We start from the raw sequence: 222787 nt of genomic DNA on the forward strand, positions 1-222787 counted from the left end.
TTTTCACCTTCAGGCTGCGGACGTCACGCAGCCACAGACAATCGAATTTGTGCTTGCTGATGTCGATACCGATGATCGCCATTTCTCGCTCCTTGCCTTGTGCATACAGCCTCACTCCCGCAGAGGGGCTTGGATACCATTCAGGATGTAGAGAAAGGGAGCCGGCAGGCACACTCTACGGTACAGCATCGAGTGCTCAGGTTGGGTAGGTGCTTAACCGGCTCCGGGTAATGAGGTAGCTAATCCCATTACCCGGGAGAGATACAAGGTTGGGTTGAGCGCAGCGAAGCCCAACAGTGGCCAGGCCGAACCTCTCGTGCTGGGTTTCGATGATGGAGCCGTCGCAAACAACCTACGCGCGTACCCGTTAGCGGCTACTCATCGCGGCCGTGGGCCGCTCCTACAGAGGGCTGATGCTCGCGTAGGAGCGGCCGCATCGGCGGACCGCCATGGCCGCGATTGATCAGAGCGCAACGGCAACAATGCCAGGGCCGAATCCTTCAGGTTGGTTGCGACGATAGGGCCGTCGCAACCAACCTAGGCAATAACCGGATAACCCTGCTCCACCGCTTCTCGCCGCCAGTCTAGCAGCGGTAGATAGGTCGTCTCGTCCACCGCAGTGACACCCTCGATGGCCAGGATGTCGGCCAGGGCAGGATCGGCGGCCAGGCTGTCGTTCAAGGCGGCGCGCAGGGCTTCCACGTCCGCATCCGAACGACTGGCGGCGGTGATGAAGGGCAGCGTCGGACTGGGGCGGGTGCGTTGCAGCAGGCGCAGGCCGGCGACCCGCTCGGGTTGGGCGCGTTGCAGATAGCCGTAGGTCACGGCATCCACCGAGGCCACATCGGCATGCCCTTGCTGCAACAGTGCCAGGCTGTTGGCGTGGCTCTCGCTGACGATCATCTCGCCGAAGAAGCGGGCCCGCTCCGCCAGGGGCGCCACGGCGTGGCGCAGCAGATTCATGCCGGTGTTGGAATCCAGGCCGTTGAGCGCCACGCGCTTGCCGCGCAGATCGGCCAGGCTGGTCACCTCCAGCGTCTCGGGCACCAGGATGAAGGCGCAGTGCTCGGCCGCCTGGCAGCCCGCGAAGCGATAGCGCGGCGCCGCCACCAGGCGCACCTGGCCGCGCAAGCGGGTGGCCCAGGGATAGCCGCAGGTCTGCGCCAGCAGCAGCTCGGGATGCGTCCAGAGCGTCGACAGCTCCTCGGGCGCGGGGTCGAGCGTCTCGTCCAAGCGCAGCGCCACGGCTTCGGCCAGCTGACGATAGGCGTCGCGCACCTCGGCAGGCTCGACGTACATGGTAAGGGCGGCGACGGTCATGGGCGGCTCCAGCACGGAAAACCGCCATTATCCCCTATCACTGCACTCAGAGCGCCGCCTTTACCCGTTCGGCGTTTTCCGCCGGCAGCCAGGTCGTCCAGACCTCCGGATGCTCCTTGAGGAAACGCTTGGCCACCACCTGGGCGTCTTCGCGTTTCTCGGCCATGCCGGCGAGGATGCCGTTGAACTGGTCGAGGGGGAATTCGACCTTCTCGAACAGCGCCACCAGGGCCGGTGCCTTGTCGTGCAGGTCGCGGGAGACGCCGATGGTAATCTTGGCCGGCAGCGAGCGCGACGGCAGCGGATCGGGATTCTTCGGATCCGACAGGGTCTCCCAGGCCTTCTCGCTGAAGGGCGGCTCTTCCAGCTGGACCAGCTTGTAGCGGCCCATCAGCGGGGTCGGCGACCAATAGTAGAAGAGCACCGGCTCGCCACGGCGCATGGCGGTGGCGATGGCAGCATCCAGCGCGGGACCGGTACCGGTGCGGAAGTTGGTGTAGCTGTCGGTCAGCTTGTAGGCCTTGAGCTTCTGGCTGTTGACGATCTCGCAGGTCCAGCCGGTGGGGCAGTTGAGGAAGCGGCCCTTGCCGGGCTCTTCCGGATCGCGGAACAGCTCCTTGTAGCGCGGCAGATCGGCGACGCTCTTGAGGTCCGGCGCCTTGGCCTGGATGCCACGCGCGGGGTCGCCCTTGACCAGGTATTCCGGTACCCACCAGCCTTCGGTGGCGCCCTTGACCGTCTCGCCGACGGCAAAGACCTTGCCGGCCTTTTCCGCCGCGCGCCAGGCCGGACTGCGCCCGGCCCACTGCTCGCCAGTGACCTGGATGTCGTTTTGCGCCAGGGCGTTTTCCAGGGTCACGGTGTTGCCCGGCACGCTGTCGGTCTGGCAGCCATAGCCCTTTTCCACCAGCAGGCGCAGCACCTCGGTGGTGAACATGCCGCTCTCCCAGTTGGGGCCGGCGAACTTCACCGTCTGCGGATAGGGACAGCCGCCGTCGGCGGCAAAGGCCAGCGGGGTGATGGTAAGGCTGGCAAGGGTCAGGGCGAGACGCAGGCGCATGGGCTAACTCTCCGACGAGGACGTGGGCCTTTCGACCCCCGGCACTGCCATTCGTCCCCGCGGCCCAGAGCTATTTCACAGCGGACCGCCCTCGGCGGTCTTGCGCAGGCCGGCGATCACCGTCTCGCCGGTTTCCCGGGCCAGCTCGGCGTACCAGGCCTGGGTGGCCAGGGGCTCATGCCCGTGGGTGATCTCGCAGCGCTTGCGCGCCCGCTCGACGATGCCGGCTACCCGCTCCAGCCGCGCGGCCTGATAGGCCTGGAGCGCGGCCAGGGGATCCTGTTCGGCGTCCAGACAGCGCGCCAGCACCCAGGCATCCTCCATGGCCTGGCAACCGCCCTGTCCCAGGTCCGGGGCCATGGCATGGGCGGAATCGCCCAGGAGCGCCACCCGCCCCTGCACCAGGGTCGGCAACGGCCGGGTATCGTGGATCTCCACCCGGGCCACGCCCTGGGGGTCCAGCCGTTCGATCAGGCGCTGCACCGGCGGCGCCCAGCCGGCGAAATGCTCGGCCAGCTCCGCACGGTAACGGCTGCGATCGTTGGGCGTGCCCTTGGGCAGGGGCACGTCGAAGAAGAAATAGAATTCATCGCCGCCCATGGGCATCAGCGAGACCCGCTGATGCGCCCCGACGAATTGCGCCCAGTCCTGGGCCTCGGCCAGATCCGGCGCGATCTTTACCCGCCCGTTCCAGTTTACGTAGCCGCAATACTCGCGGGTGATGGCCAGGCCCACCACCCGCTCCCGCAGGCGCGAGTGGGTGCCATCGGCGGCGATCAGCAGGTCGGCACGTTCGCGCCGACCATCGTTGAGCAGCACGGTCACCCCGGCCGTATCCTGCTCGAAGCCCTCGCAGCCGACGCCCAGGGTCACGTGCTCGGCGCCCACCGCTTCGAGCAGGAGGCGCTGCAGGTGGGCGCGAGCGATGGGGCGCGCCGGTCGGCCCACGGCCTCATAGAGTGGCAGCAGGCTGAACCGGGTAAGCAACTGTCCCTCATGGTCGCGATAGCTCATGGTCTGCATGTCGCCGCTGACCGCGGCGATGGCGGACCCGAGCCCCAGCTGCTCCAGCACCTTGACGCCGTTGGGCCAGATGGAGAGGGCCGCGCCGATGGGGGCCAGATCCTGCGCGCGCTCGAACAGGCGGACCCGGTGGCCGGCCTGTTGCAGCGCCAGGGCGGCGGTGAGACCGCCCATGCCGGCGCCGGCGATGATGATGTCGAGAGATGGCATGACGGACCTCGTTGACCGGTAACAGATGCCTTGGGCAAGCAATTTCCTGACCAAGTGGTCAAGTATTGCCGCCCGGGCGTTGCCCGCTTGCCAGGGGCCCGGAAACGCACCAGGGTGGTGCCCCTTGACCATTGGTCGCTTCGTTTCCAGGCAGGCTGCCCTTCGTCGGCTCGCATGACGCATTCCAGAGCTCTTCTATACTCCTAAGGTAGTCGCCAGTCGCGTTGTACCCAGCGTTCGCCATCCACAGAGGCCCGCTTGCGGCGACCACAGCGGGTGAGGAGCAGGATCATGATCAATCATGTCTGGGGCCTGCTGGCCCATCCCGATCGCGAGTGGCAGCAGATTCGTCGCGAAGGGGAAACGGTCGGACACTTCTTTGCCCATCATGTCGCCTTCCTGGCGGCCATTCCCGTCGTCGCTTCCCTCGTGGGTACCACGACTTTCGGCTGGCGCTTCGGTGGCGGTGAGGCCCATGTGCTGGACCTGCCTACGGCGGTGGTTCTGGCGGTCATCAGCTATGCGCTGATCATGGCGGCGGTGGTGGCCATGGGGCACGTGATCCACTGGCTGGCGCGGCGCTATCCGGATCGGCCCAGCGCCAATCGCTGCATCCTGTTCGCCGGCTACGTGGCTACGCCCATGCTGCTGAGCGGCCTGGTGGGCTTCTATCCGCTGGTGTGGCTGTGCGCCATCGCCGGGATCGTCGGCCTGGCCTATTCGGCCTACCTGCTCTATACCGGCATCCCCTCCTTCCTCAATATCGATCAGCGGGAAGGCTTCATCATGTCCGGCTCCACCCTGGCCATTGGGGTGCTGGTGCTGGAGGTGCTGATGGCCACCACGGTGCTGATGTGGGGTTATGGACCCGAGTTGTTTGGCTGATCGAATGTCGTTTTGACATAGCAAAAAGCCCGGATCCGTTAATCGATCCGGGCTTTTTGTCGTCAGGGGGCTAGTGGCGGGAGAAGCCGTAGAGATCCATGGCCAGGATGCGATGGGCGATGCCGTCGTGATGAACGCTGAAGGTGCCCTCGGGATCGGCCGCGCCCAGGGCAACGAACAGCGGCAACAGGTGCTCGTCGGTGGGATGGGCCTGACGGGCCTGCGGCGCCTGACGCCGATAGTCGAGCAAGGCGTCCAGATCCCGCTCGCGCAGGCGGCTCTGGATCCAGTGCTGGAAGTCCCGCACATAGGCGGGAGACTCGGCGCCGCCACGGCGGAAGTCACCGAGGTTGTGGGTCAGGCTGCCCGAACCGATCAGCAGGGTATCCGCCGGTAGCACCCTGGCCAGTGCCCGGCCCAGGGCAAAGTGGTAGTCCGGTCCACGGGCGGCGCTCATCGACAGCGGCACCACGGGGATTTGCGCGTCGGGATAGAGATAGCTCAAGGGCACCCAGGCGCCATGATCCAGCCCCTGCTCGCCCGTCTCGGCCTCCCAGCCCTGCTCGCGCAGGCCCTGGGCCAGCTGCTCGGCCAGGGTCGGAGCGCCAGGTGCGGGATAATCCAGCTGATAGAGGGCCTCGGGAAAACCGTAGAAGTCATGGACGGTAGCTGGCCACGTGGCGTTGCCGAATACCGGTATCCGGGTGTCGAAGTGCGCCGAGACCACGACGATGGCGGCCGGGGTCGGCAGCGACTGCCCCAGGGCGCGCCAGGCCGCTCCCGCCGCACCGGCGTCGAGCGCCTCCATGGGCGAGCCGTGGGAAACGAACAGGGTGGGAAGCGACATGGTGGCGACCTCTCGAGCAGGATTCAGGAGCGCTTGCGTGCATCCCAGGAGAGCTGGCCCGCGCCCAGCAGCGCCAGGGCGGCAGCGGTCACGGCGAGAAAGACCGGATATTCCCAGCCACCGTGGGGATTGGAAAAGGACCAGCCGTTGCCGAAATGGACCGTCGCCGCCGCGAACAGTTGGACGGCGGCGACTGCCGCGACCGGACGCACCCAGGCGCCCAGGATCAGTAGCACGCCGGCGCCCAGCTCGAAGAAGGTGACCGGATAGGCCAGCCAGCCGGGAAAGCCCACCGAGGCGAAGAAACCCGCCGTGCCCGGCAGGGTGAACACCAGCAGCTTGGTCAGGCCATGGGCCAAAAACATGGCGCCCAGGGCCAGGCGTAGCAACAGGGGGGCATAGGAAGAGGTACGGTCGGTCATGCTGATTCTCGAACTGAGGAAAGATGACCCCATTGTCCTGTTTCCAAGACGCGAATAAAGGTGCACGCTGGGAATGAACTGTGCACGTTATGGAAACAATCCTTGGATACCCTGAAAGCTCTGCAGGCCTTCGTCAAGATCGTCGAACTGGGCAGCCTGACCGCGGCGGCGGAGCGGCTGGAGCTGTCCCGCTCGGTGCTGACCAAGCACCTGGCCGCCCTTGAACGGCATTACGGTACCCGGCTGCTGCAGCGCACCACCCGTACCCTGAGCCTAACCGAGGCCGGACGCACCCTCCATGAAGGACTGGTGCCCCTGCTGGGTGATCTGGAGGCCCTCGAACAGCGCCTGCAGGAAGGCCACGAACGGCCCCGCGGGCGTCTCAGGGTTAGTGCGCCCCTGACCTTTGGTGTGCGTCACCTGGCGCCCCTGGTGAGCAGTTTCCTGCACGAATATCCCGAGGTCGCCATCGACCTGGAGCTGAGCGATCGCCAGGTGCGCCTGGTCGAGGAAGGCTTCGATCTGGCCGTGCGCATCGGCGACCTCAGCGATTCCAGCCTGGTGGCGCAGCCCCTGGGAGCGGTCGAGCTCTTCATCTGCGCCGCGCCCGCCTATCTGCAGCGCCACGGTCGCCCCGAGCATCCTGCCGAGTTGCGCGAGCACCGCTGCCTGCTCTACAGCTATGCCAGCGACGGCGATCTCTGGGAATTCCGGCGCGACGACGAGCGCCTGCAGATCAAGGTCAGCGGGCCGCTGCGCGCCAACAACGGCAGCGTCCTGCACCAGGCGGCGCTGGACGGCCATGGCATCATTCGCCAACCGGATTTCCTGGTGGGTGATGACCTGGCGGCAGGTCGGCTGGAGCGGCTGTTCGCGCCCTGGTACACCCAGGCCATCGCCATCCATGCCCTCTATCCCCATCGGCGCCTGGTGCCGGCCAAGGTGCGGCTGTTCATCGCCTGGCTGCAGCGACATCTGGTCACGCCCGGGCCGCGAAAAGCACTGCCGTAGGTCGCCGCCGAACGGTCGTTGGGAGGGGCTTCGCAGCCTCGCGGGGCTTGCCTAGAATCCCGGTCTGTCCCGCCGGCGCTGCCGGTTTCTGCGATGGCTGTCGTCCATGTCGACCGAGAATCCCTGCCTCAGCTGTGGCGCCTGCTGCGCCCATTTCCGCGTGTCTTTCTATTGGGGCGAATGCCAGTCGGCCGGTGGCCTGGTGCCCGACCACCTGACCGTCGCGATCAGCCCGCATCTGGTGGCCATGCAAGGTACCGAGCAGAAGCCGGTACGCTGCGCCGCCCTGCTCGGCGAGGTCGGCTGCGGCACGCGCTGCACCGTCTACGAGAACCGTTCCAGCACCTGCCGCGAGTTCACCGCCGCCTGGGAGAACGGCGAAGCCAATCCCCATTGCGATGCGGCCCGCGCCGCCTATGGATTGCCACCCCTGACGCCGCCGTTGCAGCCGCATCTATCGCCCGATCGCGTAGCTTAGGCACTGTACGAAAACTGCCTGCGCTCGGTGATGCTTCGTTGAAAAACCTCTGGGTCGCCAGCCCGGTCGGAATGCTCATTTACCACTCGTAAACTCCCCTTCCTCAAGGTTTTTCGCCTCGCCTCACCATCGCTCGGCGACTTTTCGTTCAGCGCCTAGAGGAAACCAAACGGCCATCGCCGCTGCCCAAAAAGGCGACGGCTGGGCTGTAAAGCGTGGAAAATGCAGTGCGGATCAGGTTTTCACGGCCCTGCTTGATCGAATACCCTATCGCTCTTTCGCCCGCTATGCGTATCCTGTAGCGCCGAACAACAAGGCTGCTTCAACCGGCCACGTAGAGGCTCACAAAGGCTCTACGCAAGGCAAAGCTGCCGCTATACTGCCTGGCCAATACTCACACATGGAGTTTTTACATGAATAAAGCTGAGCTGATCGACGCCATTGCCGCGTCTGCCGACCTGCCCAAGGCCACCGCTGCCAAAGCCCTGGACGCCTTCACCACTGCGGTGACCGACGCCCTGAAGCAAGGCGACAGCGTCAGCCTGGTCGGTTTCGGAACTTTCGCAGTAAAAGAGCGCGCTGCTCGCGAAGGCCGCAACCCGCAGACCGGTGCCACCATCAAGATCGCCGCTGCCAAGCTGCCTGGCTTCAAGCCCGGCAAAGGCCTGAAAGACGCCGTCAGCTAAGACTGCGTTGGTCGATTCTTGTCTTCCGGGCGCTCCAGAGCGCTTCGGAAGACAGTCCCCCCGCTCCACCCGCTCTCTCCCTCCTCCGCTTTTCCCCTCTCTTCGTCCTAGTGAAAATCCCGACTCGACACCATGAGCTCGTCGAGCAGTGGACTCAGATCGGTCAGGCGACCGGCGATCAGGTGCTGCACCCCCGCCTCCCGTTCCAGATGCCCCTCGACCTGTAGCAGCCGTGCCTGCAGCAGGGGTCGACGCTGCTGTTCACCCACTGCGCGCCAGACCACCACATTGAGCATGCCGTGCTCGTCTTCCAGGGTCACGAAGATCACCCCGCTGGCCGTGCCAGGGCGCTGACGTCCGCGCACCAGTCCGGCTACCCGCACCAGGGCACCGGGCTTGATCTCGTCCAGCTGCCGGAAATCCCGACAGCGCCGCGCCTGGAGTTCGCCGCGCAGCAGACTCAGCGGATGCGGCCCCAGGGTGGTGCCCAGCATGCGGTAGTCGGCATGGACGTTTTCCGCAACACTGGGCGCGGGCAAGGCTGGTCGTTCCTCCAGGGCGCTGTCCGCCGATGCGAACAGCGGCAGCTGGCGCTCCACCCCGGCCATGGCCCAGCGCGCCTGATGGCGATCACCGGCCAGCTCCGCCAGAGCACCGGCCTCGGCCAGCTGTCCGCGCGCCCGGGCATCCAGCTCGGCCCGGCGACAGAGGTCCTCGACATCGCGAAAGGGCTGCGTACCCCGTGCCGCCACCAGGCGCCGACCCACCGCCTCCGCCAGTCCCTGCACCAGGCGCAGGCCCAGGCGGATCGCCGGCTGATGGCCGGCCCCCGCCTCCAGCCGGCAGTCCCAGTCGCTGGCCTGCACGGTCACCGCGCGCACCTCGATGCCGTGGCGCCGGGCGTCCTGGAGGACCTGGTCGGGACTGTAGAAACCCATCGGCCAGCTGTTGACCAGGGCACAGGCGAAGGCGGCCGGCTCGTGGCACTTGAGCCAGGAGCTGGCATAGGTCAGCAAGGCGAAGCTGGCGGCATGGGATTCGGGAAAGCCGTAGCTGCCGAAGCCCTTGATCTGCTCGAAGAGGCGCGCGGCGAATTCCGGGCGATAGCCGCGTTCGACCATGCGGCTGTGCAGGCGTTGACGGTGGGGTTCGAGGCCGCCATGACGCTTCCAGGCCGCCATGGAGCGGCGCAGCTGATCGGCCTCGCCCGGCGAATACTCGGCGGCGACAATGGCGATCTGCATCACCTGTTCCTGGAACAGCGGCACTCCCAGGGTGCGTTCCAGCGCCGGCCGCAATTCGTCATGGGGATAGTCGGCCTCTTCCTCGCCATTCCGGCGGCGCAGATAGGGATGCACCATGTCGCCCTGGATCGGCCCGGGGCGGACGATGGCCACCTCGATCACCAGGTCGTAGAGGGTTCGCGGCCGGAGGCGCGGCAGCATGGCCATCTGGGCGCGGGATTCGATCTGGAACACCCCCACCGTGTCGGCGCGGGAGATCATGGCGTAGGTGGGCTCATCTTCCTGGGGCAGGCTGGCCAGGGTCCAGCGCTGGCCGCGCCAGTTGGCGACCAGGTCGAAGCAGCGGCGCAGGGCGCTGAGCATGCCCAGGGCGAGGATGTCGACCTTGAGCAGGCCCACGGCATCGAGGTCGTCCTTGTCCCACTGGATCAGGGTGCGCTCGGGCATGGCGGCGTTTTCCACCGGCACCAGCGTGGCCAGGGGCGCTTCGGAAATGACGAAGCCGCCGGGATGCTGGGAGAGATGCCGGGGAAAGCCGATCAACTGGCCGGCAAGGATGAGTACCCGCTGCAGCAGGGGGCTGTCGGGATCGAAACCGGCTTCGCGCAGGCGCGCGGGGCCGGGGATCTCGTCGGTCCAGCGCCCGGCGCACCCGGACAGGGCGTCGAGCTGGTCGCCCGGCAGGCCCAGCGCCTTGCCGACATCGCGCAGGGCGCCGGCGGCATGGTAGGTGCTGACCACCGCGGTGAGCGCGGCCCGCTCGCGGCCATAGCGGCGAAAGACGTACTGGATGACCTCTTCGCGGCGCTCGTGCTCGAAGTCGACGTCGATGTCGGGCGGTTCGTCGCGCTCGCGGGAGATGAAGCGCTCGAACAGCAGATTGCCGGTGAGCGGATTCAGCTCGGTGATACCCAGCACGTAGCAGACCACCGAGTTGGCCGCCGAGCCGCGGCCCTGGCAGAGGATGTGCTGGCGGCGGGCGTAGTCGACGATGTCGTGCACGGTGAGAAAGTAGTTCTCGTAGCCCTTCTCGGCGATCAGCGCCAGCTCCCGGGCCACCTGGTCGGTGACCCTTGCCGGCGCCCCCTCCGGCCAGCGCCAGGCCAGGCCGCGGCGGGTCAATTCGGCCAGCCAGGAGCCCGCCGTCTCGCCGGCGGGTATCACCTCCCGGGGATAGCGATAGCGCAACTCGCCCAGGTCGAAGCGGCAGCGGGCGGCGATCGCCAGGGTCTCGGCGCGCAACGCCGCGGGATAGAGCCCCTCCAGCACCGCCAGTGGGCGCAGATGGCGCTCGCCGTTGGGATGCAGGTGATAGCCGGCCTCGGCCACCGGCAGGTGATGGCGGATGCCGGTGAGCACATCCTGCAGGGCACGGCGTCCGCGGGTGTGCATGTGCACGTCGCCGCAGGCCACTGCCGGCACGCCCAGCTGCCTGCCCAGCGCCTGCAGCTGCAAGAGTCGGGCGACATCGTCGGCGCCGCGCAGCAATTCGACGCCGAGCCAGAGGCGCTCGGCAAAGACGCTCCTGAGCCAGGCGCCCTCCTCGGTCGCGGGTTCGCCGCCCGGCAGCCAGATCGCCAGCAAGCCGGGCAAGGGCTGCTGCAGGTCCGCGCGACCCAGCTGGTAGCGGCCCTTGGGTGCTCGGCGGCGGGCCCGGGTGATCAGCGCGCAGAGGCACTCGTAACCCGGCAGATCCTCCACCAGCAGCACCAGGCGCAGACCGTCGTCGAGGGTCAGTTCGCTGCCGATGATCAGGGGCAGCCCGACCTGGCGCGCCGCCTGCCAGGCGCGGACGCTGCCGCTCAGGGTGCATTCGTCGGTGATGGCCAGCGCCGTGTAGCCCAGCGCCTTGGCCCGCTCGAACAATTCCAGGGCACTGGAGGCACCGCGCTGGAAGCTGAAGTTCGACAGGCAGTGCAACTCGGCATAGCCGCTCATGCGAACCAGCCCTGGATCCACCAGGGCGCCTCCTCGCCATAGCGGCGAAAGGCCCAGGCCTGGCGTCCGTCGGCCACCTCGATGCGATAGTAGTCGCGCCGCTGATCGCCCCCGTCCCACCAGCCGCTTTCGATGCGCTCGGGACCGGCGAGGACCCGGCGTGGCTGGCCGTCGAGTGGACGCGGTTCGCTCAGCAGCCAACCCGGACGCAAACCGGGCAAGGCGGTCTCCAGACGCCGCTCGTGGCGCCAGACCAGGGCGCGCTCGGGACGATGATCCGCCTGGATGCCGAGCCCCAGCACCGCTTCCTCGCCCAGCCGGGCACGCAGGCGTTCGCGCAGCACCTCCCAGCCCACGGCCTGGGCGGGGCGCTCGTCGAACAGGCCATGGCGTTCCGGCACGAAGAGCGGCAACTCCTCGCTTTCCAGGCGCAGCGCCAGCACCGGCGCCACCACCTGCAGCTGTTCGAGGCGACCGCGGGCGAATTCGAACAGCAGGGCGGCATCGCGTTCGGGGGCCAGCAGGCCGATGGTGAGGGTGGTCGCCGGACCCTGGCGGTGCTCCAGCCAGAGCAGGAAGCGCTGCACGCCCCGGTCGCGACTGGCCAGCCAGACCGCCAGATCGGCGGTGAGGCGACGCAGGGGGAACAGCAGCGCCTGGTGGGATTCCACCTCGAAATTGAGCTCCACCCGCGCCACGAAACGATCGGGCGGCCGATAGAACTCCAGCGCCAGGCTGCGACTGCCGCCCAGCAGATCCAGCTGCTGCAGCAGCTCGGGGGCGAAGCGCCGGGCCAGGGCGGGCCTGGGCAGGGCCTTGAGTTGCTCCAGGCGGCGGATGCCCATGCGCACCAGCGCCTGGGCCTGCTGGGGGGCGAAACCGGCGCGCTCCACGGGCAGCCGATCGAGCAGGCACGGCAGGTCGTCCGGGGAGGCGATGAGGCCATCGGCGACATTGGTCAACATCCGCGCCGCCACCGGATTGGGCGCCAGGGCCAGTCGATGGCGAAAGCCCAGGCCCTGGAGCTCCTGGCGCAGGCGCCGCTCCAGCCGCGGCCAGGGCCCCAGCAGCGGCAGGCTGGACTGGATCTCCAGCAGCAGCGCCCGCGGATAGTGGCGACTGACCTGGGAGCTGAAGCCGTAGCCCCAGGCCGCCAGCAGCGCCTCGGCCGTCTCGATGAGCGCCGGGTCGTATTCCTGCTGCTCGAAGTCGCGGGTCAGCGCCTGGGCGGCGGCCAGGGTCAGGCCGGGGCGCAGCCCCAGGGCCCGCGCGGCCGGATTGACCGCCTGCAGCAGGCGGCGCTGTGGCGGACCGGAAAGCAGCACCAGCGGCCGCTCCGGCTGGGGATGACGGCGCAGCACGGCATCCAGCGCCAGCTGCGGAAAGAGGATGCAGGCCCAGCGCATGGCAAGCTCAAGCGCCGCCGGCCAGATCGAGCACGCCAGGCTGACCGCCGCGGCATTTGCGGATGTGCAGCCGTTCCAGCGGCGCCCTGAGTTCGAGGCGCAAGGCCGCCGGCGAGGGATTGTCCAGGGCGGCGGCCGGGCGCAGGGCGAAGGCCAGGGTACGGCCGCTCTCGGCGGCGACCTGCAGCCGGCGCAGCTGGCGATCGTCGGCCCGCTCGGGCCAGCAGAGCACCGCGCCGAAGCAACCGGAGCGCAGGCACTGCTCGGCGGCCCAGAGCACCTCGGCGCCCTGGGCGCGGATCACCACCAGGGCATCCAGCGCCACGCCGGCCGCCTGCCAGGCCAGAGGATAGGGCAACAGCGGCGGCCCGATCAGGGCGATGCGCTCGGCGGCCTGGCTCAAGCGCGCCAGGGTCGGCCAGAGCAGCCGCAACTCGCCATGGCCGGGGCCGGCGAGCAGCAATTCGGTCAGGGCCGCTTCCGGCCAGCCGGCACCGGGCAGATGGGCATCCAGGGCGGCGACCCCGGTGGGCTGGTCGCTGCGCCGGGCGTCGGGACTGGTCTGCCCCTTCCACAGGCGCCGCTCCTCGAACAGCCGGGCCAGGCTGGCGCCGCCGCTCATGCCGCCAGACCTGCAGGGATATTGTCCATGGCCATCGCCTCTATCTGTATATGCATACAGTATTAGAGGCGATTCGTATCGGGGTCAAGTCGAACCGCTGTCTTTGCGGTTGCAGGGATCGCTCAGATCCAGATCACCACGCCGACCAGCGCGGCCAGCAACAGCCACTGTTCGAGGTAGTAGCGGAAGCGGTTGCGCTTCTTCAGCGCCTTGCCGCGCTGGCGGATGCGATAGAGGTGCCGGAAGGCGCGATTGAGGCCGCCGGTCTTGTCGCTGGCGTCATTGGGCGAGGCCGCCGAGGCCAGCAGGGTGCCACTGACCCAGCGGTTGAAGGCGCTTGCCCAGCGATAGCGCAGCGGCCTTTCCACGTCGCAGAAGAGGATGATGCGATCCTGGTCGGTGGTGTTCTCGGCGTAGTGGATGAAGGTTTCGTCGAATACCACCGCCTGGCCATCGCGCCAGTGATAGCGCTGGCCGTCCACCTCGATGAAGCAGCGTGGATCATTAGGCGTGGCCAGGCCCAGGTGATAGCGCAGGGAGCCGCCATAGGGATCGCGATGGCGCACCAGCCGCGACCCGGGCGGCAACTCGGCGAACATGGCCGCCTTGACCGTGCCGATGCCGCGCAGCAATTCGGTGGTCCTGGGGCACAGCTGCATGGCGGAAGGATGGCTGTCGCCGTACCACTTCAGATAGAAGCGCTTCCAGCCGCTCTTGAAGAAGGAGTTGAAGCCGGCATCGTTGTGCTCGGCGGATTTCTTGATCTGGCCGGCGCGCAGCAGGTCGAGGGCTTCGTCGCGGATCAGCTGCCAGTTGTCCTGCAGCACCTGGAGTTCGGGAAAGCGCTCCACCGGGTGATAGGGCGCGTTGGGCACCCGCGAGGTCAGGAACATGAAGGTGTTCAGCGGCGCCAAAAAGGTCGAATGGTCACTGAGCTGACGCAGCAAGCGATGGCGCACCCGGCCGCGAAAGTGCACATACAAAACACAGAGAAAAAAACCGCCAATCACGAACCACTTCACGCGTCGTTGCCCTGAAAAGAATGTTTCCGGATGTTATACGCCTCACCTCGGGCCGGGCCTAGTCTTTACAGTCTGACGATAAGCTGAATGCCTGGTGTCGAGCCGGACAGCAGCACTGGGAGCCGTAGCGGGCATCTTGTATCCTGCAGGTGACAATTCGAGTGCCCGGAGGGCCTCATCATGCGTTCGCTGCTCTATGGCCTGCTGCTCGCCAGTGGCGTCGTGGCCGCTCAGGATGTCTACAAGTGCGTGGACGACCAGGGCCGGACGACCTATACCCAGGGCGCCTGCCCGACGAATAGTCAGATCACCACCATTCCGCTGCAGAGCCTGCCCGAGAGCAACGGCTTCACGCCGCCGCCCCGGCCTGCCACGCCGCCGCCGGCCGCCGCGCCGCGGGAGGTCACCGTAATACCCGCCCCAGCCGCCACTCGCCAACGCCCGGTCGACGACGTCACCGTGGTCGGTGGCTCTTCGTCCTCTTCGAGCTTTCGCCAGGAAAGCGAGGTGCGCGGCTCCGGCATCATCTATCAGCCGGTGCCGGTCTACATCGACCGCCGGCCGCGCAACGAGACCTGGCACATGGTGCCCCATCCCCAGGCGCAGCAGCCCCAGCCGCCGGCGCCTCCGCCGCCGCCGAACCGGGGCATTCCCATCGATCGCTAGCACTAGAGCTTGTGCAGGAAGTTGACGACGAACTTGCGCCCCTCGGTGCGGTTCTCGGCGTCCTGCTCGAAGTAGCTGTTGACGGTGATCAGATTCTCCCGGGAAAAGGCGTAGGTGAAACCCGGACCCCAGGCCCAGACCTTTTCCCGCCGCCCGCTGACGTCGTGACCATCGACCTGGGTGTCGGTGATCTGCCGCAGCCAGTAGCCGCTCAGGCCGACGCTGAGGCGATCGTTCAGCGCGTACTGGGTGGCGAAGTTGGCGTGCAGCGCCTGGCCGGCCTGGGTGTCGGAGACCGCGCCGAAGCTGCGCAGCGGCTGGTCGTTCTTGCCGTTCCACAGGTACCAGAAGCGTCCGGTCACCGACCATTGGGGCGTCAGCCAATAGGTGGTGGCGTAGTAGGGATTGAAGGACCAGAAGTTGCTGCCCGGATTGATCGCCCGGTCGCGGTCGTAGCGACCGGTGGGGGCGACGATCTCGGCCTCGATGCGTTGCGCCCAGCGCGGTCCGCCGTCGGGGCGGGCGGTGGTGGGCAGTTGCAGGAAGGCGCCCAGGGTCAGGTCCCCTACCCCCTCGCGGGCGCTCAGCGCCTGGCCACCGAGGCCGTCATCGACATCGGCATGGGCCAGCCAGGGCAGGATGGCGGTGAAACCCGGCATGGCGCCGTTGGCCAGCGGCTGGCCGACATAGATGATCTGGCTGACCGGGGCGAAGGTGGTCAGCTCCTGCTTGGGCAGGGGCAGCTTGCGGCCGTCCTGGTCGTTGAAGCGGCTGGTCTTGCCGTAGATCAGGTACTCCTCCCAGTACCAGCCGGGACCGTCCGGCGCCGGGGCGCCGTCGTAGAAGCTGGTGGAGCCGAGATTGAGACCGGGCAGGTCATAGGCCTGGGCCACTGTGGAGGCGAGACTGGCCGCGGCCAGCAGACCGAATCCGAAACGTGTGCGCATGACGTCGTCCTAGAGTTGTTCTTGTTGTGGGAAAACGCGATCGCCGCACCGGCCGGCGCGGCGATCCGGGTCAGACGTAACTGGCGGCGAGACCGCCATCCACCGGCAGGTTGGCGCCGTTGATCCAGCGCGAGGCATCGCTGCAGAGAAAGGCGATCACCGCGGCCACCTCGTCGGCCAGCGCCGGGCGCAGCATGCGCTGGCTGTCGCGGGCGACGCGCTCTTCGCCGAGCATGCTGACGAAGTCGCCGAGGATGGGGGTGAACACCGGACCCGGCGCCACGCAATTCAGGCGCACGCCGAATTCGCGCAGCCAGGTCTGGGACTGCACGAAGCTCCAGACGATGAGCGCCTCCTTGAAGTACTGGTAGCAGGTGGCCCGGTCCACCGGATGACGCTCCAGCCAGGCCTGGGCCGGGGCGAAGTCGGCGATCTGCGCCAGCTCGCGGTGCTGTTCCAGGCGCTGCGGCCATTCGGCGCCGAGGATGGAGGCGACATTGACGATGGCGCCGCCCGGCCCCAGCCGCGCGACCAGTTGCTGGCTGAGCAAGCGCAGGCCGAGGTAGTTGACGCGCGCCACCGTCTCCCGGGGCGCCGTGCCCGGTACCCCGGCGATGTTGCACAGGCCGTGCAGGCGCGCCGGCAGGCGACTGACCAGGGCGGCGATGCAGTCGGGGTCGCCCAGGTCGGCCTGGTGGAAGTCGTCCAGGCTGAACTGGGGCTGGTTGCGGTCGACGCCGATCACGGTGGCGCCCTGGAAGCGCGCCAGCCGCGCCAGCTCGGCGCCGATGCCGGAGGCCACGCCGGTGACGACCAGGGTCTTGCCATTCAGGGTCATGGGATTTTCCTCTTGTTGTTATTGGGGGATGGAACAGGGGCTAGAAGGGATAGCGTGGCGGCTCGTTATGCTCGGTCACCCACTGCCACTGGCTGTAGTCGTCCCAGTTGCACAGGCCACCGACGCTGCCGCCGTTGCCGGACTGGCCACGGCCGCCGAAGGGATTGACCACCTCGTCGTTCACCGTCTGGTCGTTGAGGTGCAGCATTCCGCACTCCAGCCGTTCGCCCAGCGCCCGGGCGCGGGCCAGGGAGCCGGAGAGCACGCCGGCCGCCAGGCCGTAGGGGGTGCGATTGGCCAGGTCGACGGCCTCGGCCTCGCTGGCGAAGGTCACCACGCTGGCCACCGGTCCGAAGATCTCTTCGTCGAAGGCGCGCATGCCGGGACGGACGCCGCTCAGTACGGTCGGGGCATAGAACAGCCCTTCGTGCCGGCCGCCCTGCTCCAGCCGGGCACCGGCGGCGAGGCTGTCGGCGACTATGCCCTGTACCCGTTGCAGTTGCCGGGCATTGATCAGCGGACCCAGCTGGGTTGTGGGTTCCAGCGGATCACCGAGGCGCAGGGCGGCGGCGCGGGCGGCCAGGCGTTCGGTGAAGGCGGCGGCGAGGCGCTGGTGCACCAGGATCAACCCGGTGGCCATGCAGATCTGCCCCTGGTGCAAAAAGCTGCCCCAGGCGGCGCAGCCGACGGCGCGGTCGAGATCGGCGTCGTCGAGCACGATCAGCGGATTCTTGCCACCCAGTTCCAGGGCCACCTTCTTCAGGTGGCGTCCGGCGCTTTCCGCCACCTGGCGTCCGGCCTGGGTCGAGCCGGTGAAGGCGATCATCCGCACCTGGGGATGGGCGCAGAGCGCCGCGCCGGCCTCGGCACGCCCGGGCAGCACCTGCAGCACGCCCCGGGGCAGGCCGATGGCCTCGAACAGCCGGGCGATGAGGATGCCGCCACTCACCGGCGTCTGGTGATCCGGCTTGAGCACCACGGCATTGCCGCAGGCCAGGGCCGGGGCCACGGCGCGCAGGGAAAGGATCAGCGGGAAATTGAACGGCGAGATCACCCCCACCACGCCATGGGGCAGGCGCCGGGCATAGGACAGGGCCCCGCGCTCGCTGGGCAGGACCACGCCATGGGCCTGCAGCAACTGACCGGCGACCTGCTGCAGGATGACCCCGGCTTCGCGCAATTCCAGCTCGGCCTTGGGCAGGATGCCACCGGTCTCCCGGGCGATCAGGGGGGCCAGTTCGGCGCGATTCATCTCCAGGTGCGCGGCGGCGGCCAGGAACAGCCCGGCCTTTTGCCGGGCGGTCCAGGCCGCCCAGGCCGGTTGCGCCCGGGCCGCCTTGGCGCAGGCCTGGTCGATGTCGGCGACGCTGGCCAGACCGGTGCGGTGCAGGGGCTGGCCGGTGGCAGGTTCGACGACCTCCAGGGTGCCGCCCTGGGCGGCGATCCAGTCGCCATCGAAGATCCGCTCGCGCCAGGGGGCGCCGTCCAGGAACGGCGTGGATGATCTGCTCATAGCCTTCTCCTTGTTGTTATCGGGCCGCGGTGGGCACAGGCAAGGGAGCAAGGGCTGTGCCCAGACCGGGCTGACAGGAAAAAGAGTCTTTCTATCAAGGACTTGCTGGCTTGAGCGGACGCAGGCAGCAGGCTCGACCGGCAAACGCCTTGCTCAAAAGATAAAGTTATGAGGTATAACCTTTTCCTCGATTGCGCATTTGCGCAATTCACCCGAGAGGTCGTGCCATGGCCCGTTCCGAACGTCTGTCCCTCAGCGATCTGCAGCAGGCCGCTAGCGGCTTCCAGCGTGGCGACAGTGCCGCCTGGGATGGCAGCGCCAGCCCGACCCAGGCGGAACTGGCCGAGTGCCTGTTTTTCTCCCCCGGCGATGGCCGCATCTGGCTCAACGACCAGCGCATGCTGCTGGTACACGCCTCCGCCTTTGGTGCCCTGCGGCGCGAGCTGATCGGCGCCCTGGGGCAGGAACGCGCCCGCGGCCTGCTGACCCGGGTCGGCTATCTTTCCGGGGTGCGCGACGCCGAGCTGGTGCGCAAGCGCTGGCCCCAGGCCGACGCCGCGGCGATCTTTGCCGCCGGTACCCGGCTGCATGGCCTGGAGGGTCTGGTGCGGGTCGAGCCGCTGCATTTCGAATTCGATGTCGACCAGGGGCGCTATGGCGGCGAATTCCTCTGGCATCACTCGGCCGAATGCGACGAGCACCAGATCGCCCATGGCCAGGGCAGCGATCCGGCCTGCTGGATGGAAATCGGCTATGCCATCGGCTACGTCAGCAGCCTGTTCGGCCGCCTGGTGATCTTTCGCGAAGTGGAATGCCGCGCCATGGGGCATGCCGTCTGCCGGGTCGAAGGCCGCAACGCCGAACGCTGGCCCGACGTGGCGGAAGACCTGCGCTATCTCAATGCGGCCGGCGACGGCACTCCGGCGCTGACGCCGGCGGAACGCCTGCCCGCGCCCCTGCCCCACGCCGCCGACGGCCAGCAGCCGCTGGTGGGGGCCTCAGCGGCCTTCAACAGCGCGTTCCAGGCGCTGCAGCGGGTCGCCCCGACGCCGGCCACGGTGCTGCTCACCGGCGAATCCGGGGTGGGCAAGGAACTGTTCGCCAGCCACCTGCACCGCCTCAGCCGCCGCGCCGACGGCCCCTTCGTCGCCCTCAACTGCGCGGCCATTCCCGAGAATCTCATCGAAGCCGAATTGTTCGGCGTGGAGCGCGGCGCCTTCACCGGCGCCAACCAGTCCCGCGCCGGACGTTTCGAACGGGCCCAGGGCGGCACCCTGTTCCTCGACGAGATCGCCTGCCTGAGTCTGCCCGGCCAGGGCAAGCTGCTGCGCGCGCTCCAGGAGCGCGAGATCGAGCGGGTCGGCGGCAGCCGCACGCTCAGGGTGGACGTCCGGGTGATCGCCGCCACCAACCTGGATCTGCGCGAGGCGGTACGTCGCGGCGAATTCCGCGAAGACCTCTTCTATCGCCTCAACGTCTATCCCATCGGCATTCCGCCGTTGCGTGACCGGCGCGACGACGTGCCCCTGCTGGTGGACCTGTTCCTGCGGCGCTTCTGCGCCGCCTACGAGCGGCCGCCGGTAGGCCTGACCATGCGCGCCCTCAAGGCCCTGCTGCGCTACGACTTTCCCGGCAACGTGCGGGAATTGCAGAATCTGGTGGAGCGCGGGGTGATCGCCAGCGATCCGGGCGAACTCATCGACCTGCCCCACCTGTTTCGCGGCGAGCCGCTGCCGGCCGAGCTCGTCGACGAGGCGCCGCCTGCCACCGGCTGGCTGGAGCGCCTGGGCGTGGACGGCGAACGCCCGCTGCCGCTGGCGCAGCTGGAAGCCGAGCTGCTCGACGAAGCCCTGGCGCGCAGCCAGGGCAACATGGCCGCCGCGGCGCGCCTGCTCGGCCTGAGCCGCGCCCAGTTCGCCTATCGCCATCGCCGCGCCCGCCAGGATCTGGACTAGAATGACCCCTCGATACCCTCCCCTCGCCATCTCCGACGGAAGCCCTTCCCGCCGATGAGTTCCCCCGACGACGCCACGCCCCTGGACCCTGCCGCCACCCCCTGGCTGGACACCGCCGTAGGCTATGCCCTGCGCCGCGCCCAGATGAGGATGTTCCAGCACCTGGTGGACAGCCTGGCCGCCTATGACCTGCGCCCCGCCCAGTTCACCGCCCTGGTGATCCTCGAGCAGGAGCCCGGCCTGATGCAGGCCGACCTGGCCCGGCGCCTGGCCATCGAGCCGCCGCAACTGGTCCTACTGCTGAACAAGCTGGAACGCCAGGGTCTGGCCGAGCGGGTGCGCGGCACCCAGGATCGCCGCGCCTATGCCCTGCACCTCACCGAGCAGGGCCGCGCCCTGGTCGGCGAACTCAAGGAACGCGCCGCCGCCAGCGACCGCGCCGCCAGCGCCCCGCTGGACGACGCCGAGCGGGCCGAGCTGTTGCGGCTGCTGCGCAAGCTCAATGGGGAGTTGGGGTAGTACGCCACGCCTATCCGGGTGTCCTCTGCCTCCCGCCATCACTCAGGTATGCGCCCCCTATCGTTGCCGCTCCTACAAGAGCACTACCCCTATAGGAGCAACTGTATTGTCGCTACGGGGATACATCACGTAGCGTGGAAAACGGCGCAGCCTTTTCCACTGGAGACTTGGTGGCAAGGGGGCGCCCTCACCCCAACCCTCTCCCGAGGGGAGAGGGGGCTATCCGAGCAGATGTTCAGTTACATCAGCTCCGGCAACATCACGATGAGCGTCAGAAACCGTACAGACTGACCGGGTTATCGCGCAGGATGGCGTTGCGTATCTGCTCATCCGGCGCCCAGTCGGCCAGCAGCTCGAAGATGCGCCCGTCGTCCGGCTTGTTGCCGGTCGCGACCGTGGGATGCGGCCAGTCGCTACCCCACAGCAGCCGCTCCGGATGGCGACGCACCAGCTCCCGGGCCACCGCGCCCACATCGGCGTAGTCCGGCGCACCGCTGCGCGACCTGATATAGGGGCCCGACAGCTTCACCCAGGTACGCTCGCCGTCCAGCAGGCGAGTCACCACGGCGAAGGTCGCCGAATTCATCCCCTCCGGTTGAGGCACATGGCCCATGTGGTCGATCACCAACCGCGCCGGCAGCCGTTGCAGCCGACTCTCCAGCTCTGTCAGCTGATTGCCCGTGGCGACCACCTGGACATTCCAGCCCAGTTCGGCGACCCGCGCCGCCAGGGGCTCCAGATCGGCCAGGTCGGCGCCCCCATAGCTGAGGTTGAAACGGATCCCGCGCACCCCGGCCTTGTGCAGCGCCTGCAACTCGGCATCGGTGATGCTCCGGTCGAGGACAGCTACACCGCGGGCCTGGCCCTGGCTGCGCGCCAGGCCGTCGAGCATGCAGCGATTGTCGGTGCCGTAGGTGGACGGCGTGACGATGACCATCCGCTGCAATCCCAGCAGCGCCTGCAGCTGGTGATAGTCGTCCAGGGAGGCATTGGGTGGGAGCAGCTTGGCGCCCGGCGCCGCCGGGTAACGGTCGTCATAGAGGTGCATGTGACAGTCGACACTGCCGGCCGGCGCCTTGAGTCTCGGTGCCGTTTGAATACTGGAGAACGGAGTGGCGGCCTGGACGCCGAGGGCATCGAAAAGGCACAGGGCGGCACTCGCCTGGGCGCTCGCTTTCAGGAAGCGCCGACGATTGAAGGTCATGATGGATTCCTTGAAAGGCTGCCGGCCCGGACGGGCCGGCAGCGATCAGCTTTAACCGGCGTTGGTCGCTACGGCCTGGGCATCTGCCTTGGCGCGCGCGGCCTTGCGGCCCATGACCAGCACCAGCAGGCCACTGATGGCGCACAGGGTGGCCAGCGGCAGTACCGCCAGGGCATGGCTGTGGGTGGCGCCATGGATGGCGCCATAGACGTTGACCATCACCCCGCCGCCGATGAGGTTGGCCAGGGCACCGATGGCGGCCAGGCCGGCGGCGGCGGTGGACGACGACAGCCAGCCCGAGGCCAGTGCCCAGAACGGCCCCTTCATCGAATAGGCCCCGATCAGCACCAGACTCAGCAGGATCACCGTGGCGGCCAGGGACGAGGTGAACATGCCCGCCAGCAGGCCCACGGCGATCAACAGCATGGTGAGCGAGGTGTGCCAGCGACGCTCGCCGGTGCGATCCGAACTGCGGCCCCAGAGGACCATCGCCACCGAGGCCAGGCCATAGGGAATGGCATTGGTGAGGCCGACCTCCAGGTTGGACAGGCCAAAGGACTTGAGCAACTGCGGCGCCCAGACGCTCATGGTGCTACCGGCCGCCGAGGCGCCGGAATAGATCAGCGCCATCACCCAGATATCCTTGTGCTTGAGCAGCTGCCACAGCGAGATATGGCCGATGCTGGTCTTGCGATTGCGCTCCTCGGCCAGCTTGAGCGTCAGCCAGCTGCGCTGCTCGTCGCTCAGCCATTTGGCCTGCTCCGGGCGGTCGGTCAGCACGAACAGGCAGGCGATACCCAGCAGCACCGCCGGGATACCTTCCAGGATGAACAGCCAGTGCCAGCCACGCATGCCCATCCAGCCGTCCAGGCTCAGCAGCAAGCCCGAGAGCGGCGAACCCAGGAAATTGGCGCCCGGGATCGCCACCATGAAGATGGCGACCATGCGCGCTCTATAGTTGGAGGGCAGCCAGTAGGTGAGGTACAGCAGCACACCGGGGAAGAAGCCGGCTTCCGCGGCGCCCAGCAGAAAGCGCATCACATAGAGCGAGTTGGCGCCCTGGACGAAGGCGGTACCGGCCGAGATCAGGCCCCAGGTGATCATGATCCGGGCGATCCAGATGCGCGCACCGAAGCGCTGCAGCGCCAGGTTGCTCGGCACCTCCACCAGGAAATAGGAAAAGAAGAACAGGCTGCTGGCGAAACCGAAGATCGCCGGCGTCAGGCCGAGATCCTGGTTCATCTGCAGCGAGGCCATGCCGATGTTGCCACGGTCGATGATGGCGATGAGGTAGCAGACGATCAGGAACGGCAGGAGGCGCCAGGCGACGCGGCGCATCGTCGCGCGTTCCAGTTCACTGATTTCGGACGTGGAAGAGGTCATGCAGGCTCTCCGTCTTATTGTTGTGGAGATAGACGTAGCGAGCGGCTCCGGGAAGGAGACCGCCCGCCCTGACGCGAGGATCAGGCCGCGATCAGGTGACGATTGACCACGGCACGGGTTTCCACCGCCTTGCCGTTCCAGCGATCGAGTACCTGCTGCACCGCCACCAGCCCGACCCGGTCGCGGGCCTCGGTGGTGTTGGCGCCCACGTGCGGCGTGGCGACCAGGTTGGTCAGGCCCCAGAGGGCGCTGTCGGCCGGCGGCGGCTCGGGGTGGAAGGTATCCAGGCCGGCACCGCCGATCTGGCCGTCGCGCAACGCCGCGACCAGCGCCTGGGTGTCGATCAACTCGCCGCGGGCGGTATTGATCAGCAGGCTGCCGGGACGCATCCGGGCGAACTGGGCGGCGCCGAACAGGTGGCGATTGGCCTCGGTGAGCGGGCAATGCAGGCTGATGATGTCGCACTCGGCCAACAGGTTATCGAAGCTCTCCTCCCGGCGCACGTGGTCACGCACCGGCAGGCTCTGAAGGTAGGGATCGTAGACCCGCACCTGCATCCGCAGCGGCGCCACCAGGTCCATCAGCACGCTGCCGATGGAACCCAGGCCCACCAGGCCGAGGGTCTTGCCAAACAACTCGGTGCCATTGGCCTGGGCCTTGTCCCAGTGCCCGGCATGCATCCGTGCGTTCAGCCAGGGGGTCTGCCGGGCCACGCTGAACATCAGGGCGAAGGCGTGCTCGGCCACCGACTGGGCATTGGCGCCCAGGGCGATGGTGACCGGAATGTTTCGGTCGGCCGCCGCCTGCAGATCGATGGTGTCGTAGCCGACGCCGTGCTTGGCGATGATCTCGAGCTTGGCCGAGGCCTCGATCATCTCGCGGGTCAGCTTGCCCTGGCGGACGATGATGGCGTCGGGCTGTTCCTGGCGGATCAGCGCGACCAGCTCGTCATGGGGCATGTAGGGCTGGGTGGGTACCACGCGGATGCCGTGGGCGGCAGCCAGGGCCATGGCGTCGGGCGCGAGTTCGGGACCGGTGAGGAGCAGGGTGCGGGTCATGTGGGTTATCCCTTGTTGTTATGACGTCGTCCGTCGAGCGGACAGCCAGATGAGCAGGCCTTGACCTTAGCATAATGGAATAGCGTTGCAATACTGAACGTAACCTGGAATTTCCTGCCACCCATCCGACCGTTGAATGTTTAAAAAAGAAATGCCATTCTGAAATTCGACACCCGCTCCAGCGGCATCCAACAAAGCCCACAAGAGAAATGCCCATGACCATCGGATTCAGAGTTCTCAATGCCCAACGCAAGGTCGCAGCCGAATGGGTCGCGCGTTATCGTGAGGTTCCGGTCGCCAATGTCAGCGACTCGATGAACCGCATGACCGCCGGCGGCTCGCGCCTGCGTCCCATGCACCGCCAGGGCGTGCTGGCCGGCCCGGCGCTGACCGTGAAGGCGCGCCCGGGTGACAACCTCATGCTGCACTACGCCCTGGACATCGCCGAGCCGGGCGACGTCATCGTGGTGGATGCCGGTGGCGACCTGACCAATGCCCTGATCGGCGAGATGATGGTGGCCTATGCCCTCAAGCGTGGCGTGGCCGGCATCGTCATCAATGGCGCCATCCGCGATGCCGCCAACATCGGCGCGGGTGACTTCCCCCTGTTCGCCGCCGGCATCTCCCACCGCGGCCCCTACAAGGATGGCCCGGGCGAGATCAACGTCCCCATTGCCATCGACGGCATGGTCATCGAGCCGGGCGATCTGATCATCGGCGACGACGACGGCCTGCTCTGCGTGCCCTACGACCAGGTCGCCGAGGTCTATGACCGCGCCACCGCCAAGCACGCGGCGGAAGAAAAGCAGATGCGGCAGATCGCCGAAGGCACCAACGACCGTAGCTGGGTGCTGGAATCGCTCAAGAAGAAGGGTTGCGCCCTCCCCTAGTCCGTATCCCGAATGAAGAAAGGCAGCCTGGTGCTGCCTTTTTTATTGCGCGTCGGGTCCATTGGCGCTCGTCGAACTCAACGTGTCCCTTCTGGACGGGCACGACAGGTCGCGCAGTAACCGGGACAGGAGGGTCGCACCTCGACGACTCAAGCCAACCAGCCTCGCGACGTGTCAGGAGCATAGGGCAAGGCGGCCAGCCCCCTTGCTGCGAAGAGACGCGCCATCGAGAGGCGTCAACGTTCGAGGACGCCAGCTGCCGGCATCCCGCCAGCATCTCCTGCCCGGTCCTATCCGGAGCGCTGGCCTCTCGCCCAAGAGCAGCCAGCCACAAAAGCAGAAGGCGGCTCATCGCCGCCCCCTTCCTGGCTCGCCCCTGAATCAGGTGCGACCCGCAGGCTCCAACCCGGTCCCACCAACTGGCTTCACCGGCGCCCGGCGACTCGGGTCGCCCAGCCAGAGCATCATGACGACACCCAGCGCCAGTACCGAGGCCACCACATAGAAGGGTCCGGAGTAACTCTGGGTCGCATCCTTGACCAGGCCGATGGCGAAGGGCCCGACGAAGCCGCCGAGGTTGCCGATGGAGACGATCAGCGCCAAGCCACCCGCTGCCGCCCTACCGGTCAGGAAGCTGGAGGGAATGGCCCAGAAGGTCGCCTGGAAGGATAGGATGCTGGCCACCGTCACGCTCAGACAACTCATGCGCAACAGCGGATCGGCCGAGAGCGCAGCGCCCACCAGACCGCAAGCGGCCAGCCCCAGAGCGCCGGCCACATAGGGCAGTCGGTGCGCACTCAGGTTGGCCTGCCGCGCCCAGAGGGTCATGGCGACGGCGCCGAGGATATAGGGGATGGTCGCCACCAGTCCCACGGTGGTGTTCTGCATGCCCAGGCTCTTGATGATCTGCGGCATCCAGATCCCGATCCCCACGGAGCCGACGATGCCGCAAAAGTTGATGGCGGCCAGCACGAAGACCTTGGGATTGGTGAGGGCAGCGCGCAGGGTGGAGCCATGGGCCGCGCCTATCTCGCGCTGCTCGCGGGCCAGTCGTTCGGTCAGCCAGGTGCGCTCGCGAGTCGACAGCCAGCGCGCCTTGGCCGGCGAATCCACCAGCACGAAAAGACAGAGGATACCCAGCAGCACCGCTGGCAAGGCTTCCACCACCAGCAGGAATTGCCAGTTCTTCAACCCCATGAAGTCATGGATGTCCAGCAGGAAGCCCGACAGCGGCGAGCCGATGATGTTGGCGGTGGGGATGCCCAACAGGAAGGCGGCGGTCGCCTTGGCGCGCCACTTCCCCGGGAACCAGTAGGTGAAGTAGAGGTAGACCCCCGGGGTGAAGCCGGCCTCGGCCACCCCGAGCAGGAAGCGCAGGATGCTGAAGCTGACCGGGCCGGTGGCGAAGGCCGTGGCCATGGAGATGAGGCCCCAGCTGATCATGATCCGGGCGATCCAGATCCGCGCGCCAAAGCGCTGCATGAGCAGGTTGCTGGGAATCTCGAAGATGAAATAACCGAAGAAGAACAGACCCGCAGCCCAGCCGAACATGGTTGCCGTCAGGCCCAGGTCCTTGTTCATGCTGATGGCGGCGAAGCCGACGTTGGTGCGATCCAGGTAGCTGATCACATAGCAGGCGAAGATGAACGGCAGGATGCGCCACAGGGCGCGATGCAATACCTGTTCGCCTTCGGCATCGGTCAAGGGCGGCTGGCCGCCCAGCGGGGTCTGACTCATGGATAACCTCTGTTGTAATTATTGTGGAGCTGACAAGGGCGCCGGAGCGCTGTTTACAGATGAGAGAACAGGGGTAGGCCCCGTACGCTGGTCTCCACCCGCAGGATGCTGCCGGTCTCGGATTCGGTGATGAACAGACTGCTCCCCTCGGGGCCGCCGAAGGCCAGGTTGGTGTTGCTGATGCCCGCGCAGGATTTCAACCGCGCCAGGGGCTCGGCCACCTGCGACAGCTGCCAGACCGAGCCGAAACCGGTATGGGCGATATAGAGGTTGCTCTCCTCATCCAGCGCCAGGCCGTCCGGACCACCGAGGCCACCGTGGAGCTGGGCGAAGACCCCGACCTTGCCGATCAGCGAGCCGTTGCCCAGGGGAATACGCCAGATCTGCTGCGCCCGGGTCACCGCGATCAGCAGGTGGTTGAGCCGCGGATCGAAGACGATGCCATTGGGGCTGGGCACCGTGTTCAACAGACAGCTGAGCTGGCCGTCGGCGCTCAGGCGATAGATCCGGCCGCTGGCATACTGCAGGCCGGTCTGGCCCTGGTCGGTGAAGTAGAGATCCCCGGCCGGCGAGAACACCAGGTCGTTGACCCCCTTGAAGCCTTCCGAGCCGGCGCTGCCCAGTAGCGTCTCCACCTCGCCGCGCAGCGGATCGAGCAGCAGGATGCCGCGCTTGTAGTCGGCGATGAAGATGCGCCCGTCACGATGGATCTTCAGGCCATTGGGCCAACCGTCGTACTCGCAGACCAGTTCCCACTCCCCTTGGGGATCGATGCGGAAGATGCGCCCATTGGGGATGTCGGTGACATAGAGATTGCCCTGTCGATCGAAGGAAGGCCCTTCGAGGAAGGAATCGATCGCCCTGCCCTGGCGGTTGGCATCCGCCCAGGCCGTGCGCTTCGGCTGGCGATAGCGATCGGGCAGGCGGGTGAAGACAGAGGTTTGGATAGTCGGCGGCGCAGCGAAAAAGCTCATGACCAGGCACCTGAGAGAGGCTGAAGCCCCTCGGCAAAAAGGGCTATGCAATTTTATTTTTAACGAAATGCCGTTGCAAAAATAAAACACTCAAGGCCAATTGCAAGCAAAAGTTTTCAGCTGACGAAGGCTGCATCCTCAAGTCTGCTTGACAGGCAAGGCTTTTCTAAATACTCCTTAAAAGAAATGGCATTTCAAAAATAACAAGGAGAACGCCATGCTGCACCCGTCCGGCCGCTCGTCCCGTCCCGCCCTGCGTCAGCTCGCCCGCGTCCTGGGTCTGGCCGCCAGCCTCACCTTGGCTACCGTCCTCCCCGCTCAGGCCCAGACCGAACAGAGCCAGGTCACCCTGGCCATCCAGTACGGCTACGCCTATCTGCCCGTGACCCTGGCGGACAAGCTGGGCTTCTTTCGCGAGCAGGCCAAGGCCGCCGGACAGCCCGACACCCAGTTCGAGATCAAGCGCATCAGCGGTTCGCCGGCCATCAACGACGCCCTGATCAGCGGCAACATAGACATCGGCGGCTACGGCCTGCCCGGTACCCTGGTGGCCTGGCAGAAGACACAGAAGTCACTCGATATCCGCGCGCTCTGCGCCCTTGTCGCCGGCGACAACGCCCTGTTCGTCAACGACCCTTCGATCAAATCACTCAAGGACTTCAAGGCCGACCAGAAGATCGCCGTGAGCTCTCCCACCGGCCAGCAGGCCCTGCTGCTGCAGATGGCCGCCGAGCGCACCTTCGGCCCGGGCCAGGCACACCGGCTGGACAACCTGATGGTGGCCCTGCCCCATCCCGACGCCACCGCCAGCCTGCTCAACAAGGCCGGGATCACCGGCTACATCGGCCCCAACCCCTACAGCTATCTGCTGGCCAAGGACGCCAAGGTCACCAAGCTCTTCGACTTTTCCAAGGAACTCGACCTGCGCATGACCAGCGGGGTGCTGACCACCACCGGCAAGTTCGTCAAGCGCAACCCGAAACTCAGCGCCGCCGTGGTCGCCGCCATCGGCCAGGCCCAGGACTTCATCAAGGCCGAGCCGCGCAAGGCTGCCGAACTCTTCCTGCAGTCGGAGCCCTCCAGCCTGAGTCTCGATCAGGTGGAAGAGATGCTGCGTGGCGTCAGTGGCGAATGGTCGGTGCAGCCCATCGGCGTCATGACTCTGGCCACCTTCATGGTCGGCAGCGGTGCTCTCAAGGAAGCACCGCAACGCTGGCAGCAGGTCTTCTTCGATCCCGTGGCCACCGGCGAGGGCAACTGACATGAACGCCGTACCGACCTCCGCACCCACCGCCGTACCGGATAGCCCTGCCTGCCTGCTGCAGGTCGACAACGTGACCCTGCAATACAAGACCCGCGAACAGCTGATCACCGCGACGCACCAGGTGTCCTTCGCGGTCCGCGAATACGACCGCTTCATCCTGCTCGGCCCCTCGGGCTGCGGCAAATCCAGCCTGCTCAAGAGCGTCGCGGGCTTTCTCGAACCGGCGGCGGGCCACATCCGCCTCCAGGGCCAGGACGTCCGCGAACCCGGTCCGGATCGCATGATGGTGTTCCAGGAATTCGACCAGTTGATGCCTTGGAAGACCGTACTCGGCAATATCCTCTTCCCGCTCCAGGAAACCCGGCGCTTCCCCGCCGGCGAATTGCGCGACCGCGCCCGGGCCGCCGCGGTCAAGGTGGGCCTGGAGAAATTCGTCGATGCCTATCCGCACCAGCTCTCCGGTGGCATGAAGCAACGCGTGGCCATCGCCCGCGCCCTGGCCATGGAGCCGGCCATCCTGCTGATGGACGAACCCTTCGCCGCCCTCGACGCCCTCACCCGGCGGCGCATGCAGGAGGAACTGCTCGGGCTCTGGGAGCAGTCGCCCTTCACCCTGATGTTCGTCACCCACTCCATCGAGGAGGCCATCCTGCTCGGCTCGCGCATCCTGGTGCTCAGCCCTCATCCCGGCCAGGTCCGTGCCGAGCTCGATGCCAGCCAGTACGGCTTCCGTCAGCAGGGCGCCGCCGGCTTCACCGCCTTCCACAATCGCATCAGCCAGATGCTGTTCGGCCCCAACGCCAGCGAGACCGCCCATGACTAAGCCCGCCGTCATCCTGCAACCGCGCCCGGACCTCGAATACACCCCCGTCGCCCCCGGCCAGGTCGGCGACATCGCCCGGCGCCTGGGCCTGACCGAGCGCCTGTTCGCCCTGGCCGGCGTGCGCCGCACCCTGGTGCTGATCGCCCTGGCGCTGATCTGGGAGGTCTATGCCCGCTACCTGGACAACCCGCTGATGTTCCCGACCTTCAGCGACACCGTCGTCGCGCTGTGGACCGATCTGGTCAATGGCGCCCTGCCCCTCGCCGTGCTCAGCTCGCTCAAGGTGTTGATGGTGAGCTATGGCCTGGCCATCGCCCTGGCGATGCTGCTCACCACCCTGGCCGTATCCACCCGGGTGGGCACCGATATCCTCGCCACCCTCACCGCCATGTTCAACCCGTTGCCGGCCATCGCCATCCTGCCGCTGGCCATGCTCTGGTTCGGGCTCGGCGTGCAGAGTCTGATGCTGGTCATCGTCCATTCGGTGCTCTGGGCGGTGGCGCTCAACACCTATTCGGGCTTCCTCTCGGTCAGCCAGACCCAGCGCATGGCCGGGCGCAACTATGGGCTGCGCGGCATCCGCCTGGTGGCCAAGGTCCTGATCCCGGCGGCGGTCCCCTCGATCCTCGCCGGCCTGAAGATCGGCTGGGCCTTCGCCTGGCGTACCCTGATCGCCGCCGAGCTGGTGTTCGGCGTCTCCGGCAACTCGGGTGGCCTGGGCTGGTACGTCTTCCAGCACCGCAACGCCCTGGAGACCTCCAATGTCTTCGCCGGCCTGCTGATGGTCATCATCATCGGCCTGGTGGTGGAAGGCCTGGTGTTCCGCAGCATCGAGGTGCTCACGGTGCGCCGCTGGGGCATGCAGAATTGACTCGCCCCTCACTATCCAAAAGCCTTCTCCGGAGCCGTCGCCATGGCTGAGGCTCCGGCTTCCCCCCACGCCCCGGTCCGCGAGGCCTGGCTGGCCCAGGTCCAGGAACCGATCCTGGAGCCCGAGCTGCCCATCATCGACGCCCATCACCACCTCTGGGACCGACCCGGCCAGCGCTACCTGCTGCCCGAGTACCTGGCGGACACCGGTAGCGGCCATCGCATCCTGGCCTCGGTCTATGTGCAGTGCCGGTCGATGTACAGCGCGGACCGGGCCGCGCCCTTCGACGCTGTGGGGGAAGTGGAATTCGCGGCCGGAATAGCGGCCCAGAGCGCCAGCGGTCTCTATGGCGAGAGCCGGCTCTGCGCCGCCATCGTCGCCGGCGCCGACCTCCGCCAGGGCGAGGGGATCGTCCCGGTTCTGGAAGAAATGCAGGCGCGCAGCGGCGGACGCCTGCGCGGCATCCGCAACGCCACTGCCTGGCATGGCGATCCGCGCCTGGTATCCAATCCGCGACCACCGCCGGCCAAGGTGCTCACGGACGAGCGCTTCCACGAAGGCGTGGCCTGTCTTGCCCGGCATGACCTCTCGCTCGACATCTGGGCGTACCACACCCAGCTCGACGAGGTCCTGGCCCTCACCCGCAGATTCCCCGACCAGTTGATCGTCCTCGATCATTTCGGCGGCCCGCTCGGCGCCGGACCCTATGCGCACCAACGCCAGGAGGTGTTCCAGACCTGGTCCCTGGCCATCAGGGAACTGGCCAGGTGCAGCAACCTGCGCCTGAAACTGGGTGGCCTGGGCATGAAGGTCGGTGGCTTCGCCTTCGACGAGAGAGCCACGCCGCCCAGCTCAGCGGAGCTGGCGGACCTGTGGCGGCCCTATGTGCTGACCTGCGTGGAAGCCTTTGGCGCCGAGCGCTGCCTGTTCGAAAGCAACTTCCCCGTGGACAAGGGCATGTTTTCCTACGGGGTGCTCTGGAACGCCTTCAAGCGCCTGACCCAGGGCTGGGACAAGGATGACCGAGCAGCGCTGTTCAGCGGCACGGCCAAGGATACCTACCGCCTATCATCAAATAGCAGATCGGCCGTGGTTACCGCACGATCCTGAGGCTGTCGCGACGGACCTCGCCGGGACTCTGGATCCCCAGCAGCGCCATGTTGCGCGACAGTTCGGTGGCCAGGATGCCGATCGCATGCTTGATGCCGGGCTGGCCGCCCACGGCGCCCGCGTAGTTCATCGGCCGGCCGATGAAGACGAACTTCGCCCCCAGCGCGAGCGCCATGAGGATGTCACCGCCACGGCGGAAGCCGCTGTCGATCATCACCGGATAATCCGAACCGACCGCCTGGACCACCTGCGGCAGGATGGCGAGGGGAGCCAGGCTGCCATCCAGCTGGCGCCCGCCATGGTTGGAGACGATGACGCCATCCGCACCGGATTCCCGGGCGCGCACGGCATCCGCCGGATCGAGGATGCCCTTGACCACCAGGGTGCCCGGCCAGTGGCGGCGGATCAGCGCCAGATGCCGCCAGCTCAAATGATCGCGGGCGCCGAAATCGCGCATCACATTGGCCGACACGATGGGCGCGCCACGGCCGACGCCGGAATTCTCGAAGTGCGGCATGCCCCGCCGGAGCAGGGTGCGCAAGGCGGTACCCAGCAGCCAGCGCGGGTGGGTGATGCCCTCCCAGGCCAGGTGCAGATCCGGCTTCAACGGCGTGGAAAAGCGTGCGCGAATCAGATTCTCCCGATTGGCCGACACCGGTACGTCGGCGGTGACCACCAGCGTCTTGAAACCGGCGCGCTGCACTCGCTCGAGGAGAGCGAGGATCCTGGCATCCTCGCCCGGCACATAGGCCTGGAACCAGGCGTCCGGATTTTCCTGCACCACCGCCTCCATCGGCAGCAGGGAGGAGCCGCTCATGATCGCCGGGATATTGGCCTCCCTGGCCGCCCGGGTCTGGATGAGGTCACCCTCGAAGGCGGTGAGGGCACTGATGCCCATGGGCGCGATGCCGAAGGGCGCGCTGTAGCGCTGCCCCAGGAGAGTCGTTTCGAGGCTGCGCGCCGAGGTATCGGTGAAGACGCGCGGGACCCAAGCATAGCGATCGAATCCCGAGCGGTTCCCGTGCAGCGACTTTTCCTCTTCCGCGCCACCGCTGACGTAGGCGAACAGCGGCGTGGGCAGGTGGCGGCGAGCGGCCACCTCGAAATCATCGAGGGACAGAATCGCCTGCAGGCGTCGGGGTATCCGGTAGCCGCCGCTGCCCTTGGGCAGGGTGTGGGACGCCAAGGGATAGTCTTGCAGTCTGCTCGTCTGGTTCATGCCGCTGGCCTGGTCGTTTTGGCCATCTTAGGCGCCCGACCCGCCAAGAAAAGTTATTCTTCGTCGATCCAAAGACGAGAAAAACTCATGAAGATCGAAGCCTTCCTGACCTTGCAGGCGGCAGTGGAGCGCGGCTCCTTCGCCGCCGCCGCGGAGGCGGTGAGCCTGACCCCCAGCGCTGTCAGCCTGCAGATCAAGCAGCTCGAGGCCTACTTCGGCCAGTCACTGTTCGATCGCTCGGGTCGGGCGGTGCAAGCCACGGGGTTCGCCCGGCAATTGATCGACACCATGGCCCGGCCGTTGGCCGATCTCGAGAAGTTGCGCAATCAGCGCGCCCAGCCGCTGACCGGTCGCGTCCGTCTCGGGGTGACGGGTTCGGTCCTGACCACCCTGCTCCCCAAGGCGGTCGCCGAACTGCAGCAACGCGCTCCCGGCATCACCCTGCAACTGGAGCGGCACAATACGCCCGAATTGATCGCCGCCCTGAAAGCGGATCGCCTGGATGCCGCCATCCTGATCAGACCACCAGGCGGCGGCTCGGCCCGGCTGCATTGGCATGACCTGCTCCGTGAGCCGCTGGTACTGGTGGTGCCAGCGCAGCTCGCGCCCCTGGAGCCCGAGGCGTATCTGCGGCGCTATCCCTGGATCAGGCTGGATCGCAAGCTGGTGGTCGGTCGCCTGGCGGCGCGCTTCGTCGATGGCCTGGTGCCCCAGTGCGAGGCCCTGCTCGATGTCCCCAGCGCCGACGCCATCATCGCCATGGTCGGCCTGGGTCTGGGCGTCTCGGTGCTGCCGCGACTGCGCCCGGAACACCTGGGGCCCTATGAGATAAGGGAGGTCTCCCTCGGCACCGCCGCGCCCACGCGCCAACTCGCCATGGCGCGCCGCAAGCAGGACTCCGAAAGCGCCTTGCTCGACACCATCGCCCAGGCCTTCGACGTCGCCTGTCGCTAGCACGCCGAGGGGGCGGCGAGCTCAGCCCGTCGCCCCCTCCCCGCTCAGGCCTCTTCCTCCTGGAAGGCCTCTTCCCGCTTCCGGCGAAACGCCGGCAACACCATCATCACCAGCAGGATGGCCGAGGCGGCGAACAGGGTGGCGCTGATCGGCCGCTGGACGAGCACGGACGGATCCCCCTGGGAAATCAGCAGGGCGCGTCTCAGGTTGGTCTCCAGCAAGGGGCCGAGGACGAAACCCAGCAGCAGCGGACCCGGCTCGCACTTGGCCTTGCGGAACAGATAGCCCAGCAAGCCGAAGATGATCACCAGGGCGACATCGAAGCCGCGGTTGTTGACGCTGTACACCCCGACGCAGCAGAACAGCAGGATGGCCGGGAACAGCAGCCGATACGGCACCTGCAGCAGCCGCACCCAGACGCCGATGAGCGGCAGGTTGATGACCAGCAGCATCAGGTTGCCGATCCACATGCTGGCGATCAGGCCCCAGAACAGCGCGGGCTGGTTGGTGATCACCGAGGGCCCCGGGGTGATGCCGTGGATCATCATGGCGCCGAGCATCATGGCCATGATCGAGTTGGACGGAATGCCAAGGGTCAGCAGCGGGATGAAGGACGACTGGGCGCCGGCGTTGTTGGCCGACTCCGGCGCGGCGACGCCTTCCACCATCCCGGTGCCGAATTGCTCCGGTGTCTTGGAGACCTTCTTTTCCAGCGAATAGGCACTGAAGGCGCTCAGGGTCGCACCGCCGCCCGGCAGGACGCCGAGGAAGGTCCCCAATGCCGTGCCCCTCAGGGTAGCCGGCCAGGCCCTGCGGAAGTCCTCGCGGGTGGGCCACAGCCGGGTGATCTTGCCGGCCAGGGTGCCGCGGGCCTCGCGGGATTCGAGGTTGACGGCGATCTCGGCGATGCCGAACAGGCCCACGGCGATCACCACGAAGTCGATGCCGTCGTAGAGATCGGTGGAACCGAAGGTCAGGCGCGTGGTGCCGCTGCTGACATCCATGCCCACCATGCCGAGCAGCAGTCCCAGGCAGACCATGCCGACCGCTTTGATCACCGATCCGCTGGCCAGGATGGTCGCCGCCAGCAGGCCGAAGACGGTGAGCGCCACGTATTCCGCCGGCCCGAAGGACAGGGCGAAGCGCGACAGCACCGGGCCGGCCACCGCCAGGGCCACGGTGGCGACGGTCCCGGCGAAGAAGGACGCCAGGGCGGCGGTGGCAAGCGCTGCTCCCGCCCGTCCGCGCTTGGCCATGGCATGGCCGTCCAGCGCCGTGACCACCGCCGAGGCCTCGCCCGGCAGATTGACCAGGATCGCCGTGGTCGAGCCGCCGTATTGCGCACCGTAGAAGATGCCGGCGAGCATGATCAGGGCGGCCAGCGGTGGCAGGAAATAGGTGATCGGCAGCAGGATCGCCACCGTCGCCGTGGGCCCGATGCCGGGCAGCACGCCGATCAGGGTTCCGAGCAGGGCGCCGATCAGGCAGAACGCCAGGTTGGTCGGGCTCATGGCTTCGGAGAAGCCCAGGTAGAGCGCGTCGAAGATCTCCATCAGAAAGGCCCCACACGCATTTGGACATCCAGTCCATAGATGAAGACCAGCACGCCGAACAGGGTCAGCACCACGCTGGAGATCAGCACCTCGCGCAGCCGCCACTCGCGGTCGGCCATGCTGCCGAAGATCACCAGCCCGGCCGCCGCGACGATGAAGCCGGCATACTCGGCCGCCAGGGCGAAGCCGCCGACGGAAGCCAACAGGATCAATAAAGGCCTGAGCTGTACGGCGCCGATGGATTCCGCGTGCTGCCACAGGCCCAGCAGACCGATGACCACGCCGAGGATGATCACCAGCGAGCCGACCAACACCGGCAGATAGCCCGGCCCCATCATGGCCGCGCTGCCGAACGGCAGATCCTTCGACGACCAGAGCACCAGCGCCCCCAGGCCGATGAAGATGGCACTGGCGAGCAGGTCGGGGCGGCTACCGCGCGCCGCGCGTGTCACTGCACCCATGGCGAGACGCTCCACAGCTTCTGGTAACCCGCGAGCTGCGCCGGCATCTGGGCGGCCCAATCCTCGCCGGACAGATAGGCCAGCGGCAGCGACAGGTCCCCGGCCTGCTTGACGAAGGCCGGATCCTCGATGACCTCTTTCACCGCCTGCGCCATCCGCTGCTCGATGGCCTCGGGCACCCCGGACGGGGCGGCGATGCCCCGTTCGGAGGTCATGACCAGGTCGACGCCCTGCTCCCTGGCAGTGGGTAGATTGGGCTGCTGCGGCATGCGCTCGGCGGAGAATTGCGCCAGCACGCGGAAGTCGTCGTCCGCGTTCATCTCGCTGATGTTCTGCCCGGCCGCGCTGATATGGCCGCCCATCAGGGCGGTGCGGGATTCGGAAGCGCCACTGAAAGGCACGTGGGTGAGCTTGATGTCGGTCAGCTGCTGCAGCTCCACCATCATCAGGTGGTCATCCGTCCCGACGCCGGAGGTGCCGACCGAGAACTTGCCGGGCGCTGCCTTGGCGGCCGCGGTGAAGTCGGCCAGGGTCTGGTAGGAGGAATCCTTGGGCACCGCCAGCACCGTGGGATCGTCGACGATGCGCGCCACCGGGCGAATCTTCGCCGGGTCGTAGCCGACCTTGCGCTGCACGCGGGTACTCAGGAAGCCGGGGGTATTGATGAAGGCGAAGGTGTAGCCATCGGGTTTCGCCTTGCTCAGCATGGTGTAGGCGATCTCGCCCGCCGCGCCGGGGCGGTTGACGATGACGATCTTCGCGCCCAGGCGCTTCTCCAGATAGGGCTGCATCGCGCGCGCCATGACATCGGTGCTGCCACCGGGGGCATAGGCGACCAGGAATTCGATCGGCCGGTCTTCCGGCCAGGCGGCCTGCGCACTGAAGGAGCTGAGGGACAGCGCCAGGAAAGAGGCAAGCACAGCACTCGCGGTCTTGGTCATGGATAGCTCTCTATTGTTTTTGTTGGATTTGACGTGGCCAGGCGTCACGCGCGGCAGCGGCGTCCAAGGCGACGCTGCCGGCGTTGACTGATCACGGAATAGCGTTTCCGGCCGCAAGGAAGATCTCTCGGCCGGCACCCGTTGAAGCAAGATAATGGAATGCCATTTCGTAAACGAGACAGGGCATTGGCTACGCTGCCGAAAATTCGTAACCAAAAAAGTCCTATCAAGCCTTTTACGGCCTAACGGTCAGCGTGAGCCAGGCTCCTGAAACCGTCAAAAAATATAATTTGAAATGACATTTCTTTTTTAAAGGATCGCTCATGAATTCCCACAGCTTCACTCGCCAGCCCGGAACGCCCTTCCCACTTCAAAAAGGAATACAGGACCCATGATGAGGGCCGCCGCCTGGTCATTCGTTGCCTGGAAACGAGGGTGCAATACCTCTTCGGCATTCCCGGGGGAGAGAGCCTGGACTACTCCGAGAACGACCGGCTCCTGCGTCAGGAGATCAAGGAACGCAGCACGGTGATCTGAGCGGCGGCGCAAGCAAAGCAATGCAATGCCCTGACGGCATGATCGGGGCATTGGTGGACGCTCAGCTCGGGGCGGGTGGGCCATTGCCATTGAAATGTCTAGCTATCAATAAAGGCGGATAGCAGCGCCTGGACAGCTGACCGGTGTGAGTGACTCACTAGGCGCACACCGGGCGCTCGCGGATAATGGGGCGATAGCTGCCCTTTAGGAACACTCGCTTGAACACCAACCGTCCTCGCCCAGGCGTTTCCGGCGTTGCCTCTGCTGATCGCGTCTTGACCGTTCTCACTGCCTTTCGCATCGGCGATGCCGCCCTGAGTCTCGCCGAACTGGCCAATCGCACCGGTCTGATCAAGAGCACCATCATGCGCCTGGTGGTGTCCCTGGAAAAATACGGCCTGGTGACCCGGCTCGCCGATGGCAACTACATCCTGGCCAGCGAGGTCGTGCGCCTCAATGCCGTCTACCAGGACTCCCACGATGTCGGCCGCCACATCATGCCGCGTCTGCATCAGCTCACCGAAGAGAGTGGCGAAACCGCCTCCTTCTATGTACGACACGGCGCCTACCGACTCTGTCAGTACCGGGTGAATTCCCCGCATCGCCTGCGTCTGCACCTCCAACCCGGCGACATGCGTCCCATGGACCAGGCGGCCGGTGCCCAGGCCCTGCAGACGCCCTACGCGGTGGCCAAGGCGGGGATCATCCCCTTCTACTCCTGCGGTGCCACAGATCCGCACGCCTCTTCCGTCGCCCTGCCCATCTATGACGCCCAGGAAGAGCTGCTGGGTGCTCTGGTGATCTCGGGACCGGCCAATCGCCTCAGCCTGGAACGCGCCCAGACCCTGTACGAGGTCCTGCGCGAAGCCGCGGATGAACTCACCCGCAGCCTGGGCGGCAAGCCCCTGTACGGCACGGATCAGGCGAAGCGCAAGCCACGCAAGGATGAGTGATCGGCCATAAGGGCCGGCGGCCCCTGGCGCCAGTCTCCGCCGCCCTCGCGTAACGCCCCTCTCCCACGGAAGAGGCTGGGATCGTCAGCCCCCCTTGTAGGGCTTCGCTACGCTCAACCGCAACCTACGAAAGTCGCGCAGTGGCACTGAACGCTCCTTCTCCCTCTGGGAGAGGGCTGGGGTGAGGGATGTCGTCAGCCACTCACCCCCTTGTGGGGCTTCGCTACGCTCAACCGCAACCTACGAAAATCGCGCAGTGGCACTGAACGCCCCCTCTCCCTCTGGGAGAGGGCTGGGGTGAGGGCGACCCCAGCCGCCGAATTACGCCCTGATCAACAGCGGCGCCGTTCCCCGGTAGCAGGCGTCCAGCCGCTCGGCGCGATGGGCCAGGACGCTGCGCTGGTTGAGCGAGCCCTTGTCGGTGATCTCGCCGCGGTCGGCGGATGGTGGCTCTTCCTGCAGGGCGATCCATTCCAGGCGGCTGGCGTTGCCCGAGGCCTCGCGATTGAGGCGCCCCAGCCAGGCGGCGAACCAGTCCTGCACCGGGGCGCTGGCCAGTACCGTGGCGGCATCGACCCCATCGTCCAACCCGGCCAGTTGCCGGCAGTCCGCCAGGCGTGGAAAGACCAGCAGCCCCAGGCATTCGCGATCCGGCGCCGCCACCACCACGTCCTGCACCAGCGGCGTCCCCTCCAGCACCGCGCGATTGCGCAGGGGACCGACGCTGACGAAGACCCCGGACGAGAGCTTGAAGTCCTCGGCGATGCGACCGTCGAACATCAGGCCCAGTTGCGGATTGGCCGGATCGACCAGCTTGAGCGCATCGCCCGAGCAGTAGAAGCCTTCCTCGTCGAAGCAGGCGGTGGTCTGGGCGGCATCGCGCCAGTAGCCGGGCATGATGTGCGGACCGCGAAAGCGCCCTTCCAGCTTGCCGTCCACCGGTACCAGCTTGAGTTCGCAGCCCGGTGCCGGCACCCCGACATAGCCGGCCACCGACAGCGGGCCGGTGGTGAAGGTGCAACTGGGCGAGGCCTCGGTCATGCCCAGGCCGGCCATCATGCGGATGCGTTCGCCGCAGTGGGCCTCGGCGATGCGATCCAGGCGATCCCAGACGCTTTGCGACAGCCCCGCCGCGGCAAAGAAGAACAGTCGCATGCGGGCGAAGAAGCGCTCGCGCAACCTGGCGTCGCGCTCCAGCGCATTGGCCAGCTCCTCCCAGCCGCGCGGCACCGTGAGGTAGGCAGTGGGCGATACCTCCTGCAGGTTGCGCAAGGTCTCGCCAAAGCCCTGGGGCGTCGGCTTGCCCTCGTCCAGGTAGAAGGTGCCACCGTTGTAGAGCACGATCCCCAGGTTGTGGCTGCCGCCGAAGGTGTGGTTCCAGGGCAGCCAGTCCACCAGCACCGGCGGCTCTTCGCCGAACACCGGAAAGGTCTGCAACAGCATCTGCTGGTTGGCGCAGAGCATGCGCTGGGTGGTGGTCACCGCCTTGGGCAGCTTGGTGGAACCTGAGGTGAAAAGAAACTTGGCGATGCTGTCCGGCCCGGTGGCGGCGAAGGCGCGCTCGGCGGCGGCCAGTTCACCGCGGGCGAGCAGCGCCGCGAAGGCCAGGGTGCTGCGACCCTGCACCTGGCCACGGGTCGCGATCACCGGTACGTCGGCGGGCAGTACGGCATCCAGCGCCTTCTGGAAGGCCGGGCCGTCGCTGACGAATACCAGCCCCGGCTGCAGCAGACCGCAGACATGGCGCAGCTTGGCGTGGTCCTGGGACAGCAGCGCATAGCCGGGTGACACCGGGCAGAAGGGAATGCCGGCATAGAGTGCCGCCATGGCCAGTTGCAGGTGCTCGGGGTCGTTGCCGGAGAGAATCGCCAGCGGGCGCTCGGCGCAGAGGCCGAACTCCAGCAGCGCGGCGGCCAGCTGACGTACCCGCTGTAGCATCTCGCCATAGGAAAATTCGCGCCAGGCGCCGCCGGCCTCCCGCGCGGCGAAGAAGGTGCGGTCCGGTGCCACTTCGGCCCAGTGCAGCAGGCGATCCAGCAGCCGCGGCGGCGGTGGGGTCAGGGCTTCCTGGGAGGCCATGTAGAGCAGCCCCCCGCGCTCTTCCACCGTGACCCCGGGGTGGCCCAGGGTCACCGGGCGATAGCGCAGCGGCTGATCGGCGGGCGCGCGGGTTTGCGTGACGTGACTCACCTTGAATTCTCCTCTGGGCTGGCGCCCGGAGGCGCCTCTTATTGTTGTTGCAACAGGAGCTAGGGACTGCGGACGCTAGATCGGGTAGTGACGTGGCCCCGTCTGCAGCGTCACCCAGCGCAACTGGGTGAAGTGGTCGATGGAGGCGCGCGAACCGAAGCTGCCGTAGCCGCTGGACTTGACGCCGCCGAAGGGCATCTGCGCCTCGTCGTGCACCGTGGGGCCATTGATATGGCAGATGCCGCTCTCCACCCGCTGGGCCAGCGCCAGGGCGCGAGCGGTGTCGCGGCTGAAGATGGCGGACGAGAGACCGAATTCGGAGTCGTTGGCCAGGCGCAGCAGGGCTTCGTCGCCCTCGGCACGGATCACCACCGCGACCGGTCCGAAGGATTCCTCGGCATAGAGCTGCATCTCGGCGGTGACGCCATCCAGCAGGGTCGGCTGGAGGATGCTGCCGTCGAGCTGGCCACCACAGACCAGCCGGGCGCCCTTGCCCACGGCGTCGTCGATCATGGCCTTGATGCGGGTGCCGGCGCTGGCGTCGATCAACGAGCCCAGCACCGAGTCGGCTGCACTGGGATCACCCGCCTTGAGGGTGCGCACCTTGGCCGCCAGGCGCTCGACAAAGGCGTCGGCGATGCGGCTGTCGACCAGCAGGCGCTCGGTGGACATACAGATCTGCCCCTGGTTGAAGTAGGCGCCAAAGGCTGCCGCGGCGACCGCCGCATCCAGGTCGGCGTCTTCCAGCACCAGCAGCGGCGCCTTGCCGCCCAGTTCCAGCACGGCGGGCTTGAGATGGCGCGCCGACAGCTCGCCAACGATGCGACCGACCCGGGTGGAGCCGGTGAAGTTGACCCGCCGCACCGCCGGGTTGGCGATCAGCCGTTCGACGATGGCCGGGGCATCCTCCGGGGCGTTGGTGACCACATTGACCACGCCGTCGCCCAGCCCGGCGTCCTGCAGCACCTGGCCGATCAGCCGGTGCACGCCCGGACTCTGCTCCGACGCTTTGAGCACCACGGTATTGCCGCAGGCCAGGGGCATGGCCAGGGCGCGGGTCCCCAGGATCACCGGCGCGTTCCAGGGCGCGATACCCAGCACCACGCCACAGGGCTGGCGCAAGGCCATGGCGAAGCTGCCGGGAACGTCGGAAGGGATGACTTCGCCCTGGATCTGGGTGGTCATGGCCGCCGCCTCGCGCAGCATGTTGGCGGCCAGGTGGACGTTGAAGCCGTACCAGTTGGCCATGGCTCCGGTCTCCCCGGCCAGGGCGACGAATTCGCCACTGCGCGCCGCCAGGCCATCGGCCGCCGCCAGCAAACGGCGGCGGCGCTCGCCCGGCGGCAACGCCGCCCAGGCGGGAAAGGCGGCCTGAGCCGCGGCCACCGCGGCGTCGGCATCGTCCAGGGTGGCGGCGGCCACCGTGGAGACCACCGCACCCGTCACCGGATGGCAACGCTGATAGCTGCGACCGTCGCCGGCCGGGCGGCTGGCGCCGCCGATGAGCAGGGATACCTCGACCATGACGCTACCTCTTGTTGTTGTATGTGGGGCGGTGGCGATCTAGCGCTTGTAGGTCTGCAAACCGGGCTTGATGCTCTTGTCGTCGAGGAATTGCTTCATCCCCTGCTCCCGCCCGCCTTCCGGATCCTGCAGGCGCGACTGGTCGAGCTTGGCATAGAGGTAGTCCTCGTTCTGCTCCCAGGTCAGCTCGCGGCAGCGCTTGAAGCCGACCTTGGCGGCACGCAGCACCACCGGATTCTTGTCCAGCAGCTCGCGGGCCAGGGCGGTGGTCACCTCGCGCAACTGGTCGCGCGGCACGCTCTGGTTGACCAGGCCCATGGCCGCGGCCTCGGGACCGCTGAAGGTCTTGCCGGTCATCACATAGTAGAGGGCGGTGCGATGGCCCACGGTATCGGCCAGGGCCTTGCTCACCAGGTTGCCCGGCGGGATGCCCCAGTTGATCTCGGACAGGCCGAAGGTGGCCTCGTCGGCGGTGATGGCCAGGTCACAGGCCACCAGCGGACTGAAGCCGCCGCCAAAGCACCAGCCATTGACCATGGCGATGGTCGGCTTGGCGTACATGCGCAACAGCTTCCACTGCCACTGGGAGGCTTCGCGGCGAATCTTTTCCTGCAGGATCTCGGGGCCGGCATCGGTCTCGCGGAAGTATTCCTTGAGGTCCATGCCCGCGGTCCAGGCCTCGCCGGCACCGGTCAGCACCAGCACGCCGGCACTGGCGTCCTGCTCCAAGGTCTCCAGCACCTCGACCATCTCGCGGTTGAGGGTGGGGCTCATGGCATTGCGTTTTTCCGGACGATTGAGCGTCACCCAGGCGATACCGTCCTCGATGTCCACTTTGACCGTCTGCCAGCGTCCGTCGTAACTGCCCATGGCGTGTGCCTCTTGTTGTTGGGTGGGTATGGCACTGAAGCTACGCCAGGGAACTAGTTAAGTCAATTAACTATTTTTGGCAAAACGATGACCCTGCCAAAAGCGGCTAGCCCAGCGCCTTGCCCGCGGACACGCTCAAACCCGCTGACGTCGGCCGTCCTTCGGGGCGGGTCAGCAGGAGCAGCAGCCCCGCCGCGACGAAGACACCAGCAAAGACCAGGTACAGCCGCAGCGGCGGCCACCCGTTATCGAGGAGCAATCCTGCCACCACCGGCGAGAGAATGGCGCCCAGGCGACCAATCCCGATGCCCCAGCCCACCCCGGTGGCGCGCACCTCGGCGGCATAGGCCAGTGCCGGCAGCGCATAGAGTCCGGCGACGCAGCCATTGGCAAAGAGCCCGATCAGCAGCCCCATGGCCAGGGCACCCAGGTAGGAACTGCCCATATGGGCGAAGGCCACCAGCAGCAGCGCGGTGGTCAGCATGAAGCCGCCCAGCGCCCGGGACAGCGGCAGGCGAGCGAACAGCAGACCCACCAGGGCGGCGCCAAAGATGCCGCCCACGCTCAGCAGCACGCCACCGGCCACCCCCTGCTGCTCGGAAAGCCCCAGGGTGGTCAGCAGCTTGGGCGTCCAGCTCATGATGAAGTAGAAGCCGAACATGGCCAGAAAGAACAGCGTCCACACCAGCAGGGTGGTCCGCCGCAAGGCCGGAGCCAGCAGCCGGCCAACGGTGCCGGCGGCGCCGGGGCCTTGCACCTGCGGTGGCAGCGCGGCGAGCTCAGGCTGCCCGAGTCGCCGGGCCAGGCGATTGACCTGCACCAAAGCGCCGACCGGCCGCCGCGTGAGCAGAAAATCCAGCGATTCCGGCAGGCCAAGGAGCACCAGTGGCAAGGCGCCCAGGGTGATGAGGCCACCCGCGCCGAAGACCGCGCGCCAGCCCCAGTGCGACAGCAGCCAGACCGCCAGCAAGCCACCCAGGGTCGCTCCCAAGGCATAGCCCATTCCCTGCAGGCTGACCGCCAGACCCCGCCAGCGACGCGCCGAATATTCGCTGGCGATCACGTTGCTGCTGGCCAGCACTCCACCCACGCCCAAGCCGGTGAGGCCGCGCAGCAGTGCCAGTTGCAGCGGCGACCCTGCCAGCGCCGAGAGCAACATGCCGATCCCCGAGAGCAGCAGGCAGACCAGGATCAGCCGGCGGCGCCCCCAGCGATCGGCCAGCGGCGCCAGCAGCAGCGAACCGGCCGCCATGCCGACCAGGCCGGCGCTGAGCAGCAGCCCTACCTGAGCGCCGGAGAGTCCCCACTCGCGGGAAACCGAGGCCGCGGTAAAGGCCATCACCAGCACATCGAAGCCATCGATCATGTTGAGCAGGATGCACACCAGCACGGCCAAGTACTGGAAGCCGCGCATGGGCCCCCGGTCGACGATCTCGCGCAGATCGGTCATAGCCCACCTCGCGCATCGAGCAGGTGACGGCGACCGCGCGGGACGCGCCCGGGATTGGACGGAAAGAGAACGAGGCGTACTGACATGGCGAGCATCCTTGGGTTCTTGTTGTTGGAATCTCAGCCCGCTAACGCTGGCAAATATGGATCCAATCCACAAGATGCCGCTGCCCAATCGAATCCAGGCGCCAGCCTCTGTCCTGCCCGGAAAGCGCTGGCCGATCAAGGCTATTCCGTCCTGTAAGAGCCCGTATCTTTGACCAATTAGCGGGCGATTATCGAGCAGCAATCGCCCTCGACGACCTGGCAGCCGCATTGACACCCCTAAAGACCTCAATCGATCATTGGATCCAATAGACAACAACAAGAGGTCTCGTTCATGTACCCGAAGAACGCCTGGTACGTCGCCTGCACCCCCGACGAAGTGCAGGACAAACCCCTGGGCCGCCAGATCTGCGGCGAACCCCTGGTCTTCTATCGCGATGCCAACGGCCAGGTGGTGGCCCTGGAAGATTTCTGTCCGCACCGCGGCGCGCCGCTGTCCCTGGGCTTCGTCCGCGACGGCACCCTGGTCTGCGGCTATCACGGCCTGGAGATGGGCTGCGGCGGCAAGACCCTGGGCATGCCGGGGCAGCGGGTCGGCGTCTTTCCCGCGGTACGTCCCTATGCCGCCGTCGAGCGGCACGGCTTCGTCTGGGTCTGGCCGGGCGACCAGGCCAAGGCCGATCCCGCGCTGATCCCCCGCCTGGAATGGGCCGAGAGCCCGGACTGGGCCTATGGTGGCGGCCTCTATCACATCCAGTGCGACTACCGCCTGATGATCGACAATCTCATGGATCTCACCCACGAGACCTATGTCCACGCCTCCAGCATCGGCCAGAAGGAGATCGACGAGGCGCCGCCGGCCACCCGCGTCGAAGGCGACGAGGTCATCACCAGCCGGCACATGGAAAACATCTCCGCCCCGCCCTTCTGGCGCATGGCCCTGCGCGGCAACGGCCTGGCCGATGACGTCCCGGTGGATCGCTGGCAGATCTGCCGCTTCACCCCGCCCAGCCACGTCATGATCGAGGTAGGCGTGGCCCATGCCGGTCATGGCGGCTACGACGCCCCGGCGGCGGTCAAGGCCGCCAGCGTGGTGGTGGACTTCATCACCCCAGAGACCGAGACCTCCATCTGGTACTTCTGGGGCATGGCGCGCAACTTCAAGCCGGACGATGCCGAGCTCACCGCCAGCATCCGCGAGGGCCAGGGCAAGATCTTCGGCGAAGACCTGGAGATGCTCGAACGCCAGCAGCAGAACCTCCTGCGCTATCCCAAGCGCGGCCTGCTCAAGCTCAACATCGATGCCGGCGGCGTGCAGTCGCGGCAGATCATCGACCGCCTGCTGGCCGCCGAACAGGCCGCCACCGGCATCCCGGTCCGGCAGATCGCCTAGGAGACCTCCCATGCTCGACCTGATCGTCACCGCCGTGCAGCGCGAGGCGCCCACTATCCTGGCCTTCGACCTGGCCCGCGCCGACGGCGGCCCCCTGCCCGGCTTCGCCGCCGGCGCCCATCTGGAGATCGCCCTGGGCGACGGCCTGCTGCGCCACTATTCGCTGTGCGCCACGCCCGAACCCGCCCCGACCCGCTATCGCATCGCCGTGCTGCTCGTCCCCGACTCCCGCGGCGGCTCCCAGGCCATGCACCGCCTGCAGGTAGGCGATCGCCTGCAGGTCAGCGAGCCGCGCAATCTGTTCGCCCTGGTGCCGAGCGCACGCCGCACCCAGCTGCTGGCCGGAGGCATCGGCATCACCCCCCTCCTGGCCATGGCCGAACAGCTCTATCAGCAGGGCGCGCGTTTCACCCTGCGCTACCTGGTGCGCGACCGCGAACACGCGGCCTTCATCCCCTGGCTCAAGGCGCGGCCCTATGCCGAGCAGGTCAGGGTGCATTTCGACCAGCACGATCCGGCGCTGAGACCCAACTTCCAGCACCTGCTCGGCCCGGCAGCACCGGACGACCACCTCTATGTCTGCGGCCCGGCCGGCTTCATGGCCGCGGTGGTGGACGCCGCCCAGGCCCAGGGCTGGCAACCCGGCCAGATCCATCGGGAGTATTTCGCTGCCGATCCCGCCGCCCAGGGCGAGCAACGGGCCTTCGAGGTGGAGCTGGCGCGCAGCGGGCGCCGCGTGCAGGTACCGGCCGAGCGCAGCGTGGTCGAGGTGCTGGCCGATATGGGGGTCGTCCTGCCGGTGTCCTGTGGTCAGGGCCTCTGCGGCACCTGCCTGACCCCGGTGCTTGACGGCGAACCCGAGCACCGCGACCTCTTTCTCTCCGCGGCCGAGCACGCCGCCAACGACCGCTTCACCCCCTGCTGCTCCCGCGCCAAGGGCGAGCGACTGGTGCTGGATCTCTAACGACCCGAGCCCTCCTAGCCTCCCCCTCTCCCCCTGGGAGAGGGCCGGGGTGAGGGAACCGGCCTACACCAACACCCGCACCGCCCCCGCCTCCCCCTCTTCCCCACCGAACCAGCGTGCATAGCCCAGGGTCGCCTGGGCGTGCTCGCGCATGATGCCCTCGGCACGGGCGCCCTGGCCGCGCACCAGGGCATCGAAGACCGCATGGTGCTGCAGATGGGCGAAGTTGAAGCGGCGGTATTCGCGCTCGAGATTGTCGGCATCCACCGCCAAGGCGCTCACCGAGGCGAAGGGCAGATGCTCGTGGCGGCCCAGGGCCAGGCCGATGGCCGGATTGCCGCTCGCCGCGACGATGGCCTGGTGAAAGGCCCGGTTGAGATCGTGGTACTCCTCCAGATCCTCCAGCAGCACATGCCCCTTGGCGAACAGCAGATCGCCCCGGCGCAGGCAGTCTTCCAGCCGGGCGCGCGTCGGCGCGTCCAGGCCACGCTCGGCGGCCTGGCGCGCGGCCAGGCCCTCCAGCACCCCGCGCACTTCCACGGCGCCCTCCAGATCGGCACCGGTCAGCGCCCGCACCTGATAGCCGCGGGCACCGCTGCGCTCCAGCAGGCCTTCCTCGGCCAGGGTGCGCAGGGCCAGGCGAACCGGCATGCGCGACACGGCAAAGCGTTCGGCGGTGGGAATCTCCGCCAGGCGTTCGCCCGCGCCCAGTTCGCCGGACAGGATCATCTGCCGCAGCGCGGCCAGTACCCGCTGTCCCGGCTTGCTCATGGCTGTCCCTCTCCTTCATTGATCTCGGCCAGCAGCCACTGCCGAAAGGCCTGCAGCGACGGCAGCCCCTCGTTGCGCGGCGGATAGACCAGGTAATAGCTGCGGCGACTGACCAGCGCCGGCCCACAGGCCAGCAACTCGCCCTGGGCCAGTTCGTCCTCCACCAGTACCCGCGGCACCAGGCCGATGCCGATGCCGGCGCGTACCGCCTGGATCAGGTGCGAGGTCAGCTCGAAACTCGGCCCCGGGCGCATCGCCCGATGCGGCAGCTCGTGATGCCGGAACCACTCGCCCCAGGCTTGGGGATTGTTGGCCACGCCCAGCAGCAGCTGGTCGGCCAGGGTGGCAGGCGTGGCGTCCGGCAATTCCGCCAGGGTCGCCGGGCTGGCGATCACCACCAGGTGCTCGGCTTGCAGCGGATGGGCACGCAGCCCCGGCCAGTCCCCGCTGCCGACGCTGATGGCGGCATCGATCTCGCTGGCGGCGAAGTCCACCGCCTGGATGCGCGAATGCAGGTGCACCAGCATGCCGGGGTGGGCGGCATAGAAGTCGCCTAGGCGCGGCAGCAGCCACTTGGAACCAAAGGTCGGCAGCACCGCCAGGCGCAGGGTGCCCTGGCCGGAGGCGAAGGCCATGGCCTGCAAGGTGGCGCTGCGGATCTGCCCGAGGGCCAGGCCCAGTTCGCGACTGTAGGCGCGACCGACATCGGTAAGGACGATCTGCCGCCCCTCGCGGCGAAACAGCGTCAATCCCAGCAACTGTTCCAGGGCCTGCACCTGGCGACCGACGGCGCTCTGGGTCAGCGACAGCTCCTCGGCCGCCCGGGTATAGCTCTCATGGCGCGCCGCCGCCTCGAAAGCCAGCAGCAGCGACATGGAGGGCGTCAGGCGACGGTGATTCATTCAGGATCTTCCGGCATAGGCGGCGGAATCTTCGGTTGTGGCGCCGCCGCGCTGTGGTGAGAATGCCTACTATAGCCAGAAAAGGTCGACGCCATTCCTTCGCTCGCTGAAGGAGACGGCCGTCCGCCGCCAGAGAGCCCGCCTGATGAACATGATCGCCCGCCTGCCGGCCCCGGCGCCCCTTGCCGCCGCCTACACCGACTTCCTGACCACCCTGGCCGCCAGCGGCTTCCAGGGCGAGATCGCGCTGGATCATGCCAGCCGCACGGTCATGGCCACCGACAACTCCATCTACCAGCGCCTGCCCCAGGCGGCGGTCTTTCCCAAGGACAGCGCCGACGTCCAGCGCCTGGCCCGGCTGATGGGCGAGCCGCGCTTCCAGGGCGTGGTCCTGACCCCGCGCGGCGGCGGCACCGGCACCAACGGCCAGTCCCTGACCGACGGCATCGTAGTCGACCTCTCCCGCCACCTGAACCAGATCCTCGAGATCAACGTCGCCGAGGGCTGGGTGCGGGTGCAAGCAGGCGTGGTCAAGGACCAGCTCAACGCCGCGCTCCGGCCCCACGGCCTGTTCTTCGCCCCGGAGCTGTCCACCTCCAACCGCGCCACCATCGGCGGCATGATCAACACCGACGCCAGCGGCCAGGGCAGCGTGACCTACGGCAAGACCCGCAACCACGTGCTGGAGCTGGATGCCTACCTGATCGGCGGCGAGCGCCTGCAGAGTCGCCCGGTGGACAGCGCCGAGCTGGACGCCCTCTGTGCTCGCGACGACCGCACCGGCGCCGTCTATCGCTGCGCACGGGACATCGCCGAGCAGCAGGCCGACCTGATCGAGGCGCGCTTTCCCAAGCTCAATCGCTGCCTGACCGGCTACGACCTGGCGCACCTGATCGAGGCAGACGGCCGCTTCAACCTCAACAGCGTGCTCTGCGGCGCCGAGGGCTCCCTGGCCTTTATCGCCGAGGCCAAACTCAACGTCTTGCCGATTCCCAAGTATTCGGTGCTGGTCAACGTTCGCTACGCCAGCTTCATTGATGCCCTGCGCGACGCACGCGCCCTGATCGAACTCAAGCCGCTGTCCATCGAGACGGTGGATTCCAAGGTGCTGCTGCTGGCCATGCAGGACATCGTCTGGCACAGCGTGGCGGAGTATTTCCCCGAAGACGTCGCGCGTCCCACCCTGGGCATCAACCTGGTGGAATTCAGCGGCGACGATCCCGAGGAAGTGGATGCCCGCGTCCAGGGCTTCCTCGAGCACCTGCGCCAGGACCCTACCGTCGAGCGCCTCGGCCACACCCTGGCCGTCGGCCGCAATGCCGTGACCCGGGTCTACACCATGCGCAAGCGCGCGGTGGGCCTGCTCGGCAACGTCCAGGGCGAGATCCGCCCGCAGCCCTTCGTCGAAGACACCGCGGTACCGCCCGAGCGGCTGGCCGACTTCATCGCCGAATTCCGCGCCCTGCTCGACGGCCACAACCTGCAATACGGCATGTTCGGCCACGTCGACGCCGGGGTGCTGCACGTGCGTCCGGCGCTGGATCTCAAGGACCCGCGCCAGGCGGCGCTGGTCCGGCCGATCTCCGACCAGGTGGCCGCCCTGACGCAGAAATACGGCGGCCTGCTCTGGGGCGAACACGGCAAGGGCGTGCGCTCGGAATACGCGCCGGCCTTCTTCGGTGACCTCTACCCGGCCCTGCAGGCGCTCAAGGGCGCCTTCGATCCGCACAACCAGCTCAATCCGGGCAAGATCGCCACCCCGCTCGCCAGCGGCGCCGAGTTGCTCAAGGTCGATGGCGTGACCCTCCGCGGCGAACTGGACCGCACCCTCGACGAGCGCGTCTGGCAGAGCTACGGCACCGCCATGCACTGCAACGGCAACGGCGCCTGCTACAACTACGACCCCGACGACGCCATGTGCCCGTCCTGGAAGGCCACCCGCCAGCGCATCCATTCGCCCAAGGGCCGCGCCGCCCTGATCCGCGAATGGCTGCGCCTGCAGGGCCAGGCCGGCATCGATGTCCTGGCCCCGGCGCCGCGCGGTGCGCTGAACTGGCTCAAGGCCCTGCCGCAGCGCTGGCGCAATGGCCGCCAGGCCGAGGCGGATTTCTCCCACGAGGTCTATGACGCCATGGCCGGCTGCCTGGCGTGCAAGTCCTGCGCGGGCCAGTGCCCGATCAAGGTCAATGTGCCGGAATTCCGCTCGCGCTTTCTCGAACTCTATCACCGCCGCTATCTGCGCCCCGTCCGCGACTACCTGATCGGCTCCCTGGAATTCAGCCTGCCGCTGTTCGCCCGCGCCCCGGGCCTCTACAACGCGGTGATGGGTGCGACGCCGATCCAGCGGCTGTTCGCCGAGCGCATCGGCATGGTCGACAGTCCCCTGCTCAGCCGCTTCGACCTGGTGCCGGTCATGCATCGGTGGCAGGTGCAGATCGCCACGCCGGAGCGGCTGCTGGCGCTGAGCGAGGACGAGCGCGCCAGAACCGTAGTGGTGGTACAGGATGCCTTCACCCGCTACTTCGAGACGCCGCTCACCGCCGCCTTCCTCGAACTGGCGGCCCGGCTGGGCCAGCGGGTGCTCCTTGCGCCCTATCGCGCCAACGGCAAGCCGCTGCAGGTGCAGGGTTTTCTCGGCGCCTTCGAGCGCACCGCACGGCGCAACGCCGCTCAACTCGCCAGCCTGGCCGGCTTCGGCGTCAAGCTGGTTGGCCTCGATCCGGCCATGACCCTGGTCTATCGCCAGGAATACACCAAGGTCCCGGGCATCGCCCGGATGCCCGAGGTCCTGCTGCCCCAGGAATGGCTGCTGCAGGTGTTGCCGAAAGAGCAGAAGGTGGTCGGCGACAAGGTCTATCGCCTGCTCGGCCATTGCACCGAGAAGACCAACGCCCCGGCCAGCGTCAGCCAGTGGCAGCAGGTGTTCGAACGCCTGGGTCTGGGCCTCAAGCCGGAAAGCACCGGCTGCTGCGGCATGTCCGGCACCTATGGTCACGAGGCACGCAACCTGGCGACCTCCAAGGTGATCTACGACCAGTCCTGGGCCCGCGCCCTGGCCGTCCCGGCGGACCAGGGCGAAGCCCTGGCCACCGGCTATTCCTGCCGCAGCCAGGTCAAGCGCATCGACGACCGCCCCCTGCGCCATCCGCTGGAAGCGGTGCTGGATGCGGTGCGGGGCTGAACGCTTCTGCCCTACCCCTGATCGCGGCCATGGGCCGCTCCTACAGCGGTATCCGTGCCTGTAGGAGCGGCCCATGGCCGCGATCAGAACCCTAATGCAGAAGCAGCCATATCGGCGGAGCACCGCGGCCATGATTAATCAGTAGCGTGGAAAACCGCGCAGCGTTTTCCACAGGCATGCAAACAGGCCGACGGGCAAGAACCCTCGACCCAAACAAGCTACATAGAGAAGGAAAAACCCGAGAAAGCCCGACCAGAAAAATCGCGCCCAAACGAAAAAGCGGCCACTAGGGCCGCTTCTCGATGGTTGCTGGCGTTCAGGACCAGACAACCTTTGAATGGCGCAGCGGACGGGACTCGAACCCGCGACCCCCGGCGTGACAGGCCGGTATTCTAACCGACTGAACTACCGCTGCGCATTACCTCGAGTGGTGGGTGATGACGGGATCGAACCGCCGACCCTCTGCTTGTAAGGCAGATGCTCTCCCAGCTGAGCTAATCACCCGTTTGCTCTCGAAGTGGGGCGCATTCTACGGACGGGTTTACGACCTGGCAACCCCTTTTTCAAAAAAATTTTCCCAGCACTTCCAAAGGCTTAGCGCTGCCCTCCGGCGCACCTAAGAAAGCGCGCATTCCCGACGACCATCGCGATCCGGGGTTGGCCTCCGGGGCGGGCGACGCGGATAATGCGCGCTTCGTTTTTGGGAGTGACACCATGTGGTTCCGTAATCTGCTCGTCTACCGTCTCACCCAGGAAGTCGCCTTCGAGACCGAAGCCCTCGAAGCCGCCCTCGCCGCCAAGCCGGCTCGTCCCTGCGCCAGCCAGGAATTGTCCACCTACGGTTTCGTCGCCCCCTTCGGCAAGGGCCCGGACCTGCCGCTGGTGCACGAAAGCCAGGGCTTCTTCCTGATCGCCGCGCGCAAGGAAGAACGCATCCTGCCCAGCAGTGTGGTCAAGGAAGCCGTGCAGGAAAAGGTCGACGAGATCGAAAACCAGCAGATGCGCAAGGTCTACAAGAAGGAGAAGGAGCAGATCAAGGACGAGATCGTCCAGGCCTTCCTGCCGCGCGCCTTCATCCGGCGCCAGACCACCTATGCCGCCATCGATCCCAAGCAGGGCTGGATCCTGGTCGACGCCTCCAGCGCCAAGCGCGCCGAGGACCTGCTCTCCACCCTGCGCGATGCCCTGGGCTCGCTGCCGGTCCGCCCGCTGGGCGTCAAGCAGGCCCCCATGGCCACCTTCACCGACTGGGTCAAGGCCGGTGACGCCACCCATGGCCTCTATATCCTCGACGAGTGCGAACTGCGCGATGCCGGCGAAGACGGCGGCGTGGTGCGCTGCAAGGGTCAGGACCTGACCAGCGAAGAGATCCAGAACCACCTGGGCGCCGGCAAGCTGGTCACCAAGCTGGCCCTGGCCTGGCAGGACAAGCTGGCCCTGCTGCTGGACGACAAGGTCACCATCAAGCGCCTGAAGTTCGAGGACCTGCTGCAGGACCAGGCCGAACAGGACGGCGGCGAAGACGCCCTCGGCCAGCAGGACGCCAGCTTCGTGCTGATGATGATGACCCTGGCGGAATTCCTGCCACAGCTGATCGAAGCTCTGGGTGGTGAAGAATTGCCCCAGGGGCTCTAAGCTCACCTCAAGGCCGGCGCAGACCGGCCTTTTTTCTGCCTACTGAAAAAGGAGTTTGTCATGCGTGCCCTGGCCGCCTTCAGCCGCTTCGTCGGCAATACCTTCGCCTTCTGGGTGCTGCTCGCCGCCCTGCTGGCGTTCTTCGCCCCCGCAGTATTCAAGCCGCTGAGCGTGGCCATCGTGCCGCTGCTGGGGGTGATCATGTTCGGCATGGGCCTGACGCTCAAGGTCGAGGATTTCGCCGCCGTCGGCCGTCACCCCTGGCGGGTGCTGCTGGGCGTGGTAGCCCACTTCGTCATCATGCCGGGCGTGGCCTGGGCGCTCTGTCAGCTGTTCCACCTGCCGCCGGAGATCGCCGTCGGCGTCATCCTGGTCGGCTGCTGCCCCAGCGGCACGGCGTCCAATGTCATGACCTGGCTGGCCAAGGGCGACCTGGCGCTGTCGGTGGCCATCGCCGCGGTGACCACCCTGCTCGCGCCCCTGCTGACCCCGGCGCTGATCTGGCTGCTGGCCTCCACCTGGCTGCCGATCTCCTTTGGCGGGCTGTTCTGGTCGATCCTGCAGGTGGTGCTGCTGCCCATCGCCCTGGGTCTGGTCGCCCAGCGTCTGCTCGGCCAGCGCGTCGGCGCCCTGGTCGAGGTGCTGCCGCTGGCCTCGGTGGTGAGCATCGTGGTGATCGTTGCCGCGGTGGTGGCCGCCAGCCAGGCGCGCATCGCGGAATCCGGGCTGCTGATCATGGCAGTGGTGATCCTGCACAACGGCTTCGGCTTCCTGCTCGGCTATCTCACCGGCAAGTTCTGCAAGTTGCCAGTGGCCCAGCGCAAATCCCTGGCACTGGAAGTCGGCATGCAGAATTCCGGGCTCGGCGCCGCCCTGGCCACGGCGCATTTCTCGCCGCTGGCCGCGGTCCCCAGCGCCCTGTTCAGCGTCTGGCACAACATCTCCGGGGCGCTACTGGCCACCCTCTTCCGCCGCTTCAAGGACGACGACGCGCATCCCTGAAGCCTCGTGCCACACCTGCCGGAGCAGCGCCTGGCAGGTGTCCTCGGTGAAGGGCTGCGGCCGGGCGATGCCGTAGCCCTGGGCATAGTCGACCCCCAGGGCGGCCAGCGCCGCCACCACCGCGGGGTTCTCGGCGAATTCGGCGATGGTCTTCTTGCCGGTGAGATGGCCGAGCTGGTTGATCGCCTCGACCATGGCACTGTCCACGGCGTCTTCCAGCAGGTGGCGGACAAAGCTGCCGTCGATCTTCAGGTAGTCCACCGGCAGGTGCTTGAGGTAGGTGAAGGACGACATCCCGGCGCCGAAGTCGTCCAGCGAGAATCTCACCCCCAGGCCACGCAATTCGTCCATGAACAACCGCGCCGCATCCAGATTGGCCACCGCGCTGGTCTCGGTGATCTCGAAGCAGATGCGCGCCGGCGCGATCTGCCAGCGCTGCAGCTGCTGCCTGACGAAATCGGCCAGACCTGCCTCGCCCAGCGAATGCCCGGACAGGTTGATGGCCAGGGTGTCGAGCAACCCGTCGGGCAGCTCGGCGAAGCGCGCCAGGGCCGCGGCGATCACCCAGCGATCCAGGTCGGGCATCAGGCCATAACGCTCCGCGGCCGGGATGAAGGCGCCCGGCGCGATCAGCCGCTCGCCCTCTTCCAGCCGCATCAGCACCTCCACGTGGCGATCCGCGACGGTCTCCTGGCCCAGTCCCAGGATCGGCTGGACGTATAGCCGAAACCTGTCCTCGGCCAGCGCCCGATGCAGGCGCTGCACCCAGGCCATCTCGCCATGGCGCTGATCCAGCTCCACATCGCCCGGGGCAAAGACCTGGATGCGATTGCGCCCCTTGTCCTTGGCCGCATAGCAGGCCAGATCGGCCAGGCGCAGCGCCTCCTCGGGCGCCAGGGCCTGACCTCCCAGGTGCACCACACCGATGCTCAGACCGACGCGAAAGCCCTGTCCGGCCGCTTCGAATTGCAGGCTACCCACGCAGCAGCGCAGGCGCTCGGCCACGGCCTCGACCTGCGCCGGCGTACGATTTTCCAGCAGGACGCCGAATTCGTCGCCGCCCAGCCGTGCCAGGCAATCCTCTTCGCCCAGTTGCTGAGCGAGCAATTCGCACAGCTGGCGCAGCAGGCGATCGCCATGGAAATGCCCGGAGGTGTCGTTGACGATCTTGAACTGATCCAGATCGATGAACAGCAGCGAGGCACAGGCCAGGTTCTCGCGGGCCAGCAGGCGCTCCAGCCGGGTCTCGAATTCGCGGCGATTGAGCAGCCCGGTCAGGGCATCGTGACTGGCCTGCCAGGCCAGATCATGCAGAAAGGCGCGCTCGCGGGTCTGGTCGTGCATCACCAGCACCACCCCGGTGCCGGACTCGCCCCGCGGCAGGGGGGTCACCGTCAGGGCCACCGGCACCCGAGTGCCGTCGATGCGCACCAGCTGATGCGCCAGAGGCTCATTGCCCGCCAGCCAGTCCTGGCTGCGCAGGCGTTCGGCCAGCGGCTGGGTCGACGCCGGCTGGTCCTCGGTCTGGATATCGAACAGGTGGGTGACGGGCGTACCCGCCGCCAGCCCCGGCCACGCCAGCAGGCGCTCCGCGGCCGGGTTGTGATAGAGCAGCCGACCCTGGGCATTCAGCGCCAGCACGGCATCGCCCAGGGACGCCAGGATGACCTGGATATGTTCCTTTTCGGCCTGCAGCGCCTGCTCGGAGCGCCAGCGCTGCTGCACCAGGCTGTGCATGCGCCAGATGGCCAGGAGCACCAGCAAGGCGCCGACCAAGACGTTGGCGATGAACAGGGCCGCCACCAGCTGCCGCGACGCCACCCCCAGGCGCTCCGAGAAGGCCACCGTTTCCGGCATCATCCGGTCGTGCAGGTCCAGCAGCTGGCGTTTCAGCGGAATCAGCGCCGGTCCCGGTCCCCGCAGCTTGATCAACTCGAAGCCGGTGCGCGCCAGGGCCTGGAATTCGTCCATGTAGGGATCGGTGATCTGCCAACGGGCGATCACCCCTTCGAAGGGTTCCACATGGCGAGCCATCTGGAAGAGCGCGATGAGGCCATCGATGTCGTCCGGGCTGTTGCCGGCTAGGCGCAGCAGCCGCGCCGCTTCGGCGCGGTCGCCGCCGCTATCGAGTTCCTGCCGCGCCGCCCGGTCGAGGTCGTTGACGCTGATGGACGCGAGGTAAGCGTGATAGAACTCGGGCCGCCCTTCGTCCAGGTAGGCGCCGAGCGCCAGCATGGCGTTGCCAAGGCTCTTGCTCCACAGGCTTTCCGCGGACACATAGGCGCGCACCGTCGACAGCAGTTGCAGGCTGACGATGGCGACCAGCGCCTGGCAGGACAGGATGATGACGAAGGGCCAGACGACCCGCAGCGTGCGCAGCGCAGAGGAAGGCGACAGTGAAGACATACAGCGATCCGCAAAAGGAGACGGGCGAATTCTTGCCATTGAGCAGGCATGTCGGCCGTTTTGCGGAAAACTGTTGGCCCGGGAAGACAGCTACGCTGGACTACCGGCGCCAGATAAGCGACGCAGAGGGGGTGCCGCCCTACCGCTGCCAGCGGCTGCCGACGAACGGTAGTCGAGGAGCCACCGCTAGTTGAAGGACGCCTCCAGGCGCGCCTTGACCTCGGGCCATTCGCGATCGGTGATGCTGTACATCACGGTGTCGTCCAGACGTCCGTCGGCCAGGCGCCGATGATGGCGCAGCAGGCCTTCGCGGACCGCCCCCAGCTTCTCGATGGCGGCCTGGGACCGGAGATTGGTCGCGGCGGTCTTGAGCTGCACCCGCACCAGCTGCCAGTGCTCGAAGGCATGGCGCAGCATCAGGTACTTGATGTTGCCGTTGAGTCCGCTGCCATGCTGTTCGCTGTCGAGCCAGGTCCAGCCGATCTCGGCGGCGGGCAGCGCCGGCAGGAAGTCGGCGAAACGGGTGGTGCCCACCAGCCGGTCGGCGATGCGCACGGCAAAGGGCAAGGCGCGTCCTTCGCGCTGCTCGGCCAGGGCCTGGCGATACCAGTCCGGACGCAGGGGCCCGCTCAGGTAGTGCAGCGCTTCGCGATTGCGCTCGGCCAGACTGACCAGCTCCAGCACGTCGCCTTCCGCCAGGGGGTCCAGGCGCAGCGCACCACGTTGCAGGGAAATGGGCTGCGCTTGGAACATGACGGTCTCTCGCTCTTGAATCAGCCCGCCAACCTAACAGGGCCGGCCGCCCGGCTCAACCCACTGGCATCCCCCAACGCACCAGAACTGACGTCTGGCACCCCAAGGTGCGACACTTTGCCCGGGCGCGATGGGCGCCTGGAATGTCTGGAGTCGCCATGTCCCTGCCCAGCGGACTGATCATCACCGTTACCCTCGGCTATCTGGCCCTGCTCTTCGCCATCGCCTTCTACGGCGATCGCCGGCCCCCACTCAGGCCGCGCCTGCGGGCCTGGGTCTACAGCCTGTCGCTGGCCGTCTACTGCACCAGCTGGACCTTCTTCGGCGCGGTCGGCCAGGCCGCCGACCAGCTCTGGTCCTTCCTGCCCATCTACCTGGGGCCCATCCTCTTCCTGCTGCTGGCGCCGCAACTGGTGAAGAAGATGGTGCTGATCAGCAAGAAGGAAAACATCACCTCCATCGCCGACTTCATCGCCTCCCGCTATGGCAAGTCGCAGACGCTGGCCATCGTCGTCGCGCTGATCTGCCTGGTCGGCGTCCTGCCCTACCTGGCGCTGCAGCTCAAGGGCATCGTCATCGGCGTCAACCTGCTGACCGGCATCAATGCCGAGTCCCTGAGCACCCGCGCCCAGGACACCGCGCTGTTCGTCTCCCTGGTGCTGGCGGTCTTCGCCATCCTGTTCGGCACCCGCAACCTGGACGTCACCGAGCACCACCGCGGCATGATGCTGGCGATCGCCTTCGAATCCTTGGTCAAGCTCGCCGCCTTCATCGCCGTCGGCCTCTGGGTCACCTATGGCCTGCACGACGGCTTCACCGATCTGCTCACCCGCTCGCAGCAGGCGCCGCAACTGCAGGAATACTGGCGCGAAACCCTGGACTGGCCGGGGCTGCTGATCCAGACCGGCGTGGCCTTCATCGCCGTGATGTGCCTGCCGCGCCAGTTCCACGTCACCGTGGTGGAAAACACCGACACCCGGGACGTCAACCTGGCGCGCTGGGTGTTTCCGCTCTATCTGGCGCTGGCAGCGCTGTTCGTCATCCCCATCGCCCTGGCCGGCCAGTTGCACCTGCCCGGCGGTGTGCTGCCCGACTCCTTCGTCATCAGCCTGCCGCTGGCCCAGGAGCGTCCCTGGCTGGCCCTGCTGGCCTTTCTGGGCGGCGCCTCGGCGGCCACCGGCATGGTGATCGTCGCCTGCGTCGCCCTCTCCACCATGATCTCCAACGACATCGTGCTGCCCTGGCTGCTCAAGCGCCGCGGTCAGGTCGAGAGTCCCCATGCGGTGTTCAGCCACTGGATGCTCACGGTGCGCCGCGCCAGCATCGTGGTCATCCTGGTCCTGGCCTATTGCAGCTATCGCCTGCTGGGCTCCAACGCCAGCCTGGCCACCATCGGCCAGATCGCCTTCGCCGCCATCGCCCAGCTCGGACCGGCCATGGTCGGGGCGCTGTTCTGGAAGGCCGCCAATCGCCGCGGCGTCTTTGCCGGTCTCACCGCCGGCGCCCTGCTCTGGGGCTATCTGATGGTGCTGCCAGTGGTGGCCACCAGTCTGCAATGGTCGCTGGAGGCCTTTCCCGGCCTCGCCTGGTTCGAGCAGCCCGCGGGGGAGCGGACGCTGCAACCGACCACCGTCGGCGCCCTGGTCTCCCTGGCCGGCAACTTCCTGCTGTTCGCCCTGGTGTCGCTGCTCTCGCGCACCCGGGTCTCGGAATACTGGCAGGCCGGGCGCTTCATCGCCCAGTACGCCCTGCCCCGACCGCGCAATCGCGCCCTGCTGGCGGTCAAGCTGGAAGACCTGCGGCTGCTCGCGGCGCGTTTCGTCGGCGACGAGCGCGCCCGCCTGAGCTTCAGCCGCTTCGCCGAGCAGAGCGGCCTGACCTATCACCCGGGGATGAACGCCAACAGCGAATGGATCGCCCAGACCGAGCGGCTGCTGGCCGGGGTGATCGGTGCCTCTTCCGCCCGCGCGGTGGTCAAGGCCGCCATCGAAGGCCGCGACATGCAGGTCGACGACGTGGTGCGCATCGCGGACGAAGCCTCGGAGGTGCTGGAATTCAACCGGGCGCTCCTGCAGGGCGCCATCGAGAACATCTCCCAGGGCCTCAGCGTGGTCGACCAGTCGCTGCGCCTCGTGGCCTGGAATCAGCGCTACCTGGAATTGTTCGACTATCCCGACGGCATGATCCAGGTCGGTCGCCCCATTGCCGAGATCATCCGCTACAACGCCCTGCGCGGCCTCTGTGGCCCGGGCGATCCCGACGAGCACGTGGCACGCCGGGTGGAGCGGATGCGCCAGGGCATTCCCCACACCTCGGAGCGGACCTTTCCCAATGGCCGGGTGATCGAGCTGATCGGCAGCCCCATGCCCGGACGCGGCTTCGTGATGAGCTTTACCGACATCACCGCCTTCCGCGAGGCCGAGCGCGCCCTGCGCGAAGCCAACGAGGGCCTCGAGCAGCGCGTCGAGGAACGCACCCGCGAACTGTCCCAGCTCAACCAGGCCCTGGAGGAAGCCAAGGCTCACGCCGAAGCGGCCAACCAGTCCAAGAGTCGTTTTCTCACCGCTGTCAGCCATGACCTGATGCAACCTCTGAGCGCCGCGCGCCTGTTCACCGCCGCCCTCGCCCACCAGGACGGCCTGGCCCAGGAAGCCCAGGAGCTGGTGCGCAACATGGACAGCGCCCTCAGATCCAGCGAAGACCTGATCGCCGATCTGCTGGATATCTCGCGGCTGGAGAACGGGCGCATCCTGGCGGCCCCGGCGCCCTTCTCCCTGGCCACCCTGTTCGAAGCCCTGGGCGTCGAATTCAAGGCCCTGGCGCAGAACCAGGGCACCAGCCTGCGCATCCGCAGCAGTCGGCTGGTGGTCAACAGCGACAGCAAGCTGCTGCGCCGGGTGCTGCAGAATTTCCTCACCAACGCCCTGAGATACGCCCATGGCCGGGTACTGCTCGGCGTACGCCGCCAGGGCCAGCACGTGAGCCTGGAAGTCTGGGACAGCGGCCCCGGCATCCCGGCGGACAAGCTCGAGCTGATCTTCGAGGAATTCAAGCGGCTGGACAGCCACCAGACCCGCGCGGAAAAGGGCCTGGGCCTGGGCCTGGCGATCGCCGACCGCCTCTGCCGGGTGCTCGGCCACGAACTCTCGGTACGCTCCTGGCCGGGCCATGGCAGCGTCTTCAGCGTCAAGGTCCCCCTGGCGCCCGCCCTGGCCATCCAGGCCGCAGCCGCCAGCGAGGCGGCCCAGCCCCTGGCCGGCGATCCGGTGCTGTGCATCGACAACGAAGACAGCATCCTGCTCGGCCTGCGCAGCTTGCTGGGCCGCTGGGGCTGCCAGGTCTGGACCGCACGCAGCCGCGAGGAGTGCGCGGCCCTGCTCGCCCAGGGCGTGGTGCCGCGGCTGCTCATCGTCGACTACCACCTGAGCGATGCCGACACCGGCCCGGATGTCGCCGAATGGATTCGCCAGACCCTTGGCCAGGACATCCCCGGCATCGTCATCAGTGCCGATGGCCGCCCAGAATGCCTGGACAAGGTGCGCCAGGCGCGCCTGGACTTCCTGCCCAAGCCGGTGAAGCCGGCTTCGCTGCGTGCCCTGCTGAGCCGTCAACTGGCCTTGTCCGGTTGAGCGAAACCGAGGCGGCTGAGCACGCTGCCGACCGGTCTTTCGTTCAGCGTCGATTAAGGTTGCCGAGGCCCAGCGAGACGGAACAATCCACAGCTTCTGTTGATAACTTTGTTGAAAACATGGTGGAAAAGAACCCGGAGCCTTGCTCTGCGGGCTCCTCAAACAAGTTGATCATTTTTTAATCACTTTAATAAGTTCAACATAATCAACAACTTAATTTAAAAGCAGGATTTCCGGCAGACAAAACTCCGGGCGAAAGAGGGCTTGACAAGCGCTAGCACAACTTGTGCACAACTCCGGATGAAAATGACCAACGGAGACCTGTCAGCCGTCGCACAATTGTCAAGTATTCGTGAAACAAATTTTTGCGCCACCTTGCCGAGGGCGGTAGCCAGAGGCAGCCCGCAGGCTAGAGCCGACAGCCAGGACAGAGGGCAGGCCAAAGGCTAGCCTTGTCCTCTGCCGGTCATCGGGTAGACTGCCTGCTTTTGCTCAGGGCTGTCGTGGCGACGCCCACCCTGTCAATCAGGCATGGACGCGCCAGCCCTTCTGGAATCAGCTCAGTCACATGAACGTCTTCATCGCCGGTCAACACGGCCAACTCTCTCAGGCGCTGCAAAAACTGCTGGCCACCAAGGCCCAGGTAACCGTCATCGGCCGGGCCCAGGTGGATTTCACCCAGCTGGACGCGCTCCATGACCGCGTCCTGGCCGCAAAGCCCGATGTCATCATCAATGCCGCCGCCTATACCGCCGTGGACGCCGCCGAGAGCGACGCCGAGACCGCGACCCTGATCAACGAGCGGGTGCCCCAGGTCTTCGCCCGGGCGGCGCAGCAGCTGGGCATCCCCATGGTCCACTACTCCACCGACTACGTCTTCGATGGCACCAGGGAAGGCCGGTATCGGGAAGAGGATCCGACCTGTCCGCTCAATGTCTATGGCCGGACCAAACTGGCTGGCGAGAACGCCGTGCGCGAACACGCCGAACGCCACCTCATCCTGCGCACCAGCTGGGTCTATTCCTGGCAGGGCAACAACTTCCTGCGCACCATGGTGCGGCTGCTCAGCGAGCGCGACGAACTGAACATCGTCGACGACCAGATCGGCGCACCCACCTGGACCCGGACCATCGCCGACGCCACCGAGCGCCTGCTGGCCCACAGCAACCAGGACGATGGCCTCTGGGGCACCTATCACCTGACGGCCAACGGCACCACCTCCTGGTTCGGCTTCGCCGAGCAGATCGCCCAGCGCCTGCGCGAGACCGGTCAGCTGAAGGCTCGTCTCAATCCGATCCCCAGCAGTTCCTACCCTACCCCGGCGCATCGCCCCATCAATTCGCGGCTGTCCACCGAAAAGCTGGCAGCGGTGCTGGGGCAGCCGCTACCCGACTGGCAAGCGGCTTTCGCCCAGTGCTGGAGCGAGCGCGAACTTCAGGTGAGCGGCTGAAACGGGCCGTCGGTCATACTTCTGGGATCTCCTCCAGAACTACCCCCGCCCCTGGAAGTCAATGGCACTGACCCCGCTCACGCCAGTCAGGTACGTCATGGACAACCCTTTCCAACTCATCGCCGCGGCTTTCGAGCAAGACTTTCGGGTCAATTTCCGCATCGAACGCCTCGACGGCAGCGTCAGCCTGACGCTGTCCGACGATAGCGGCGTCAAGGTCAAGCGGTTGATCAGCAAGCAGCAATTGCATGACCACACCCGCCTCGCGCGCCTGATCGACAGCATCCGGCTGGGTATCGCCATCGACGAGGGCCATGGCGTCACGGCCCTGCTGGCCGGTGGCACTGGCGGTGCGCCCCGTCTGACCGTCGCGAACTGAGCAGGGATCCGCGCTATGCATACCATGGAAGGCTCCACCCCTCGTCTCTTGCAGGCGGCGAACGCCGCTCCGCTGCTCGACAGTCTGGAAACGGCGGCGCCCGAGCGGCAGCCGGCGCCCACCTCGCTGTATCAGCTGACCTGCGCCCGTCTCGACGAACAGCTGGCACCGCTCAAGGTCTGGCCGACCCTGCCGGATCGTACCGGACGGTTTTCCTTCACCCTGCTGGACAGGTGCGGACGCATCCTCTATCGCTCGCCGACCTTGCGCCAGGCGCTGTATCGGGAAGAAGAGCTGCTCAATGGTGTGATCGCCAATGCGCGGCTGGCTGCCGTGCAGGCCGGACAGGGCTTTCCGTCCTGGGGAGTGGTGGACGTCGCCTGCCCCATGTACCAGCTGCCTGCGACTCAACTTCCCTGCGCGGGATGCCGTCTGCTGAAGTGCAAGAGCTGACGAAGGCGTTGCGGGATTAACGCTAACTACTTGATTGCCATCTTTTAATCTTCAACGTCCGAGACCAACGAATGCCGAGGGCATCCGTACTGCAAGTCTCGCGCTGAAGCTTTGAAGCCGTGGTGTTACTCGGAATATCTCAGCATGTTGGCGCCCGTGGCCCGCAGCACCGCCATGGATTGCGGCGCCAGCGCACCGGCCCGCAGCGACACGTCCTTGCGAACCTCGTCGATCACCGTTTTCAACAGCTGGCTCTCGCCCAGTTGCCGGGCGCTGACCACCCGGTTCACTCGCGCATCGTCACACTGCTGATCCTGCACCGTCAGCACAATACTGCCGTCAGGGCGAGGCGCCGTAACCGAGCATTTATAAGTACTGAAAGCGGCAGTCAGTCTATCTATGGCGTTTTCCATTCTTCCCCCTCTTATTTGTCTAGAAGTGCATGGACGATCAAATACGACGCAACTGACAGTGATAGAAACAGCAAAGTTCTTGCGTCTTACTTGAATAAGACGAGCAATGGCGCTAGCGCCTGATTTTGTGAGCCAGCTCTTCTAATCCGTATTCGGTACGGAACTTTTGGCGAGGCTGAATCGAAAAGGTATGACCATTCGTCCGCCTTGGGCTGCGTTTCGGGTGCCATGCCTGGCCACCTTATAGAGGCGCCTGGCTCGTGCCGGGATGGCTCTGGCCGGTGGAACCTTTGCTCCAGGCGCTCACTCGAAAGGGCTGAAACGGATACCCATCGCCTACCAGGAGCGCGCCATGACCGACAAAACCCCTCCCGTGATCAAAGACGAGCTTGCCGCTGACATCGATGAGCAGGCACACAAGCAGAACGCTGACCGGGTCCGTCGTCATCTGGGCGAGGCCGAGCAGGCACTGACCGACGAATTTCACACCCTGCTGGCAGACGCCGAGCAGCTGCTCAAGCACACCGCGAGCATGGCCGGTGAGCAGGCGGACGAGCTGCGCGCCAAGTTGAGTTCCAGCCTCGAACGCTCCCGCGACGTCCTCAAGACCAAGCAGGACGATCTCTATCGCCAGGGCGTCGCGGCCAAGGAGACCACCGAGGAGTACGTGGTCGACAATCCCTTCAAGGCCCTGGGCATCGCTGCCGGCGTCGGCTTCCTGATCGGTCTGCTGGCCTCGCGCCGCTAAACCTGGGGGACTGCCATGGACACCTCCTCTCCTCCACGGGAGCTGCCTGACGAGGCGCCCAAGCCATCGGTCAAGCGTCTCGCCGGCGCGGTGGTAGGGCTACTGCAGAGCCATCTGGAACTGCTGGGCATCGAGGTTCAGGAAGAGAAGGTCCGGACCTTCCAGCTGTTCCTCTTTACCGGCCTGAGCCTGATCTTCGGCTTGCTGGTGCTGGTCGGCGTCTCGGCGGCGGTCATCATCGCCTTCTGGGATACCTATCGCATGGCCGCGACTCTGGGCCTGTGCGCCTTCTATGCCGTGGCGCTGGCGATCTGCATCCTGCGGGCCCTGAGCCTGGTCAAGGGCGCCGCGCCCTTCCATGCCACCCTGGAAGAACTCAACCGCAACCGGGAGCGCCTACTGCCATGAACCAGCCGCTTACCTCTGCCACCAGCCAGGCCAAGCGCAAGGAACTGGTCCGGCTGCGCATGGAGATGTATCGCCAGCAGCTGATCTACAACGCCCAGCCCCTGCACAACCCCATCAGCCTCATCGGCGATCTGGTGCGGCCCAATCGGGACAAGGTCGCCAGCTCGGCGAAGAAGCCGCTGATGCTCGGCGCCACGGTATTCCTGTCGTTGTTCGGCAAACGCCTGGGCGCGGTGGGCCGTCTGGCCCGCATCGGTCTGGCCCTCTACCCGATCGTCAACCGATTGCAGGCTCACCATCGTGAACAACGGCAGGCGGAACACCCGCTGCCACCGCCGCGCTAGGTAGAGAATGGCTCCCTCGGGAGCCATTCTGTCATCTGGCACCCTTATCGCATGGTCAAGCCGAACGCTACTCAAAAGATAAGGATGCCCTGTGTTTTTCGGCCACCCCACCGCCTTCTTCCAACCCTTCATCGACACCGCGACCGGGCGCATCGCCGGCGTCGAAGCCCTGGGGCGCCTGCGCCAGGATGACGGCAGCCACACCTCCGTCGGCCCCCTGTTCGCCGATCCCGGCACCCCAACCCTGGACCTGCTCCACCTCGACCGCACGCTGCGGGACGATGCGCTGCGGCGCTTTGCCAGCGCACCGGATGACTGGTTTCTCAGCCTCAATCTCTCGCCGCGCTGGATCAGCCAGCTGGAAAGGGGCGCCGAATTGCCCAGCCTGGCGCAGCTGGAACGCTCCGGCATCGCCCCGAGCCGAATCGTCTACGAGATCACCGAGGCCGCTGGCGATCTGCCCAGCCTGACCCAGGCCGTCGCCCGCTATCGCGAACTCGGCATCCGCATCGCCATCGACGATTTCGGTTCCGGCTATTCGCAACTGGATCGGGTGCTGGATCTGCAGCCGGACATCCTCAAGCTGGACATGCGCCTGTTCCAGGCCGCGGCCCGGGGTGGCACCCGTGGCGATGCGGTCAAGGCCCTGGCGCAGATGGCCGAGAAGACCGGGTGCTGGCTGATCGCCGAGGGCGTGGAGACCGAGACCGAACTCGACTTCGCCCTGGAGTGCGGTGCGCGCTATGTGCAGGGCTTCCTCTTCGCTCAGGCCACCGCCGAGCTGGGCGCCAGCGACAGACATCAGCAGCGCTTCGCCGCCCTGCGCAGCCGCTTTGTCGATGGCAAGCTGGCCCAGCAGACCCGGCTGCTGGAGCTGCGCCAGCAACTGGCCGACTTCGTCACCCAGCTCAGGCCCTGGGCGGAACACGGCGGCCCCCTGAGCGCCCTGCCCGATCCCCAGGCGTTTCCCGGGCTACTGCGCATCTACCAGTGCGACCGCACCGGCACCCAGATCACCCCCAACCTGGAATGGAACGGCATGTTCTGGCGCGAGAATCGCCGCTACCTCAACCACAACTGGTCCTGGCGACCCTACTTCTATGCCCTGCTGGCCGAAGGCTGGAACGAGCGACGCCTGGCGCTTTCGACGGTCTATCGCGATGCCACCACCAACCAGTACTGCCTGACCGCCAGCCAATTCCTGGAGAGCGGTCAGCGCCTGCTGCTGATCGACCTGGACGCCAGCCAATTGCCGGGCTTTGCCAACTGAGCGGTGATGATCGTATGTTGCCGAGGTCAGAACGCAGAAGCGCCGAACGGCTACCGCCGGCGCTCCCCTTATCGGTGATAGCTCGAGGACGGCCTTGGACTGGCAGACACTTCTTATCCGCGAACGGCTGGGCAAACCCCTGCACAGCCCGGATGAACTGGGGCGCAGCCCCTTTCACAAGGACCACGATCGCATCATCTTTTCCGGCGCCTTCCGCCGGTTGGGGCGCAAGACCCAGGTGCACCCCGTCACCAGCAACGATCACATCCATACCCGCCTGACCCATAGCCTGGAAGTCAGCTGCGTCGGCCGCTCTCTGGGCATGCGCGTGGGCGAGAGTCTGAGGGGCGCCCTGCCCGAGTGGTGCGATCCGAGCGATCTCGGCATGGTGGTGCAATCCGCCTGCCTGGCCCACGACATCGGCAACCCACCCTTCGGCCACTCCGGCGAAGACGCCATCCGCTACTGGTTCACCCAGGCCGCCGGCCGCGGCTGGCTGGACGACATGAGCGAGGCCGAGCGCCAGGACTTCCTGCATTTCGAAGGCAATGCCCAGGGCTTCCGAGTGCTGACCCAGCTCGAATACCACCAGTTCGACGGCGGCACCCGCCTGACCTACGCCACCCTCGGCACCTACCTCAAGTATCCCTGGACCTCGCGCTATGCCGCGGCGCCCGGCTACAAGAAGCACAAGTTCGGCTGCTACCAGAGCGAGCTGCCGCTGCTGGAACAGATCGCCGAGAAACTCGAGCTTCCGCTGCTGGGCCCGGAGCGCTGGGCCCGGCATCCGCTGGTCTACCTCATGGAGGCCGCCGACGACATCTGCTACGGCCTGATCGATCTGGAAGACGGCCTGGAGATGGAGTTGCTGGACTATGCCGAGGTCGAGGCCCTGCTGCTGGGCCTGGTCGGCGACGACCTACCGGAAACCTATCGCCAGCTCGGCCCCAAGGATTCGCGGCGGCGCAAGCTGGCCATCCTGCGCGGCAAGGCCATTGAGCACCTGACCAATGCCACCGCCCGCGCCTTCGTCGACCAGCAGGACGCCCTGCTCGCCGGCACCCTGGGCGATGACCTGGTCGAGCACATGGCCGGTCCGGCCAAGCTCTGCGTGCAGCGCGCCAAGGCCCTGGCCCGGGAAAAGATCTTCCACGACAAGCGCAAGACCCTGCACGAGATCGGCGCCTACACCACCCTGGAAATCCTGCTCAATGCCTTCTGCGGCGCCGCCCTGGAACAGCACCGCGGACGCGAGCCCTCGTTCAAGAGCCGCCGCATCCTCGACCTGCTGGGCAACAGCGCGCCCGATCCGTCCTGGACGCTGCACCAGGCCTTCATGCGGGTGATCGATTTCATCGCCGGCATGACTGACAGCTACGCCACCGCCATGGCGGCCGAGATGACCGGGCGTTCGAACCCGGTCTAAGGAGCGCCACGATGGCCACCGCACCCCGCACGCGCAAGGGCCCAGGCAGTCGCTGGCTGGCCGCCCAGGGCTGGAAGGCCTTTCCCTTTCAGCGCGAGGTGGCCAAGGCCATCGCCGCCGGCGAATCCGGCCTGCTGCACGCCACCACGGGTTCGGGCAAGACCTACGCCGTCTGGCTGGCCGCCCTGGACGCCCTCGTCGCCCCCAAGCCGATCACCGCCAAGGGCCTGCCCAGCAAGCGCAAGCAGGCACCACCGCCGCTCACCGTGCTCTGGCTGACGCCCATGCGCGCCCTGGCGGCGGACACCCTGCGCGCCCTGGAGCGCCCGGTACTCGACGAAGAACTGGAGTGGACCCTGGGCCTGCGCACCGGCGACACCGGCAGCAGCGAGCGTGCGCGGCAGAATCGGCGCCTGCCGACGGCGCTGGTCACCACCCCCGAAAGCCTGTCGCTGCTGCTGTCCCGCGAAGACGCCCAGGAGGCCCTGGGCCAGGTTCGGCTGGTGGTCATCGATGAGTGGCACGAATTACTCGGCAACAAGCGTGGCACCCAGACGCAACTGGCCCTGGCCCGCCTGCGCCGCTGGAATCCCGGATTGCAGACCTGGGGCCTGTCGGCCACCCTCGGCAACCAGGCCCATGCGCTGGATGTGCTGCTGGCCGGCGCCCCGGGCCATCTTGTCCAGGGGCGCCAGGACAAGCGCCTGCAGGTGGATACGCTGCTGCCCGAAGGCGGCGTCGAGCGCTTCGCCTGGGCCGGGCACCTGGGCATGCGCCTGCTGCAGCAGGTGATCCGCGAATTGGAGGACAGCCCCACCACCCTGGTCTTCACCAACACCCGCGCCCAGACCGAACTCTGGTACCAGGCCCTGCTGCAGGCGCGCCCGGACTGGGCCGGCCTGATCGCCCTGCACCATGGCTCCATCGAGAAACAGGCCCGTGAGTGGGTGGAAGGCGGTCTCAAGAATGGTCAGCTCAAGGCGGTGATCTGCACCTCCAGCCTCGACCTCGGGGTGGACTTCCTGCCGGTGGAGCGGGTGCTGCAGATCGGCTCGCCCAAGAGCATCGCCCGCCTGCTGCAGCGCGCCGGCCGCAGCGGCCATGCCCCGGGCCGTGCCTCGCGTGCCACCCTGGTACCCACCTACAGCCTCGACCTACTGGATGCGGCGGCCACCCGCCGCGCCATCACCGCGGGCGAGATCGAAGCGCGCACCGCCCCGGTCAAGCCCCTGGATGTCCTGGTGCAGCACCTGGTGACCGTCGCTCTGGGCGGCGGCTTCGAGCCGGATGACCTGCTGCCGGAGATCCGCAGCGCCTGGGCCTATCGCGACCTCAGCGAGGGCGAGTGGATCTGGGCCCTGGCCTTCGTGCGCAACGGCGGCGCCTCGCTGTCGGCCTACCCGGACTATCGCCGCGCCGAGCCCGACGCCGAGGGCATCTGGCGCGTCCCCGACAAGCAGTTGGCCAAGCGGCATCGACTGGGCATCGGCACCATCGTCAGCGAGACCAGCCTCAATGTGCAGTTCTGGTCCAAGGGCGGCGGTGGCAATCGGCTGGGCAACATCGAAGAAGGCTTCATCGCCCGCCTGCGGCCCGGCGATCACTTTCTCTTCGCCGGGCGCACCCTGGAGCTGGTGCGGGTGGAAAACATGACGGTGTACGTGCGCCGCGCCACGGGGCGCAAGGCCGCCATCCCGCGCTGGAGCGGCAGTCGCATGCCGCTTTCGGACACCCTGGCCAAGCACGTCCTGGCGCTGCTGGAAGATGCCGAGGCGCAGCGCTACGAAAGCCCGGAGATGCGCCTGCTGCAACCGCTGCTGGACGTGCAGCGCCAGTGGTCGGCGCTACCGAGCGCCCACTACCTGCTCGCCGAGACGCTGGAATCCCGCGAAGGCTCGCACCTGTTCCTCTACCCCTTCGCCGGCCGTCACGCCCATCTGGGGCTGGCCAGCCTGCTGGCCTGGCGGCTGGCGCAGCGGCGGCCCTGCACCTTTTCCATCGCCGTCAACGACTACGGCCTGGAGCTGGTCTCGCCGGTCAGCCTGGACTGGCAGGCGCTGCTCGATGCCAGTCTCTTCACCACCGACAACCTGGTCAGCGACACCCTGGCCAGCCTCAATGCCGCCGAACTCGCCCAGCGCCGCTTTCGCGAGATCGCGCGTATCTCCGGGCTGATCTTTTCCGGCTATCCGGGGGCGCACAAGAGCAATCGCCAGCTACAGGCCAGCAGCAGCCTCTTCTACCAGGTGTTTCGCCAATACGATCCGGACAACCTGCTGCTCGGCCAGGCCCAGACTGAGGTCCTGCGTCAGGAGCTCGATGCCGATCGCCTGCAGCAGACGCTGGTCCGCACCGGCGCCCTGCCGCTGCGCCTGGTGGTCCTGGACCATCCCTCACCCTTCGCCCTGCCGCTCATGGTCGAGCGGTTGCGCGAGAGTCTGAGTTCCGAAAAGCTGGCCGACCGCATAACCCGCCTGGTCGGCGATCTGGAGCGCGAAGCCGGGCCGGACGAGCGGGCGCGCGCCTTCGACCCCGAGTCCCTGGTGCAGCCCAGCCACGACAGCGATCTGACCCCGCGGCGCGGCGCTAGCCAGCGGCGTCCTCGCGTACAGAAATCCGGTCGTCCTCGATAACGATCCGCCCCTGGCGATAGAGATGGCCGATGGCCTTCTTGAAGTTGCCCTTGCTGACACCAAACAGCTGATGGATCAGCGCCGGCGGACTGCTGTCGCTGAGTTCCAGAACCCCACCGCGTGCCTTGGCCAGGCCGATGATCTGTTCGGCGAGATCGCTTCCGGCGGCAGCTCCCTGGGGCTGTAGGGTCAGGCTGATCTTGCCGTCCGCCCGCACCTCGCGAATGAAGCCCCGCTCCCGCTGCCCCAGGCGCAGCGGCTTGAAGGCCTCGTTGCGATGCACCAGGCCCCAGTGCTTGTTGTCGACGATCACCTTGTAGCCCAGGTCGGTCCGCTCGACCACCAGCAGGGGTACCGGCTGACCTACCTTGTAGCGTGGCGGTTCACGATCCAGGTAGCGATCCAGGCGCGCGGTGGCAACGATCCGCCGGGTCCGGGCATCCAGGTGCACATGCACCACGCAATGATCGCCCACCTGCAGCGGACGCTTCTCCTCCGAATGCGGCAGCAGCAGGTCCTTGGGCAGGCCCCAGTCGAGGAAGATCCCCACCCGGCCGACCTCCACCACGCGCAGACTGGCGAAGCCGCCGACCTGCACCTTCGGCTTCTCGGTGGTGGCGATCAGGCGGTCTTCGCTGTCCAAGTAGAGGAAGACGTTGAGCCAGTCGCCCTCGGCGCAGGGTTCGTCGCGAGGCGCATAGCGGCGCGGCAGCAGCACCTCGCCGTCATTGCCGGCATCCAGGAACAGACCGATGGGGGTGTTGCGCAAAATCTGCAAGCTGTTGAAGCGACCCAGCAAGGCCATGAGTGGAGACTCCTGTAGAAAGCGGTGCATTTTACCGCGATCAGCAGAGTCACCGCTTGGTCGCGACCCTTCGTCGCTGAACGGTCACGAGGCGTGGCTGGCAGCAGGGTGAGTGCGAATCTTGACCCGATCGGCCTTGCCCCCACCGCTCGGCACACTGCCGTGCGGGAGACCTGACCAGGCTGTTTGAGGAGGAACGCCTCACGGCAGGTGGAGGCGGCGGGCGTCTTGAAGGCGATGCCTGGTGATCGCTTTGGCTCGCCTCTGGCAAGCGTCCGACTCAGGCGGTAAGGCAGTCGTCGGCGAGGGGAATCTCGATGAACAGACCCACGGTGTCAGCCTCGACCCGCATGGCGGCCACCACCGCATTCAGCAAGAACGGATTGGTCGCCTGTTCATTGGTCACGATGCGCTGGGTCAGCTTGATCGACTGGTGGGCGTGGTAGACGGCTACGAGAATTTCATTGAGGTTCAGGCGACGGAGCTCGACCCGGTATCCGGCGAGTCCGTGGCCCAAGGCGCGTCCTGCGCTTTCAAGCCCATTTTTCACGGTAAGTCCTTGGACCGTTGCGGTCCGGGGTAATGATTCGAACAAGATAATAGCACCAGGCCATTATCCTTATTGCGCAGGCCATCACCGTTTCGCTACCACTGGCCGAAGAGACTGAACGCGCCCATGAACGTGCGCCTGCCGGGTGCTGCCCAGCGCTTCGCGCGGCGCCCCTTTCGTGCCCGGGAAACGATTCAGCACGGTGCCTTTGCCACAATCGACCGGTCCCGGTGCCAGAGCGCGCCACGCCTCCCCCCTTCAACCACCGTTCGCCCGCTTCAGCCCGCACTTCGACCATGGTCGGTAAAGTCAACATCGAGCTGCTCAAAGGTCTTGTTTTGCGCAAGCCAGTCTGAGACCATCCTTCGCTGTCAGGTGAGGCTGTCTCCACGGAGCGGCTGACCTGTCGAGAACCTGGAGTACATCAGGGCCAGCTTTCGCGGCATGGGTTTCTCCTCGTTTCAAAACTGTCGTCCTTCGCGGACAACAACGTCATCTTATTCAAGGAGAAATCCATGTCTACTCGCCAAACTGGCACCGTCAAGTGGTTCAACGACGAGAAAGGCTTCGGCTTCATCACCCCCCAGAGCGGCCCGGACGTGTTCGTTCACTACCGCTCCATTCAGGGTAACGGCTTCAAGAGCCTGCAAGAAGGCCAGGCTGTTTCCTTCCTGGTCGTGCAAGGCCAGAAAGGCCTGCAGGCCGATGAGGTGCAGGTGATCTAATCACCCGCCTTCTCGAAAAAGCCCAACCCCCGGTTGGGCTTTTTTTTGCGCGGACGTTGGCCCCGCCAGCCTCTGCTATCGCCACTTAGGGATGAGGTGCGTCTCGTGAAAACCTTCGCTGCCCTGCTCTGCCTGCTCCTGCTCGCCGGTTGCGCCGCCTTTCCCGGCGATGAACTCTCTTCCCAGCCGTTCCGCGCGCCCCTGAGCGAGCAACCGCAGCGGCCCAATGTGCTGGTGGAATTCAACTTCTATCGCGGCACTGTCGAGGACGCCAAGGACGCGACGTCGATCGCCGTCGCCCGCGAAGGCCTGAAGCCCCGGCTGCGCGAGGTCCTGGAACGCTCCAATCTGTTCGACCGCATCACCCTGGTGCCGGAGCCCGGCAGGCCCGACGACGCCCTGCTGCGCCTCAAGCTCTACAACAGCACCTCCTACGCCGCCGCCATCGCCAGTGGCCTGATCACCGGCGCCACCTTCTTTCTCGTCCCGGGTACCGCCAAGGACGACTATGTGCTGACCGCCGAATGGATCGCACCCGGTAGCGATCCGTCCACCCGGGTGCGCAATGCCAGTTCGGTACGCACCTGGATGGGGGTCTGGTTCCTGCCCCTGGCCGCCAGCCATCAGGCCGGGACCGCCATCGAGGAAACCTTCGCCCGCCAGCTCGGCGACGCCCTGCGCCAGCTGCAGAGCGCCGGCGCCTTCGCCGACCACTCCTCGCCCCAGGGGAACGGCGAAACGCCTGCACCGGTCACACCTTGACCGGCAATCACGTAGACGAGGATCCCATGGCCGAAGAAAAGCGCAAAGCCGACGAACGCGAACTGCCCAAGGACGAAAAGCCCCTGCGCACCGAACACGCCAAGACCGACGACGGGCGCAATCCCCCTTCGCCCAACAGTCCGGACCGCACCAAGGACGCCACGGGCTACAACTGATCCCGACCTTTCCGGAAACGACCGCCACGGCGGTCGTTTCTTTATCTGCGCCCTGCCCCGCGGGGTTGGCTCGCCCCTCCCTCCTTACTGCATAATGCCCACACTCCGACGTCTATCGGCCCCTTTTCTCTTCAACTAGGCCGGTACCCTGCCAAGGTGTGTGTCCCGATGCGAAAGACCTTCCGATCTCTGGGCCTGCTGCTGAGCTGCTGCGCCCTGGGCTTTTCCCTGCCCGTCAGTGCCGATACCTCCTACCTGCCGCCGCGAATCGAAAAGGCGATGCAGACCAACAAGATCCCCGGCAGCGACCTGTCGCTGGTGATGCTGCCCCTCGATGGCCCGGGCGAGAACGACTATTACAATGCCGACGTCTCGGTGAATCCGGCGTCGACCATGAAGCTGATCACCACCTTTGCCGCCCTGGAACTGCTGGGTCCCACCTACCAGTGGAAGACCGAGTTCTATACCGACGGCACCCTCAAGGACGGCATCCTCAACGGCAACCTCTATCTCAAGGGCGGTGGCGATCCCAAGCTGAACATGGAGCGGCTGTGGCTGCTCATGCGTGACCTGCGCGCGAATGGCGTGCTGGAAGTCACCGGTGACCTGGTGCTGGATCGCGGTCGCTTCGTGAAGCCCAATCTGCCGGCCTTCAACGACGACGGCGAAGACGAGAACAAGACTTTCCTGGTCGGTCCGGATTCGCTGCTGGTCAATCTCAAGTCGGTGCGCATGGTGGTGCGCTCGGCCGATGGCCGGGTCAGCGTCTCCATGGATCCGCCGCTGACCAACGTCAACATCGACAACCAGATGCGCGCCACCGGCAAGAGCGGTTGCCCGGCCTGGCCGGAGGTGCGCTTCAATCCGGTGCCCCAGGCGGATGGCAGTACCAGCCTGGTGGTCAGTGGCCAGCTGCCGGACGGCTGCAACGCCCAGAGCTATCTGTCGCTGCTCGACCACCCGGCCTATACCGCCGGCGCGGTGCGGGCCATCTGGCAGGAACTGGGCGGCAGCATCAAGGGCCGTACCCGCGAGGGCAGCGTGCCGCGCAATGCCGAGGTGCTGGCGCGGGCCTTCTCGCCCGATGTGGTCGAGATCATTCGCGACATCAACAAGTACAGCAACAACACCATGGCCCAGCAGCTGTTCCTCTCCATCGGGGCGCAATTCCGCACCTCGGCGGATGCGGACGACAGCAAGGCGGCGCTGCGGGTCATCCGCTCGTGGCTGGCGCGCAAGGGCATCAATGCCAGTCACCTGATCATGGAGAACGGCTCGGGCCTGTCGCGCACCGAGCGGGTCAGTGCCCGGGAGATGGCCGAGATCCTGCGCGCCGCCTGGCAGAGTCCCTACGGCCCGGAATTCATCTCTTCGCTGCCGCTGGCGGGCATGGACGGCACCCTGCGCAAGCGCATGAAGAATTCGCCGCTCACCGGTCAGGCGCACATGAAGACCGGCACCCTGAACAACGTACGGGCCCTGGCGGGCTTCGTCCGGGATGCCAATGCGCGCAACTGGGTGGTGGTCGCCATCCTCAACAGCAGCCGCCCCTGGGGCGCTTCGTCGATCCTCGACGAGGTGGTGCTGGACCTCTATCTGCGCAGCCGCCAGGACGGCGCGGTCGCCAACTGACGCGCAAAACAAAACCGGCGTCTGCTCACGCAGACGCCGGTTTTGTTTACAGCACTCGGCAAGGCAGGCCGGAAAGCCGACGTTACCGCGCTGCACCGCATTGGGCAAGAACTTTGTCCAACGCACCTTTGTGGGGCATTTTCAGGCGACCGTCAGGGCCTAGATCATGCCCAGCAGCAGCAGTACCAGCAGGACGACCAGAATGGCGCCCACGATGCCGGACGGGCCATAGCCCCAGCTGCGCGAATGCGGAAATACCGGAAGTCCGCCGATGAGCAGGACCAGCAGCACCAGAACCAGGATGGTCGAGAGAGTCATCTGCCATTCTCCATGAATGCCAAGGGTCGACCGCCGCCGTAACAGGATGATACGAAGCGACGGGCTTATTCCATGGACCTGCGCCAGCGGCGGAAAATCCCGACGTCGTCAGCTAACCCTGCCCGCCCTCGCCGCCTCCCAGGTGACAGCGCACGAAAAAGCCCGGATCAGAGATCCGGGCTTGGTCTTGTCGCAGCTGGCTGTCAGTGGGCCACAGCGCCACTGGCACCCAGGCCGGTCTGGGATCTCACGAACTGCGGATAGAAGCGTGCCCGCTCCTCTTCGGCAGCCGCCGACTTGTCGGTGATGGAGAAGAACCAGATGCCGATGAAGGCCACGGCGATGGAGAACAGCGCCGGGTATTCATAGGGGTAGATCGGCTTGGCATGACCGAGGATGGTCACCCAGATGGTCGGGCCAAGCACCATCAGGGCCACCGCGGTGATCAGGCCGAGCCAGCCACCGATCATGGCGCCTCGCGTGGTCAGACGCTTCCAGTACATCGAGAGCAGCAGGATGGGGAAGTTGCAGCTGGCCGCGATGGAGAAGGCCAGGCCCACCATGAAGGCGATGTTCTGCTTCTCGAAGAGGATGCCCAGGGCGATGGCGACCACGCCCAGCGCCACGGTGGTCATCTTGGAGACGCGGATCTCGTCCTTCTCGTTGGCCTTGCCCTTCTTGATCACGCTGGCGTAGAGGTCGTGGGAGACCGCCGAGGCACCGGCCAGGGTGAGACCGGCGACCACCGCCAGAATGGTGGCGAAGGCCACCGCCGAGATGAAACCGAGGAAGATGCTGCCGCCCACGGCGTTGGCCAGGTGCACCGCCGCCATGTTGTTGCCGCCCAGTAGGGCGCCGGCGGCGTCCTTGAAGGCCGGATTGGTGCTGACCAGCAGGATGGCGCCAAAGCCGATGATGAAGGTCAGGATGTAGAAGTAGCCGATGAAGCCGGTGGCGTAGAAGACGCTCTTGCGCGCTTCCTTGGCGTCACTGACGGTGAAGAAGCGCATCAGGATGTGCGGCAGGCCGGCGGTGCCGAACATCAGCGCCAGACCCAGGGAGAAGGCCGAGATCGGATCCTTCACCAGACCACCGGGGCTCATGATGGCTTCACCCTTGGGATGCACGGCGATGGCTTCGGCGAACAGGCGATTGAAGTCGAAGCCGACGTGCTTCATCACCATGAAGGCCATGAAGCTGGCGCCCGACAGCAGCAGCACCGCCTTGATGATCTGTACCCAGGTGGTGGCCAGCATGCCGCCGAAGAGGACGTAGAGCACCATGAGGATACCCACCAGCACCACGGCCAGGGTGTAGTCCAGGCCGAACAGCAGCTGGATCAGCTTGCCGGCACCGACCATCTGGGCAATCAGATAGAGGGCGACCACCACCAGCGAGCCGCAGGCGGACAGGGTCCGGATGTCCTTCTGCTTGAGGCGATAGGAGGCCACGTCGGCGAAGGTGTACTTGCCGAGGTTGCGCAGGCGCTCGGCGATCAGGAACAGGATGATCGGCCAGCCCACCAGGAAGCCGATGGAGTAGATCAGGCCGTCGTAGCCGGAGGTGAACACCAGGGCGGAAATGCCCAGGAAGGAGGCGGCCGACATGTAGTCGCCAGCGATGGCCAGGCCATTCTGGAACCCGGTGATGCGGCCACCGGCGGCGTAGTAGTCGGCGGCGGAGCGGTTACGCTTGGAAGCCCAGTAGGTGATGCCAAGGGTGGCACCGACGAAGGCGACGAACATCAGGATGGCGGAGACGTTCAGGGGTTGGCGCTGGACCGCGCCGCTGATGGCATCGGCCGCCCACAGCGAAGGCGAGAGTGCCAGTAGCCCGGCCGCGAGGGAAAGACGTCTCATGGCTGCACCTCCCGGAGAATTTCCGCGTTGAGCCGATCGAACTCGCCATTGGCCCGGCGCACATAGATGCCGGTCAGGATGAAGGCCGAAAGGATCAGACCGACGCCCAGGGGAATGCCCCAGGTCATGGCGGTTTCCGCATGGATACGGGTCGCGAGAACCTTGGGAGCGAAGGCGATCAGGAGGATGAAGGCGGAATAGAGTCCGAGCATGATGGCGGAAAGCGTCCAGGCGAAGCGCCCGCGCTTGGTCACCAGTTCTTGGAAACGCGGACTGGCTTCAATCCGCCGGTAGGTGCTGTCATTCATTATTGTTGTTCCTTACAGCATGACGGGAGCGTCGAGCTCTACTCTAGGCCCGCCCGGTAAGGCTTCCAGACGACTTTAGTCGTACCCCTCCAGACCTCAGTAATCCCAGAGCCGACGCCAGCCCTGCAGCGGGTGGTGACCCTCGCCATCGAGCACCGAAACGCTTGCCGTCATCCCCGCGCTGAGGTGGATATCCGCGGGGACGTCCAGCAGCTCAATGCGCACCGGGATGCGCTGCGCCAGGCGCACCCAGTTGAAGGTCGGCTCGACGTTGGCCAGCAACTGGGTATCGCTGGCGGCGTTGCGATCGGTGATGCCGCTGCTGATGCTCGCCACCCGCCCCTGCAAGGGCGCCGCCTGGTTCATCAGGCGCACCCGTACCGCATCGCCGGGGTGGATGTGGGGAATCTTGGTCTCTTCGAAATAGGCCATGACATAGAAGGAGCGGGTATCCACCAGGGCCATCACCGCCTGGCCGGTCTGCACATAGTTGCCCTCGGCGAATCTGAGGTTGGTGATCCGCCCTTCCCGCGGCGCCAGCACCCGGCTGCGATCCAGGTTGATCTGGGCCAGGTTCACATCGCTCAGGGCTTCCTGGTACTGGCTGCGGGCGACCGCCACGTTGACCTGGGCGGTCTCGCGATCCTCGGCGCTGATGGCGCTGGTGCCCAGCCGTTGGCGCCGGGCGGCCTCGCTCTCACGCAGGCGCAGCTGCTGCTGGCGCGTCTCGGCCACCGCCTTGGCATGGGCGAGGTTGGCCTGGTAGCGCTGCTGATCGATCTGCAGGAGCAGATCGCCGGGCTTCACCAGCTGGTTGTCCACCACCGCCAGGCGCGTCACCCAGCCCGATACGTCGGGCGCGACCACCACCACATCGGCGCGCACCCGCGCATCGCGCGTCCAGGGCGTATAGAGATAGAAGTGCCACAGCCAGGTGCCGGCCAGGATGGCGAGTAGTACCACGATCAGGGTTATCGCCACACGCAGGGTCTTGTGCATCGCCTTGTCGATCCTCTTGTTATGGGGCTCAGGTGGCCAGCACGGCCACGAGGCCGGCCAGCCACAGCACGAACAGCGCGCAACCGAACAGGGCGCTGTGCCAGAGATAGCGGCCCAGGCCACTGCGCTGCAGCAGCCACAGCGACAGCGCCGTCAGCAGCAGCGCCAGGACGCCATAGACGAACAGCGGCCCCAGGTAGACCCCGCCGATAGCCCATTCATGCAGATTCATCCGCGCCCTCCTCCGCTACCGCCTCTAGACAACAGCTGCGCCAGGTCTGCTGGAGCTGGCCGATGGCGCCGCGCGCCAATCGATGCGGCTCATCGTCCGGCGCCTGGTGCAGCGCCTGCCGCAGACGCTCTGCCGCCGCGTCCAGCGCGCCCGGCCGCAGGTTACCGAAGCCCACCTCCAGCTGGTCGGCGAAGCGGCCGAGAAAGGCGTCCCGCGCCCGGGCCGCCTCGCCCTGGGCACCTGCCAGGCAGGCGCGCAGATGCAGCAGCTCGTTACCCAGGTCCAGCGCAAGCAGCCCCTGCTCCCAGCGCCCCCGCTCGCTGGCCGACAGCTGCTCGATATGTCGCGCCAGCAGCAGCAGGCGATCCGCCATGCGCCCGCCGAACCAGGTCTCGGCATTGGCCAGAGGGACCGTGGTCAGGCGCTGCAGGTCATAGGTGGTGGCCTCGAGGATGCGGCGGCTGGTGCGCCGCGGGGTGCGCAGGCTGATCAGCCGGAACATCAGCACGGCCGAACCGACGCCGATCAGCAGACTCTGCAACTGGTTGAGCAAGGCGCCCATCTCCACCTGGCCGTGGTTGCTGGGCGAGACCAGCACCAGCAGATGGATGGCGAAGGCCGTCGCCGTCCCCACCACGCCCGGCGGTCCGGCCATTCCCAGGGCGGCAAAGAACAGCGGCACCCCCAGCACCAGGCACAGCAGCGGATAGCCGCTGATCTGCGGCAGCAGCACCTGGCTGACCAGGATGGCGACTGGCGCGGCATAGAGGATGCCCCGCAGGAAGCCGAGGCCGATGGTGGCGGCGTTGTCGCGATTGGCGAACAGGCTGCAGATGACCCCGGCCATGAGCATGGCACCCGGCGCCGAGGGCCAGGCGCTGGCCAGCCAGAAGACGCCGACGACCAGCAGCGCACAGGCGCTGCGCAGGCCGTAGAGCAGCGCCGTCTGCACATCGCGATGACGCGCCAGTGCCGAGGGCGCCACGGCGCTGAGCTGGGCCGTGTGGACGCTGTCCAGGGCGCGACCGGCCAGCAGGATCTTGTCCAGCAGGATGGCGAAACGGGCCAGCAGGTAGCGCTGATCGTTGTCCAGCTCCGGGGCGGTTCCCGCAGCCTCTCTCAGACGCTGCAGGAGGGCCTCCAGGGCAGACGCCTGGGGGTCGGCCAGGGTCGTGAGCAGTTCGTCGCGCCAGGGCTGCAGAGCGGCCCTTCTCGGCTCGTCCAGACCACGCCACTGCCGCATGGCACCACGGGCGGTGCGCAGCAGGCTGAGCAGATCCCGCGAGAGCAGGCGCAACGCCCTGGCGCGTTGCCGGCCGCGCTGGCCTTCGAACCAGGCGTGGTCGCGCTGGGCATCCACCGCCACCACCTGGCCAAGCATGGCCAGCAGACCCTGGGTGGCATCCTGGGCCTCGGCCAGCTCCGCCCGCGCCGCAGCCACGCCCTGCTCCCAGGTGCGCCGCGCCTGGGCGGCCAGGTTCTGCTCCACGCGCTGTGGCCAGAACAGCGCGCTGACCGCCGAGGCCACGACGATACCCAGGCAGATCTCGGTGCAGCGAGCCACCGCCTGGTCGAACACGGTCAGCGGATGGGCAATGGCGGGCAGGCCGATGATGGCGACGGTATAGCCGGCCAGCACGAAGCCATAGGCGACATGGTTGCGCAGCAGGGTCGAGGCTGCCGTGCAGAGGGCCATCCAGCCGGCCAGGGCCAGGAGGAACAGCCAGGGCGTCTGGGCGAAGAAGCCCATCAGCACCACCGCCATGCAGGTGCCGGCAATGGTGCCGAGCAGGCGGAACAGGCCCTTGGCCAGCACCATGCCGGACAGCGGCTGGGAGACGATCATCACCGTCATGCAGGCCCAGACCGGTTGTTCGAGACTGAAACGAAAGGCCAGCCAGAGCGCCAGTCCGGCGGCGAACAGGGTCTTGCCGGCAAAGAGGAGTGCCGCAGGCGTGGGTGCGAGAAAGACCGTCCAGGGTAGGCGCACGTCGGCTCTTGGTGTGCAGGGGGTCCAGCATAGGCCGCGTGGCCCAGGCGAAGTTCCAGGCGGGCGCCCAGACGAAAAAAAGGCGACCCGGGGTCGCCTGAAGTGCCTTGCGTGCTCGAGCGACGACGCTCCGTCGTCACCAGTCCCCAGAGACTAGACGAGTTGCGGCCGGCGTTCTTGATCGAGATCAAGTTCGGCTGGATTGTGCCCGGCCATGCCGAGCAGGCGGTCGATCAGGGCGCAATCGGATTCGCGCCGCACCTCGGCGAACAGGGCCGCAGCCTCGGGATAGCTGCGGGTCAGCATGCCCAGCCACTGCTTGAGGCGACCGGGGGCGTAGCGCGGCGCCAGCTTGCGTTGCGCCATGACCCAGAAGCGTTGCACCCGCGGCAGGATCTCGGCCCAGCTCTGCGGCGCGGTCTCCTCTCCGCGCACCGCCGCGGCGATCTGCAGCGCCAGGTCCGGCCGCGAGACCAGGCCGCGCCCCAGCATCACCGAGGCCTGGCCGCTGACGCTGCGGCAACGCCAGTAGTCGTCCAGGGTCCAGATCTCGCCGTTGGCCAGCACCGGCACGGATACCCGGTCGGCCACCCGCGCCACCCATTCCCAGTGCGCCGGCGGCTTGTAGCCCTCGACCTTGGTCCGCGCATGGACCACCAGTTGCGCCGCGCCACCCTCGACCAGGGCCTCGGCGCAGGCCAGGGCGGCGTTCGGACTGTCGTAGCCCAGGCGCATCTTGGCGGTGACCGGAATGTGCGCCGGCACGGCCTGGCGCACGCTCTCGACGATCCGGTTGAGCAGCTCCGGCTCCTTGAGCAGCACCGCCCCGCCGCGGGACTTGTTGACGGTCTTGGCCGGGCAGCCGAAGTTGAGATCGATCACCGGGGCGCCCAGGGTGCAGGCGAAGGCCGCGTTGTCGGCCAGGCAGGCCGGATCCGAACCCAGCAGCTGCACCCGCATGGGCGTACCCGACGGCGTGCGCGCGCCCTGCTCCAGCTCAGGTGCCAGCTTGGCGAAGGCCGCCGCCGGCAGCAGGCGATCGCAGACACGGATGAATTCGCTCACGCACCAGTCGAGTCCACCGACCTCGGTCAGCAATTCCCGCAGGATGTCGTCGACGAGGCCCTCCATGGGCGCCAGGGCGATCTCCATGCTCAGACGTCCTCGCCAGGTAGTGCCTGGCCATAACCGGCCAGGAATTCGGGTGGCATGCGCCTGGGCTTGCCGGAAGACAGCTCGATGCAGACGAAGGTCGTCCGGGCGCGCAGCAGGGTCACGCCATCGGCGGGACGCTGCAGCTGGAATTGCCGGGTCATGCGCAGACGACGATCCCAGTCCACCAGCCAGGTGCCCAATACCAGCTCATCGTCCTGATAGCCGCTGCTGAGATAGTCGATCTCGTGGCGCACCACGGCCATGGCACGATCCAGCCGCTGGAAGGTGGCGAGATCCAGGCCCAGGGCCGCCGAATGCTGCCAGGCGCACTGTTCGAGCCAGCTGACGTACACGGCGTTGTTGGCATGGCCCAGGCCGTCGATGTGCTCGGCACCGATGCGCAGCGGCAGGAGGTGGGGAGTCGGTCTGTCCCACTGCATGAAGAGACCCTCTCGCGGGCAAGGTCGAAAGACGCACGGCCTGACCGGACGGAATCTGGCCAGGCCAACGGTCGCGGATACTGGCACGAATCCGCAGACAATAAAAAAGGGCCTGCATCGCTGCAGGCCCTTCTTCATGTTTGGCGCACTCGGGAGGATTCGAACCTCCGACCGCTCGGTTCGTAGCCGAGTACTCTATCCAGCTGAGCTACGAGTGCGTTNTTTGGCGCACTCGGGAGGATTCGAACCTCCGACCGCTCGGTTCGTAGCCGAGTACTCTATCCAGCTGAGCTACGAGTGCGTTGAAGCTGCGTATTCTAGCTTCCGTTTCTGACGTGTCAAGCAAATTTGCTTGTTTATCAGGTACTTACCAATCGGTCAGTACAGCGGAGCCAGTTTGAAGCAAATGGCGGTGAGGGAGGGATTCGAACCCTCGACACCCTTTTGAGGTGTACTCCCTTAGCAGGGGAGCGCCTTCGGCCACTCGGCCACCTCACCGCAACGGGGCGAAACTATATCGAAGGTTTGCCCGTTTGCAAAGAGAAAAATTCAAAAAAAATCAGTGGTTTGGTTCTTGGTCCTTTTCCTTCTGGATGCGCTGGTAGATTTCCTCGCGATGAACCGCGACTTCCTTGGGCGCATTGACGCCGATGCGGACCTGGTTGCCCTTGACTCCCAGTACCGTCACGGTGACTTCATCACCCACCATCAGGGTCTCACCAACCCGACGAGTCAAAATAAGCATTCCATTCTCCTTAAGCTTTAACTCAGTCTGCACGTATGAACCGAAACGATCCCTGAATGGACCCTCTAGTCGCTATTGACCTCTGTCCATGCAAGTAAAGTTCCGCAGAACCCGTGTCGGATGAGGTCCCTGTGGCAGGAACCTCATCTGGCGGGTCACTCGGCGCCGCGTGCGGGGGCGTCGAGTTCGAAGGCGGTGTGCAGGGCGCGGACGGCGAGTTCGAGGTATTTCTCCTCGATGACCACCGACACCTTGATTTCGGAAGTGGAGATCATCTGGATGTTGATGCTCTCCTTGGCCAGGGCTTCGAACATCTGGCTGGCCACGCCGGCATGGGATCTCATGCCGACGCCGACGATGGAAACCTTGGCGATCTTGGTGTCGCCGACGGACTCCCGAGCGCCGATCTCGACGCCGGTGCGCTTGAGGATCTCCAGGGCGCCCTGGTAGTCGTTGCGGTGCACGGTGAAGGTGAAGTCGGTGGTGTTATCGTGCGCGACGTTCTGCACGATCATGTCGACTTCGATGTTGGCCGCGCTGATCGGGCCGAGGATCTTGAAGGCCACGCCGGGGGTATCCGGCACACCGCGAATGGTCAGCTTGGCTTCGTCACGGTTGAAGGCGATGCCGGAGATGATCGGCTGTTCCATGGATTCCTCTTCATCAAGGGTAATGAGGGTGCCCGGACCCTCCTGAAAGCTGTGCAGCACGCGCAGCGGCACGTTGTACTTGCCGGCGAACTCCACCGAACGGATCTGCAGCACCTTGGAGCCGAGGCTGGCCATTTCCAGCATTTCCTCGAAGGTGATCTTGTCCAGGCGCTGGGCCTGGGGCACCACGCGCGGATCGGTGGTGTAGACGCCGTCGACGTCGGTATAGATCTGGCACTCGTCGGCCTTCAGCGCGGCCGCCAGGGCCACGCCGGTGGTGTCGGAGCCACCACGGCCCAGGGTGGTGATGTTGCCCTGCTCGTCAACGCCCTGGAAGCCGGCCACGACCACCACCTTGCCGGCCTTGAGCTCGGCGCGGATGCGGGCATCGTCGATCTGCTGGATGCGCGCCTTGGTGTGGGCGCTGTCGGTGAGGATGCGCACCTGGTTGCCGGTATAGGACACCGCCTGGACGCCACGCTTGAGCAGCGCCATGGCCAGCAGGCCGATGGTGACCTGCTCGCCGGTGGAGACCATGACATCCAGCTCGCGCGGATCGGGTTGCTCCATGATCTGCTTGGCGAGGCCGATCAGGCGATTGGTCTCGCCACTCATGGCCGATACCACCACCACGATCTGGTCGCCCGCCTCATGGAAGCGTTTCACCTTCTCGGCGACCTGCTCGATACGCTCCACCGTACCCACCGAGGTACCGCCGAATTTCTGTACGATCAATGCCATTGCTTGCTGCCCGTCCGCAGAAAAATCTGATTCAAGTTGTTGAGGGAGGAAGCGGGCCGCCCTCCCCGGCGACCCGCAGCGCTCTTAGAGGCTTTCCTCGGCGTACTGCGCGGCGCAGGCCAGGGCCGCCTCGAGCTGGCTGGCATCGGTGCCGCCGCCCTGGGCCATGTCCGGACGACCGCCGCCCTTGCCACCGACCACGGCCGCGGCGCGCTTCATCAGCTCGCCGGCCTTGAGCCTGGCGGTCAGGTCGGCGGTGACGCCGGCCACCAGCACCACCTTGCCGTCGGCTTCGCCACCGAGCAGGATCATGCCGCTGCCGAGCTTGTTCTTGAGCTGGTCGACCAGCGCCAGCAATGCCTTGCCGTCGAGACCGTCGAGGCGCGCGGTGAGCACCTTGGCGCCCTTGACGTCCTGCGCCTGGTCGACCAGGTCACCGGCCGAGGCACTGGCGGCCTTGGCCTTGAGCTGCTCGATTTCCTTTTCCAGCTGGCGATTGCGCTCGACGAGCGCGGCCAGCTTGTCCAGCACGTTGTCGCGACTGCCCTTGAGCAGGCTGGCGGCTTCGCGCAGCTGCTCTTCGGCGCTGTTGAGGTAGGCCAGGGCCGCGGTGCCGGTGATGGCTTCCACACGGCGCACGCCGGAGGCCACGCCGCCTTCGCTGACCAGCTTGAGCAGGCCGATGTCGCCGGTCTGGGCGACGTGGGTGCCGCCGCACAGCTCGACGGAGAATTCACCGCCCATGCCGACCACGCGCACCACGTCGCCGTACTTCTCGCCGAACAGCGCCATGGCGCCGCGGGCCTTGGCCTCGTCGATGGCCATGACCTCGGTGGTCACCGCGCTGTTCTTGCGGATCTCTTCGTTGACGATGGTCTCGATGCGCTTGAGCTCCTCGGGCTTGATGGCCTCGAAGTGGCTGAAGTCGAATCTCAGGCGCTGGTCGTTAACCAGGGAGCCCTTCTGGTGGACATGGTCGCCCAGCACCTGGCGCAGGGCGGCGTGCAGCAGGTGGGTACCGGAGTGGTTCAGGGCGATGCCCTGGCGGCGACCGGCATCGACCTGGGCCATCAGCGCGGTGCCGACGTTGAGGCTGCCCTTGGTCACCACGCCATGGTGCAGGAAGGCCCCCTGGGTCTTGGTGGTGTCGCGCACGGCGAAGCCAACGCCGGCGCTTTCCAGGGTACCGGTGTCGCCGACCTGGCCACCGGATTCACCATAGAACGGCGTCTGGTCGAGGATGACCACGCCCTCCTCGCCTTCGGCGAGGCTGTCCACCGGCTGGCCGGCGCGGTACAGGGCGACGATGGTGCCCGAGGCGCTGGTGGTGTCGTAGCCGAGGAAGCGGGTCTCGCCCTCGACCTTGACCAGGCTGTTGTAGTCCACGCCGAAGGCGCTGGCGGAGCGGGCGCGCTCGCGCTGGGCTTCCATCTCGCGCTCGAAACCGGCCTCGTCGAGGTTGAGGTTGCGCTCGCGGGCGATGTCGTTGGTCAGGTCGACCGGGAAGCCGTAGGTGTCATAGAGCTTGAACACCACGTCACCGGGAATGGTATCGCCCTGCAGCTGCGCCAGATCCTGTTCGAGGATCTTCAGGCCCTGCTCCAGGGTCTTGGCGAACTGCTCTTCCTCGGTGCGCAGCACGCGCTCGATGTGCGCCTGCTGCTGGACCAGCTCGGGATAGGCCTGGCCCATCTCGGCCACCAGGGCGGCGACGATCTTGTGGAAGAAGGTGCCCTTGGCGCCCAGCTTGTTGCCGTGGCGGCAGGCGCGCCGAATGATGCGACGCAGCACGTAGCCACGGCCTTCGTTGGACGGCAGCACGCCATCGGCGATCAGGAAGCTGCAGGAACGGATGTGGTCGGCCACCACCTTGAGCGAGGGGGCGTCGTCGTTGGCGCAACCGATGGCCTCGGCCGAGGCCGCCAGCAGCTGCTGGAACAGATCGATCTCGTAGTTCGAGTGCACGTGCTGCAGCACGGCGCTCACCCGCTCCAGGCCCATGCCGGTGTCGACGCTGGGCGCCGGCAGCGGATGCAGGACGCCATCGGCGGTGCGGTTGAACTGCATGAAGACGTTGTTCCAGATCTCGATGTAGCGATCGCCGTCTTCTTCCGGCGAGCCGGGCGGGCCGCCCCAGATCTCGGGACCGTGGTCGAAGAAGATCTCGGTGCAGGGACCGCAGGGACCGGTGTCGCCCATGGTCCAGAAGTTGTCCGAGGCATAGGGCGCGCCCTTGTTGTCGCCGATGCGCACCATCTGCGCCTCGGGCACCCCGACTTCCTTGGTCCAGATGTCGTAGGCCTCGTCATCGGTGGCGTAGACGGTGACCCAGAGCTTTTCCCGGGGCAGACCCAGCCACTGCGGCGAAGTCAGGAACTCCCAGGCGAAGGTGATGGCGTCGCGCTTGAAGTAGTCGCCGAAGCTGAAGTTGCCCAGCATCTCGAAGAAGGTGTGGTGACGCGCCGTGTAGCCGACGTTCTCCAGGTCGTTGTGCTTGCCGCCCGCGCGCACGCACTTCTGGCTGGTGGCGGCGCGGGTGTAGCTGCGCTTTTCCATGCCGAGGAAGCAGTCCTTGAACTGGTTCATCCCGGCGTTGGTGAACAGCAGGGTCGGATCGTTCGCGGGGATCAGCGAACTGGAGGCGACCCGGGTGTGCCCCTTCTCTTCGAAGAAGCGGAGGAAGGCTTCGCGGATTTCAGCGCTTTTCATATTCATTCCAGACAATGGGCTTTTCGACGCGCGTGACGGGCATCCGACCTGGATCGCAGACGAGACGAACGAAGCGGGCGCCGCAGACGCGGCACGTGCGGAAAACGGACACGCATGTCTGGGAGTATATCGACGCCTGCGCCCCGGTGTCGCCCCGGTTGCGCAGGAAAAACGTCGTCGGAAGACTTAGCGGCGGCGGTAGGTGGCGAAAGCGGCGATGACCGCCTCGATATCGGCGGCGCTGACGTCCAGATGGGTGACCAGTCGCAGGCGCGGCGCAGGACTGATGCGGATGCCGCGTTCGGCCAGGAAGGCCTGCAGGGCGGGCGCCCCGTCGCCCAGGGCGAGGTAGACCATGTTGGTCTGCACCGGCTCCACCTGATAGCCGAGTTCGGCCAGGGCGGTGCCGAGCTGCGCCGCGTGGGCATGGTCCTCGGCCAGGCGCTCGACCTGGTGGTCGAGGGCAAGCAGACCGGCCGCTGCCAGCATGCCGGCCTGGCGCATGCCGCCGCCGACCACCTTGCGCCAGCGGCGCGCCTTGGCGATCAGGGCGGCATCGCCGCAGAGCACCGACCCCACCGGCGCGCCGAGGCCCTTGGACAGGCAGACCGATACCGAATCGAAATGCTGGCTGATCTCGCGCGCCGGTACCCCGAGCTTGACCGCGGCGTTGTACAGCCGCGCGCCGTCCAGATGCAGGGCCAGGCCGTGCTCCCGGGTGAAGGCGCGTGCCGCGGCCAGATAGGTCAGCGGCAGCACCTTGCCGTGCATGGTGTTTTCCAGGGCCAGCAGCCGGGTGCGAGCGAAGTGGAAGTCATCGGCCTTGATGTAGCTGCGCACCAGATCGAGGTCGAGGCTGCCATCGGCGGCCATCTCTATGGGTTGCGGCTGGATGGAGCCCAGCACCGCGGCGCCGCCCCCTTCGTACTTGTAGGTGTGGGCCTGCTGGCCGACCAGGTATTCGTCGCCCCGCTCGCAGTGCGCCAGCAGTCCGAGCAGATTACTCATAGTGCCGCTGGGCACGAAGAGTCCGGCTTCCAGGCCTAGATCGCCCGCCAGGCGCTGCTCCAATCGGGTAACGGTGGGGTCTTCGCCATAGACGTCATCGCCCAGCTCGGCGGCCAGCATGGCCTGACGCATGGCCGGGGTGGGCTGGGTGACGGTATCGCTGCGCAGATCGATCATGAGGTCGCTCCTTAGGCCGGGACCACGATGAGTCCGGCCCGCAGGCCAACGGCGACCTTGGGATTGGGAAAGATGATGCGCGCCTCGGCTTCGTCGACGATCCAGCGCTCGCTGCCGTCTTCGGCCAGCAGCGAACCCTGGCGTAGCGGCGAGAAGTTGGCCACGTCGTCGGCCAGGTGCAACTGGAAGCGCGGACTGGACTTGTACACCTGGCGCGCCACGCGGAATCTCAGCAAGGAGGAATCCGGCGGCGGCAGCTCGGCTTCGCGGCCTTCGATCAGCGCCTGGAGCAGCAGCCGCAGGCGACTCAGATCGAGTTCGCTGTTCTCGCCAAAGGGCCGCGCCTGGCCCAGCTCCAGGGTCAGGGCTTCGGCCTGGCACTCGGCATAGGTATAGGCGCTGAAGGTGATGCCCGGCTTGTCGTAGAGCAGCACGGCTTCGATACCGGCGGCTTCGAGACGCTGCAACTCGGCTTCGGAATGCTCGCGCCCGGCGCTCCAGGGATAGAGGGCGAAACGCGGCAGCGCCGAGGCACGCAGCGCGGTGTGCAGGTCGTAGTGCAGGCGCGCTCGATCCGGCTTGCTGAAGAATTGCGCGGACAGGCGTTCCAGGTCGTTGGCGCGTTGCGCCTCGGAGCCTTCGGCCTGGGCATGGCGGCCGTTGAACAGGCGATTCAGGTCCTGCTCGACATAGCGGGTGCCGCGGCGCATGGCGTCGGGATTGCCGAACATGAACAACAGGCGGCAGGCGGGACGCAGGGCGCCGCTGGCGATGCCGCCGAGCAACTCGTCGAGCAGCTCCATGGGCGCCGTCTCGTTGCCATGGATGCCCGCCGAGAGCAGCAGGTCCATGCGGTTGTCGCGCGCCACCGGCGGAGTGACTTCCAGCACGCCTTCGGTCAGCCAGTGGAGACGGGTGCCGTCGGCAGTCAGTTGAATCTTCTCGGTCGGCTCGCGGCCGGCCAGGGTCAGGTCCAGCAGGCGGCCAAGCGCCAACCGATAACGTTCAGATGCAGCCATGCTCTACTCCGCTGAGCGACGTGTCGCGCTAGATACTCAATGATCGTGGCCGCAACCGCAATCGGCGTCATGCACATGATTCTCATCGCCGTCGTCGGCGAAGGTCTCCAGGGCGATGGACAGGCCCAGGGCATTGAGGGCCTGAGGGCGCAGCACCAGGACCGGGGTCTGCTCTTCGTCATCCTGGGAGTCAGCGAAGATATTGAGGCCACCGGCGCCATCGGCTTCCAGCCAGAGGTCGCGACCGGCCAGGCGGATGGCCAGGCGCTGGACCTGCAGCGTCTGCTGCTCGTCGGCGGTGGGTTCGAGGATGAGATCGAGACGGTTGCTCATGGGGGCTCCTGACGTCAGGGCAATTGAAAGGGATAGACCGAGCCGAGGCCCAGCAACTGGGTCAACTCGTCGAGGGCGGTGCGGACCTCGCCCAGCAACTGGGGATCGGCGAGATCCGTCGGTGCCAGGCGGTCGCGGTAGTGCCGATCCACCCAGTCGAGCAACTGGGCATGCAGCGCCGGGGTGAAGCGCACTCCCGGATTCACCGCGGCCAGCTCCTCAGGGGCGAGCGCCACCCGCAGCCGCAGGCAGGCGGGGCCGCCGCCGTTCTGCATGCTCTGCTTGAGATCGAAGACCTTGACCTCGCCCAGCGGGCCCGCGCCGCTGACCTGGGCCTGCAGATAGTCCCAGACCGCCGGATTCTGCCGGCACTCGTCGGGCACCACCAGCAGCGCGCCCTGCCCCGGCCGATCCAGTAGCTGGCTGTTGAACAGATAGGAGCGCACGGCGTCGCCGACGCTGATCTCGCTGCGACGCACGCAGAGGCGCTGCAGCTGGCCGCCGCGTCGGGCGAGCTTGGCCTGCAGTTCGTCCAGCACCCGGTCGCTGTCGAGAAAAGCGTCTTCGTGGTGGAACAGCACTTGGGCGTTGCCCACAGAGATGACGTCGTTATGGAAGACGCCCTGGTCCACTACCGCCGGATTCTGCTGGGCGAAGACCACGCCCTCTTCGCTCAGGCCATGCAGCCGGGCAATGGCCTGGGAGGCTTCCAGGGTCTGGCGCGCCGGATAGCGGTGAGGCTCGGGATAGCGCGGATCGAAGGCGCTGCGGCCGAAGACGAAGAATTCCACGCCCGGAACGCCATGGTCGCGACTGAAGCGGGTGTGGTTGGCCGCGCCCTCGTCGCCGAACTGGGCCACCGAGGGCAGCGGCGCATGGTGCTGGAAATGCGCGGAATCGCGAAACATCGCCTGGAGGATGCGCGCTGTTGTGCTGGGTTCGAGGCTGCGGTGGAACTTGCAGGCCAGGTTGGCCGGGGTGAAATGCACCCGGCCGTCGCGGGTGTCGGCGCTGGGGCTGACGGTGGCGGCGTTGGCCGTCCACATGGCCGAGGCGGAACTGGCCGACAGGAGCAGCGGCAAGGCTTCGCGTGCGGCGCTTTCCAGCACCTGGGCATCGCTGCCGGCGAATCCCAGGCGCCGCAGCGAGGCGATGTCGGGTCTTTCGTGGGGGGCCAGCACGCCCTGTTCAAAGCCCAGTTCCATCAGCGCCTGCATCTTGGCCAGGCCCTGGCGCGCGGCCTCGCGCGGATTCGAGCACTGCTGCTTGCTGGCCTGGGAGGCCACGTTGCCATAGGACAGGCCGGCATAGTTGTGGGTCGGACCGACCAGGCCGTCGAAATTGACCTCTCGAGCAGCAGGGGCGAGTTGACTCATAGCGGTAATCCTGGAGGCAATTGGCTAGGCAGGGTCAGGGCGTCGCTTTCCAGCGAGGCGACCGGGAAGGCGCAGTAGTCCGCGGCGTAGTAGGCGCTGGGGCGGTGATTGCCCGAGGCACCGACGCCACCGAAGGGTGCCGCGCTGGCCGCCCCGGTCAGGGGCCGATTCCAGTTGACGATGCCGGCGCGCACGCCCTGCCAGAAACATTCGTAGAGGGCCGGATCGTCGGCCAGCAGACCGGCTGCCAGCCCGAAGCGGGTGGCATTGGCGAGGGCCAGGGCCTGGTCGAAGTCGTCATAGCGCTGGACCTGCAACAGCGGCCCGAAGACCTCCTCGTCGGGCAGGTCGACGATGTCCGACACCTCGATGATCCCCGGCGTGAGCAGCGCCCGCTGGGCGTCCGGCTGGCGCAGCTCCAGCAGTGCCCGACCGCCCTGCGCCAGACGCTGGGCCTGGGTCCGCAGCAGGGCCTGGGCAGCGGCGAGGGAGATGACGGTGCCCATGAAGGGCGGCGGATCGGCGTCAAAGCGACCGATGCCGAGACCGGCGCTGACGGCCACCAGGCGCGCCAGCAGGGCATCGCCCCAGGCACCCTGGGGCACGAGCAGGCGGCGGGCGCAGGTGCAGCGCTGCCCCGCGGAGAGAAAGGCCGACTGGACGATGGTCACCACGGCGGCGTCCAGATCGGCCACCGGCGCCACCACCAGCGGATTGTTGCCGCCCATCTCCAGGGCCAGCAGTCGCTGCGGACGCTCCGCATTGAGCCGATGCAGCGCCGCTCCGGTGGCGCTGGAGCCGGTGAAGAGGATGCCGTCCAGGCCCGGATGCGCGGCCAGGGCCTCACCGGTGGTCCGACCGCCCTGCACCAGATTGAGTACCCCGGCCGGCAGTCCGGCGGCGATCCAGCACTCCAGGGTCAGAGCGGCGAAACGCGGCGTCAGCTCGCTGGGCTTGAACACCACCGTGTTGCCGGCCAGTAGCGCAGGCACGATATGGCCGTTGGGCAAATGGCCGGGAAAGTTGTAGGGACCGAAGACCGCCAGGACACCATGCGGCCGATGACGGGTGACGCTACGGGCATCCGCCACGCTGGCCGAGCGCTCGCCACTACGGGCCGCCTCGGCCTGGGCGGAGATGGCCACCTTGGCGATCATGCTGCCAAGTTCGGTATCGGCTTCCCACAGCGGCTTGCCGGTTTCCTCGGCGAGGGCCCGGGTCAGCGCGGAGCGGCGTTGCTGCAGCGCCTGGGCGAAGGCCTGCAGGATCTCCAGGCGCGCGGCCTGGCCGCGTCTTTCCCAGGCGGGAAAGGCCTGGCGCGCTGCGGCGATCGCCTGGTCGACGTCCGCTGCATCCGCGGCGGCGCCCTGCCAAAGCTCGGCGCCGTTGTAGGGATCGAGCGAACTGAACACCTCGCCCCTGCCGGGGCGCCACTGTCCCGCTATGTACAGGCTATCCATCGGGTCTCCTCAGGGCATCAGGCGCACAGCGCGCACCTGGGCGCCGGCCATCAACCGCAATTCGCGGGCGGTGGCCATATCGACCACCAGGGTGCCCGAAGCCAGGCGCGCGCGGGCGCTGGTGATGCGGCAGTCCTGGCACTTGCGGTTGTGGATCAGATAGACCTCGGCGTCATCGCCCGGGGTGCCCACTGCCAGCACCAGGCGCTGGCTGTCGCGGATCGCGCGCACCTTGGCGGTCTCGGCTTCCAGGGTCGGACCGGCATCGAAGATGTCGACGTAGCCCTGGTAATTGAAGCCCTCGGCCTCCAGCAGGCGGCGGGCGGCTTCGGTATCGGGGTGTACCTTGCCGATCACCTGGCGCGCTTCCGCTGACAGGAAGCAGGTATAGAGCGGGAAGCGCGGCATCAGCTCGGCGATGAAGCCGCGATTGCCGATCCCGGTGAGATAGTCCGCCTGGGAGAATTCCATCTTGAAGAAGTGGCGGCCCAGGCCCTCCCAGAACGGCGACTGCCCCTGGTCGTCGGACATGCCGCGCAACTCGGCGATGATGCGCTCGGCGAACAGCTCGCGGAATTCGGCGATGAACAGGAAGCGCGACTTGGACAGCAGGCGCCCGGCCGCGCCGCCGCGGCGATCCGCGCGCAGGAACAGCGAGCAGAGCTCGGAGCTGCCGGTCATGTCGTTGGCCAGGAACAGCGTGGGGATCTGCCGGTGGATGTCCAGTTCGCGCGAGGCGCTCACCGTCAGCCCGACCCGGTAGTTGTACCAGGGCTCGCGCAGGCCCAGGGCGGCGGCGATCCCGGCGATGCCGATGACCTCGCCGTCTTCTTCCAGGGCGAAGAGATAGTCCGCATCGGCGGATTCGGCCTGGCGCAGAAAGCTGCGCTCGGCATTTTCCACCCGCTGCGCCAGGCGTTCTTCGCTGGCCGGCAGGGTGGTGAGACCGGCGCCGGCCGCCTGCGCCAGCTGCAGCAGCGCGGGCACATCGGCACGGGTGACGGGACGGACGATCATCGGACCTCCAAAGACGCTAGGGTCGGCTACAGCGCTACCAGACGAACCCGGTCGCCTTCGGCGATCTCCAGGGTGGCGATCTGCTCGGGGGAAAGGACGACGGGCTCGCCAGGCGCCCAGCGCAGCGGCGTGGCCAGTGCCCGGAAGTTTTCCAGGCCGTCGTTGGCGATCAGGAACCAGGGCGCCTCCTCGCCGGCCGGGGCCCCTTCGCTCACCGGCGCTAGGCGGCTCTCGGCGATGGAGCGGATGGCCGTGGTGCGGGCGTGCAGGGTCGGACCGCCATCGAAGATGTCGATGTAGTTGTCGGTCTCGAAGCCCTCGCGGCTGAGGATGTCGAAGGTGATCTGCGCGCGGGGATGCACCTGCCCCATGGCCTCCTGGGCGCTGTCGGGCAGCAGGGGCACATAGAGCGGATAGGTGGGCATCAGTTCGGCGAGAAAGGTGCGGCTCTTCTGCCCGGACAGGCGCTCGGCGGCGGCGTAGTCCATATCGAAGAAGTTGCGCCCTACCCCGTTCCAGAACGGCGATTCGCCGTCATCGTCCGCCAGCCCGACGATTTCCACCACCACCGTTTCGGCGAAGCGCTCCGGGTGGGCGGCCATGAACAGCAGGCGGGCACGGGAGTTGAGTTCGGCGTGGGGGGTGTCGAGCAGCGGGCGCTGGACATAGAAGCTGCTCAGCACGCTGTTGCCGGTCAGGTCGTGACAGAGCGACAGCACATGCACCTTGTTGTGGATCTTCAGCTCGCGCGAGGCGTGGATGAAGGTCTCGTTGCGAAAGCTGTAGAAGGGCTCGGAGAAACCGGCCGAGGCGACGATGGCCGAACAGCCCAGCAGCTCGCCGCTGGTGGTGTCTTCGAGCACGAAGAAATAGCTCTCCTCGCCATGAAAGCCCACCTCGGCCGCCAGCGACGACTCCGAGGTGCGGATCTTGTCGCGCAACCGCTCGGGGTTGTCGGGCAGCGAGGTGACGCCAACCGGGCTATCCGCGGCGAGCCGCTGGACCAGGGGCAGATCCGCCGCGCGCGCAGGGCGCATTACCAGCATGAGAACTCCTTGTGTACGGATCCATCCCTGGATGCCAGCGGTACGCGTCCCGCGTCCGGAGATTAGCCTTGGGTGAGACGCGCCAGGGCGCGATCCAGGCGGGCCAGGCCTTCGTCGATATCGGTCTCGGAGATGATCAGGCTCGGCGCCATGCGCAGCACGTCGGGACCGGCCTGCAGGATCATCAGACCCTCTTCGTTGGCGGCGGTGACGATGTCCTTGGCGCGCCCCTTCCAGCTGTCGTTGAGCACGGCGCCGATCAGCAGGCCCAGCCCGCGGATCTGCTGGAACAGGCCATAGCGGGCATTGAGCTGCTCCAGACCGGCGACGAAGCGCTGATGACGGGCAGCGACACCGGCCAGGGTTTCCGGGGTGGCGACGATGTCCAGCAGCGCGGCGCCCACGGCGCAGCCCAGCGGGTTGCCGCCATAGGTGCTGCCGTGCACGCCGGCGCTGAAGTGCTGGGCGACCTTCTCGGTGGTCAGCATGGCCGCCAGCGGAAAGCCGCCGCCGATGCTCTTGGCGGTGGTGAGGATGTCTGGCACCACGCCATAGTGCTGGTAGGCGTAGAGATGACCGCTGCGACCGACCCCGCTCTGCACCTCGTCGAAGATCAGCAGGGCGCCATGGGCATCGCACAGGCGACGCGCGCCTTCCAGGTAGGCCTGGTCGGCCGGCAGTACGCCGCCCTCGCCCTGGATGGGTTCGAGGATGACCGCGCAGGTCTTGTCCGAGACCACGGCTTCGAGAGCGGCCAGGTCGTTGTAGGGGACATGGCGGATGCCTTCGATCTTGGGACCGAAGCCATCGGAATACTTGGGCTGACCGCCGACGCTGACGGTGAACAGGGTCCGGCCGTGGAAGCTGTTGGTGGCGGCGACGATCTCGAAACGGCTGCCGCCGCTGACGTCATGGCCATAGCGACGGGCCAGCTTGCAGGCCGCCTCGTTGGCTTCGGCGCCGGAGTTGGCGAAGAACACCCGGTCGGCGAAGGTGTGGTCCACCAGCTTGCGCGCCAGGCGCAGGGCAGGCTCGTTGGTGTAGATGTTGGAGACGTGCCAGAGCTTGCCGGCCTGCTCGGTCAGGGCGTTGATCAGCGCGGGATGGCCATGGCCCAGGGCGCTGACGGCGATGCCGCCGGCAAAATCGACGTATTCGCGATCGGCCTGGTCCCAGACGCGGGAGCCCTCTCCTCGCACCGGAATGAACGCGGCGGGGGCGTAGGTCGGGACCATCACCTCATCGAAGGCGGCGCGTTGCACGTTGGGTTGAGAAGCGGACATCGGGGTTCTCCTGCCGATCACGGCGGTGACTGAGGGGGATTGTAGGACGGCCTCCAGGCGCGGCATTGCGCCCAGGCGACAACTATTTACGGGCGAAAACGCAAACGGGCATCCGATTCGCAGTCTAGCGATTCGGACGCCCGTTCTGGAAGGGCATGGACGTACCTTCGGGTACGCCCGGCAGATCAGTTGGGCGCGACGCGGCTGGTGCCGTTGACGGTCAGGATGCGCACCCGCTCGCCCACGCGGAAGATCTCGCCCTTGTTGACCGCCTGCACATAGGCGCGGGAGCCGCCGTCGTCTTCCTTCACGGTGATCTCGACCCCGTTGGCCTTGGTGAAGCCTTCTTCGGTGGCGGCACCCAGCAGGCCACCGGCCACTGCACCGATGATGGCGGTGACGAAGCTGCCACGACCGCCGCCGATGGCGCTACCGCCAATGCCACCGACCACGGCACCGGCCCCGGCGCCCACCGGCGACTTGGTGCCCTCGATGGTGACCGGGCGCAGGGCGGTGATGGTACCGGTCCGGACCGTCTGCACCTGCCGCGCCTCATCGCGCGAATAGACGTCGCCGGACTGATCGGAGGCGCAGCCGGCCAGCAGGGCGACGGCGGTCAGGGAGGCGGCGAGCTGAAGGACTCTGTTCATGGGGCAACTCCAAGGGCAGTTGAAAGACACTGGCCGTACCGGGCAGCGGTACTGGCGCAGATCGCTATTATCCTTGACCCAGGGCGTCCGGGGAGGTTTCCGGCGACTGTAACGCCGGTACCTTGCGAACGCCTTAAGGTGCCAGGCGCTGGCGCTGCCACTCGCCTTCCACGCGCCGGTAGTCCAGCCGGTCATGGAGGCGGCTGGAGCGGCCCTGCCAGAATTCGATGCGTTGGGGCATCAGACGATAACCACCCCAGAACGGCGGGCGGCTCGGCTCACCGTCGGCGAAGCGCTGCTGCACGGCGGCCAGGCGCTGCTCCAACTCGTGACGATCGGCGATGACCTGGCTTTGCGGCGAGGCCCAGGCACCCAGGCGACTGCCCAGCGGGCGGACCCGGTAGTAGGCGTCGGATTCCTCGGTAGAGACCTGCTCCACCAACCCCTCGATGCGCACCTGGCGCTCCAGCGCCGGCCAGAAGAAGGTCATGGCCGCACGGGGTTGCCTGGCCATCTGCTGGCCCTTGGCGCTGTCGTAGTTGGTGTAGAAGACGAAGCCCTGGGCATCGACGCCCTTGAGCAGCAGCACGCGGCAATGCGGCTGACCCTCGTCATCGACGGTGGCCAGCCAGCAGGCGTTGGCTTCGACGGGAGGCTGCTCGGTGCGCACCGCCTCTTCGAACCACTGCCCGAACAGGGCATAGGGATCTGCGGGCGCCTGGGCTTCGGTCAGGCCGTCGCGGGTGTAGTCGCGACGCATATCGGCGAGGGACGGTGACATGAAGGTCTCCTGCTAGGTCGTTGTCGACCTAGCTTAACCAAGTCCCGCCCCGCTCGCCTGCTTCAGGACAAGCTTTGCAGCTAGCGCGCGGCCAGGGATTGCAGGCTGGCCAGCACGGTGGCGCGCGGCTGGATCAGCACCTCGACGCGGCGGTTGGCGGCGCGGCCGGCGGCGGTGGTGTTGTCGGCACGTGGATGGGCGGCCGCCAGACCCCGTACGATCAGGCGATTGCCGCTGTAGCCACTGAGGCGGAAGATCGCCGCCACGGCCTGGGCGCGCTGCAGGCTGATCTTGTCGTTGAGCGCGGCGGCACCGGTGCTGTCGCTGAAGCCGAGCACGATGACGGCGCTGTCTTCATCCACGCTCACCGACTTGGCCGAACGCGACAGCGGGCCGAGCATCACCGGCAGCAGCATCTCGGCGCGATCCGGGTTGAAGGAGCCGTCCACCGGGGTCACCAGCACCAGGGCATCGTCGCGACGCTCGACCTTGACGTTGCTGCCGGCCACGGCGACGCGCAGCTTCTGCTCGTGCTCATCCAGCCAGGCCTTGCTGACCTTGACCGGTACCGGCTTGAGGACTTCCGCCTTGGCGACGGGCTTCACGTCTTCGCTGCCGAAGGGCCACCACCAGTGACTGCCCTTCTCGCCGGCCGCAGCGGCCTGCTCCGGCTTGGCCGCCGGCGCCTTCGCCGCGACCTTGGTTTCAGCCTTGGGCTCGGCGGCCTTGGCCACCGGCTTGACTGATTCGGCCGCCTTGTCGCTGCCGCCGAACGGCCACCACCAGTGGCTGCCACTGGTGGCGGTGCTGGCCTGGGCATTGCCCGGCTTGGCGGGGGCGGCGGCCTGGTCGCCATTTCCCTGGAAGGAGCTGCAGGCGGATACGCCCATGCAGAGAATGAGGGTGGTGGATTTGATCAGCTTCATGCAAAGTTTCCCATCGGCGAGCCGGAGGACAGAGTGAATCAATGCCCCGGCCAGAGCCGGCGGCATGAGTGAACTTAAAGTAGTTTCGAGATTGTGGCCGCAAACCTACGCCGGGCAAAGCGGTGGAGTCACGAAATTTGCGTATCCGCCGACCAGTGGCGTGTCTTGAGCCACGCCTCGACCAGATCCATACAGGTCAGGCGACAATCGAGATCCGTGGGCGCAAGGTCGCCCGACCAGCAGGAGGCTTGGGCATGGACGACTTCATCGATGTCGCGACCCTGAAGGAACTGGCCGCCACCGCTGCAGCCATCACCCAGGCCTGCCATTGCCAGCAGCGGGATCTGTCGGGATGGACAGCCTGGCCAGTGGGCTATCGGGAAGCGGATTTCGCCCGAGTCGGCACCCTGGCGCGCCATGCGCCCGAGGAGTCGACCCTTGCGGAGTATCACCCGACGGGCACTCACTACTGGGCTAGCGCCGCCCCGATCGCGCCGCGTTTCTATCCCTGCAACCAGAGCACACTGTGGCGGTGCCTGGGCTGCCAGCGGCTCTACCTGCGACATAACGATGACGGTGCTTACCACGTAGCACCGCGAATCCGGCTGCTGCAGCCGACGCTGATCGTCGATGCCGCCCACGCCGGCGACGGGCGCGACAGCACGGCGATCTGACTACGCCAGTGCCAGCCGGCCTCTGCGCTGAAGCTGCTGCCAGCGGCCTGGCACGACGCCCGTACCGAACTGGTGGTCGCCTCCCCCGTCGCCTGGAGCGACGCCTTCACCCTCGCGGGCGCTCTAGCATGCGCCCCCTGGAATTCCTTCGCGTTAGCTGAGGCGCAAACCGGGAATTAAGCCCACAATAGGCACCGCGTATCCCGCGTGCGGGTGTGCGCCCATCAACGGTAGAAAACCTGGTCCCAGCAATACGATGGCTACTACAACTCGAACGGGCGTCGCCTGGTTTGTCGACGGCGCCTACGCCCTGAGCGCCTGGAATGGTTCGGTATATGGCGCCAAATTCGACTATCTCAAACTGCGGCTTTTCATCGAGCAGGATGCGGGCGAACCCATCGGCGACGCCTACTACTTCAACTGCGACAGCGATCCGCCCACCGTCGCCCAGACCAACTTCAACAAGTTTCTCAGCTCGGCCCCACCCAAGGGCGCCGGTCTCAGGGTCAAGCTCTACTGGCTGCAGAGCAAGGCCCACGAATGGCCGGCCTCGGCAGGCGGCGGCCCGATCCTGCATCCGGTGACCGGCGAGCAGTACACCACCAAGAGCCAGAAGGGCGTCGATGTCGGCCTGGCCTTCAACCTGATGCGCTCCCATGCCAAGCGCGGCTGGAAGAAGCTGTACCTGGTCGCGGGTGATGGCGATTTCCACGAGGTGGTGCAGTACCTGGTGGAAAACGAAGGGGTCGAAGTCACGGTGATCGGCGCGCACTTCTCTATCAGCGGCGAGATCGCGCCCTATGTCCGGGTGATCGAATTCAAGGACATCGAGGCGGCCATCGCCCGCTAGCCGCCCGTCGCGAGGCCCTTACAGGCACTCCCCCACCGCGCGCGCCAGGGCCTGGGCGCGCGGATCCATCAGCACATAGGGGCCGAGGGTGTTGGTGACGAAGCCAAAGGCCACCTCGCGCTCCGGATCGGCGAAGCCGGTCGAACCGCCCGCCCCCGGATGGCCAAAGGCCTGGGGTCCTAAGCCGTAGGTGGCATTGGCCTGGTCGGGCTGGTCGAGCATGAAGCCAAGGCCGAAGCGGGTCGGCGTGAGTAGGGTGCGGTCCTCGCCCTGGCTGTGCTCCACCAGGGCCTCGCTAAGCGTCTCCCATTCCAGCAGATCGCCGGCCAGCAGACCGGCATAGAAGCCCGCCAGGCTACGCGCATGGCCATGGCCGTTGGCGGCCGGCTGCTGGAAGCGGCGCCACTCCGCCTTGTTGGTGCTGGTGAGCACCCCGGACGGATTGCCAAAGGCCAGGGTCGGCAGCGCCGCCGGATCGCTCATGGTCGTCTTGAGCAGGCGCTGCGCGGCGGCGTCGCCCAGCACGCCTTTTCCACGCACGATATGGGCGACGCGTTCGTCTTCGCTGGCCGGCAGGCCGATGTGGAAATCCAGATCCAGGCGCCCGGCGGTACGGCCGACGATGGCCTCGCCCGGGCTACGGCCATCAGCGCGCCGGATCAGCTCGCCGAGCAGCCAGCCAAAGGTGATGGGCGCATAGCCATGGGCGGTGCCAGGCGTCCACCAGGGAGCCTCGGCGGCGACCGCGGCGGTCATGGTGTCCCAGTCGTACAGGGCATCCCCCGCCAGGCGTTCGCGCAAGGCGGAAACGCCGGATCTGTGGCTGAGCAACTGCCGCAGGGTGATGTCGGCCTTGCCGGCGGCGGCGAACTCCGGCCAGCGTTCGGCGACCGGGGCATCGAGGGCCAGCTTGCCCTCCTCCACCAGTTGCAGCGCCGCCACCGTGGTGAAGGCCTTGGTGCAGGAGAACAGATTGAGCAGGGTATCGGTGTGCCAGGGCGTCTGACCGTCCTTGTCGGCCATGCCGCCCCAGAGATCCAGCACCGTTTCACCGCCGACCTGGACGCACAGCGCCGCGCCGCGGGTCTGACCGGCCGCGAGCAATTCGGCGAAGGCTTCGCGGACGGATTCGAATCTCAGGTCATGGTAGCCGTGGACGGTCATGGGGGCTCCTGGGGGTATTAGGTGTTTACCGATAGCGCTGACAGGGAGTTTGGATAGGATCGCGGCCATGGGCCGCTCCTACGGTTAGGGTTACCTGTAGGAGCGGCCGCACCGGCGGACCGCCATGGCCACGAATTACTGGATCTCCCGCCGGAACGGCGGCAGCGCATTGAGGATGGCCTTGCCGTAGCGCTGGGTCACCAGGCGGCGATCCAGCAGCGAGATGGTGCCGCTGTCCTGCTCGGTGCGCAGCAGCCGGCCGCAGGCCTGGATCAGGCGCAGCGAGGCGTCGGGCACGGCGATTTCCATGAAGGGATTGCCACCGCGCGCCTCGATCCACTCGGCGAGGGCGGCTTCCACCGGATCGTCGGGCACGGCGAAGGGAATCTTGGCGATGACCACGTGCTCGCAATAGGCGCCGGGCAGGTCGACCCCCTCGGCAAAGCTGGCCAGGCCGAACAGCACGCTGGCCTCACCGTCGTCGACGCGCTTCCTGTGCTTGTTCAGGGTCTCCTGCTTGGACAGGTTGCCCTGGATCAGCACCCGCTTGCGCCAGTCGCGCTCCAGGCCGTCGAAGACGTCCTGCATCTGCCGCCGCGAAGAAAACAGCACCAGGGCGCCACGCGCGCCGTCGAGCATGGCCGGCAATTCGCGAACGATGGCAGCGGTGTGCTCGGCGGCGTTGCGCGGATCGGCCTTAAGATCCGGCACCCGCAGCACCCCGGCCTCGGCATGGCGGAACGGACTGGGCACCACCGCGGTGGCTGCCGAACGCGGCAGTCCGGATCTCATGCGAAAGCGGTCGAAGGTGCCCAGGGCGGTCAGGGTCGCCGAGGTCACCAGGGCGCCATAGGCGACGTTCCACAGGTGGCGGCGCAGCATCTCCGCGGCGAGGATGGGGCTGGCGTTGACCTCGATGTCGTACAGCGAACCCGTTTCGGCGAGGGTCATCCAGCGCGCCATGGGCGGGCTGTCTTCCGGATCCTCGCAGGTAAAGGCCGTCCACAGTTCCCAGTTGCCCTGGGAACGCGCCAGCAGACTGCCGAACAGCGGATACCACTCCTCGGCCTGGTAGCTGGCCAGGCCGATGCTGGATTCGCCGTCCATGGCCTGCTTGAGCATCTCGGTCAGGCGGGTGAAGAGGTCGGTGAGCTTGGCGAAGCCTTTCTTGAGCTCGATACCCATTTCCCGCAGGTCTTCGGGGATCACCCCGCCGACGAATCTGTGCCGCGGCCGCTCGCGGCCTTCCATGTCCTCACCCGCGCGGAAATCCGCCAGCGCCTCGCAGGCGGTGAACATGAATTGCTGCTGGGTGCGGATCTCCCGCGCCAGTTCCGGCACCTGCTCCACCAGCCGGCCGAGATCGCCCGGCAGAGGGTGCTGGCCAAGAAGCTTGGTAAGGTTCTTGGCGATCTGCTCCAGCCACTCGGCGGTGGATCTCAGCCGGGTGAAATGGGCGAAGTGGCCGATTGCCTTGTCCGGCAGGTGGTGGCCTTCGTCGAACACATAGAGGGTATCGCGGGGATCGGGCAGGATGGCGCCGCCGCCCAAGGCCAGGTCGGCCAGCACCAGGTCATGGTTGGTGACGATGACATCGACCTTGGTCATGCCTTCGCGGGCACGATAGAAGGCGCACTGCTGGAAATTCGGGCAATGGCGATTGGTGCACTGGCTATGATCGGTGGTGATGCGCGACCACTGGACGTCCTCGATGGCCTCCGGCCAGCTGTCGCGATCGCCGTCCCAGCGATTGCCGGCCAGGCGCTCGATCATCTTGCCGAACAGTTCGTTGGACGCCTCGTCCACATCGATCTTGAAGCCATCCTCGGCGAACAGCTGGGCTGTGGCGTTCTGCGCCTGGCCCTCCTGCAGCAGCATGTCCAGCTTGGACAGGCACAGGTAGCGACCCCGCCCCTTGGCCAGGGCGAAGCTGAAGGACAGGCCGCTGTTGCGCAGGATGTCCGGCAGATCCTTGTGCACGATCTGCTCCTGCAGCGCCACCGTCGCCGTGGCGATCACCAGGCGCTTGCCGGCCGCCTTGGCCGCGGGAATGGCGGCCAGGGCATAGGCCACGGTCTTGCCGGTCCCGGTGCCCGCCTCCACCGCCACCACGGCGGGCTCGCCTTCGCGATGCCCCTCCTCGTCCTGGGCGATGGCACCCAGGCCCTTGGCGGTCTCCGCGATCATCAGCCGCTGGCCATAGCGTGGCTTGAGCGACTTGGCTTCGAGGAAACGCGTATAGGCGCCCTGGATCTGGGTCTTGAGTTCGGTGCTGAGCATGCCTGGTTCCGGGCGATGGCGAAGCAGCGCCACGTCCGACGGACGAGCGCTGTATGCATCTACAGTAATGGATCTTGGGCGCTATGATAACGCGCCTGTCGTCAGGATGCGCCCGACGTTGAGGTCGCAGGCCGCTCAGGCCACCGGCAGCTGCGGCGGCAGCCGATGAAAGGCGCCAAAGATCAGCAGGCTCAGGCGGTCGAGCCAGGGATGGCGACGCAGGCGCAGGGCACGACGACTGGCGAAGACTTCACCCAGATGCAGGAGCAGCAGGGCCAGGGCCACCAGGGCGAGCAATTGGGGGAAAGGACGAGCGAGAGGCAGAGCGATGGCGGCGGCTGCGGCGAGCCAGAACAGCAGGAGAAGAACTTTGCCGGTAAGGGACAGGGTTTTCATGGATTCCAGCAGGAGGACGAGATGGATCGGACCATAACGCCTGGAGCCGGAAAAAGTAAAGGCGGCGGACCAGGGTCCGCCGCCGATGCATCACTCGCGGTCGATCTGGATTTCGACGCGGCGGTTGGTGGCGCGGCCTTCAGCGGTCTCGTTGGTGGCGATCGGCTGACGCTCGCCCATGCCCTTCACGGAGACGATGCTGGCTGCCGGCACACCGGCCTGGATCAGGTAGTTGCTGACCGACTTGGCGCGACGCTCGGACAGACGCTGGTTGTAGGCGTCGGTACCCTTGCTATCGGTGTGGCCGGTGATCGACAGACGGGTGCTGGCGGCTTCGCCACGCAGACGACCGGCGATACCGTCCAGCTGAGCCCGGTCTTGAGCATCGATGGCGGCGGAGTCGAAGGCGAAGTGCAGATCACGGGCGGTGATCACTTCCTGCTTCGGCAGCGGGGCCGGCGCGGGAGCCGGTGCGGGCGCCGGAGCCGGGGCCGGAGCGGGCTCCATGCGGGCGACCTGTTCGTTGCCCTTGCCATGCACCCAGCAATAGGCGCCGGCGGTGGTACCTATGCCCAGGGCCGCCATGCCGGCGACGTTACCGCTCTGGGTAGCGCCGGCCGCACCGCCGACCAGCGCGCCGACCGCAGCGCAGACCGGCCAATCGGATTTCTGTACGCCGCCCGCACAACCAGCCAGCACGGTGCTTGCCAGGATGAGGGGTAAAGCTGTCCTTGCGATGCTCTTGCTCATGAAGGGGTCTCCTATAGACCAGGTACCGCGAGTTGTGCTCGTCTTTCGTTTTATGGCGCTGTCAGACTAATGGTGGCGTACACATCTTGACAACGCTGGTTGCTTAGTCAATCGCGATTTGATTAGGGTTCCCTTAATGGCAAACATATTCTCGTCCCGTACCCCGCAACAGGCTCTGGCAAGCCTGCTCGAGCACCATCAGCCCAGGCGCCTGCTCTGTGTGGCACGCGAACCGCTGCCGGCGCTCGCGGCCTATGCCGAGGCCCATCCGCACTGCCAGCTGGTGCAGGCAGCGGTGCCTCTGAGCGACCCCAGCCTACTGGCCGAACGCTACGATCTGGTGATCCTTGCCGACTGCCTGGAACATCTGCCACTGCGCCAGGGGCGCGAATTGCTCGGCGGCCTGCGCAACCTCAACACCTCGCGCCTGGCGGTGCTGGTGGACCTGGCCGCCAGCGAATGGCAGCTGACGGATTTCTACGCCCTGGCCCTGCAGGCCAGCGAGCGCTTCGCCCGCGACGGCCAGGTGGTCACCCTGTTCAGCTATGATCTGCACGACTACAAGCAGGTCCCGGACTGGCTCAATGCCAAGTTCTGGGCCAATCCGCAGAATTTCGGCAAGTACTGGTGGTGAGATGCAACCCATGGCCCCCTGCCCCTGTGGCTCGGATCGTCCGCTCGGCGACTGTTGCGGCGTCTTTCATGCTGGCACGCCGGCGCCCGATGCCGAGCGCCTGATGCGCTCGCGCTACAGCGCCTATGTGCTGGGGCTGATCGACTATCTGGTGGCCACCACGGTGCCTGTGCAGCAGGAGCAGCTGGACAGGGAAGCCCTGACGGCCTGGAGTCTGGGCAGTCGCTGGCAGGGGTTGCAGGTGCTGGAGCATCGCCCCGAGCCGGGCGATCCTGATCATGCGCGGGTCAGCTTCGTGGCGCGCTGGGAGGATGGCCGCGGCGCCCATCGCCATGAAGAGCGCTCGGGCTTCGTCCAGCGCGGGGGGCGCTGGTACTTTCTGGATCCGACCGTACGCCCGCTGCCGGGTCGCAACGACGCCTGCCTGTGCGGCAGTGGCGCCAAGTTCAAGAAGTGCTGCGCCGGCTTCCTGTAATGCCGTCCGCGCCTATTCCCTGACCAGCGTCAGGTGATCGGTATCCGGGACCGCCACGGGTAGCGGCTCGGAGGCCGGGCCCAGATCGCTGCCCACCGGCGCCAGACTCAGGTGCGACAGATCGACCCGCGGCGGCGCCACCGGTGCGGCCTCGTCTTGGAGATCGGCGCCCACCGGCGCCAGGCCGAAATCCGGCGCCTGGACGTCGACGAAGGCCGCCATCACGGCATCGCGCGGGGCGACCGACAGGGATCCGCGCTCGGCGGACGGTGGCGTGGCGGTCGCCGTGGCGGGCGGGATCGCTTCCCGCGACTCGGCGGGTGCGACAGCCGGCTCGGCCGTCTCGGCCATGGGCGCCACCTCGACCCGCGCCCCGGCCTGGGCCAGGGTGGCGCGATAGCGCTCGGCGGTAGCGGCGTCGAGGCGATTCTTGATGATCATGCGACGCCCGGAAAAGAGCACGGCGATGCGCTGTTCATCCGCCTGAAACAGACGCATCAGATTCTGTCGGGTCTGCTGCGCATCAGCGCCAGCGACCAGCTCGCCCTGGAAGGCGATTTCATAGAGCACGGCGGACATGACGACCTCCTCGGTCACGGCAAGAGCTGCAGGATGCAACGTCGCGCCGGAGGGGTCCAGTCCGCATGGTCGCCTGGCCCAGGCGTTTTTACGCAAGAGTAGCGGATATTTATGGAATAAAACGATATGTAGAAAGAGAAATCAAACTGTATTTTAAATAGTCTCTGGACCGCCAATAAGGCGGTTTTTATTTACTAAATTTTAAACAAGATATTTGATTCACTCTTTACTTATTCGAATTAAATGATACGATATTTATACAACAACATTAATAAATATGAAACCGATACTTTTAAAAATAGCTTTATTCCTCGCTCCCCTTCTCGCTTTTCAAGCTCACGCTGATTCGTCTTTTACTTCTGAAAAATTCTGTGAAAGCTATGGTGCGAGCTAGACCACACCTAGACTTCGCTATGCGTTAGTACGTCAGCCGAACACATGAGCATAGTTAGCACTGGCAAAACTTAGACGAGCTGCTGTATCGAAATGGAGTGAGAAAAACCGCCTAAGCTGCGTTCTTTTCGCGTCTAGCTGGCTTCCCTACCCTCTTCCGCTAGGACTTTTCGTCGTCGTATCGCTTCCATACGAAACGCCTACCCTTGGTCAGGAAAAGCTCACGCATTCGCTTAGCCCCTCTAGCTCTTCACTTTTGGTGTCAACACCAAAAGCTTCAAGAAACTTCCTCGCAAAAATATCCTTTGGCCCCTCCTTTCCTTCCTCTTTATTAAGGACTCTTGAAATTGAGCTTACGAAAAGGTCGGCAATTTGCATGAGAGGCGAAATGCTAGAATCCTCAACTTCAACTATGTCCACGTAAACATTTCCGTGAAACAAGTTTCTAGAAGCATTTTGCAATTGAAATTCGATTTCCATCATGGAAAGTTTGTCTTTAGAGGCCTCTTCAGCATCTTTCCTAAACTGAAGATTTCGAGGGAGCACGGCTCTCCCTGACTTATTTTCTTCTGTAATACCACGAATGACCATGTGGTAAAATAGTTTATTTAAGGTATCGTCTACGTTATAGAGACCACTTCTTAAAACAGCCAGACCCTTAAATGAAATAGAAGAAGAGTTTTCGATTATTGCACCTAAAAGTGCTTCGTAGGCTTCAAGATTACCTTTGCTAATTTCCTTGAAATGCATTTCACCCTTAAATCCGATTTCCTTTTTCTTTTGATTAATTGCAGCCGTTATTTTAATTGTTTCATAGCTTCGTAAAACCCAAAGACTCCCAACAAGCAAGTATTTGCCAGTTTTACCGCTTTCATCAGCATAGATGCAGTACACTGGATGCGAAGGCCTCACTTCAAGGGCTCGCTGCTTTTCTTCTTCTTCAAGTTTTCCCCGGTACTTTCGAACCTCTGGTGAAGCGATGAATAGTCCTAGTACATTCTGTACTACGGCGCGGGCACGTGCAATTGAGTGAAGTCTTTGTAGCTTTGGATAATTTTCGAACGAAATGTCACCGCCACCATATAAATCAGACTGGAAGGTTTTCCAATAGATTATTTGGCATTTAACATCCGAATCTCGGGCCTGGGGGTAGTGATTCAGAATCCAAGCAACTCTGTCGGTTACTCGACTTGGACTATTGCTCGCAATTGCTGAAAGAACTCTTATCTTTTCCGCCTCTCTGTCCATTCCTTTTTTCAGAGGCGCAATTAGAGGCTCTTCTTGGGCTTCTTCGTCGGAGAGTGTCATGCCGATATCCTTCATCTCGATTCCCTTCATCTGCAAGGCATTAACTACATTCCAGCATTGACCCTGAATGATTTCTCGTCAACTCCTAAGCCTAGTCACCTGTCACCCATAGCCTATCGCCTATCGCCTTTTACCCCCACGGAAGGGTAGAGAGCTGGTATGGGGATAGGCGGAACAAAGACGCTTGCCAAAACGGCCCAAAAGTGGAAAGCGCAGACCGAGGGCGTGGTAGACCTGAGAGCCCCGACCGAGTGGAGTGGCTACTGCGGCGAATGCCTGTTGAAGAGTTTTGAGCATGGGGAGCGAGCTAATGAGCCAAAGCTACACAGCCAGCATGGCCCAACTCTGGCGGGTGAGAGCCTAGTAGCCAAACGCCATAGGTGAGCGTAAGGTAGCAAGCGAACCGGGTGAGGCCGAAAGCCTCACCTATCCCAAGTGGTTGACGCCACTCACACTCTGTCGAAAGCGGAGATACTCCTCTATGCCTACCAATCCGTCCTACTCTACCTTCTTCACCACTATCTATGACGAGCCACAGCAGCTCGGGAAAATCGGTGGTGGCTCCCATTATTCGATTCTCCGATGCTCTGAATGGACCGATGAATGTCTCGAACGTACTGAGACAGGAAATGTTCATGACCTCTGTGTGATATGGGACTCAGACCACGACACTCGAATCATTGAAGTCCTCGAAACGATTTATATGAAAGGGGGACTCTCTCCAGTATTGTTCGTAGCTGAAAGAAAAGGGGGAGTCACTTTTCTATTGAATTCTGCATTCACCAAAGCTCACCCGACCAACAAATATGATTGGTCAAGGAAAGTGAGAGAAGTATGCAGAAACGTCAGCCAGGGAGACCATTGGTCTGTTGACGTGGCAGTTTTTAATAAGGCGCTGGATTTTGGTGCGCAGGATTTCAAACAAATCATACCCGAGAACGATGTAGTCATTGAGTCATATCTTAGGTTTATTGATTCGAATTGGAACCTAGGGGTTTCGCCCTATTTCAAATACGTCTCATCTTTTTCAGATGAATATGAAGACGATTGAATCCTGACAGAATAAAAAAGTCCCTTGATGGGGGCTTTTTTATTGGATTGCATTAAACGAAATACTGCCATTTTCCATGTGCCAAAGCTGTTCTGAGTTCAAGGTAACTGTCTTCTAATCTAAATGACTGAATAGCGTTGTAGCCGCTGTGGGCCTTCCCCTGGAGCGTGAGCCTTCCCCTAGAGCGTGAGCCTTCCCCTCTGGAGCGTGGGCCTTCCCCTGGAGCGCGGGCCTTAACCTGTGCCGCTTGTCAGAATCAAACAACCCAAGCTATGGAGTCAGCAAACCGGGCTGAGGCATAGTGAAGCTGTTCAAGCAGAGCGGTAAGGCACGGTGAGCAATGAAAAAAGAGCAGTTAGAAACGATTGAATGGGAATGCAAGCACGGTCTCTACTTTATCGAATATCCGCACAATGTGTCGTATGGGGTGTGGAAAGACGCTGAGGGTAAGCACCATTTCATGTCGGGAATGAATCTTGACCACTTGAAGGCATGCATACGTCTCGTAGAGAAGGGTGCGGATTACCTTGCTGGAAGCAGACGCGAGAAGGCCGTGATTCGAGCGCTTGAGCCTTTGGTGCAAGACAAACTTGGCGAGTTGAAAGAAGCTTTTAGAAAGAAAGCTGGAATATAATTTTTCTATGTTTGAGACAGCCCCTTTTAGGGGCTTTTTTTAGGGGCTTTTTGACATTTCGCAATGGCGGGTTATGATATTCAGACTAACAACCTGTTTTCTCATGAACGCAACGTATCACTGCAAAGTATTAGCAAACGCTCTTTCAAAAATGAGCGGAATCGGCGATTCTGGCTATGACGATTTGAATACTCAAAGAGCGATAGCGACCCAGATAAAAAGCGCTAAATGGAAAGATTATCTAGACGATTCAGAGACGGTTTTTCAAAAATCAAATGGCGTTGTTACTCTCATTGTTGTAGTCGTCTAGCAGGAGGGACGCCAGAGAAGCCGCCGCCGAGGCGTTTTTTTTGTGCCTGTTGTCTGCCCTTCTGCCCTATCCTCCAGAGCTGTCGTATCCTGCGGAGGCCACTGAATTCAATGGAACCGCTATGTCTATCCTTGCCAATGCAGTCTCTTCGATACAGTTGGGGGTAGACGATTTTCGCCTTGCCCAGCAAGGGGACGAAGCACGCGCCCTATCCGCCATTCGCAATCTGACTGCCGGACTGCTGCTTCTGTTTAAGGTGAAGCTGCAAGAGCTGAGCCCTGAAGGTTCGAATGAGGCCCTACTGAAAGCTCGGCTAGTGCTTCAGAAGAGCGCGGACGGCTCCCCTGGTTGGGTGGGCAAAGGCAACGCCACTGTTGACGTAGACGAGATGATTAACCGCCTAGACGGCCTAGGAATCAAGGGAATCGATTGGTCCCTATTAAGGCAGCTTCAGAAGATTAGGAACGACGTCGAGCACTACTATACAAAGGAGCCCGTATCCCAGGTGCTCCAAGCGATTTCAGCGTCCTTCTACCTTCTACGGCAGTTCGTGCCCACTCACCTCAAAGAGAGCCCGGTGGATCTCCTGGGTGCAGACGTGTGGTATTTCATTGTTGAACAGCAAGAGTTCTATGACGCAGAGGTGAAAGCTTGCTGGGACGCGCTTGAAGGCGTCGAGTGGCCGCTCCGAGCAATACGCGACTCGCTGCTGTTCATGCACTGTCCAGAATGCCAGAGTCAGCTTGTCCGCCCTTTGGACCCGTCTATAGCCCCGCCGAATACAAGCTTTGTATGTACGAAATGTCACGAGCAAACCGAATGGACCGAGTTTGTCGAGCCTGCGCTCACACAGCTATTTGAGGGTCGGGACTACGTTCGTTTGAGCCAGGGCGGCGAGCCGGGTCTAGCTGACTGCTATGAATGTGGAGAGCATACATTCGTCCAGGACGAAGCTCGGTGCGCAGCCTGCTTAGCTGTAGCTCGCGTTGGTGATTGCTGGCGTTGTGGCAATGAGCTGACTCGCGAAGAAATAGAGATGCACGGTAGTCTTTGCGATTATTGCAATTATCAACGTGAGAAGGTAATGAGGGACGATTGAAAAAGGGAGCGCTCCGCTCCCTTCCAGAAAAGCTTTATGGCCTTTGAACGTCCAAGGTTTTTTCGCGCACAAAGCTTTCTATTGTGTAGCCGTGTTCGAATACGTTGATAGGTACGTCAAGCAACGGTGCGGCTTTTTTAAGCTTATCGAAATGCTGATTGAAGCTAAGCACTGTTCCATTTCTGAAAATCAATGTGATATAGAAGCTGTCTTTCGCATTTTCGACTTTGCCGTTTCGAAAGTAGATTGCGTGTAGATACTGACTCAGGAGTATATTCGTTCTAATACGTACCATTTCGTCGCTTTCCAAGCTCTCAAGAAAGCTGGCGTCTGCTTTTGCGAATCGGTCTGTTCTGCGCTCTTCTTCCAAAATCGCGAATTGAGCTATATCCCTTTCCTTTTCGAGCTGCTTGACTGTTTTCTCTGCTGCTAGGATTTTGGTCGTATAGGTATCCGGTATCTCACTGCCAATCTCAAGCAAGCTATCAAGCATTTTTGATAGCGAAGCTTTTGCTTTCTGGGCAATCTCAAGCTCGCCGGCTATCGAAAGCAATTTTTTTTGCTGGCTAGCGTCATGGCTTTTGTTTTCTTGAATGACCTTATCAAAATCGAAGTGGTTGCTAGCTTTAAAAAATTGGCGAGAAACGCATTGTACGATGTGCTTAGGGTTTTTTTCGCCAACGCACTGCCCCCGTTACTCCCCAAACAAACTAGATAGCGGTATTTGGTATCGCCGCCACCCAGCTTTTGGAATCTCAATGAATTTCCGCAATGCGCACATTTTGCTATACCAGCAAAAATATTTTCGTTCTGGCTCTGCTTTTTACCGCCTTTTGCTTTACGCTCGAACATGACGTTTCGAACGTAGTTAAGCTCATTCTCGGTTATCACAGCGGGATACACATTCTCCAACTTTCGCCATTTTTAGCGTATTACATGCCAGAGGTTTCGCTGTCATAAATGGCTCTAACAGACTGGTAATGGCCTATCAGCATATCATTCCGCAAAAGGTGGCGAATGTAGTTTGCATTCCAGTTTTTCGCGGGGTTTCCAGCTTCATTAAGAAGCTTCGCTGCTTTCTTCGCTCCTACCCCACGCTGCGATAGCAGCTCCAGAAGCTCTTTTATTTGCTCTACCGCGTGTTGCTTAAATTCGTAATTTCCACTTTCGTTTACTGCCAACCAAAATGGGCAATTTTTGGTGAGCGCGGGATACACGCCTGTAGCTAGGCGGTTTTGTTTTTCGCTATTGATACGCTGCCGCTTTCCTTCCCAGTTCGAAAGGCTGCGCTCTGATTTAGTTTTGCTTTCGTTATGCGCTCGCTCGTTGATGACAGCTATCTGAATAAGCTGTTCAAGCTGATTAGCGTCTTCAATGTCATACGTTTTGCCGTCCGAAAGCGTATGAATCTTGATTTTTTGGCGAAGAATGTTCGTGATGATTTCGATGGTATCGAAACCATTTTGACGAGAAATCCGGTCGAAACCCTCGACAATTAGGATACTTCCTTTCTCGATCTGACCCTGACGCACCTTTTCAAGGAATTTAGCGAAAGCGGCTGTTTTGATATTTCGCGAGTTTTTGCCCCGAAAGCTGGAGATTCCGAGGTCTTCAATCGACTCGACGATTTCCGCGTTATTCCGCTCTAAAAAGCGCTTAATTAGCTCGTTCTGACGCCGTACAGAGTCGCCGCCGAAGGCTTCTCCCTGCCCTGCGGTGGAGTAGCGGAGATAGCTGTATGTCTTTACCTTTCCCGCTGGGGTGAGGGCTGGCGGAGTGCAATGCTGCGTCATGTTATCCTCTGCGGGCCGCGCTAGTGCTGAGCTTTGCTGGGCTGTGGCGTTTTTTACAATACAGCTAGTTTAGTGCTTGTTAAACTGCGCAGAAAACGGGAGTGCCGCATGCTTCGCCAGGCCTTGTTCATCACCCTGCTCGGCGTCCTGCTGAGCAGCCTTGGCGGTTGTACCTACATCGGGCGCAACTATGAGGAGCCCCAGGTCGAACTGACCGGCGTGGAGCTGATCCGCGCCCGGCTGTGGAGCCAGGACTTCGTGCTGCACTTCCGCGTCCAGAATCCCAACGACAGCGCCCTGCCCGTGCGCAGTCTGGCCTATACCGTCTACCTGAACGACCTGCTGCTGTCCCAGGGGACCGCCAACCTGCATTCGTCGGTGCCGGCCAACGGTCAGCGCAGCTTCTCGGTGCCGGTGCAGACCAATCTGTGGCGCTACGTGAAGGACGTCGGTCGCATGCTGGAAGACCCCAACCAGCCGATCAACTATCGGCTGCGCGGTCGGGTGAAGACCGGCTGGCTGTTCGGGCGCAGTGTCCATTTTTCTCGCCAGGGGCAGTTCGTGCCTGGCGCCTACATCCCGGAGTTATGAGATGAACCAGCACGTCCACGGTCCCGATTGCAATCACGACCATGACCACGATCACGGCCATGCCCACCATGTGCACGGCCCGCACTGCAACCATGGCCCGGCCCAGGAGCCGGTGCGCAATCCGCTGAAGGAAGTGGGTCGCAACGATCCCTGCCCGTGCGGCAGCGAGAAGAAATTCAAGAAGTGCCACGGCGCCTGATCGCGCCTTGAGCGACGGGTGAGGCCCTGCCCTCACCCGCTCCGCGACCCTGGCGCCTTACCAGGGCTGTCCGCCGCGTTGCGACTCCAGCCGCCGGATGAATTCCTCCAGCACCAGGGCGTAGAGATCGTCCTTGAGCACCAGGTCCTCGACCCCGCAATCGATGTTGGGGTTGTCATTCACCTCGATCACCGCCAGCTTGTCGCCCGCCTGTTTCAGATCCACGCCATAGAGGCCATCGCCGATCAGGTTGGCGGTGCGTACCGCCAGCTCGACCACCGCATGGGGCGCGTCCTGCACCGCCAGGGTGCGGAAATCGCCACTGACCTCGGTGGCGCTGGCGCTGTGGTCATAGATCTGCCAGTGCCCCTTGGACATGAAGTACTGGCAGGCGAAGATCGGCTCCTGGTTGAGCACGCCGATGCGCCAGTCGTATTCCGTATAGAAGAATTCCTGGGCCAGCAGCAGTACCGAACGCTCGAACAACTCGGCGCTGGCCTTGCGCAGCTGCGCGGCGTCCTCGACCTTGATGACGCCACGGGAAAAGGAGCCATCGGGAATCTTCAGCACCAGCGGAAAGCCCAGGCGTTCGCCGAGGCCTTCGAGTTGGCCGGGATTGTCCTTGTAGAGGATCTCGGTCGCCGGCATGTCCAGCTTGTGGGCACGCAGCAGGTCGGCCAGATAGACCTTGTTGGTGCATCTCAGGATGGAGCGTGGATCGTCCATCACGACCAGGCCTTCGCTTTCGGCCTTCTTGGCGAAGCGATAGGTGTGGTGGTCGATGGCGGTGGTCTCGCGGATGAACAGGGCATCGAATTCGCCCAGCCGCGCGTAATCCTTCTTTTCGATCAGCTCCACGTCCAGCCCCAGGTGCTTTCCGACGCGCACGAAGTTCTTCAGTGCCTTGGCATCGGAGGGCGGAAAGGCTTCCTTGGGGTCGTGCAGGATGGCCAGGTCGAAGCGGTACTTCTCACGGCGCCCCGGCTTGAGCCAGACGCGGCGACTGAAGCCGTCGAGGGCGTTGGCGAAGAGGTCTTCCTGCTGCTCGTGCAGCTTGTGGATGCTGCCCAGCTTGAGGCCGCCAATGTGCCAGCCGGCGCGGTCGCGGCGGAATTCCACCAGCAGCAGCGGGCAGGGAAAGGCTTCGAACACCTGGCGCGCCAGGTCCTGCAGGGGCGCGATGTCGGTGTTGCCGAAGTAGAGCGTGAGGGTGAAGCCATCGGCGCTGCCATAGGGATGACCGGCCAGCGCCTTGGTCAGCAGCTTGTCCAGGTCCTCCAGGGCCAGGCCGTAGAGCGACTTGCGCGCCAGTTCGCTGATGGTGCGCACTGAGGGGATGACCTTGTGCCCGCGGGCTTCGGCGAGCAGCGAGCAGTAGTAGCCGTGGCCGAGGTACTTCTGACTACGGCACAGGTTGATCACCTGCACGCGCTTGCCATTGTCCTGTTCGTTGGATTGCTCCAGGTATTCCTGGGCGGTGATGACGTCTTCGCTGGGATAGTAGGACGACCAGTCTTCCTTGCGTTCCACGACGATATACAGCTTGCTCACTGGACCTCCTGGTTGCGGGGCGTGGTCCCGGCGGAAACCCGGATGCCGCCGGACCACTCCAACTGTTGTAACGCGGGTGCTATTAACCGTTGCTTAACCATGCCAGGCTGCCCGCTCTGCTCCAGGAGAATCCTTCGCGATGAGTTTCATGCTCAGGCCCGCCGGGCTGGACGATCTGGCGGCGCTGGTCGATCTGGAAGCCCGCTGCTTCAGCTATGACCGCCTTTCCCGGCGCAATTTCCACTACATGCTCACCCGTGCGAACGCGGTCCTGATCCTGGCGGAAAATGACCGCCAGGTGGCCGGCTACGCCCTGGTACTGTTCCACCAGAACACCTCGCTGGCGCGGCTCTATTCCATCGCCGTCGATCCCGAGGCCCGCGGTCATCGCCTGGGCCAGCGCCTGCTGGAGGCTGCCGAAGCCGAGGCGGTGGAGCGCGATTGCGCCTACCTGCGCCTGGAGGTCCGGCCGGACAACGCCGCCGCCATCGCCCTTTACGAGCGCAACGGCTATCTGCCCTTCGCCACGGTGGAGGATTACTACGAGGACCACAGCCAGGCGCTGCGCTTCGAGAAGCGCATCCGCCAGCCGCGCGAAGGCCAGGCCCGCCCGGTGCCCTTCTATCGCCAGACCACCGATTTCACCTGTGGCCCGGCCAGTCTGCTGATGGCCATGGGCGCCCTGCAGCCGGGCCGCCCGCTGGAACGGCGCGAGGAACTGCGGCTGTGGCGCGAAGCCACCACCATCTACATGACCGCCGGCCACGGCGGCTGCGGCCCCCATGGCCTGGCCCTGGCCGCGCTGCGCCGGGGCTTCAAGGTCACGCTGCAGGTCAATACCCGGGGGCCCCTGTTTCTCGACGGCGTGCGCAGCGAGGAAAAGAAGGAGGTGATGCGCCTGGTGCACGAGGACTTCAGCGCCGAGGTCAAGCAGTCGCCCATCGAGCGCCTCTACCGGACGCGCCTGGACATCGCCCATTGGGTCGACCAGGGCGCCTTTCCGCTGGTGCTGATCAGCTCCTTCCGCCTGACCAAGGCCAAGGGGCCGCACTGGGTGCTGGTCACCGACTGCGACGAGGATTTCGTCTACCTGCACGATCCCGATGTCGACCACAGCCAGCATCGCCGCGAACTGGATTGCCAGCACATCCCCGTGTCCCACGCCGAGTTCGACAAGATGAGTCGCTTCGGCCGCGGCAAGCTGCGCGCGGCGGTGATCCTGCGCACCGGCTGAACCCGGGGTTGCGACGGACGTCGAACAGGGCCAGGATCAAGGCCAACAAGAACGACGGGGCGGTCCATGAGTCAGTCCTTGCGCAAGCGCAATCCCTCCTACGAATTGATGGAGGACCTGAGCGGTCACTCGGTGATCTACCGGGAGCATGGTTTTCCCTGCCCGCTGGTGCGCTGGCATTTCCACAAGGAATACGAGCTGCACCTGATCGTGGCCAGTTCGGGGACCGCCTTCATCGGCGACTACATCGGCAACTTCTATCCGGGCAGCCTGTTCCTTACCGGGCCGCACCTGCCGCACAACTGGATCAGCCGCGTCGCCGAGGGCGAGGTGGTGGCCAAGCGCGACATGCTGGTCAACTTCACCAACGAGACGGTGGACAACGCCACGGCGGTGTTTCCCGAACTCAGCGGCCTGGCGCCGCTGCTGGAACGCGCCCGCTACGGCATCGAATTCCAGGATCCGCAGCTGATCGCTCGCGCCGAGGCCTTGCTGCAACAGATCTCCGAGAGCGGCGGCGCCACCCGTCTCGGTCATTTCCTAGTACTGATGGAGGCACTGGCCACCTCGGAGCGCTACCAGCTGCTGTCCGGCAGCGTCGAGCCGGCCACGGCCAGCGAACAGGCGGTGGATCGCACCAACCGGGCGCTGAATTTCATCTTCGATCACTACCAGCGTGATTTCACCCAGGAAGAAGTGGCCGAACACCTGGGCATGACGCCCACCTATTTCTCGCGCTTCTTCCGCCAGGCCACCGGTCGCACCTTCGTCGAATTCGTCAACAGCCTGCGCATCAGCAAGGCCTGCGAGATGCTCTCCCACAGCAGCATGCCGGTCACCGACATCTGCTTCGAGGCCGGCTTCAACAACATCTCCAACTTCAATCGACGCTTCCACCAACTCAAGGGCATGACCCCACGTCAGTACCGCACCCTGACGGTACAGCGGCTGACCGAGCAGAACGCCTGAACGACCTGTCGCGTCTCGGTCCTGCGGCGTCGAGCAGGTCTGTGATCAGCAGCCGCCCTTGAGCCCTGCTGTCGTGTGAATGCGAGACAGGGTTTATCGCCAGCTTGCGAGCCATTGAACAGACCGGACGCAAAGTTCGGTTATGATCGAACTACCACTCCTTGCCGACTGAGGCCAGTGCCACCATGACCGAATCCTATACCCCCCCACGCGTCTGGACCCCCACCACCTCCGGCGGCAACTTCGCCAGCATCAACCGTCCCATCGCCGGACCGACCCACGACAAGGAACTGCCGGTCGGCGAGCATCCCTTCCAGCTGTATTCCCTGGGCACGCCCAACGGCATGAAGGTGACCATCCTGCTGGAAGAGCTGCTGGCGGCCGGTCACGCCGACGCCGAATACGACGCCTGGCTGATCCGCATCAGCGAAGGCGAGCAATTTTCCAGCGGCTTCGTCGAGATCAACCCCAACTCCAAGATCCCGGCCTTGGTGGATCGCCGCGGCGCCGAGCCGCTGCGCGTCTTCGAGTCCGGTGCCATCCTGCTCTATCTCGCCGACAGCTTTGGCGCCTTCATCCCGAAGGATCACGCTGGTCGCACCGAGACGCTGAACTGGCTGTTCTGGCAGATGGGCTCGGCGCCCTTCCTGGGTGGCGGCTTCGGGCATTTCTATGCCTATGCGCCGGAAAAGCTCGAATACCCCATCAACCGCTATGCCATGGAAGCCAAGCGCCAACTCGATGTGCTCGATCGCCTGCTGGCCGAGCGCAGCTATGTGGCCGGCGAGGAGTACGGCATCGCCGACATCGCCATCTGGAGCTGGTACGGCAACCTGGTGCTGGGGCAGTTGTACAACGCCGCGGAATTCCTCTCCGTGCAGGACTACAGCCACGTGCAGCGCTGGGCCCAGGCCATCGCCGCCCGGCCGGCGGTGCAGCGCGGTCGGCGTGTCAATCGCACCTGGGGTGAGCCGGGCGAGCAAGTGGCCGAGCGGCATTCGGCCAGCGATTTCACCTGATCCGGCAGAGCGGACGGCTGCGGCATGTCTCCGCCGCCGCTAGCGACTCCAGTCCGCGGTCGCGGAGCCGAGTCGTGTCGCGGGGCGTTGCCACTGCAACTCGACCTCGCCGATCCTCAGCGGCGCCCGCAAGCGCAGCGCCGGACCCCAGGCGGTCGGCTCTCGCGTCTCGCTATAGTCGCCCTCCTCCGGCCCTCCATACGCCGGACCACCACTCGCGCCCGGTCGCTCACTCAGTAGCACAGCGGTACGGGCAAGGGACAGTCGCGCCGTCATAGCTCGCCGCTCCCGCTGACGCAGCGCCAGCCCGCGAAGGGCGGCGGCCGCCATGAGGTAGCCGGTAGCGTGGTCGAGCGCCTGCACCGGCAAGGGCACCGGCTGCTCACCGCCCTGCCAGTCGCGCCCGGCCGCGGCGATACCGCAGGACATCTGCACCAGGCTGTCGTAGCCCCGACGGAGCGCCCAGGGACCGCTCCAGCCATAGGCGCAGAGCGAAATATCGATCAGCCCGGAATTCAGCGCGCGACGTGCAGCGACGCCGTAGCCCAGTCGCTCCAGCGCATCGGCGCGATAGCCGTGGACCAGGATGTCTGCCGAGGTCAGCAGCGCCTCGAATCGCTGGCGATCGGCGGGGCGCCTGAGGTCCAGTCGCGCGCAGCGCTTGCCCAGGGTCACCTCGGGTGCCTGGGCCGGTTCGTCCCAGTCGGGCGGATCGATCCGCAGCACCTCGGCGCCCAGCCCGGCCAGCAGGCGGGTGGCGATCGGCCCGGCGAGGATGCGGGTCAGGTCGAGGACGCGGATGCCCTGCAACGGACGCTGTGGATCGGGCCGCCAATTGCTGGCGATATCCGCGACTGTCCATTCCTGGGCGATCAGCGGTTCGGCGCCAACGGCCTGCCCCTGGGGATGCGCCTGCCACTCCGCCTGGGTGCGCAGCTTCGCCGCGCAGCCGCCCGCCGCGACGATGGCCGTCTCCAGGTCTTCGCCCGACCCGCCCGCCATGGCCTGCGCCACGGCGTCATGGCTATTGGCGCAGCCCAGCACGGCCAGGGCGCGCTCCCGATGATGGGGCGCATTGGCGTGCAACCGTAGCCAGCCGTCGCGGGTACGGTAGTCGCCGGTTATCGCATCCCAGACGGCGGGCAATTCCCAGCCCAGGGGACGCAGGGATGTCTTGAACCAGGCCGCGGCCAGGTGCCGGTCCACCTGCACCGGCAATCCGGGTGCCCCTTCGGCCAGCAGGTCGCCGGCGGCCAGGCCGGCGACCCCGATCGCCGCCGTGGCGAGGTCGCTGACCGGAAAGCAGGAGGCCAGGCTGTCGTTGCCCCGGACCTGCAGGTTTGCCGCCTGGGCGGCAGACAGATCCAGGGCGGTGACGAGTTCGCCGAGCAGGGATTGAAAGACGGCAGGCGTACGGGACGGGTGGGTCAAGGCAAGGTCCTCCGCGGCAGCAGGCAGTGCTCTCACAGTAGCCCTGCTTGCGCGAGCAGGACACCGGCGTTCGTCCGTCTACCGTCCAGCCCGACACGGGGACAAATCGCCCTCTGCCTGGGTCTCCCCTTCATCAGCCCACCCACGCTATCGGGAGACCCCATGACCGAACGACAGCTACTCATCGCCGGCGCCAGCGGCATCATAGGCCAGGCCGTACTGGAAGCCTTCGCCAAGGCCGGCTGGTCCATCACCACCGTCGGCCGCTCGCGACAGGCACCCAGCCGCTTTCCTCATCTGACCGCCGACCTGCTGGACCCGGCCAGCCTGGCCGCAGCCAAGGCCGATCTCGCCGGCGTGACCCATCTGTTCTACAGCGCCCTCAAGCCCAACACCGACCCGGGCGTCGAGGCGGACGAAAACGCCGCCATGCTGGAGAACCTGGTCGCCGCAGTGCGTACCGCTGGCGCGCCTCTGGCCCGCATCACCTTCGTCCAGGGCGGCAAGATCTATGGCGCCCACCTGGGGGTGTACAAGACCCCAGCCCGCGAGGACGACAGCCGCCACTTCCCGCCCAACCTCTATTTCCGCCATGAAGACTTCGTGCGCAGCCTGGAGGCCGACGGCATCCGGTGGACCGCCCTGCGCCCCGACATCGTTATCGGCCACTCGCTGGGCTCGGCCATGAACCTCGGCAACCTGATCGGTCTCTACGGTGCCCTGTGCAAGGCGACCGGTACCGCCATGCAATTCCCCGGAACCGAGCAGGCCTATCGCGGCGCCCTGGTCAACGTCACCGCCGCGCCGCTGCTGGGCGAAGCCGCGGTCTGGGCCGCCGAAGAGCAGCGCGATGGCGCCTTCAACCTCACCAACGGCGATGTCTTTCGCTGGAGTCACGTCTGGCCGCAGCTGGCCGACTGGTTCGGGCTGGACGTCGGCGAGCCGCAACCCATCTCCCTGGCTCAGCGCCTGACCGCCCTGAAGCCGGTCTGGCAGGCGCTGGCGCAAGGGGAAGGACTGGCCGAGGCCGATCCCGAGCGGATCGCACCCGGGGCCTTCGGCGACTTCATCTTCCATGTCGAGAAGGACGCCATCTTCGATGTGACCAAGGCGCGGCAGGCCGGCTTCGGGCAGATGGTCCTGAGATCGGACGAGGTCCTGCTCGCGCACCTGGAGGACATGCGTCGGCGGCGGCTGATTCCCTGAGGCATCCCGCGCCGTCCCGACTGAGGCAAAACGCCCGGGACGGCGTGCGGTCTCAACCCCAACGTCTCGCCATTGGAGTTCTACCTTGTACGCCGACACCCTCACCTGGGGCCATGGCCCCCGCACCTTCGAAGTCTTTCTCGAGCCCACCTGCCCCTTTTCGGTCAAAGCCTTCAACAAGCTGGACGACCTGCTGGCCCAGGCCGGACCGGACCGCATCACCCTGAAGATCCGCCTGCAATCCCAGCCCTGGCACCTGTTCTCCGGCGTCGTGGTGCGCTGCGTGCTGGCCGCCGCCGCCCTCGAAGGCGGCAAGGAAAGCGCCAAGGTGGTGCTGGCAGCGGTGGCGGCCCATCGCGAGGAATTCGAGTTCAAGGATCACGCCACGGGACCCAATCGCGACGCCACGCCCAATGACATCATCGCGCGGCTGGAAGGCTACAGCGGCCTGGCCCTGGCCGATGCCTTCGCCAATCCGGACCTGCAGCACGCCGTCAAGTGGCACTGCAAGTACGCCCGGCAGAACGGCATCCACGTCTCGCCGACCTTCATGATCGATGGCCTGGTGCAGCCCGATATCAGTAGCGGGGATTCGGTCGCGGACTGGCTCGCGCGGCTGGAGTGAGCGCCGGGGCTCAGGATCGCGAGGAGGCATACTCCGGTCCCTCGCGCTATGCTCCGCGGCGTCCCCTCGACCCGAGACAGCCTCCTCATGGCCTGCCCTGCTGGAGCTCCATCCTGGAAGCCCTGAGCGTCTACCTGGGCCTGGCCGCCCTCGCCTTTGGCGCGGCCACCCTGTTGCCCCTGCAATCGGAAGCGGCCCTCGCCGGGCTGCTGCTCACCGAGCGCTATGCCACGCCCCTCCTGCTGCTGGCCGCGACACTGGGCAATGTCGCCGGCTCGACGCTGAACTGGTGGCTGGGTGCCCATCTCGAACGCTTTCGCCAACGCCGCTGGTTTCCAGTGTCGGCGGAGCGCCTGGCGCGTATCCAGGCGGCCTATCAGCGCTGGGGCTGGTGGTCACTGCTGCTCAGCTGGACACCCGTGATCGGCGATCCCCTGACCCTGGTAGCCGGGGTGATGCGCGAACCCCTGTGGCGCTTTCTATTGGTGGTGAGCCTGGCCAAGGCCACGCGCTACGTCGTGGTCTGGGGTCTTACCCTGGGCTGGCAGTGATCGAGCGCAGCAGGCAAAGGTCCGGCGGTCCCTGCCATCCAGACCTCTCGATGCGCTACCGAAACATCGAGCGCGCTCAACCGGCCTGACGGGTCCGCTGGCCCAGCCAGCCCGCCTCGACGGCGGCCAGGTCGGCGCGTGGGATGAGTTGCGCAGGAATGCAGCTGCAGCGCGACAGGTTGAAGACCTGGCGGCCCGCGGCGGTCATGACGTCCTGCATGACCTTGAGCCCGGGCAGGATACGGTTGTGCAGATGCTCGTCCAGACCACAGGGCGATCTCGCGTCCGCGCCGCCTTCGTAGAAGCGTGGAGCTCGGGCATTGAGGTCGACACCGGCCAGATAGATCCTGGTAAAGCCCAGGTGATAGGCCAGTTGCAGGGCGATGAAGGCAACGGTCCGGACATCGAAGATGCCGTAGTCCATGTCCCGGCTGAAGCCAATGTCGCGCGCTCGGCGACTGAGCAGGGTGAGCGTGCGTTCGGCCTGGTCGCGCTCCAGCCCGAGGTAGTGCTCCAGCCGGGTACTGGGCGCTCGTTTCAACGCGTGAGCCTTGGCCTGCCGGCTTTCCGCCAGGCTTTCGATCGCCGCCGGCCACAATGCCAGCCGCTGCGCCTGCTCGAGCCCGCATTCATAGAGCTCAGGTTGCTGCTCGGCAAAGCTCAGGTCGCTGCAGACGTAAAAGAGCGGACGGATGCCGCTCCCGCTCAGCTTGGCGATGGCACCGTTCATGGTGATGATCGGCACATCCTGCCAGGCGTCCAGGTTGAGTTCGGCAGCCGAAGGTCCGGAGGCCAGCAGGAGCACCGGGCCCCGTTGACTGTTACGCAGGGGCGCGAAGTCCCGGCTCACAGCGGCGAGCCACCTGGACGCGCGTCATCAAGGACCTTGTACAGGCGGTTTGAAAGCTGCTCGAGTGGCATGCCATCAGCTCCCTATCGGCGATGACGAAGGTAATTAGTCATACATAATCAACGGCGCCGATAAAAAAGTAACCGGCCAGACTCATGAATGACGCTACCAACGCTACGTTTTGCCGCTTAGGACTCACTTAAGGTGCCTGTACCAAATGTGGTGCCCATAGCAATTAGATGACTTGTTTGTGAGCCAGTAGGAGCCAAGGCGGCCCAGGGCCTGGAACGATCCGAAGATCCGCCATTCCCGCAGGGCCTCGACCGCTCGCGAGTGGCCCTCACCAAGAATGGCAGGGTCACAGGGCTGGAATTTGCCGCCAACCGCACTGTGCCTGCACGAGCGCGGTGGACAGGCGAGAGGACTATCGCCTCGCCAGCGAACTAGGAACCGCGGTAGGTGCTGAAGCCATAGGGGCTGAGCAACAGCGGGATATGGTAGTGCTGCTCCGGCTGGGTGACGTCGAACACCACCGGGATCTCGGGGAAGAAGGCGCTGCGGCCCTGCTGGCGGTAGTAGTCGCCGGTCTTGAAGACCACGCGGTATTCCCCCTTCTCGAAGGTCTTTTCCTTGGGAAACAGCGCCGGCACCCGGCCCTGCTCGTTGGTGACCTCTTCCGCCAGCGGCTGCCAGCCCTGCCCCACCTGACGTTCCAGGGTCACATGTACGCCGGCCGACGGCTTGCCATCTTCCAGGTTGAGCACATGAACACTCAGGGGATTGGGTGCGGCGACCGCAAAGCCGGACAGGGCCAGACCCGACAACAGCACGAACGTCTTCATGGAGATTTCCTTCAAGGATGGGAGGTGAGATTGAGGTGTTCAGCGGCCGCCAGCGCACAGCGCTCATCCGCCCCGCCCCCGCCGGCACCGGCGATGCCCAGGGCGCCGACCAGCTGGTCGCCTTCGTAGAGGGGGATGCCACCGCCCAGCAGCAGCAATTCGGGCAGGGTGACGAGATTGGCCGCGTCCGGGTTCTGCCGGGCACGCTCGGCCAGCGCCTGCGAGGGGGTACGGGTGGACAGCGCGGTGAACGCCTTGCGCCGCGCCGCCTCGGCGTTGTGCGGTCCGACGCGGGTATCGCGTTGCAGGAGGATCAGTTGACCGCTGCGGTCGAGCACCGCCAGCGCGGCGCTGCAGGGCGCGGCCTGTGCCAGTCGCTGCGCGGCAGCAAGGTCGAGATCCGGGTGCTGCGGCAGCGCCGCCTGCGCCTGACCGAGCAAGGCAGCGCCCAGCAGCGTGAGGGTTAGGGAAGAAAGAAAGCGCGACATGATTGGAGGTCCAGGAGATGACCTCGCCAACTTATCCTGATCGTTCGGTCAGGAACGGGTACTGCGGGATGACAATTTTGTCAGAAGGATCAGCGGGATAGCTGGCCGGACCCAACAGGCACCATTCCTCACCCGCGGCTTGAACATTCGTCCCCTGCGCCGCGTTAAGACGGCGTGCCGGGGCTCCCGTTGCGTTTACCCGTCTCTATTGCCGAGCAACCCGAGTCAATGGTGCAGTACTCTACTGCCGTTTTTTATATAGGCGCATCGCCTCCCGCGAGCTGATGCGCCCTAGCTCACTCTGCCGCCGCGACGATAGCGATCTCGACCAGCAATTCCGGTGCCGCCAGCCTGGATTCCACCGTGGCCCGCGCGGGTGCCTGCCCTTCCGGTGCCCAGGCGTCCCACACCTCGTTCATGCCGGCGAAGTTGGCCTGGATGTCCGAGAGCCATACCTGGGCGCTGAGAATGCGCGTTTTGTCCAGGCCGACCTTGGCCAGGTAGTCGTCGATCTTCTGCAACACCTGCGCGGTCTGTCCCTTGATGTCCTGGGTGCGATCATTGGCCGTCTGGCCGCCGACGAAGGTGATACCGCCCTTGTACTGGACGACCCGGCTCATGCGCTGGTTGGTTTCGATACGGGTAATGGGTTGCATATAGGCTCCTTGGGTTGCCTGGGGGTTGAGGAATCTCTGTGAAAGCGATCGATGGCAAAGGCCGCGAGATCGATGGGTGAAGACTCGCCCAGCACCAGCTGCGCGACGCGCTGGCCGGTGCCGAGGCTCATCTGGAAACCGCTGCCGCAGTAGCCGAACGAATAGGTCAGGCCACTGGCGCGACTGCTGCTTGAGATGACGGGCAGATCGTCCTCGGTGAAGGCTTCGATACCGGACCAGGCGCGATTGATGCCCAGATGCCTGAGGTGCGGAAAGAGATCCGTCACGGTCTGGGCGCTGGTCACGAGCCGAGCGATATCGACCTCGCCATGGCGGGCATCGAAGTCCAGGGCACCGATCAACTTACCGCCAATGACCACCGTGCCGGCGTCGAACTGCTTGAAGGACAGGGCGCGACCGGTGGCGCCGAGTACCTGCTTGCAGAAGGGCGCCACCCGGTGAGTCACCATCAGCATCAGGCCTTGCGGATAGGTGGGTACCGGCTCACCCACCTCGACAGCCAGGCGCCCCGCCCAGGCACCGGCCGTCACCACCAGCTGGTCCGCCTCGAACCGCCCTTGGCGTGTCAAATGGTGCTCGCTGCAATCTGCGCCTAATGATGTCGGACGATTTTCAATGATTCCCTACAAAAGCCCCTGACCGCTAGAGCGATGAGAGCATCGCCAACCAAGCCCCAATCGCTGACCTCATTGCTTGCAGGTACATGTTGCAAAAAAGCCATTTCAAGAACACGGTCTACCTTCTATTTCGCCACCAACGACACGAGAGCAAAACATGTCGCCGACTACAAAATCATTTGGCTCAAAGGGAAAGCTTGGCAAATAGCGAAGAGGACTGAAGAATGGCCTCATTGATCACGGAAGGTCACTGAGGGGAGATTTGGTGATTCACGACTCATCTTGGTCGGAAGCTTCAGCGGATCTGTTGCGCCATGCCACTGCGGAAAAGGCAGCCCTCTATCGTTCCATCATGGAGGTGTTCGCTGCAGCAAAGCGCCAATACCGGCTGCAACTGCGGCCTGACGAAGTGTTGTCCGAGGCGAATTGGGGTAACGGAGCGTTACCTACTCAGGAAGAGATTGCCGCCGCACTGGCACAGCTAGCTGCCTGGGGCAATCTCGAATCACAGCCGGACATGACGCGCGTATCCACGCTCAACGATTATTATCGAGCACGCTATCTCTATCGGCTCTCGCGCGGTGGCGAGGCAGTAGAGGCCGGCCTGATAGCATTCGCACAGAGCCTACGTCATCGTGCAGAACTGCAGACAGTCGCGCTGGAGGACATCGACAGCCGCTTGCGAGCCTTGCAGCGATTGATGGCTGAGGCGCAATCCGTCAACGACCTTGACACCGCCAAGGCACACGAGATTCTACGCGACCTGGTGCGGGTGTTTGAGGGTCTTACTGAAAACGCCCAGGCGTTCATGGCTGGAGTGGCTCGTAGTCTAGAGCTGCAACAGGCCGACGCCACCGCATTGGTCGCTTACAAGCGAAGGCTGATCGACTATCTCGAGCGCTTCATGGGTGATCTGATCCGTCGCTCCGATGCCATCGCCCGCACGCTGCATGAATTGTCCGCCGCTATCGACTATGTCTTACGCCAAGTCGCCACACGTGAAGCGCGTGATGCCGCCCCCGACGGCGCTCGTGAGCAGGCGGAGGAAACGCAACGTCGTCAGAATATCTGGCGCGAGCGCTGGAAAGGATTACGCGGCTGGTTTCTGGCCACCGGCAACGAACCACCTCAAGCAGAGCTACTGCGTGCTCGAGCGCGCTCAGCAATTCCGCAACTGCTTAGCGCCATCGCGGCAATCAATGAGCGACGCAGTGGACGCAGTAACCGGTCGGCCGATTTCCGAGTGCTGGCACAGTGGTTCGCTGCATGCGACAGCGACGACGATGCCCACCGCCTCGCGCAAACAGCGTTCGCACTGCATCCAGCACGTCACTTCTCACTAGAAGTAGCTGATGCGGACGACGTGCCAGCGAGCACCTCTTGGCTGGACGCCCCTCCGCTGATCATCAATCCGCGCTTGCGCGAATACGGCGAAGCCGCGCCGCGCGGCGCACTGGCGAAAGTGCGCGATCGTAGCCGCGATCGGGCGTTGATGGCTCAGCAATTGGCAGAGGAGTCGCGCCAGGTTGAGGCCGCGCGCCGACGATTGGCGAACGGCCGCTCGACACGCTTATCGGAGCTGGGCGAGCTCGATGCGCATGCCTTCGACCTCTTTCTAGGATTGCTTGGCGAGGCACTGGCCGAACAACACGACCCGAACAGTCCTGTCGAGCGTCAAACGGGCGATGGTTTGCTGCATATTCGCCTGGTACCTCTGGCTGAAGGCAGCCGCGCCGAAATCTGCACGGCAGCCGGGGTTTTCTCCGGTCGGGATCATCTGCTAACGATCCAGCTCACCGAGGACAGATCATGAGCATACCCTCGTCCCGCCGTAGCATCCGACACGTCGGAGAAACACAAAAGGTGCAGCAGCAAGACGAATTCCGCCGGGCTCTGCGCAGCCTGCTGATGTGCCCACTCATGCCACCAGGTCACGCAGATTTCCCGGCTGTACGTCGCCAAGCCGAGCGTCTGCGCGAATGGTTCGCCCGCGAGACCGGCTGGCCGCTGCATGTCGACCGCGAGGGTGCCCGCCTGTTCAAGCGCCCAGCCGACCTGTCCGCCCCGACCCGAGGCCTACCGGACTATGACCGGCGTCGCTATGTACTGCTGTGCCTAGCTGCTGCAGTGCTTGAGCGAGCCGATCCGCAGATTACCCTGCGACAAATCGGCGAACGGATCGTACAACAAGCTGCCGACCCGGCATTGGAGACATTGGGTTTCGCCTTCACCTTGCACGGCGCTGCCGAAAGACGCGAGTTGGTCCTGGTGTGCCGTACCCTCTTAGAGCATGGCATTCTCGAACGTGTCGCTGGCGAGGAAGAGAGCTTCGTGCAGGACGGCAGCGGGCCACAGTCCGACGCCCTCTACGACATTCATCGGCGCTTGCTGGCCGGCCTGCTAGCTGCGGTACGCGGGCCTTCGACCTGGAGAGCAGAGGAGACTCCGGGAAATACCGAGGCTCGGTTGCATGCACTGGTGACTGGCTTTACGGTGGACAGCGAGCAAGGCAGGCGAGATGCCATACGCCACCACCTGGCGCGACGCCTGCTCGACGATCCAGTGCTGTATACCGACACCCTGGACGAAGAGACGCGCAGCTATTTCGTCAATCAGCGCGGTGTTCTCGCCAGCCGCTTGTGTGAAGCCACCGGACTGGTCGCCGAGCAACGCGCAGAAGGTCTGGCCCTGATCGACGAGAGCGGGCAACTGACGGATGTAGCCATACCCGCCGAGGGCACTGAGGCTCATGTAACGCTGCTGGTAGCGGAGTACCTGGCCCGGCGTCTGCGGGATGAACGTGCCCCATTGCGAGCGACCGAAAGCGAGATTGCCCTGTTCCTGCGCGAGGCCGCTGGGCGATATGGCCGCTATTGGCGCAAATCGGCACGCGCGCCAGGCGCCGAACACGAGCTGGCGGAAATCGCCATCGCTCGCCTATGTCGTCTGGGCCTAATGCTGCGTGATTTGCGTGGCCTACATCCGTTGCCCGCCATTGCCCGCTTCTCCCTCGGGCAGACCGAGGTGCGCAACGCCCAGAGCGCCGAAACCCTGTTTCTAAGCGAGCCTGATGCATGACCAGCGACCTATTCAGTATCTCCTCCCGCCCCACACTGCCCAAACCGCTGCGCGAACGCTGGCAGCCTTTACGTCTTGGCCTCGTCGAATTGTTCCACTACGACAGCGAGGAGTTCTGGTTCCACGACGGTCATTTACTCCTGCGCGGTAATAACGGCACCGGGAAATCCAAAGTGCTGTCGCTGACCTTACCGTTGCTGTTGGACGCACAATTGCGCTCGTCGCGCGTCGAGCCCGACGGCGATAGCGGTAAGAAGATGGCCTGGAACCTCCTGGTCGGCAACTATCCCCGCCGTATCGGCTACAGCTGGATCGAGTTCGGGCGACGCGAGCGCGATGGCCGCCCCCGCTACCTGACCCTGGGGGTCGGTTTGTCGGCAGTCAATGGCCGGGCTCAAGTAGACAGCTGGTTTTTCATCGTGGAAGGTGACGGCACGACAGTAGACCCACGTATCGGCGAAGATCTTTGGCTTACCACTGCCGAGCGCCAGGTTCTTACTCGCGAACGCTTGCGCGATGCACTTGGTGGACGAGGTCAACTATTCGAAAACCATCAGCTGTATCGCCGTGCCGTGGACGAGCGCCTGTTCCAGCTAGGGACACGGCGATATGACGCTCTGATGGATACGCTGATCCAGCTACGCCAGCCACAACTGTCAAAGAAACCCGACGAAACCGGTCTGTCCAATGCCCTGAGTGAGTCGTTGCCTCCGTTACCACCCGAGCTGCTGGGCGATGTAGCCGAAGCGCTCAACCAGTTGGAGGAAGACCGCATTCAATTGGAAGAAACGCGCCTACTGGAGCAAACCGTCACCCAGTTTGAACGACGCTACCGCATCTATACCGGTATGTTGGCGCGGCGCCAGGCACGCGAACTACGCCAGGCTCAAACCCACTTCGACAACGCTAGCGAGGCCCGCAATCAAGCGCAGGCTGAACGCGTTAGCGCACAGAGTGCGCAGGATGAAGCTTTTGCGGAGCACGAGGGCGCGAAGTTGAAGTATTCGGCGGCCCGAGAGCTGGTAGATACTCTGCAGAGCGATCCCACTAACCAGGACGCCAACCGTCTTGCCCTGGAAGAGCGCAATGCCACCCAACGGCAAGATGCAGCTCACAAGGCAAACCGACAGCGCGATGAAGCGCGTAGCAAACTCAATCGCGAAGTAGAACTGAGCCAGCGACGGATCTCTGAAGCCACTCAGGCTCGCGAGGAGCTAGACAAGGCGCGTACTCGTACGCTGGACGCGGCCGAAGCACTTGCCATAACAACAGACATTGCGATCAACCCACTGCTTAGCCTTGAAGCCGAAGCGCTAGCGGCACATCCGTCCGAGTATAGGGCTGCTGAAGAAGCCCTGCGCGAGTTGGTCAGAAATCGGCGCCAGGACATCGCCCATCTGCGTAAGCGTCATGCAGAAGTTAGCCAACACCAGGCGTTACTGGCGGACAAGCAAGAACACGTCCGAACCATTCGTAGTGAAATGGACATAGCACTGGCAGAACGCGAGCGGGCCGACCAACAAGCCGAACAGGCAGGCAGCGCGTTGCTCGAAGCGTGGTCCGAACACTGCACAAGCCTCATCCAACTGCGCTTCGATGTTGAGCAGCCCTTGCTACAACTCGCCGAGTGGGCGGCCCTTCCGGAAGGCGAAAACCCGGCGCAAGTGGCACTGGACAACGCCTGGCAGAGAACGTTGCAACGACACGCTGCCCAACAAGCGGAGTTGGACAGTGACTTCGCTAGCCTGAACAAGCAGCGCGCCGATATCGAGGACGAGTGTACCCGCCTGACAGCCGGCGAAGATGCGCTGCCCGCCGAGCCATCCACCCGGGCCAGTGGCGTGCGTCTGCAACGGCACGGCGCGCCGCTCTGGCACCTGGTGGATTTCCACCCGAGCCTGGATGCCGTGCAACGGGCCGGGCTGGAAGCTGCCCTGGAAGCTAGCGGTCTGCTTGATGCCTGGCTGTCGCCAAATGGGGTATTGAGCGATAGCGACGGCGCGCCGCTGCTGGATAGCAGTTGGCACCAGCGCGCGCCAGTGAACGGTGCCAACCTAAACGCTGTACTGATTCCCGCATTGCCCGAGGCCTGCCCGATAGCACTAGCAACGCTGACTGCGCTGTTGGCGGGCGTGGCTTACGGCACGCAGGAGCCAAGCGATGCCGAAGCCTGGCTGTCGCCTGATGGTCGCTATCGTCTGGGGCCACTGGCAGGCGCCTGGCAAAAAACCGAGGCAGGCTACATCGGCCGTAGTGCACGGGAACTGGCACGACAACGACGACTGGAAGCACTCGCCACCCTCCTCGCCGAACTCGACATGGCGCAAGCCAAGCTCGAACGACAATGCGAAGCCCTGGCCGCCGAGCGCATTCAAGCCGAACGGGAACAGAAAAACATACCGTCCGAGCGCCTACTGCACGATGCGATTGCTGTCGCGCTGCAGGCCGCTCGTGATGTCGATCGGACCCGGCAGCTGTTAGTGCTGACCGAAACACGCAGCCATGAAGCCAAAGACGCATGGCAATCGGCACGCGAGCAGCTACAGCACGACGCGACCGACCTGAGCCTGCCGGCAGAACCCGAGCTGCTACCGGAAACCGAAGAGGCCTTGGAACACTTCGCCAACGTCCAGGCGCATCTGGTCCAGGCGGCACGCGAGTGGCAGCGCGCATGGCCCGATCAGTGTCAGCAGCAACAGCGCGAAGGCGAAGCGCGCAGGGTGCTGGAACAGGCCGAGGAATCCCTGATGGTCGCCGACGAGCAGGCTGAACAGTCCCGTGTCCGCTTGGAGACACTACGCCAGTCCATCGGCCAGCAGGTGGAAGAATTGCTGGCCAAACTGGCCACCGCGCTCGCCGGACGTATCCAGGCCGAGCAGGAAGCCGAAACACGCCGCACGGCGCTGGGCGAAGCGGAAAAACGGCTGGCCGTGATCGTAGCGCACGTCGAGCGTACTGAGCAGACACTGAGCGAGCGTAGCGACGAGCGCACTACGGCGGTCGAGCGCCTTCGCCATTTCAGTGCCAGCGGCCTGCTGGCAGCCGCGTTGCCTGACCTGCAATTGCCTGAGTATTGGAGCATCGACCCGGCACTGAACCTGGCCCGCCGCATCGAACAGGCGCTGGCTGACATCGTCGATGACGAGGCCACCTGGGCCCGCGTACAGAGACAGATCGCCGAAGACCTGAGCGAATTGCAGCGCGGGCTGAGCGCCTTGAACCACCAGGCCATCTCGGAACCCAACGATTGGGGCATCACAGTAACAATCCAGTACCAGAACCGTGCCGAGCGCCCCGATACCCTCGCGCTACTGTTGGCCGAGGATATTGCCCAGCGCAGCGAACTATTGTCGGCGCGTGAGCGTGAAGTGTTGGAGAATCACCTCCAGGCGGAGATCGCCGCCGAGCTCCAGCGCCTAATGCGCGCGGCCGACGACCGAGTCGAGGCGATAAACAACGAACTGCACAAGCGTCCAACCACCACTGGCGTACGCTACCGCCTGCTATGGGAGTCGCTATCCGTCGAGGAAGGTGCACCGGCAGGCCTGGAGGCCGCACGTAAGAGCCTGCTAAATACCAGCGCCGACCTCTGGTCGACCGAAGACCGGCGCGCGGTCGGTACCATGCTGCAACAGCAGATCGCCGCCGAACGCGCCTTGGCCGACGCTGACAGCACAGGTAGAAGCCTTCTCGATCAACTCGCCCACGCGTTGGACTATCGCTATTGGCATCGTTTCCGCATCCAGCGTCAGCAGGATGGTCAATGGCGCAAGCTGTCTGGACCGGCCTCCAGCGGCGAACGCGCGCTAGGCCTGACCGTCCCACTGTTCGCCGCTATTGCCAGTTTCTACGGCCACGGCGGCAGTCCCTTGGCGCCCCGCTTGATGTTGCTAGACGAAGCCTTCGCCGGTATAGACGATACCGCCCGGGCCCACTGCATGGGGCTGGTGCGGGAATTCGACCTGGACTTCGTCATCACCAGCGAGCGGGAGTGGGCCTGCTATGCGGAGCTACCTGGCGTGTCGATCTGCCAGTTACAGCGTCGCGAAGGTATCGATGCGGTGTTCGTCTCGCGCTGGACCTGGGACGGACGGGCTAAGCGACTCGAAGAAGATCCTGATCGCAGATTCCCCTTGGCATGAATACCAGCCCCGACTTACGTCTACAGCGCCTGCTCGGCGGGCCAGAACTGGAGGCCCTCCGCCAGCGACTGCGCCGCCGCTTTGAGCTCGCCGATGCCGAGCAGTCGCTATCCTCGGCTCACTTGAGCAACCTTGCCCCAGTAGAGTACTCGGCTCTTTGCCAACTGACTGGCCGCCCCTCGCGTATAGCGCGCTCAATGACGCTGGACATTGCCGATCTCGATGCACGACTGCTTGACGCCGGACTGGCCAGTTCGCTACAGGATGCGCTAGAACAACTGGATGGCCCCATTGTTGCGAAGGTTAGCCTTCGTAAAACCTTAGCAGAACAGTGGTCGGCACTGACAGCCTCCGTGTTGACCGACAGCAGCCCTCTTCTACGTGCTTGGCTGCAAAACACGGCTACCGCCATTCCTCTGCTCAAGCGTCTTGGACGTGACCCAACTCGCGCCACACAGCTTCTCCTCTCCACGGACGCGGTGCTCCGGCGCCTTCCCGCGGACGGATTGCCTCGCTCGCAACTTGCCGCCGACACACTGGGCGATGCCCATGCACTAGATCCCGGCCGCCCTGTAGCGACCCTGGTGCTGTCAGCGTGGCGCGTTCACGAACGTATGGGCAACTCTAAAGAAGATGAAGCTACCGAGACTGGCGGTGTTGCCGAAGAGCGTCTGAGGGAGGTCTGGTCAAGGGCGGGAATTCTCGTCAACGAACTGGCCCGCCCGGCTCTCTTTCTTAACTTGCCTGTCGTGCCAAACACGCCCCACACCTGGCGGTCCGGCGAGCCCGCCTACCTCTCACTGCGGCAATTGGTTCGAAAACCATATTCCTGGCAAGTCGAGGGTCGGAATATCTACATATGTGAAAACCCGAACATAGTAGCCATTGTCGCCGACCGTCTGGGTGCCGATAGTGCTCCATTAGTCTGCACCGATGGCATGCCCGCCGCTGCACAGCGAATTCTACTCGACCAATTGGCTGCCGCCGGTGCGCGTCTGCACTACCACGGCGATTATGACTGGCCAGGGATCGGGATTGGCAATCATGTTATGCGCACTTGGCAGGCAGTCCCTTGGCGCTTCGGATGCAGAGACTACCTCGAAGCGGCGATTGTAGCGCCGACGCGACCGCGCGATTTGGACATAAACGGGGTCGAGGCGCTATGGGACAAAGAGCTGCACACAGCTATGGACACCCAAGGATTCATAATTCCAGAGGAAGCGGTTGTCAGCACTCTCTTGGACGACCTGAACCAGGAGTAAAACCATTCGATCGTCAATGAGGCTCGTAGATCCCTATGATTGAAAGGGTTTATGCTGGCCGACATAAGCTTTACCGTCGCCATATAGTGTCAAAAAACCGAGGTTAGTATCGGGCGGACTATGGAGCGATTTGCTAGGTATCGGCACTTCCGAGCTTACTATCAGTTGAGGAGCATATTACCCATGCTTCACAAATAACTAACCATCCACCCGCTCAATCGGTAAAGCCAACAAGCGTATTCAGTGCCGCTACAATCCTTTTGCGTTGTTCCAGCAAAAAGGCTTTGTAGCGTTCCACTTCCAACAGCGACGCCTAGACCGGGATGCACTGTGCAGCGAATGCTGGCTCGCTAAGCTGATCAACCAGCAAGGGCAGGTAAACCGCAGGGACTTTGTCGCTGATCGTGCGATTCGTCTTGCCGCAGATGAAGGCCAGATTGGCGATGTCATCTAGCTCGCAGGCAGTGAAGCTGGTCTTCAGTACAGCGTTTGGAAAGATGTGATGGAACTGCAAGCGGTGCTGGGCACCAGAATGATCAAAAGCGACGGTCAGAAGGCTGCGCCAATCCTTCGTACCGGCAGCGCAGAAAGCTAGGAACATGGTCTTGAGCGGCGCACTGCGCTGGTTTCGGCTTTCCAATTCCTCTAAGGTGATGGCCAGACGCCCGAAATGCAGGCGCAGCCGGTCGATAAGCTTGCTCAGGGTACCACTATGGCGAATGCTTGCCACGTCCTGATCCAGAATGGTTTTGCTGGAGCCTCGAGAGAAGCGGCCCTTGGCAGTGGCCATCAACGCCCAATAGCGCAATTGGCGGGCTTCATCGTTGCTCAGCACATAGTTGTGGCTGTGCCCGAAGTAGGCCAGCGCCACCAGCCGGAAAGGTGACGACAGCAGCGCGGGGCTATCGATGCCCAGATTGCTGCGCAGAAAGTTGCGCGCGAACTCCATGCCTTCGCAGGCTCCTTCCAGGCATTCTGCAGCACATCCACTGTCAGACTGCCAACTGTCAGGAAACGATGCGATTCGTCCATCAGCAGCACGAGATCAGGCAGATTCGCACGATGGTTGAAATAGCTGTCGCCCAGCACTTCCTTCATAGCTTAATACGCCGCTCCTTGCCGCCGCGCACCTCAGAATTGATCTTGGAGATGTTGATGCGCACGTCGTGGGCGAAACCCTTTAGCTGATCATCCACCGCAGCGCTAGCCTGGTCGTAGTTGTCACCAGTGATGGTCAGCGGCGGTTGCTGCGCGAACTCGGTAATCCCCACGAACACGTACTTAGGCGTGTTGCGCGCGAAGTCCGTAATAAGTCTGTTTTATATCGGCTGGTTGGGCGCGAGTACGAAGAAGTTGTTGATGCCGTAGGCCAGACTCAGGTACCTGATCCACCGGAAGCCGGAGCGGCTGGAGCAGAAGCAGCCCCACACCAAGGACCACTGGACCGCGATCGAAGAGCGGTTCCTGACCCGGGCATTCAAGGACGCGCGGGACGCTGCAGGCTGCTACAAGGGATGGGGCGAGGAGGAAATGCCTGGCTTCCACGAGGTCCGGGCGCTGTCCCTGCACCTGTACCAGAGGGCCGGCCGGGAGGCTCAGCAGATCGCCGGAAACTCCAGCGCGGACATGACCAAGAACTATCAGCGCGACCACGCCGAGGTGGTCTGGTCGGATGCCGTGCCGGACCTCGACATCAGCGAGATCGCCAGCTGATTTTGCTTGGATTTTGATTCTGTTTTGATTGGAGCCCAGAAACGAAAAAGGCCCAAGCCGCTAAGTGCTTGAGCCTACTCGTAAATTTGGTCGGGACGGAGTGATTCGAACACTCGACCCCTTGCACCCCATGCAAGTGCGCTACCAGGCTGCGCTACGCCCCGACTGTGTTCCTCTAGGGAACGGCGTGCATCTTACTGCAACGCTTTGATTAATGGAAGCTTTTTTTCACTTCTTCAGTACGACGAGGACTTCTTCGAGTTCGCTGATCATCTGGCGGATGAGCTGGTGGTACTGCGAACCCTCGTCGCGGGTCTCGTCGCCCTGGGTGAGGCGCTGGCGCGCCCCGCCGATGGTGAAGCCTTCGTTGTACAGCAGCGAGCGGATCTGGCGGATCATCAGCACGTCGTGGCGCTGGTAGTAGCGCCGGTTGCCGCGGCGCTTCACCGGGTTCAGCTGGGGAAATTCCTGTTCCCAGTAGCGCAGCACGTGCGGTTTGACTAGGCAGAGATCGCTCACCTCACCGATGGTGAAGTAGCGCTTGCCCGGTATGACCGGCAGCTCGTCGTTATGACTTGGTTCCAGCATAGGCCTCGACCCTGGCTTTCAGTTTCTGCCCGGGGCGGAAGGTCACCACACGGCGCGCCGTGATGGGTATCTCCTCCCCTGTCTTGGGATTGCGTCCGGGGCGCTGGCGCTTGTCGCGCAGGTCGAAGTTGCCGAAACCGGACAACTTGACCTGCTCGTTGCTTTCGAGCGCATGACGAATTTCTTCGAAGAACAGTTCGACCAATTCCTTGGCTTCACGTTTGTTCAGACCGAGCTCTTCAAACAGACGTTCGGCCATCTCAGCTTTCGTCAGGGCCCCCATGCGCTATTTCCTTAAGGTGGCGTTGAACCTTCTTTCCAGAGAAACGAGGATTTTCTGCGTCGTTTCGTTGACTTCTTCATCGGTTAATGTGCGCGATGGATGTTGCAAGGTCAAGCCGATGGCGACGCTTTTTCTATGTGGATCAATGCCTTTGCCTTGGTAGACGTCGAACAGACGCAGCTCCTTCAGACCTTCTCCGGCGTTTTCACGGATGTCGGCCAGGAGGTCGCCTGCGGCTACGGTTTCGTCCACCACCAGCGCCAGGTCACGCCGCACTTCCGGGAAGCGCGACAGCTCGCCAAAGCGCGGCAGGCTGCCGGTGGTCAGGGCATCCAGCACCAGCTCGAAGAGGAACACCGGACGATCCACGTCCAGTTCGCGCGCCACTTCCGGATGCAGGGCGCCCAGGTAGCCGACTGGCTGCCCTGCCCTTTCGATCAGCGCGGTCTGCCCCGGGTGCAAGGCCGGATGCTCGCCTGCGACGAAGCGGAAGTCAGAACCCGCACCGGACTGGGCCAGCAGCGCCTCGACATCGGCCTTGACGTCGAAGAAGTCCACCGCCTCACGACCGGACGACCAGCTCTCCGGCAGACGCGAACCGCACACAGCACCAGCCAGTACGTTTTCCTGTACCAGGCCTTCCAGCTGACCGACGAATCTCAGCCCCGACTCGAACAGCCGGACGCGGTCCTGCTGACGGTTGAGGTTGTATTGCACGGCCTTGACCAGACCGGGCCACAGCGACGAGCGCATGGCGGCCATGTCGGTGGAGATGGGATTGGCCAGCATCACCGGCTGAGCCTCAGGGGCGAACAGACGGAAGGTCTTTTCGTCGATGAAGCTGTAGGTGATGGCTTCCTGGTAACCACGGGCCACCAGCAGGCGACGCAGCTGGCTCAGCTCGCCCTTGCTCTCGGGCAGGGGCTGCGGCGCCAGGCGCGCGTGGGGGAAACGGATCGGCAGCTGGTTGTAACCATAGAGGCGCGCCAGCTCTTCGATCAGGTCCACTTCGATGCTGATGTCGAAGCGGTGGCTGGGTACGCCCACCTGCCAACGACCGGCTTCCAGGCGGGCCACGGCCAGACCCAGGCCGCTGAGCAGACGCTCGACCTGGGCATCGTCCAGGGTCAGACCCAGGACGCGCTCGATGCGCTCGGCGCGCAGCAGGATCGGCTCGACCTGCGGCAGGTGCTCGGCGCTGACCGCCTCGATCACCGGACCCGGCTCACCGCCGACGATGTCCAGCAGCAGGCGGGTCGCGCGCTCCATGGCCTTGCGCGCCAGCTCGAAGTCCACGCCCCGCTCGAAGCGGTGGGAGGAATCTGTATGCAGGCCATAGGACCGCGCCTTGCCGGCCACGGCGATGGTGTCGAAGAAGGCGCTTTCCAGGAACAGATCACGGGTACCGGCCGCGACACCGCTGTGCTCGCCACCCATGACGCCGGCGATGGCCAGGGCACGTTCGTGGTCGGCGATCACCAGGGTATCGTTGCGCAGTTCGATGTCCTGGCCATCCAGCAGCACCAGGCGTTCGCCGGCATCGGCCAGGCGTACGCGGATGCCGCCCTTGATCTGGTCGAGATCGAAGGCATGCATGGGCTGACCTAGTTCGAGCATCACGTAGTTGGTGACGTCGACGGCAGCGTCGATGCTGCGCACGCCGCTGCGGCGAAGGCGCTCGACCATCCAGTCCGGGGTTGGACGGGACAGGTCGACGTTCTTGACCACGCGACCCAGGTAGCGCGGGCAGGCCTGGGGAGCCAGCACCTCGACCTCACGGGTCTCCTGGTGCCCGGGCGCTACCGGCTCGACCTGCAGCGGCTCGACGGTGGCGTTGTACAGGGCACCCACTTCCCGCGCCAGACCGGCGATGGACAGGCAGTCGCCGCGGTTCGGGGTCAGGTCGACGTCGATGATGGCGTCGTCCAGTTGCAGGTAGCTGCGGATGCTCTCGCCCACCGGCGCGCCGGCCGGCAGCTCCAGCAGGCCGCTGTTGTCGTCGCTGATCTGCAGTTCGCTGGCCGAGCAGAGCATGCCGTGGGATTCCACGCCGCGCAGCTTGGCCTTCTTGATGGTGAAGTCACCGGGCAGCGTGGCGCCGACGGTGGCGAAAGGCACCTTCAGGCCCGCACGTACATTGGGCGCGCCGCAGACCACCTGGAAGGATTCCTGACCGTTGCTCACCTGGCAGACATTGAGCTTGTCGGCGTCGGGATGGCGCTCGACGGAGACGACCTCGCCGACGATAACGCCCTGGAAGCTCCCGGCCGCCGCTTCGACGCCGTCCACTTCCAGGCCGGCCATGGACAGCCGGGCAACCAGATCCTCGTGCGTAGCCGCAGGGTTCACCCAGCTACGCAGCCATTGTTCACTGAATTTCATAGGACTCCCGTCTGGCAGCTAGCGGAATTGCGCCAGGAAGCGCAGATCGTTGTCGAAGAAGAGGCGCAGGTCGTTGACCCCATAGCGCAGCATGGCCAGGCGCTCGGCGCCCATGCCAAAGGCGAAGCCCTGGTACTTCTCCGGATCGATGCCGGCCATGCGCAGGACATTGGGATGGACCATGCCGCAGCCCAGCACCTCGAGCCAGCGCGAAGCCGGTTCGCCGTCACGGCTCGGGCGGCGGATGTCCACCTCGGCCGACGGCTCGGTGAAGGGGAAATAGGAGGGACGGAAGCGGACTTCCAGCTCTTCCTCGAAGAATTCGCGCAGGAAGGTCACCAGGGTGCTCTTGAGATCGGCGAAGCTGACTTCCTCGTCGATCACCAGGCCTTCGACCTGATGGAACATCGGCGAGTGGGTCTGATCGCTGTCGCAGCGATAGACGCGCCCCGGGCAGATGATGCGGATCGGCGGCTGCTGGCTCTCCATGGTACGGATCTGCACCGGCGAGGTGTGGGTGCGCAGCAGCATGTTGGCGTTGAAGTAGAAGGTGTCGTGCATCGCCCGCGCCGGGTGGTGGCCGGGAATGTTGAGCGCTTCGAAGTTATGGTAGTCGTCTTCGATCTCGGGACCGGTGGCGACGCCATAGCCGATGTTGGCGAACAGGCGCTCGATGCGCTCCAGGGTGCGGGTGACCGGGTGCAGGCCACCGGAGGCCTGACCGCGCCCGGGCAGGGTCACGTCGATGCGTTCCGCGGCGAGGCGAGCGGCCAGGGCGGCCTGCTCCAGCGTCGCCTTGCGGCTGTTGATTGCGTCCTGGACACGTTCCTTGGCGGCGTTGATCAGCGCGCCAGCCTGGGGACGCTCCTCCGCCGTGAGGTGGCCCAGGGTCTTCATGATCTGGGTCAGTTCACCCTTCTTGCCCAGGTAATTGACCCGGAGCTGTTCCAGGGCATTGGTGTCTTCGGTGAGCCGCACGGCCTCCAGGGCTTGGGAGACCAGCGCATCCAGGTTTTCCATCTAGGGACTCCAGATACAAAATAGGGGAAGAGCTATGAGGCTCTTCCCCTATTGATAACGTTGCTTCGCGCCAGGGGCGCGAGATTGCCGGGGGGCTTAAGCCAGCGAAGCTTTAGCTTTCTCGACAATCGCAGCAAACGCCGCTTTTTCGTTCACGGCCAGATCGGCCAGTACCTTGCGGTCGATCTCGATGGCCGCTTTCTTCAGGCCGGCGATCAGACGGCTGTAGGACAGACCGTTGATACGAGCACCAGCGTTGATACGAGCGATCCACAGAGCGCGGAACTGACGCTTCTTCTGACGGCGGTCACGGTAGGCGTATTGGCCTGCCTTGATTACCGCTTGCTTAGCGACGCGGAAGACGCGCGAACGGGCACCGTAGTAGCCTTTGGCGAGCTTCAGGATTTTCTTGTGACGGCGACGAGCGATAACGCCACGCTTAACACGAGCCATGAGTAACTTCCTCTAAATTCTTGACCAGGATTAACGAAGGCGCAGCATGCGCTCGACCTTTTGGACGTCGGATGCATGCATCAGCGACGTACCGCGCAGCTGACGCTTACGCTTGGTGGTCATCTTGGTCAGAATGTGGCTCTTGAAAGCGTGCTTGTGCTTGATGCCACCAGCAGTTTTCACGAAGCGCTTTGCAGCGCCGCTTTTGGTTTTCATCTTTGGCATGTTCGGATACTCCGCATTGAGTGATTACGCATAACAGCAAGGCCTGCCAGTGCCCTGGTAGTTACTTTTTCTTCTTGGGGGCGATGACCATGATGAGTTGGCGTCCTTCCATCTTAGGATGCTGCTCAACGGCGCCATGTTCGGCGAGGTCAGCTTCGACCCGCTTCAACAGCTCCATGCCCAGCTCCTGGTGGGCCATCTCCCGGCCGCGGAATCTCAACGAGACCTTGGCCTTGTCCCCCTCGGTTAGGAAACGTACCAGGTTGCGTAGTTTTACCTGGTAATCCCCTTCTTCCGTCCCTGGACGAAACTTGATTTCTTTGACCTGAGCCTGCTTCTGGTTCTTCTTCGCCGCCGCGACTTGCTTCTTCTTCTCGAAGACGTGCTTGCCGTAGTCCATGATCCGGCAGACCGGGGGTACGGCGTCGGCGGTGATTTCCACCAGATCCAGCTTGGCGTCTTCAGCAGCCTGCAGGGCCTCCTGGATGGAGACGATGCCTACTTGCTGACCATCGGCGCCAATAAGGCGAACTTCCCGGGCGGTGATATTTTCGTTGATCGGTGCCCGGGGGGCGGCTCGCTTGTCTTGTCTCATGTCACGCTGCTTGATAGTGATTACTCCGAATCTTGCCGGCCACGCCGGGAAACCGCTTGCGTGAGCAGCTCGCGGAAACGCTCGATGGGCATGGAGCCCAGATCAACGCCTTCACGGGTACGCACGGCAACGGATCGTGTCTCAACCTCCCGGTCTCCAATGACCAGGAGATAGGGAACCTTGAGCAAAGTATGCTCGCGGATTTTAAAGCCGATCTTCTCGTTTCTCAAGTCGGCTTTGGCCCGGAAGCCCTCAGCGTTCAATTCGCCGACGACCTGCTGGGCAAAATCGGCCTGCTTGTCGGTGATATTGAGCACCACCGCCTGGGTCGGGGCGAGCCACGCCGGGAACAGACCGGCATAGTGCTCGATGAGCATGCCGATGAAGCGCTCGAAGGAACCAAGGATGGCGCGGTGCAGCATCACCGGACGCTGACGGCTGTTGTCCTCGGAGATGTAGCTGGCGTCGAGGCGCTCCGGCAGGTTCGGATCGTACTGCAGGGTACCGCACTGCCAGTTACGACCCAGGCAGTCCTTGAGGGTGAACTCGATCTTCGGCCCGTAGAAGGCGCCCTCGCCCGGCTGGTATTCCCACTCCAGACCCGAGGCATCCAGCGCATCCGCCAGGGCCTTCTCGGCGCGATCCCACAGCTCTTCGGAGCCGACGCGCTTGGCCGGGCGCGTGGAGAGCTTCATGATCACGTCGGTGAAACCGAAGTCGGCATAGACCTGCAGGGTCAGCTTGATGAAATCGGCCGCTTCCTTCTCCACCTGCTCTTCGGTACAGAAGATATGGGCGTCGTCCTGGGTGAAGCCACGCACGCGCATGATGCCGTGCAGGGCGCCGGACGGCTCGTTGCGGTGGCAGGCACCGAATTCGGCCAGGCGCAGCGGCAGGTCGCGGTAGGACTTCAGCCCCTGGTTGAACACCTGCACGTGGCAGGGGCAGTTCATGGGCTTGACCGCGAAGTCGCGGTTTTCCGAGGCCGTGGTGAACATGTTCTCGGCGTAGTTGGACCAGTGCCCCGAACGTTCCCAGAGGATGCGATCAACCACCTGGGGCGTCTTGATCTCCTGGTAGCCGTGCTCGCGCTGGACCTTGCGCATGTACTGCTCGAGCACCTGGTAGACGGTCCAGCCGTTGGCGTGCCAGAACACCATGCCAGGCGCTTCTTCCTGCAAGTGGAAGAGATCCAGCTGCTTGCCGATGCGGCGGTGGTCGCGCTTCTCGGCTTCCTCGATGCGCTGGATGTAGGCCGCCAGCTGCTTCTTGTCCGCCCAGGCGGTGCCATAGATGCGCTGCAGCTGCTCGTTCTTGGCGTCGCCACGCCAGTAGGCGCCGGACAGCTTGGTCAGCTTGAACGCCTTGAGGAAGCGGGTGTTGGGCACGTGCGGGCCCCGGCACATGTCGACGTATTCCTCGTGGTAGTACAGGCCCATGGCCTGCTCCTCGGGCATGTCGTCGATCAGGCGCAGCTTGTACTCCTCACCCCGGGCCTTGAACACCTCGATGACCTCGGCGCGCGGCGTCATCTTCTTGATGACGTCGTAGTCCTTGTCGATCAGCTCGCGCATCCGCGTCTCGATGGCCGAGAGGTCATCCAGGGTAAAGGGACGCTCGAAGGAGATGTCGTAGTAGAAGCCTTCGTCGATCACCGGACCAATGACCATCTTGGCGGTCGGGAACAGCTGCTTGACCGCATGACCCACCAGGTGGGCGCAGGAGTGGCGGATGATCTCCAGGCCGTCCTCGTCCTTCGCGGTGATGATCTGCAGGTTGGCATCCTGCTCGATGAGATCGCTGGCATCGCGCAGCTGGCCATCGACGCGACCGGCGATGGTGGCCTTGGCGAGACCGGCACCAATGGACTGGGCGACTTCGGCTACGGTGACGGGCTTGTCGAATGGACGTTGGCTACCGTCGGGGAGAGTAATGACAGGCATGGCGCCTCCTCAACTCAGTGGTGACCCATACCAAGGGCCACATGGTGGGATTGGCCAGTAAGCAGCCGCACCGCTGGAAATCCCGCCGCACAGTGGCAGGGCCGCAAGGCATTCCGGGCGACGCGAAAGGATCACTGGAAAGTTTGGGACGGAAATCCTTTCAGAAACTGAGACCTGGCGCAACCTCGAGCGGAACAGTCGCCGGCTCAACGGGCCGCGTCGGGGTACTTCTTGAGGAACTGCTTCTGCATTTCCTGGCAATTTTCCATGAGCGCCTGGCGATCGGCCGGCGAGGTTTCCGGGGCATTGGCCCGCGCCAGGCACTGATCGATGGCCTGCTGCTCGTTGGCCCGATTGGCCGGCGTCGCATTGTGGCGATAGACATAGATGATGGAGCCGAAGACCACGACCGCGAACAGGATCGATAGCAGGATCAATCCCAGGCAGCCGCCTTTACCGATCTGCCGCCCTTCACCACCCTGCGTCATCACTCTCTCCTCGCGGTAACGGACCCCTGCTCGCGCCTTGGCGAAGCAACGAAGCCCCAAGAAAAATCGTCCGCCAGTCTACGTGAAAACCCATGGCATCACGACCGAGGCACGCGGTCACACCCTCCCGAGCAATCGGCAGAACCTTTATTCGCACTTCCGGAAAGTTCTAACGCGCAAACCAGACTCACGCCCGACCCGATCAATTCCGCACTTCAATCAAGGCGCGGAAAGATCACGCCTAGTTAGCTGTGCCAACTTGTTCAGCGGCTATTCAAGAAAAGCCCCGCACCTATTAATCCAGTGTTAAGCGATACGGCGGAGTATCGATTCCAGGCACTGCAGAACCTGGTTCTGGTACCTGAGCGATAGCCTTACTTCAATTGCATATCCGCTGGAGGCAGCAAATGAACGTCAAGAATAAACTGGCAAAGAGCATGCTGGTCGTCGCCATCGTAGCCGCCTGCTCATCTGCGGCCATCGCCGCGAACCAAGCCCCCTCGGCAAACGAACTGGGTAGCTTCCAGGCCCTGTCCACCCAGGGACAACGGGCCTTTACCGACATCTCCGCCGCACGCCTGGAACTCTTCCAGGGGCAAACGAAGCAGGCGGTTTCCCATGTCAAGGACGCCCAGCAGGCACTCAAACTTGCGCAATCGGACAATACCGCGCTGAAAAAAGCCGCGAGCGAATTGCAGGTCAAGGATAACAAGGGCAAGGCCGATACCAGCACTACCATAACGTCCTGGCTACCCATCTGGGGCGATACCGTAGTACAGGACAGTTACATGGCCAGCCCGCAAAAAGTTAAGGCGGTGGCCGATGCCAATAACAAACTCAAGCATGGCGACGCCAAGGGTGCTGCAGAAACCCTGCGCCTGGCCGATGTGGATATCGACACGGCCATCGCCCTGGCACCGCTCAAGCAGACCATGACGGACGTCGACCAGGCGGCCAAGCAATTGGCCAGCGACAAGTTCTATGAGGCCAACCTGACGCTCAAGCAGGTTCAGGATGGCGTGCGCTACGCCTCGACGGCCCTGGACTTCACGGCGAACAAGCATGGGCTGCAGCCGGCAGGCTCCTTCACCGAAACCGTTAGCCCGAGCAGCTGATGGTTTGGCAGGGGCAACAGGGCGATCGCAGGGTCGCCCTGTTAAACGACCCGACACCTAGCAAGTCCGCCTCGACCCCAGCGCGGAGCAGGCAAACACGAAAGGGGCGGTCTCTCGGATCGCCCCTTTCCATTACCCGCCACCGATGCGGATGTTGTTACCTGGTCCAGCTGACCCAAACCCTACCCCTCCCGCACGGGCCTCGGCGAGACCTGTCCACAGCCGCTGACGCATGAACTTCAAGGTGCCAGATATAGACTGCCGCTGTAGGAGAGTCATCGGTGGACGACTGCACCTGAGCCTGTCGCCAGGCAGAGACTTCGCCCGCCCACGGATTCGCAAAGGCTTCCACCCCTTCCCCGCAGGCAGAGCTACCCGGTCCTGCCGATACCTAGATGCCAGCCAGTTTCTAACCCACCCGGATCAGGCACGGCCTTCGCACGTCGCAGTTACAGTCATGATATGCACGATTGTGCGCGTTCTTGCTTAATCATGCATGATCAGCTAACACTGGTATGAGGTGTGATCACCCCTACTGTCACCTTATCCGGAGCCTCTCCAATGCAACACGTGCAACTCGCCGCCCAACAGCCTTCGGGAGCGATCGAGCAATGGGCGACCCGCGCTGGCTTCCTCATTGCGGGTTCTGCCATGGCCGCGTGGGCACCCCTGGTGCCCGTCGCCAAGGCGAGGATCGGCGCCGATGATTCGACGCTTGGCCTTCTCCTGCTTTGCCTGGGCCTGGGATCCATTGTCGCGATGCCCATCGTCGGCATTCTCGCCAGCCGCTTCGGATGCCGCGCGGTGATCGCGACCAGCTCGGTAGCACTCGCCCTGGTGCTGCCGCTGCTTGCCGTCGCCGATTCGATCTTCGGCATGGCCATCGCCCTGGCCTTGTTCGGGGCAAGCGTTGGCGCGCTGGACGTCGCGATCAACATTCAGGCCGTGATGGTCGAGAAGGACAGCGGTCGCAACATGATGTCCGGCTTCCACGGCCTGTTCAGTGTCGGCGGGATCGTTGGTGCCGGCGGCATGAGCGTTCTGCTGGGGGCTGGAATCCAACCGCTGGTGGCGACCCTGGTGTTCAGCGCGCTGCTGATCGTGCTACTCGCGGCCTCGATCAAGGGTCTGCTGCCCTACGGCAATCATGACGCCGGACATACCCCGTTGTTCACGCTGCCGCGTGGGATCGTCGCCTTCATCGGCCTGCTCTGTTTTCTGATCTTTCTCGGCGAAGGCGCGATCCTGGACTGGAGCGCCCTGTTTTTGATCGATGCGCATGGCGTCGACCGGGCGCAGGCCGGCTTCGGTTACACGGTATTTGCCTTGGCGATGACCATTGGCCGCCTGACCGGCGACTGGATCGTTAAGACGTTGGGCGGCCTGAAAGTGGTCGTAGGCGGCGGCCTGCTCGCCGCGGCAGGCTTCCTGATGGCGGTCCTGGCACCCACCCAGCCCTTTGCCTTCGCAGGCTTTCTGCTGGTTGGCCTCGGGGCTTCCAACATCGTCCCCGTGCTCTTCAGTGCCGCCGGACGGCAGACCCGGATGCCTGCAAGCCATGCCATTGCAGCGATCACCACCATCGGGTATGCCGGCATTCTCATCGGTCCGGCCGCGATCGGCTTCGTCGCGCAGCACTGGAGCCTGAGTGCAGCGCTGCTACTGGTGGGTGGCGGGATGGCGTTCGTTGCACTCACCTGGCCGATGACCGCCCGGCAGCGAGACGCCTAGCGCCTCGCCTTCGCCGAGGCAAAGGCCAGGGCCAGGGCCGAGCAGTATGTCGCCGGGACTCATCTGAAGCCCTCACCGCTGCCACCCCAATAAAACCCCAAACGAAAAAAGGCGACCCTTTCGGATCGCCTTTTTTCTTACCCGCCAGCAGTGCGGGTTTTGTTTGGTAGGCACGATTGGATTCGAACCAACGACCCCCACCATGTCAAGGTGGTGCTCTAACCAACTGAGCTACGTGCCTGCTGTGGGTGCGCATTCTACAGCGCGGGACTTTAGCGTCAAGCCCTTTTTTCAGCTAAACGCCTGAAAACGTGAAATTTTTTTTGAAGGCTAGGAAACCCGCCGGGCCGGACGCCGCGGATAGAGCAGGATCGAAAGCCAGAGCGCGAGGGTTTCCACCGTTATCGCCAGGGCCAAGCCCAGCCCTATCCCCCAGCCGATGGCTTCGGGGGTAAGCACTACCTGATAGCGATACTGCTGCAGGGTCTCGTCGCGCAGTTCGCTGTTGGGCCGTACCAGGATGTGCCAGGCCCGCTGGTACCAGGGACCCTGCAGCGCCTGCCACTCTTCGTTGAACAGCGCATTACGGCGCAGCAGTACGCCGAGGCTGTCGGCGTCGCTGCGAAAGACCGGATCCTCGCTGGCCCGGTAATGCGCCAGCAAGCCGTCGAGATTGCCTTCGAAGTACTGCTGCGCGGTACGTCTGAAACCGCTCAGGGCCTGATCGGATTCGAGGCGATGGGCATCCACGCGCTGCTCGTAGTCGAGCATGAAGCCGGGGATCTGCACCCCTACCAGCAAGGCTAGGGTGAACAACAGCAGACGAATATAACTGCGCAGCATCGTGTAGTGGCTTCCTGTCTAGACGCGGCCCTGGGAGACGATCTCGCCATCCCACCAGAGATGCCATTCCCCGGGCTGGTGCAGGGTCCAGACCTCGTCGGAGGTCAGCGGCTCGGTGGCGATGATGGTGACGACGTCATTGGGCGTGGTCTCGGCCTTGAAATCGATATGGACTTCCGCATCACGCAACTGGGCCGGACCGAAGGGGGCGCGGCGGGTGATATGGGCCAGCTTGGTGGTGCAGAAGCTGAACAGCCAGTCGCCGTCGCTGAGCAGGCAATTGAAGACGCCCTTCTTGCGAAAGCCGTCGCAGGCATTCACCAGCTGCGGCAACAGCATCTCCACCGGGACGGGTTCGGGAAAGCGCTCGCGGACCTGGTCCAGCAGGCTGCAAAAGGCCGTCTCGCTATCGGTATCGCCCACCGGCCGGTAGAAACGCGGCTCGGGATGGAAATCCTGCAGCTGGCCGTTATGGGCAAAGCTCCAGTAGCGGCCGCCCAGTTCCCGTACGAAGGGGTGGGTATTGGCCAGATTGACCGACCCGACGTTGGCGTGACGGATATGGCCGATCACCGTGTGGCTCTTGATCGGGTAGCCCTGGACCAGCTTGGCCACCTCGGAATCGGCGCCTGGCAGGGCATCCTTGAACAGGTGCAGGCCCCTACCCTCGTAGAAGGCCACGCCCCAACCGTCCCGATGCGGACCGGTACGACCGCCCCGCTGCATGAGGCCCTGGAGACTGAAGACCAGATCCGTGGGCACGTTGGCACTCATGCCCAGCAATTCGCACATGTCCGTCCCTCCGGGGTGGCTGCCTGGTTCAACGGCGGCTGCAGCCGCTGCCCTTCGCAATCATGCTGAAGGGGTCACGTCCTGGGCGCAAGCCTGGATTACAGACGGGGTTCGACGCGCTCGCTGCGACCCCGGGGTTCGCGGCGCTCGACTGGGGTTGCCGGGGTCCGTGGGGTCATCGGCGATTCCGGTTGCGGATCATCCGTCGGCCCTTCGCCGACGACCGGCGCGGGACGTGGATGGGAGCGGCGGTACAGCCAGCGACAGAGGACGAAGATCAGGTAGAGCACCACGCCGATGGTGCCGGCAGCCGCCAGGTTGGCCACCGCCGACCAGGCACTGTTGCCCACCTTGAACACCAAGTCCAGCACCGTCACGGCGATGGCCGGGGCATAGAGGCCATGCTCGGCGTCCACCAGGGCCGGCGTCACCAGCAGCACGGCCACCACCAGCCGGATGGGTTCGCGCAGCCAGCGCCAGAGCCAGCCGGTGGCCTTGAAAGACACCACCAACAACAGCAGCGCGGCGATGGCGTAGACGGCCCAGGCGATCAGGTACTCTTGCTCGGTCATTGCGATCCATGGCGATAGCGGAAAGGAGAAGCCTATGATAGCGGTTTTGCCCCGCCCGCGTGTCTTTGCGCGGCGCCCAAGGAGCCCGCATGACCCAAGCCCCCATTGCCCGCCGCGCCCCTGGCGACGATCCCTACGTCTGGCTGGAAAACCGTGACGCCCCCGAGGTGCTGGCGCACCTGGAGGCCGAGAACGCCTACCTGGAAGCCCAACTGGCACCCGAGGCCGCCCTGCGCGAGCAGCTATTCGAGGAGATCCGCGCGCGCATTCGCGAGACGGATCTATCTCTGCCCGTCCCCCGCGGCGACTATCTCTACTATCAGCGTACCCAGGCCGGTGACGAATACGGCCGCAACTATCGCTGCCGCCGCCCGGCCAATGGCGACCTGACGCCCGATCCCGTGACCGAGGAATTGCTGTTCGACGGCAACGCCATCGCCGACGGCGGCTTTCTCTCCGTGGGCCGCTTCACCATCAGCCCTGACCAGACCCGCCTTGCCTACAGCCTCGATCAGGTGGGCGATGAGACCTACCGGCTCTATGTGAAGGAGCTGGCCACCGGCCTGGTGACCGAACTGCCCTTCGAGGAATGCGACGGCAGCCTGACCTGGGCCAACGACAGCCGTACCCTGTTCTTTGGCGAGCGCGACGAATCCCATCGTCCGCACAAGCTCTATCGCTATCACCTGGGCGATGCCGAGCCGCAACTGGTCTTTCACGAGACCGATGGGCGCTTCTTTCTCGGCTGCTATCGTTCGAGCTCAGAGCGCAAGCTGCTGTTGCTGTCCCACAGCAAGACCACCAGCGAAGCCTGGGTGCTGGACGCGGACCGGCCGGACGAGGCCTTCGTCTGCCTGGCCCCACGCGAGGAAGGTCACGAGTACTTTCCCGATCATGGCGTCGATGGCTGGTACATCCGCAGCAACCAGGACGGCATCAACTTCGCCCTCTACCAGGCCGCCGAGAGCAGTCCCACCCGCGCGCACTGGCAACTGCTGGTGCCCCACGACCCCGAGGTGATGCTGGAGGATGCCAGCCTCGGCGCCCACGCCCTGGTGCTCAGCCTGCGTACCGCCGGACTGCCGATACTGGAGGTGCGCCCCTATGGGCAGGCGCCCTATCGCGTCGACCTGCCGGACGAGGTCTACAGCCTGGATGCCATGGACGTGCTGGAATTCGCCAGTCCGGTCATGCGCCTGCGCTACGAGGCGCTCAATCGCCCCGCCGAGATCCGCGAACTGGATCTGGCCAGTGGCACCCAGCGGGTGCTCAAGCAGGTCCCGGTGGAAGGCCCGTTCGACGCCGACGCCTACGAGAGCCGCCGCCTGTGGGCCACCGCCGCCGATGGCACCCGCATCCCCGTCAGCCTGGTCGGTCGTCGCGACCTGCCGCAGAGCGCGCCGCTCTATCTCTACGGCTACGGCGCCTATGGCCACAGCCTCGATCCCTGGTTCTCCCACGCCCGCCTGAGTCTGCTGGATCGCGGCGTGCGCTTCGCCATCGCCCATGTCCGCGGCGGCGGCGAACTGGGTGAAGCCTGGTATCGCAGCGGCAAGCTGGAACACAAGCAGAACACCTTCGACGACTTCATCGCCTGCACCGAGCATCTGCTGGAACAGGGCCTGACGACCCCGCAACAGGTGGTCATCAGCGGTGGCAGCGCCGGGGGCCTGCTGATCGGCGCGGTCGTCAACCAGCGGCCCGAACTCTATGCCGCCGCCATCGCCGAGGTGCCCTTCGTCGATGTGCTCAACACCATGCTCAAGCCGGATCTGCCGCTGACCGTGACCGAGTACGACGAATGGGGCGATCCGAACGAGCCGGAAGTGCGCGTACGCATCGCCGGGTACGCGCCCTATGAAAACGTGAAGGCCCAGGCCTATCCGGCCATCCTGGCGGTGGCGGGCTATCACGACACCCGGGTGCAGTACTGGGAAGCCGCCAAGTGGGTGGCGCGGCTGCGCGAGCGGCGGACCGATCAGGCGCCCCTGCTCCTGCTCAAGACCGAATTCGGCGCCGGCCACGGCGGCATGAGCGGGCGTTACCAGGCCTTGCGCGACGTGGCCCTGGAATACGCCTTCGTCTTCCGGGTACTGGGCCTGACCGGCTAGGGAACGGCGGGGGCTCTGGGCAGGTCTTTTCCACAGCTAAAGGAGAATCTGCCATGCACCTAGATGCCCCCACTCCCCCTCTCGCTCCTCCGCCTCGCGACGCCGCTGCCATCAAGGGCGTCGAACGCCTGGCCTCCGTGGCCGGCGGTGGTCTGCTGATCAGCCGCGGCCTGGCGCGTGGCGGTCTGCTCGGCCTGCTGACCGGCGCCACCGGTGCCTGGCTGCTGAAACGTGGCTTGCGCGGACACTGCTCGATCAAGAGTACCCTGACCAAGGTGCGTTTCGAACGCGACGTCCGCCGTTCGCTGGCCTGGCATTCGGCGGCCTCCCAGACCCGCCGGGTCGTCATCGCCCGCCCTCGCGATGAGCTCTATCGCTTCTGGCGCGACTTCTCCAACCTGCCGATCTTCATGCGCCATATCGAACGCGTGGACGTGCTCAACGACCGCTACTCCCACTGGGTGGTCAAGGCACCCATGGGGCGTTTCGAATGGGACGCCGAAGTCACCGACGACATTCCCGGCCAGTTGATCGGCTGGCGCTCGTGCGGTTACGCCGGCCTGAACAACCTGGGCTGGGTCAGCTTCGCCGACGTGCCCGACGGTACCGAGGTGACGGCGGTCATGGCCTACGAGCCGCCAGCCGGTCGCCTCGGCCATCTGTTCGCCCGGCTGCTGCGCCGCGACCCTGGCACCCGCATCGCCCAGGACCTGGCCGAGCTAAAGATCCTGCTGGAACGTGCCCATGCGGTCGGCGATCGCTACGGCGCCGTCGAGCGCACCTCGCACATGGAGTCGCCGCTGGGTTGACCTCCGGCTGTGCCGCGGCGTCTCGCTCGGGACGCCGCCACCCTCCTCCCGAGCCGTTGAGCCGCTACTGGCTTATCTCCTAACGACCCCAAATCCCGCTTTGCGACACTTGGGTAACAACCGGCGTGTCGCCGCTTGCGACGCCTGGAAAACCGATGTTAGCTTTCGAACAACGGAGCGCTTAATGACAGCTCGATAACATCGCAGGCTATCTGGTGTGACCAAGCCACTTTTCTTCCAAGCCCTCGAAGGCGCCTTCGCCGACCTCACCCCCACGGGCAAACGCGTCGCCGGCTACCTGTTGGCCAATCCGGAGAAGTTGCCCTTCGAGACCGCCGACAGCATTGCCCAGCGCACCAACACCACCGGCATCTCCGTGGGTCGGCTGCTGCGCTCGCTGGGCTATCGCAACCTCGACGACGTCAAGCAGAGCCTGAGAGACGAAGGCCTGGAAGCCTGGCGCATCACCGACCGCTTCAGTGCCTTTCGCCAGCAGAGCGGACGCAGCGATGCACTGGACCGTTCCCTGGCCGCCGAGCTCGCCGCCATCGAGGACGTCTACCAGCTGGCCCGCGGCCCGGTGTTCGAGCAGGTGGTCCAGCAGCTGACCGGCGCGGACGCCGTCTTCATCGCCGGCATCCAGACCACCCGCGGGGTGCTCGGCAGTTTTCACAGCCTGCTGGAGTACATCCGGCCCAAGGCTTTCTACGTCGACGGCCTGTCGGGCACCTACGCCGACATCTTCAACAGCGGCTTCGCCCGTCCCTACCTGGTGGTGGCCGACTTCCGCGCCTATTCCAGCGTGACCCGCAAGCTCTGCGAAGCCGCACGTGATGCTCAGCTGCCCATGGCGCTGATCACCGACTACCACTGCCCCTGGGCCCGAGATTACCCCGCCGACCTGCTGCAGCTGCGCCTGGATGTCGACCAGTTCTGGGATTCCCTGGCCCCGCTGGCCTGCCTGCTCAACCTACTGGTGTCAGCGGTGGCGGATCGCTCGGGTGATGCCCTGGAACAACGGCTGGCCAGCAACCGCGCCCTGCAGCAGCGCTTCGGACAATTCGAATGAGCCCTGGCCCTCTTCTTCACCCCAAGGAAGCACCCCGTACCGTGAACCATCCAGAACTCGTCGAGATCGACGCCCACCACTACGGCGTGGACATTCACCTGATCTATGCGACCGCCGACAACCTGGCCGGCAAGGTGCTCTACCAGGACGCCCACTGCCTGCTGCACCGGGATGCCGCCGCCCGCCTGCACCGCGCCAGCGCGCTGGCGCAACAGGCCGGTCTGCGTCTGCAGGTGCTGGATGCCTACCGCCCGCCCTATGCCCAGCAACTGCTGTGGCGGGTGCTGCCCGATGCCCAGTACGTGAGCGATCCGGCGCAGGGTTCGCACCACAGCCGCGGCGTGGCCGTGGACGTGACCCTGCTCGACGAGACCGGTGAAGCCCTGGACATGGGTACCGGCTTCGATGACATGCGCGAGCTGTCGCACCTGTTCAATCCGGCGCTGCCCGCCGCCGCCCAGCGCAACCGCCTGCTGTTGCTCGGCATCATGCAGAGCGCCGGCTTCACCTTCATCCCCAGCGAGTGGTGGCACTTCGAACTGCCCGACGCCCGCCGTTATGCGCTGATCGACTACCACCATCTCAGCCCGGAGGAGCTCGCCGCCCTGCTGAACTGACCCTGCCGGCGACCGGGTCATTCGAATCCGGCGCCGCGAGCCCCTCGCTCGACCGCCTTGCCCACTGCCGAAACACCCATAAACCCAAACAATCCGAGGTACCGGCATGTTCTCGTCTTCGCGCACCTGCGTTTCATCGGCGTCCCGCGTGCTCGCCCTGGTTTCCCTGCTGGGCCTCGGCGCCTGGCAACCGGCCAGTGCCGCCACCGCGACCGACACCCTGGTCATCGGCAAGCCTGCGGATCTGCAGACCGTCGACCCGGGTGTGACCTTCGACAACAACGACTGGACCGTGACCTACCCGGCCTACCAGCGCCTGATGCGCTACAAGGTGGAAGACGGCAAGGGCAGCACCGACGTCGAGGGCGACCTGGCCAGCGGCTGGACCGTCTCCCCCGACAACCTGGTGTGGACCTTTACCCTCAAGCCCGGCAACAAATTCGACGATGGCAGCGAGGTCACCGCCGAGGCGGTCAAGTTCTCGGTCGAGCGCCTGATGAAGCTCAAGCAGGGCCCGTCCAGCATCTTCCCGGCGGACATGACGGTGACCGTGGTGGATCCGCAGACGATCAGATTCACCCTGCAGAAGCCCTTCGCGCCCTTCCTCTTCGCCCTGGCCCACGACGGCGCCAGCGTGATCAACCCCAAGGTGGCCAGCACCCACGGCAAGGACGTGGACGCCTGGCTGGCCGGCCATACCGCCGGCTCCGGCGCCTATCGCCTGGCCGCCTGGCAGAAGGGCCAGTCGCTGACCCTGGAGCCCAACCCGCATTACGCCGGCAAGGCACCCACGCTCAAGCAGGTGGTGATCCGCATCATCGCCGAGCCTTCGGTACGCCGCCTGCAACTGGAACAGGGCGATCTGGACATCATCGAGGACCTGCCCGAAGACCAGGTCAAGGCCCTGGCGCAGAAGTCCGGTTTCGTCACCACCGCCTACCCCTCGCTGCGGGTGACCTACCTCTACCTCAACAACAGGCGCGCGCCCATGAACGATGTGAATGCGCGCAAGGCGGTGGTCGATTCCCTCGACTACCAGGGCATCGTCGAAGGCATCGCCATGGGCAAGGCCAAGCTCATGAACGGCCCGATCCCGGACGGCATGTGGGGGCATGACCCGAGTCTGCCAATGCCCAGGCAGGACCTGGAAGCGGCCCAGGCCGCCCTGGGCAAGGCGCCCAAGGTGCGGGAGCTGCAATTCCTCTACTCGGACAAGGACCCTGCCTGGGAGCCCATCGGCCTGACCCTGCAGGCCGGCCTGAGCACCCTCGGCGTCAACCTGAAGATGGAGAAGCTGGCCAACGCCACCTTCCGCGAACGCCTGGGCAAAGGCGATTTCGACGTCGCCATCGGCAATTGGAGTCCGGACTTCGCCGATCCCTACATGTTCATGAACTTCTGGTTCGACAGCACCAATGCGGGGCTGGCGGGCAACCGCGCCTTCTACAGCAATCCCAAGGTGGACCAGCTGCTGCGCGACGCCGCCAGCGTCAGCGATGTGGCTCAGCGCAAGGCGCTGTACCAGGAAGCCCAGAAGAGCGTGGTGGGCGACGCCGCCTACGCCTACCTCTACCAGAAGGCCTACACGGTGCCGATGCGCGCCGCGGTGAAGGGGTACGTGTTCAACCCCATGCTCGAGCAGGTCTTCGATTTCGCTGCGATGTCCAAGTAAGGGCGACGGGTGCCGGCGCGTTCCGGCACCCGCCTCGCGAGGTATGCCATGGCCTTCTTCCATCTGCTGCGCAAGCAGCTGACCGATATCCTCATCGTGGTGATCGGGGTGTCCCTGATCACCTTCGTCATCTCCCACCTGATCCCGGGCGATCCGGCGCGGCTGATCGCCGGCGAGCGTGCCAGTGACGAAATCGTCGCCGGTATTCGTCAGCAGCTGGGTCTGGACCTGCCGCTCCACCAGCAATACTTCCGCTACATGGGGGACCTGCTGCAGGGCGATCTGGGCCAGTCGATCCGCACCCATCGGCCGGTGCTGGAAGACCTGCAGCTGTTCTTTCCGGCCACCCTGGAGCTGGCCCTGGCGGCGCTGCTGCTGTCGATCCTGATCGGTGTGCCGCTGGGCGTGCTCTCGGCGGTCTACAACAATCGCTGGATCGATCACATCAGCCGTACCCTGGCGGTGGCCGGCATCTCCACCCCGGCCTTCTGGCTGGGCCTGGGGCTGATCGTGCTGTTCTACGGCCACCTCGGCTGGCTGCCCGGCGGCGGACGCCTGGACCAGGGGCTGACGCCACCGCCCACGGTGACCGGTTTCTATCTGATCGACACCCTGCTGGCGGGCGATCTCACCGGCTTCGTCAGCGCGGTCAGGCACCTGCTGCTGCCGGCGGTGACCCTGGCCTTCGTCAACCTGGGCGTCATCACCCGGCAGATCCGTGGCGCCATGCTCGAACAGCTGGGCGAGGACTATATCCGTACCGCCCGCGCCTATGGCCTGTCGCAGACCACCGTGGTGCTGCGCCACGCGCTGCCCAATGCCCTGATTCCCTCCATCACGGTAATCGGCCTGGCCCTGGGCGACCTGCTCTATGGCGCGGTGCTCACCGAGACCGTATTCGCCTGGCCGGGCATGGGCGCCTACGTGGTCAAGTCGATCCAGGCGCTGGATTTCCCGGCGGTCATGGGCTTCGCCATCGTGGTGTCCTTCATCTACGTCCTGCTCAACCGCTTCATCGACCTGCTCTACCGGCTGGTCGATCCCCGCATCGGCAAGGTGAACTAGCATGACGACCCTGACCGCCTCGCGCCCCGGCTGGCGCGAGCAGACCGCCTGGCTGGCCTGGCGCATCCGCCGCAATCCGCTGATGCTCACGGGGCTGGTGATCACCCTGCTGGTGCTGCTGTGCATGGTCGCCGCGCCCTGGCTCGCGCCCTATCAGCCCAACGCGCTGAAACTCACCGCCCGCCTGCAGCCACCCAGTGCCCTGCACTGGTTCGGCACCGACGAGGTAGGTCGCGACCTGCTCAGCCGGGCGATCTACGGCAGCCGCCAGTCGGTGGGCGTCGGCCTGTTCGTGGCCTTTGCCGCCTGCGCCATCGGCGGGCTGCTCGGCTGCCTGTCGGGCATCGTCGGCGGCGCCTTCGATCGCCTGATGATGCGCCTGATGGACATCATCCTCTCGGTGCCTTCGCTGGTGCTGATCATGGCCCTGGCCGCCGCCCTCGGGCCGAGCCTGTTCAACGCCATGCTGGCCATCACCCTGGTGCGCATCCCCTTCTATGTGCGCCTGGCGCGCGGCCAGACCCTGAGCATCCGCCAGCTGGCCTACGTCCAGGCCGCACGCACCTTCGGCGCCGGCAAGTGGCACCTGGTGCACTGGCACGTGGCGCGCAACGCCCTGCCGCCGCTGCTGGTGCAATTCAGCCTGGACATCGGCAACGCCATCCTCATGGCCTCGGCGCTGGGCTTCATCGGCCTGGGTGCCCAGCCGCCCACCGCGGAATGGGGCGTGATGGTCGCCAGCGGCCGCAACTTCATCCTCGACCAGTGGTGGTACTCGACCTTCCCGGGCCTGGCGATCCTGGTCACCGCCATCGGTTTCAACCTGCTGGGCGATGGCATCCGCGATCTGCTCGATCCTCGCCAAAAGGGCAAATGACATGGGCCAGCCCGTTCTGCACATCGACCAGTTGAATCTGGAATTTCCCGGCTTTCGCAGCAGCGCCAAGGCGCTTAACGGCGTCAGCCTGAGTGTGGCCCCCGGCGAGATCGTCGGCGTGGTGGGCGAGTCCGGCTCGGGCAAGTCGGTCACCGCCATGCTCACCCTTGGCCTGTTGCCCCCCGGCAGCTACCGGGTCACCGGCGGCAGCGTCAACCTGGTGGGCCACGACATGCTCGCCTTGAGCGAGCGCCAGCTGATGGAAGTTCGCGGCCGCGAGGCGGCGATGATCTTCCAGGAGCCGATGACCGCGCTCAATCCGACGCGACGCATCGGTCGCCAGCTGCTGGACGTGATCCGTCGCCATACCGCGCTGGATGCCGCCCAGGCCCGCGCCAGGGCGATCGAGTTGCTCAAGGACATGCACATCGCCGATCCCGAGCAGATCCTCGAACGCTATCCCTTCGAACTGTCCGGCGGCATGCGCCAGCGCATCATGATCGCCCTGGCCTTCTCCTGCGATCCGCAGCTGCTGATCGCCGATGAGCCGACCACCGCGCTGGACGTCACGGTGCAGCGCCAGGTGCTGCTCCTGCTGCGCGAGAAGGCGCGGGCGCGGGGCACCGCCATCCTGCTGATCACCCACGACATGGCGCTGGTCTCGCAATTCTGCGACCGCGTCTATGTGATGTACGCCGGCGGCATCGTCGAACAGGGAGCCACCGCGGCGGTCATGCAGGCCCCCCGGCATCCCTATACCCAAGGCCTACTGGCCTGCCTGCCGGAAAAGGCGGTGCCGGGCAGCGATCTGGCCAGCATCCCCGGACAGGTGCCCAACCTGGCCCAGCTGCCTGGTGGCTGCAGCTTCAAGGAGCGTTGCAGCCGGCGCCATGAGCGCTGCGAGACACGCCCCGCGCTGCTGCCGACGGACACCCCCGATCACCTGAGCGCCTGCTGGCTGCAGGCGGAGGACACCCCGGCATGAACACCCTTTCTCCGCCCGCCGTACCCTTGCTGGAGCTCAAGGGCATCGAGGTTCGCTATCCGGTGGGCCGCGACTGGCTCGGGCGCAACAAGGGCCAGGCCCATGCCCTCAACGGCATCGACCTGCGGCTCTTTCCCGGCGAAACGCTGGGCGTGCTCGGTGAATCCGGCTGCGGCAAGAGCACCCTGGCCCAGGTCCTGATGGGGCTGGTGGCGCCGGTGAGCGGCACCCTCGCCGGCGCCGCCCGTGGCGAACGCAACATCCAGATCGTCTTCCAGGACCCGCAGTCCTCGCTGGACCCGCGCCTGCCGGTATGGAAGCTGATCACCGAACCGCTGGTGGTGCGGGGTCGCAGCTCCTCTGCCGAATTGCGCGCCCTGGCCGAGCGCCTGGCGCTGCAGGTCGGTATCCGTCCCGAATACCTGGATCGCTACCCGCACCAGTTCTCCGGCGGTCAGCGCCAGCGCATCGCCATCGCCCGGGCGCTGTCGTCGGATCCGGACGTCATCATCCTCGACGAACCCACCTCGGCGCTGGACATCTCGGTGCAGGCACAAATCCTCAACCTGCTGGCCCAGCTGCAGCACGAGCGCGGCCTGACCTTCGTGCTGATCTCCCACAACGTCTCGGTGGTGCGCCACCTGGCCGACCGGGTAGCGGTGATGTACCTGGGGCAGATCGTCGAACTGGGGGCGGCGGCTGAGGTGCTGGAACACCCGAGTCATCCCTATACCCAGCTCTTGCTGGAGGCGGTGCCGCGCCTGGATCAGTCGCTCACCGGCAATGCCGCCGCGCAGCGTACCGAGTTGCCGGGCAACCGGGTGCTGCCGAGCGGCTGCTTCTTTCGGGATCGCTGTCCCCAGGCGGGTACCGGTTGCGAGCACCCTCAGGCGCTGTTGCCAGGCAGGTTGGCGGAGGTCCGCTGCCATCGGGCGGCGGGTCTTACGACGCCGCTACGGAACAGCCCGGCGGTGGTCTGAGGCCGGGATCAGCCCGCGCGAAAGATCAGATAGTCTTCCCAGTCGTCTTCAGCGACCTGGGTCTCGCTGAGCATGCGGCCGGACTGGGAGATGCCGGCCTTGTGCACCGCCTCGGGGTCGTCGCAGATCAGCGGGTGCCATTCCGGCAGGTCCTTGCCTTCGGCCACCAGGCGATAGCCGCAGGTGGGCGGCAGCCAGGCGAACTGGTCGGCCTGGGCGGGAGTGAGCTGGATGCAGTCGGGGACGAAGCGGGTGCGCTCGGCGTAGCGGCTGCACTGGCAGGTCTTGAGATCCAGCAGCTTGCAGGCGATGCGCGTGTAGTAGACGGCGCCGTCGTCCTCGTCTTCGAGTTTCTGCAGGCAGCACAGGCCACAGCCGTCGCACAGCGACTCCCACTCCTGGGCATCGAGCTGGTCGAGGGTCTTGCGCTTCCAGAACGGCTGGGTGATGGCGGCCATGGCGGGGATCGTGGCAAAGAGAGGGGGCGCGCAGTCTAGTGCCGCACGCCGCGAGCGCCAAGCACCGTTCGCGCCCTTGTCGACTCCGCCCGGCCGAATTACCGTGCCGGATTCCCTTTCCTCCGTGGTGAAGCCATGACCAGCACCAGCCGTACTCCGCAATACCCCGTCGACGCGCAATTCGTGCAGCGCTGGTCGCCGCGCGCCTTCGAACCGGTCGCCATCGAGGAAGAGACGCTGCTCGGCTTCATCGAGGCCGCGCGCTGGGCGCCCTCCGCCTTCAATGCCCAGCCCTGGCGCTTTCTCTATGCACGGCGTGGCGATGCCCACTGGGAGCTGTTCCTGAGTCTGCTGGCCGAATTCAATCGTGGCTGGGCGCAACACGCCTCGGCCCTGGTGATCATCCTGTCGAAGACCACCCTGCTGCGCGCCAGCAGCGGTGAGGAGGTCCCCTTCCCCAGCCACAGTTTCGATGCAGGTGCGGCCTGGGCCTACCTCGCGCTGCAGGCGACCAATGCCGGCTGGCACGCCCACGGCATGGCCGGGATCGACCGCGAAGGCATCCAGCGCGAACTCAAGGTGCCGGCGGCGTTCAAGGTCGAGCTGGCGGTGGCCATTGGCAAGCTGGGCGACAAGGCCAGCCTGCCGGAGTCCCTGCAGGGGCGCGAGCTGCCCAGCCCACGCCTGACCGTCGAGGAGCTGGCGGTGGCCGGCCCCTATACCTTCGGCTGAGCGGCAAGCTCGACGGCGCCGCGCAGGGGCTGCCCCTGTCGCAGGCGCTGGAGATTGTCGAGGAACAACCGGACGGCCGCCGCCGGTGGCGTGGGTCCGGCGACATGGGCGGTGAGGTGCAGATTGGGCGTCTGCCAGAAGGGATGCTCGATCGGCAGCGGCTCCTGACGGAACACGTCCAGCACCGCGCCAGCCAGGTGGCCGCTTTCCAGCCCGGCGATCAGATCGGCATCCACCACGCTGGTGCCGCGTCCGGCATTGATGAACAAGGCGCCAGCAGGCACGGCGGCGAAGAAGGCCGCGTCGTAGAGATCGCGGGTGCTGGCGCTGTCCGGCAGCAGATTGACCACGAAATCGGCCTCCCGCGCCGCCTGGTGCAGCTCTGAGAGCGGCACCACCCGCGCAAAGCCAGGCAGGGTCCGCGCACTGCGGGCGACGCCGGTGAGGCTCATGCCGAACGGCGCGAACAGGCGGGCGATGTCCTGGCCGATGTCCCCTGCCCCGACCAGCAACAGGCGCCGTCCGGCGAGGGTGCCTGGCGCCCGGGTATCCCAGCGTCCTTCCCGCTGACTGAGCTGACGCGTCGCCACCTGGCGCTCATGCTGCAGCAGATAGGTCAGGACGTATTCGCCGATGCTCTGACCGAACAGACCCACCGCCCGGCTGAAGCGATAGTCGCATGGCAGCTCCGCGGCCAGCAGCGGCGCATAGCCGGCCCAGGTGGATTGCAGCCAGAGCGGCTTTACGCCCTGGCGCAGCAGGGCCGCAGCGCGATCGGGTTGGCCGAGCCAGTAGCACGGTTGCTGCGCCAAACCCACGGCCGCGGCCGGGTCCGCCGGTACCTGCAGGTCCAGCTCCGGCGCCAGCTGGCGCCAGGCATCGACATAGCCGGCCGGCGCGTCTTCCAGCAGCAGGACGGCGGTCATAGCGGATCGTTGAGACGCAGCAGTTCTTCGGGCAGGTGCTCGATGTAGTCGTCGCGCTCCAACTCCGGCGGCGGCATCTGCAGGTGGTAGCCCTGCTTGGCGATGTTCTCGAGGACCTTGGCGACATCTTCTCGCGCCAGCTTGCGCTCGGGGGTCAGCACGAATTCGAAGGCCAGTGCCGGCGGGCCGAAGGCCGTGAGCAGGCCTTCGGGGACAGGTGTCAGGCCCTTGAGCTTGTCGACGTAGAGGTACATTTCCGGCTTGCGCGGGCTTCGGTAGATGGAGCACAGCAATTTCATGGGGTGTCTTCCAGGGGCGCCGGCGGGGTGCGCTGCGCCTGCAGGTGATCGAGAAGGGCCTGGCCGAAGCGCTCGCGACGCCAGCCCCGCAGGTTATCGGGCAACTGATAGTCGCCATCGGGCCAGCCGGTGCGCAGCAGGGCTTCGAGCACCTTCTTGCGCAGCATCAGTTCCGGCGCCATGCCCAGAGCCTCGGCGTCCCGTTCGCCGATGGCGCGCAGGGCCTTGAGCAGCGGCGACGCCTCATGGGGCAAGGGCTCGGACTGCAGCGCCGGCCATTGCTCTGCCGGGGTGGCCGCGCCTTCGGCGATCAGCGCCAGCAGGGTATCGCCATCCTGGCGCACGGTACGCGGATGCATGTCGTCGATGCGCGCCAGGGCCTGCTTGTCGGTGGGCTGGAAACGCGCCAGCGGCCACAGCGAGCGTTCACGCAGGACATGGTTGCGCGGCTGGTCGCGCTCGCGGGCCTGGACCTCGCGCCAGTGGCAGAGCACCCGCAGCACCGCCAGTTGCTGACGCGACAGGCGCCAGGCCAGCTTGACATCGCGATAGGCTTCCCAGGGATCGCTGACGCGGCGCAGATTGGCCACCAGCTCGGCGCCATCCTCCAGCAACCAGGCCCGCCGCTGGTCATCCAGCCGCGCATCGAGATAGAGGTAGACGTCGACCAGATAGGTCACGTCGGCCGCCGCATAACGCTCCTGCAGGGGCGTCAGGGGGCGTTGCAGCCAGTCGGAGCGGGTCTCGTCCTTGGGTATGTCGATCTTGAGCACTTCGGCGACCAGCCGCGAATACCCCATGGAATGCGCCAGGCCCAGATAGGCCGCCGCCAGTTGGGTGTCGTACAGCGGCTGGGGCAGGCTGCCGGTCAGGCGCAACAGCACTTCCAGGTCTTCGCTGCAGGCGTGCAGCACCTTGACCACGGCCGGGTCCTCCAGCAGCGCGGCGAAGGGTGTCCAGTCGCCGATACACAGGGGATCGACCAGGTAAGCCTGTTCGCCGTCGCCGATCTGGATCAGGCCGGCCTTGGGATAGAAGGTGTCGACCCGCATGAATTCGGTGTCGAGGGCGATGAAGGGCAAGGTCTGGCAGCGCGCGCAGAGGGCGGCCAGCGCCGCGTCGTCGCGGATCCAGTGAGGGGCAGAAGTCAAGGGCGCACTCCGAACAGATGAGCCGACAGTATAAGCCACCCTGGCACGATCTTCGGTGCCGCTCGACCCGCCTTTCCGGTACCGGAACGCATGGCATTCAGCGCCTTTCCAGGCGGGTTCGTCGGATGAACGCCGGCTGACCGCCCCGAACCAAACGTGACCGAATAGTTTTTTTTGTATTCGCAAGCAGGGCCTGCTAAAAGCTGAGTGTGCGCAGGTACTCACTCGGACTTGGGAATCCGCGGAGATAAGCGCTTCTCGCCTTTCAATGGAGCTGCAAGAGCATGAAAACAATAAAACTGACCCTACTTGCATTGGCCGTTTCGAGCGCTTCCGGCTATGCCCTGGCGAACGGTCTGGCTATCAACGAACAAAGTGTCAGCGGGATGGGTACTTCCTTCGCCGGACGCTCTTCCTCCGCGCAGGACGCCTCCACCATCTATGGCAACCCGGCCGGCATGTCGCGCCTGGGTCGCGAGGTGTCCCTGGGCGGTGCCTACATCCATGCCAAGATCGACATCAAGGACGCCAGCGGCCGCTATGCCAACGGCCAGGCCGTTCAGGGCAGCAACGACGGCGACATGGTGCCCAACTCGGTGGTGCCCTTCGGCTACTTCGTGACCCCGGTGGATGACCGCCTGCACTTCGGCCTGGGTGTGTATGTCCCCTATGCGCTGATCAGCAACTACGAGCACGCCTTCCAGGGTCGCTACCAGGGTCAGGCGAGCAAGGTGGAAGTCATCACCATCCAGCCCACCGTCAGCTACAAGATCACCGACAAGGTCTCCATCGGCTTCGGTCCGACCATCAACCGCATCGAAGGCAAGCTCAACAGCAACGTCAACTTCGGCAGCACCCAGGATGGCCAGGTCAAGATCGACGGCGACGACACCGCCTACGGCTTCAACGTCGGCCTGCTCGCGGACCTGACCGATGACCTGACCTTCGGCCTGACCTACCACTCCAAGGTCACCTACAAGCTCAAGGGCAACACCGAGGTCACCGGCGCCAACAGCCAGGCCAGCCCGATCACCAACGCCCTGGTCAGCCGGCTCAACGGCAAGTATGACGCCAGCCTCAACATCACCCTGCCGGAAAGCAGCGACGCCTCCTTCACCTACCGACTGAACAACAACTGGACGATGTACGCCGGTGCCACCTGGACCCGCTGGAGTCGCCTCAAGTCGATCGACGTGGAGAACGAGGGCACCCCCACCCTGCCGGTGCTGGGTTCGCCCCTGGCGACCGTGACGGAAGAGCTCAACTGGAAGGACACCTGGTCCTACGCCGTTGGCGCGGCCTATCAGCTGAATCCCCAGTGGGTGCTGCGCGCGGGCATGGCCATCGACCCCTCGCCGGCCGACAACGGCAACCGCAACGTGCGCATCCCGGTGGGCGATCGCAAGACCTTCTCGGTGGGCGCCGGCTGGTCGCCGACCAAGGACATGACCATCGACGTCGCCTATGCCTACCTCTGGGAAGACGACGTGTCGATCAATCGCCCCGCCACCTCCACCAAGGCCGGCTACAGCGCCAAGTACGACAACAGCGCCCACGGTCTGGGTGCCCAGCTGACCTATCGCTTCTAAGCATCAGGGTCCGCTACCGAAGCCGCCGCCAGGCGGCTTCGTGCTGTCTGGGCCTCAGTCCATCCGCACCACCACCTTGCCAAAGGCGCCCTGCTCCAGATGGGCCAGCGCTGCCGGCAACTCGGCCAGGGCGTATTCGGCCGCCAGCGTCGGCGTGATGCCAGCCTGGTCGATCCAGCGCACCAGATCTTCCAGCGCCCTACGACTGCCGACAGCGATGCCCTGTATGCGCGCCCGTTTCGCGAACAGCGTGGCGCAGGGAATCTGCAGCTGGAATCCTTCCAGAACGCCAACCACGGTGATTACACCGCCTGGGGCCAGGGCCTCCAGGGTCCGTCCCAGGTCGCCACCCGCCACCTCCACGGCGATGTCCACGCCCCGTCCGCCCGTCGCCTGCCACGCCTGCTCGGCCCAATCCGGCTGGGTGCGATCTATCACCTGCTGAATGCCCAGGGCCCGCGCCCGCTCACGCTTGTCGGCACTGGCACTGGTGAGGATCACCTGGGCGCCCAGGCTGAGCGCCAGCTGCGCGGCGAACAGCGAGACGCCCCCGCTGCCCTGTACCAGCACCCACTGACCGGCCTGTAGCCGACCTACCTCGACCAGGCTGTGCCAGGCCGTCAGGCCGGCGCACACCAGGGTACTGGCAGCAACGTCGTCCAGAGTCCGCGGCGCGGCGACGAGATTGTCCTCGTGCACCTCGACATACTGGCTGAGTACCCCAGGCAGATCGGCGCTGCCGAATGCCGCGTCGGCTGCCTGAGCGGGCACGGTCTGGTCGAGCCAGTCACGCCAGAAGGTGTTGATCACCCGTTGGCCGACGCCGACCCGGCTCACCCCTTCACCCACGGCCACGACCTGGCCGGCCAAATCCGATCCCGGCACCAGGGGAAACCGCAGCGGGCTGCCCATGCCGTTCTCCAGAATCAGGCGGTCGCGGTAATTGAGGGACACCGCCCCTACCCGCACCACGACCCGATGGGGGCCAGGTCGAGAGAGGGGCGCTTGGGCCAGCCGCAGATTGGATGAGCCGTAGTGGTGCAGTTGCCATTGCCAGGTGGTGAACGGAAGCATGGGAGGTCCTCAATGAATGATATCCCCCAGCTTATTGAATAGCCAGCCACTCCGGTTGCGCGATAAATTCTCCACATTGCATAGTCAGGCGCGACAATCGACATGATCAGAGCAGACTCCCTGGGCAGCATTGCGGCCTTTGTCCAGGCCGTGCAGTCCGGCAACTTCAGCAGCGCGGCTCAACGGCTGCACCTATCGCGCTCGGCCGTTGGCAAGGCGGTCGCTCGCCTGGAAGAGCAGGTGGGCGTCCCGCTGTTCCAGCGCACCACGCGCAGCCAGAAACTCACCCTGGAAGGCGAGCTGTTCTACCAGCGCTGCCTGCGCATTCTGGCGGAGCTGGAGGGCGCCGAGGACGACCTCGCCCCTGGGCGCCCTACCCCACGCGGCCGACTGCGCCTGAGCATGCCGGTCCTGCTCGGTCGCCGCTGCCTGGCGCCCATCCTGTTCGAGCTGGCTGAGCGCTGGCCGGATCTGCACTTCGAGTTGTCCTTCAACGATCGCAAGGTGGACCTGCTGGAAGAAGGCATCGACCTGGCGATCCGCAGCGGTCCGCTGGACGATACACCCGGCCTGCGCAGCCGGTGGCTGGGCGAGGATCTCATGGTGGTCTGTGCGGCTCCCGCCTGGCTGGCCCGCCATGGAACGCCGCGCACCCTGGATGAACTCGCCCGGCAGCCGGCTGTGCTCTACAGTCGTGGTGTCGAGGGCGCGGGCTGGGTGTTCGAGGACCCGGCGGGCCGGATGCTGGAGGTCCGACCGCCCGCCCGGATCCTGCTGGACGATCTGGACGCCATGCTGCTGGCGACCTGCCGCGGCCTCGGCGTCACGCGCCTGCCGAACTGGCTGGTGGCCCAGGCCTTGCGCGAGGGTCAGCTGGTGGCGCTGAGCTTTGCCGAACGCGCCCGACCCATCGCCCTGCAGGCGGTCTGGGCCGACACGCGACAGTTGCCCGTTCGGGTACGCCTGGTGCTGGACGCCTTGATCGAGCGGCTGCCGCCACTGCTCGCTGCACCGGGAATGGCAGGGCCTGCGCCCTCGCCTACGCCCTGAGTGCCCAGAGGCCCTGTTCCTGCTCGGCGTACCAGCGCTGGAAGTCGTCCAGCGACAGGGCACCGGCCACCAGTTGGCCCTGGATCTGGTCGCAGCCCAGATCGGTGAGCACCTCTAGGGCCTGGCGGGTTTCCACGCCTTCGGCCACCACCCGCAGGCCACGCAACTGGCCCAGCTGGACCAGCAGCCTGATCACCTCCTGGTCCCCGGGCAGCTGGCAGTGCTCGATGAACTGGCGGTCGATCTTCAACTCGTCGATGGGAAAGCTGCTCAGGCAGGCCAGCGAGGAATGCCCGGCGCCGAAGTCGTCCAGCGACAATTCGAAACCCATGGCCTTGAGCTGGCGCAGGCAGTCGAGCACCTGCACCGGATTGCTCATGGCGCGGGATTCGGTGATTTCCAGGCAGAAGCCGGCGGCCATGGCGCCGGTCTCGTCCAGCAGCCGGCCGATGCGGGCGATGAAGGCCGGGTGCTCGAGGTCCAGCAGCGACAGATTGACGTTGAGCTTGAGGGCGCCCAGCTGCCGTTCCCGTTGCAGGCGCATGCAGCGCTCCAGCACCCAGAGGGTGATGTCGCAGATCTTGCGACTCTGTTCGGCGATGCCGACGAAGGCGTCCGGCTTGAGCAGGCCCAGTTCCGGATGCTGCCAGCGGATCAGCACCTCGGCGCCCTCGACGCGGCCGTCGGGCAGCGCGATCTTGGGTTGCAGATAGAGCCGCAGCTGATCGTGGTCCACGGCCAGGTCCAGGGCGTCGAGCATGGCGATGCCGAGCTGCCGCTGACGCTCCTGGTCCGGATCATGGAAGGCGAAGGGCAGCTGGCGCCGGCGCGCGTCCTGCAGCGCGGTCTCGGCGTTGGCCAGCAGGGCTTCGGCGCTGCCGCCATGCTCTGGGTAGCAGGCGATGCCAAAGGTGATGCGCAGGGACACCCGCTGGTTGCCGCTGACGAAGGGCTTCTCCACCAGGTTGCGCAGCGACAGCAGCGCCGCCTCCGCCGAGGCGTCGTCGAACCAGGGCAGCAAGAGGACGAAGGTATCGGCGCCGATCCGCGCCACGCCATTCTCTTCCGGCGCCGCGACCCGCAGCCGGCGGGCCAGGTGGCGCAGGATCTTGTCGCCGCCTTCCTGGCCGAGCAATTCGTTGATGTTGCGGAAGTTGGCCACGTCCAACAGCAGCACGGCGAAGCGTCCGGCCGCGGCGCGCTCGATGCGCTGGCGGATTTCCAGCACCAGCCGCACCTGATTGGGCAGGCGGGTGAGCATGTCGCGAAAGGCCAGCTGGCTGATGCGCCGCTCGCGCGCGGCCAGGGCGGCGCCCATCTGGTTCATGGCGCGGCCCAGCCGGCCGACCGGATCGCGGCCTTCCTTGAGCCCTAGCTGATAGTCACCGTCGGCGATGCGTTCGGTGGCCTGCCCGAGACGGGCCAGATAGCGATTGAGCGCGCCAGCCAGAATCCGGCTGACCAGGGCGCCCATCGCGAAGATGATCGCCCCTATGAGCAGCGAATCCAGCAGAGCCGACTGCTCCGCCGCTGCTATTCCTTCCATGAACATGTCCGCCCCTATGACGACTGCTTGCCCGTCCTGTCCTGGAATGGCCAGGAACAGGGAACGGAAACTGCCAAAGTTATCCTGGTACTCCGCGAAACGCGGTTGATGATCGGCAAACACCGCACCGAGTTCCGGGGGTGCCTGATCGTAGAGCTGGCGATAGTCGCCGAAGTAGCCGACGCGGATTTCCTCCTCGTTGGCCGAATCCATGATGAAGCGAAAGTCTGACCCTTCCTTGACGAAGGCATAGAGCGAGGCCAGTCCGGCCTTGCGGGCATAGCGATCCAGGGTGACAAGCGTCCGCTGATAGCGCTCCGGGTCAGCCTTGGCGGGGTCCTGCAACTGGGCGAGATAGTCCTCGCCGAGGATCTCCGGCAGCGCCAGGGCCGCGCTCATCAGGCGATAGTCGATGCTCTGGCTGCTGGCGTCGCGCGCCTGGCGATAGCTGTGCAGGGTGAACAGCAGGGTACCCAGGGCGTCCACCAGGATGAACGCCAGAAAGAACTTGGCGAACAGGCTGCGAGGCTTGAGGCGGAGCCGCGACGCGGGGGCGACTTCCCGGGGCGAGGCGACGCTGTGAGGCGCATCGGTCATTGGGGCTCCTTGTCCAGCTGACGACGACTCCCTCTGGATCCGCACGTGCCGAGGTGGCTTCGCTGGGCGCGCAACCAGGCGCCTTATTAACCCGTTAACCCGGGTCGTTCAAGGACGGAGATCGCAAAATCCCGGGTATCTCACGCTTGGGCCGATTTTTCAGCCCAGCGTCAGGGCCAGCACGACCAGCACCCCGGCTTCGACGATCTCCAGCAGGGCGCCCGCGGTATCGCCCGTGGTACCGCCAAGCCGCCGGCGCAGGGCGCGACGCACCAGCAGCGCGATCCCGGCGGTCACCAGCAGCGCGGTCAGGCCCTGGGGTAGCAGGACCATGCCCAGAGCCCCCAGCAACAGCACCCGGACCAGGACCTTCCGCGGCAGGTGACGACTGAGCAGCTCGCCCAGACCGCCAGGGCGCACATAGGCGGTGGTCAGCAACAGCCAGGGCAACGCCAGGCGACCGGCCAGCGGCGCCAGCCACAGCGCGGCCGGCGCGTGGGGCAGAAGCACCACCAGGGCGCTCCACTTGAGCAGCAGGGTCAGCAGCAGCGCCAGCACGCCCATGGGGCCGCAGGCCGGATCCTTCATGATGGCCAGGGTCCGCTCGCGGTCACCGTAGCCGCCGATCCAGGCATCCGCCGTGTCGGCCAGGCCGTCCAGATGCAGGCCGCCGGTGAGGACCACCCAGCCGGCCAGCACCAGGGCCGCCTGCAGCAAGACACCGCCCGACGCCCCCAGCCAGGCGATCAGACTGAGCAGCGCCCCCAGCAGCAGGCCGACCGCCGGATACCAGAGCACCGAGCGGCCGACCGCCGCGGCGGGCGGCATGCCGGGCAGGCGCACCGGCAGGCGGGTCAGAAACTGCACGGCGATCAGCAGCGGCAGCGGCATCAGCCCTCCTCCAGCGCCAGCGGCTGCAGGGTCGCGTAGGGCGCCTCGACCTGCAGCAGGTCCTTGGGTGGCAGCCCCCGCTGGCGGGCCAGCAGCAGGCGGATGACGCCGCCATGGGTGACGATCAGGCTGCGCCGGCCCTGCAGCCGTGGCCGCCAGCGCGCCACCGCGCCCAGGACCCGCGCAGCAAAGGCCGCCACGGGCTCGCCCCCGGGCGGGGTATGGGCATAGGGATCGGCCCAGAAGCGGCCCAGGGCGTCCGCGTGGTCCTGCATGAGTTCGGCGGCGGTACGGCCTTCCCAGGCGCCGAAATCCAGTTCGCGCAGATCGGCTTCCACCGCCAGCTCGGCGCCCTGCTCCGCCGCCAGCCACTCGGCGAAGCGCGCGCAACGCTGCTGCGGCGACGTCAGGATCAGCTCGAAAGGCGGCTGCGGGGCGACGGCGGCGCGCAACTGCGCCCAGCCGTGTTCCGCCAGCGGCGGATCGAGGCGTCCACGAAAGCCCTCGGGGCCTTCGGTGACGCCATGGCGCAGCAACCAGCAATCAGTCATGGGCGCGACTGGAGACGCTGGCTTCGGCGAAAGTCGCCATCTCGCTGTGCAGGCGGCAGGACAGCTGCAGCAGCGGCACGGCCAGGGCCGCGCCGCTGCCTTCGCCCAGGCGCAGGCCGAGATCCAGCAGGGGTTCGCCACCCAGCGCCAGCAGCACCGCGGCGTGGCCGGGCTCGGCGCCACAGTGGGCGAACAGCAGCCAGTCGCGGGTATCGGGTTGCAGGTGCTGGGCGCAGAGGGCTGCCACCGAGCAGATGAAGCCGTCGACCAGGGTCGGCAGGCCCTGCTGGGCGCAGGCCATATAGGCACCGGTCAGGGCGGCCAGCTCGAAGCCGCCCAGGCGGCGCAGCAGTTCGTAGGGATCCTCCAGGGCGTCGCCGTGGCGCAACAGGGCGCGCTGGATGACCGCCACCTTGCGCGCCACGCCATCGGCGTCCAGCCCGGTCCCGGGGCCGGCCAGGGCCAGCGGCGAGGTGTCCAGCAGCACGCTGGCAATGGCGCTGGCGGCGGTGGTGTTGCCGATGCCCATCTCGCCACCGATGAACAGGTCGGCGCCGCCGGCACAGGCGCGCAGGACGGCGTCGCGACCGGCCAGCAGCGCCGCCTGGCACTGGTCATGGGTCATGGCCGGGGTCAGGGTGAAGTTGGCGGTACCGCGCCCCAGGGGCAGGTCGATGACGCCGGGCAGCGCTTCCAGCGGCGTGACGGTGCCCAGGTTGATGACTTCCAGAGCAGCATCCAGTTGCCGGGCGAGCACGCTGATGGCTGCCCCGCCGCAGACGAAGTTGCGCACCATCTCGGCGGTCACGGACTGCGGATAGGCCGAGACGCCCTCTTCCACTACCCCGTGATCACCCGCGAAGACCGCGATGGCGGTGCGCTGCAGCAGCGGCCGCGGCGTGCCCTGCAGGGCCGCCAGCTGGATGGCCAGCACTTCCAGATCACCGAGCGAACCGCTCGGCTTGGTCAATACCGTCTGCCGCTGGCGTGCGGCTTCGGCCGCAGCGGTATCGGGTTGGCGGCAGGGTCCTTGCCACCAGGGCATGCTCATAGCGGGGTTCCTTTGAGGGTCAGGGGGAGACCGGCGACGGTCAGCACCACGCGCTCGCAGCGCGCGGCCAGGGCCTGGTGCAATTCGCCGGCGGCATCGACGTAACGGCGGGTCAGCGCGCCCAGCGGGACGACGCCCAGGCCGGTCTCGTTGCTGACGAAGATGAGGTGACCGGGCAACTGCGGCACGAGCTCGAGCAGCTCCGCGCAGGCACGATCGAGGCGCCGGGGATCGTCGAGCAGGAGCAGATTGGTCAGCCAGAGGGTCAGGCAGTCCACCAGCAGGCAGCGCTCCGGCGCCGCCAGGGCCGCCAGACGTTCGGCCAGCGCCAGGGGTTCTTCCACCAGCGCCCAGTGCGCCGGCCGGCGGGCGGCATGGCGCTCGATGCGCCGCGCCAGCTCGGCATCGCTGCCACCGGCAGTGGCGATATAGGTGACGGCAAGGCCGGACTCGGCGGCCAGGCGCTCGGCCAGGGCGCTCTTGCCGGAGCGCGCGCCACCGAGAATGAATTCGCGCATCTAGAGCTCGCAGAGGGCGCGCAGGCGCCCGGTGTCCAGGTGGTGTTCGACCAGATCGGCCAGGCGCTCCAGATCCCGTTCGCGCAGGGCGTGGTAGTCCAGCTGCCGCGGCTCGGCCAGGCCGGCCCAGCGCAGCAGGGCGACGCTGGCGGCTGGCGACTCGAACAGGCCGTGCAGGTAGGTGCCCAGCACCTGGCCGTCGTCGCTGAGGCTGCCGTCGACGCGGCCATCGGCGAAGCGCAGTACCGGGCGCTCCAGGGCCGGGCCCTGGCTGACGCCGGCATGGATCTCGTAGCCGGCCACCTCGGCATTGCCGTCGTTCAGCCAGCCGTGCACGTTGCGCAGCTGCTTTTCCGCCGCCAGTTCGGTGGTCATGGCCAACAGGCCCAGACCGGCGCTGTCACCCGGCGCGCCTTCCAGCCCGAGGGGATCGGCGATCCGCTCGCCAAGCATTTGGAAGCCGCCGCAGATGCCCAGCACCCGTCCCCCGTATCTCAGGTGACGGGCGATGGCCGTATCCCAGCCCTGGGCGCGCAGGAAGGCCAGGTCGCCGCGCACGCTCTTGGAGCCGCCGAGGATGATCAGGTCGGCAGCGGGCAATTCCTCGCCCTGGCGGACAAACAGCAATTCCACCTGGGGATGCAGGCGCAGGGGATCGAAATCGGTGTGGTTGCTCAGCCGCGGCATCACCGGCACCGCCACCCGCAGGCGCGGTCCCTGCTTGGCGACCTGGCCGGTGGCCAGGCGATCCTCGGCTTCCAGGTGCAGGTCGTGCAGATAGGGCAGCACGCCGAGCACCGGCTTGCCGGTACGGGCTTCGAGCCAGTCCAGCCCGGGTTGCAGCAGGGCCAGGTCGCCACGGAAGCGGTTGATGATGAAGCCGGCGACGCGCGCCTGTTCGCTGGGTTCGAGCAGGTCCAGGGTGCCGACCAGATGGGCGAAGACGCCGCCGCGGTCGATGTCCGCCACCAGCAGCACCGGGCAGTCCACCGCCTCGGCGAAGCCCATGTTGGCGATGTCGCCCTGGCGCAGGTTGATCTCGGCCGGCGAACCGGCGCCTTCCACCAGCACCACCTGATAGCGCTCGGCCAATCGCGCATGGGAGGCCAGCACCGCTTCCCGCGCCACCGGTTTGTAGGCGTGATAGGCCTTGGCATCCATGCTGGTGACGGCGCGACCATGGATGATCACCTGGGCGCCGACATCGGTATTGGGCTTGAGCAGCACCGGATTCATGTCGGTATGGGGCGCCAGGCCACAGGCCTGGGCCTGAACCGCCTGGGCGCGGCCGATCTCGCCGCCATCGGCGGTCACGGCGCTGTTGAGCGCCATGTTCTGCGGCTTGAAGGGCACCACGGCCACGCCCTGGCGATAGAGCCAGCGGCACAGGGCGGCCACCAGGGTGCTCTTGCCGGCGTCGGAGGTGGTGCCCTGCACCATCAGCGTACTCATAGGGGACTCCGGTAGCTGGCGAGGCCCTGGTCCAGGCGCTGCCAGCCGGCCTCGTCGCCGGGCAGACCGAATCTTAGAGCGCCAAGCGCGGGAAACAGACGGGTCAGGATGGCCTGGCGGGCCAGGTGTTCGTGCAGAGCCGCGACATCCGGGCGCTGCAGCAATTGAAACAGGGCACAGCCGCCGCTGGGCAGCAGATCATGGCTAGCGAGCACCGCGGCCAGCCGCTCGCCGGCCTCGAGCAACGCCTCGCGCTGACGCTGCTGGCCCGACTGATCGGCCAGCAGCTGCCGGGCGAGATAACGACTGGGGCCGTTCACCGTCCAGGGCCCCACCTGCTCGTCCAGCTGCGCCAGCAGGCTCGGCGCCGCCAGCACGAAGCCCAGCCGCATCCCGGCCAGTCCGAAGAATTTGCCAAAGGAGCGCAGCACGATCAGGCCGGGCAGATCGCTGAAGGGCGCAAGGCTTGCCCCCGGGGTGGGATCCATGAAGGCCTCGTCCACCACCAGCCAGCCACCCCGGCGTTCGAGCCGGGCGTGCCAGTCCAGCAACCGGGCGGGCGACAGGCGCTCGCCGGTGGGGTTATTGGGATTGACCACCACCACCACGTCCAGCTGGTCGAGATGGGTCGCGATGCCTGTCTCGTCCCACTCCAGCACCTCGTGCCCGGCGCGACGCCAGGCCAGGGCATGCTCGGCATAACAGGGCGCCAGCACCGCGACCCGCGCGGATGGACGCAGGGTCGGCAGCGCCTGGATGGCGGCCTGGGAGCCGGCCACCGGCAGAGCCGCGCTGGCCCGGTAGCAGGCGCAGGCGGCTTCCACCAGGCCGTCGTCGGGCTCGGGCAGCCGTGCCCAGGCGCTGGCGGGAATCTCCGGCAGCGGCCAGGGCCAGGGAGCCAGGCCGGTGGACAGGTCCAGCCAGTCGCCCAGGGGAATGTCGTAGGTGCGCGCCGCGCGCCTCAGGCGACCGCCGTGCTCAAGCAAGCAGCAGTCCTCCCAGGGCGATCAGTGCGGTCCACAACCAGGCGCCACGGCGGACCAATTTCAGGGCGCGGGTGATGGCCAGGAAGGTCGGCGCCGGGCCACGGCCCAGCACCGGGCGCTCGTGCCACTCGCCGTGGTAGCGGGCCGGACCGCCCAGGCTCACGCCCAGGGCACCGGCACCGGCCGCCATCACCGGGCCGGCGTTGGGGCTGTCCCACAGCGGCGCCTGGGTCCGCCAGCTTTCGATGGCGCTCCAGAAACGGCCGAGGCCGGCATAGGTCAGGGCCACCAGGCGCGCGGGGATATAGTTGAGGACATCGTCCAGGCGCGCCGCGGCCCAGCCGAAACGCTCCAGGCGCGGCGTGCGATAGCCCCACATGGCGTCCAGGGTATTGGCCAGGCGATAGAGCACCACGCCGGGTGCGCCGAGCAGGGCGAACCAGAACAGCGCGGCGAAGACCGCATCGCTGCCGTTCTCCAGCACCGATTCGGTGGCGGCGCGGGCCACGGCGGTCTCGTCCAGCTCGCTGGTTTCGCGACTGACCAGATAGCCGACCCGACGCCGCGCCTCGGGCAGGTTGTTGCGTTGCAGGGCGCGCGCCACCGGCTCGGCGTGCTCGCCCAGGCTGCGCAGTCCCACGGCCAGATACAGCGCCAGGGGCTGGATGATCCAGGCCAGCCAGCCGATCTGGCAGAGCAAGGCGGTGAGCAGCACCCAAGGCAACACGGCCAGGCTCCAGGCCATCACGCCATGGCTGCGCCAGCCGCGCCCGCCGGGATTGAAGCGGGCCTCCAGGCTATCGGCCAGGCGCCCGAACAGGACCAGGGGATGGGCGCGGCGGGGTTCGCCGAGCAGCAGGTCGAGCAGCATGCCGCCGACGACCGCGAAGGCCAGCATCATGGCTTCTGGCCCCAGCGGTTCTCGAAGACCAGTTCCTCCAGCGGCCGCCCCTGGCGCCAGCCCTCCTCTTCCAGCATGGGCCGCGGGTAGAAGGCTTCCACCGGCCCCAAGCAGAGGATGGCCGCCGGCTGGGCGCCTTCCGGCATCTCCAGCAGGCTGCGCACGGCTTCCGGTTCGAACAGCGACACCCAGCCCATGCCCAGGCCTTCGCAGCGGGCGGCCAGCCAGAGATTCTGGATGGCGCAGGACAGCGAGGCCAGGTCCATCTCCGGCAGGGTACGGCGGCCGAAGACGTGGGCTTCGCGGCCGTCCATGAGCGCCGCCACCAGCACCTCGGCGCAGTCGAGGATGCCCTGCACCTTGAGCTTCATGAAGTCGTCGCTGCGCTCGCCAAGGGCCTCGGCGGTGGCGCAGCGCTCTTCTTCCACCAATTCGTGCAGGCGCTGGCGCAGGGCTGGATCGCTGATGCGCAGGAAGCGCCAGGGCTGCATCAGTCCGACGCTGGGCGCCTGGTGCGCAGCGCCCAGCAGACGGGCCAGTTGTTCGGGAGGCACCTCGCCACCGCAGAAATGGCGCATGTCGCGGCGCTCGGCGATGGCTCGGTAGACGGCGGCTTGGTCGGCGGGGGTATAGGGGGTCGTGGTCACGGCTTGAGCATCGCGGCGGCCGCGGCGGGTGCCGACGGCATGTAGAAGTGAATATAGCTGGCGGTGAGGCGACCGTCTCGGTAGACCGCCTCGGCCACCGCCTTGCCGTTGGGGCACAGCCCGCGCGCCCAGGGCGTCTCGGGTGACTCCAGGGCGGAGTGGTGATAGGTGTGGCCGCGCAGGGTGCCCTGTTCGAAATCCACCGACTGCAGGGCCAGGGCGGTGAGTCGCGCCTGCATCCGCGCGCTGCCCGGCAGCAGCCCGAGCAGGCTGGCGGATTCGCCGGCCTTGTCGGTCAGTTCGTCGAGCAGATAGAGCATGCCGCCGCACTCGGCGAGGATCGGCTTGCCCGCTGCGTGGTGGGCGCGGATGGCCGCGCGCATGCCCAGGTTGTTGGACAGCGTCTGCAGGTGCAGCTCGGGATAGCCGCCCGGCAGATAAAGGCTGTCCACCGCCGGCAGCGTCGTGTCGGCCAGCACGGAAAAGAACTGCAGCTCGGCGCCCAGGGCGCGCAAGAGATCCAGGTTGGCCTGGTAGATGAAGGCTAGCGCCGCATCCCGGGCCACGCCAATCCGCACTCCGGCTAGCAGTGGCTCGACCGCGGTCGGCTCCGGCGCGGCGAAGGCCACGGGCGGCGGCAATTCGATGTCGGAACTGGCGCCCAGGGCATCGGCCGCCATGTCCAGACGGCGATCCAGGTCGGTGACCTCGTCGGCCTGGATCAGCCCCAGGTGACGACTCGGCAATTCGATGCCGGCATCGCGCGGCAGGCTACCAAAGAAGGTCATGCCCGCCGGCAGGCTGCCGCGGATCAGCTGGGTCTGCCGCGGACTGCCGCTGCGATTGGCCAGCACCCCGGCGAAGGGCAGACTCGGCCGGTAATGGGCGAGGCCATAGGCCAGGGCGCCAAAGGTCTGCGCCAGTCCGGCGGCGTCGATCACGCCCAGCACCGGTACGCCAAAGCGCTCGGCGAGGTCGGCCGCGGAGGGCTGGCCGTCAAACAGCCCCATGACGCCTTCGATGAGGATGAGATCCGCCTCCCCCGCCGCTTCCCACAGCAGGCGCCGGCTCTCGGCCTCGCCGATCATCCACAGATCGAGCTGGTAAACCGGCGCGCCGCTGGCGCGGGCCAGAATCATCGGATCGAGAAAGTCCGGGCCGCACTTGAACACCCGTACCCGCCGCCCCTGGCGGGCGTGCAGCCGGGCCAGGGCCGCGGTGACGCTGGTCTTGCCCTGACCCGAGGCCGGGGCGGCGATCAGCAGCGCCGGGCAATGCCGCGTCTCGCCTACCATTCGATGCCCTGCTGGGCGCGGACGCCGGCCTGGAAGGCGTGCTTGACCAGACTCATGTCGGTCACGGTGTCGGCGGCCTCGACCAATGCCTGTGGCGCACCGCGGCCGGTCACCACCACGTGCTGATGAGCCGGACGCCCGGCCAGGTCGGCCAGCACCTGGTCGACCTCCAGGTAGCCATGCTTGAAGGCGATGTTGAGTTCGTCCAGCAGCACCAGGCCGATGGCCGGATCGCGCAAGAGCTCCACCGCCACCGCCCAGGCCGCGGCCGCCGACTGCAGGTCGCGGGCCCGGTCCTGGGTGTCCCAGGTGAAGCCCTCACCCATGACGTGGTAGCGCACCTCGTCCGGGAACCGCTTGAAGAAGAGTTGCTCGCCGGTATCGCGGCGGCCCTTGATGAACTGCACCACGCCCACCTTCATGCCGTGGCCGAGGGCGCGCGCCGCCATGCCGAAGGCGGAGCTGCTCTTGCCCTTGCCGATGCCGGTATGCACCAGCAGCAGGCCGCGTTCGTCCTGGGCTTCGGCGATGCGGGCGTCGATCACCGCCTTCTTGCGCACCATGCGCGCGCGGTGGCGCTCGTCGCGCTCGGGGCTGGTCGAATCGGGGGTGTCGGTCATGGATGGTTCTCCGGGTGCGGGCGCGGCGGAGAAACGGGCAGAGACGCCGCCCGCGCAAGGCAGGTGGCGACGCCGCGCGACGCCCTCCGCATCGCCGAGATGAACGCAAGCGTGGCCGGTCTCCGGGCTGGTGAGCCGATGCCCTAAGGGCATCCGCTGCGCCCCTTCCCGGCCAGGGCCAGTGGGCATCGCGCAGCTACTGCTCAACTACCGTTGCGGGGGCAGCGCCGGCTCGACCGGCTTCCCTGTTTCACCCCGCTCCAGGCGGGGCACCACGTGCAAGGGCGCAGGGTACGGACTAGCCGGGAGAGCGTCAATCGATGGCGCCGCCCGAACTCGGCGTCGCGCGGACGGGTCCACCCTAGACACCCACCGCCAGGAGCTACCGGATGAACGATGCCACCCTCGCCGCCTGCATCAAGGCCTGCCTCGATTGCGCCGCCGCCTGCGAAACCTGCGCCAGCGCCTGCCTGGGCGAAGCCAATCTGGACATGATGCGTGACTGCGTCCGTCTGGATCGCGATTGCGCCGACGCCTGCCGCCTGGCCGCCACCTTCATGCAGCGCGGCAGCGACCGCATCGCCGAAGCCTGCGCCCTGTGCCTGGCCACCTGCCGTGCCTGCGCCGCCGAATGCGGCAAGCACAAGGCTGAGCATTGCCAGGCCTGCGCCCGGGCCTGCGCAGCCTGCGCCGACGCCTGCGCGGCCATGGCCGCCTGAGGCGGCTGCCGATAACCGTATCCGCTGAGCGCCGGCTGCCGTGCTGCGCGCTCTGGTCGCAGCCGAATCCCGCACAGGAAGCCGCCGCTCGGGCGTTCGGCATTGGCATTACCCGGCGACGCCAGGGATAATGCCCGCCCTTTCATCGATATCCAGGCCTTCGCCATGACCGATACCAACCAAGATCCCCGTTTGAGCCGCATGAAGCGTCGCCTGCGCAAGAAGCAGTACCTGGGCGAATTCCAGGAACTGGCCTTTGAAATCAAGGTGAGCTTCAAGAACGAACTCAGCGAAGACGATCTGGACACCTTCCTGGGCGACTTCATCGACTACGTCGAAGAGCGCAAGCTGGACTACATCGGCGGCTTCGACAACGCCTGGGTCGAAGGCACCATCATGGCCAACAAGCGCTACACCTCGCCCACCGCGGAAGACCGTACCGCGCTGCTGGACTGGCTCAAGGCCCGCGCCGAAGTCGGCGAAGCCAACGCCTCCGATCTGCATGACGCCTGGCACCACGACGGCGAAGTCTAACTAGCCTTCGCCGGATAGCTTGGCGTCCGTTGCGGTCGTAAAGGGGAATCCGTTGGAAACCAGGTCCTCATGACGACCCTCCTGCAAATCTCCGATACCCACTTCGGCACCGAGCAACCCGCCGTGGTCGCGGCCCTGGAAGCCCATGTCCGCGAACACGGCGCCGATGTCCTCATCCTTTCCGGGGACATCACCCAGCGCGCCCGGCGCGAGCAATTCGCCGCCGCCAAGACCTTCGTCGAACGCCTGGAAAGCTACGGCATTCCCCGCACCCTGGTGATCCCGGGCAATCACGACCTGCCGCTGTACAATGTCTTCGCTCGTTTCCTGACGCCCTATGGCAACTATCGCCGCCATTTCGGCCAGGACCTCGAGCCCAGTTTCGAGAACGACGAGCTCCTGCTGGTCGGACTCAACACCACCGCCCCGCGACGCCACAAGGATGGCGCGGTGAGCACCGAGCAGATTGAGCGCGTCGCCGAACGCCTGCGCCGCGCAGGCCCGGGCAAGTTGCGCATCGTCATCGCCCACCAGCCCTTCGGCGCCCTCGAACTCAGCGACCTGAGCAATCTGCAGCACAATGCCGATCACGCCCTGGCCACCTGGGCCGATGCCGGCCTGGATCTGGTGATGGGCGGCCATATCCACCTGCCCTATGTGCTGCCGCTGAGTCGCCAGTACCCCACCCTCCCCCGCGAGGTCTGGATCGTGCAGGCCGGCACCGCCCTCTCATCGCGCGTGCGCGGCACCTCGCCCAACTCCTTCAATCGCCTGCTGGTCGGCGAAGGAACGGAGAAGACCGTGGACGTGGAGCGCTGGGACTTCCAGGGCGATCGTTTCGTCGTCGGCGAGCGTCACGCACTGCGCTGGCAGGCCGCGCAGGACGCCCTCGCGGAAGGCTGAGGCGTCCGACCGGGACGCCTATGCGCGCTCGCGCGCACTTCCAGCAATGGAAATTGATTCAAGCTGTTGAAACGGCTGGCAGGCCACGGGCGCCGCGTAGTCTTAGGACTTTCGGCAAGAGTGGCCTCCCATGGAATCCCTGACGCAATCGCTGCTTGGCTTTATCGAAACCCACCAGGCCTGGGCACCGCTGCTCGTCGGCCTGCTCGCCTTTGGCGAGTCCCTGGTGCTGCTGGGCGTCTTCATTCCGGCCACGGCGCTGCTGCTGGTGGTCGGCGGCTTGGCCGGCTCCGGGGTGCTCTCGCCGGTGCCGCTGGTGCTGGCCGCCATCGTCGGCGCCATCCTCGGCGACATCTGCTCCTATGTCATCGGCCGCTGGCTCGGTCCCAGCATCGTCCACCGCCCGCCCTTTCGCCGCTATCGCAAGCAGGTGGCCCGGACCCGGCTGTTCTTCCGCCGCTATGGCTTCTTCGCGGTCTTCGGCGGGCGCTTCCTGACCATGATCCGCAACACCGTGCCCCTGGTGGCCGGGATGATGGCGATGAACCAGCTGCGCTTCCAGTCGGCCAACGTGCTCTCGGCCATCGTCTGGGCGCCACTGATGATGGGCCCGGGTTATCTGGCGGCCAAGGGCGCCAACCACTTCAGCTTCGCCGGCAACGAGTCGCTGTGGATCGGCGCGGCGGTGGTCGCCGTGCTGGGCGCCGGCGCCGCGCTGTTCTTCAAGCAGCGGCTGAAACGCGCCTAGCGGCGGGCGGCCAGCGCCTCGCGCAGACGCTGGCGATTCAGCGGTACCTCGCGCAGGCGCAGACCGGTCGCCGCCGCCACGGCATTGGCGATGGCCGCTGGGATGGCGGCGGTGGTGGCCTCCCCGGCCCCCACCGCCGGCTCTTCCGGCCGATCGATCAGTTCCAGTTCCAACTCGGGCAATTCGTTGAAGGTCAGCGGCGGATAGGCGCCCCACTCCAGACTGGTCACCCCCTGCTGATCGAAGCGCACCGCCTGCTTGAGGGTCCGGGCGATGCCCTGTACCACGCAGCCTTCCAACTGGTTGCGCAGGCCATCCGGATTGACGATCAGCCCGCAGTCATGGGCCACCACCACCCGGGTGACGCGGATCCCCGCCGCCTCGCTCACCGCCACCTCGACCACCGCGGCCACATAGGCGTTCTCGTTCTCATAGCGCAGGAAGGCCAGGCCCTGACCTTTCGCCAGGGCGCCGTCCCAGGTCTTTTCCTGCCGGGCCGACGGTCGCCAACCGGCCTTGGCCGTGGCGGCCTGCAGCACCGCCCGCGCACGAGGATCCTGCAGATAGCGCAGGCGGAATTCCAGCGGATCGACCCCGGCCGCCAGGGCCAGCTCGTCCATGAAGGATTCGTTGGCGAAGGTATTGCCGACCGCCCCCAGGGCGCGCAGGGCCGAGGGTCGCAGCGGCGAATCCCCGGCTTCCAGCCAGTGGGTCGCCACCTGGACATTGAGCAGGTCGTAGTCCAGCGGCGCATTGCGATTGCCACCACCCCGCCCACCCTTGAGCGGCAGGTTGTAGGCCAGTTGCCCGGCGAGCAGAGCCGCCTTGCCGGTCTGGCCATTGGGGCGGGTCAGATGCGTGGGCGTCCAGTTGGCGAAGCGCCAGGCCAGCAGATCGCCAGCCGCGCTCAGGCCGCCGGCCAGGCGCATCAGCATGGCCGGTCCCTTGGGATTCCAGCCGTGTTCGTCGGCGCGACTCCATTGCACCCGGACCGGACGGCCACACAGCTTGGAGAGCAGCGCCGCATCGGCCGCCGCGTCATCGGCGCCGTTATGGCCATAGCAGCCCGACGCCTGCTGGTAGATGACATGGATGCTGTCTTCCGGTAGCGCCAGCAGATCCGCCAACGCCGCCCGGAGCTGATAGACGCCCTGGGTACCGCTCCAGACGGTGGCGCCGTCGGCACGCACATCCGCCACCGCGCAGGAGGGACCGATGGAGTCGTGATTCTGGTAGGGCCAGCGATACTCGGCGTCCAGGCGCTGGGCGGCGTTCGCCAGCTCCCCCGCGACATCGCCGGCCTCCTGCTGGAGGTCGGCCGGTCCGGCCTTGGCTTCCAGCCGGGCATAGAGTTCGCCTGGCAGGGGCAGGTCCGGCACCAGGCTCCAGTCCACCCGCAGCGCCGCCGCGCCCTGGCGCGCCAGCCAGGGCTGCTCGGCCACCACCGCGACGAAGGCGCCCTCGTACACCAGCTGAGCGCCCGCCGGCAGCGCGCTGGCATCGATACCGCGAACACTCACCCCCGCCAACCGCGCCGAGCCGATGCAGGGCGGCCGCACCACGCAACCGTGCAGCATGCCGGGAAGGCGCAGGTCGTGGACGTAATCGAAGCTGCCGAACAGCTTGGCCGGGATGTCTTCCCGCGGCACCGAGGTCCCGACCAGGCGATAGTCCTTGACGGCGCGGGTACGCACCGCCTGGTTGACCAGCCGCCCCAGCGGCCGTCCGCCGACCAGCTCGCCATAGCTGACGAAACGCCCGGTGGGATCGCCACGATAGACCACCCGGCCATCCACCGTGTCCACCACCGCCAGATCCAGCCCCAGGCGCCGCGCTCCTTCCAGAAACAGGAATTGCCGCGCGCTGGCGGCGGCCTTGCGCAACTGGGCGCCGCCCACCTGCAGGCTCTTGCTGCCGGCGGTGATGCCCTGGTCGGGCGTCAGCCGGGTATCGCCCTGGATCAACCGGGTGGCGGCAAAGGCCACGCAGAGCTCCTCGGCCACGATCTGCCGCAGCGCCGTGCTGACCCCGGTACCCAGTTCCACCTTGCCGCTGTAGACGATGACCTGGCCCTGGGCATCCACTGCCAGCCAGGCGTCCAGTTGGCGCTGATCGAGGGTCTTGGCCAGACTCGCAGTGTCAGTAGGTGCGGGCAATACCTGGGCGGCGACCGGTCGCTGCAGGCTGAAGCCCAGCAGCAGCACCGCGCTGCCGCCGAGAAAGGTGCGGCGGGACAGCGTCATGCCGGGGCCTGCCCGTCGCGCAAGAGCACCGCCGCCCGCTTGACCGCGCGCAGGATGCGATAGTGGGTCCCGCAGCCACAGAAATTGGCCGCCAGCGCCTGGCGGATCTGCGCATCGCTGGGATCGGGCACGCGTTCGAGCAGTGCGCGGGCGGTCATCACCATGCCAGGGATGCAATAGCCGCACTGCGCTGCCTGCTCCTCGATGAAGGCCCGTTGCAGCGCGTGCGGCGCCGCTGGCGTGCCCAGGCCTTCCAGGGTCAGCAGCTCGCGACCGGCAAAGGACGCCGCCGGCAGCAGACAGGCACGCACCGGCTTGCCATCCGCCAGCACCGTACAGGCACCACACTCGCCCAGGCCGCAGCCGAATTTCGGCCCCTTGAGGCCCAGCTCGTCGCGCAGGGCGTCCAGCAGAGGCATGCGTGGATCGACGTCGAGCTGTCGCGACTCGCCATTGACCTTGAGTTCGAGGACCGCCACCGCTAGTGCTCCCGTTCGCGCGCCGCCGCCACGTCCTCGGGACGAATATCGGCGGCGTGACCACCAAAGCGGCGGCCGATGTAGGTGGCCAGATCGGCCAGCTGCTGATCGCTGAGCAACTCCCGATAGGCTGGCATGAAGGCGTGCTCGGTGCGTCCCTGGCGGTCGAGCCCGTCGAGCAGCACGCGCACCAAGTTGGTCCCTGCCGGATCGCGCACCGCCGAATAGTTGCTGAAGGAGCGCGGATAGGGACCGGCCGGCCCCTGGTCGTCCGGCGCATGACAGCTGGCGCAGGCGGATTGCAGCAAGGCCGCACTCTCCGTCTCGGCAGCAGTGAGCGGCCCGGTTTCACCGGGTGGCTGCACCTCGGCACGCGCCGGCACCGCTCCGGGCTGCGCTGGTAGGGTCCGCAGATAGGCGATCAGGGCACCGAGATCCGCATCGTTCAGATGCCGGGTACCGCCGCTCACCACCTCGGCCATGGGGCCCGCCGCCACAGCCTCGCCGCGCTGATGGCCTTCGCGCAGATAGCTGGCGAGCTTGGCATCGCTCCAGCCGCCGAGGCCGCGCGGGTCCGCGGTGAGATTCCAGGCGGTCCAGCCCTGCTGGGTCGCCCCGGCATAGGCCCGCCCGCTGTCGAGACCCTGGCTCCAGGTCCGCGGCGTATGGCATTCCTGGCAATGCCCCACCGCCTCGGCCAGGTAGGCGCCCCGCGCCACCTGCGCATCGGCAGTAACGGGTAACGGACCCGGCGTGAAGTTGAGCCATTTCCAACCGCGGATCAGCGCGCGCTGATCGAAGGGAAAGCGCAGGCCGTTGGCGGGCGGCGCATAGGGCACCGGTCGCTGGATCTGCAGATAGGCGAAGATCCCGGCGATGTCCTCGTCGCTCAGGCGGGTAAAGGCCGTATAGGGAAAGGCCGGATAGAGCTGCTCACCATCGCGCCCCAGCCCGTCGTGCAAGGCGCGGCGAAACTCGTCCGCCGTCCAGTCGCCCAGGCCGTGCTCGCGATCCGGCGTGATATTGCTTGAGTAAAGACGGCCAAAAGGCGTATCGAAGGCGACACCACCGGCGAAGGGTGCACCGTCGGGACGGGTATGACAGCCCTGGCAGTTGCCCAGCCGGGTCAGGTATTCGCCCCGCGCCAGGGTCGCCTCGTCGGCGCGCACCGGCGCGGCCTTGGACAGGAGCAGCATCCCCGCCAACAGGGGCAGGGCCAGGGATCTCATCAGCTCTCCTCTTGAGGTCGAACCGGACGGGCGGATTCCGCCGTGGCGTTGCCGTCATCCTAATCGCAGCGGCAAGCGCCCGTGGCGTTCGCCCCTGGAGGTGAGATGCAGGCGACAGTTTCGGCCCGCACGTCAACTGCGGCCTTTACAATCCTGCTCCATTCCGGCTGCGCCCTGGCGCGAGAGCTGTGAGTCGCCAGCAACCACCGATTCTGATTACCCGCACTCAGGACAGGAAGGAAGACCTCCCACACCCAAGCACTATAGGGGTGGTATTACTCAACGCTTGGGCACGAAGCCATCGGGCTTGGCCGCCAGCCAGTCGACGAACTGGCGAATGCGTGCATCGCTGAGCAGCAACTCGCGGCTGTTGTATTCCAGCGCCAGGGTCTTTTCGTCGAAGGTCTGGTGGATATGGTTGTGGCAGGGTCGGCAGACCCAGAGGGTGGCGGTGATCCGGCTGACGCGGTCGAATCTCTTGCGCACGTATGCCTTGTCGTGCAGCGAGCGAGGGATCAGGTGATGGCGGGTGAGCGGCGCCGCCCTACCACACAGCTCGCAACGAGCCGGCTGGGGCGGCAGACGTATCGCCTGGGGCATGATGGGCTCCGCACGGGCTGGATGCCTATTCGAGCGGCCCGGGCGGAACGGGGTTCAATAGCCGCCGGCGAGACTCGGCGTGACCAGCACGCGCTTGGCCTGCAGATAGCTGTTCTGCCAATAGGGCTTGGCCAGGCTGTCCAGGCGCACCGTCCCGCCAGTGCGCGGTGCATGGACGAAGCGCCCTTCCCCGACGTAGATGCCGGCATGGCTGACCTGACGGCCACCGGCGGTGGCGAAGAAGATCAGATCACCGGGCTGCAGGGCATTGCGCGCCACATTGGGCGAGCCGAGGGTGATCATCTCGCGGGTCGAACGCGGCAGGGTCACCCCGGCCGCATCGCGATAGACGTAGCCGATCAGCCCGCTGCAATCGAAGCCACCCGCCGGGGTATTGCCGCCGTAGCGATAGGGAGTGCCGACCAGGCCAATGGCCCGAAAGAGCACATCGTTGGCGGCCTGGGCCTGGCTTTCCAGCAGGGGGCGGGAGACGACCGGGGCGACCGGTGCGGGTGCCTGGGGCGGCCTGCCGGCACAGGCGGCCAGCAGCACGAAGGCGCAATACAATCCGAGGCGAGCCGCATGCGGCATTGGAGACATCCTTAGTTATCCATCGATCACCGTCGGCCTGCCACGCAGCCTCGACGGGTCCTCGAAGCGCACCGGCGGAGATCGCGGCGATACGCCTCAGCGCAATACGCGCTTGCCTTCCAGGAAACTCACCTTCCAGTATTGGTCGTCCAGGCTGTCCACCCGCACCCCGCCGCTGCGGCGACTGGAGGAATGGATGAACTTGCCCTCGCCCATGTAGATACCGGTGTGACTGACCCGGCCACGGCCGTTGCTATTGAACAGCAACAGATCGCCAGGTTCCAGATCGTTCTTGCTGACTACCGGTACTTCGAGATCGATGATCTCGCGGGTGGAGCGCGGCAGGGTCATGCCGGCCCGCTCGCGAAAGACGTAATTGACGAAACCGCTGCAATCGAAACCGGCCAGGGTGCTGCCGCCGCGGCGATAGGGCGTGCCCACCAGCTGGGTGGCACGATTGAGGATCTGGTCCGCCAGTTTCGGCAGCGCCTGGCGCGGACCGACCTCGCGATCCCAATCCAGTTGATGCGGCGACTGGGTATGGGGGAAGACCGGACGTTGCTGAGCGCTCTCGGTCTCCACCGCGGCGGAACCGTTGCCAGCACCACCCAGACCATGCAGCGAGGCGGTCTGGAAGGTCCGAGAGGTAGAGGACTGATCAGGGGCAACGGCGGTGTCAGGACTTTGCGGCGCACTCGCACAGGCGGCGAGCAGACAGACAAAAGACAGGGGCACGAGGGGTGCGAAGCGTTTCCTTGGCATGGGCACGACCGTGTCGTTTTCTCAAAGTTTCAACACCTTGCCGACCTGGATCACAGATGGCAAGTTTTTTTAGCCTCCGATGTGACTCAAAAGCCGAGGAAGGACGTCTACGGCCCTTTTTTTGATCTGAACGGTCGCCAAGCCGCTCAGCGACGAGCGGTCCGGATTGATTTCGATGAGGTCACCACCCTGCGCCAGGGTCTGGCCAATCGGCGCCTGGATATAGCCGAAGGCGGCCGTGGTGCCGACCGCGATCACCAGGTCGAAGCCCTCCTCCATCGCCTCCTGCAGACGTTGCAGCTCGATGACCGGCAGCGCTTCCTCGAACAGCACCACCGGTGGCCGCAGGATGCCGCCGCACGCGGGACAGCGCGGCGGCAGCGGACCGGCCAGGTGATCTTGGGCATCTGCGACCGTCTGCGCGCAACTCACACAGGCGAGCGGCTCCAGTTGTCCATGGATCTCGATCAGCCGCTCTGGCGGAAAGCCTGCCTGCCGATGAAAGCCGTCGATGTTCTGCGTCAGCACCCAGCTGCCGGGGTGACAGACGCCGAAGTCGGTGATCGCCTGGTGCGCCGCATTGGGCCTGGCCGCAGCGCAGGCCCGGCCGAGTTGCGCCAGGTAGCGCCAGCAGAGCTCCGGACGCTGCCGGAGCATGCTGCCCGAGAGCGCCGCCTCGATGGGGATGCCCTCTTCGGTGAGGCCGTTGTACAGCCCGCCCAGGCCCCGATAGGTCGGCAGTCCCGAATCGGCGGACAGCCCCGCCCCGGTGATGAACAGCACCCGACCGGCCCGCTGCAGCAGGCCTTGGGCACGCACCAGGGCGTCGGTCAATGATTCACCGTCAGGGCCAGCATCACCGACAGCTGGCAGAGCGGGCGGCCGCTCTGTTCCTGCCAGAGGTTGAAGGCCTCCTGCATCTTCTGCCGATCACGCTTGGCGGTGGGCGCCTTGTCGAGGATGTTCTGCGCCTTGAGTGCCGTCACCACGTCGTCGGTCGCCAGAAAGGTGTCCTTGCCGGCCATGCGCAGGAAGCGCTGCGCTGACAGGCCACCCAGCTGATTGCCACGCTTGGTTAGCAGCTCCCAGAGGCCGACAATGTCCTGGGTCGGCCATTCGGCCAGCAACTGGCCGAAGCTGCCGTGACTGCGCTGGAAGTCCAGCACCATCTGGGCGTTGATCGGCACGCTGCGCAACTTGCCCAGGTGGCGGATCAGACGGGCGTCCTGCATCAGCCGCTCCAGACGCTCGCCGCCCATGAGCACCACCTTCTCCGGATCGAAGCCGAAGAAGACCTCCTCGAAGGCCGGCCACTTGGCGTCCACCAGACTGTGCTTGAGTCCGGCGCGAAAGATGCGCCGGGTCAGCAGCGACAGATAGCGGTCATCGCCCACGGACGCCAGGGTGGCAGCGTCGACCGGTTGCGGCAGCCGTGCCTCCAGGGCCGCTCGGGAGCCGCAGCGATTGAGGGCGTATTCGAGCAGCCAGGCGTAGTCCCGCATCAGAGATTCATCACCTGGACGAAGCGCGGCGTGGCGCTGTCATCGACCCTGAGACTGGCGAAGTCGAACAGCTCGCGATCGGCCAGTTGCGAGGGCACCACGTTCTGCAGGGCGCGGAACATGATCTCGGTACGCCCTGGCGTCTTGCGCTCCCACTCCAGCAGCATCTCCTTGACCACCTTGCGCTGCAGGTTCTCCTGGGAGCCGCAGAGGTTGCAGGGAATGATGGGAAATTCGCGCAAGACGGCGTAGGCCTCGATGTCCTTCTCGTTGCAATAGGCCAACGGACGGATCACCACGTTGCGCCCGTCGTCGGCGCGCAGCTTGGGTGGCATGGCCTTGAGCGTGCCGCCATGGAACAAATTGAGGAAGAAGGTTTCTACCATGTCGTCGCGATGATGGCCGAGCGCCATCTTCGTCGCGCCGATCTCGTCGGCGAAGGTATAGAGGATGCCCCGCCGCAGGCGCGAGCACAGCGAACAGGTGGTCTTGCCCTCGGGAATCTTTTCCTTCACCACGGAATAGGTATCACGTTCCAGAATGTGGTACTCGACCCCCAGTTCCTTCAGGTACTGAGGTAAAACGTGTTCAGGAAAGCCCGGCTGCTTCTGGTCGAGGTTGACCGCCACGATCTCGAAGCGAATCGGTGCGACCTTCTGCAAGTAGAGCAGCATGTCGAGCAGGGTGTAGCTGTCCTTGCCACCGGACAGGCAGACCATGACCTTGTCGCCGTCCTCGATCATGTTGTAGTCGGCGATGGCTTCGCCGGTAAGACGGCGCAGGCGTTTCTGCAGCTTGTTCTGGTTGACCGAAAGGGTGCCCATGGATGAATCCGCGAAAGGAAAAAACGAAAGGCCGGCATTTTACGCGCAAAGCGTCCGCCGCCCTACCCCGAACGTCAGTCCATGGCGACCGGCAGCCATGAGCGAAGCCCAGGCGCTCATGACGGCGCTCCACCAGGAACTGCTCAGGGCCCAGTCCAGCCTGTCGGAGTACGAGTTGCTGCAGGCCTTGCGCCGGGCGGGATCACCGCTGATCCCGCCGCGCCCGGTGACCGACAACTACGAACTCTTCCGCCTGCACTTCCGCGTCTTCAACGCCCTCTATCGACTGCGCGATCAACTCCGCGCCGAGCAGCGCGCCGAACTGGTCATCAGCGCCCTGCGCATCGAATTGCGCCCCTATCTGCGCGCCCGTGCCGGGCTGGTGGTGGCCGATCCGCTACGCGCCTACTACCTCGATGTCACCCAGCTGGAGACCACCACCCCGGAAGACGTGGCCAACCTGCTCAATCACTTCTGGGCCCTGGTCAACGGTGAGTCCGAACTGCTGGAGGCCTTGCGCCTGCTGGGACTCGATCGCTCGGCGGACTATGGCCAGATCCGCCGCCGCTATCGCCAGCTCGCCAGCCGTCATCACCCCGATCACGGTGGCAGCACCGGCCGACTGCAGGCCATCAATGCCGCCATGGATACGCTGAGGCGGCACTACGGCCACCAGCCGACCGCGGACGCTAGGGCGCAGGCACGGGCTTCGGCATAATCACCCGCCTCGCCAGAGGTTGCCCATGCCTGAACAACTCACAGCCCGGGTCGAAGACTGCTATCGGCAGGCCGAGGCCTTCTTCAAACGCCGCTTCCCTCGCCCCGAGGTCAGCCTGGCCCTGCGTGGCCAGCGCGCCGGCGTCGCCCATCTCACCGAGAATCGGCTGAGATTCAACCGGCAGCTCTATCAGGAAAATCGCGCCCACTTCCTCGAGCAGACCGTCGCCCACGAGGTGGCGCATCTGGTGGCGCATCAGCTGTTCGGTGGCGGCATCCGCCCCCATGGCGAGGAGTGGCAGCTGATCATGCGCGGGGTCTATGGCCTGCCGCCGGATCGCTGCCATACCTACGAATTGCCGCAACGGGCACGCACCCTGTACCTGTATCGCTGCAACTGCCCCGACGGCCGCTTCGAATTCACCGCCCAGCGTCACGCGCTGGTGCGCAAGGGACGGCGCTATCTGTGCCGGCGCTGCCGCGGTCCGCTGGACTTCACCCAGGAAGTCATCCGCGGCTGATCCTGCCGGTCCCGATCCGGGTTCCGGCAGGCAGGTCGCGAAAGCCCTCAGCCCTGGGCGAAGACTTCGTCGAACAGGTTGTGCATCGCCAGGAAGGCGCGCTTGGCCACCACCGGGTGGTACTGCTGCTTGCCCGGATTGTTGGCTTCGGGATCGGTGAAGGAATGCACCGCGCCACCATAGCTCAGCAGTTGCCAGTCCACCTGGGCGGCATCCATCTCCTGGCGGAAACCGGTGAGTTGCTCGTCCGGCACCAGCGGATCGGAGGCGCCATGCAGCACCAGCACCGGGCCGGTGATCCGGGCGGCATCGGCCGGGTTGGGCGTATCCAGATTGGCGTGGAAGGTCACCACGGCGCTCAGCGCCGCGCCGTCACGGGCCAGTTCAAGCGCCGCGCAGCCACCAAAGCAGAAGCCGATGGCGGCGATCTGATGGACATCCACCGCCGCCGTCTCGGCCTGGGCGACCAGGGCCGCATAGGCCGCCTGCATGCGCTGGCGCAGCAGCGCGCGATCGCCGCGGATCGGCGTCATGGCCGCAAGGGCTTCGTCGGCGTTTTGCGGACGCACGTTGCGACCATAGAAATCCACCACCAGGTAGGCCAGGCCGTCGGCCTCGGCCAGGCCCTTGGCCTGCTCGACGGCGCCATGGGACACCCCCATCCAGTTGGGCGCCAGGAGCACGCCCGGGCGGGTGGGATTGCCGCTGGTGGCATACACCAGCTGGCTCTCGAACGGCTGGCCATCGATTTCGTAGGCGACGGGTTTTACAGTGACTTCGACCATGGGGTCCTCCAGAAGGTGGATAGAAAGAAGCCCGCCGAGGCGGGCTTCTTCGTTGTTAAGCGGACAATTCCACCAGCAGTTTGTTTAACCGGCGGACATAGGCGGCGGGATCCTTGAGGCTGTCGCCCGCGGCCAGCGCTGCCTGATCGAACAGGATGTGCGACAGGTCGGCGAAGCGGTCCTCGTCGGGCTCGCCATCGAGTTTCTCGATCAGCGGGTGCTGCGGATTGATCTCGAAGATCGGTTTGGAATCCGGGGCCTTCTGGCCGCTGGCTTCCAGGATCCGGCGCATCTGCAAGCCGAGGTCCTGCTCGCCGATGGCCAGGATCGCCGGCGAATCGGTCAGACGATGGGAGACGCGGACTTCGCTTACCTGGGCCTCCAGGGCCTGCTTGAGGCGCTCGACCAGGCCTTCCTTGGTCTTGGCGACCTCTTCCTGGGCCTGCTTGTCTTCTTCGCTGTCCAGCTTGCCGAGATCCAGATCGCCACGGGCGACGTCGACGAAATGCTTGCCGTCGAATTCGGTGAGATAGCTCATCAGCCACTCGTCGATGCGATCGGTCAGCAGTAGCACCTCGACACCCTTCTTGCGGAAGACTTCCAAGTGCGGGCTGTTCTTGATCTGCGCGTGGCTCTCGCCGGTCAGGTAGTAGATCTTGTCCTGACCTTCCTTCATCCGGCCGATGTAGTCGGCCAGGGACACGTTCTGGGCATCGTCGCCGTTGTGGGTCGAGGCGAAGCGCAGCAGGCCGGCGATCTTCTCGCGGTTGGCGAAGTCTTCCGCCGGACCCTCTTTGAGCACCTGGCCGAAGTGGCCCCAGAACGACTGGTACTTCTCCGGCTCGCTCTTGGCCAGCTTCTCCAGCATGTCCAGCACGCGCTTGGTCAGCGCCGACTTCATGGAGTCGATCACCGGATCCTTCTGCAGGATCTCGCGGGAGACGTTAAGCGACAGGTCGTTGGAATCCACCACACCCTTGATGAATCTCAGGTACAGCGGCAGGAACTGGTCGGCCTGGTCCATGATAAAGACGCGCTGCACATAGAGCTTGAGGCCCTTGGGCGCTTCGCGCTGGTACAGATCGAAGGGCGCGCGGGCCGGCACGTACAGCAGCGAGGTGTATTCGAGCTTGCCCTCGACCTTGTTGTGGCTCCAGGTCAGGGGATTCTCGAAATCATGGCCGACATGTTTGTAGAACTCCTGGTAGTCCTCGTCCTTGAGTTCGGTACGCGGACGGGTCCAGAGCGCGCTGGCGCGGTTGACGGTTTCCCACTCGGCTGCGGCCGGCTGCTCGTCCTCGCCACCCTGCTGCTCCTTGGGCAGCTCGATGGGCAGGCCGATGTGGTCGGAATACTTCTTGACCACGTTGCGCAGGCGCCAGCCATCGGCGAATTCGATTTCCTCGGGCTTGAGGTGCAGCACGATACGGGTACCACGCTCGGGCTTGTCGATGGTCGCGACCTCGAACTCCCCTTCCCCCTTGGACGACCAGTGCACGCCCTCGGCGGCCGGCTGGCCGGCGCGACGGGTGTAGACATCCACCTGGTCGGCGACGATGAAGGCCGAATAGAAGCCCACGCCGAATTGACCGATGAGGTTGGAATCCTTCTTCTGGTCACCGCTGAGATTCTTCAGGAAATCGGCGGTGCCGGACTTGGCGATGGTGCCGAGGTGAGCGATCACCTCTTCGCGGCTCATGCCGATGCCGTTGTCTTCGAGGGTGACCGTGCCGGCCTCCTTGTCGAAGCTCAGGCGAATCTTCAGCGTATCCCCGCCTTCGAGCAGTTCGGGCTTGGACAGGGCCTCGAATCTGAGCTTGTCGGCCGCGTCGGAGGCGTTGGAAATCAATTCGCGCAGGAAGATTTCCTTGTTGGAATACAGCGAGTGAATCATCAGGTGAAGCAGCTGCTTCACTTCGGTCTGGAAGCCTAGGGTTTCCTTTTGAGTCTCCACACTCATGCTACGAACTCCGCTATCGATAGGTACGCACCAGATGCCTGGCGATGTCGCGGAGATGGGGGCGCGCGGTGACATTTCAACCTTGGCGCGCTCGGTTCGCGATGCAGGTAGGAATTTGCGCGATGCTGGAGCTAGACGCGGAACTTAACTTTTAACGGTGCGCTCGAACGGCTGTCGTGTAGTTCATAAGGAGAAAACACATGAAAAAGCCCTTTGCCATCGCCCTGCTCTTCACTGCCGCCTTCGGCCTCGCCGCCTGTGACAAGCCTTCCGAAAACAAGGCTCAGGATGCTGCCAAGACCGAACAGAAAGCCCAGGAAAACCTGAACAAAGCCGCTGAGCAGAGCAACAAGGCTGCCGAGCAGCGCAACGAAGCTGCCAACGAAGCTGCCAAGGAGCAATCCAAAGGCGAAGCCACCTCGGTAAGCCCGGCTACCGGGACCACCAACGGCACCGCGCCGGCTACCCAGCCCAAGCCGTAAGCCGATCGGATATGAAAAAAGCCCGCTGCTGCGGGCTTTTTTGTGGGCGACCGATTCAGGAGCGCGAAGGATCCGGCTCGGCTTCACTCTCGGGCGCGCGCCCGCCACGTCTCAGACTTTCCAGGACAAGGGCGGCAAGACCCACCACCACGGCCGGCAACAGCCAGCCCAGGCCCGAGTCGGCCAGCGGCAGCCACTGCACGGCACCACTCAGATAGGGCACCGTCAGGTGCGCGGCCTGCAGGCCATCGAGGATACCGAAGGCCAGGGCCACCAGCAGCACCGGGCCGAGGATGCGCCCGGGCGCCGCCCAGCGGGCGGTAAAGAAGCTCAGCACCACCAGGGCGATGCAGGGCGGATAGATGGCGGTGAGGATCGGCACCGAGATCTGGATCAGCTGCGTCAGCCCCAGGTTGGATACCAGCAGCGAGAAGGCCGCCAGCAGGACCACCAGACTGCGATAGCTGAATGGCAGGAATTCGCTGAAGAACTCCGCGCAGGCGCAGGTAAGGCCCACCGCCGTGACCAGACAGGCCAGGGTGATCAGCACCGCCAGGAAGTCGCTGCCGACGCTGCCGAAGGTATGCTGCACATAGGCATGCAGCACCTCGGCGCCATTGCTGGCATGGGGCACCAGCACCCCGCTGCCGGCGCCGAGCTGGAACAGACTCAGGTAGACCAGCACCAGCCCGACGCCGGCGATCAGACCGGCGATGATGGTGTAGCGCGTCAGCAGCTGCGGCGCGGTCACGCCCCGGGCACGAATGGCGTTGACGATGACGATGCCGAACACCAGGGCGCCCAGGGTATCCATGGTCAGGTAGCCGTTGACGAAGCCCTGGGACAGCGCCCGCGAGGCGTAGTCCGGCGCCGCCGTGACAGGTCCGCCCGCCGGCCAGAATAGCGCCGCACCGCCCAGTACCGCCAGCGCCAGGATCTTCAGCGGACCGAGAAAGCGCCCCACGGTGTCGAGCAGGCGTCCCGGATAGAGCGAGACCACCAGCACCACCAGGAAGTAGGCCAGGCTGTAGAGGAACAGCGGGATCGGACCATTGCCCAGCAGCGGCGCAACGCCGACCTCGAAGGACACCGTGGCGGTGCGCGGCGTGGCGAACAGCGGACCCACCGACAGGTAGCAGACGATGGCCAGGGTGCGGGCGGCGGTCTGGCCGAGCGGCTTGCTCAGGGCGTCCATGCCACCGCCGACTCGCGCCAGGGCGATCAGCGTCAGCACCGGCAGGCCGACCGCGGTCAGCAGAAAGCCCAGGGCGGCGCTCCAGACGTGCTCGCCCGCCTGCAGGCCGACGATCGGGGGAAAGATGATGTTGCCCGCGCCGACGAACAACGCGAACGTCATGAATCCAAGGGCCAGGACATCCCGGCTTTGCAAAGCTTTCATGGAAGGCAGTACCAGCAATGAGGAAAACGAGGCAGCCCGCCCTCATGGGAGCAGGTCTTGGTGGGGCCACGGTGTGGCCGTTGGAGCGGAAGGTTGCCATCCTAACGAATTACCGGCGAAAAGGCAGCCGGCAGCTGATGAGGCGTCATCGCAGCGCCCATGAAAAAGGCCGCCCGAAGGCGGCCTTTTTACAGTCGGTCAGGCTCAGGCCTTCTTGACTTCCCAACCGGTCAGCTCGGCCAGGGCCTTGCCGATGTCGGCCAGGGAACGCACGGTCTTCACACCGGCGTCCTGCAGGGCGGCGAACTTCTCGTCCGCAGTGCCCTTGCCGCCGGAGATGATGGCGCCGGCGTGGCCCATGCGCTTGCCGGGCGGTGCGGTGACACCGGCGATGTAGGACACCACCGGCTTGGTCACGTTGGCCTTGATGAAGGCCGCGGCCTCTTCTTCAGCGCTGCCGCCGATCTCGCCGATCATCACGATGGCTTCGGTCTGCGGATCTTCCTGGAACAGCTTCAGGATATCGATGAAGTTCGAGCCCGGGATGGGGTCGCCGCCGATGCCCACGCAGGTGGACTGGCCGAAGCCGGCGTCGGTGGTCTGCTTCACGGCTTCATAGGTCAGGGTGCCGGAACGCGACACGATACCGACCTTGCCCGGCAGGTGAATGTGACCGGGCATGATGCCGATCTTGCACTCGCCGGGGGTGATGACGCCGGGGCAGTTCGGGCCGATCAGGCGTACGCCCAGCTCGTCGCACTTCACCTTGGCATCCAGCATGTCGAGGGTGGGGATACCCTCGGTGATGCAGACGATCAGCTTGATGCCGCCGAAGGCCGCTTCCAGGATGGAGTCCTTGCAGAAGGGAGCCGGAACGTAGATCACCGAAGCATCGGCGCCGGTGGCTTCCACGGCTTCCTTGACGGTGTTGAACACCGGCAGGCCGAGGTGGGTGGAGCCGCCCTTGCCGGGGGTCACGCCGCCGACCATCTGGGTGCCGTAGGCGATGGCCTGTTCGGAGTGGAAGGTACCCTGGCTACCGGTGAAGCCCTGGCAGATGACCTTGGTGTCTTTGTTGATCAGGACGCTCATTACTTACCCTCCGCGGCCTTGACGACCTGCTGGGCAGCGTCGGTCAGGCTGGTTGCCGCGATGATGTTCAGGCCACTTTCGGCCAGGACCTTGGCACCGAGTTCGGCGTTGTTGCCTTCCAGGCGAACCACGACCGGCACCTTCACGCCGACTTCCTTCACGGCACCGATGATGCCTTCGGCGATCATGTCGCAGCGCACGATGCCGCCGAAGATGTTCACCAGAACGGCCTTCACGTTGCTGTCGGACAGGATGATCTTGAACGCTTCGGTCACGCGCTCTTTGGTCGCGCCGCCGCCAACGTCCAGGAAGTTGGCCGGCTTGCCGCCGTGCAGGTTGACGATGTCCATGGTACCCATGGCCAGACCGGCACCGTTGACCATGCAGCCGATGCTGCCTTCCAGGGCCACGTAGTTCAGTTCCCACTTCTGCGCATGGGCTTCACGGGCGTCGTCCTGCGACGGGTCGTGGAAGGCGCGCAGCTTGGGCTGACGGTAGATGGCGTTGCTGTCGATGTTGATCTTGGCATCCAGACAGTGCAGGTTGCCGTCCTTCTTGATCACCAGCGGGTTCACTTCCAGCAGGGCCAGGTCGTAGTCCTGGAACAGCTTGGCCAGACCGACGAAGATCTGGGTGAACTGCTTGATCTGGTCACCTTTCAGGCCCAGCTGGAAGGCCAGGTCGCGACCCTGGTAGGGCTGAGCGCCCACCAGCGGATCGATGGTGGCCTTGAGAATCTTTTCCGGAGTGTCGTGAGCGACCTTCTCGATGTCCACGCCACCTTCGGTGGACGCCATGAACACGATGCGGCGGCTGGAACGATCGACCACGGCGCCCAGATAGAGCTCCTTGTCGATGTCGGTGCAGGATTCGACCAGGATCTTGCTGACCGGCTGACCGTTGGCGTCGGTCTGGTAGGTCACCAGACGCTGGCCCAGCCACTTGGCGGCGAATTCCTTGGCTTCTTCCTTGCTCTTGACCAGCTTCACGCCACCGGCCTTGCCACGGCCACCGGCATGTACCTGGGCCTTGACGACCCACTCGTCGCCGCCGATACGGCCGCAAGCCTCGTAGGCCTCCTGGGGGGTGTCGACAGCGTAGCCTTTGGAAACGGGCAGGCCGTATTCAGCGAACAGCTGCTTACCCTGATACTCGTGGAGATTCATGCTTGTCTACCGTCTTCGTTGGGTATTGCGCATTAGACGCTGTGCGTTATCCGTGCCGTCCTCCGGACGGTCGCGGGCACCGCGCCACCTGTGACCCCTGCCCTCGCAAGGGTCCGAGGCGCCTTCCTGCGGTGGAGCCCTCAGGGCCCCACGGCGGTCGGCGACCCCGTGGTTCCGTAAATCTCTTACCGCTTCTTGCGATTCACTGCGTGGATCGCATGACCGTTCACCGCCAGGGCCGCTTCGTGCAGCGCCTCGGACAGCGTCGGGTGCGAGAACACCATCATGCCCAGGTCTTCGGCGCTGGTGCCGAATTCCATGGCGATGGCGCCTTGCTGCACCAGCTCCGCCGCGCTCGGGCCGACCACATGGACGCCCAGGACGCGATCGGTCTTGGCATCGGCCACGACCTTGACGAAGCCGGCGGTGTCGTTGGCCGCCAGGGCACGACCGCTGACCGCGAAGGGGAAGGTGCCGACGTTGACTTCGACGCCTTCGGCCTTCAGGGCCTGCTCGGTCTTGCCGACCCACGCGATTTCCGGGTGGGTGTAGATCACCGAGGGGACCAGATCGTAGTTCATCTGGGCCTTGTGGCCGGCGATGCGCTCGGCGACCATCACGCCCTCTTCCGAGGCCTTGTGGGCCAGCATCAGACCGCGGACGCAGTCACCGATGGCGAACACGCCCGGCACGCTGGTGGCGCAATGGTCGTCGACGTAGATGTAGCCACGCTCGTCGCTTTCCACGCCGCTGTCGGAGGCCAGCAGGTCGGTGGTGACCGGACGACGGCCCACGGCGACGATCAGACGATCGAAGGTGATCTGCTTTTCTTCACCGGCTTCGGTGTAGTGCACGGTGACTTCTTCGCCGTTGACCTGGGAACCGGTCACGCGCGCACCCATGCGGATGTTCAGACCCTGCTTGGAGAGGATCTTGTAGGCTTCCTTGGACACCTGCTCATCGGCGGCGACCAGGAACTTGTCCAGGGCTTCCAGCACGGTGACTTCGGCGCCCAGGCGGGCCCAGACCGAACCCAGTTCCAGACCGATGACGCCGGCACCGATCACGCCCAGACGCTTGGGCACGCTCTGGAATTCCAGGGCGCCGGTGGAATCGACGATGACCTTCTGGTCCACCGGAGCCGGCGGGATGTCGATGGGACGCGAGCCGGACGCCAGGATGACGTTCTCGGCCTCGACCACCTGGACGTTGCCGTCCAGACCGGTGACTTCGACCTTCTTGCCGGACAGCAGCTTGCCGTTGCCTTCCAGCAGGGTCACGCCGTTCGCCTTGAACAGGGTGGCCACGCCGCCGGTGAGGTTCTTCACGATCTGGTCCTTGCGGCCGATCATGGTGGGCACGTCGATGGTGACGTTCGGCGCGTCGATGCCGTGGACCTTAAAGCCCTCGTGGGCCTCGTGGTACTTGTAGGAGCTGTCCAGCAGCGCCTTGGAGGGAATGCAACCCACGTTCAGGCAGGTGCCGCCCAGGGCGACCTTGCCTTCCTTGCCCTTGTAGCGCTCGACACAGGCCGTCTTCAGACCGAGCTGCGCGGCGCGGATGGCGGCCACGTAGCCACCAGGGCCGGCGCCGATCACCACTACGTCGAATTTGTCGCTCATACACTAATCCCCTTGGAGCAGCTTCAGGCAGGAAAACTTGAAGCGGTGCGTGGCCCCTGCCCCGCACCGCGAGAGCCGGATCAGATGTCCAGCAGCAGACGAGCCGGGTCTTCCAGCAGGTCCTTCATGGTGACCAGGAAGGTCACGGCTTCCTTGCCATCGATCAGGCGATGGTCGTAGGACAGCGCAAGATACATCATCGGCAGGATCACTACCTGGCCGTTCACCGCCATGGGGCGTTCCTGGATCTTGTGCATGCCCAGGATCGCGGTCTGCGGCGGATTGACGATGGGAGTGGACAGCAGCGAACCGAAGACACCACCGTTGGAGATGGTGAAGGTGCCGCCCTGCATGTCTTCCATGGTCAGCTTGCCGGCCTTGGCCTTCTTGCCGAAGTCGGCGATGGTGCCTTCCACTTCCGCCAGGCTCATGAACTCGGCGTTGCGCAGCACCGGAACCACCAGGCCACGGTCGCTGGATACGGCCACGCCGATGTCCTGATAGCCGTGGTAGACGATGTCGTTGCCGTCGATGGAGGCGTTGACGCCCGGCTGACGCTTGAGCGCCTCGGTGGCGGCCTTGACGAAGAAGGACATGAAGCCCAGGCGCACGCCGTTGTGCTTCTTCTCGAACATGTCCTTGTACTTGGAGCGCAGGTCCATGATCGGCTTCATGTTGACCTCGTTGAAGGTCGTCAGCATGGCCATGCTGGACTGGGCTTCGACCAGGCGCTCGGCGACCTTGGCCCGCAGGCGGGTCATGGGCACGCGCTTCTCGGTACGGTCGCCAGCGGCGGTCACCACCGGAGCGGCAGCGGCAGCGGGCTTGGCAGCCGGAGCGGCGGCGCCGGACTTCTTGGCCTCGACGGCAGCGACGGCGTCTTCCTTGGTGATGCGACCGCCCTTGCCGGTGCCGACCAGGGTAGCCGGGTCGATCCCGTTCTCTTCGGCGATCTTGCGCGCGGCGGGCGCCAGGATCGGATCCTCTTCACCACCGGCAGCCGGGGCGGCGGCCGGAGCGCTGGCAGCGGCCGGCTGGACAGCCGGAGCGGCGGCGGCAGCGGCGCCCTCTTCCACGCGAGCGATGACTTCTTCGCTCAGCACGGTATCGCCTTCGTTCTTCAGGATTTCGGCCAGCACGCCATCGGCAGGTGCCACGACTTCCAGCACGACCTTGTCGGTCTCGATGTCGACCAGCAGTTCGTCACGCTTGACCGCTTCACCGGGCTTCTTGTGCCAGGTGGCGACGGTGCCGTCAGCGACCGATTCCGGGAAGGTAGGGGCTTTGATCTCGATAGCCATTCTATGAATTTCCTTAGTGATCTCTAGTAGTCGCGTGGCGAATCAAACGGAGAAAGCATCTTGCAGCAGTTTTTCCTGCTGCTCGGCGTGCATGGAGGCATAGCCGCAGGCCGGCGCGGCGGACGCATCGCGACCGGCGTATTCCAGACCCAGGCCCTGCTTGTAACCGGACACGGCGCGGCGCATGTGATGCTGGCTGCAGTACCAGGCGCCCTGGTTCATCGGCTCTTCCTGGCACCAGACCACGCGCTCGAGGTTCGGATAGCCGGCCAGTACCTCGGCCAGATCGTCCTCCGGGAACGGATAGAGCTGCTCCAGACGCACGATGGCGATGTCCTGGCGATTCTCGCTGCGGCGCTTTTCCAGCAGGTCGTAGTAGACCTTGCCGCTGCACAGCACCAGGCGCTTCACCTGCTGGGCATCGAGCTGATCCAGCTCGTTGATCACGGTCTGGAAGGAGCCATGGGCCAGGTCTTCCAGGGTCGAGATGGCCAGCTTGTGGCGCAGCAGCGACTTGGGCGTGAGCACTACCAGCGGCTTGCGCAGCGGGCGGATCACCTGGCGACGCAGCAGGTGGTAGATCTGTGCCGGCGTGGTGGGGACGCAGACCTGGATGTTCTGCTCGGCGCACAGTTGCAGGTAACGCTCCAGACGGGCCGAGGAGTGCTCCGGACCCTGGCCCTCGTAGCCATGGGGCAGCAGCATGGTCAGGCCGCAGAGACGACCCCACTTGATCTCGCCGCTGGTGATGAACTGGTCGATGACGACCTGGGCACCGTTGGCGAAGTCACCGAACTGGGCTTCCCAGACCACCAGCGCATTGGGCGTGGTGGTGGCATAGCCGTATTCGAAGCCCAGCACCGCTTCCTCAGAAAGGAAGGAATCGTAGATCTCGAACGACGGCTGATCCTCGGCCAGGTGCTGCAGGGGCACGTAGGGGACGGCGTCCTTCTGGTTGTGCAGCACCGCGTGACGGTGCGAGAAGGTGCCACGACCGACGTCCTGACCGGTGATGCGGATCGGATGGCCTTCGTGCAGCAGGGTGGCATAGGCCATGGTCTCGGCGAAGCCCCAGTTCAGCGGCAGGCCGCCGGCGGTCATCTTCTGCCGATCCTCGAGGATCTTGCCGACCTGACGCTGGACCACGACCCCTTCCGGAATCTGCAGCAGCTTGTTGGCCAGGTCCTGCAGGGTCTTGAGATCGAAGCCGGTGTCGTGACGCGCGGTCCAGGCATGGCCCAGGTAGGGCTTCCAGTCGACGAACAGGTCGCGATTGGGTTCCTTGACCAGACTGGCCACCACGTGACGCCCCTCGTCGAGGGCTCCACGATAGGCTTCGAACTGCGCCTGGACCTGCTCGGCGGTAACGACGCCGGCCTGGGTCAGGGCATCCGCATAGAGATCGCGGGTGGTGCGCTGCTTGGCGATCTGCTGGTACATCAGCGGCTGGGTACCACTCGGCTCGTCGGCCTCGTTGTGGCCGCGACGGCGGTAGCAGACCAGGTCGATGACGATGTCACGCTTGAACTGCATGCGGTAGTCGACCGCCAGCTGGGTGACGAATAGCACCGCCTCGGGATCGTCGCCGTTCACGTGGAAGATCGGCGCCTGGATCATCTTGGCGACGTCGGTGGCGTACTCGGTGGAGCGCGCATCTTCCTGGCGGTTGGTGGTGAAGCCCACCTGGTTGTTGATGACGATGTGCAGGGTACCGCCGGTCTTGTAGGCCCGGGTCTGCGACATCTGGAAGGTTTCCATGACCACGCCCTGGCCGGCGAAGGCGGCGTCGCCGTGGATAGCCACGGGTACGACCTTGTCGCCGGTGCGATCGCCGCGGCGATCCTGGCGGGCACGCACCGAACCTTCCACCACCGGAGAGACGATCTCCAGGTGCGAGGGGTTGAACGCCAGCGCCAGGTGGACTTCGCCGCCCTGGGTCATGACGTTGGAGGAAAAGCCCTGGTGGTACTTGACGTCACCGGAGCCCAGCTCGACGAGCTTCTTGCCTTCGAACTCGTCGAACAGATCGCGCGGGTTCTTGCCCAGGGTGTTGACCAGCACGTTCAGGCGGCCACGGTGGGCCATGCCGATCACCAGCTCCTTGACGCCATAGGAACCGGAACGCTGGATGATCTCGTCGATCAGCGGAATCAGGCTCTCGCCCCCTTCCAGACCAAAACGCTTGGTGCCCGGGTACTTGGTGCCCAGGTACTTTTCCAGGCCCTCGGCGGCGGTCAGGCGCTCCAGCAGATGGGTGCGAACTTCCGGCGAATATTGCGGGCGGCCACGGACGCTTTCCAGGCGCTGCAGGAACCAGCGGCGCTCCTCGGAATCGACGATGTGCATGAACTCTGCACCGACCGTGCGGCAATATGTCTCTTGCAGCGCATCCCTGATTTCGCGGAGAGTTGCCTCCTCTTTGCCGATGAACAATTCACCGGTACGGAAGGTGGTATCCAGATCGGCGTCGGTCAACCCATAGTGGTTGAGCAGCAGATCGGCAGGCGGCTGACGCTTCCACAGACCCAGGGGGTCGAGCTGGGCAGCCTGATGGCCCTGCAGACGGAACGCCTGGATAAGACGCAGGACTTCAACCTGCTTCTTCTCGTGTTCGGAACTGACGGTACCGGCCGAGACCGGTTGAGCTCGCCGCTGGTTCTTGCCCAACAGCACGAAATGGTCGCGGATCGCGGAATGCGCGACGTCCGGCGAATTGCCAGTGACCGCAGGCAGTTTCTGGAAGTAGGTGCGCCACTCTTCCGGCACAGCGTTGGCATCGTGCAGAAACAGCTCATAGAGCTCTTCCACATAGGCAGCATTACTGCCGGACAGGTGAGCGCTGTCCCACAGTTGCTGCATCTGACTTTCGTGCATCTAGTTCACCCCTTCGGCAGAGATAGCATCAGCCGATGACCCGTCTCGACGCGAGACCTGGCCTCACTACGGCTGCGCCAATGCCCGGATCGTGTTCCGGGTATCCCTGAATGGACATTGGTTGAATCAAGCTATCAAGGTCGCTAACGAACCCGCCCGGCACAACAGGCCGGGCGGGACGTGGATCAGGTACCGCTCTGCAGCAGCATCGCCCGCACATGGCCGATGGCCTTGGTCGGGTTCAGCCCCTTGGGACAGACCGCCACGCAGTTCATGATCGACCGGCAGCGGAACACGCTGAAAGGATCGTCCATGGCGGCGAGGCGCTCCTGGGTCTTGGTGTCACGGCTGTCGGCCAGGAAGCGATAGGCCTGCAGCAGCGCAGCGGGGCCGAGGAACTTGTCGGGGTTCCACCAGAAGGACGGGCAGGACGTCGAGCAGCAGGCGCAGAGAATGCACTCGTACAGACCGTCGATCTTCTCGCGGTCTTCCGGGCTCTGCAGGCGCTCGATGGCCGGGGCCGGGGTCTCGTTCTGCAGGAACGGCTTCACCTTCTCGTACTGCTTGTAGAAGATGCTCATGTCGACGACCAGGTCACGGATGACCGGCAGGCCGGGCAGCGGACGCACGACCAGCTTGTCGTTCTTGACCACGGCCGACAGCGGCGTGATGCACGCCAGGCCGTTCTTGCCGTTGATGTTCATGCCGTCGGAACCGCACACGCCTTCGCGGCAGGAACGACGGTAGGAGAAGCCTTCATCCTGCTCTTTGATCAGAGCCAGGACGTCCAGCACCATGAGGTCCTTCCCACCGGTATCGACCTGGAACTCCTGCATGGACGGCAGGCCGTCCTGATCCGGGTTGTAACGATAAACGCTGACTTTCAACATGGTGGTCACCTTTAGTAAGTCCGAACCTTGGGTTCGAACATCGGTACGGTCTTGGGCGCGAAGTTGACTCCACGCTTACTGACCCGCTTTTCACCGGGGAAATAGAGGGTGTGGCACAGCCAGTTCTCGTCGTCACGCTCTTCGAAGTCTTCACGGGCGTGAGCACCACGAGACTCCTTGCGGTTTTCGGCGGCGATGGCGGTCGCTTCGGCCACTTCCAGCAGGTTCTGCAACTCGAGCGCCTCGATACGGGCGGTGTTGAAGCCCTGGCTCTTGTCGTTGATCTTGACCTTGGCGATGCGCTCACGCAGGTCGGCGAGCTCGGCGATGCCCTTCTGCATGTACTCGCCGGTGCGGAACACCCCGAAGTAGTTCTGCATGCAGGTCTGCAGTTGCTTGCGCAGGCTGGCGACGTCTTCACCGGTGGTGCGCTCGTTGACGCCGGACAGGCGCTGCAGCGAGGCTTCCAGGTCGCTTTCCGAAGCACCGCGGTGCTCGATGCCTTCCTTGAGCGCCTTCTCCAAGTGCAGACCAGCCGCACGCCCGAAGACCACCAGGTCCAGCAGCGAGTTGCCACCCAGACGGTTGGCACCATGCACGGACACGCAGGCCACTTCGCCCACGGCGAACAGGCCTTCGATGATCTTGTCGTTGCCGTTGGCGTCCTGAGTGATGGCCTGGCCATGAATGTTGGTGGCGATGCCGCCCATCATATAGTGGCAGGTGGGGATCACGGGCACCGGTGCGACGACCGGATCGACGTGGGCGAAGGTCTTGGACAGTTCGCAGATGCCGGGCAGACGGCTGTGCAGCACGTCTTCACCCAGGTGGTCCAGCTTCAGCAGCACGTGGTCGCCGTCCGGACCGCAACCGTTGCCGGCCAGCACTTCCTTGACCATGGAACGGGCGACCACGTCACGGCCGGCCAGGTCCTTGGCGTTGGGCGCATAGCGCTCCATGAAGCGTTCGCCGTGCTTGTTGATCAGATAGCCACCCTCACCACGGCAACCCTCGGTGACCAATACCCCGGCGCCGGCGATGCCGGTGGGGTGGAACTGCCACATCTCGATGTCCTGCACCGGCACGCCGGCGCGCAGCGCCATGCCGACACCGTCACCGGTGTTGATCAGGGCGTTGGTGGTGGAGGCATAGATACGACCCGCACCGCCGGTGGCCAGCACGGTGGCCTTGGACTTGACGTAGACGGTCTCACCGGTCTCGATGCAGATGGCGATGACGCCGACCACGACGCCGTCCTGGTTCTTCACCAGATCCACGGCGTACCACTCGTTGAGGAATACCGTGTTGTTCTTCAGGTTGCCCTGATAAAGGGTGTGCAGCAGGGCGTGACCGGTCCGGTCGGCCGCGGCGCAGGTACGCGCGGCCTGACCGCCCTTGCCGTAGTCCTTGGACTGACCGCCGAAGGGACGCTGATAGATGCGGCCCTGCTCGGTGCGGGAGAACGGCAGACCCATGTGCTCGAGCTCGAAGACCGCTTCCGGGCCTACGGAGCACATGTATTCGATGGCGTCCTGGTCACCGATGTAGTCCGACCCCTTGACGGTGTCGTACATGTGCCAGCGCCAGTCGTCGTTCGGGTCGGCCGAGGCGATGGCGCAGGTGATGCCGCCCTGGGCGGACACGGTGTGGGAACGGGTCGGGAAGACCTTGGTGATCACTGCGGTCTTGTGACCGGACTGGGCCAGTTGCAGCGCAGCGCGCATACCGGCGCCGCCGCCACCTACGATGATGGCATCAAACGAAATATGACGAATTGTGGACATAGATCAAACACCCCAGAAGATCTGCACGCCCCAGACGAAGAACGCGAACATCGCGAACCCGCATACCGCCTGGAAGAGGAAACGCACGGCGGTAGCACCCTTGCCGATCGCCATGGTGGTCAGGTAGTCGGTGGAGATGGTCCACATACCAACCCAGGCATGAACGCAGATGGACACCAGCGCCAGCAGGCTGAAGATGCGCATCAGGGTGTGGGAGAACAGGCCGTGCCATTGCTCGAAGGTGAGCCCTGGGTGAAGGATCAGGTAGCCGATGATAAAGAGGAAGTAGACCGCGAGGACGACTGCCGAGACCCGTTGAGCCATCCAGTCATAGAGACCGGAACGCGAAAGATTGGTGACGTTGGTTACCATACCCAAACCCCTGCCAGAATGATCAGAACTGCGGAAATGACCAGCACGAGCTGCGCACCCAGCTTGCCGCCCTGCAGGGTTTCGCCGGCGCCACCATCCATGATCAGGTGCCGAATGCCGGCGACCAGGTGGTAGAGCAATGCAGACAGCAGACCCCAGATCACGAGCTTGACCAGCGGATAGGCCAGAAAAGCTTTCACTTGGCCGAAGCCTTCCGGGCTACCCAGCGACAGGTGCAGGCCATAGAGCATGACTGCGATGCCGAGGAACAGGATGACGCCGGAGATACGGTGAAGAATCGAGGTATAAGCTGTGATAGGTAGTTTGATGGTCCTGAGATCTAGGTTTACAGGTCGTTTGCTATTCACGGCTTCTTTCACACTGAGGGCCCAATTGCGGTCGGGCTAGTTATAGGAGATTCCACATCTGCTACACGCTTCCTGTCGGAGGCGTCTCGACCGCTCGGCATCAGCTCGCCGACCCGGTACGGTCGGGCGAGAATTATAGACAGTTAGCCTACTCATGACAAACGCGGATGCCCGATTCCGACGTCGCCAGCTGATATTCAGAAGCCTGCGTGTTAATGTCTTTTCGCCGCACAATCCGCCCAGAAAGAGCCTTTAGGGTGATATTTTCGTAAATTGACTTTCAAATTTATCCCTCTATAGTGGGCGAGGCCCTGAGTGGAGGGTTTATTGATGATTTCAAAGCAAAATAAGGAGGCCTAATGGCTGACAAGAAAGCGCAGTTGATCATCTCGGGAGCGGATCCGGTTGACCTGCCCGTTATGTCCGGCACCCTTGGCCCGGACGTGATCGATGTTCGCAACCTCACCTCCACTGGTGTGTTCACCTTCGACCCGGGCTTCATGTCCACCGCCTCGTGCGAGTCCAAGATCACCTATATCGATGGTGACAAGGGCATCCTGCTGCACCGCGGCTACCCGATCGAGCAATTGGCGGAGAAATCCGACTACCTCGAGACCTGTTACCTGCTGCTCAAGGGTGAATTGCCGAACGCGCAAGAGAAGGCGCAGTTCGTGGACACCATCAAGAACCACACCATGGTTCACGAGCAGTTGAAGAACTTCTTCAACGGCTTCCGTCGCGATGCGCACCCCATGGCCATCATGTGCGGCGTGGTCGGCGCCCTGTCGGCCTTCTACCACGACTCCCTGGACATCACCGATCCGCAGCACCGCGAGATTTCGGCGATGCGCCTGATCGCCAAGATGCCGACCCTGGCAGCCATGGTGCACAAGTACTCCATGGGTCAGCCGATGATGTATCCCCGCAATAACCTGGGATACTCGGAAAACTTCCTGCACATGATGTTCAATACCCCGTGCGAGGAGAAACCCATCAGTCCGGTGCTGGCCCGCGCCATGGATCGCATCTTCATCCTGCATGCCGACCATGAGCAGAACGCCTCCACCTCCACCGTCCGCCTGGCCGGCTCTTCCGGTGCCAACCCCTTCGCCTGTATCGCCGCCGGCATCGCCGCCCTCTGGGGTCCGGCGCACGGGGGTGCCAACGAAGCCGTACTGAAGATGCTTGACGAGATCGGCGATGTCGCCAACATCGACAAGTTCGTGGCCAAGGCCAAGGACAAGAACGATCCGTTCAAGCTGATGGGCTTCGGCCATCGCGTCTACAAGAACTTCGATCCGCGCGCCACGGTGATGAAGCAGACCTGCGACGAAGTCCTGGCCGAGCTGGGCATCAACGATCCGCAGCTGGAACTGGCCATGCGCCTGGAAGAGCTGGCCCGCAAGGACCCCTACTTCGTCGAGCGCAACCTTTATCCGAACGTGGACTTCTATTCCGGCATCATCCTCAAGGCGATCGGCATTCCAACCAGCATGTTCACCGTGATCTTCGCCATGGCGCGGACCGTCGGCTGGATCTCGCACTGGCAGGAAATGCTGTCCGGTCCCTACAAGATCGGCCGGCCGCGTCAGCTGTACACCGGCGTCGCCCAGCGCGACATCCCGGACGATCGCGGCTGATCGATCCGCCAGGAAGAACCCCGCCTCGGCGGGGTTTTTTTATGCCTGCAGCACCCGGTTGGAGTCGGGCACAAGAAATGCCAAGCATGAAAAAGCCCGCACTAGGCGGGCTTTTTTGGAGTCTGGATCAGGCGGATTACTTGGCCTGAGCTTCGACTTCGGCTTCTACGCGACGGTTGACGGCGCGACCGGCTTCGGTGGCGTTGTCAGCAACCGGGCGGGACTCACCGTAACCAACAGCGTTCACGCGGCTGCCCTGCACGCCGTACTGGTTGACCAGGACGTTACGCACGGCATTGGCACGACGCTCGGACAGCTTCTGGTTGTAGGCGTCGGTGCCGACGGAGTCGGTGTGGCCTTCAACGGTGGTCGAGGTCTGCGGGTACTGCTGCATGAAGTCAGCCAGGTTCTTGATGTCGGCGTAGCTGTTGGGCTTGACCACGGCCTTGTCGAAATCGAACTTCACGTCCAGCTCGACGCGAACGGTTTCGGCGGCAGCCGGGCAGCCGGTAGCGTCAACGGTGACGTTGGCCGGGGTGTTCGGGCACTTGTCGACGTTGTCGCAAACGCCGTCGTTGTCGGAATCGGTGCAGACGTCAGCAACGGGGGCCGGAGCCGGAGCCGGAGCGACTTCTTTCTTGGTGGAACCACCGAAGTTCAGACCAACACCTACAGCAGCGCTCCACTCGGTGTCGCCGTAGTCGATGTTGTAGTTGGCTTGTACGCCGGTACGGGCATACAGGTTCTCGGTGAAGTAGTACTTCAGGCCGGCACCCAGGTTGGCGTAGGTGGAGTGATCACGACCACCTTCGTTGATGTCGCGGTTGCTGATGGACTGGTGAGCGAAGCCACCGGATACGTACGGACGCAGGCCGACGCCGGGCTGACCGAAGTGGTAGTAGGCGTCCAGAGCGGCCAGGCTGCCCTTGATGTTCTTGTGGCCCAGGTCGTGGTCGCCACGAGCGTTGTGGTACTCGCCGTAGGACAACGCCAGCTCAACGTCGTCGGTCAGGAAGTAGCCAACGGAACCGCCGTACAGGTCAGCGTTGGTCATGTTGCGCTGGCTGTCGGTGAACAGACGGCTGCCGAACAGCTCGGTCTCGACGGCGCCTTGACCTTGTGCCAGGGCGCTCAGCGAGGCGCTTGCCAGCAGGGAGCCGATCACGACGCCCAAGGTGCTCTTCAGTTTCATCCTTTGTATCCCCATTTTAGTGGTACTAATTCCGGCAATCTCCGGAGGCTTCGACAACAAGTTTTCGTGAAGTTCAAAAACTTACGGCTGACACATCCGGTCAGCCCTCAACTTCAGCTGCGAACTTGTCACGCAGTTTGTCGAGTGCCCGCTTGTACCGCATCTTGGTGGCGCTGAGGCCCATGTGCATGATGTCGGCGATCTCCTGGAACTCCAGCTCTGCGACGAAGCGCAGCACCAGGATCTCCCGATCGACCTGACCCACATGGACCAGCCAGCGATCCATCCCTCCCTTTTCTTCCAGCTTCGGCGCCCTTTCCTCGGAGGCTTCCTCCATCGGATCCAGACTTAATGCCTCCACCAGCCGCCGCTTGCGGCGTTCCTTGCGGTACTGAGTGATGCACTCGTTGTAGGTGATGCTGTACAGCCAGGTCTTGAATTTCGATTTCCCCTCGAAATTCTTCAAACCGTAAAGCACCTTCAGCATGATCTCCTGGCAGACATCGTCTGCGTCCCGGTCGTTCCCCAGGTAGCGGGCACAGACGTTGAACAGGGTGCGCTGGTAACGGCGCATCAGTTCTTCGTAGGCTCGCGTCACGTGGAAGAGTTCACCATGCGCGCGCTGGACCAGCTCTTCGTCACTGAGCGTGGTCGGGTCGTAGGCATGAGGGGCAGGCTTGTTCAAGACGGAGTTGGCTACCAAAAAGTGGCGGGCATGATAGCCATCTCCGCGTCGCCTGTCAGCGGCTGCGCACCTGGGCCTCCAGCAATAGACGGTTCGGAACCGAAACGATATCGCCCTCTTCGGTCATGATGAGAGTCTTGGCGGTGCCGATCTCCTCAATCTCGCCTTCGACGTCCGCCAGGGTCACCCACTGGCCGACTTCATAGAGCTCGCGCACATAGATGCCGGCCAGGATCTGCGACACCAGCCCACGGCTGCCGAGCCCCAGGGCCAGGGCCGCCGCCAGGGCGAAGGCGGTGAGCACGATGGCGATGACCAGGTTCAGCAGTTCGGTCTTGATCTCCAGCTGACCGACCGCGACCGAGATCGAAATGATGATGACCAGTCCCTGGGCCAAGCGCCCCAGGCCGGCCGCGTAATCCAGGCCGACGCCTTCGGCGGCGCCATGCACCAGACCGCTGACCAGTTGCGCCAGCAGCACGCCAACGATGAGCACCAGGGCGGCACCAAAGATCTTGGGCACATAAAGCGCCATGACGTCCAGGGTCGAGGACACGCGCTGCAGCCCCAGGGACTCGGCGGCCGAGACCAAGAACACCAGCAGGACGAACCAATAGACGATCCGGCCGATCAGGGTGGTGACCGGCATGCGGATACCGATCTTGGCCAGTTGCTTGGTCACCCCGGCTCCGGCGAGGACGCGATCCAGGCCGAGCTTGGCGAGTACCTTCGACAGCACGGTGTCGAGAATCTTGGCGACGGCGAAGCCGGCGAGGATCACCACAAGGGCGCCGAAGACGTTGGGAATGAAGCCGGCCACCTTGCTCCACAGGGTGGTCATGGCGGACAGCAGACTCTGGGTCCAGATATCGAATTCCATCTACTTCAGGATCTCCGGGAGAGATTCGCGACGCGCGGTACGGCGCGTGCGCGGCTTCAGGTGAGGGGCACCGTTGCCCAGTGCCAGCAGCAGCGCCGAGGCCCAGTGCCGCCCGATCAGATCGAACAGTGCGCCCGCGCCAACCTGACGGTTGGCGGTCTTGAGCACGCGATGCAAGCGGGCCTGGTCGTCGCCCTCCTCGTCCTGAGCATTGGCCGGGGTATTGAGGAGCGCCTTGAGGGACGCTTCGAAGGGATCGTGCATAAGCACCTCGCTGGTCGTTTCCTCTTGACGCAGCGAGGTGGGGACGGGTCACAGCCAGCGCAGTCGACGGAACAGCCAGACCTGGAAGACCGCCACCGCGCCGATCACCAGGCAGGCGGCCACGAAGCCGAAGGCGGATGACGAACCCGGCATGCCGCCCATGTTCATCCCGAGCAGACCGGTGATGAAGCTGATGGGCAGGAAGAAGCCGGTGATGATGGCCAACAGATAGAGGGTGCGATTGGTCTTGTCGGTGGTCGCCCGCTGCTCGGCGTCCTGCAGCAGCGCGACCCGCTCGCGCATCACCTCGAGTTCTTCCAGGTTGCGCACCAGGCTGTTGTGCAATTCGCTCCAGTAGCCCTGGCTGGCCGCCTCGACGAACCAGGCGGGCTTGCCGCGGGCGAGATCGCCATAGATGTCACGCTGCGGAGCCAGGTACCGGCGCAGCCCGGTCGCGCGGCGCCGGAGGGTCAGCACCTGGGCGTGATCGGGCAGGCCGCCCTCGTCCTGGTCGACCTGTTCCTCGAGGCCGTCGAGCTGATCGGAGAGACCACGTACCAGGTCGTCGACCCGACTGGTCATGTAGCTGGCGAGGTAGAGCACCAGGTCTTCGGCACTCTGGGCACCGATGCCCGCCTCCAGGTCTTCCTGGACCTCGGCAGCGGCCTTCATGGGTCGCATGCGCAGGGAGATCACCCGGCGTTTGTCGACGAAGACCCGCAGCGACACCATGTCCTCGGGCACGGCGCCGGGATTCAGATTCACCCCGCGCAGGAACAGCAGCAGGCTGTCGTCGGGCTGATTGACTAGGCGCGGGCGGGTCGCCTCTTCCAGCAGCAGGTCACAGGCGAATTCGCTCAGGCCGCTGGATTGGCGGAGCCAGGCCTGAGCTTCGGGGACGCTACGGTCCCAGTGCAGCCAGAGCACCTCGCTCGGGCTCGGCTCCACCTCCGCCAGCTCGCGACGACTCAGGCGTCGTCCGCCACCGCGACCATCGAGGAGATAGCCATAGATGAGGCCTTGTTCCACATCGCTGTCGTACTGCTGCATCTGGGGTCTCTTGCAGGGATCGCGACCACGGTGGCCAGGCGATCCGGCGAAGGTGGCCCGAGACAGGGCGCAGGCGCTACCTTCGTGGGGAATGAGAGGGATTAATCCTGGAAAGGATCACCCCGCCGCTGGCCGGCGGGGCGATCCCTGGCCTCAGGCGTTGCCTTCGGCCAGGAAGAACCAGGTGTCGAGCACGGAGTCGGGGTTGAGCGAGACGCTCTCGATGCCCTGTTCCATCAGCCACTTGGCCAGATCCGGATGATCCGAAGGACCCTGGCCGCAGATGCCGATGTACTTGCCGGCCCGGTTGCAGGCGGCGATGGCATTGGCCAGCAGCTTCTTGACCGCCGGATTACGCTCGTCGAACAGGTGGGCGATGATGCCGGAGTCGCGATCCAGGCCCAGGGTGAGCTGGGTCAGGTCGTTGGAGCCGATGGAGAAGCCGTCAAAGTGCTCGAGGAATTCGTCCGCCAGCAGGGCGTTGGAGGGCAGTTCGCACATCATGATCACGCGCAGGTCGTTCTCGCCGCGCTTGAGACCGTTCTCGCCAAGCAGCTCGACCACCCGCGCCGCCTCGTCCAGGGTGCGCACGAAGGGCACCATGAGCTCGACGTTGGTCAGGCCCATCTCCTCGCGCACCTTTTTCATGGCGCGGCATTCCAGCTCGAAGCAGTCGCGGAAGTTCTCGCTGATGTAGCGGGAAGCGCCGCGGAAGCCCAGCATGGGGTTCTCTTCCTCGGGTTCGTAAAGCTTGCCGCCGATGAGGTTGGCGTATTCGTTGGACTTGAAGTCCGACAGGCGCACGATGACCTTTTTCGGCCAGAAGGCGGCGGCCAGGGTGGAGACCCCCTCCACCAGCTTCTCGACATAGAAGCCGACCGGATCCGAGTAGCCGGCGATGCGCTTGTCGACGCTCTCCTTAACCTCGAAGGGCAGGCTGTCGTAGTTGAGCAGCGCCTTGGGGTGCACGCCGATCATGCGGTTGATGATGAATTCCAGGCGCGCCAGACCCACGCCGGCGTTGGGCAGCTGGGCGAAGTCGAAGGCACGGTCGGGGTTGCCGACGTTCATCATGATCTTGAACGGCAGCTCGGGCATGGCATCCACCGAGCTCTGGCGGATGTCGAAGTCCAGCTCGCCTTCGTAGATCAGGCCGGTGTCGCCCTCGGCGCAGGAGACGGTGACGGTCTGGCCATCCTTGAGCAGGCTGGTGGCGTTGCCGCAGCCGACCACCGCCGGAATGCCCAGCTCGCGGGCGATGATGGCGGCGTGGCAGGTACGACCGCCGCGGTTGGTGACGATGGCGCTGGCGCGCTTCATCACCGGCTCCCAGTCGGGATCGGTCATGTCGGAGACCAGTACGTCACCGGGCTGGACGCGATCCATCTCGCTGACGTCGCGGATGATCTTGACCTTGCCGGCGCCGATGCGCTGGCCGATGGCGCGGCCTTCCACCAGCACCTGGCCCTTGTCCTTGAGCAGGTAGCGCTCCATGACGGTGGCGCTGGCGCGGCTCTTCACGGTCTCGGGACGGGCCTGGACGATGTAGAGCTTGCCGTCGTCACCGTCCTTGGCCCACTCAATGTCCATCGGGCGACCATAGTGGCGCTCGATGATCAGCGCCTGCTTGGCCAGTTCGGTGACCTCGGCGTCGGTGATGGAGAAACGCGCGCGATCCGCCGGCTCGACATCGACGGTGCGCACGGAGCGACCGGCCTTGGCTTCTTCGCCATAGACCATCTTGATGGCCTTGCTGCCCAGATTGCGCCTGAGGATGGCCGGGCGACCGGCTTCCAGGGTGGGCTTGTGAACATAGAATTCGTCCGGGTTGACCGCGCCCTGCACCACGGTCTCGCCGAGACCGTAGGCGGCGGTGACGAAGACCGCGTCGCGGAAGCCGGATTCGGTGTCCAGGGTAAAGAGCACGCCGGCGGCGCCGGTTTCGGAACGCACCATGCGCTGCACGCCGGCGGACAGGGCGACCAGCTTGTGATCGAAGCCCTGGTGGACGCGGTAGGCGATGGCGCGGTCATTGAAGAGGGAGGCGAAGACTTCCTTGGCCGCGCGAATGACGTTGTCGACGCCGCGGATGTTGAGGAAGGTTTCCTGCTGGCCGGCAAAGGAGGCATCGGGCAGGTCTTCGGCGGTCGCCGAGGAGCGTACGGCCACGGCGAGATTGGGGTTGCCCGCCGAGATCTCGGCGAAGGCCCGGCGAATCTCGGCGTCCAGGCGCTCGGGGAAAGGCGCGTCCATGACCCACTGGCGGATCTGGGCGCCGGTCTTGGCCAGGGCGACGACGTCGTCGACATCCAGCGCGTCGAGGGCCGCGTGAATGCGATCGTTCAGGCCGCTCTGCTCGAGGAAGTCGCGATAGGCCTGGGCCGTGGTGGCGAACCCGCCGGGTACGGAGACGCCCGCGCCGGCCAGGTTGGCGATCATCTCGCCGAGGGATGCGTTCTTGCCGCCCACGCGCTCGACGTCGTGCACGCCAAGCTGTTCCAGTGAAATTACATACTCGTCCAAGGTCTTCTCTCCATCTTGTGTCTTTGTGGGAAAGCAGTACGCCTCGGCGCTCGCCCCATGGACAGTGGACGGCGGTAGGTTACAGTGCAGCGATCCCTGCCCCGTACGCCACCAGGACGTCCCTCCATGCAACGAACCGCCTTTTTCATTTCCGACGGTACCGGCATCACGGCCGAAACCCTCGGTCAGAGCCTCCTGGCCCAGTTCGGGGACATCACCTTCAGAAAGGTCACGCGCCCCTACGTGGATACGCTGGACAAGGCCAGGGCGATGGTACAGCAGATCAATGCCGCCGCCGTCCAGGACGGTGCGCGACCCATCATCTTCGATACCATCGTCAACCGTGACATCCGGGCCATTCTGGACCAGTCGAACGGGTTCATGATCGACATCTTCTCCACGTTTTTATCCCCGCTCGAAAGGGAACTTTCCGCCGAATCTTCGTATTCGGTAGGGAAGTCACATTCGATCATGCACAATAGTCACTACATGGAGCGGATCGAGGCCGTCAATTTCGCACTCGAAAACGACGACGGCGCCCGCACGACCCACTATGCGCAGGCCGATCTGATCCTGGTCGGGGTCTCGCGCTGCGGCAAGACGCCGACCTGCCTCTATATGGCGCTGCAATACGGCATCCGCGCGGCGAACTATCCGCTGACCGAAGAGGACATGGAGCGCCTGCAGCTGCCCGCCTCGCTGAAGACCTATAAGGACAAGCTGTTCGGCCTGACCATCGATGCCGAGCGCCTGGCGGCGATCCGTCACGAGCGTCGGCCCAACAGTCGCTATGCGAGCTTTGCCCAGTGCGAATTCGAACTGCGCGAGGTGGAGAGTCTGTTCCGTCGCGAGAACATCTCCTTCATCAACACCACGCATTTTTCCGTGGAGGAAATCTCGGCGAAGATTCTGGTGGAGAAAGGCGTGGAAAGACGGTTTAAATAGTCGGCCTCCCCTCCTCTTCGGCGCCCGTGCGGCGCACCAGGCGACCGCCATGAACCTCGTCGATGCCCTGCTGTTCTTTCCGGTCGCCCTGCTCATCGCCCTGACCCCCGGCCCCAACAACTTCTGCTCGCTCGGCAACGGCATCCGCCATGGCGCGGTGACGGCGGGACTGGCAGCCCTGGGGCGCGACGTGGCCTTCGTGATCTTCCTGGTGATTTCGGCGGTGGGCCTGGGCGCCATGCTGCTGGCTTCGGAGACGGCCTTTACCGTCATCAAGTGGGTCGGCGCGCTCTACCTGCTCTACCTGGGCGTGAAGAGCTGGCGCAGCCGGGCCTTCGACGGCCTGGACCTGGCCGAGACCGGCGCGGCGCAACCGCGGGCGCTGCACCGGCTGATGCTGCAGGAATTCCTCATCGGCATCAGCAATCCCAAGGCGATCCTGCTGTTCGCCGCGGTCTTTCCGCAGTTCATCGATCCCACTCAGCCGACGACCCAGCAATTCGTCTACCTGGGTGGCACCCATCTGTTCGCGGAGCTGGTCGCGGCCGTGATCTATGGCCTGTTCGGCCGCCAGATCCGCCGCTTCATCCGCGGACCCCGTGGGGTGCGCCGGCTCAATCAGGCCACCGGGGCCTTCTTTGCCGGCGCAGGCGGTCTGTTGCTGACCGCCCACCGCTGATTCAGGACGACACCAGACCGGACTGGGCGGCGCCCAGCTTGGCCAGGGCCGCTTCGATCGCCGACCAGGGCTGTTCCCTGGGCGCTAGCGACGTGTCCACCCCGGCCTGGCGTGCGGTTCGCACCAGGGTGTTGAATTCGGCCGTCAGTGCCGCGGCCTGGGCCGTGTCGACAGCTCCGGAAAAGGCCGCGGGCGACAGCCAGAGGCGTTCCTGCAAGCGCTCGCCGACCTGACGGGCGAATTGCAGCCGCCGCTGCTGGCCGATCTGCCCGGCTTCGGTGTCTTCCACCAGACCCAGCGACAGCGTCTTGTAGGCCGGCAGCCGATCGAGCAGCCCCTGCTGGGCCTGGACCGACCGCGGCCAGTCGACATGCAGCCCCTCCACCGGCAGACCGGCAGCCAGCCCCAGGTTGTCGAGCAACTCGCCCTGACGCACACCCAGCAGCTTCTTCAGCGGTTCGCGTTGCAGCAGGTTGTAGGCCCTCTCGAAGGCGGTGCGCCAGGCCAGCGGCAGTTCCAGCGTCAGCAGAGGCTCATCGAGCTGGACCCATTCCACGCCCTGGGCGGCCAACCGCGCGAATATCTCGCCATAGACCGGTAGCAGCGCTTCCAGCAATTCGAGGCGGTCGAAGGCCGGATCGAGCGAGCGACCGAGCCATAGATAGCTCAGGGGTCCGAGGATCACCGGCTTGGCCACCAGACCGAGCGCCTGGGCCTCGGCGACCTCGTCGAACAGCTGCTCCCAGCCGATGGCAAAGGACTGGTCCGAGGTGAATACCGGGACCTGACAGGGACCGGCGAATAGATGATCGTCTTCCGCCTCGGTGCGAGCGGCGGCGCCGACCAGATACGAATGCGCCAGAACCCGATCGCCCCAGCCGAAGTCGCCTACCGCGAGCCACTCACAACCCGCGGCCTGCTGGGCGCGCCAAGCCTGCTGACGCTGCTGGCGCCCCTGGGCGATCAGGGCGGTCCGGTCGCAATCGTCGAGAGACGCCAGCGTCGCCAGGGACGCGTCACCCTGTTGCGCGCGCCGCGCGGAACCCTGGGAATGAATCTTGACCATTGCACACCTCCACCTGACAGGATGGAGATTGTCGTCGCGCATGAACCATGAAACAAACTCAGGTTTCTTGTGATGAACTCAAGTTTCTCTCATACACCGCGATCAGGGTTTGAAGCGCGCCATGCTGTAGGCGTCGACGAACACCCCATCGCGCAGGGCATAGCGACGCAGCAGCCCTTCCTCTTCGAAACCCAGCTTGCGATAGAGCGCCAGGGCCGGCTCGTTGTCGCTGAAGACGGTCAACTCGACCCGCTGCAGATTCATCCAGTTGTCGGCGAGGTCGAGCAGCGCCGTCAGCAGCCGGGTGCCTATGCCCTGCCCCTGGCAATCCCGGGCCACGCCCATGCCGAGGGCGCCACAGTGCTGGCGGCGAATGCGCTGCTGCTGTTCGAGACTGGCGCTGCCCACCACCCGCCCCTGCTGCAGGGCGACCAGTCCTATCCGCCCTTCGCGTTCGCCGCTCAGACGCTGCCGCCATTGTTCGGCGCTCTGATAGGGTAGCTGCAGCACCTGCCGCGCCACGGCCGGATCGCCATAGAGGGCAGCGAGGCCCTCGGCATGGCGGTCGGCATAGCGTTCCAGGTGGACGGTGGAACTGGACATGGGCGGCACTCCTTGGCGGAAGTCCGCAGCTTCGCCCAGGTCCGGGGGCCCGGACAAGGGCGACGCTAGGAGCGGCTAAGCCGATAGCTGGATCAGAGGGTCCACTTCAGGCTGAGCATGACGTTGCGGGGATCGCCGTAGGTGCCCATGCCTGTGCCGTTAGAGAGGCCTTGCCAGTATCTTTCGTCGAAGACATTGTTAAAGTTGACACGGCCATCCCAGTGGTCATTGAAGCGATAGCCCGCCATCAAGCCAACCACGGAGTAACTATCTTGCTTTGCTTCACCGTTACCCACCCGTTTGAAGGTCTCGCTCTGGGCTAGCAAATCGGCACCGATGCGCCATTTGCTCAGGTTACCGGTCAACTGGTAGCTAGTAGCAGCCTTGAACAGGTGCTTGGGCTGCTCAGGTGCGAAGCGGCGGTCTTCGTAGGTAACGTCTTTCGTGAATTCGCTCAGTACTAAAGTATAGGCTGCAGACGCCTGCCAATTAGGTGCCAGTTGGCCAGATATTTCCGCATCAATGCCGCGACTGCGGACTTCACCAGCGGAGTCATAACAAGTACGACTCTGCTCTTGACACTCTTGTGGCTGAGGGGTCAGTTGATAGGCTCGGCCTTCCTGGATAGTTTCGAACAGTGCAACAGAGGCATTCAATGCACCGTCGAGATAAGCACCTTTTACTCCTACCTCATAGCTTTTGCCTTTCGTCGGCGCCAGCACTGAGCCCCCGCTACCCTGTTCGCTCTGTGGCTTGAAGATCCCGGTGTAGCTAGCATAGACCGAATAGATGTCGTTCAGGTCGTAGACGATGCCGGCATAGGGCGTGACTTCGCGCGTCGCCTTGTAATCGGTATCAGTCCTGTAATTGCTACCTGCGATATACCCTGAGTAGTCAAACCAGCTTATCCGACCGCCAATAATGACGTGCAGTGGGTCGAGTGGATTGAAACGCGCCGCGGCGTATACCGCTTCCTCCGTGGTGGTGTTCTTGCTGGCATAAGGCGAAAGGCTGCCTTTGTCCGGCTTGACTATGCTGCCAGGCTGAAAGTTGTAAATGTCGACCGGAGTAACGCCGGAATAACCGCCACGTTGATAGAACTTGTCTTCACGCCGACTGAGACCAGTCATCAACTGGTGCTCCCGCCCCAGCAAAGTGATGGGACCACTTAGCGAGAGGTCTACGTTGGTCTGATCAACATCGGTCACATAGGCACCCGACGCGGTGCCGAGATCGCTGACAGATGTATACGGGAAAGCTGTCACATAATTGGAAAAGGTATCGGATTCGGCCCACGACTTTTGCGCCGCCAGCTTGGCCTTCCAGCCGTTGTCGAAGGTGTGGGTGATGTCGGAGAACAGGGTGTAGGTGTCCTGATCCCAGTAAGCCCAATCGCCGCTCAGGAAGGTGGAGCGCGACAGGTGCAGATCTTCCCCATTAGGGCCGCTGGGCAGGCTGCCCCAGTCGGAGGTCTTGTCTTCGCGCTGCTTGGACGCGCCGATGGTCCAGGTGGTGGTGTCGCTGAGATCGGCTTCGAGGACGCCATAGAAGGTCTGGCGCTTGCGCTCGCGTACGTCCTGGAAGCTGTTGCCGTCTTCGTAGGCGGCCACGGCGCGACCGCGCAGGGTGCCGGCTTCATTGAGCTTGTTGGAGGCGTCGACCTCGGTACGGTAGCGGTCCCAGCTGCCGGCGCTGGTGGTGACGCTGACCTGGGGAAAGGCGGTCGGGCGCTTGCGCACCAGATTGAGGGTGGCCGAAGGATCGCCGGCGCCGGTCATCAGGCCGGTGGCGCCACGCACCACCTCCACCCGGTCGTAGATGGACAGGTCGGCCGAGGACAGGGTGTCGAGGGTGAAGGTCCCGGCCGTGGTGGGCAGGCCGTCGTACATGATGTTGTCGATGCGGAAGCCGCGGGAGAGGAATTCCTGGCGGTCGCCGCCGAACTTGTTCAGCGTCACGCCCGGGGCGTAGCGGACCACATCGTTGAGATCGGTCATGCCCTGGTCTTCCATGCGCTGCCGGGTGATGACGCTCACCGACTGGGGCGTTTCGCGGATGGACAGCGGCAGGCCGGTGGAGGTGCTCATGGCGCCGGTGGTGTAGGAGCGGGTCCCTTCGGTGGTCGTCCGACCCGTCAGGGAGCCATCGTCCGCGCTGATGGTGGTGGTATCCAGGGCCACGCTGCCGGCAGCGGCCTGGGTGGCCACCGGGGCGACGGTCGCGACCGAGCCGCTGACCGAGGCCGCCAGGCCGCTGCCCGCCAGCAGGCGCTGCAAGGCGACATCCGGCTCCATCCGCCCCGCCAGTGCCGGTGCCCGCTTGCCCACCAGGGCGGCGGGATCGTAGTTCACCTGGAGGCCACTGGCGCGCGCGAAGCTCTGCAAGGCATCGGCCAGCGGCTGCGCCGGTTGCGACAACGCCACGGGAGCGGCCTGGGCGAGGGTCGCCACGCCCAGGGAGACGGAAAGCGCGATGAGGCGAAGGGAGAAGAGCTGCATGTCGTTGGTCGTCCTCTAGGGAAACACCGACCCGTCCGTACCCCACGTAAGGACTCGCTGGAGATTTTCCAGGGACCGGTATCCGATGCCGTCTTGCGCGGCGGAACGCAGGCTATGCAACCTGGATGCATCTGTAAATGCAAATTAATATCATAAGCGACCGCAAACTTATGCTTTGCCCGCGCGAAGCCGTCAAGGACGGGGATTTGCAGACGCCAGCCTTCCATCGCTCTGATTCGGCGATTTTCGAGGGAATGTTTCAAGAAATGAGCGGCTGCCCTCCCCGCCTTGTGCAGCAGTAGGCAAACCAGCCGGAGGACGAGTTGGATGCCGGCGAGAGGGAGAAGGCACCAGGAATCGAGGAGCCAGGCGGCAGGAAGAGGAAGGGGTCAAACCAGGCGCCGGGTCCCTCCCACCCCTTCATCGTGAAAGCGCTGGGCGATGGCGCAGATCTGCGGTTCGATGGCCAGGAAGGCGTCGAGCACTAGGGGATCGAAGGTGCTGCCGCGCATCTCGCGCATCATCTGCAACGAGTCTTCGTGGCTGAACGGCTCCTTGTAGCAGCGCCGGCTGATCAGGGCGTCGTAGATATCGGCCACCGCCATGATCCGCCCCGCCAGCGGGATGCCGGTACCGGACAGCCCGTTGGGATAGCCGCTGCCATCCCACTTCTCGTGGTGGGTGCTGGCGATCTCGGCAGCCAGGGCGAGGAAGTTGTCATCCTCCAGATGGCTGGCGGTGCTGAGGATGATCTGCCGACCGAATTCGGCATGCCGCTGCATCACCTGCATCTCCTCCGGCGTCAGCCGCCCGGGCTTGAGCAGGATGGCATCCGGCACACCGACCTTGCCGATGTCGTGCAGGGGCGCGGACAGGAACAGCAGCTTGATGTAGTCTGGCGTGAGCAATTCCGGCGCCTGGCCGGCACGGCGCAGCTCCTCGGCGATGGCGCGAACATAGTGCTGGGTGCGCTTGATATGAGCGCCGGTCTCGGGATCCCGGGTTTCGGCCACCGCCGCCATGGACTCGATGGTGACCTGGCGCGAGCGTTCCAGTTGCCGGCGCCAGCGCTCTTCGTGCTGGCGCGCCAGCACGATCCGCGTGACCAGCGCCAGGGCCGTGAGCAGCCCTACCAGCACCAGGGGTGCGGCCAGCGGCAGGAAGACGTCATGGCGAACGAACAGCCAGGCGCCCAGCAGCTGCGGCAGGACGATCGACGCCGCCGCCAGGAGGACGAAGCGCCGCTGGCTGCGGTTGAAGAAGAAGCCGGCGGACAGCAGCAGACCGCCAAGCAGACACAACGCCAGTTGCAGCACGCCGGCGAATTGCGGGATTCGGACCAGGGCATCGTCCAGCAGGTCCTGGGTCAGGGCCGCCTGCAGCCTGACGCCGGAAAAGGTCTGCCCCAGCGCCGTGGCGTGCAGGTCGTTGAAGCCTGCAGCCGAGACGCCGACGAAGACCACCTTGCCCTTGAGCGTGGCCGGTGCCACCGCGCCGCTGAGCACCGCCAGGGCCGAGACCTCCGGATAGTGTTCGGCGGCGCTGTGCAGCCGCAGCAGCGCCTGGCCTTCGCGATCGAGCGGCAGGCGGCGGTCGCCAAGCCGCAGCATCGGACCCGTCAGGCCGGTCTCCACCACGCCCTCGTTCAGCCCCAGGGCGCGCAGGGTGGCGGCCAGCGCCAGACTCGGATGGATGATGCCCTGATAGCTGAGCAGCAGGGGCACGCGTCGCAGGATGCCGTCGCTGTCACGCTGGCTGTTGATGAAGCCGCTGAAGCGCGTCTGGCTGGCGATGGGGGCCACACTGTCCAGCGCGCCGCTGGCCTTGGGCAGCCTGAGGGCGTCGAGGGCGCCGCTGAAGCCCACCCCTGGCCGCAGCGCGGCAGCGACGGGTTGCTGCAGATCGAGGAAAAAGAAATGGGCGCCGACGGCGCCCGTCTGCCCCATGACGTAACCGAGATAGCCGTCGTTGTCCTGCAACTCCGGCGGCACACCGGAAAAGCTCAGGTGCATGCCGAAGTCGTCCTGGAAACTCTGTTGCAGGGCCTTGAGCGAGGTACGGTCCGGCTCGCTGAACAGGACGTCCACGGCGATCGCCGCCGGCTCGGCCTCGGCGATCCGGGAAAGCAGCTGGGCAACCCGATAGCGCGGCCAGGGCCACTGCCCCAGCGCCGCCAGGCTGGCCTCGTCGATGCTGACCACCTGGACGTCGCGGGCGTCCTCGTTGCTGGCCGCCAGGCGGCTGAGCTGGTCGTAGGCCAGGCGATCCAGGTACTGCAGTGGCGTCCATTGCAACAGCGCGGCGAGGCCGAAGGCCAGCGACAGGCCAAGGCTGACCAGGAACATCCAGGGCGCGCGCCGGCGCAGCAGGGTCGCAACGGAATTCATGCCCGCGACCCTAGAGAATCAGGATTTCGACACGCCGATTGCGCGGCTCGGATTTGCCGGGACGGGTCGGAACCAGGGGCACGGTATCGCCGAAGAATTCGACGTTGATGCGCAACTTGGGATCGAGTCGCTGCAGCAGACCGGCCACCTTGCGGGCACGCTGCCCCGAGAGGTCGAGGTTGTAGGAAGGCGCACCCGAGCCGTCCGCATGGCCGAATACCGAAATCTCGGTAGGGATGCGCTGCCGTGCCGTTTCCAGCACCTCGGGCA

At 65.3% G+C, this 222787-nt stretch carries 207 protein-coding genes, 7 tRNA genes, 2 pseudogenes and 1 riboswitch (1 of these 217 cut by a window edge); of the genes and pseudogenes, 77 read left to right on the forward strand and 139 right to left on the reverse strand.

Annotated elements, in window-relative coordinates:
* Positions 1-537: 537 nt before the first annotated feature.
* The 3 genes from PSK12I2_RS0100010 to hpxO all read right to left on the reverse strand — a co-directional run bounded on the left by PSK12I2_RS0100010 (position 538) and on the right by hpxO (position 3613).
* Positions 538-1320 carry a phosphate/phosphite/phosphonate ABC transporter substrate-binding protein gene (locus PSK12I2_RS0100010; protein WP_037007447.1) on the reverse strand — a complete coding sequence of 261 codons (783 nt, stop codon included), beginning with the start codon at positions 1318-1320 and terminating at the stop codon, positions 538-540.
* A 46-nt stretch (positions 1321-1366) separates the two neighbouring features.
* Positions 1367-2380: an ABC transporter substrate-binding protein gene (locus PSK12I2_RS0100015; RefSeq protein ID WP_027596806.1), complete on the reverse strand. Its 1014-nt coding sequence runs from the start codon at positions 2378-2380 to the stop codon at positions 1367-1369.
* Between the two features lie 75 nt (positions 2381-2455).
* Positions 2456-3613 (reverse strand): FAD-dependent urate hydroxylase HpxO, encoded by a 1158-nt coding sequence (hpxO, locus tag PSK12I2_RS0100020; protein WP_027596807.1) that lies wholly within the window; start codon positions 3611-3613, stop codon positions 2456-2458.
* 291 nt (positions 3614-3904) lie between these two features.
* Between hpxO and PSK12I2_RS0100025 the strand changes: the two genes are divergently transcribed.
* On the forward strand, positions 3905-4498 hold the full coding sequence (locus PSK12I2_RS0100025) for a Yip1 family protein (RefSeq protein ID WP_007159047.1): 594 nt from the start codon (positions 3905-3907) through the stop codon (positions 4496-4498).
* 70 nt (positions 4499-4568) lie between these two features.
* On the opposite strand, the gene PSK12I2_RS0100030 is transcribed toward PSK12I2_RS0100025, so the two are convergent.
* Together PSK12I2_RS0100030 and PSK12I2_RS0100035 are read right to left on the reverse strand one after the other, a co-directional pair.
* A complete protein-coding gene (locus PSK12I2_RS0100030; RefSeq protein ID WP_027596809.1) occupies positions 4569-5345 on the reverse strand; it encodes a class III extradiol ring-cleavage dioxygenase in 777 nt (258 codons plus the stop codon).
* Between the two features lie 23 nt (positions 5346-5368).
* The gene (locus PSK12I2_RS0100035) at positions 5369-5767 is read right to left on the reverse strand and encodes a DoxX family protein (protein WP_007159049.1); all 399 of its coding nucleotides are present in this window, start codon (positions 5765-5767) and stop codon (positions 5369-5371) included.
* A gap of 102 nt (positions 5768-5869) precedes the next feature.
* Here PSK12I2_RS0100035 and PSK12I2_RS0100040 point away from each other — a divergent pair, with 102 nt between their 5' ends.
* The 3 genes from PSK12I2_RS0100040 (at position 5870) to PSK12I2_RS0100050 (ending at position 7942) form a co-directional block, all read left to right on the forward strand.
* Positions 5870-6778: a LysR family transcriptional regulator gene (locus PSK12I2_RS0100040; protein WP_027596810.1), complete on the forward strand. Its 909-nt coding sequence runs from the start codon at positions 5870-5872 to the stop codon at positions 6776-6778.
* Positions 6779-6884: 106 nt separating this feature from the next.
* Complete coding sequence (locus PSK12I2_RS0100045; protein ID WP_027596811.1) at positions 6885-7256, forward strand: YkgJ family cysteine cluster protein; 372 nt, start codon at positions 6885-6887, stop codon at positions 7254-7256.
* A gap of 413 nt (positions 7257-7669) precedes the next feature.
* A complete protein-coding gene (locus PSK12I2_RS0100050; protein WP_007159052.1) occupies positions 7670-7942 on the forward strand; it encodes an HU family DNA-binding protein in 273 nt (90 codons plus the stop codon).
* Positions 7943-8049: 107 nt separating this feature from the next.
* Here the strand turns inward: PSK12I2_RS0100050 and PSK12I2_RS0100055 are convergent, their stop codons facing one another.
* The 4 genes from PSK12I2_RS0100055 to lpxO all read right to left on the reverse strand — a co-directional run bounded on the left by PSK12I2_RS0100055 (position 8050) and on the right by lpxO (position 14174).
* Positions 8050-11124 (reverse strand): error-prone DNA polymerase, encoded by a 3075-nt coding sequence (locus tag PSK12I2_RS0100055; RefSeq protein ID WP_027596812.1) that lies wholly within the window; start codon positions 11122-11124, stop codon positions 8050-8052.
* Positions 11121-12530: a DNA polymerase Y family protein gene (locus PSK12I2_RS0100060; RefSeq protein WP_027596813.1), complete on the reverse strand. Its 1410-nt coding sequence runs from the start codon at positions 12528-12530 to the stop codon at positions 11121-11123. Before PSK12I2_RS0100060 ends, PSK12I2_RS0100055 begins: the two co-directional genes overlap by 4 nt.
* Before the next feature lie 7 nt (positions 12531-12537).
* Positions 12538-13152 carry a translesion DNA synthesis-associated protein ImuA gene (imuA, locus tag PSK12I2_RS0100065; RefSeq protein WP_007159055.1) on the reverse strand — a complete coding sequence of 205 codons (615 nt, stop codon included), beginning with the start codon at positions 13150-13152 and terminating at the stop codon, positions 12538-12540.
* A 122-nt stretch (positions 13153-13274) separates the two neighbouring features.
* Complete coding sequence (gene lpxO, locus PSK12I2_RS0100070; protein WP_027596814.1) at positions 13275-14174, reverse strand: lipid A hydroxylase LpxO; 900 nt, start codon at positions 14172-14174, stop codon at positions 13275-13277.
* Between the two features lie 180 nt (positions 14175-14354).
* Between lpxO and PSK12I2_RS0100075 the strand changes: the two genes are divergently transcribed.
* On the forward strand, positions 14355-14840 hold the full coding sequence (locus PSK12I2_RS0100075) for a DUF4124 domain-containing protein (protein WP_027596815.1): 486 nt from the start codon (positions 14355-14357) through the stop codon (positions 14838-14840).
* 2 nt (positions 14841-14842) lie between these two features.
* Here the strand turns inward: PSK12I2_RS0100075 and PSK12I2_RS0100080 are convergent, their stop codons facing one another.
* The 3 genes from PSK12I2_RS0100080 to PSK12I2_RS0100090 form a co-directional block, all read right to left on the reverse strand.
* Positions 14843-15787, reverse strand: coding sequence for a transporter (locus PSK12I2_RS0100080; RefSeq protein WP_051398656.1), 945 nt, complete (start codon positions 15785-15787; stop codon positions 14843-14845).
* A 70-nt stretch (positions 15788-15857) separates the two neighbouring features.
* Entirely contained in the window at positions 15858-16625 is a 768-nt protein-coding gene (locus PSK12I2_RS0100085; protein WP_027596817.1) for a coniferyl-alcohol dehydrogenase, read from the reverse strand.
* 40 nt (positions 16626-16665) lie between these two features.
* The gene (locus PSK12I2_RS0100090) at positions 16666-18138 is read right to left on the reverse strand and encodes a benzaldehyde dehydrogenase (protein ID WP_027596818.1); all 1473 of its coding nucleotides are present in this window, start codon (positions 18136-18138) and stop codon (positions 16666-16668) included.
* Between the two features lie 227 nt (positions 18139-18365).
* On the opposite strand from PSK12I2_RS0100090, the gene PSK12I2_RS0100095 reads away from it, so the two are divergent.
* Together PSK12I2_RS0100095 and PSK12I2_RS0100100 are read left to right on the forward strand one after the other, a co-directional pair.
* Positions 18366-20093, forward strand: coding sequence for a sigma-54-dependent Fis family transcriptional regulator (locus tag PSK12I2_RS0100095; RefSeq protein ID WP_027596819.1), 1728 nt, complete (start codon positions 18366-18368; stop codon positions 20091-20093).
* Between the two features lie 54 nt (positions 20094-20147).
* The gene (locus PSK12I2_RS0100100) at positions 20148-20612 is read left to right on the forward strand and encodes a MarR family winged helix-turn-helix transcriptional regulator (protein WP_027596820.1); all 465 of its coding nucleotides are present in this window, start codon (positions 20148-20150) and stop codon (positions 20610-20612) included.
* Between the two features lie 271 nt (positions 20613-20883).
* On the opposite strand, the gene PSK12I2_RS0100105 is transcribed toward PSK12I2_RS0100100, so the two are convergent.
* The 3 genes from PSK12I2_RS0100105 to PSK12I2_RS0100115 form a co-directional block, all read right to left on the reverse strand.
* Positions 20884-21816: an amidohydrolase family protein gene (locus PSK12I2_RS0100105; RefSeq protein WP_027596821.1), complete on the reverse strand. Its 933-nt coding sequence runs from the start codon at positions 21814-21816 to the stop codon at positions 20884-20886.
* A 51-nt stretch (positions 21817-21867) separates the two neighbouring features.
* The gene (locus PSK12I2_RS0100110) at positions 21868-23199 is read right to left on the reverse strand and encodes an MFS transporter (RefSeq protein WP_027596822.1); all 1332 of its coding nucleotides are present in this window, start codon (positions 23197-23199) and stop codon (positions 21868-21870) included.
* A gap of 80 nt (positions 23200-23279) precedes the next feature.
* On the reverse strand, positions 23280-24257 hold the full coding sequence (locus PSK12I2_RS0100115) for a hydroxyacid dehydrogenase (RefSeq protein ID WP_027596823.1): 978 nt from the start codon (positions 24255-24257) through the stop codon (positions 23280-23282).
* Positions 24258-24472: 215 nt separating this feature from the next.
* Between PSK12I2_RS0100115 and PSK12I2_RS0100120 the strand changes: the two genes are divergently transcribed.
* The gene (locus tag PSK12I2_RS0100120; RefSeq protein WP_027596824.1) at positions 24473-25147 is read left to right on the forward strand and encodes an RraA family protein; all 675 of its coding nucleotides are present in this window, start codon (positions 24473-24475) and stop codon (positions 25145-25147) included.
* Positions 25148-25528: 381 nt separating this feature from the next.
* On the opposite strand, the gene PSK12I2_RS23495 is transcribed toward PSK12I2_RS0100120, so the two are convergent.
* Together PSK12I2_RS23495 and PSK12I2_RS0100130 are read right to left on the reverse strand one after the other, a co-directional pair.
* A complete protein-coding gene (locus PSK12I2_RS23495; RefSeq protein ID WP_044341410.1) occupies positions 25529-26884 on the reverse strand; it encodes an MFS transporter in 1356 nt (451 codons plus the stop codon).
* A 53-nt stretch (positions 26885-26937) separates the two neighbouring features.
* Entirely contained in the window at positions 26938-27858 is a 921-nt protein-coding gene (locus PSK12I2_RS0100130; RefSeq protein WP_027596825.1) for an SMP-30/gluconolactonase/LRE family protein, read from the reverse strand.
* Positions 27859-28075: 217 nt separating this feature from the next.
* Between PSK12I2_RS0100130 and PSK12I2_RS0100135 the strand changes: the two genes are divergently transcribed.
* The 4 genes from PSK12I2_RS0100135 to PSK12I2_RS0100150 are packed head-to-tail and all read left to right on the forward strand — an operon-like array spanning position 28076 to position 31926.
* The gene (locus tag PSK12I2_RS0100135) at positions 28076-29119 is read left to right on the forward strand and encodes an ABC transporter substrate-binding protein (RefSeq protein WP_027596826.1); all 1044 of its coding nucleotides are present in this window, start codon (positions 28076-28078) and stop codon (positions 29117-29119) included.
* A gap of 1 nt (position 29120) precedes the next feature.
* Positions 29121-29945 carry an ABC transporter ATP-binding protein gene (locus PSK12I2_RS0100140; RefSeq protein WP_027596827.1) on the forward strand — a complete coding sequence of 275 codons (825 nt, stop codon included), beginning with the start codon at positions 29121-29123 and terminating at the stop codon, positions 29943-29945.
* Complete coding sequence (locus tag PSK12I2_RS0100145; RefSeq protein ID WP_027596828.1) at positions 29938-30816, forward strand: ABC transporter permease; 879 nt, start codon at positions 29938-29940, stop codon at positions 30814-30816. The genes PSK12I2_RS0100140 and PSK12I2_RS0100145 overlap by 8 nt, the downstream gene beginning before the upstream one ends.
* 42 nt (positions 30817-30858) lie before the next feature.
* Positions 30859-31926, forward strand: coding sequence for an amidohydrolase (locus PSK12I2_RS0100150; protein ID WP_027596829.1), 1068 nt, complete (start codon positions 30859-30861; stop codon positions 31924-31926).
* Here the strand turns inward: PSK12I2_RS0100150 and PSK12I2_RS0100155 are convergent.
* Positions 31910-33145, reverse strand: coding sequence for an alpha-hydroxy acid oxidase (locus tag PSK12I2_RS0100155; RefSeq protein ID WP_051398657.1), 1236 nt, complete (start codon positions 33143-33145; stop codon positions 31910-31912). The two genes, PSK12I2_RS0100150 and PSK12I2_RS0100155, sit on opposite strands and share 17 nt — an antisense overlap.
* A gap of 87 nt (positions 33146-33232) precedes the next feature.
* Between PSK12I2_RS0100155 and PSK12I2_RS0100160 the strand changes: the two genes are divergently transcribed.
* On the forward strand, positions 33233-34099 hold the full coding sequence (locus PSK12I2_RS0100160) for a LysR family transcriptional regulator (protein WP_027596831.1): 867 nt from the start codon (positions 33233-33235) through the stop codon (positions 34097-34099).
* Between the two features lie 44 nt (positions 34100-34143).
* Here PSK12I2_RS0100160 and PSK12I2_RS0100165 read toward each other — a convergent pair whose 3' ends face one another.
* Genes PSK12I2_RS0100165 through PSK12I2_RS0100175 form a run of 3 tightly spaced genes read right to left on the reverse strand, consistent with a single transcriptional unit; the run spans position 34144 to position 37054 of the window.
* Positions 34144-35652, reverse strand: coding sequence for a tripartite tricarboxylate transporter permease (locus PSK12I2_RS0100165; RefSeq protein WP_027596832.1), 1509 nt, complete (start codon positions 35650-35652; stop codon positions 34144-34146).
* Positions 35652-36113 carry a tripartite tricarboxylate transporter TctB family protein gene (locus PSK12I2_RS0100170; protein WP_027596833.1) on the reverse strand — a complete coding sequence of 154 codons (462 nt, stop codon included), beginning with the start codon at positions 36111-36113 and terminating at the stop codon, positions 35652-35654. The genes PSK12I2_RS0100165 and PSK12I2_RS0100170 overlap by 1 nt, the downstream gene beginning before the upstream one ends.
* Positions 36101-37054 (reverse strand): tripartite tricarboxylate transporter substrate binding protein, encoded by a 954-nt coding sequence (locus PSK12I2_RS0100175; protein ID WP_042135634.1) that lies wholly within the window; start codon positions 37052-37054, stop codon positions 36101-36103. The genes PSK12I2_RS0100170 and PSK12I2_RS0100175 overlap by 13 nt, the downstream gene beginning before the upstream one ends.
* Before the next feature lie 755 nt (positions 37055-37809).
* Here PSK12I2_RS0100175 and PSK12I2_RS23500 point away from each other — a divergent pair.
* Positions 37810-38544, forward strand: a complete 735-nt coding sequence (locus PSK12I2_RS23500; RefSeq protein ID WP_037007228.1) for an IclR family transcriptional regulator — start codon at positions 37810-37812, stop codon at positions 38542-38544.
* Between the two features lie 321 nt (positions 38545-38865).
* On the opposite strand, the gene PSK12I2_RS0100190 is transcribed toward PSK12I2_RS23500, so the two are convergent.
* The 4 genes from PSK12I2_RS0100190 to PSK12I2_RS0100205 all read right to left on the reverse strand — a co-directional run bounded on the left by PSK12I2_RS0100190 (position 38866) and on the right by PSK12I2_RS0100205 (position 44578).
* A complete protein-coding gene (locus PSK12I2_RS0100190; protein WP_027596835.1) occupies positions 38866-40734 on the reverse strand; it encodes a feruloyl-CoA synthase in 1869 nt (622 codons plus the stop codon).
* 75 nt (positions 40735-40809) lie between these two features.
* A complete protein-coding gene (locus PSK12I2_RS0100195) occupies positions 40810-42258 on the reverse strand; it encodes an aldehyde dehydrogenase (RefSeq protein ID WP_027596836.1) in 1449 nt (482 codons plus the stop codon).
* A gap of 39 nt (positions 42259-42297) precedes the next feature.
* Entirely contained in the window at positions 42298-43128 is an 831-nt protein-coding gene (locus PSK12I2_RS0100200; protein ID WP_007159065.1) for a p-hydroxycinnamoyl CoA hydratase/lyase, read from the reverse strand.
* A gap of 106 nt (positions 43129-43234) precedes the next feature.
* Entirely contained in the window at positions 43235-44578 is a 1344-nt protein-coding gene (locus PSK12I2_RS0100205; protein ID WP_027596837.1) for an MFS transporter, read from the reverse strand.
* Positions 44579-44956: 378 nt separating this feature from the next.
* Here PSK12I2_RS0100205 and PSK12I2_RS0100210 point away from each other — a divergent pair, with 378 nt between their 5' ends.
* Both PSK12I2_RS0100210 and PSK12I2_RS0100215 read left to right on the forward strand, forming a co-directional pair.
* A complete protein-coding gene (locus PSK12I2_RS0100210; RefSeq protein ID WP_027596838.1) occupies positions 44957-46015 on the forward strand; it encodes an aromatic ring-hydroxylating dioxygenase subunit alpha in 1059 nt (352 codons plus the stop codon).
* A 10-nt stretch (positions 46016-46025) separates the two neighbouring features.
* Positions 46026-46979: a PDR/VanB family oxidoreductase gene (locus PSK12I2_RS0100215; RefSeq protein ID WP_027596839.1), complete on the forward strand. Its 954-nt coding sequence runs from the start codon at positions 46026-46028 to the stop codon at positions 46977-46979.
* Positions 46980-47042: 63 nt separating this feature from the next.
* Here the strand turns inward: PSK12I2_RS0100215 and PSK12I2_RS0100220 are convergent, their stop codons facing one another.
* Positions 47043-47750: a GntR family transcriptional regulator gene (locus PSK12I2_RS0100220; protein ID WP_027596840.1), complete on the reverse strand. Its 708-nt coding sequence runs from the start codon at positions 47748-47750 to the stop codon at positions 47043-47045.
* Positions 47747-48652, reverse strand: a complete 906-nt coding sequence (locus PSK12I2_RS0100225) for a LysR substrate-binding domain-containing protein (RefSeq protein WP_027596841.1) — start codon at positions 48650-48652, stop codon at positions 47747-47749. The genes PSK12I2_RS0100220 and PSK12I2_RS0100225 overlap by 4 nt, the downstream gene beginning before the upstream one ends.
* Before the next feature lie 151 nt (positions 48653-48803).
* Between PSK12I2_RS0100225 and PSK12I2_RS0100230 the strand changes: the two genes are divergently transcribed.
* Positions 48804-51833 (forward strand): FAD-binding and (Fe-S)-binding domain-containing protein, encoded by a 3030-nt coding sequence (locus PSK12I2_RS0100230; RefSeq protein WP_027596842.1) that lies wholly within the window; start codon positions 48804-48806, stop codon positions 51831-51833.
* A 338-nt stretch (positions 51834-52171) separates the two neighbouring features.
* Here the strand turns inward: PSK12I2_RS0100230 and PSK12I2_RS0100235 are convergent.
* Positions 52172-52248 (reverse strand) — tRNA-Asp (locus tag PSK12I2_RS0100235).
* A 13-nt stretch (positions 52249-52261) separates the two neighbouring features.
* Positions 52262-52337, reverse strand: a tRNA-Val gene (locus tag PSK12I2_RS0100240).
* Between the two features lie 210 nt (positions 52338-52547).
* Here PSK12I2_RS0100240 and rdgC point away from each other — a divergent pair.
* Both rdgC and PSK12I2_RS0100250 read left to right on the forward strand, forming a co-directional pair.
* Positions 52548-53468: a recombination-associated protein RdgC gene (gene rdgC / locus PSK12I2_RS0100245; protein ID WP_007159072.1), complete on the forward strand. Its 921-nt coding sequence runs from the start codon at positions 52548-52550 to the stop codon at positions 53466-53468.
* Between the two features lie 60 nt (positions 53469-53528).
* The gene (locus tag PSK12I2_RS0100250; protein WP_027596843.1) at positions 53529-54470 is read left to right on the forward strand and encodes a bile acid:sodium symporter family protein; all 942 of its coding nucleotides are present in this window, start codon (positions 53529-53531) and stop codon (positions 54468-54470) included.
* Here the strand turns inward: PSK12I2_RS0100250 and PSK12I2_RS0100255 are convergent.
* Positions 54420-56876: a bifunctional diguanylate cyclase/phosphodiesterase gene (locus tag PSK12I2_RS0100255; RefSeq protein ID WP_027596844.1), complete on the reverse strand. Its 2457-nt coding sequence runs from the start codon at positions 56874-56876 to the stop codon at positions 54420-54422. The two genes, PSK12I2_RS0100250 and PSK12I2_RS0100255, sit on opposite strands and share 51 nt — an antisense overlap.
* A 186-nt stretch (positions 56877-57062) precedes the next feature.
* Complete coding sequence (locus PSK12I2_RS0100260) at positions 57063-57629, reverse strand: GNAT family N-acetyltransferase (RefSeq protein ID WP_027596845.1); 567 nt, start codon at positions 57627-57629, stop codon at positions 57063-57065.
* Between the two features lie 158 nt (positions 57630-57787).
* On the opposite strand from PSK12I2_RS0100260, the gene PSK12I2_RS0100265 reads away from it, so the two are divergent.
* From PSK12I2_RS0100265 to PSK12I2_RS0100280, 4 genes are all read left to right on the forward strand, one after another.
* Positions 57788-61258: a PAS domain-containing hybrid sensor histidine kinase/response regulator gene (locus PSK12I2_RS0100265; protein ID WP_027596846.1), complete on the forward strand. Its 3471-nt coding sequence runs from the start codon at positions 57788-57790 to the stop codon at positions 61256-61258.
* A gap of 568 nt (positions 61259-61826) precedes the next feature.
* Positions 61827-62708 (forward strand): dTDP-4-dehydrorhamnose reductase, encoded by an 882-nt coding sequence (gene rfbD, locus PSK12I2_RS0100270; RefSeq protein WP_027596847.1) that lies wholly within the window; start codon positions 61827-61829, stop codon positions 62706-62708.
* A 97-nt stretch (positions 62709-62805) separates the two neighbouring features.
* Positions 62806-63087: a DUF3509 domain-containing protein gene (locus PSK12I2_RS0100275; protein ID WP_007159078.1), complete on the forward strand. Its 282-nt coding sequence runs from the start codon at positions 62806-62808 to the stop codon at positions 63085-63087.
* 15 nt (positions 63088-63102) lie between these two features.
* Positions 63103-63540 (forward strand): hypothetical protein, encoded by a 438-nt coding sequence (locus PSK12I2_RS0100280; protein WP_027596848.1) that lies wholly within the window; start codon positions 63103-63105, stop codon positions 63538-63540.
* 125 nt (positions 63541-63665) lie between these two features.
* On the opposite strand, the gene PSK12I2_RS0100285 is transcribed toward PSK12I2_RS0100280, so the two are convergent.
* A complete protein-coding gene (locus PSK12I2_RS0100285) occupies positions 63666-63953 on the reverse strand; it encodes a DUF3509 domain-containing protein (RefSeq protein ID WP_007159080.1) in 288 nt (95 codons plus the stop codon).
* A gap of 352 nt (positions 63954-64305) precedes the next feature.
* Here PSK12I2_RS0100285 and PSK12I2_RS23505 point away from each other — a divergent pair, with 352 nt between their 5' ends.
* The 6 genes from PSK12I2_RS23505 (at position 64306) to PSK12I2_RS0100315 (ending at position 70782) form a co-directional block, all read left to right on the forward strand.
* Positions 64306-64701, forward strand: coding sequence for a YqjD family protein (locus PSK12I2_RS23505; RefSeq protein ID WP_037007227.1), 396 nt, complete (start codon positions 64306-64308; stop codon positions 64699-64701).
* Positions 64702-64716: 15 nt separating this feature from the next.
* Positions 64717-65109, forward strand: coding sequence for a phage holin family protein (locus PSK12I2_RS0100295; protein ID WP_037007225.1), 393 nt, complete (start codon positions 64717-64719; stop codon positions 65107-65109).
* Positions 65106-65453 (forward strand): hypothetical protein, encoded by a 348-nt coding sequence (locus PSK12I2_RS0100300; RefSeq protein ID WP_027596850.1) that lies wholly within the window; start codon positions 65106-65108, stop codon positions 65451-65453. Before PSK12I2_RS0100295 ends, PSK12I2_RS0100300 begins: the two co-directional genes overlap by 4 nt.
* Before the next feature lie 91 nt (positions 65454-65544).
* Positions 65545-66723: an EAL domain-containing protein gene (locus PSK12I2_RS0100305; RefSeq protein ID WP_027596851.1), complete on the forward strand. Its 1179-nt coding sequence runs from the start codon at positions 65545-65547 to the stop codon at positions 66721-66723.
* Between the two features lie 94 nt (positions 66724-66817).
* Entirely contained in the window at positions 66818-68149 is a 1332-nt protein-coding gene (locus PSK12I2_RS0100310; RefSeq protein WP_027596852.1) for a deoxyguanosinetriphosphate triphosphohydrolase, read from the forward strand.
* Between the two features lie 11 nt (positions 68150-68160).
* Positions 68161-70782, forward strand: coding sequence for a ligase-associated DNA damage response DEXH box helicase (locus PSK12I2_RS0100315; protein WP_027596853.1), 2622 nt, complete (start codon positions 68161-68163; stop codon positions 70780-70782).
* Here the strand turns inward: PSK12I2_RS0100315 and PSK12I2_RS0100320 are convergent.
* Positions 70736-71587 carry a S1 RNA-binding domain-containing protein gene (locus PSK12I2_RS0100320; RefSeq protein WP_007159087.1) on the reverse strand — a complete coding sequence of 284 codons (852 nt, stop codon included), beginning with the start codon at positions 71585-71587 and terminating at the stop codon, positions 70736-70738. The two genes, PSK12I2_RS0100315 and PSK12I2_RS0100320, sit on opposite strands and share 47 nt — an antisense overlap.
* 280 nt (positions 71588-71867) lie before the next feature.
* Complete coding sequence (locus tag PSK12I2_RS0100325) at positions 71868-72137, reverse strand: hypothetical protein (RefSeq protein ID WP_231500969.1); 270 nt, start codon at positions 72135-72137, stop codon at positions 71868-71870.
* Positions 72138-72652: 515 nt separating this feature from the next.
* Here PSK12I2_RS0100325 and PSK12I2_RS0100330 point away from each other — a divergent pair.
* From PSK12I2_RS0100330 to dacB, 4 genes are all read left to right on the forward strand, one after another.
* Positions 72653-72862 (forward strand): cold-shock protein, encoded by a 210-nt coding sequence (locus PSK12I2_RS0100330; protein WP_007159089.1) that lies wholly within the window; start codon positions 72653-72655, stop codon positions 72860-72862.
* A 105-nt stretch (positions 72863-72967) separates the two neighbouring features.
* Positions 72968-73624 carry a hypothetical protein gene (locus tag PSK12I2_RS0100335; protein ID WP_027596854.1) on the forward strand — a complete coding sequence of 219 codons (657 nt, stop codon included), beginning with the start codon at positions 72968-72970 and terminating at the stop codon, positions 73622-73624.
* Between the two features lie 26 nt (positions 73625-73650).
* Positions 73651-73800 carry a hypothetical protein gene (locus PSK12I2_RS24995; protein WP_007159091.1) on the forward strand — a complete coding sequence of 50 codons (150 nt, stop codon included), beginning with the start codon at positions 73651-73653 and terminating at the stop codon, positions 73798-73800.
* A 168-nt stretch (positions 73801-73968) separates the two neighbouring features.
* Positions 73969-75432 carry a D-alanyl-D-alanine carboxypeptidase/D-alanyl-D-alanine-endopeptidase gene (gene dacB / locus PSK12I2_RS0100345; protein ID WP_007159092.1) on the forward strand — a complete coding sequence of 488 codons (1464 nt, stop codon included), beginning with the start codon at positions 73969-73971 and terminating at the stop codon, positions 75430-75432.
* Between the two features lie 159 nt (positions 75433-75591).
* Here dacB and PSK12I2_RS24445 read toward each other — a convergent pair whose 3' ends face one another.
* The 25 genes from PSK12I2_RS24445 to PSK12I2_RS0100470 all read right to left on the reverse strand — a co-directional run bounded on the left by PSK12I2_RS24445 (position 75592) and on the right by PSK12I2_RS0100470 (position 98654).
* The gene (locus tag PSK12I2_RS24445) at positions 75592-75750 is read right to left on the reverse strand and encodes a DUF3309 family protein (protein ID WP_007159093.1); all 159 of its coding nucleotides are present in this window, start codon (positions 75748-75750) and stop codon (positions 75592-75594) included.
* Between the two features lie 203 nt (positions 75751-75953).
* Positions 75954-77609 carry a cation acetate symporter gene (locus PSK12I2_RS0100355; RefSeq protein ID WP_037007448.1) on the reverse strand — a complete coding sequence of 552 codons (1656 nt, stop codon included), beginning with the start codon at positions 77607-77609 and terminating at the stop codon, positions 75954-75956.
* Entirely contained in the window at positions 77606-77917 is a 312-nt protein-coding gene (locus PSK12I2_RS0100360) for a DUF485 domain-containing protein (protein ID WP_007159095.1), read from the reverse strand. The genes PSK12I2_RS0100355 and PSK12I2_RS0100360 overlap by 4 nt, the downstream gene beginning before the upstream one ends.
* 96 nt (positions 77918-78013) lie before the next feature.
* Entirely contained in the window at positions 78014-78916 is a 903-nt protein-coding gene (locus PSK12I2_RS0100365) for an HlyD family secretion protein (RefSeq protein WP_027596856.1), read from the reverse strand.
* 28 nt (positions 78917-78944) lie between these two features.
* Positions 78945-79148, reverse strand: coding sequence for a DUF1656 domain-containing protein (locus PSK12I2_RS0100370; RefSeq protein WP_027596857.1), 204 nt, complete (start codon positions 79146-79148; stop codon positions 78945-78947).
* Complete coding sequence (locus tag PSK12I2_RS0100375) at positions 79135-81138, reverse strand: FUSC family protein (RefSeq protein ID WP_027596858.1); 2004 nt, start codon at positions 81136-81138, stop codon at positions 79135-79137. Before PSK12I2_RS0100375 ends, PSK12I2_RS0100370 begins: the two co-directional genes overlap by 14 nt.
* Positions 81139-81291: 153 nt before the next feature.
* Complete coding sequence (locus PSK12I2_RS0100380) at positions 81292-82290, reverse strand: tRNA-dihydrouridine synthase (RefSeq protein ID WP_027596859.1); 999 nt, start codon at positions 82288-82290, stop codon at positions 81292-81294.
* A 2-nt stretch (positions 82291-82292) separates the two neighbouring features.
* Entirely contained in the window at positions 82293-82733 is a 441-nt protein-coding gene (locus PSK12I2_RS0100385; protein ID WP_007159100.1) for a thioesterase family protein, read from the reverse strand.
* Between the two features lie 141 nt (positions 82734-82874).
* Positions 82875-82951: transfer RNA gene (locus PSK12I2_RS0100390), tRNA-Arg, on the reverse strand.
* Between the two features lie 6 nt (positions 82952-82957).
* A tRNA-Arg gene (locus PSK12I2_RS0100395) sits at positions 82958-83034 on the reverse strand.
* Positions 83035-83140: 106 nt separating this feature from the next.
* Positions 83141-83231, reverse strand: a tRNA-Ser gene (locus PSK12I2_RS0100400).
* 61 nt (positions 83232-83292) lie between these two features.
* Positions 83293-83478 (reverse strand): carbon storage regulator CsrA, encoded by a 186-nt coding sequence (csrA, locus tag PSK12I2_RS0100405; protein ID WP_007159101.1) that lies wholly within the window; start codon positions 83476-83478, stop codon positions 83293-83295.
* A 155-nt stretch (positions 83479-83633) separates the two neighbouring features.
* Positions 83634-84869, reverse strand: coding sequence for an aspartate kinase (locus PSK12I2_RS0100410; RefSeq protein ID WP_027596860.1), 1236 nt, complete (start codon positions 84867-84869; stop codon positions 83634-83636).
* A gap of 84 nt (positions 84870-84953) precedes the next feature.
* Entirely contained in the window at positions 84954-87578 is a 2625-nt protein-coding gene (gene alaS, locus PSK12I2_RS0100415; RefSeq protein WP_027596861.1) for an alanine--tRNA ligase, read from the reverse strand.
* A gap of 186 nt (positions 87579-87764) precedes the next feature.
* Positions 87765-88763, reverse strand: coding sequence for a low-specificity L-threonine aldolase (gene ltaE, locus PSK12I2_RS0100420; RefSeq protein ID WP_027596862.1), 999 nt, complete (start codon positions 88761-88763; stop codon positions 87765-87767).
* Positions 88764-88774: 11 nt separating this feature from the next.
* On the reverse strand, positions 88775-89782 hold the full coding sequence (astE, locus tag PSK12I2_RS0100425; protein WP_027596863.1) for a succinylglutamate desuccinylase: 1008 nt from the start codon (positions 89780-89782) through the stop codon (positions 88775-88777).
* A 36-nt stretch (positions 89783-89818) separates the two neighbouring features.
* Positions 89819-90115: a hypothetical protein gene (locus PSK12I2_RS0100430; protein WP_007159106.1), complete on the reverse strand. Its 297-nt coding sequence runs from the start codon at positions 90113-90115 to the stop codon at positions 89819-89821.
* Positions 90116-90129: 14 nt separating this feature from the next.
* Complete coding sequence (gene astB / locus PSK12I2_RS0100435) at positions 90130-91491, reverse strand: N-succinylarginine dihydrolase (protein ID WP_027596864.1); 1362 nt, start codon at positions 91489-91491, stop codon at positions 90130-90132.
* Positions 91488-92951 (reverse strand): succinylglutamate-semialdehyde dehydrogenase, encoded by a 1464-nt coding sequence (astD, locus tag PSK12I2_RS0100440; protein ID WP_027596865.1) that lies wholly within the window; start codon positions 92949-92951, stop codon positions 91488-91490. Before astD ends, astB begins: the two co-directional genes overlap by 4 nt.
* Before the next feature lie 9 nt (positions 92952-92960).
* Positions 92961-93968, reverse strand: coding sequence for an arginine N-succinyltransferase (astA, locus tag PSK12I2_RS0100445; RefSeq protein WP_027596866.1), 1008 nt, complete (start codon positions 93966-93968; stop codon positions 92961-92963).
* Between the two features lie 26 nt (positions 93969-93994).
* The gene (gene aruF / locus PSK12I2_RS0100450; RefSeq protein WP_027596867.1) at positions 93995-95014 is read right to left on the reverse strand and encodes an arginine/ornithine succinyltransferase subunit alpha; all 1020 of its coding nucleotides are present in this window, start codon (positions 95012-95014) and stop codon (positions 93995-93997) included.
* Positions 95015-95076: 62 nt separating this feature from the next.
* A complete protein-coding gene (locus PSK12I2_RS0100455; protein ID WP_027596868.1) occupies positions 95077-96297 on the reverse strand; it encodes an aspartate aminotransferase family protein in 1221 nt (406 codons plus the stop codon).
* 185 nt (positions 96298-96482) lie between these two features.
* Positions 96483-96947, reverse strand: coding sequence for a membrane protein (locus PSK12I2_RS0100460; protein ID WP_007159112.1), 465 nt, complete (start codon positions 96945-96947; stop codon positions 96483-96485).
* 133 nt (positions 96948-97080) lie between these two features.
* Positions 97081-97728, reverse strand: a complete 648-nt coding sequence (gene pdxH, locus PSK12I2_RS0100465) for a pyridoxamine 5'-phosphate oxidase (RefSeq protein WP_027596869.1) — start codon at positions 97726-97728, stop codon at positions 97081-97083.
* Between the two features lie 80 nt (positions 97729-97808).
* Positions 97809-98654: an OmpA family protein gene (locus PSK12I2_RS0100470; RefSeq protein ID WP_027596870.1), complete on the reverse strand. Its 846-nt coding sequence runs from the start codon at positions 98652-98654 to the stop codon at positions 97809-97811.
* Positions 98655-98908: 254 nt separating this feature from the next.
* Between PSK12I2_RS0100470 and PSK12I2_RS0100475 the strand changes: the two genes are divergently transcribed.
* Together PSK12I2_RS0100475 and PSK12I2_RS0100480 are read left to right on the forward strand one after the other, a co-directional pair.
* Positions 98909-99328: a hypothetical protein gene (locus tag PSK12I2_RS0100475; protein ID WP_027596871.1), complete on the forward strand. Its 420-nt coding sequence runs from the start codon at positions 98909-98911 to the stop codon at positions 99326-99328.
* A 256-nt stretch (positions 99329-99584) separates the two neighbouring features.
* Positions 99585-100178 (forward strand): NYN domain-containing protein, encoded by a 594-nt coding sequence (locus PSK12I2_RS0100480; protein WP_027596872.1) that lies wholly within the window; start codon positions 99585-99587, stop codon positions 100176-100178.
* An 18-nt stretch (positions 100179-100196) separates the two neighbouring features.
* Here PSK12I2_RS0100480 and PSK12I2_RS0100485 read toward each other — a convergent pair whose 3' ends face one another.
* The 4 genes from PSK12I2_RS0100485 to PSK12I2_RS0100500 all read right to left on the reverse strand — a co-directional run bounded on the left by PSK12I2_RS0100485 (position 100197) and on the right by PSK12I2_RS0100500 (position 104768).
* Positions 100197-101342 carry an EstA family serine hydrolase gene (locus tag PSK12I2_RS0100485; RefSeq protein WP_027596873.1) on the reverse strand — a complete coding sequence of 382 codons (1146 nt, stop codon included), beginning with the start codon at positions 101340-101342 and terminating at the stop codon, positions 100197-100199.
* Between the two features lie 135 nt (positions 101343-101477).
* Positions 101478-103622, reverse strand: a complete 2145-nt coding sequence (gene dinG, locus PSK12I2_RS0100490; protein WP_027596874.1) for an ATP-dependent DNA helicase DinG — start codon at positions 103620-103622, stop codon at positions 101478-101480.
* A 135-nt stretch (positions 103623-103757) separates the two neighbouring features.
* Positions 103758-104018 carry a DUF1145 domain-containing protein gene (locus tag PSK12I2_RS0100495; RefSeq protein ID WP_007159119.1) on the reverse strand — a complete coding sequence of 87 codons (261 nt, stop codon included), beginning with the start codon at positions 104016-104018 and terminating at the stop codon, positions 103758-103760.
* Positions 104019-104108: 90 nt separating this feature from the next.
* A complete protein-coding gene (locus PSK12I2_RS0100500; protein ID WP_007159120.1) occupies positions 104109-104768 on the reverse strand; it encodes an OmpA family protein in 660 nt (219 codons plus the stop codon).
* A gap of 136 nt (positions 104769-104904) precedes the next feature.
* Here PSK12I2_RS0100500 and PSK12I2_RS0100505 point away from each other — a divergent pair, with 136 nt between their 5' ends.
* Positions 104905-105402: a DUF6231 family protein gene (locus PSK12I2_RS0100505; RefSeq protein ID WP_027596875.1), complete on the forward strand. Its 498-nt coding sequence runs from the start codon at positions 104905-104907 to the stop codon at positions 105400-105402.
* 1 nt (position 105403) lies between these two features.
* Positions 105404-105877, forward strand: coding sequence for a YchJ family protein (locus tag PSK12I2_RS0100510; protein WP_027596876.1), 474 nt, complete (start codon positions 105404-105406; stop codon positions 105875-105877).
* Between the two features lie 12 nt (positions 105878-105889).
* On the opposite strand, the gene PSK12I2_RS0100515 is transcribed toward PSK12I2_RS0100510, so the two are convergent.
* Together PSK12I2_RS0100515 and PSK12I2_RS24450 are read right to left on the reverse strand one after the other, a co-directional pair.
* On the reverse strand, positions 105890-106456 hold the full coding sequence (locus tag PSK12I2_RS0100515; protein ID WP_027596877.1) for a hypothetical protein: 567 nt from the start codon (positions 106454-106456) through the stop codon (positions 105890-105892).
* A 603-nt stretch (positions 106457-107059) separates the two neighbouring features.
* Positions 107060-108157 carry a DUF3800 domain-containing protein gene (locus PSK12I2_RS24450; RefSeq protein WP_256203928.1) on the reverse strand — a complete coding sequence of 366 codons (1098 nt, stop codon included), beginning with the start codon at positions 108155-108157 and terminating at the stop codon, positions 107060-107062.
* A gap of 481 nt (positions 108158-108638) precedes the next feature.
* Between PSK12I2_RS24450 and PSK12I2_RS24775 the strand changes: the two genes are divergently transcribed.
* The 3 genes from PSK12I2_RS24775 to PSK12I2_RS25000 all read left to right on the forward strand — a co-directional run bounded on the left by PSK12I2_RS24775 (position 108639) and on the right by PSK12I2_RS25000 (position 111251).
* The gene (locus tag PSK12I2_RS24775) at positions 108639-109208 is read left to right on the forward strand and encodes a hypothetical protein (protein ID WP_156930110.1); all 570 of its coding nucleotides are present in this window, start codon (positions 108639-108641) and stop codon (positions 109206-109208) included.
* Positions 109209-109548: 340 nt separating this feature from the next.
* Positions 109549-109842 (forward strand): hypothetical protein, encoded by a 294-nt coding sequence (locus tag PSK12I2_RS0100520; RefSeq protein ID WP_027596878.1) that lies wholly within the window; start codon positions 109549-109551, stop codon positions 109840-109842.
* A gap of 431 nt (positions 109843-110273) precedes the next feature.
* On the forward strand, positions 110274-111251 hold the full coding sequence (locus PSK12I2_RS25000) for a hypothetical protein (RefSeq protein ID WP_177324630.1): 978 nt from the start codon (positions 110274-110276) through the stop codon (positions 111249-111251).
* 34 nt (positions 111252-111285) lie between these two features.
* On the opposite strand, the gene PSK12I2_RS0100530 is transcribed toward PSK12I2_RS25000, so the two are convergent.
* From PSK12I2_RS0100530 to PSK12I2_RS23520, 3 genes are all read right to left on the reverse strand, one after another.
* Positions 111286-111804 (reverse strand): hypothetical protein, encoded by a 519-nt coding sequence (locus tag PSK12I2_RS0100530; RefSeq protein ID WP_027596879.1) that lies wholly within the window; start codon positions 111802-111804, stop codon positions 111286-111288.
* Entirely contained in the window at positions 111792-112103 is a 312-nt protein-coding gene (locus tag PSK12I2_RS24780) for a recombinase zinc beta ribbon domain-containing protein (RefSeq protein WP_156930111.1), read from the reverse strand. Before PSK12I2_RS24780 ends, PSK12I2_RS0100530 begins: the two co-directional genes overlap by 13 nt.
* Before the next feature lie 80 nt (positions 112104-112183).
* A complete protein-coding gene (locus PSK12I2_RS23520) occupies positions 112184-113044 on the reverse strand; it encodes a recombinase family protein (protein ID WP_037007449.1) in 861 nt (286 codons plus the stop codon).
* A gap of 108 nt (positions 113045-113152) precedes the next feature.
* On the opposite strand from PSK12I2_RS23520, the gene PSK12I2_RS0100540 reads away from it, so the two are divergent.
* A complete protein-coding gene (locus PSK12I2_RS0100540; RefSeq protein ID WP_027596881.1) occupies positions 113153-113635 on the forward strand; it encodes an LEA type 2 family protein in 483 nt (160 codons plus the stop codon).
* A gap of 1 nt (position 113636) precedes the next feature.
* Positions 113637-113834, forward strand: coding sequence for an SEC-C metal-binding domain-containing protein (locus tag PSK12I2_RS0100545; protein WP_007159125.1), 198 nt, complete (start codon positions 113637-113639; stop codon positions 113832-113834).
* A 57-nt stretch (positions 113835-113891) separates the two neighbouring features.
* On the opposite strand, the gene PSK12I2_RS0100550 is transcribed toward PSK12I2_RS0100545, so the two are convergent.
* Positions 113892-115385, reverse strand: a complete 1494-nt coding sequence (locus tag PSK12I2_RS0100550; protein WP_027596882.1) for a RimK family protein — start codon at positions 115383-115385, stop codon at positions 113892-113894.
* 139 nt (positions 115386-115524) lie between these two features.
* Here PSK12I2_RS0100550 and PSK12I2_RS0100560 point away from each other — a divergent pair, with 139 nt between their 5' ends.
* The 3 genes from PSK12I2_RS0100560 (at position 115525) to yghU (ending at position 118607) form a co-directional block, all read left to right on the forward strand.
* Positions 115525-116619: a GNAT family N-acetyltransferase/peptidase C39 family protein gene (locus tag PSK12I2_RS0100560; RefSeq protein WP_027596883.1), complete on the forward strand. Its 1095-nt coding sequence runs from the start codon at positions 115525-115527 to the stop codon at positions 116617-116619.
* A 66-nt stretch (positions 116620-116685) separates the two neighbouring features.
* Positions 116686-117588 carry an AraC family transcriptional regulator gene (locus PSK12I2_RS0100565; RefSeq protein ID WP_027596884.1) on the forward strand — a complete coding sequence of 301 codons (903 nt, stop codon included), beginning with the start codon at positions 116686-116688 and terminating at the stop codon, positions 117586-117588.
* A 185-nt stretch (positions 117589-117773) separates the two neighbouring features.
* Positions 117774-118607, forward strand: coding sequence for a glutathione-dependent disulfide-bond oxidoreductase (gene yghU, locus PSK12I2_RS0100570; protein WP_027596885.1), 834 nt, complete (start codon positions 117774-117776; stop codon positions 118605-118607).
* Between the two features lie 39 nt (positions 118608-118646).
* Here the strand turns inward: yghU and PSK12I2_RS0100575 are convergent, their stop codons facing one another.
* Positions 118647-120038 (reverse strand): CoA transferase, encoded by a 1392-nt coding sequence (locus tag PSK12I2_RS0100575; protein WP_027596886.1) that lies wholly within the window; start codon positions 120036-120038, stop codon positions 118647-118649.
* Positions 120039-120200: 162 nt separating this feature from the next.
* Here PSK12I2_RS0100575 and PSK12I2_RS0100580 point away from each other — a divergent pair, with 162 nt between their 5' ends.
* The 3 genes from PSK12I2_RS0100580 (at position 120201) to PSK12I2_RS0100590 (ending at position 122420) form a co-directional block, all read left to right on the forward strand.
* Positions 120201-121244, forward strand: coding sequence for an SDR family oxidoreductase (locus tag PSK12I2_RS0100580; protein ID WP_027596887.1), 1044 nt, complete (start codon positions 120201-120203; stop codon positions 121242-121244).
* Between the two features lie 85 nt (positions 121245-121329).
* Positions 121330-121869, forward strand: coding sequence for a thioredoxin domain-containing protein (locus PSK12I2_RS0100585; protein ID WP_027596888.1), 540 nt, complete (start codon positions 121330-121332; stop codon positions 121867-121869).
* A gap of 113 nt (positions 121870-121982) precedes the next feature.
* Entirely contained in the window at positions 121983-122420 is a 438-nt protein-coding gene (locus PSK12I2_RS0100590) for a YqaA family protein (protein ID WP_027596889.1), read from the forward strand.
* Between the two features lie 76 nt (positions 122421-122496).
* Here the strand turns inward: PSK12I2_RS0100590 and PSK12I2_RS0100595 are convergent, their stop codons facing one another.
* The 5 genes from PSK12I2_RS0100595 to PSK12I2_RS23525 form a co-directional block, all read right to left on the reverse strand.
* Positions 122497-123270 (reverse strand): LPS biosynthesis protein, encoded by a 774-nt coding sequence (locus tag PSK12I2_RS0100595; protein WP_027596890.1) that lies wholly within the window; start codon positions 123268-123270, stop codon positions 122497-122499.
* A gap of 443 nt (positions 123271-123713) precedes the next feature.
* On the reverse strand, positions 123714-124112 hold the full coding sequence (gene uraH, locus PSK12I2_RS0100600) for a hydroxyisourate hydrolase (RefSeq protein ID WP_027602718.1): 399 nt from the start codon (positions 124110-124112) through the stop codon (positions 123714-123716).
* A gap of 11 nt (positions 124113-124123) precedes the next feature.
* Entirely contained in the window at positions 124124-124600 is a 477-nt protein-coding gene (locus PSK12I2_RS0100605) for a heme-binding protein (protein ID WP_027596892.1), read from the reverse strand.
* A 296-nt stretch (positions 124601-124896) separates the two neighbouring features.
* Positions 124897-125256, reverse strand: a complete 360-nt coding sequence (locus tag PSK12I2_RS0100610) for a RidA family protein (RefSeq protein ID WP_027596893.1) — start codon at positions 125254-125256, stop codon at positions 124897-124899.
* Positions 125217-125846 carry an FAD-binding oxidoreductase gene (locus PSK12I2_RS23525; protein ID WP_244950610.1) on the reverse strand — a complete coding sequence of 210 codons (630 nt, stop codon included), beginning with the start codon at positions 125844-125846 and terminating at the stop codon, positions 125217-125219. The genes PSK12I2_RS0100610 and PSK12I2_RS23525 overlap by 40 nt, the downstream gene beginning before the upstream one ends.
* A 313-nt stretch (positions 125847-126159) precedes the next feature.
* On the opposite strand from PSK12I2_RS23525, the gene PSK12I2_RS0100620 reads away from it, so the two are divergent.
* The 4 genes from PSK12I2_RS0100620 to PSK12I2_RS0100635 are packed head-to-tail and all read left to right on the forward strand — an operon-like array spanning position 126160 to position 134376.
* Positions 126160-127707, forward strand: a complete 1548-nt coding sequence (locus PSK12I2_RS0100620) for a TIGR02677 family protein (RefSeq protein ID WP_218186267.1) — start codon at positions 126160-126162, stop codon at positions 127705-127707.
* Positions 127704-128972 (forward strand): TIGR02678 family protein, encoded by a 1269-nt coding sequence (locus PSK12I2_RS0100625; RefSeq protein ID WP_027596895.1) that lies wholly within the window; start codon positions 127704-127706, stop codon positions 128970-128972. The genes PSK12I2_RS0100620 and PSK12I2_RS0100625 overlap by 4 nt, the downstream gene beginning before the upstream one ends.
* Positions 128969-133114, forward strand: a complete 4146-nt coding sequence (locus tag PSK12I2_RS0100630; RefSeq protein ID WP_027596896.1) for a TIGR02680 family protein — start codon at positions 128969-128971, stop codon at positions 133112-133114. Before PSK12I2_RS0100625 ends, PSK12I2_RS0100630 begins: the two co-directional genes overlap by 4 nt.
* Complete coding sequence (locus PSK12I2_RS0100635) at positions 133111-134376, forward strand: TIGR02679 family protein (protein WP_027596897.1); 1266 nt, start codon at positions 133111-133113, stop codon at positions 134374-134376. The genes PSK12I2_RS0100630 and PSK12I2_RS0100635 overlap by 4 nt, the downstream gene beginning before the upstream one ends.
* A gap of 313 nt (positions 134377-134689) precedes the next feature.
* Here PSK12I2_RS0100635 and PSK12I2_RS23530 read toward each other — a convergent pair whose 3' ends face one another.
* Together PSK12I2_RS23530 and PSK12I2_RS25005 are read right to left on the reverse strand one after the other, a co-directional pair.
* A complete protein-coding gene (locus tag PSK12I2_RS23530) occupies positions 134690-135325 on the reverse strand; it encodes a hypothetical protein (protein WP_244950611.1) in 636 nt (211 codons plus the stop codon).
* A 62-nt stretch (positions 135326-135387) separates the two neighbouring features.
* Positions 135388-135767 (reverse strand): annotated as a pseudogene (locus PSK12I2_RS25005) (type III restriction endonuclease subunit R); the annotation flags it as partial.
* Here PSK12I2_RS25005 and PSK12I2_RS24455 point away from each other — a divergent pair.
* Positions 135757-136089 (forward strand): annotated as a pseudogene (locus PSK12I2_RS24455) (integrase); the annotation flags it as partial. The pseudogenes PSK12I2_RS25005 and PSK12I2_RS24455 overlap by 11 nt on opposite strands.
* Before the next feature lie 87 nt (positions 136090-136176).
* Here the strand turns inward: PSK12I2_RS24455 and PSK12I2_RS0100660 are convergent.
* The 10 genes from PSK12I2_RS0100660 to PSK12I2_RS0100705 all read right to left on the reverse strand — a co-directional run bounded on the left by PSK12I2_RS0100660 (position 136177) and on the right by PSK12I2_RS0100705 (position 144066).
* Positions 136177-136253, reverse strand: a tRNA-Pro gene (locus tag PSK12I2_RS0100660).
* A 64-nt stretch (positions 136254-136317) separates the two neighbouring features.
* Complete coding sequence (locus PSK12I2_RS0100665; RefSeq protein WP_007159195.1) at positions 136318-136677, reverse strand: MerR family transcriptional regulator; 360 nt, start codon at positions 136675-136677, stop codon at positions 136318-136320.
* Entirely contained in the window at positions 136658-136960 is a 303-nt protein-coding gene (ihfA, locus tag PSK12I2_RS0100670; RefSeq protein WP_007159196.1) for an integration host factor subunit alpha, read from the reverse strand. The genes PSK12I2_RS0100665 and ihfA overlap by 20 nt, the downstream gene beginning before the upstream one ends.
* A 3-nt stretch (positions 136961-136963) precedes the next feature.
* Positions 136964-139342 (reverse strand): phenylalanine--tRNA ligase subunit beta, encoded by a 2379-nt coding sequence (pheT, locus tag PSK12I2_RS0100675; RefSeq protein ID WP_027596900.1) that lies wholly within the window; start codon positions 139340-139342, stop codon positions 136964-136966.
* Between the two features lie 18 nt (positions 139343-139360).
* Positions 139361-140362 carry a phenylalanine--tRNA ligase subunit alpha gene (pheS, locus tag PSK12I2_RS0100680; protein WP_007159198.1) on the reverse strand — a complete coding sequence of 334 codons (1002 nt, stop codon included), beginning with the start codon at positions 140360-140362 and terminating at the stop codon, positions 139361-139363.
* Positions 140363-140458: 96 nt separating this feature from the next.
* Positions 140459-140815 (reverse strand): 50S ribosomal protein L20, encoded by a 357-nt coding sequence (rplT, locus tag PSK12I2_RS0100685; RefSeq protein WP_007159199.1) that lies wholly within the window; start codon positions 140813-140815, stop codon positions 140459-140461.
* Between the two features lie 30 nt (positions 140816-140845).
* The gene (gene rpmI, locus PSK12I2_RS0100690; protein WP_007159200.1) at positions 140846-141040 is read right to left on the reverse strand and encodes a 50S ribosomal protein L35; all 195 of its coding nucleotides are present in this window, start codon (positions 141038-141040) and stop codon (positions 140846-140848) included.
* Between the two features lie 61 nt (positions 141041-141101).
* Positions 141102-141635 (reverse strand): translation initiation factor IF-3, encoded by a 534-nt coding sequence (gene infC / locus PSK12I2_RS0100695; protein ID WP_007159201.1) that lies wholly within the window; start codon positions 141633-141635, stop codon positions 141102-141104.
* A gap of 20 nt (positions 141636-141655) precedes the next feature.
* Positions 141656-143578 (reverse strand): threonine--tRNA ligase, encoded by a 1923-nt coding sequence (thrS, locus tag PSK12I2_RS0100700; protein ID WP_027596901.1) that lies wholly within the window; start codon positions 143576-143578, stop codon positions 141656-141658.
* 206 nt (positions 143579-143784) lie between these two features.
* On the reverse strand, positions 143785-144066 hold the full coding sequence (locus PSK12I2_RS0100705) for a hypothetical protein (RefSeq protein WP_007159203.1): 282 nt from the start codon (positions 144064-144066) through the stop codon (positions 143785-143787).
* A 407-nt stretch (positions 144067-144473) separates the two neighbouring features.
* Between PSK12I2_RS0100705 and PSK12I2_RS0100710 the strand changes: the two genes are divergently transcribed.
* Together PSK12I2_RS0100710 and PSK12I2_RS0100715 are read left to right on the forward strand one after the other, a co-directional pair.
* The gene (locus tag PSK12I2_RS0100710; RefSeq protein ID WP_027596902.1) at positions 144474-145181 is read left to right on the forward strand and encodes a YfdX family protein; all 708 of its coding nucleotides are present in this window, start codon (positions 144474-144476) and stop codon (positions 145179-145181) included.
* Between the two features lie 561 nt (positions 145182-145742).
* Positions 145743-146912 carry an MFS transporter gene (locus PSK12I2_RS0100715; protein WP_037007451.1) on the forward strand — a complete coding sequence of 390 codons (1170 nt, stop codon included), beginning with the start codon at positions 145743-145745 and terminating at the stop codon, positions 146910-146912.
* A gap of 164 nt (positions 146913-147076) precedes the next feature.
* Here the strand turns inward: PSK12I2_RS0100715 and PSK12I2_RS0100720 are convergent.
* The 4 genes from PSK12I2_RS0100720 to PSK12I2_RS0100735 all read right to left on the reverse strand — a co-directional run bounded on the left by PSK12I2_RS0100720 (position 147077) and on the right by PSK12I2_RS0100735 (position 149119).
* A tRNA-Val gene (locus tag PSK12I2_RS0100720) sits at positions 147077-147153 on the reverse strand.
* A gap of 89 nt (positions 147154-147242) precedes the next feature.
* Positions 147243-147755, reverse strand: coding sequence for a DUF2937 family protein (locus PSK12I2_RS0100725; RefSeq protein WP_027596904.1), 513 nt, complete (start codon positions 147753-147755; stop codon positions 147243-147245).
* 18 nt (positions 147756-147773) lie between these two features.
* Positions 147774-148547, reverse strand: coding sequence for a class II glutamine amidotransferase (locus PSK12I2_RS0100730; RefSeq protein WP_027596905.1), 774 nt, complete (start codon positions 148545-148547; stop codon positions 147774-147776).
* A 98-nt stretch (positions 148548-148645) separates the two neighbouring features.
* A complete protein-coding gene (locus PSK12I2_RS0100735; RefSeq protein ID WP_027596906.1) occupies positions 148646-149119 on the reverse strand; it encodes a hypothetical protein in 474 nt (157 codons plus the stop codon).
* An 89-nt stretch (positions 149120-149208) separates the two neighbouring features.
* On the opposite strand from PSK12I2_RS0100735, the gene PSK12I2_RS0100740 reads away from it, so the two are divergent.
* The 9 genes from PSK12I2_RS0100740 to PSK12I2_RS0100780 all read left to right on the forward strand — a co-directional run bounded on the left by PSK12I2_RS0100740 (position 149209) and on the right by PSK12I2_RS0100780 (position 159304).
* Positions 149209-151230: a S9 family peptidase gene (locus PSK12I2_RS0100740; protein WP_027596907.1), complete on the forward strand. Its 2022-nt coding sequence runs from the start codon at positions 149209-149211 to the stop codon at positions 151228-151230.
* Positions 151231-151283: 53 nt separating this feature from the next.
* The gene (locus PSK12I2_RS0100745) at positions 151284-152039 is read left to right on the forward strand and encodes an SRPBCC family protein (RefSeq protein ID WP_027596908.1); all 756 of its coding nucleotides are present in this window, start codon (positions 151284-151286) and stop codon (positions 152037-152039) included.
* Positions 152040-152256: 217 nt separating this feature from the next.
* Positions 152257-153108 (forward strand): MurR/RpiR family transcriptional regulator, encoded by an 852-nt coding sequence (locus tag PSK12I2_RS0100750; protein ID WP_027596909.1) that lies wholly within the window; start codon positions 152257-152259, stop codon positions 153106-153108.
* 41 nt (positions 153109-153149) lie between these two features.
* A complete protein-coding gene (gene ddpX / locus PSK12I2_RS0100755; protein ID WP_027596910.1) occupies positions 153150-153725 on the forward strand; it encodes a D-alanyl-D-alanine dipeptidase in 576 nt (191 codons plus the stop codon).
* Between the two features lie 106 nt (positions 153726-153831).
* Complete coding sequence (locus tag PSK12I2_RS0100760) at positions 153832-155397, forward strand: ABC transporter substrate-binding protein (RefSeq protein WP_027596911.1); 1566 nt, start codon at positions 153832-153834, stop codon at positions 155395-155397.
* A 48-nt stretch (positions 155398-155445) separates the two neighbouring features.
* Positions 155446-156462 (forward strand): ABC transporter permease, encoded by a 1017-nt coding sequence (locus tag PSK12I2_RS0100765; RefSeq protein ID WP_027596912.1) that lies wholly within the window; start codon positions 155446-155448, stop codon positions 156460-156462.
* A 1-nt stretch (position 156463) separates the two neighbouring features.
* Complete coding sequence (gene ddpC / locus PSK12I2_RS0100770) at positions 156464-157339, forward strand: D,D-dipeptide ABC transporter permease (RefSeq protein WP_027596913.1); 876 nt, start codon at positions 156464-156466, stop codon at positions 157337-157339.
* Position 157340: 1 nt separating this feature from the next.
* On the forward strand, positions 157341-158324 hold the full coding sequence (locus PSK12I2_RS0100775; RefSeq protein WP_027596914.1) for an ABC transporter ATP-binding protein: 984 nt from the start codon (positions 157341-157343) through the stop codon (positions 158322-158324).
* Positions 158321-159304, forward strand: a complete 984-nt coding sequence (locus PSK12I2_RS0100780; protein ID WP_027596915.1) for an oligopeptide/dipeptide ABC transporter ATP-binding protein — start codon at positions 158321-158323, stop codon at positions 159302-159304. Before PSK12I2_RS0100775 ends, PSK12I2_RS0100780 begins: the two co-directional genes overlap by 4 nt.
* Before the next feature lie 8 nt (positions 159305-159312).
* Here PSK12I2_RS0100780 and PSK12I2_RS0100785 read toward each other — a convergent pair whose 3' ends face one another.
* Entirely contained in the window at positions 159313-159762 is a 450-nt protein-coding gene (locus tag PSK12I2_RS0100785) for a YcgN family cysteine cluster protein (RefSeq protein ID WP_007159211.1), read from the reverse strand.
* Between the two features lie 135 nt (positions 159763-159897).
* Here PSK12I2_RS0100785 and PSK12I2_RS0100790 point away from each other — a divergent pair, with 135 nt between their 5' ends.
* Positions 159898-160494 (forward strand): nitroreductase family protein, encoded by a 597-nt coding sequence (locus tag PSK12I2_RS0100790; RefSeq protein ID WP_027596916.1) that lies wholly within the window; start codon positions 159898-159900, stop codon positions 160492-160494.
* On the opposite strand, the gene PSK12I2_RS0100795 is transcribed toward PSK12I2_RS0100790, so the two are convergent.
* Genes PSK12I2_RS0100795 through rnd form a run of 3 tightly spaced genes read right to left on the reverse strand, consistent with a single transcriptional unit; the run spans position 160479 to position 162870 of the window.
* The gene (locus PSK12I2_RS0100795; protein WP_027596917.1) at positions 160479-161420 is read right to left on the reverse strand and encodes a D-2-hydroxyacid dehydrogenase; all 942 of its coding nucleotides are present in this window, start codon (positions 161418-161420) and stop codon (positions 160479-160481) included. The two genes, PSK12I2_RS0100790 and PSK12I2_RS0100795, sit on opposite strands and share 16 nt — an antisense overlap.
* Complete coding sequence (locus tag PSK12I2_RS0100800; RefSeq protein WP_027596918.1) at positions 161417-161719, reverse strand: YcgL domain-containing protein; 303 nt, start codon at positions 161717-161719, stop codon at positions 161417-161419. Before PSK12I2_RS0100800 ends, PSK12I2_RS0100795 begins: the two co-directional genes overlap by 4 nt.
* Positions 161716-162870 carry a ribonuclease D gene (gene rnd, locus PSK12I2_RS0100805; RefSeq protein WP_027596919.1) on the reverse strand — a complete coding sequence of 385 codons (1155 nt, stop codon included), beginning with the start codon at positions 162868-162870 and terminating at the stop codon, positions 161716-161718. The genes PSK12I2_RS0100800 and rnd overlap by 4 nt, the downstream gene beginning before the upstream one ends.
* 284 nt (positions 162871-163154) lie before the next feature.
* On the opposite strand from rnd, the gene PSK12I2_RS0100810 reads away from it, so the two are divergent.
* Positions 163155-164459, forward strand: coding sequence for an OmpP1/FadL family transporter (locus PSK12I2_RS0100810; protein ID WP_027596920.1), 1305 nt, complete (start codon positions 163155-163157; stop codon positions 164457-164459).
* A 54-nt stretch (positions 164460-164513) separates the two neighbouring features.
* Here the strand turns inward: PSK12I2_RS0100810 and PSK12I2_RS0100815 are convergent, their stop codons facing one another.
* The gene (locus PSK12I2_RS0100815) at positions 164514-165533 is read right to left on the reverse strand and encodes an NAD(P)-dependent alcohol dehydrogenase (RefSeq protein ID WP_027596921.1); all 1020 of its coding nucleotides are present in this window, start codon (positions 165531-165533) and stop codon (positions 164514-164516) included.
* A gap of 102 nt (positions 165534-165635) precedes the next feature.
* Here PSK12I2_RS0100815 and PSK12I2_RS0100820 point away from each other — a divergent pair, with 102 nt between their 5' ends.
* Positions 165636-166583 carry a LysR family transcriptional regulator gene (locus PSK12I2_RS0100820; protein WP_037007452.1) on the forward strand — a complete coding sequence of 316 codons (948 nt, stop codon included), beginning with the start codon at positions 165636-165638 and terminating at the stop codon, positions 166581-166583.
* Here the strand turns inward: PSK12I2_RS0100820 and PSK12I2_RS0100825 are convergent.
* The 11 genes from PSK12I2_RS0100825 to cobO form a co-directional block, all read right to left on the reverse strand.
* Positions 166573-168726: a bifunctional diguanylate cyclase/phosphodiesterase gene (locus PSK12I2_RS0100825; RefSeq protein WP_027596923.1), complete on the reverse strand. Its 2154-nt coding sequence runs from the start codon at positions 168724-168726 to the stop codon at positions 166573-166575. The genes PSK12I2_RS0100820 and PSK12I2_RS0100825 overlap by 11 nt on opposite strands.
* 159 nt (positions 168727-168885) lie before the next feature.
* Positions 168886-169617, reverse strand: coding sequence for an adenosylcobinamide-GDP ribazoletransferase (locus PSK12I2_RS0100830; RefSeq protein ID WP_027596924.1), 732 nt, complete (start codon positions 169615-169617; stop codon positions 168886-168888).
* Positions 169617-170168: a histidine phosphatase family protein gene (locus PSK12I2_RS0100835; protein ID WP_027596925.1), complete on the reverse strand. Its 552-nt coding sequence runs from the start codon at positions 170166-170168 to the stop codon at positions 169617-169619. Before PSK12I2_RS0100835 ends, PSK12I2_RS0100830 begins: the two co-directional genes overlap by 1 nt.
* Positions 170161-171219: a nicotinate-nucleotide--dimethylbenzimidazole phosphoribosyltransferase gene (gene cobT / locus PSK12I2_RS0100840; protein ID WP_027596926.1), complete on the reverse strand. Its 1059-nt coding sequence runs from the start codon at positions 171217-171219 to the stop codon at positions 170161-170163. The genes PSK12I2_RS0100835 and cobT overlap by 8 nt, the downstream gene beginning before the upstream one ends.
* On the reverse strand, positions 171216-171737 hold the full coding sequence (gene cobU, locus PSK12I2_RS0100845) for a bifunctional adenosylcobinamide kinase/adenosylcobinamide-phosphate guanylyltransferase (RefSeq protein WP_027596927.1): 522 nt from the start codon (positions 171735-171737) through the stop codon (positions 171216-171218). The genes cobT and cobU overlap by 4 nt, the downstream gene beginning before the upstream one ends.
* Positions 171738-173189 carry a cobyric acid synthase gene (locus PSK12I2_RS0100850; RefSeq protein ID WP_027596928.1) on the reverse strand — a complete coding sequence of 484 codons (1452 nt, stop codon included), beginning with the start codon at positions 173187-173189 and terminating at the stop codon, positions 171738-171740.
* Entirely contained in the window at positions 173186-174175 is a 990-nt protein-coding gene (cobD, locus tag PSK12I2_RS0100855; RefSeq protein ID WP_027596929.1) for a threonine-phosphate decarboxylase CobD, read from the reverse strand. Before cobD ends, PSK12I2_RS0100850 begins: the two co-directional genes overlap by 4 nt.
* Positions 174168-175076 (reverse strand): adenosylcobinamide-phosphate synthase CbiB, encoded by a 909-nt coding sequence (gene cbiB, locus PSK12I2_RS0100860; protein WP_027596930.1) that lies wholly within the window; start codon positions 175074-175076, stop codon positions 174168-174170. Before cbiB ends, cobD begins: the two co-directional genes overlap by 8 nt.
* A complete protein-coding gene (gene bluB, locus PSK12I2_RS0100865) occupies positions 175073-175723 on the reverse strand; it encodes a 5,6-dimethylbenzimidazole synthase (protein WP_027596931.1) in 651 nt (216 codons plus the stop codon). The genes cbiB and bluB overlap by 4 nt, the downstream gene beginning before the upstream one ends.
* Positions 175720-177018 (reverse strand): cobyrinate a,c-diamide synthase, encoded by a 1299-nt coding sequence (locus PSK12I2_RS0100870; protein WP_027596932.1) that lies wholly within the window; start codon positions 177016-177018, stop codon positions 175720-175722. Before PSK12I2_RS0100870 ends, bluB begins: the two co-directional genes overlap by 4 nt.
* Positions 177012-177638 carry a cob(I)yrinic acid a,c-diamide adenosyltransferase gene (gene cobO / locus PSK12I2_RS0100875; protein WP_027596933.1) on the reverse strand — a complete coding sequence of 209 codons (627 nt, stop codon included), beginning with the start codon at positions 177636-177638 and terminating at the stop codon, positions 177012-177014. The genes PSK12I2_RS0100870 and cobO overlap by 7 nt, the downstream gene beginning before the upstream one ends.
* A gap of 95 nt (positions 177639-177733) precedes the next feature.
* Positions 177734-177930, reverse strand: a riboswitch (cobalamin riboswitch).
* Positions 177931-178027: 97 nt separating this feature from the next.
* Between cobO and PSK12I2_RS0100880 the strand changes: the two genes are divergently transcribed.
* The 4 genes from PSK12I2_RS0100880 (at position 178028) to PSK12I2_RS0100895 (ending at position 180542) form a co-directional block, all read left to right on the forward strand.
* Positions 178028-178357, forward strand: coding sequence for a four-helix bundle copper-binding protein (locus tag PSK12I2_RS0100880; RefSeq protein ID WP_027596934.1), 330 nt, complete (start codon positions 178028-178030; stop codon positions 178355-178357).
* Positions 178358-178522: 165 nt separating this feature from the next.
* A complete protein-coding gene (locus PSK12I2_RS0100885) occupies positions 178523-178891 on the forward strand; it encodes a YggL family protein (RefSeq protein ID WP_037007217.1) in 369 nt (122 codons plus the stop codon).
* Positions 178892-178960: 69 nt separating this feature from the next.
* Positions 178961-179794: a metallophosphoesterase gene (locus PSK12I2_RS0100890; protein ID WP_027596936.1), complete on the forward strand. Its 834-nt coding sequence runs from the start codon at positions 178961-178963 to the stop codon at positions 179792-179794.
* A gap of 130 nt (positions 179795-179924) precedes the next feature.
* Complete coding sequence (locus tag PSK12I2_RS0100895) at positions 179925-180542, forward strand: DedA family protein (protein WP_027596937.1); 618 nt, start codon at positions 179925-179927, stop codon at positions 180540-180542.
* Here the strand turns inward: PSK12I2_RS0100895 and PSK12I2_RS0100900 are convergent.
* The 9 genes from PSK12I2_RS0100900 to ttcA form a co-directional block, all read right to left on the reverse strand.
* A complete protein-coding gene (locus PSK12I2_RS0100900) occupies positions 180539-182785 on the reverse strand; it encodes a molybdopterin cofactor-binding domain-containing protein (RefSeq protein WP_027596938.1) in 2247 nt (748 codons plus the stop codon). The genes PSK12I2_RS0100895 and PSK12I2_RS0100900 overlap by 4 nt on opposite strands.
* Positions 182782-183264: a (2Fe-2S)-binding protein gene (locus PSK12I2_RS0100905; RefSeq protein WP_027596939.1), complete on the reverse strand. Its 483-nt coding sequence runs from the start codon at positions 183262-183264 to the stop codon at positions 182782-182784. Before PSK12I2_RS0100905 ends, PSK12I2_RS0100900 begins: the two co-directional genes overlap by 4 nt.
* 2 nt (positions 183265-183266) lie before the next feature.
* Positions 183267-184493: a cytochrome c gene (locus PSK12I2_RS0100910; RefSeq protein WP_027596940.1), complete on the reverse strand. Its 1227-nt coding sequence runs from the start codon at positions 184491-184493 to the stop codon at positions 183267-183269.
* A gap of 279 nt (positions 184494-184772) precedes the next feature.
* Positions 184773-185093 (reverse strand): hypothetical protein, encoded by a 321-nt coding sequence (locus tag PSK12I2_RS0100915; RefSeq protein WP_007159236.1) that lies wholly within the window; start codon positions 185091-185093, stop codon positions 184773-184775.
* A gap of 54 nt (positions 185094-185147) precedes the next feature.
* Positions 185148-185684, reverse strand: coding sequence for a C40 family peptidase (locus tag PSK12I2_RS0100920; RefSeq protein ID WP_017638877.1), 537 nt, complete (start codon positions 185682-185684; stop codon positions 185148-185150).
* Between the two features lie 96 nt (positions 185685-185780).
* A complete protein-coding gene (locus tag PSK12I2_RS0100925) occupies positions 185781-186419 on the reverse strand; it encodes an NlpC/P60 family protein (RefSeq protein ID WP_037007455.1) in 639 nt (212 codons plus the stop codon).
* A 96-nt stretch (positions 186420-186515) separates the two neighbouring features.
* Positions 186516-187280 (reverse strand): NAD-dependent protein deacylase, encoded by a 765-nt coding sequence (locus PSK12I2_RS0100930; RefSeq protein WP_027596942.1) that lies wholly within the window; start codon positions 187278-187280, stop codon positions 186516-186518.
* Complete coding sequence (locus PSK12I2_RS0100935) at positions 187277-187948, reverse strand: DNA-3-methyladenine glycosylase I (RefSeq protein WP_027596943.1); 672 nt, start codon at positions 187946-187948, stop codon at positions 187277-187279. The genes PSK12I2_RS0100930 and PSK12I2_RS0100935 overlap by 4 nt, the downstream gene beginning before the upstream one ends.
* Positions 187948-188772 (reverse strand): tRNA 2-thiocytidine(32) synthetase TtcA, encoded by an 825-nt coding sequence (gene ttcA / locus PSK12I2_RS0100940; RefSeq protein ID WP_027596944.1) that lies wholly within the window; start codon positions 188770-188772, stop codon positions 187948-187950. The genes PSK12I2_RS0100935 and ttcA overlap by 1 nt, the downstream gene beginning before the upstream one ends.
* Positions 188773-188869: 97 nt before the next feature.
* On the opposite strand from ttcA, the gene PSK12I2_RS0100945 reads away from it, so the two are divergent.
* Both PSK12I2_RS0100945 and PSK12I2_RS0100950 read left to right on the forward strand, forming a co-directional pair.
* Positions 188870-189490: a DNA-J related domain-containing protein gene (locus PSK12I2_RS0100945; RefSeq protein ID WP_027596945.1), complete on the forward strand. Its 621-nt coding sequence runs from the start codon at positions 188870-188872 to the stop codon at positions 189488-189490.
* A 19-nt stretch (positions 189491-189509) separates the two neighbouring features.
* Positions 189510-190010: a SprT family zinc-dependent metalloprotease gene (locus tag PSK12I2_RS0100950; RefSeq protein ID WP_255211827.1), complete on the forward strand. Its 501-nt coding sequence runs from the start codon at positions 189510-189512 to the stop codon at positions 190008-190010.
* 47 nt (positions 190011-190057) lie between these two features.
* On the opposite strand, the gene PSK12I2_RS0100955 is transcribed toward PSK12I2_RS0100950, so the two are convergent.
* A complete protein-coding gene (locus PSK12I2_RS0100955) occupies positions 190058-190795 on the reverse strand; it encodes a dienelactone hydrolase family protein (protein ID WP_027596947.1) in 738 nt (245 codons plus the stop codon).
* A gap of 55 nt (positions 190796-190850) precedes the next feature.
* Entirely contained in the window at positions 190851-192755 is a 1905-nt protein-coding gene (htpG, locus tag PSK12I2_RS0100960) for a molecular chaperone HtpG (RefSeq protein ID WP_027596948.1), read from the reverse strand.
* Between the two features lie 200 nt (positions 192756-192955).
* Here htpG and PSK12I2_RS0100965 point away from each other — a divergent pair, with 200 nt between their 5' ends.
* Positions 192956-193237 (forward strand): hypothetical protein, encoded by a 282-nt coding sequence (locus PSK12I2_RS0100965; protein ID WP_027596949.1) that lies wholly within the window; start codon positions 192956-192958, stop codon positions 193235-193237.
* A 55-nt stretch (positions 193238-193292) separates the two neighbouring features.
* Here PSK12I2_RS0100965 and brnQ read toward each other — a convergent pair whose 3' ends face one another.
* From brnQ to sdhC, 10 genes are all read right to left on the reverse strand, one after another.
* Positions 193293-194636: a branched-chain amino acid transport system II carrier protein gene (brnQ, locus tag PSK12I2_RS0100970; RefSeq protein WP_027596950.1), complete on the reverse strand. Its 1344-nt coding sequence runs from the start codon at positions 194634-194636 to the stop codon at positions 193293-193295.
* Positions 194637-194840: 204 nt separating this feature from the next.
* Positions 194841-195728, reverse strand: a complete 888-nt coding sequence (gene sucD, locus PSK12I2_RS0100975) for a succinate--CoA ligase subunit alpha (RefSeq protein ID WP_027596951.1) — start codon at positions 195726-195728, stop codon at positions 194841-194843.
* Positions 195728-196894 (reverse strand): ADP-forming succinate--CoA ligase subunit beta, encoded by a 1167-nt coding sequence (sucC, locus tag PSK12I2_RS0100980; protein WP_007159249.1) that lies wholly within the window; start codon positions 196892-196894, stop codon positions 195728-195730. Before sucC ends, sucD begins: the two co-directional genes overlap by 1 nt.
* A 185-nt stretch (positions 196895-197079) precedes the next feature.
* Positions 197080-198516 carry a dihydrolipoyl dehydrogenase gene (lpdA, locus tag PSK12I2_RS0100985; protein WP_007159250.1) on the reverse strand — a complete coding sequence of 479 codons (1437 nt, stop codon included), beginning with the start codon at positions 198514-198516 and terminating at the stop codon, positions 197080-197082.
* Between the two features lie 80 nt (positions 198517-198596).
* Positions 198597-199817, reverse strand: a complete 1221-nt coding sequence (gene odhB / locus PSK12I2_RS0100990) for a 2-oxoglutarate dehydrogenase complex dihydrolipoyllysine-residue succinyltransferase (protein ID WP_027596952.1) — start codon at positions 199815-199817, stop codon at positions 198597-198599.
* A 42-nt stretch (positions 199818-199859) separates the two neighbouring features.
* Complete coding sequence (locus PSK12I2_RS0100995) at positions 199860-202691, reverse strand: 2-oxoglutarate dehydrogenase E1 component (protein WP_027596953.1); 2832 nt, start codon at positions 202689-202691, stop codon at positions 199860-199862.
* 185 nt (positions 202692-202876) lie between these two features.
* Positions 202877-203581 carry a succinate dehydrogenase iron-sulfur subunit gene (locus PSK12I2_RS0101000; RefSeq protein WP_007159253.1) on the reverse strand — a complete coding sequence of 235 codons (705 nt, stop codon included), beginning with the start codon at positions 203579-203581 and terminating at the stop codon, positions 202877-202879.
* A gap of 11 nt (positions 203582-203592) precedes the next feature.
* Complete coding sequence (gene sdhA / locus PSK12I2_RS0101005) at positions 203593-205365, reverse strand: succinate dehydrogenase flavoprotein subunit (RefSeq protein ID WP_027596954.1); 1773 nt, start codon at positions 205363-205365, stop codon at positions 203593-203595.
* 3 nt (positions 205366-205368) lie between these two features.
* The gene (sdhD, locus tag PSK12I2_RS0101010; RefSeq protein WP_027596955.1) at positions 205369-205737 is read right to left on the reverse strand and encodes a succinate dehydrogenase, hydrophobic membrane anchor protein; all 369 of its coding nucleotides are present in this window, start codon (positions 205735-205737) and stop codon (positions 205369-205371) included.
* A complete protein-coding gene (sdhC, locus tag PSK12I2_RS23535) occupies positions 205731-206117 on the reverse strand; it encodes a succinate dehydrogenase, cytochrome b556 subunit (protein ID WP_026083585.1) in 387 nt (128 codons plus the stop codon). The genes sdhD and sdhC overlap by 7 nt, the downstream gene beginning before the upstream one ends.
* 347 nt (positions 206118-206464) lie before the next feature.
* On the opposite strand from sdhC, the gene gltA reads away from it, so the two are divergent.
* On the forward strand, positions 206465-207745 hold the full coding sequence (gene gltA / locus PSK12I2_RS0101020) for a citrate synthase (protein ID WP_027596956.1): 1281 nt from the start codon (positions 206465-206467) through the stop codon (positions 207743-207745).
* 136 nt (positions 207746-207881) lie between these two features.
* Here gltA and PSK12I2_RS0101025 read toward each other — a convergent pair whose 3' ends face one another.
* The 6 genes from PSK12I2_RS0101025 to ppsA all read right to left on the reverse strand — a co-directional run bounded on the left by PSK12I2_RS0101025 (position 207882) and on the right by ppsA (position 214339).
* The gene (locus tag PSK12I2_RS0101025; RefSeq protein WP_007159258.1) at positions 207882-208937 is read right to left on the reverse strand and encodes an OmpA family protein; all 1056 of its coding nucleotides are present in this window, start codon (positions 208935-208937) and stop codon (positions 207882-207884) included.
* Between the two features lie 100 nt (positions 208938-209037).
* Entirely contained in the window at positions 209038-209622 is a 585-nt protein-coding gene (sigX, locus tag PSK12I2_RS0101030) for an RNA polymerase sigma factor SigX (RefSeq protein ID WP_007159259.1), read from the reverse strand.
* 55 nt (positions 209623-209677) lie between these two features.
* Positions 209678-210502, reverse strand: coding sequence for a mechanosensitive ion channel domain-containing protein (locus tag PSK12I2_RS0101035; RefSeq protein WP_027596957.1), 825 nt, complete (start codon positions 210500-210502; stop codon positions 209678-209680).
* Positions 210503-210766: a hypothetical protein gene (locus PSK12I2_RS0101040; RefSeq protein WP_007159261.1), complete on the reverse strand. Its 264-nt coding sequence runs from the start codon at positions 210764-210766 to the stop codon at positions 210503-210505.
* A gap of 48 nt (positions 210767-210814) precedes the next feature.
* Complete coding sequence (locus PSK12I2_RS0101045) at positions 210815-211816, reverse strand: zinc transporter ZntB (RefSeq protein ID WP_027596958.1); 1002 nt, start codon at positions 211814-211816, stop codon at positions 210815-210817.
* A 153-nt stretch (positions 211817-211969) separates the two neighbouring features.
* Complete coding sequence (gene ppsA / locus PSK12I2_RS0101050; protein WP_007159263.1) at positions 211970-214339, reverse strand: phosphoenolpyruvate synthase; 2370 nt, start codon at positions 214337-214339, stop codon at positions 211970-211972.
* Between the two features lie 126 nt (positions 214340-214465).
* Between ppsA and PSK12I2_RS0101055 the strand changes: the two genes are divergently transcribed.
* Both PSK12I2_RS0101055 and PSK12I2_RS0101060 read left to right on the forward strand, forming a co-directional pair.
* The gene (locus tag PSK12I2_RS0101055; protein WP_007159264.1) at positions 214466-215284 is read left to right on the forward strand and encodes a pyruvate, water dikinase regulatory protein; all 819 of its coding nucleotides are present in this window, start codon (positions 214466-214468) and stop codon (positions 215282-215284) included.
* Between the two features lie 49 nt (positions 215285-215333).
* Positions 215334-215963 (forward strand): LysE family translocator, encoded by a 630-nt coding sequence (locus tag PSK12I2_RS0101060; protein WP_027596959.1) that lies wholly within the window; start codon positions 215334-215336, stop codon positions 215961-215963.
* A 1-nt stretch (position 215964) separates the two neighbouring features.
* Here PSK12I2_RS0101060 and PSK12I2_RS0101065 read toward each other — a convergent pair whose 3' ends face one another.
* The 5 genes from PSK12I2_RS0101065 to PSK12I2_RS0101090 form a co-directional block, all read right to left on the reverse strand.
* Entirely contained in the window at positions 215965-217029 is a 1065-nt protein-coding gene (locus PSK12I2_RS0101065) for a 5-methyltetrahydropteroyltriglutamate--homocysteine methyltransferase (RefSeq protein ID WP_027596960.1), read from the reverse strand.
* A gap of 102 nt (positions 217030-217131) precedes the next feature.
* On the reverse strand, positions 217132-217632 hold the full coding sequence (locus PSK12I2_RS0101070) for a GNAT family N-acetyltransferase (RefSeq protein WP_027596961.1): 501 nt from the start codon (positions 217630-217632) through the stop codon (positions 217132-217134).
* Positions 217633-217724: 92 nt separating this feature from the next.
* Entirely contained in the window at positions 217725-220130 is a 2406-nt protein-coding gene (locus PSK12I2_RS0101075) for a TonB-dependent siderophore receptor (protein ID WP_027596962.1), read from the reverse strand.
* A gap of 389 nt (positions 220131-220519) precedes the next feature.
* Positions 220520-222517 (reverse strand): CHASE2 domain-containing protein, encoded by a 1998-nt coding sequence (locus PSK12I2_RS0101085; protein ID WP_027596963.1) that lies wholly within the window; start codon positions 222515-222517, stop codon positions 220520-220522.
* A gap of 10 nt (positions 222518-222527) precedes the next feature.
* Positions 222528-222787 carry the final stretch of an OmpA family protein gene (locus PSK12I2_RS0101090; protein WP_027596964.1) on the reverse strand. The gene runs 373 nt beyond the window's last position, so the window shows 260 of its 633 coding nt (coding positions 374-633); its start codon lies off the right edge, out of view; it ends in the stop codon at positions 222528-222530.

Source organism: Pseudomonas sp. MOIL14HWK12:I2 (genome assembly GCF_000510745.1).
GTDB classification, from domain to species: domain Bacteria; phylum Pseudomonadota; class Gammaproteobacteria; order Pseudomonadales; family Pseudomonadaceae; genus Chryseomonas; species Chryseomonas oryzihabitans.

What these genes read in the sequence shown, in the direction of transcription:
- PSK12I2_RS0100010 (WP_037007447.1), bottom strand. Translation starts at nt 1,320, where the DNA reads ATGACCGTCGCCGCCCTTACCATGTACGTCGAGCCTGCCGAGGTGCGC.
- PSK12I2_RS0100015 (WP_027596806.1), bottom strand. Translation starts at nt 2,380, where the DNA reads ATGCGCCTGCGTCTCGCCCTGACCCTTGCCAGCCTTACCATCACCCCG.
- hpxO (WP_027596807.1), bottom strand. Translation starts at nt 3,613, where the DNA reads ATGCCATCTCTCGACATCATCATCGCCGGCGCCGGCATGGGCGGTCTC.
- PSK12I2_RS0100025 (WP_007159047.1), top strand. Translation starts at nt 3,905, where the DNA reads ATGATCAATCATGTCTGGGGCCTGCTGGCCCATCCCGATCGCGAGTGG.
- PSK12I2_RS0100030 (WP_027596809.1), bottom strand. Translation starts at nt 5,345, where the DNA reads ATGTCGCTTCCCACCCTGTTCGTTTCCCACGGCTCGCCCATGGAGGCG.
- PSK12I2_RS0100035 (WP_007159049.1), bottom strand. Translation starts at nt 5,767, where the DNA reads ATGACCGACCGTACCTCTTCCTATGCCCCCCTGTTGCTACGCCTGGCC.
- PSK12I2_RS0100045 (WP_027596811.1), top strand. Translation starts at nt 6,885, where the DNA reads ATGTCGACCGAGAATCCCTGCCTCAGCTGTGGCGCCTGCTGCGCCCAT.
- PSK12I2_RS0100050 (WP_007159052.1), top strand. Translation starts at nt 7,670, where the DNA reads ATGAATAAAGCTGAGCTGATCGACGCCATTGCCGCGTCTGCCGACCTG.
- PSK12I2_RS0100055 (WP_027596812.1), bottom strand. Translation starts at nt 11,124, where the DNA reads ATGAGCGGCTATGCCGAGTTGCACTGCCTGTCGAACTTCAGCTTCCAG.
- PSK12I2_RS0100060 (WP_027596813.1), bottom strand. Translation starts at nt 12,530, where the DNA reads ATGCGCTGGGCCTGCATCCTCTTTCCGCAGCTGGCGCTGGATGCCGTG.
- imuA (WP_007159055.1), bottom strand. Translation starts at nt 13,152, where the DNA reads ATGAGCGGCGGCGCCAGCCTGGCCCGGCTGTTCGAGGAGCGGCGCCTG.
- PSK12I2_RS0100075 (WP_027596815.1), top strand. Translation starts at nt 14,355, where the DNA reads ATGCGTTCGCTGCTCTATGGCCTGCTGCTCGCCAGTGGCGTCGTGGCC.
- PSK12I2_RS0100080 (WP_051398656.1), bottom strand. Translation starts at nt 15,787, where the DNA reads ATGCGCACACGTTTCGGATTCGGTCTGCTGGCCGCGGCCAGTCTCGCC.
- PSK12I2_RS0100085 (WP_027596817.1), bottom strand. Translation starts at nt 16,625, where the DNA reads ATGACCCTGAATGGCAAGACCCTGGTCGTCACCGGCGTGGCCTCCGGC.
- PSK12I2_RS0100090 (WP_027596818.1), bottom strand. Translation starts at nt 18,138, where the DNA reads ATGAGCAGATCATCCACGCCGTTCCTGGACGGCGCCCCCTGGCGCGAG.
- PSK12I2_RS0100095 (WP_027596819.1), top strand. Translation starts at nt 18,366, where the DNA reads ATGGCCCGTTCCGAACGTCTGTCCCTCAGCGATCTGCAGCAGGCCGCT.
- PSK12I2_RS0100100 (WP_027596820.1), top strand. Translation starts at nt 20,148, where the DNA reads ATGAGTTCCCCCGACGACGCCACGCCCCTGGACCCTGCCGCCACCCCC.
- PSK12I2_RS0100105 (WP_027596821.1), bottom strand. Translation starts at nt 21,816, where the DNA reads ATGACCTTCAATCGTCGGCGCTTCCTGAAAGCGAGCGCCCAGGCGAGT.
- PSK12I2_RS0100110 (WP_027596822.1), bottom strand. Translation starts at nt 23,199, where the DNA reads ATGACCTCTTCCACGTCCGAAATCAGTGAACTGGAACGCGCGACGATG.
- PSK12I2_RS0100115 (WP_027596823.1), bottom strand. Translation starts at nt 24,257, where the DNA reads ATGACCCGCACCCTGCTCCTCACCGGTCCCGAACTCGCGCCCGACGCC.
- PSK12I2_RS0100120 (WP_027596824.1), top strand. Translation starts at nt 24,473, where the DNA reads ATGACCATCGGATTCAGAGTTCTCAATGCCCAACGCAAGGTCGCAGCC.
- PSK12I2_RS23495 (WP_044341410.1), bottom strand. Translation starts at nt 26,884, where the DNA reads ATGAGTCAGACCCCGCTGGGCGGCCAGCCGCCCTTGACCGATGCCGAA.
- PSK12I2_RS0100130 (WP_027596825.1), bottom strand. Translation starts at nt 27,858, where the DNA reads ATGAGCTTTTTCGCTGCGCCGCCGACTATCCAAACCTCTGTCTTCACC.
- PSK12I2_RS0100135 (WP_027596826.1), top strand. Translation starts at nt 28,076, where the DNA reads ATGCTGCACCCGTCCGGCCGCTCGTCCCGTCCCGCCCTGCGTCAGCTC.
- PSK12I2_RS0100140 (WP_027596827.1), top strand. Translation starts at nt 29,121, where the DNA reads ATGAACGCCGTACCGACCTCCGCACCCACCGCCGTACCGGATAGCCCT.
- PSK12I2_RS0100145 (WP_027596828.1), top strand. Translation starts at nt 29,938, where the DNA reads ATGACTAAGCCCGCCGTCATCCTGCAACCGCGCCCGGACCTCGAATAC.
- PSK12I2_RS0100150 (WP_027596829.1), top strand. Translation starts at nt 30,859, where the DNA reads ATGGCTGAGGCTCCGGCTTCCCCCCACGCCCCGGTCCGCGAGGCCTGG.
- PSK12I2_RS0100155 (WP_051398657.1), bottom strand. Translation starts at nt 33,145, where the DNA reads ATGAACCAGACGAGCAGACTGCAAGACTATCCCTTGGCGTCCCACACC.
- PSK12I2_RS0100160 (WP_027596831.1), top strand. Translation starts at nt 33,233, where the DNA reads ATGAAGATCGAAGCCTTCCTGACCTTGCAGGCGGCAGTGGAGCGCGGC.
- PSK12I2_RS0100165 (WP_027596832.1), bottom strand. Translation starts at nt 35,652, where the DNA reads ATGGAGATCTTCGACGCGCTCTACCTGGGCTTCTCCGAAGCCATGAGC.
- PSK12I2_RS0100170 (WP_027596833.1), bottom strand. Translation starts at nt 36,113, where the DNA reads ATGGGTGCAGTGACACGCGCGGCGCGCGGTAGCCGCCCCGACCTGCTC.
- PSK12I2_RS0100175 (WP_042135634.1), bottom strand. Translation starts at nt 37,054, where the DNA reads ATGACCAAGACCGCGAGTGCTGTGCTTGCCTCTTTCCTGGCGCTGTCC.
- PSK12I2_RS0100195 (WP_027596836.1), bottom strand. Translation starts at nt 42,258, where the DNA reads ATGGTCGAGGTATCCCTGCTCATCGGCGGCGCCAGCCGCCCGGCCGGC.
- PSK12I2_RS0100200 (WP_007159065.1), bottom strand. Translation starts at nt 43,128, where the DNA reads ATGGGCAGTTACGACGGACGCTGGCAGACGGTCAAAGTGGACATCGAG.
- PSK12I2_RS0100205 (WP_027596837.1), bottom strand. Translation starts at nt 44,578, where the DNA reads ATGACCGATCTGCGCGAGATCGTCGACCGGGGGCCCATGCGCGGCTTC.
- PSK12I2_RS0100210 (WP_027596838.1), top strand. Translation starts at nt 44,957, where the DNA reads ATGTACCCGAAGAACGCCTGGTACGTCGCCTGCACCCCCGACGAAGTG.
- PSK12I2_RS0100215 (WP_027596839.1), top strand. Translation starts at nt 46,026, where the DNA reads ATGCTCGACCTGATCGTCACCGCCGTGCAGCGCGAGGCGCCCACTATC.
- PSK12I2_RS0100220 (WP_027596840.1), bottom strand. Translation starts at nt 47,750, where the DNA reads ATGAGCAAGCCGGGACAGCGGGTACTGGCCGCGCTGCGGCAGATGATC.
- PSK12I2_RS0100225 (WP_027596841.1), bottom strand. Translation starts at nt 48,652, where the DNA reads ATGAATCACCGTCGCCTGACGCCCTCCATGTCGCTGCTGCTGGCTTTC.
- PSK12I2_RS0100230 (WP_027596842.1), top strand. Translation starts at nt 48,804, where the DNA reads ATGATCGCCCGCCTGCCGGCCCCGGCGCCCCTTGCCGCCGCCTACACC.
- rdgC (WP_007159072.1), top strand. Translation starts at nt 52,548, where the DNA reads ATGTGGTTCCGTAATCTGCTCGTCTACCGTCTCACCCAGGAAGTCGCC.
- PSK12I2_RS0100250 (WP_027596843.1), top strand. Translation starts at nt 53,529, where the DNA reads ATGCGTGCCCTGGCCGCCTTCAGCCGCTTCGTCGGCAATACCTTCGCC.
- PSK12I2_RS0100255 (WP_027596844.1), bottom strand. Translation starts at nt 56,876, where the DNA reads ATGTCTTCACTGTCGCCTTCCTCTGCGCTGCGCACGCTGCGGGTCGTC.
- PSK12I2_RS0100260 (WP_027596845.1), bottom strand. Translation starts at nt 57,629, where the DNA reads ATGTTCCAAGCGCAGCCCATTTCCCTGCAACGTGGTGCGCTGCGCCTG.
- PSK12I2_RS0100265 (WP_027596846.1), top strand. Translation starts at nt 57,788, where the DNA reads ATGTCCCTGCCCAGCGGACTGATCATCACCGTTACCCTCGGCTATCTG.
- rfbD (WP_027596847.1), top strand. Translation starts at nt 61,827, where the DNA reads ATGAACGTCTTCATCGCCGGTCAACACGGCCAACTCTCTCAGGCGCTG.
- PSK12I2_RS0100275 (WP_007159078.1), top strand. Translation starts at nt 62,806, where the DNA reads ATGGACAACCCTTTCCAACTCATCGCCGCGGCTTTCGAGCAAGACTTT.
- PSK12I2_RS0100280 (WP_027596848.1), top strand. Translation starts at nt 63,103, where the DNA reads ATGCATACCATGGAAGGCTCCACCCCTCGTCTCTTGCAGGCGGCGAAC.
- PSK12I2_RS0100285 (WP_007159080.1), bottom strand. Translation starts at nt 63,953, where the DNA reads ATGGAAAACGCCATAGATAGACTGACTGCCGCTTTCAGTACTTATAAA.
- PSK12I2_RS23505 (WP_037007227.1), top strand. Translation starts at nt 64,306, where the DNA reads ATGACCGACAAAACCCCTCCCGTGATCAAAGACGAGCTTGCCGCTGAC.
- PSK12I2_RS0100295 (WP_037007225.1), top strand. Translation starts at nt 64,717, where the DNA reads ATGGACACCTCCTCTCCTCCACGGGAGCTGCCTGACGAGGCGCCCAAG.
- PSK12I2_RS0100300 (WP_027596850.1), top strand. Translation starts at nt 65,106, where the DNA reads ATGAACCAGCCGCTTACCTCTGCCACCAGCCAGGCCAAGCGCAAGGAA.
- PSK12I2_RS0100315 (WP_027596853.1), top strand. Translation starts at nt 68,161, where the DNA reads ATGGCCACCGCACCCCGCACGCGCAAGGGCCCAGGCAGTCGCTGGCTG.
- PSK12I2_RS0100320 (WP_007159087.1), bottom strand. Translation starts at nt 71,587, where the DNA reads ATGGCCTTGCTGGGTCGCTTCAACAGCTTGCAGATTTTGCGCAACACC.
- PSK12I2_RS0100330 (WP_007159089.1), top strand. Translation starts at nt 72,653, where the DNA reads ATGTCTACTCGCCAAACTGGCACCGTCAAGTGGTTCAACGACGAGAAA.
- PSK12I2_RS24995 (WP_007159091.1), top strand. Translation starts at nt 73,651, where the DNA reads ATGGCCGAAGAAAAGCGCAAAGCCGACGAACGCGAACTGCCCAAGGAC.
- dacB (WP_007159092.1), top strand. Translation starts at nt 73,969, where the DNA reads ATGCGAAAGACCTTCCGATCTCTGGGCCTGCTGCTGAGCTGCTGCGCC.
- PSK12I2_RS24445 (WP_007159093.1), bottom strand. Translation starts at nt 75,750, where the DNA reads ATGACTCTCTCGACCATCCTGGTTCTGGTGCTGCTGGTCCTGCTCATC.
- PSK12I2_RS0100355 (WP_037007448.1), bottom strand. Translation starts at nt 77,609, where the DNA reads ATGAGACGTCTTTCCCTCGCGGCCGGGCTACTGGCACTCTCGCCTTCG.
- PSK12I2_RS0100360 (WP_007159095.1), bottom strand. Translation starts at nt 77,917, where the DNA reads ATGAATGACAGCACCTACCGGCGGATTGAAGCCAGTCCGCGTTTCCAA.
- PSK12I2_RS0100365 (WP_027596856.1), bottom strand. Translation starts at nt 78,916, where the DNA reads ATGCACAAGACCCTGCGTGTGGCGATAACCCTGATCGTGGTACTACTC.
- PSK12I2_RS0100370 (WP_027596857.1), bottom strand. Translation starts at nt 79,148, where the DNA reads ATGAATCTGCATGAATGGGCTATCGGCGGGGTCTACCTGGGGCCGCTG.
- PSK12I2_RS0100380 (WP_027596859.1), bottom strand. Translation starts at nt 82,290, where the DNA reads ATGGAGATCGCCCTGGCGCCCATGGAGGGCCTCGTCGACGACATCCTG.
- PSK12I2_RS0100385 (WP_007159100.1), bottom strand. Translation starts at nt 82,733, where the DNA reads ATGCAGTGGGACAGACCGACTCCCCACCTCCTGCCGCTGCGCATCGGT.
- csrA (WP_007159101.1), bottom strand. Translation starts at nt 83,478, where the DNA reads ATGCTTATTTTGACTCGTCGGGTTGGTGAGACCCTGATGGTGGGTGAT.
- PSK12I2_RS0100410 (WP_027596860.1), bottom strand. Translation starts at nt 84,869, where the DNA reads ATGGCATTGATCGTACAGAAATTCGGCGGTACCTCGGTGGGTACGGTG.
- alaS (WP_027596861.1), bottom strand. Translation starts at nt 87,578, where the DNA reads ATGAAAAGCGCTGAAATCCGCGAAGCCTTCCTCCGCTTCTTCGAAGAG.
- ltaE (WP_027596862.1), bottom strand. Translation starts at nt 88,763, where the DNA reads ATGATCGATCTGCGCAGCGATACCGTCACCCAGCCCACCCCGGCCATG.
- astE (WP_027596863.1), bottom strand. Translation starts at nt 89,782, where the DNA reads ATGGCTGCATCTGAACGTTATCGGTTGGCGCTTGGCCGCCTGCTGGAC.
- PSK12I2_RS0100430 (WP_007159106.1), bottom strand. Translation starts at nt 90,115, where the DNA reads ATGAGCAACCGTCTCGATCTCATCCTCGAACCCACCGCCGACGAGCAG.
- astB (WP_027596864.1), bottom strand. Translation starts at nt 91,491, where the DNA reads ATGAGTCAACTCGCCCCTGCTGCTCGAGAGGTCAATTTCGACGGCCTG.
- astD (WP_027596865.1), bottom strand. Translation starts at nt 92,951, where the DNA reads ATGGATAGCCTGTACATAGCGGGACAGTGGCGCCCCGGCAGGGGCGAG.
- astA (WP_027596866.1), bottom strand. Translation starts at nt 93,968, where the DNA reads ATGATCGTCCGTCCCGTCACCCGTGCCGATGTGCCCGCGCTGCTGCAG.
- aruF (WP_027596867.1), bottom strand. Translation starts at nt 95,014, where the DNA reads ATGCTGGTAATGCGCCCTGCGCGCGCGGCGGATCTGCCCCTGGTCCAG.
- PSK12I2_RS0100455 (WP_027596868.1), bottom strand. Translation starts at nt 96,297, where the DNA reads ATGTCCGCTTCTCAACCCAACGTGCAACGCGCCGCCTTCGATGAGGTG.
- PSK12I2_RS0100460 (WP_007159112.1), bottom strand. Translation starts at nt 96,947, where the DNA reads ATGAACAGAGTCCTTCAGCTCGCCGCCTCCCTGACCGCCGTCGCCCTG.
- pdxH (WP_027596869.1), bottom strand. Translation starts at nt 97,728, where the DNA reads ATGTCACCGTCCCTCGCCGATATGCGTCGCGACTACACCCGCGACGGC.
- PSK12I2_RS0100470 (WP_027596870.1), bottom strand. Translation starts at nt 98,654, where the DNA reads ATGAAGCTGATCAAATCCACCACCCTCATTCTCTGCATGGGCGTATCC.
- PSK12I2_RS0100475 (WP_027596871.1), top strand. Translation starts at nt 98,909, where the DNA reads ATGGACGACTTCATCGATGTCGCGACCCTGAAGGAACTGGCCGCCACC.
- PSK12I2_RS0100480 (WP_027596872.1), top strand. Translation starts at nt 99,585, where the DNA reads ATGGCTACTACAACTCGAACGGGCGTCGCCTGGTTTGTCGACGGCGCC.
- PSK12I2_RS0100485 (WP_027596873.1), bottom strand. Translation starts at nt 101,342, where the DNA reads ATGACCGTCCACGGCTACCATGACCTGAGATTCGAATCCGTCCGCGAA.
- dinG (WP_027596874.1), bottom strand. Translation starts at nt 103,622, where the DNA reads ATGCTCAGCACCGAACTCAAGACCCAGATCCAGGGCGCCTATACGCGT.
- PSK12I2_RS0100495 (WP_007159119.1), bottom strand. Translation starts at nt 104,018, where the DNA reads ATGAAAACCCTGTCCCTTACCGGCAAAGTTCTTCTCCTGCTGTTCTGG.
- PSK12I2_RS0100500 (WP_007159120.1), bottom strand. Translation starts at nt 104,768, where the DNA reads ATGAGCAAGAGCATCGCAAGGACAGCTTTACCCCTCATCCTGGCAAGC.
- PSK12I2_RS0100505 (WP_027596875.1), top strand. Translation starts at nt 104,905, where the DNA reads ATGGCAAACATATTCTCGTCCCGTACCCCGCAACAGGCTCTGGCAAGC.
- PSK12I2_RS0100510 (WP_027596876.1), top strand. Translation starts at nt 105,404, where the DNA reads ATGCAACCCATGGCCCCCTGCCCCTGTGGCTCGGATCGTCCGCTCGGC.
- PSK12I2_RS0100515 (WP_027596877.1), bottom strand. Translation starts at nt 106,456, where the DNA reads ATGTCCGCCGTGCTCTATGAAATCGCCTTCCAGGGCGAGCTGGTCGCT.
- PSK12I2_RS24450 (WP_256203928.1), bottom strand. Translation starts at nt 108,157, where the DNA reads ATGACACTCTCCGACGAAGAAGCCCAAGAAGAGCCTCTAATTGCGCCT.
- PSK12I2_RS24775 (WP_156930110.1), top strand. Translation starts at nt 108,639, where the DNA reads ATGCCTACCAATCCGTCCTACTCTACCTTCTTCACCACTATCTATGAC.
- PSK12I2_RS0100520 (WP_027596878.1), top strand. Translation starts at nt 109,549, where the DNA reads ATGAAAAAAGAGCAGTTAGAAACGATTGAATGGGAATGCAAGCACGGT.
- PSK12I2_RS25000 (WP_177324630.1), top strand. Translation starts at nt 110,274, where the DNA reads ATGTCTATCCTTGCCAATGCAGTCTCTTCGATACAGTTGGGGGTAGAC.
- PSK12I2_RS24780 (WP_156930111.1), bottom strand. Translation starts at nt 112,103, where the DNA reads ATGTTCGAGCGTAAAGCAAAAGGCGGTAAAAAGCAGAGCCAGAACGAA.
- PSK12I2_RS23520 (WP_037007449.1), bottom strand. Translation starts at nt 113,044, where the DNA reads ATGACGCAGCATTGCACTCCGCCAGCCCTCACCCCAGCGGGAAAGGTA.
- PSK12I2_RS0100540 (WP_027596881.1), top strand. Translation starts at nt 113,153, where the DNA reads ATGCTTCGCCAGGCCTTGTTCATCACCCTGCTCGGCGTCCTGCTGAGC.
- PSK12I2_RS0100545 (WP_007159125.1), top strand. Translation starts at nt 113,637, where the DNA reads ATGAACCAGCACGTCCACGGTCCCGATTGCAATCACGACCATGACCAC.
- PSK12I2_RS0100560 (WP_027596883.1), top strand. Translation starts at nt 115,525, where the DNA reads ATGAGTTTCATGCTCAGGCCCGCCGGGCTGGACGATCTGGCGGCGCTG.
- PSK12I2_RS0100565 (WP_027596884.1), top strand. Translation starts at nt 116,686, where the DNA reads ATGAGTCAGTCCTTGCGCAAGCGCAATCCCTCCTACGAATTGATGGAG.
- yghU (WP_027596885.1), top strand. Translation starts at nt 117,774, where the DNA reads ATGACCGAATCCTATACCCCCCCACGCGTCTGGACCCCCACCACCTCC.
- PSK12I2_RS0100580 (WP_027596887.1), top strand. Translation starts at nt 120,201, where the DNA reads ATGACCGAACGACAGCTACTCATCGCCGGCGCCAGCGGCATCATAGGC.
- uraH (WP_027602718.1), bottom strand. Translation starts at nt 124,112, where the DNA reads ATGAAGACGTTCGTGCTGTTGTCGGGTCTGGCCCTGTCCGGCTTTGCG.
- PSK12I2_RS0100605 (WP_027596892.1), bottom strand. Translation starts at nt 124,600, where the DNA reads ATGTCGCGCTTTCTTTCTTCCCTAACCCTCACGCTGCTGGGCGCTGCC.
- PSK12I2_RS0100610 (WP_027596893.1), bottom strand. Translation starts at nt 125,256, where the DNA reads ATGCAACCCATTACCCGTATCGAAACCAACCAGCGCATGAGCCGGGTC.
- PSK12I2_RS0100625 (WP_027596895.1), top strand. Translation starts at nt 127,704, where the DNA reads ATGAGCATACCCTCGTCCCGCCGTAGCATCCGACACGTCGGAGAAACA.
- PSK12I2_RS0100630 (WP_027596896.1), top strand. Translation starts at nt 128,969, where the DNA reads ATGACCAGCGACCTATTCAGTATCTCCTCCCGCCCCACACTGCCCAAA.
- PSK12I2_RS0100635 (WP_027596897.1), top strand. Translation starts at nt 133,111, where the DNA reads ATGAATACCAGCCCCGACTTACGTCTACAGCGCCTGCTCGGCGGGCCA.
- PSK12I2_RS23530 (WP_244950611.1), bottom strand. Translation starts at nt 135,325, where the DNA reads ATGGAGTTCGCGCGCAACTTTCTGCGCAGCAATCTGGGCATCGATAGC.
- PSK12I2_RS0100665 (WP_007159195.1), bottom strand. Translation starts at nt 136,677, where the DNA reads ATGCTGGAACCAAGTCATAACGACGAGCTGCCGGTCATACCGGGCAAG.
- ihfA (WP_007159196.1), bottom strand. Translation starts at nt 136,960, where the DNA reads ATGGGGGCCCTGACGAAAGCTGAGATGGCCGAACGTCTGTTTGAAGAG.
- pheT (WP_027596900.1), bottom strand. Translation starts at nt 139,342, where the DNA reads ATGAAATTCAGTGAACAATGGCTGCGTAGCTGGGTGAACCCTGCGGCT.
- pheS (WP_007159198.1), bottom strand. Translation starts at nt 140,362, where the DNA reads ATGGAAAACCTGGATGCGCTGGTCTCCCAAGCCCTGGAGGCCGTGCGG.
- rplT (WP_007159199.1), bottom strand. Translation starts at nt 140,815, where the DNA reads ATGGCTCGTGTTAAGCGTGGCGTTATCGCTCGTCGCCGTCACAAGAAA.
- rpmI (WP_007159200.1), bottom strand. Translation starts at nt 141,040, where the DNA reads ATGCCAAAGATGAAAACCAAAAGCGGCGCTGCAAAGCGCTTCGTGAAA.
- infC (WP_007159201.1), bottom strand. Translation starts at nt 141,635, where the DNA reads ATGAGACAAGACAAGCGAGCCGCCCCCCGGGCACCGATCAACGAAAAT.
- thrS (WP_027596901.1), bottom strand. Translation starts at nt 143,578, where the DNA reads ATGCCTGTCATTACTCTCCCCGACGGTAGCCAACGTCCATTCGACAAG.
- PSK12I2_RS0100705 (WP_007159203.1), bottom strand. Translation starts at nt 144,066, where the DNA reads ATGACGCAGGGTGGTGAAGGGCGGCAGATCGGTAAAGGCGGCTGCCTG.
- PSK12I2_RS0100710 (WP_027596902.1), top strand. Translation starts at nt 144,474, where the DNA reads ATGAACGTCAAGAATAAACTGGCAAAGAGCATGCTGGTCGTCGCCATC.
- PSK12I2_RS0100715 (WP_037007451.1), top strand. Translation starts at nt 145,743, where the DNA reads ATGCAACACGTGCAACTCGCCGCCCAACAGCCTTCGGGAGCGATCGAG.
- PSK12I2_RS0100725 (WP_027596904.1), bottom strand. Translation starts at nt 147,755, where the DNA reads ATGCTGCGCAGTTATATTCGTCTGCTGTTGTTCACCCTAGCCTTGCTG.
- PSK12I2_RS0100730 (WP_027596905.1), bottom strand. Translation starts at nt 148,547, where the DNA reads ATGTGCGAATTGCTGGGCATGAGTGCCAACGTGCCCACGGATCTGGTC.
- PSK12I2_RS0100735 (WP_027596906.1), bottom strand. Translation starts at nt 149,119, where the DNA reads ATGACCGAGCAAGAGTACCTGATCGCCTGGGCCGTCTACGCCATCGCC.
- PSK12I2_RS0100740 (WP_027596907.1), top strand. Translation starts at nt 149,209, where the DNA reads ATGACCCAAGCCCCCATTGCCCGCCGCGCCCCTGGCGACGATCCCTAC.
- PSK12I2_RS0100745 (WP_027596908.1), top strand. Translation starts at nt 151,284, where the DNA reads ATGCACCTAGATGCCCCCACTCCCCCTCTCGCTCCTCCGCCTCGCGAC.
- PSK12I2_RS0100760 (WP_027596911.1), top strand. Translation starts at nt 153,832, where the DNA reads ATGTTCTCGTCTTCGCGCACCTGCGTTTCATCGGCGTCCCGCGTGCTC.
- PSK12I2_RS0100765 (WP_027596912.1), top strand. Translation starts at nt 155,446, where the DNA reads ATGGCCTTCTTCCATCTGCTGCGCAAGCAGCTGACCGATATCCTCATC.
- ddpC (WP_027596913.1), top strand. Translation starts at nt 156,464, where the DNA reads ATGACGACCCTGACCGCCTCGCGCCCCGGCTGGCGCGAGCAGACCGCC.
- PSK12I2_RS0100775 (WP_027596914.1), top strand. Translation starts at nt 157,341, where the DNA reads ATGGGCCAGCCCGTTCTGCACATCGACCAGTTGAATCTGGAATTTCCC.
- PSK12I2_RS0100780 (WP_027596915.1), top strand. Translation starts at nt 158,321, where the DNA reads ATGAACACCCTTTCTCCGCCCGCCGTACCCTTGCTGGAGCTCAAGGGC.
- PSK12I2_RS0100785 (WP_007159211.1), bottom strand. Translation starts at nt 159,762, where the DNA reads ATGGCCGCCATCACCCAGCCGTTCTGGAAGCGCAAGACCCTCGACCAG.
- PSK12I2_RS0100790 (WP_027596916.1), top strand. Translation starts at nt 159,898, where the DNA reads ATGACCAGCACCAGCCGTACTCCGCAATACCCCGTCGACGCGCAATTC.
- PSK12I2_RS0100795 (WP_027596917.1), bottom strand. Translation starts at nt 161,420, where the DNA reads ATGACCGCCGTCCTGCTGCTGGAAGACGCGCCGGCCGGCTATGTCGAT.
- PSK12I2_RS0100800 (WP_027596918.1), bottom strand. Translation starts at nt 161,719, where the DNA reads ATGAAATTGCTGTGCTCCATCTACCGAAGCCCGCGCAAGCCGGAAATG.
- PSK12I2_RS0100810 (WP_027596920.1), top strand. Translation starts at nt 163,155, where the DNA reads ATGAAAACAATAAAACTGACCCTACTTGCATTGGCCGTTTCGAGCGCT.
- PSK12I2_RS0100815 (WP_027596921.1), bottom strand. Translation starts at nt 165,533, where the DNA reads ATGCTTCCGTTCACCACCTGGCAATGGCAACTGCACCACTACGGCTCA.
- PSK12I2_RS0100820 (WP_037007452.1), top strand. Translation starts at nt 165,636, where the DNA reads ATGATCAGAGCAGACTCCCTGGGCAGCATTGCGGCCTTTGTCCAGGCC.
- PSK12I2_RS0100825 (WP_027596923.1), bottom strand. Translation starts at nt 168,726, where the DNA reads ATGACCGATGCGCCTCACAGCGTCGCCTCGCCCCGGGAAGTCGCCCCC.
- PSK12I2_RS0100830 (WP_027596924.1), bottom strand. Translation starts at nt 169,617, where the DNA reads ATGCCGCTGCCGCTGCTGATCGCCGTGCAGTTTCTGACCCGCCTGCCG.
- PSK12I2_RS0100835 (WP_027596925.1), bottom strand. Translation starts at nt 170,168, where the DNA reads ATGACTGATTGCTGGTTGCTGCGCCATGGCGTCACCGAAGGCCCCGAG.
- cobT (WP_027596926.1), bottom strand. Translation starts at nt 171,219, where the DNA reads ATGAGCATGCCCTGGTGGCAAGGACCCTGCCGCCAACCCGATACCGCT.
- cobU (WP_027596927.1), bottom strand. Translation starts at nt 171,737, where the DNA reads ATGCGCGAATTCATTCTCGGTGGCGCGCGCTCCGGCAAGAGCGCCCTG.
- PSK12I2_RS0100850 (WP_027596928.1), bottom strand. Translation starts at nt 173,189, where the DNA reads ATGAGTACGCTGATGGTGCAGGGCACCACCTCCGACGCCGGCAAGAGC.
- cbiB (WP_027596930.1), bottom strand. Translation starts at nt 175,076, where the DNA reads ATGATGCTGGCCTTCGCGGTCGTCGGCGGCATGCTGCTCGACCTGCTG.
- PSK12I2_RS0100870 (WP_027596932.1), bottom strand. Translation starts at nt 177,018, where the DNA reads ATGGTAGGCGAGACGCGGCATTGCCCGGCGCTGCTGATCGCCGCCCCG.
- cobO (WP_027596933.1), bottom strand. Translation starts at nt 177,638, where the DNA reads ATGACCGACACCCCCGATTCGACCAGCCCCGAGCGCGACGAGCGCCAC.
- PSK12I2_RS0100880 (WP_027596934.1), top strand. Translation starts at nt 178,028, where the DNA reads ATGAACGATGCCACCCTCGCCGCCTGCATCAAGGCCTGCCTCGATTGC.
- PSK12I2_RS0100885 (WP_037007217.1), top strand. Translation starts at nt 178,523, where the DNA reads ATGACCGATACCAACCAAGATCCCCGTTTGAGCCGCATGAAGCGTCGC.
- PSK12I2_RS0100890 (WP_027596936.1), top strand. Translation starts at nt 178,961, where the DNA reads ATGACGACCCTCCTGCAAATCTCCGATACCCACTTCGGCACCGAGCAA.
- PSK12I2_RS0100895 (WP_027596937.1), top strand. Translation starts at nt 179,925, where the DNA reads ATGGAATCCCTGACGCAATCGCTGCTTGGCTTTATCGAAACCCACCAG.
- PSK12I2_RS0100900 (WP_027596938.1), bottom strand. Translation starts at nt 182,785, where the DNA reads ATGACGCTGTCCCGCCGCACCTTTCTCGGCGGCAGCGCGGTGCTGCTG.
- PSK12I2_RS0100910 (WP_027596940.1), bottom strand. Translation starts at nt 184,493, where the DNA reads ATGAGATCCCTGGCCCTGCCCCTGTTGGCGGGGATGCTGCTCCTGTCC.
- PSK12I2_RS0100915 (WP_007159236.1), bottom strand. Translation starts at nt 185,093, where the DNA reads ATGCCCCAGGCGATACGTCTGCCGCCCCAGCCGGCTCGTTGCGAGCTG.
- PSK12I2_RS0100920 (WP_017638877.1), bottom strand. Translation starts at nt 185,684, where the DNA reads ATGCCGCATGCGGCTCGCCTCGGATTGTATTGCGCCTTCGTGCTGCTG.
- PSK12I2_RS0100935 (WP_027596943.1), bottom strand. Translation starts at nt 187,948, where the DNA reads ATGCGGGACTACGCCTGGCTGCTCGAATACGCCCTCAATCGCTGCGGC.
- ttcA (WP_027596944.1), bottom strand. Translation starts at nt 188,772, where the DNA reads ATGGGCACCCTTTCGGTCAACCAGAACAAGCTGCAGAAACGCCTGCGC.
- PSK12I2_RS0100945 (WP_027596945.1), top strand. Translation starts at nt 188,870, where the DNA reads ATGAGCGAAGCCCAGGCGCTCATGACGGCGCTCCACCAGGAACTGCTC.
- PSK12I2_RS0100955 (WP_027596947.1), bottom strand. Translation starts at nt 190,795, where the DNA reads ATGGTCGAAGTCACTGTAAAACCCGTCGCCTACGAAATCGATGGCCAG.
- htpG (WP_027596948.1), bottom strand. Translation starts at nt 192,755, where the DNA reads ATGAGTGTGGAGACTCAAAAGGAAACCCTAGGCTTCCAGACCGAAGTG.
- PSK12I2_RS0100965 (WP_027596949.1), top strand. Translation starts at nt 192,956, where the DNA reads ATGAAAAAGCCCTTTGCCATCGCCCTGCTCTTCACTGCCGCCTTCGGC.
- brnQ (WP_027596950.1), bottom strand. Translation starts at nt 194,636, where the DNA reads ATGAAAGCTTTGCAAAGCCGGGATGTCCTGGCCCTTGGATTCATGACG.
- sucD (WP_027596951.1), bottom strand. Translation starts at nt 195,728, where the DNA reads ATGAGCGTCCTGATCAACAAAGACACCAAGGTCATCTGCCAGGGCTTC.
- sucC (WP_007159249.1), bottom strand. Translation starts at nt 196,894, where the DNA reads ATGAATCTCCACGAGTATCAGGGTAAGCAGCTGTTCGCTGAATACGGC.
- lpdA (WP_007159250.1), bottom strand. Translation starts at nt 198,516, where the DNA reads ATGAGCGACAAATTCGACGTAGTGGTGATCGGCGCCGGCCCTGGTGGC.
- odhB (WP_027596952.1), bottom strand. Translation starts at nt 199,817, where the DNA reads ATGGCTATCGAGATCAAAGCCCCTACCTTCCCGGAATCGGTCGCTGAC.
- PSK12I2_RS0100995 (WP_027596953.1), bottom strand. Translation starts at nt 202,691, where the DNA reads ATGCACGAAAGTCAGATGCAGCAACTGTGGGACAGCGCTCACCTGTCC.
- PSK12I2_RS0101000 (WP_007159253.1), bottom strand. Translation starts at nt 203,581, where the DNA reads ATGTTGAAAGTCAGCGTTTATCGTTACAACCCGGATCAGGACGGCCTG.
- sdhA (WP_027596954.1), bottom strand. Translation starts at nt 205,365, where the DNA reads ATGTCCACAATTCGTCATATTTCGTTTGATGCCATCATCGTAGGTGGC.
- sdhD (WP_027596955.1), bottom strand. Translation starts at nt 205,737, where the DNA reads ATGGTAACCAACGTCACCAATCTTTCGCGTTCCGGTCTCTATGACTGG.
- gltA (WP_027596956.1), top strand. Translation starts at nt 206,465, where the DNA reads ATGGCTGACAAGAAAGCGCAGTTGATCATCTCGGGAGCGGATCCGGTT.
- PSK12I2_RS0101025 (WP_007159258.1), bottom strand. Translation starts at nt 208,937, where the DNA reads ATGAAACTGAAGAGCACCTTGGGCGTCGTGATCGGCTCCCTGCTGGCA.
- PSK12I2_RS0101035 (WP_027596957.1), bottom strand. Translation starts at nt 210,502, where the DNA reads ATGGAATTCGATATCTGGACCCAGAGTCTGCTGTCCGCCATGACCACC.
- PSK12I2_RS0101040 (WP_007159261.1), bottom strand. Translation starts at nt 210,766, where the DNA reads ATGCACGATCCCTTCGAAGCGTCCCTCAAGGCGCTCCTCAATACCCCG.
- PSK12I2_RS0101045 (WP_027596958.1), bottom strand. Translation starts at nt 211,816, where the DNA reads ATGCAGCAGTACGACAGCGATGTGGAACAAGGCCTCATCTATGGCTAT.
- PSK12I2_RS0101055 (WP_007159264.1), top strand. Translation starts at nt 214,466, where the DNA reads ATGCAACGAACCGCCTTTTTCATTTCCGACGGTACCGGCATCACGGCC.
- PSK12I2_RS0101060 (WP_027596959.1), top strand. Translation starts at nt 215,334, where the DNA reads ATGAACCTCGTCGATGCCCTGCTGTTCTTTCCGGTCGCCCTGCTCATC.
- PSK12I2_RS0101065 (WP_027596960.1), bottom strand. Translation starts at nt 217,029, where the DNA reads ATGGTCAAGATTCATTCCCAGGGTTCCGCGCGGCGCGCGCAACAGGGT.
- PSK12I2_RS0101070 (WP_027596961.1), bottom strand. Translation starts at nt 217,632, where the DNA reads ATGTCCAGTTCCACCGTCCACCTGGAACGCTATGCCGACCGCCATGCC.
- PSK12I2_RS0101075 (WP_027596962.1), bottom strand. Translation starts at nt 220,130, where the DNA reads ATGCAGCTCTTCTCCCTTCGCCTCATCGCGCTTTCCGTCTCCCTGGGC.
- PSK12I2_RS0101085 (WP_027596963.1), bottom strand. Translation starts at nt 222,517, where the DNA reads ATGAATTCCGTTGCGACCCTGCTGCGCCGGCGCGCGCCCTGGATGTTC.